At 49.4% G+C, this 230686-nt stretch carries 217 protein-coding genes and 3 tRNA genes (2 of these 220 running past the window's edge); 135 read left to right on the top strand and 85 right to left on the bottom strand.

The annotated features are described in order from the left end of the window. From ACTJJJ_RS16320 to ACTJJJ_RS16290, 7 genes are all read left to right on the top strand, one after another. Positions 1 to 102 carry the end of a cysteine desulfurase family protein gene (locus ACTJJJ_RS16320; RefSeq protein WP_188933400.1) on the top strand. Its footprint begins 1077 nt before the window's first position, so 102 of the gene's 1179 nt are visible here — the last part of the coding sequence; its start codon lies beyond the left edge, outside the window; the stop codon is at positions 100 to 102. Beyond that, a complete protein-coding gene (locus ACTJJJ_RS16315) occupies positions 68 to 1261 on the top strand; it encodes an XdhC family protein (RefSeq protein WP_440702343.1) in 1194 nt (397 codons plus the stop codon). The genes ACTJJJ_RS16320 and ACTJJJ_RS16315 overlap by 35 nt, the downstream gene beginning before the upstream one ends. Positions 1262 to 1267: 6 nt before the next feature. Beyond that, a complete protein-coding gene (locus ACTJJJ_RS16310; RefSeq protein WP_188933404.1) occupies positions 1268 to 1867 on the top strand; it encodes a nucleotidyltransferase family protein in 600 nt (199 codons plus the stop codon). Between the two features lie 118 nt (positions 1868 to 1985). Next, positions 1986 to 2822 carry an ABC transporter ATP-binding protein gene (locus ACTJJJ_RS16305; RefSeq protein ID WP_188933406.1) on the top strand — a complete coding sequence of 279 codons (837 nt, stop codon included), beginning with the start codon at positions 1986 to 1988 and terminating at the stop codon, positions 2820 to 2822. 105 nt (positions 2823 to 2927) lie between these two features. Then, a complete protein-coding gene (locus tag ACTJJJ_RS16300) occupies positions 2928 to 3740 on the top strand; it encodes a hypothetical protein (RefSeq protein WP_188933408.1) in 813 nt (270 codons plus the stop codon). 11 nt (positions 3741 to 3751) lie between these two features. Continuing rightward, complete coding sequence (locus ACTJJJ_RS16295) at positions 3752 to 4132, top strand: GntR family transcriptional regulator (RefSeq protein WP_188933410.1); 381 nt, start codon at positions 3752 to 3754, stop codon at positions 4130 to 4132. Positions 4133 to 4142: 10 nt separating this feature from the next. Continuing rightward, positions 4143 to 4841, top strand: coding sequence for a hypothetical protein (locus ACTJJJ_RS16290; RefSeq protein ID WP_440702342.1), 699 nt, complete (start codon positions 4143 to 4145; stop codon positions 4839 to 4841). Positions 4842 to 4879: 38 nt separating this feature from the next. Here the strand turns inward: ACTJJJ_RS16290 and ACTJJJ_RS16285 are convergent, their stop codons facing one another. From ACTJJJ_RS16285 to gndA, 5 genes are all read right to left on the bottom strand, one after another. Next, on the bottom strand, positions 4880 to 5713 hold the full coding sequence (locus ACTJJJ_RS16285) for an SPFH domain-containing protein (protein ID WP_188933414.1): 834 nt from the start codon (positions 5711 to 5713) through the stop codon (positions 4880 to 4882). A gap of 6 nt (positions 5714 to 5719) precedes the next feature. Further along, positions 5720 to 5896 carry a hypothetical protein gene (locus tag ACTJJJ_RS16280; protein WP_426293261.1) on the bottom strand — a complete coding sequence of 59 codons (177 nt, stop codon included), beginning with the start codon at positions 5894 to 5896 and terminating at the stop codon, positions 5720 to 5722. A gap of 168 nt (positions 5897 to 6064) precedes the next feature. Beyond that, the gene (gene pgl, locus ACTJJJ_RS16275; protein WP_440702341.1) at positions 6065 to 6784 is read right to left on the bottom strand and encodes a 6-phosphogluconolactonase; all 720 of its coding nucleotides are present in this window, start codon (positions 6782 to 6784) and stop codon (positions 6065 to 6067) included. Positions 6785 to 6787: 3 nt separating this feature from the next. Continuing rightward, on the bottom strand, positions 6788 to 8293 hold the full coding sequence (zwf, locus tag ACTJJJ_RS16270) for a glucose-6-phosphate dehydrogenase (protein WP_426293259.1): 1506 nt from the start codon (positions 8291 to 8293) through the stop codon (positions 6788 to 6790). A 12-nt stretch (positions 8294 to 8305) separates the two neighbouring features. Further along, positions 8306 to 9718, bottom strand: a complete 1413-nt coding sequence (gene gndA, locus ACTJJJ_RS16265) for an NADP-dependent phosphogluconate dehydrogenase (protein ID WP_188933427.1) — start codon at positions 9716 to 9718, stop codon at positions 8306 to 8308. Between the two features lie 175 nt (positions 9719 to 9893). Between gndA and ACTJJJ_RS16260 the strand changes: the two genes are divergently transcribed. Beyond that, positions 9894 to 11996, top strand: coding sequence for an alpha-galactosidase (locus tag ACTJJJ_RS16260; RefSeq protein ID WP_440702340.1), 2103 nt, complete (start codon positions 9894 to 9896; stop codon positions 11994 to 11996). A gap of 33 nt (positions 11997 to 12029) precedes the next feature. Here ACTJJJ_RS16260 and ACTJJJ_RS16255 read toward each other — a convergent pair whose 3' ends face one another. From ACTJJJ_RS16255 to ACTJJJ_RS16245, 3 genes are all read right to left on the bottom strand, one after another. After that, complete coding sequence (locus ACTJJJ_RS16255) at positions 12030 to 13142, bottom strand: PepSY-associated TM helix domain-containing protein (RefSeq protein ID WP_440702339.1); 1113 nt, start codon at positions 13140 to 13142, stop codon at positions 12030 to 12032. Between the two features lie 18 nt (positions 13143 to 13160). Further along, positions 13161 to 15320 (bottom strand): TonB-dependent siderophore receptor, encoded by a 2160-nt coding sequence (locus ACTJJJ_RS16250; protein WP_440702338.1) that lies wholly within the window; start codon positions 15318 to 15320, stop codon positions 13161 to 13163. Positions 15321 to 15454: 134 nt separating this feature from the next. Beyond that, complete coding sequence (locus ACTJJJ_RS16245) at positions 15455 to 15832, bottom strand: hypothetical protein (RefSeq protein ID WP_440702337.1); 378 nt, start codon at positions 15830 to 15832, stop codon at positions 15455 to 15457. Positions 15833 to 15898: 66 nt separating this feature from the next. Between ACTJJJ_RS16245 and ACTJJJ_RS16240 the strand changes: the two genes are divergently transcribed. Beyond that, complete coding sequence (locus ACTJJJ_RS16240; RefSeq protein ID WP_440702336.1) at positions 15899 to 16165, top strand: hypothetical protein; 267 nt, start codon at positions 15899 to 15901, stop codon at positions 16163 to 16165. Further along, on the top strand, positions 16162 to 16701 hold the full coding sequence (locus tag ACTJJJ_RS16235) for a DUF4198 domain-containing protein (protein WP_440702335.1): 540 nt from the start codon (positions 16162 to 16164) through the stop codon (positions 16699 to 16701). Before ACTJJJ_RS16240 ends, ACTJJJ_RS16235 begins: the two co-directional genes overlap by 4 nt. A gap of 1058 nt (positions 16702 to 17759) precedes the next feature. Here the strand turns inward: ACTJJJ_RS16235 and ACTJJJ_RS16230 are convergent. Next, positions 17760 to 18203, bottom strand: a complete 444-nt coding sequence (locus ACTJJJ_RS16230; protein ID WP_440702334.1) for a helix-turn-helix domain-containing protein — start codon at positions 18201 to 18203, stop codon at positions 17760 to 17762. A gap of 546 nt (positions 18204 to 18749) precedes the next feature. On the opposite strand from ACTJJJ_RS16230, the gene ACTJJJ_RS16225 reads away from it, so the two are divergent. The 22 genes from ACTJJJ_RS16225 to ACTJJJ_RS16120 all read left to right on the top strand — a co-directional run bounded on the left by ACTJJJ_RS16225 (position 18750) and on the right by ACTJJJ_RS16120 (position 35171). Continuing rightward, positions 18750 to 18926 carry a hypothetical protein gene (locus tag ACTJJJ_RS16225; protein WP_440702333.1) on the top strand — a complete coding sequence of 59 codons (177 nt, stop codon included), beginning with the start codon at positions 18750 to 18752 and terminating at the stop codon, positions 18924 to 18926. Beyond that, complete coding sequence (locus ACTJJJ_RS16220) at positions 18913 to 19062, top strand: hypothetical protein (protein WP_440702332.1); 150 nt, start codon at positions 18913 to 18915, stop codon at positions 19060 to 19062. Before ACTJJJ_RS16225 ends, ACTJJJ_RS16220 begins: the two co-directional genes overlap by 14 nt. After that, positions 19028 to 19225, top strand: coding sequence for a hypothetical protein (locus tag ACTJJJ_RS16215; RefSeq protein WP_440702331.1), 198 nt, complete (start codon positions 19028 to 19030; stop codon positions 19223 to 19225). The genes ACTJJJ_RS16220 and ACTJJJ_RS16215 overlap by 35 nt, the downstream gene beginning before the upstream one ends. Further along, positions 19222 to 19455: a hypothetical protein gene (locus ACTJJJ_RS16210; RefSeq protein ID WP_440702330.1), complete on the top strand. Its 234-nt coding sequence runs from the start codon at positions 19222 to 19224 to the stop codon at positions 19453 to 19455. The genes ACTJJJ_RS16215 and ACTJJJ_RS16210 overlap by 4 nt, the downstream gene beginning before the upstream one ends. An 11-nt stretch (positions 19456 to 19466) precedes the next feature. Beyond that, positions 19467 to 19814, top strand: a complete 348-nt coding sequence (locus ACTJJJ_RS16205) for a hypothetical protein (RefSeq protein ID WP_440702329.1) — start codon at positions 19467 to 19469, stop codon at positions 19812 to 19814. Positions 19815 to 19994: 180 nt separating this feature from the next. Continuing rightward, positions 19995 to 23087, top strand: coding sequence for a DUF6371 domain-containing protein (locus ACTJJJ_RS16200; protein WP_440702328.1), 3093 nt, complete (start codon positions 19995 to 19997; stop codon positions 23085 to 23087). A 333-nt stretch (positions 23088 to 23420) separates the two neighbouring features. Beyond that, positions 23421 to 23735 carry a hypothetical protein gene (locus tag ACTJJJ_RS16195; RefSeq protein WP_440702327.1) on the top strand — a complete coding sequence of 105 codons (315 nt, stop codon included), beginning with the start codon at positions 23421 to 23423 and terminating at the stop codon, positions 23733 to 23735. A gap of 6 nt (positions 23736 to 23741) precedes the next feature. After that, positions 23742 to 23927, top strand: a complete 186-nt coding sequence (locus ACTJJJ_RS16190) for a hypothetical protein (RefSeq protein WP_440702326.1) — start codon at positions 23742 to 23744, stop codon at positions 23925 to 23927. Between the two features lie 103 nt (positions 23928 to 24030). Next, on the top strand, positions 24031 to 24468 hold the full coding sequence (locus ACTJJJ_RS16185; protein ID WP_440702325.1) for a hypothetical protein: 438 nt from the start codon (positions 24031 to 24033) through the stop codon (positions 24466 to 24468). Between the two features lie 20 nt (positions 24469 to 24488). Then, positions 24489 to 25292: an MYG1 family protein gene (locus ACTJJJ_RS16180; protein WP_440702324.1), complete on the top strand. Its 804-nt coding sequence runs from the start codon at positions 24489 to 24491 to the stop codon at positions 25290 to 25292. Between the two features lie 233 nt (positions 25293 to 25525). Continuing rightward, positions 25526 to 26749, top strand: a complete 1224-nt coding sequence (locus ACTJJJ_RS16175) for a hypothetical protein (protein WP_440702323.1) — start codon at positions 25526 to 25528, stop codon at positions 26747 to 26749. Between the two features lie 3 nt (positions 26750 to 26752). Then, positions 26753 to 27316 (top strand): hypothetical protein, encoded by a 564-nt coding sequence (locus ACTJJJ_RS16170; protein WP_440702322.1) that lies wholly within the window; start codon positions 26753 to 26755, stop codon positions 27314 to 27316. 197 nt (positions 27317 to 27513) lie between these two features. Continuing rightward, entirely contained in the window at positions 27514 to 27810 is a 297-nt protein-coding gene (locus ACTJJJ_RS16165) for a hypothetical protein (protein WP_440702321.1), read from the top strand. After that, positions 27791 to 29083, top strand: a complete 1293-nt coding sequence (locus tag ACTJJJ_RS16160) for a hypothetical protein (RefSeq protein ID WP_440702320.1) — start codon at positions 27791 to 27793, stop codon at positions 29081 to 29083. Before ACTJJJ_RS16165 ends, ACTJJJ_RS16160 begins: the two co-directional genes overlap by 20 nt. A 1-nt stretch (position 29084) precedes the next feature. Further along, positions 29085 to 30032 (top strand): DUF6712 family protein, encoded by a 948-nt coding sequence (locus ACTJJJ_RS16155; protein WP_440702319.1) that lies wholly within the window; start codon positions 29085 to 29087, stop codon positions 30030 to 30032. Then, a complete protein-coding gene (locus ACTJJJ_RS16150) occupies positions 30029 to 32371 on the top strand; it encodes a hypothetical protein (protein WP_440702318.1) in 2343 nt (780 codons plus the stop codon). The genes ACTJJJ_RS16155 and ACTJJJ_RS16150 overlap by 4 nt, the downstream gene beginning before the upstream one ends. Further along, positions 32368 to 32673, top strand: a complete 306-nt coding sequence (locus ACTJJJ_RS16145) for a hypothetical protein (RefSeq protein ID WP_440702317.1) — start codon at positions 32368 to 32370, stop codon at positions 32671 to 32673. The genes ACTJJJ_RS16150 and ACTJJJ_RS16145 overlap by 4 nt, the downstream gene beginning before the upstream one ends. Before the next feature lie 16 nt (positions 32674 to 32689). Continuing rightward, positions 32690 to 32905 carry a hypothetical protein gene (locus ACTJJJ_RS16140; RefSeq protein WP_440702316.1) on the top strand — a complete coding sequence of 72 codons (216 nt, stop codon included), beginning with the start codon at positions 32690 to 32692 and terminating at the stop codon, positions 32903 to 32905. Positions 32906 to 32919: 14 nt separating this feature from the next. Further along, a complete protein-coding gene (locus ACTJJJ_RS16135) occupies positions 32920 to 33390 on the top strand; it encodes a bacteriophage holin (protein WP_440702315.1) in 471 nt (156 codons plus the stop codon). Beyond that, complete coding sequence (locus tag ACTJJJ_RS16130; protein WP_440702314.1) at positions 33390 to 33845, top strand: DUF5675 family protein; 456 nt, start codon at positions 33390 to 33392, stop codon at positions 33843 to 33845. Before ACTJJJ_RS16135 ends, ACTJJJ_RS16130 begins: the two co-directional genes overlap by 1 nt. Beyond that, positions 33842 to 34711 (top strand): hypothetical protein, encoded by an 870-nt coding sequence (locus ACTJJJ_RS16125; protein WP_440702313.1) that lies wholly within the window; start codon positions 33842 to 33844, stop codon positions 34709 to 34711. Before ACTJJJ_RS16130 ends, ACTJJJ_RS16125 begins: the two co-directional genes overlap by 4 nt. Continuing rightward, on the top strand, positions 34698 to 35171 hold the full coding sequence (locus tag ACTJJJ_RS16120; protein WP_440702312.1) for a hypothetical protein: 474 nt from the start codon (positions 34698 to 34700) through the stop codon (positions 35169 to 35171). Before ACTJJJ_RS16125 ends, ACTJJJ_RS16120 begins: the two co-directional genes overlap by 14 nt. A 248-nt stretch (positions 35172 to 35419) precedes the next feature. Here ACTJJJ_RS16120 and ACTJJJ_RS16115 read toward each other — a convergent pair whose 3' ends face one another. Beyond that, the gene (locus ACTJJJ_RS16115) at positions 35420 to 35686 is read right to left on the bottom strand and encodes a hypothetical protein (protein ID WP_440702311.1); all 267 of its coding nucleotides are present in this window, start codon (positions 35684 to 35686) and stop codon (positions 35420 to 35422) included. A gap of 156 nt (positions 35687 to 35842) precedes the next feature. Between ACTJJJ_RS16115 and ACTJJJ_RS16110 the strand changes: the two genes are divergently transcribed. After that, on the top strand, positions 35843 to 37873 hold the full coding sequence (locus ACTJJJ_RS16110) for a DUF5977 domain-containing protein (protein ID WP_440702310.1): 2031 nt from the start codon (positions 35843 to 35845) through the stop codon (positions 37871 to 37873). Beyond that, positions 37870 to 39279, top strand: a complete 1410-nt coding sequence (locus tag ACTJJJ_RS16105; protein WP_440702309.1) for a hypothetical protein — start codon at positions 37870 to 37872, stop codon at positions 39277 to 39279. Before ACTJJJ_RS16110 ends, ACTJJJ_RS16105 begins: the two co-directional genes overlap by 4 nt. A gap of 20 nt (positions 39280 to 39299) precedes the next feature. On the opposite strand, the gene ACTJJJ_RS16100 is transcribed toward ACTJJJ_RS16105, so the two are convergent. Both ACTJJJ_RS16100 and ACTJJJ_RS16095 read right to left on the bottom strand, forming a co-directional pair. Further along, entirely contained in the window at positions 39300 to 39860 is a 561-nt protein-coding gene (locus ACTJJJ_RS16100) for a hypothetical protein (RefSeq protein ID WP_440702308.1), read from the bottom strand. Between the two features lie 7 nt (positions 39861 to 39867). Continuing rightward, positions 39868 to 40269, bottom strand: a complete 402-nt coding sequence (locus ACTJJJ_RS16095; RefSeq protein WP_440702307.1) for a hypothetical protein — start codon at positions 40267 to 40269, stop codon at positions 39868 to 39870. A gap of 129 nt (positions 40270 to 40398) precedes the next feature. Here ACTJJJ_RS16095 and ACTJJJ_RS16090 point away from each other — a divergent pair, with 129 nt between their 5' ends. The 8 genes from ACTJJJ_RS16090 (at position 40399) to ACTJJJ_RS16055 (ending at position 49727) form a co-directional block, all read left to right on the top strand. After that, positions 40399 to 40935: a hypothetical protein gene (locus ACTJJJ_RS16090; protein ID WP_440702306.1), complete on the top strand. Its 537-nt coding sequence runs from the start codon at positions 40399 to 40401 to the stop codon at positions 40933 to 40935. 19 nt (positions 40936 to 40954) lie between these two features. Further along, the gene (locus tag ACTJJJ_RS16085; protein ID WP_440702305.1) at positions 40955 to 45430 is read left to right on the top strand and encodes a phage tail tape measure protein; all 4476 of its coding nucleotides are present in this window, start codon (positions 40955 to 40957) and stop codon (positions 45428 to 45430) included. A gap of 618 nt (positions 45431 to 46048) precedes the next feature. Continuing rightward, the gene (locus ACTJJJ_RS16080; RefSeq protein ID WP_440702304.1) at positions 46049 to 46528 is read left to right on the top strand and encodes a hypothetical protein; all 480 of its coding nucleotides are present in this window, start codon (positions 46049 to 46051) and stop codon (positions 46526 to 46528) included. A gap of 181 nt (positions 46529 to 46709) precedes the next feature. Further along, positions 46710 to 47252, top strand: coding sequence for a hypothetical protein (locus ACTJJJ_RS16075; protein ID WP_440702303.1), 543 nt, complete (start codon positions 46710 to 46712; stop codon positions 47250 to 47252). Between the two features lie 17 nt (positions 47253 to 47269). Beyond that, positions 47270 to 48277: a hypothetical protein gene (locus ACTJJJ_RS16070; RefSeq protein WP_440702302.1), complete on the top strand. Its 1008-nt coding sequence runs from the start codon at positions 47270 to 47272 to the stop codon at positions 48275 to 48277. A gap of 15 nt (positions 48278 to 48292) precedes the next feature. Next, positions 48293 to 48679, top strand: a complete 387-nt coding sequence (locus ACTJJJ_RS16065) for a hypothetical protein (RefSeq protein ID WP_440702301.1) — start codon at positions 48293 to 48295, stop codon at positions 48677 to 48679. A gap of 1 nt (position 48680) precedes the next feature. Beyond that, positions 48681 to 49058 (top strand): DUF1353 domain-containing protein, encoded by a 378-nt coding sequence (locus tag ACTJJJ_RS16060; protein ID WP_440702300.1) that lies wholly within the window; start codon positions 48681 to 48683, stop codon positions 49056 to 49058. A gap of 78 nt (positions 49059 to 49136) precedes the next feature. Further along, entirely contained in the window at positions 49137 to 49727 is a 591-nt protein-coding gene (locus ACTJJJ_RS16055; RefSeq protein WP_440702299.1) for a hypothetical protein, read from the top strand. Here the strand turns inward: ACTJJJ_RS16055 and ACTJJJ_RS16050 are convergent. Beyond that, entirely contained in the window at positions 49724 to 51124 is a 1401-nt protein-coding gene (locus ACTJJJ_RS16050) for a hypothetical protein (protein WP_440702298.1), read from the bottom strand. The genes ACTJJJ_RS16055 and ACTJJJ_RS16050 overlap by 4 nt on opposite strands. Positions 51125 to 51237: 113 nt before the next feature. On the opposite strand from ACTJJJ_RS16050, the gene ACTJJJ_RS16045 reads away from it, so the two are divergent. From ACTJJJ_RS16045 to ACTJJJ_RS15985, 13 genes are all read left to right on the top strand, one after another. Next, complete coding sequence (locus ACTJJJ_RS16045; RefSeq protein WP_440702297.1) at positions 51238 to 52089, top strand: S49 family peptidase; 852 nt, start codon at positions 51238 to 51240, stop codon at positions 52087 to 52089. Between the two features lie 22 nt (positions 52090 to 52111). After that, on the top strand, positions 52112 to 52525 hold the full coding sequence (locus tag ACTJJJ_RS16040) for a hypothetical protein (protein WP_440702296.1): 414 nt from the start codon (positions 52112 to 52114) through the stop codon (positions 52523 to 52525). A 101-nt stretch (positions 52526 to 52626) separates the two neighbouring features. Continuing rightward, positions 52627 to 53589 carry a hypothetical protein gene (locus ACTJJJ_RS16035; protein ID WP_440702295.1) on the top strand — a complete coding sequence of 321 codons (963 nt, stop codon included), beginning with the start codon at positions 52627 to 52629 and terminating at the stop codon, positions 53587 to 53589. Between the two features lie 98 nt (positions 53590 to 53687). Next, positions 53688 to 54392: a hypothetical protein gene (locus ACTJJJ_RS16030; protein WP_440702294.1), complete on the top strand. Its 705-nt coding sequence runs from the start codon at positions 53688 to 53690 to the stop codon at positions 54390 to 54392. 71 nt (positions 54393 to 54463) lie between these two features. Beyond that, on the top strand, positions 54464 to 54640 hold the full coding sequence (locus ACTJJJ_RS16025) for a hypothetical protein (protein WP_440702293.1): 177 nt from the start codon (positions 54464 to 54466) through the stop codon (positions 54638 to 54640). Positions 54641 to 54707: 67 nt separating this feature from the next. Further along, positions 54708 to 55070 carry a hypothetical protein gene (locus ACTJJJ_RS16020; RefSeq protein WP_440702292.1) on the top strand — a complete coding sequence of 121 codons (363 nt, stop codon included), beginning with the start codon at positions 54708 to 54710 and terminating at the stop codon, positions 55068 to 55070. 92 nt (positions 55071 to 55162) lie between these two features. After that, a complete protein-coding gene (locus ACTJJJ_RS16015) occupies positions 55163 to 55525 on the top strand; it encodes a hypothetical protein (RefSeq protein ID WP_440702291.1) in 363 nt (120 codons plus the stop codon). Further along, complete coding sequence (locus ACTJJJ_RS16010; protein WP_440702290.1) at positions 55512 to 56090, top strand: hypothetical protein; 579 nt, start codon at positions 55512 to 55514, stop codon at positions 56088 to 56090. The genes ACTJJJ_RS16015 and ACTJJJ_RS16010 overlap by 14 nt, the downstream gene beginning before the upstream one ends. Then, a complete protein-coding gene (locus ACTJJJ_RS16005; RefSeq protein WP_440702289.1) occupies positions 56074 to 57564 on the top strand; it encodes a hypothetical protein in 1491 nt (496 codons plus the stop codon). The genes ACTJJJ_RS16010 and ACTJJJ_RS16005 overlap by 17 nt, the downstream gene beginning before the upstream one ends. Positions 57565 to 57847: 283 nt before the next feature. Continuing rightward, entirely contained in the window at positions 57848 to 58690 is an 843-nt protein-coding gene (locus ACTJJJ_RS16000; protein WP_440702288.1) for a hypothetical protein, read from the top strand. Between the two features lie 88 nt (positions 58691 to 58778). Continuing rightward, positions 58779 to 59564, top strand: coding sequence for a DNA adenine methylase (locus ACTJJJ_RS15995; RefSeq protein WP_440702287.1), 786 nt, complete (start codon positions 58779 to 58781; stop codon positions 59562 to 59564). Between the two features lie 98 nt (positions 59565 to 59662). Then, positions 59663 to 60103: a hypothetical protein gene (locus ACTJJJ_RS15990; protein WP_440702286.1), complete on the top strand. Its 441-nt coding sequence runs from the start codon at positions 59663 to 59665 to the stop codon at positions 60101 to 60103. Beyond that, positions 60103 to 60495 carry a hypothetical protein gene (locus tag ACTJJJ_RS15985; RefSeq protein WP_440702285.1) on the top strand — a complete coding sequence of 131 codons (393 nt, stop codon included), beginning with the start codon at positions 60103 to 60105 and terminating at the stop codon, positions 60493 to 60495. The genes ACTJJJ_RS15990 and ACTJJJ_RS15985 overlap by 1 nt, the downstream gene beginning before the upstream one ends. 54 nt (positions 60496 to 60549) lie before the next feature. On the opposite strand, the gene ACTJJJ_RS15980 is transcribed toward ACTJJJ_RS15985, so the two are convergent. The 10 genes from ACTJJJ_RS15980 to ACTJJJ_RS15935 all read right to left on the bottom strand — a co-directional run bounded on the left by ACTJJJ_RS15980 (position 60550) and on the right by ACTJJJ_RS15935 (position 66796). Next, on the bottom strand, positions 60550 to 61758 hold the full coding sequence (locus ACTJJJ_RS15980; RefSeq protein WP_440702284.1) for a phage integrase SAM-like domain-containing protein: 1209 nt from the start codon (positions 61756 to 61758) through the stop codon (positions 60550 to 60552). A 327-nt stretch (positions 61759 to 62085) separates the two neighbouring features. Then, positions 62086 to 62159, bottom strand: a tRNA-Ala gene (locus ACTJJJ_RS15975). A gap of 134 nt (positions 62160 to 62293) precedes the next feature. Further along, entirely contained in the window at positions 62294 to 62470 is a 177-nt protein-coding gene (locus tag ACTJJJ_RS15970) for a hypothetical protein (protein ID WP_176885155.1), read from the bottom strand. Positions 62471 to 62543: 73 nt separating this feature from the next. After that, a complete protein-coding gene (locus ACTJJJ_RS15965; RefSeq protein ID WP_188933438.1) occupies positions 62544 to 63068 on the bottom strand; it encodes a 3'-5' exonuclease in 525 nt (174 codons plus the stop codon). A 151-nt stretch (positions 63069 to 63219) separates the two neighbouring features. Continuing rightward, positions 63220 to 64242 carry an energy transducer TonB gene (locus tag ACTJJJ_RS15960; protein WP_188933440.1) on the bottom strand — a complete coding sequence of 341 codons (1023 nt, stop codon included), beginning with the start codon at positions 64240 to 64242 and terminating at the stop codon, positions 63220 to 63222. Between the two features lie 38 nt (positions 64243 to 64280). Then, on the bottom strand, positions 64281 to 64634 hold the full coding sequence (locus ACTJJJ_RS15955) for a PadR family transcriptional regulator (RefSeq protein WP_188933442.1): 354 nt from the start codon (positions 64632 to 64634) through the stop codon (positions 64281 to 64283). A gap of 95 nt (positions 64635 to 64729) precedes the next feature. Then, a complete protein-coding gene (locus ACTJJJ_RS15950; RefSeq protein WP_188933444.1) occupies positions 64730 to 65200 on the bottom strand; it encodes an Lrp/AsnC ligand binding domain-containing protein in 471 nt (156 codons plus the stop codon). A gap of 476 nt (positions 65201 to 65676) precedes the next feature. Beyond that, positions 65677 to 65976 carry a hypothetical protein gene (locus tag ACTJJJ_RS15945; RefSeq protein WP_188933445.1) on the bottom strand — a complete coding sequence of 100 codons (300 nt, stop codon included), beginning with the start codon at positions 65974 to 65976 and terminating at the stop codon, positions 65677 to 65679. A 574-nt stretch (positions 65977 to 66550) separates the two neighbouring features. Next, a tRNA-Asp gene (locus ACTJJJ_RS15940) sits at positions 66551 to 66624 on the bottom strand. A 98-nt stretch (positions 66625 to 66722) separates the two neighbouring features. Continuing rightward, a tRNA-Asp gene (locus ACTJJJ_RS15935) sits at positions 66723 to 66796 on the bottom strand. 161 nt (positions 66797 to 66957) lie between these two features. Between ACTJJJ_RS15935 and ACTJJJ_RS15930 the strand changes: the two genes are divergently transcribed. From ACTJJJ_RS15930 to radC, 4 genes are all read left to right on the top strand, one after another. Next, positions 66958 to 68058, top strand: coding sequence for a Nif3-like dinuclear metal center hexameric protein (locus ACTJJJ_RS15930; RefSeq protein WP_188933451.1), 1101 nt, complete (start codon positions 66958 to 66960; stop codon positions 68056 to 68058). Between the two features lie 97 nt (positions 68059 to 68155). Further along, positions 68156 to 68902 (top strand): zinc ribbon domain-containing protein, encoded by a 747-nt coding sequence (locus tag ACTJJJ_RS15925; protein ID WP_188933462.1) that lies wholly within the window; start codon positions 68156 to 68158, stop codon positions 68900 to 68902. A 50-nt stretch (positions 68903 to 68952) separates the two neighbouring features. Next, the gene (locus ACTJJJ_RS15920) at positions 68953 to 70500 is read left to right on the top strand and encodes a hypothetical protein (RefSeq protein WP_440702283.1); all 1548 of its coding nucleotides are present in this window, start codon (positions 68953 to 68955) and stop codon (positions 70498 to 70500) included. A 60-nt stretch (positions 70501 to 70560) separates the two neighbouring features. Beyond that, positions 70561 to 71265: a RadC family protein gene (radC, locus tag ACTJJJ_RS15915; RefSeq protein ID WP_188933464.1), complete on the top strand. Its 705-nt coding sequence runs from the start codon at positions 70561 to 70563 to the stop codon at positions 71263 to 71265. On the opposite strand, the gene ACTJJJ_RS15910 is transcribed toward radC, so the two are convergent. The 4 genes from ACTJJJ_RS15910 to ACTJJJ_RS15895 form a co-directional block, all read right to left on the bottom strand. Continuing rightward, the gene (locus ACTJJJ_RS15910; protein ID WP_188933467.1) at positions 71266 to 72081 is read right to left on the bottom strand and encodes a DUF3298 and DUF4163 domain-containing protein; all 816 of its coding nucleotides are present in this window, start codon (positions 72079 to 72081) and stop codon (positions 71266 to 71268) included. 29 nt (positions 72082 to 72110) lie between these two features. Continuing rightward, positions 72111 to 72845, bottom strand: a complete 735-nt coding sequence (locus ACTJJJ_RS15905; protein ID WP_188933469.1) for a LytR/AlgR family response regulator transcription factor — start codon at positions 72843 to 72845, stop codon at positions 72111 to 72113. 51 nt (positions 72846 to 72896) lie between these two features. Next, the gene (locus ACTJJJ_RS15900; protein ID WP_188933471.1) at positions 72897 to 73994 is read right to left on the bottom strand and encodes a sensor histidine kinase; all 1098 of its coding nucleotides are present in this window, start codon (positions 73992 to 73994) and stop codon (positions 72897 to 72899) included. A 106-nt stretch (positions 73995 to 74100) separates the two neighbouring features. Next, positions 74101 to 74745 carry a histidine phosphatase family protein gene (locus ACTJJJ_RS15895; protein WP_188933473.1) on the bottom strand — a complete coding sequence of 215 codons (645 nt, stop codon included), beginning with the start codon at positions 74743 to 74745 and terminating at the stop codon, positions 74101 to 74103. Between the two features lie 85 nt (positions 74746 to 74830). Between ACTJJJ_RS15895 and ACTJJJ_RS15890 the strand changes: the two genes are divergently transcribed. The 11 genes from ACTJJJ_RS15890 to ACTJJJ_RS15840 all read left to right on the top strand — a co-directional run bounded on the left by ACTJJJ_RS15890 (position 74831) and on the right by ACTJJJ_RS15840 (position 89920). Continuing rightward, on the top strand, positions 74831 to 75256 hold the full coding sequence (locus ACTJJJ_RS15890; RefSeq protein ID WP_188933475.1) for a hotdog fold thioesterase: 426 nt from the start codon (positions 74831 to 74833) through the stop codon (positions 75254 to 75256). A gap of 50 nt (positions 75257 to 75306) precedes the next feature. Then, positions 75307 to 76554, top strand: coding sequence for a chorismate-binding protein (locus ACTJJJ_RS15885; RefSeq protein ID WP_188933477.1), 1248 nt, complete (start codon positions 75307 to 75309; stop codon positions 76552 to 76554). A gap of 143 nt (positions 76555 to 76697) precedes the next feature. Continuing rightward, the gene (locus tag ACTJJJ_RS15880; protein ID WP_188933479.1) at positions 76698 to 77801 is read left to right on the top strand and encodes an efflux RND transporter periplasmic adaptor subunit; all 1104 of its coding nucleotides are present in this window, start codon (positions 76698 to 76700) and stop codon (positions 77799 to 77801) included. Between the two features lie 52 nt (positions 77802 to 77853). Then, positions 77854 to 80943 carry an efflux RND transporter permease subunit gene (locus ACTJJJ_RS15875; RefSeq protein ID WP_440702282.1) on the top strand — a complete coding sequence of 1030 codons (3090 nt, stop codon included), beginning with the start codon at positions 77854 to 77856 and terminating at the stop codon, positions 80941 to 80943. Between the two features lie 36 nt (positions 80944 to 80979). Further along, on the top strand, positions 80980 to 82341 hold the full coding sequence (locus ACTJJJ_RS15870; RefSeq protein ID WP_426293246.1) for a TolC family protein: 1362 nt from the start codon (positions 80980 to 80982) through the stop codon (positions 82339 to 82341). A gap of 123 nt (positions 82342 to 82464) precedes the next feature. Further along, positions 82465 to 83625: a glycosyltransferase family 4 protein gene (locus ACTJJJ_RS15865; protein ID WP_440702281.1), complete on the top strand. Its 1161-nt coding sequence runs from the start codon at positions 82465 to 82467 to the stop codon at positions 83623 to 83625. Next, complete coding sequence (locus ACTJJJ_RS15860) at positions 83618 to 84604, top strand: NAD-dependent epimerase/dehydratase family protein (RefSeq protein WP_440702280.1); 987 nt, start codon at positions 83618 to 83620, stop codon at positions 84602 to 84604. Before ACTJJJ_RS15865 ends, ACTJJJ_RS15860 begins: the two co-directional genes overlap by 8 nt. Beyond that, positions 84591 to 85754 carry a LegC family aminotransferase gene (locus tag ACTJJJ_RS15855; RefSeq protein ID WP_440702279.1) on the top strand — a complete coding sequence of 388 codons (1164 nt, stop codon included), beginning with the start codon at positions 84591 to 84593 and terminating at the stop codon, positions 85752 to 85754. Before ACTJJJ_RS15860 ends, ACTJJJ_RS15855 begins: the two co-directional genes overlap by 14 nt. 5 nt (positions 85755 to 85759) lie before the next feature. Then, positions 85760 to 86497, top strand: coding sequence for a nucleotidyltransferase family protein (locus ACTJJJ_RS15850; RefSeq protein ID WP_188933491.1), 738 nt, complete (start codon positions 85760 to 85762; stop codon positions 86495 to 86497). Between the two features lie 129 nt (positions 86498 to 86626). After that, on the top strand, positions 86627 to 89032 hold the full coding sequence (locus tag ACTJJJ_RS15845) for a TonB-dependent receptor domain-containing protein (protein ID WP_440702278.1): 2406 nt from the start codon (positions 86627 to 86629) through the stop codon (positions 89030 to 89032). 48 nt (positions 89033 to 89080) lie between these two features. Beyond that, positions 89081 to 89920 carry a CvfB family protein gene (locus ACTJJJ_RS15840; RefSeq protein ID WP_188933495.1) on the top strand — a complete coding sequence of 280 codons (840 nt, stop codon included), beginning with the start codon at positions 89081 to 89083 and terminating at the stop codon, positions 89918 to 89920. 81 nt (positions 89921 to 90001) lie between these two features. Here ACTJJJ_RS15840 and ACTJJJ_RS15835 read toward each other — a convergent pair whose 3' ends face one another. Together ACTJJJ_RS15835 and ACTJJJ_RS15830 are read right to left on the bottom strand one after the other, a co-directional pair. Next, the gene (locus ACTJJJ_RS15835; protein WP_440702277.1) at positions 90002 to 91306 is read right to left on the bottom strand and encodes an amidohydrolase family protein; all 1305 of its coding nucleotides are present in this window, start codon (positions 91304 to 91306) and stop codon (positions 90002 to 90004) included. Positions 91307 to 91336: 30 nt separating this feature from the next. Continuing rightward, positions 91337 to 94375, bottom strand: coding sequence for an amidohydrolase family protein (locus tag ACTJJJ_RS15830; protein WP_440702276.1), 3039 nt, complete (start codon positions 94373 to 94375; stop codon positions 91337 to 91339). Positions 94376 to 94492: 117 nt separating this feature from the next. Here ACTJJJ_RS15830 and ACTJJJ_RS15825 point away from each other — a divergent pair, with 117 nt between their 5' ends. From ACTJJJ_RS15825 to ACTJJJ_RS15810, 4 genes are all read left to right on the top strand, one after another. Beyond that, a complete protein-coding gene (locus ACTJJJ_RS15825) occupies positions 94493 to 94789 on the top strand; it encodes a hypothetical protein (protein WP_440702275.1) in 297 nt (98 codons plus the stop codon). 105 nt (positions 94790 to 94894) lie between these two features. Beyond that, the gene (locus ACTJJJ_RS15820; protein ID WP_188933503.1) at positions 94895 to 95527 is read left to right on the top strand and encodes a hypothetical protein; all 633 of its coding nucleotides are present in this window, start codon (positions 94895 to 94897) and stop codon (positions 95525 to 95527) included. A gap of 6 nt (positions 95528 to 95533) precedes the next feature. Next, entirely contained in the window at positions 95534 to 96289 is a 756-nt protein-coding gene (locus ACTJJJ_RS15815; RefSeq protein WP_440702274.1) for a DUF3307 domain-containing protein, read from the top strand. Positions 96290 to 96347: 58 nt separating this feature from the next. After that, positions 96348 to 96716, top strand: coding sequence for a hypothetical protein (locus ACTJJJ_RS15810; protein ID WP_188933507.1), 369 nt, complete (start codon positions 96348 to 96350; stop codon positions 96714 to 96716). 74 nt (positions 96717 to 96790) lie between these two features. On the opposite strand, the gene ACTJJJ_RS15805 is transcribed toward ACTJJJ_RS15810, so the two are convergent. From ACTJJJ_RS15805 to ligA, 13 genes are all read right to left on the bottom strand, one after another. Further along, positions 96791 to 97372 (bottom strand): Uma2 family endonuclease, encoded by a 582-nt coding sequence (locus ACTJJJ_RS15805; RefSeq protein ID WP_440702273.1) that lies wholly within the window; start codon positions 97370 to 97372, stop codon positions 96791 to 96793. 59 nt (positions 97373 to 97431) lie between these two features. Next, complete coding sequence (locus ACTJJJ_RS15800; RefSeq protein ID WP_440702272.1) at positions 97432 to 99027, bottom strand: peptide chain release factor 3; 1596 nt, start codon at positions 99025 to 99027, stop codon at positions 97432 to 97434. Between the two features lie 198 nt (positions 99028 to 99225). Then, positions 99226 to 99837 (bottom strand): inorganic pyrophosphatase, encoded by a 612-nt coding sequence (locus tag ACTJJJ_RS15795; RefSeq protein WP_177193982.1) that lies wholly within the window; start codon positions 99835 to 99837, stop codon positions 99226 to 99228. Between the two features lie 60 nt (positions 99838 to 99897). After that, complete coding sequence (locus ACTJJJ_RS15790) at positions 99898 to 100869, bottom strand: glycosyltransferase family 2 protein (RefSeq protein ID WP_188933513.1); 972 nt, start codon at positions 100867 to 100869, stop codon at positions 99898 to 99900. 60 nt (positions 100870 to 100929) lie between these two features. After that, positions 100930 to 101652: a tRNA1(Val) (adenine(37)-N6)-methyltransferase gene (locus ACTJJJ_RS15785; protein WP_188933516.1), complete on the bottom strand. Its 723-nt coding sequence runs from the start codon at positions 101650 to 101652 to the stop codon at positions 100930 to 100932. Between the two features lie 8 nt (positions 101653 to 101660). After that, positions 101661 to 102290: a ribonuclease H1 domain-containing protein gene (locus ACTJJJ_RS15780; protein WP_426293234.1), complete on the bottom strand. Its 630-nt coding sequence runs from the start codon at positions 102288 to 102290 to the stop codon at positions 101661 to 101663. 95 nt (positions 102291 to 102385) lie between these two features. After that, a complete protein-coding gene (pepT, locus tag ACTJJJ_RS15775; RefSeq protein ID WP_440702271.1) occupies positions 102386 to 103618 on the bottom strand; it encodes a peptidase T in 1233 nt (410 codons plus the stop codon). Between the two features lie 30 nt (positions 103619 to 103648). Further along, entirely contained in the window at positions 103649 to 104113 is a 465-nt protein-coding gene (locus ACTJJJ_RS15770) for a nucleoside triphosphate pyrophosphohydrolase family protein (RefSeq protein ID WP_090157231.1), read from the bottom strand. 53 nt (positions 104114 to 104166) lie between these two features. Then, positions 104167 to 104736 (bottom strand): MarC family protein, encoded by a 570-nt coding sequence (locus ACTJJJ_RS15765; protein WP_188933522.1) that lies wholly within the window; start codon positions 104734 to 104736, stop codon positions 104167 to 104169. 95 nt (positions 104737 to 104831) lie between these two features. Next, positions 104832 to 105545 (bottom strand): NUDIX hydrolase, encoded by a 714-nt coding sequence (locus ACTJJJ_RS15760; RefSeq protein ID WP_188933524.1) that lies wholly within the window; start codon positions 105543 to 105545, stop codon positions 104832 to 104834. 74 nt (positions 105546 to 105619) lie between these two features. After that, positions 105620 to 106678, bottom strand: a complete 1059-nt coding sequence (locus tag ACTJJJ_RS15755; protein WP_440702270.1) for an aminotransferase class V-fold PLP-dependent enzyme — start codon at positions 106676 to 106678, stop codon at positions 105620 to 105622. 132 nt (positions 106679 to 106810) lie between these two features. Further along, positions 106811 to 107701: a 4-hydroxy-tetrahydrodipicolinate synthase gene (gene dapA / locus ACTJJJ_RS15750; protein ID WP_440702269.1), complete on the bottom strand. Its 891-nt coding sequence runs from the start codon at positions 107699 to 107701 to the stop codon at positions 106811 to 106813. Positions 107702 to 107766: 65 nt separating this feature from the next. Continuing rightward, positions 107767 to 109854, bottom strand: a complete 2088-nt coding sequence (gene ligA / locus ACTJJJ_RS15745; RefSeq protein WP_426293231.1) for an NAD-dependent DNA ligase LigA — start codon at positions 109852 to 109854, stop codon at positions 107767 to 107769. Positions 109855 to 110033: 179 nt separating this feature from the next. On the opposite strand from ligA, the gene ACTJJJ_RS15740 reads away from it, so the two are divergent. The 13 genes from ACTJJJ_RS15740 (at position 110034) to ACTJJJ_RS15680 (ending at position 127915) form a co-directional block, all read left to right on the top strand. Beyond that, on the top strand, positions 110034 to 110558 hold the full coding sequence (locus ACTJJJ_RS15740; protein ID WP_440702268.1) for a Uma2 family endonuclease: 525 nt from the start codon (positions 110034 to 110036) through the stop codon (positions 110556 to 110558). 97 nt (positions 110559 to 110655) lie between these two features. Next, a complete protein-coding gene (gene rpe / locus ACTJJJ_RS15735; protein ID WP_440702267.1) occupies positions 110656 to 111303 on the top strand; it encodes a ribulose-phosphate 3-epimerase in 648 nt (215 codons plus the stop codon). A gap of 20 nt (positions 111304 to 111323) precedes the next feature. Continuing rightward, entirely contained in the window at positions 111324 to 112604 is a 1281-nt protein-coding gene (locus ACTJJJ_RS15730) for an apiosidase-like domain-containing protein (protein WP_440702266.1), read from the top strand. Positions 112605 to 112673: 69 nt separating this feature from the next. Further along, positions 112674 to 114695 (top strand): OmpA family protein, encoded by a 2022-nt coding sequence (locus tag ACTJJJ_RS15725; RefSeq protein ID WP_440702265.1) that lies wholly within the window; start codon positions 112674 to 112676, stop codon positions 114693 to 114695. 59 nt (positions 114696 to 114754) lie between these two features. Next, a complete protein-coding gene (locus ACTJJJ_RS15720) occupies positions 114755 to 116611 on the top strand; it encodes a glycosyltransferase family 39 protein (RefSeq protein WP_440702264.1) in 1857 nt (618 codons plus the stop codon). Positions 116612 to 116728: 117 nt separating this feature from the next. Further along, a complete protein-coding gene (locus tag ACTJJJ_RS15715) occupies positions 116729 to 117556 on the top strand; it encodes a transketolase (protein WP_188933543.1) in 828 nt (275 codons plus the stop codon). Next, positions 117549 to 119543, top strand: coding sequence for an NAD-dependent epimerase/dehydratase family protein (locus tag ACTJJJ_RS15710; protein ID WP_440702263.1), 1995 nt, complete (start codon positions 117549 to 117551; stop codon positions 119541 to 119543). Before ACTJJJ_RS15715 ends, ACTJJJ_RS15710 begins: the two co-directional genes overlap by 8 nt. A 79-nt stretch (positions 119544 to 119622) precedes the next feature. Next, the gene (locus ACTJJJ_RS15705) at positions 119623 to 120543 is read left to right on the top strand and encodes a transketolase (RefSeq protein WP_188933547.1); all 921 of its coding nucleotides are present in this window, start codon (positions 119623 to 119625) and stop codon (positions 120541 to 120543) included. Continuing rightward, entirely contained in the window at positions 120540 to 122234 is a 1695-nt protein-coding gene (locus tag ACTJJJ_RS15700) for a hypothetical protein (RefSeq protein WP_188933549.1), read from the top strand. Before ACTJJJ_RS15705 ends, ACTJJJ_RS15700 begins: the two co-directional genes overlap by 4 nt. Before the next feature lie 2 nt (positions 122235 to 122236). Continuing rightward, a complete protein-coding gene (locus ACTJJJ_RS15695) occupies positions 122237 to 123373 on the top strand; it encodes an acyltransferase family protein (RefSeq protein WP_440702262.1) in 1137 nt (378 codons plus the stop codon). Positions 123374 to 123445: 72 nt separating this feature from the next. Beyond that, positions 123446 to 124189, top strand: a complete 744-nt coding sequence (locus tag ACTJJJ_RS15690; protein WP_188933553.1) for a glycosyltransferase family 2 protein — start codon at positions 123446 to 123448, stop codon at positions 124187 to 124189. Between the two features lie 11 nt (positions 124190 to 124200). Beyond that, on the top strand, positions 124201 to 126879 hold the full coding sequence (locus tag ACTJJJ_RS15685) for a DUF3352 domain-containing protein (RefSeq protein ID WP_440702261.1): 2679 nt from the start codon (positions 124201 to 124203) through the stop codon (positions 126877 to 126879). 4 nt (positions 126880 to 126883) lie between these two features. Beyond that, positions 126884 to 127915 carry a hypothetical protein gene (locus ACTJJJ_RS15680; RefSeq protein ID WP_440702260.1) on the top strand — a complete coding sequence of 344 codons (1032 nt, stop codon included), beginning with the start codon at positions 126884 to 126886 and terminating at the stop codon, positions 127913 to 127915. Positions 127916 to 127923: 8 nt separating this feature from the next. Here the strand turns inward: ACTJJJ_RS15680 and ACTJJJ_RS15675 are convergent, their stop codons facing one another. Next, positions 127924 to 129168 carry a cation:proton antiporter gene (locus ACTJJJ_RS15675; protein ID WP_188933559.1) on the bottom strand — a complete coding sequence of 415 codons (1245 nt, stop codon included), beginning with the start codon at positions 129166 to 129168 and terminating at the stop codon, positions 127924 to 127926. Positions 129169 to 129325: 157 nt separating this feature from the next. On the opposite strand from ACTJJJ_RS15675, the gene ACTJJJ_RS15670 reads away from it, so the two are divergent. Both ACTJJJ_RS15670 and ACTJJJ_RS15665 read left to right on the top strand, forming a co-directional pair. Then, entirely contained in the window at positions 129326 to 130474 is a 1149-nt protein-coding gene (locus tag ACTJJJ_RS15670; RefSeq protein ID WP_440702259.1) for a lipase family protein, read from the top strand. 7 nt (positions 130475 to 130481) lie between these two features. Continuing rightward, a complete protein-coding gene (locus ACTJJJ_RS15665; RefSeq protein ID WP_440702258.1) occupies positions 130482 to 132248 on the top strand; it encodes a M14 family metallopeptidase in 1767 nt (588 codons plus the stop codon). On the opposite strand, the gene ACTJJJ_RS15660 is transcribed toward ACTJJJ_RS15665, so the two are convergent. After that, positions 132249 to 133097 carry a hypothetical protein gene (locus tag ACTJJJ_RS15660; RefSeq protein WP_188933563.1) on the bottom strand — a complete coding sequence of 283 codons (849 nt, stop codon included), beginning with the start codon at positions 133095 to 133097 and terminating at the stop codon, positions 132249 to 132251. Positions 133098 to 133277: 180 nt separating this feature from the next. Here ACTJJJ_RS15660 and ACTJJJ_RS15655 point away from each other — a divergent pair, with 180 nt between their 5' ends. After that, complete coding sequence (locus ACTJJJ_RS15655) at positions 133278 to 134420, top strand: DEAD/DEAH box helicase (protein ID WP_188933565.1); 1143 nt, start codon at positions 133278 to 133280, stop codon at positions 134418 to 134420. An 8-nt stretch (positions 134421 to 134428) separates the two neighbouring features. Beyond that, positions 134429 to 134734 carry a rhodanese-like domain-containing protein gene (locus ACTJJJ_RS15650; protein WP_440702257.1) on the top strand — a complete coding sequence of 102 codons (306 nt, stop codon included), beginning with the start codon at positions 134429 to 134431 and terminating at the stop codon, positions 134732 to 134734. A 58-nt stretch (positions 134735 to 134792) separates the two neighbouring features. Here ACTJJJ_RS15650 and dapF read toward each other — a convergent pair whose 3' ends face one another. Together dapF and rplS are read right to left on the bottom strand one after the other, a co-directional pair. Continuing rightward, on the bottom strand, positions 134793 to 135572 hold the full coding sequence (gene dapF / locus ACTJJJ_RS15645) for a diaminopimelate epimerase (protein ID WP_188933572.1): 780 nt from the start codon (positions 135570 to 135572) through the stop codon (positions 134793 to 134795). Positions 135573 to 135808: 236 nt separating this feature from the next. After that, the gene (gene rplS, locus ACTJJJ_RS15640) at positions 135809 to 136171 is read right to left on the bottom strand and encodes a 50S ribosomal protein L19 (RefSeq protein WP_188933574.1); all 363 of its coding nucleotides are present in this window, start codon (positions 136169 to 136171) and stop codon (positions 135809 to 135811) included. 141 nt (positions 136172 to 136312) lie between these two features. Between rplS and ACTJJJ_RS15635 the strand changes: the two genes are divergently transcribed. Genes ACTJJJ_RS15635 through ACTJJJ_RS15625 form a run of 3 tightly spaced genes read left to right on the top strand, consistent with a single transcriptional unit; the run spans position 136313 to position 138424 of the window. Beyond that, positions 136313 to 137794: an NAD(P)H-hydrate dehydratase gene (locus ACTJJJ_RS15635; RefSeq protein WP_440702256.1), complete on the top strand. Its 1482-nt coding sequence runs from the start codon at positions 136313 to 136315 to the stop codon at positions 137792 to 137794. Between the two features lie 46 nt (positions 137795 to 137840). Next, entirely contained in the window at positions 137841 to 138068 is a 228-nt protein-coding gene (locus tag ACTJJJ_RS15630; RefSeq protein ID WP_188933578.1) for a DUF433 domain-containing protein, read from the top strand. Next, entirely contained in the window at positions 138068 to 138424 is a 357-nt protein-coding gene (locus ACTJJJ_RS15625) for a DUF5615 family PIN-like protein (RefSeq protein ID WP_426293217.1), read from the top strand. Before ACTJJJ_RS15630 ends, ACTJJJ_RS15625 begins: the two co-directional genes overlap by 1 nt. Here ACTJJJ_RS15625 and feoB read toward each other — a convergent pair. After that, positions 138421 to 140556: a ferrous iron transport protein B gene (gene feoB, locus ACTJJJ_RS15620; RefSeq protein ID WP_188933582.1), complete on the bottom strand. Its 2136-nt coding sequence runs from the start codon at positions 140554 to 140556 to the stop codon at positions 138421 to 138423. The genes ACTJJJ_RS15625 and feoB overlap by 4 nt on opposite strands. A gap of 28 nt (positions 140557 to 140584) precedes the next feature. After that, positions 140585 to 140812 (bottom strand): FeoA family protein, encoded by a 228-nt coding sequence (locus ACTJJJ_RS15615; protein ID WP_188933584.1) that lies wholly within the window; start codon positions 140810 to 140812, stop codon positions 140585 to 140587. 260 nt (positions 140813 to 141072) lie between these two features. Between ACTJJJ_RS15615 and ACTJJJ_RS15610 the strand changes: the two genes are divergently transcribed. The 6 genes from ACTJJJ_RS15610 (at position 141073) to ACTJJJ_RS15585 (ending at position 147345) form a co-directional block, all read left to right on the top strand. Then, a complete protein-coding gene (locus ACTJJJ_RS15610) occupies positions 141073 to 141735 on the top strand; it encodes a heme exporter protein CcmB (RefSeq protein ID WP_188933586.1) in 663 nt (220 codons plus the stop codon). Between the two features lie 45 nt (positions 141736 to 141780). Then, a complete protein-coding gene (ccsA, locus tag ACTJJJ_RS15605) occupies positions 141781 to 142464 on the top strand; it encodes a cytochrome c biogenesis protein CcsA (RefSeq protein ID WP_188933588.1) in 684 nt (227 codons plus the stop codon). Between the two features lie 77 nt (positions 142465 to 142541). Then, positions 142542 to 142766 carry a CcmD family protein gene (locus tag ACTJJJ_RS15600; RefSeq protein ID WP_188933590.1) on the top strand — a complete coding sequence of 75 codons (225 nt, stop codon included), beginning with the start codon at positions 142542 to 142544 and terminating at the stop codon, positions 142764 to 142766. Positions 142767 to 142771: 5 nt separating this feature from the next. Beyond that, positions 142772 to 143206, top strand: a complete 435-nt coding sequence (locus ACTJJJ_RS15595; protein ID WP_440702255.1) for a cytochrome c maturation protein CcmE domain-containing protein — start codon at positions 142772 to 142774, stop codon at positions 143204 to 143206. Beyond that, positions 143203 to 145803 (top strand): cytochrome c biogenesis protein CcsA, encoded by a 2601-nt coding sequence (gene ccsA / locus ACTJJJ_RS15590; protein WP_188933594.1) that lies wholly within the window; start codon positions 143203 to 143205, stop codon positions 145801 to 145803. Before ACTJJJ_RS15595 ends, ccsA (ACTJJJ_RS15590) begins: the two co-directional genes overlap by 4 nt. A gap of 162 nt (positions 145804 to 145965) precedes the next feature. Then, positions 145966 to 147345: a flavin monoamine oxidase family protein gene (locus ACTJJJ_RS15585; protein WP_440702254.1), complete on the top strand. Its 1380-nt coding sequence runs from the start codon at positions 145966 to 145968 to the stop codon at positions 147343 to 147345. Here the strand turns inward: ACTJJJ_RS15585 and ACTJJJ_RS15580 are convergent. Further along, entirely contained in the window at positions 147342 to 149894 is a 2553-nt protein-coding gene (locus tag ACTJJJ_RS15580; RefSeq protein WP_440702253.1) for a TonB-dependent receptor, read from the bottom strand. The two genes, ACTJJJ_RS15585 and ACTJJJ_RS15580, sit on opposite strands and share 4 nt — an antisense overlap. Before the next feature lie 232 nt (positions 149895 to 150126). On the opposite strand from ACTJJJ_RS15580, the gene ACTJJJ_RS15575 reads away from it, so the two are divergent. Both ACTJJJ_RS15575 and ACTJJJ_RS15570 read left to right on the top strand, forming a co-directional pair. After that, positions 150127 to 150426: a DUF3817 domain-containing protein gene (locus ACTJJJ_RS15575; RefSeq protein ID WP_440702252.1), complete on the top strand. Its 300-nt coding sequence runs from the start codon at positions 150127 to 150129 to the stop codon at positions 150424 to 150426. A 45-nt stretch (positions 150427 to 150471) separates the two neighbouring features. Beyond that, positions 150472 to 152649 (top strand): DUF5916 domain-containing protein, encoded by a 2178-nt coding sequence (locus tag ACTJJJ_RS15570; RefSeq protein WP_440702251.1) that lies wholly within the window; start codon positions 150472 to 150474, stop codon positions 152647 to 152649. Here ACTJJJ_RS15570 and ACTJJJ_RS15565 read toward each other — a convergent pair. Together ACTJJJ_RS15565 and ACTJJJ_RS15560 are read right to left on the bottom strand one after the other, a co-directional pair. Then, positions 152646 to 154055, bottom strand: a complete 1410-nt coding sequence (locus ACTJJJ_RS15565; RefSeq protein ID WP_440702250.1) for a leucine-rich repeat domain-containing protein — start codon at positions 154053 to 154055, stop codon at positions 152646 to 152648. The genes ACTJJJ_RS15570 and ACTJJJ_RS15565 overlap by 4 nt on opposite strands. A 94-nt stretch (positions 154056 to 154149) precedes the next feature. Continuing rightward, complete coding sequence (locus tag ACTJJJ_RS15560) at positions 154150 to 155124, bottom strand: polyprenyl synthetase family protein (RefSeq protein ID WP_426293210.1); 975 nt, start codon at positions 155122 to 155124, stop codon at positions 154150 to 154152. A 243-nt stretch (positions 155125 to 155367) separates the two neighbouring features. Between ACTJJJ_RS15560 and ACTJJJ_RS15555 the strand changes: the two genes are divergently transcribed. Then, positions 155368 to 156369 (top strand): patatin-like phospholipase family protein, encoded by a 1002-nt coding sequence (locus ACTJJJ_RS15555; RefSeq protein WP_188933606.1) that lies wholly within the window; start codon positions 155368 to 155370, stop codon positions 156367 to 156369. Then, complete coding sequence (locus ACTJJJ_RS15550) at positions 156369 to 157259, top strand: glycerophosphodiester phosphodiesterase family protein (protein WP_440702249.1); 891 nt, start codon at positions 156369 to 156371, stop codon at positions 157257 to 157259. The genes ACTJJJ_RS15555 and ACTJJJ_RS15550 overlap by 1 nt, the downstream gene beginning before the upstream one ends. Before the next feature lie 134 nt (positions 157260 to 157393). On the opposite strand, the gene ACTJJJ_RS15545 is transcribed toward ACTJJJ_RS15550, so the two are convergent. Then, positions 157394 to 160759 carry a TonB-dependent receptor gene (locus ACTJJJ_RS15545; protein WP_188933611.1) on the bottom strand — a complete coding sequence of 1122 codons (3366 nt, stop codon included), beginning with the start codon at positions 160757 to 160759 and terminating at the stop codon, positions 157394 to 157396. Between the two features lie 430 nt (positions 160760 to 161189). Here ACTJJJ_RS15545 and ACTJJJ_RS15540 point away from each other — a divergent pair, with 430 nt between their 5' ends. Beyond that, the gene (locus tag ACTJJJ_RS15540; protein WP_426293207.1) at positions 161190 to 161966 is read left to right on the top strand and encodes an alpha/beta fold hydrolase; all 777 of its coding nucleotides are present in this window, start codon (positions 161190 to 161192) and stop codon (positions 161964 to 161966) included. Here the strand turns inward: ACTJJJ_RS15540 and ACTJJJ_RS15535 are convergent. Further along, entirely contained in the window at positions 161959 to 162390 is a 432-nt protein-coding gene (locus ACTJJJ_RS15535; RefSeq protein WP_188933615.1) for a hypothetical protein, read from the bottom strand. The two genes, ACTJJJ_RS15540 and ACTJJJ_RS15535, sit on opposite strands and share 8 nt — an antisense overlap. A gap of 80 nt (positions 162391 to 162470) precedes the next feature. Here ACTJJJ_RS15535 and ACTJJJ_RS15530 point away from each other — a divergent pair, with 80 nt between their 5' ends. From ACTJJJ_RS15530 to ACTJJJ_RS15510, 5 genes are all read left to right on the top strand, one after another. Next, on the top strand, positions 162471 to 163175 hold the full coding sequence (locus ACTJJJ_RS15530; RefSeq protein ID WP_440702248.1) for an SAM-dependent methyltransferase: 705 nt from the start codon (positions 162471 to 162473) through the stop codon (positions 163173 to 163175). Positions 163176 to 163232: 57 nt separating this feature from the next. After that, a complete protein-coding gene (locus ACTJJJ_RS15525; protein WP_188933619.1) occupies positions 163233 to 163925 on the top strand; it encodes a hypothetical protein in 693 nt (230 codons plus the stop codon). Positions 163926 to 163975: 50 nt separating this feature from the next. Next, the gene (locus ACTJJJ_RS15520) at positions 163976 to 164614 is read left to right on the top strand and encodes an MBL fold metallo-hydrolase (RefSeq protein WP_440702247.1); all 639 of its coding nucleotides are present in this window, start codon (positions 163976 to 163978) and stop codon (positions 164612 to 164614) included. Between the two features lie 6 nt (positions 164615 to 164620). Beyond that, positions 164621 to 165325, top strand: coding sequence for a CDP-diacylglycerol--serine O-phosphatidyltransferase (gene pssA, locus ACTJJJ_RS15515; protein WP_426293204.1), 705 nt, complete (start codon positions 164621 to 164623; stop codon positions 165323 to 165325). 136 nt (positions 165326 to 165461) lie between these two features. After that, the gene (locus ACTJJJ_RS15510) at positions 165462 to 166463 is read left to right on the top strand and encodes a 3-oxoacyl-ACP synthase III family protein (RefSeq protein ID WP_188933625.1); all 1002 of its coding nucleotides are present in this window, start codon (positions 165462 to 165464) and stop codon (positions 166461 to 166463) included. Positions 166464 to 166471: 8 nt separating this feature from the next. Here ACTJJJ_RS15510 and ACTJJJ_RS15505 read toward each other — a convergent pair whose 3' ends face one another. Then, a complete protein-coding gene (locus tag ACTJJJ_RS15505) occupies positions 166472 to 166831 on the bottom strand; it encodes a CoA-binding protein (RefSeq protein ID WP_188933627.1) in 360 nt (119 codons plus the stop codon). 189 nt (positions 166832 to 167020) lie between these two features. Here ACTJJJ_RS15505 and ACTJJJ_RS15500 point away from each other — a divergent pair, with 189 nt between their 5' ends. Beyond that, on the top strand, positions 167021 to 167593 hold the full coding sequence (locus ACTJJJ_RS15500) for an NUMOD4 domain-containing protein (RefSeq protein WP_188933629.1): 573 nt from the start codon (positions 167021 to 167023) through the stop codon (positions 167591 to 167593). Between the two features lie 9 nt (positions 167594 to 167602). Here the strand turns inward: ACTJJJ_RS15500 and ACTJJJ_RS15495 are convergent, their stop codons facing one another. Next, positions 167603 to 167902, bottom strand: coding sequence for a HesB/IscA family protein (locus ACTJJJ_RS15495; RefSeq protein WP_188933631.1), 300 nt, complete (start codon positions 167900 to 167902; stop codon positions 167603 to 167605). A gap of 143 nt (positions 167903 to 168045) precedes the next feature. On the opposite strand from ACTJJJ_RS15495, the gene ACTJJJ_RS15490 reads away from it, so the two are divergent. Then, the gene (locus ACTJJJ_RS15490; protein WP_426293202.1) at positions 168046 to 168564 is read left to right on the top strand and encodes a hypothetical protein; all 519 of its coding nucleotides are present in this window, start codon (positions 168046 to 168048) and stop codon (positions 168562 to 168564) included. Positions 168565 to 168642: 78 nt separating this feature from the next. After that, complete coding sequence (locus tag ACTJJJ_RS15485; protein ID WP_440702246.1) at positions 168643 to 171051, top strand: endonuclease MutS2; 2409 nt, start codon at positions 168643 to 168645, stop codon at positions 171049 to 171051. A gap of 72 nt (positions 171052 to 171123) precedes the next feature. Here the strand turns inward: ACTJJJ_RS15485 and ACTJJJ_RS15480 are convergent, their stop codons facing one another. Next, on the bottom strand, positions 171124 to 172362 hold the full coding sequence (locus ACTJJJ_RS15480) for an MFS transporter (RefSeq protein ID WP_188933636.1): 1239 nt from the start codon (positions 172360 to 172362) through the stop codon (positions 171124 to 171126). A gap of 244 nt (positions 172363 to 172606) precedes the next feature. Between ACTJJJ_RS15480 and ACTJJJ_RS15475 the strand changes: the two genes are divergently transcribed. From ACTJJJ_RS15475 to ACTJJJ_RS15460, 4 genes are all read left to right on the top strand, one after another. After that, entirely contained in the window at positions 172607 to 173734 is a 1128-nt protein-coding gene (locus ACTJJJ_RS15475; RefSeq protein WP_188935197.1) for a Gfo/Idh/MocA family protein, read from the top strand. An 84-nt stretch (positions 173735 to 173818) separates the two neighbouring features. Further along, positions 173819 to 174964 carry a Gfo/Idh/MocA family protein gene (locus ACTJJJ_RS15470; RefSeq protein WP_188933638.1) on the top strand — a complete coding sequence of 382 codons (1146 nt, stop codon included), beginning with the start codon at positions 173819 to 173821 and terminating at the stop codon, positions 174962 to 174964. Positions 174965 to 174975: 11 nt separating this feature from the next. Next, positions 174976 to 176028, top strand: coding sequence for a sugar phosphate isomerase/epimerase family protein (locus tag ACTJJJ_RS15465; protein WP_188933640.1), 1053 nt, complete (start codon positions 174976 to 174978; stop codon positions 176026 to 176028). An 84-nt stretch (positions 176029 to 176112) separates the two neighbouring features. Next, positions 176113 to 179520 carry a ThuA domain-containing protein gene (locus tag ACTJJJ_RS15460; RefSeq protein WP_440702245.1) on the top strand — a complete coding sequence of 1136 codons (3408 nt, stop codon included), beginning with the start codon at positions 176113 to 176115 and terminating at the stop codon, positions 179518 to 179520. Positions 179521 to 179597: 77 nt separating this feature from the next. On the opposite strand, the gene ACTJJJ_RS15455 is transcribed toward ACTJJJ_RS15460, so the two are convergent. The 6 genes from ACTJJJ_RS15455 to ACTJJJ_RS15430 all read right to left on the bottom strand — a co-directional run bounded on the left by ACTJJJ_RS15455 (position 179598) and on the right by ACTJJJ_RS15430 (position 186108). Further along, on the bottom strand, positions 179598 to 181067 hold the full coding sequence (locus ACTJJJ_RS15455) for a tail fiber domain-containing protein (RefSeq protein ID WP_440702244.1): 1470 nt from the start codon (positions 181065 to 181067) through the stop codon (positions 179598 to 179600). A gap of 74 nt (positions 181068 to 181141) precedes the next feature. Next, complete coding sequence (locus ACTJJJ_RS15450; protein ID WP_440702243.1) at positions 181142 to 183055, bottom strand: tail fiber domain-containing protein; 1914 nt, start codon at positions 183053 to 183055, stop codon at positions 181142 to 181144. 255 nt (positions 183056 to 183310) lie between these two features. Beyond that, the gene (locus tag ACTJJJ_RS15445; RefSeq protein WP_426293197.1) at positions 183311 to 184111 is read right to left on the bottom strand and encodes a TIGR02757 family protein; all 801 of its coding nucleotides are present in this window, start codon (positions 184109 to 184111) and stop codon (positions 183311 to 183313) included. Next, on the bottom strand, positions 184098 to 184310 hold the full coding sequence (locus ACTJJJ_RS15440) for a hypothetical protein (RefSeq protein ID WP_188933649.1): 213 nt from the start codon (positions 184308 to 184310) through the stop codon (positions 184098 to 184100). Before ACTJJJ_RS15440 ends, ACTJJJ_RS15445 begins: the two co-directional genes overlap by 14 nt. Before the next feature lie 16 nt (positions 184311 to 184326). Then, the gene (locus tag ACTJJJ_RS15435; protein WP_188933651.1) at positions 184327 to 185316 is read right to left on the bottom strand and encodes a LysM peptidoglycan-binding domain-containing protein; all 990 of its coding nucleotides are present in this window, start codon (positions 185314 to 185316) and stop codon (positions 184327 to 184329) included. Between the two features lie 3 nt (positions 185317 to 185319). Then, a complete protein-coding gene (locus ACTJJJ_RS15430) occupies positions 185320 to 186108 on the bottom strand; it encodes a DUF4905 domain-containing protein (protein WP_426293196.1) in 789 nt (262 codons plus the stop codon). Positions 186109 to 186152: 44 nt separating this feature from the next. On the opposite strand from ACTJJJ_RS15430, the gene kdsB reads away from it, so the two are divergent. Together kdsB and ACTJJJ_RS15420 are read left to right on the top strand one after the other, a co-directional pair. Continuing rightward, positions 186153 to 186896, top strand: coding sequence for a 3-deoxy-manno-octulosonate cytidylyltransferase (gene kdsB, locus ACTJJJ_RS15425; RefSeq protein ID WP_188933655.1), 744 nt, complete (start codon positions 186153 to 186155; stop codon positions 186894 to 186896). Between the two features lie 164 nt (positions 186897 to 187060). Continuing rightward, the gene (locus ACTJJJ_RS15420) at positions 187061 to 188626 is read left to right on the top strand and encodes a bifunctional response regulator/alkaline phosphatase family protein (RefSeq protein ID WP_188933657.1); all 1566 of its coding nucleotides are present in this window, start codon (positions 187061 to 187063) and stop codon (positions 188624 to 188626) included. 70 nt (positions 188627 to 188696) lie between these two features. Here the strand turns inward: ACTJJJ_RS15420 and ACTJJJ_RS15415 are convergent, their stop codons facing one another. Together ACTJJJ_RS15415 and fsa are read right to left on the bottom strand one after the other, a co-directional pair. Continuing rightward, positions 188697 to 189380 carry a cell division ATP-binding protein FtsE gene (locus tag ACTJJJ_RS15415; protein ID WP_188933659.1) on the bottom strand — a complete coding sequence of 228 codons (684 nt, stop codon included), beginning with the start codon at positions 189378 to 189380 and terminating at the stop codon, positions 188697 to 188699. A gap of 137 nt (positions 189381 to 189517) precedes the next feature. Continuing rightward, positions 189518 to 190174: a fructose-6-phosphate aldolase gene (gene fsa / locus ACTJJJ_RS15410; protein WP_188933661.1), complete on the bottom strand. Its 657-nt coding sequence runs from the start codon at positions 190172 to 190174 to the stop codon at positions 189518 to 189520. Positions 190175 to 190458: 284 nt separating this feature from the next. On the opposite strand from fsa, the gene ACTJJJ_RS15405 reads away from it, so the two are divergent. Next, positions 190459 to 191163, top strand: coding sequence for a tetratricopeptide repeat protein (locus ACTJJJ_RS15405; RefSeq protein WP_440702242.1), 705 nt, complete (start codon positions 190459 to 190461; stop codon positions 191161 to 191163). Between the two features lie 34 nt (positions 191164 to 191197). Continuing rightward, positions 191198 to 191527: a transmembrane 220 family protein gene (locus ACTJJJ_RS15400; protein ID WP_426293192.1), complete on the top strand. Its 330-nt coding sequence runs from the start codon at positions 191198 to 191200 to the stop codon at positions 191525 to 191527. Here ACTJJJ_RS15400 and ACTJJJ_RS15395 read toward each other — a convergent pair whose 3' ends face one another. After that, the gene (locus ACTJJJ_RS15395) at positions 191528 to 192295 is read right to left on the bottom strand and encodes a biotin--[acetyl-CoA-carboxylase] ligase (protein WP_440702241.1); all 768 of its coding nucleotides are present in this window, start codon (positions 192293 to 192295) and stop codon (positions 191528 to 191530) included. It lies immediately after the preceding gene. Between the two features lie 45 nt (positions 192296 to 192340). Here ACTJJJ_RS15395 and rsfS point away from each other — a divergent pair, with 45 nt between their 5' ends. From rsfS to ACTJJJ_RS15380, 3 genes are all read left to right on the top strand, one after another. Next, positions 192341 to 192724 (top strand): ribosome silencing factor, encoded by a 384-nt coding sequence (rsfS, locus tag ACTJJJ_RS15390; protein ID WP_188933669.1) that lies wholly within the window; start codon positions 192341 to 192343, stop codon positions 192722 to 192724. Between the two features lie 72 nt (positions 192725 to 192796). Next, positions 192797 to 194854, top strand: coding sequence for an ATP-dependent zinc metalloprotease FtsH (ftsH, locus tag ACTJJJ_RS15385; RefSeq protein WP_188933671.1), 2058 nt, complete (start codon positions 192797 to 192799; stop codon positions 194852 to 194854). Positions 194855 to 194961: 107 nt separating this feature from the next. Continuing rightward, positions 194962 to 195909, top strand: coding sequence for an aldose 1-epimerase (locus ACTJJJ_RS15380; protein WP_188933673.1), 948 nt, complete (start codon positions 194962 to 194964; stop codon positions 195907 to 195909). Here ACTJJJ_RS15380 and ACTJJJ_RS15375 read toward each other — a convergent pair. From ACTJJJ_RS15375 to ACTJJJ_RS15350, 6 genes are all read right to left on the bottom strand, one after another. After that, positions 195850 to 197031: a nucleotidyltransferase domain-containing protein gene (locus tag ACTJJJ_RS15375; RefSeq protein WP_440702240.1), complete on the bottom strand. Its 1182-nt coding sequence runs from the start codon at positions 197029 to 197031 to the stop codon at positions 195850 to 195852. The genes ACTJJJ_RS15380 and ACTJJJ_RS15375 overlap by 60 nt on opposite strands. 1 nt (position 197032) lies before the next feature. Beyond that, positions 197033 to 197947: a serine kinase gene (locus ACTJJJ_RS15370; protein WP_440702239.1), complete on the bottom strand. Its 915-nt coding sequence runs from the start codon at positions 197945 to 197947 to the stop codon at positions 197033 to 197035. A gap of 20 nt (positions 197948 to 197967) precedes the next feature. After that, complete coding sequence (locus ACTJJJ_RS15365) at positions 197968 to 198408, bottom strand: lasso peptide biosynthesis B2 protein (protein ID WP_188933679.1); 441 nt, start codon at positions 198406 to 198408, stop codon at positions 197968 to 197970. Between the two features lie 3 nt (positions 198409 to 198411). Next, the gene (locus ACTJJJ_RS15360; RefSeq protein WP_188933681.1) at positions 198412 to 198678 is read right to left on the bottom strand and encodes a PqqD family protein; all 267 of its coding nucleotides are present in this window, start codon (positions 198676 to 198678) and stop codon (positions 198412 to 198414) included. A gap of 62 nt (positions 198679 to 198740) precedes the next feature. Beyond that, a complete protein-coding gene (gene amaB, locus ACTJJJ_RS15355) occupies positions 198741 to 200279 on the bottom strand; it encodes an L-piperidine-6-carboxylate dehydrogenase (protein ID WP_440702238.1) in 1539 nt (512 codons plus the stop codon). A gap of 6 nt (positions 200280 to 200285) precedes the next feature. Further along, the gene (locus ACTJJJ_RS15350; RefSeq protein WP_440702237.1) at positions 200286 to 201347 is read right to left on the bottom strand and encodes a saccharopine dehydrogenase C-terminal domain-containing protein; all 1062 of its coding nucleotides are present in this window, start codon (positions 201345 to 201347) and stop codon (positions 200286 to 200288) included. 112 nt (positions 201348 to 201459) lie between these two features. Here ACTJJJ_RS15350 and ACTJJJ_RS15345 point away from each other — a divergent pair, with 112 nt between their 5' ends. Beyond that, complete coding sequence (locus ACTJJJ_RS15345; protein ID WP_440702236.1) at positions 201460 to 202674, top strand: NAD(P)/FAD-dependent oxidoreductase; 1215 nt, start codon at positions 201460 to 201462, stop codon at positions 202672 to 202674. On the opposite strand, the gene uvrC is transcribed toward ACTJJJ_RS15345, so the two are convergent. Genes uvrC through ACTJJJ_RS15325 form a run of 4 tightly spaced genes read right to left on the bottom strand, consistent with a single transcriptional unit; the run spans position 202671 to position 210214 of the window. Further along, positions 202671 to 204482, bottom strand: a complete 1812-nt coding sequence (gene uvrC, locus ACTJJJ_RS15340; RefSeq protein WP_440702235.1) for an excinuclease ABC subunit UvrC — start codon at positions 204480 to 204482, stop codon at positions 202671 to 202673. The genes ACTJJJ_RS15345 and uvrC overlap by 4 nt on opposite strands. 10 nt (positions 204483 to 204492) lie before the next feature. Beyond that, positions 204493 to 205641 (bottom strand): glycerate kinase, encoded by a 1149-nt coding sequence (locus tag ACTJJJ_RS15335; RefSeq protein WP_188933691.1) that lies wholly within the window; start codon positions 205639 to 205641, stop codon positions 204493 to 204495. Between the two features lie 19 nt (positions 205642 to 205660). Beyond that, positions 205661 to 207958, bottom strand: coding sequence for a transglycosylase domain-containing protein (locus tag ACTJJJ_RS15330; RefSeq protein WP_188933693.1), 2298 nt, complete (start codon positions 207956 to 207958; stop codon positions 205661 to 205663). Positions 207959 to 208009: 51 nt separating this feature from the next. Continuing rightward, entirely contained in the window at positions 208010 to 210214 is a 2205-nt protein-coding gene (locus ACTJJJ_RS15325; protein ID WP_440702234.1) for a tetratricopeptide repeat protein, read from the bottom strand. 211 nt (positions 210215 to 210425) lie between these two features. On the opposite strand from ACTJJJ_RS15325, the gene ACTJJJ_RS15320 reads away from it, so the two are divergent. The 5 genes from ACTJJJ_RS15320 (at position 210426) to atpH (ending at position 213662) form a co-directional block, all read left to right on the top strand. After that, a complete protein-coding gene (locus ACTJJJ_RS15320) occupies positions 210426 to 210650 on the top strand; it encodes an AtpZ/AtpI family protein (RefSeq protein ID WP_188933697.1) in 225 nt (74 codons plus the stop codon). A 406-nt stretch (positions 210651 to 211056) separates the two neighbouring features. Further along, positions 211057 to 212151 (top strand): F0F1 ATP synthase subunit A, encoded by a 1095-nt coding sequence (atpB, locus tag ACTJJJ_RS15315; RefSeq protein ID WP_440702233.1) that lies wholly within the window; start codon positions 211057 to 211059, stop codon positions 212149 to 212151. A gap of 45 nt (positions 212152 to 212196) precedes the next feature. Continuing rightward, a complete protein-coding gene (atpE, locus tag ACTJJJ_RS15310; RefSeq protein WP_019942415.1) occupies positions 212197 to 212460 on the top strand; it encodes an ATP synthase F0 subunit C in 264 nt (87 codons plus the stop codon). 147 nt (positions 212461 to 212607) lie between these two features. Further along, a complete protein-coding gene (gene atpF / locus ACTJJJ_RS15305; RefSeq protein ID WP_426293181.1) occupies positions 212608 to 213102 on the top strand; it encodes a F0F1 ATP synthase subunit B in 495 nt (164 codons plus the stop codon). Between the two features lie 23 nt (positions 213103 to 213125). Then, on the top strand, positions 213126 to 213662 hold the full coding sequence (gene atpH / locus ACTJJJ_RS15300) for an ATP synthase F1 subunit delta (RefSeq protein ID WP_188933701.1): 537 nt from the start codon (positions 213126 to 213128) through the stop codon (positions 213660 to 213662). Between the two features lie 59 nt (positions 213663 to 213721). Here the strand turns inward: atpH and ACTJJJ_RS15295 are convergent, their stop codons facing one another. The 10 genes from ACTJJJ_RS15295 to ACTJJJ_RS15250 form a co-directional block, all read right to left on the bottom strand. Continuing rightward, complete coding sequence (locus ACTJJJ_RS15295) at positions 213722 to 214609, bottom strand: sugar phosphate isomerase/epimerase family protein (protein WP_440702232.1); 888 nt, start codon at positions 214607 to 214609, stop codon at positions 213722 to 213724. A 30-nt stretch (positions 214610 to 214639) separates the two neighbouring features. Further along, a complete protein-coding gene (locus ACTJJJ_RS15290; RefSeq protein ID WP_440702231.1) occupies positions 214640 to 216331 on the bottom strand; it encodes an alpha/beta hydrolase-fold protein in 1692 nt (563 codons plus the stop codon). Positions 216332 to 216428: 97 nt separating this feature from the next. After that, positions 216429 to 218969 carry an ATP-dependent Clp protease ATP-binding subunit gene (locus ACTJJJ_RS15285; protein ID WP_188933707.1) on the bottom strand — a complete coding sequence of 847 codons (2541 nt, stop codon included), beginning with the start codon at positions 218967 to 218969 and terminating at the stop codon, positions 216429 to 216431. A 66-nt stretch (positions 218970 to 219035) separates the two neighbouring features. After that, a complete protein-coding gene (locus ACTJJJ_RS15280; RefSeq protein WP_426293178.1) occupies positions 219036 to 219695 on the bottom strand; it encodes a WbqC family protein in 660 nt (219 codons plus the stop codon). A 105-nt stretch (positions 219696 to 219800) separates the two neighbouring features. Then, entirely contained in the window at positions 219801 to 220427 is a 627-nt protein-coding gene (locus ACTJJJ_RS15275; RefSeq protein ID WP_188933711.1) for an L-threonylcarbamoyladenylate synthase, read from the bottom strand. A 31-nt stretch (positions 220428 to 220458) separates the two neighbouring features. Next, positions 220459 to 221451 carry a glycosyltransferase family 2 protein gene (locus tag ACTJJJ_RS15270; protein ID WP_188933713.1) on the bottom strand — a complete coding sequence of 331 codons (993 nt, stop codon included), beginning with the start codon at positions 221449 to 221451 and terminating at the stop codon, positions 220459 to 220461. 119 nt (positions 221452 to 221570) lie between these two features. Then, entirely contained in the window at positions 221571 to 222503 is a 933-nt protein-coding gene (locus ACTJJJ_RS15265) for a YihY/virulence factor BrkB family protein (protein ID WP_188933715.1), read from the bottom strand. 13 nt (positions 222504 to 222516) lie between these two features. Further along, the gene (locus ACTJJJ_RS15260) at positions 222517 to 222936 is read right to left on the bottom strand and encodes an acyl-CoA thioesterase (RefSeq protein ID WP_188933717.1); all 420 of its coding nucleotides are present in this window, start codon (positions 222934 to 222936) and stop codon (positions 222517 to 222519) included. 2 nt (positions 222937 to 222938) lie between these two features. Next, entirely contained in the window at positions 222939 to 223976 is a 1038-nt protein-coding gene (gene mltG / locus ACTJJJ_RS15255) for an endolytic transglycosylase MltG (RefSeq protein ID WP_440702230.1), read from the bottom strand. A 40-nt stretch (positions 223977 to 224016) separates the two neighbouring features. Next, a complete protein-coding gene (locus ACTJJJ_RS15250; RefSeq protein ID WP_188933721.1) occupies positions 224017 to 225096 on the bottom strand; it encodes an Ldh family oxidoreductase in 1080 nt (359 codons plus the stop codon). Between the two features lie 94 nt (positions 225097 to 225190). On the opposite strand from ACTJJJ_RS15250, the gene ACTJJJ_RS15245 reads away from it, so the two are divergent. The 5 genes from ACTJJJ_RS15245 to ACTJJJ_RS15225 all read left to right on the top strand — a co-directional run. Beyond that, a complete protein-coding gene (locus ACTJJJ_RS15245) occupies positions 225191 to 225814 on the top strand; it encodes a DUF502 domain-containing protein (RefSeq protein ID WP_188933723.1) in 624 nt (207 codons plus the stop codon). Between the two features lie 87 nt (positions 225815 to 225901). Beyond that, on the top strand, positions 225902 to 226516 hold the full coding sequence (locus ACTJJJ_RS15240) for a hypothetical protein (protein ID WP_188933725.1): 615 nt from the start codon (positions 225902 to 225904) through the stop codon (positions 226514 to 226516). A gap of 59 nt (positions 226517 to 226575) precedes the next feature. Continuing rightward, positions 226576 to 227811 carry a 3-phosphoshikimate 1-carboxyvinyltransferase gene (locus tag ACTJJJ_RS15235; protein WP_440702229.1) on the top strand — a complete coding sequence of 412 codons (1236 nt, stop codon included), beginning with the start codon at positions 226576 to 226578 and terminating at the stop codon, positions 227809 to 227811. 25 nt (positions 227812 to 227836) lie between these two features. Then, entirely contained in the window at positions 227837 to 229432 is a 1596-nt protein-coding gene (locus ACTJJJ_RS15230; protein ID WP_188933729.1) for an FMN-binding glutamate synthase family protein, read from the top strand. Between the two features lie 84 nt (positions 229433 to 229516). Further along, positions 229517 to 230686, top strand: the 5' portion of a protein-coding gene (locus ACTJJJ_RS15225; protein WP_440702228.1) for a S8 family peptidase. 495 nt of this gene lie beyond the right edge of the window; only the first 1170 of its 1665 coding nucleotides appear in the window; it begins with the start codon at positions 229517 to 229519; its stop codon lies off the right edge, out of view.

Genomic DNA, 230686 nt, shown 5'->3' with positions numbered 1-230686 from the left:
TTCTCTACGGAAGAGCATGTAAATCACGCAGTTTCGGTTATTTCAAAGATCGTAAAACAACATCGTCATGAAAGAGATCACGGACATCATCCGGTCGTATGAGCAGGCATTGACCTCGGGCAAGCGCGTGGCGCTCGCGACGGTCGTGCATGTGGAAGGCTCCTCATACAGGCGCCCGGGCGCACGCATGCTCGTGACCGACGACGGCCAGCTCACCGGTGCTATCAGTGGCGGATGTTTGGAAGGTGATGCGTTGCGGAAGGCATTACTGGCTATCTCCCAACAAAAAAACAAGCTGGTAACCTACGATACGACCGACGAAAACGATACCACTCTGGGCGTTCAGTTGGGTTGCAATGGCATTGTACACATTCTTTTTGAACCTATTAAAGCTGATGACGCCGAAAATCCAGTGGAATTGCTGAAAAATATTTCGGCCAAAAGGCAGAATGCGGCTGTGGTGACACTGTTCTCACTGCATTCCCGCGCTGGGACACAACCCGGCACCTGTTTTTTGCATTTGCAAACCGATGATCAGGTGACGTGTAATTGCACCGACCCGGAAATGTACGATCTCCTACTGAACGAAACGCAGGCTGCCTACGAGCGTGGCGATTCATTTTTCAAGGCATTCGACCAGTCGCTAACCGGCTTTGTGGAGTATTTCAATACCCCGCCGTCGCTCGTCATTGCCGGCGCAGGTAACGATACGATTCCCCTCACCGAAATGGCAAGCGTACTCGGCTGGAATGTTACTGTGGTGGACGGCCGCACCGGCCACGCTACACGCCAACGATTTCCAAAAGCCGGAAAAGTGCTGGTAACGCGTGCTGAGGATGTTTTAAAGCATGTCACCGTCGATGAGCGGACGTTTGTACTACTCATGACGCATAATTATAATTACGACCTCGCATTGCTGAAACAGCTGCTCAATGTAGATGCTTGTCAATATGTAGGTGCACTAGGCCCGAAGAAAAAGCTCGAACGGATGTATGCGGAGCTCGAAAGCGATGGAATGGTGATTACGGATGAGCAGAAGGCGAAAGTATTCGGGCCTGTCGGGCTTGATATTGGCGCCGAGACCTCGGAGGAAATCGCATTGTCGGTACTGGCGGAAATTAAAGCCGTATTGGGTAAACGCGCCGGGTTTTCCCTTCGCGAAAAACTGGAACCGATTCACAACCGCTCCGATCAGCGGGTGGATTATACCCGTGACGAAAAGGAAGATTTTCTCTGCGCGGTTCAGACAATCGTCTCTTGACTGATTATGGCTCGCGCTGAATATGGCATTGTAATCCTTGCAGCAGGCAACTCATCGCGACTCGGTGAGCCCAAGCAGTTACTTCAATTTCAGGGCAAGAGTTTGATCCGGCACATTACGGGAGCTGCGCTGGCGACTGTGGGCAGCAATGTCATTGTAGTCACAGGTTCTAATTCTGAATTAATTGAAGCAGAACTTAAAGGCCTGCCATGCAAGCTGGCATTCAATGCCGACTGGCAGGAAGGCATGTCGGCCTCCATTAAAACCGGCATTCATGCGCTGCAATCGCGGTATCCGCAACTTACAGGGGCAATTCTGGCCGTAAGTGACCAGCCATTTGTTTCCTCAGAAATTTTCAATGCCTTAATTCACACTTTCGAAGCAAATGCCAAAGGCATGGTCGCTTCAAAATACAGTGATTCGCTGGGCACTCCTGCTCTTTTTGCTGCTTCCTATTTCCCTGCCCTGTTACAACTCACAGGGGCCGAGGGAGCGAAAAAGTTATTTAAACGCTCTCCTGACGACGTTTCGATATGCCCATTTCCACAAGGAAGCATCGATATTGATACGCAGGAAGATTACAAGCGCCTCATCTCAGGCGAGTAAGCCTCACTTTTGGTTTCTATTTCCTCAAAAATATTTTTTCAGCTACCTGTTGACAATGTCAAATCATCAGTTACATTTGCAGTGTACTATTTAACTAATACACTAAAACAATTGAGCCATGATTCACCTTAACCAGGTTTCTTTTGGGTATAGTAAACGCAACAAGCTTTTTGAAAATCTTAGTTTGAAACTGGAACCCGGCCATATCTACGGATTACTTGGCAAAAACGGGGCCGGCAAATCCAGCTTGCTTCGCAATATGGTAGGGTTATTGTTTCCCCGGGAAGGCCAGATTGAAGTGGCAGGCTACGAGCCCCGAAAACGCCAGCCTGCCTTTTTACAGGATGTCTTCTTTATTCCGGAAGAGATTTACCTTCCATCGGTGACTGTGGAAAAATACCTGGAAATGCTGGCGCCCTTTTATCCAAAATTTGACGAAAAGCAATTCAGAGGCTATATAGCTGAACTAGACATCCCACATGGTAACAAGCTGACCGGAATGTCTTATGGCCAGAAGAAAAAGGTATTAATCGCCTTCGCATTAGCCACCAATACCCGCGTGCTCATTATGGATGAGCCTACCAATGGGCTCGATATTCCTTCCAAGAGTCAGTTCCGGAAACTGGTTTCCTCCGCATTGGACAAAGACAGGCTAATTCTGATTTCCACACACCAGGTACGTGACCTTGACAATCTCATCGACGCCATTATTATTTTGGAAGACAGCAAAATCATGATCCGGCACAGTTTGGAAGCTGTTTCTGAACGTCTTTACTTCGGAATTTTGCCCAGCATTGAATACGACGATCGTGTGCTGTATTCAGAACCCTCATTACGTGGTTACAAGGCAGTTTTCGAGAATTCATTACAGGAGGAAAGCCGGGTTGATCTCGAACATTTGTTTAATGCGGTTATCGAAAACCCTGCGCGGATAAGCCAGATATTTGCTCACTAAGACCATGAGACTGATCATTGTGCTCCTGCTCATTGTGCTGGGCCTGATGCTCCGGCATATATTACCGTCACTTCTTCCTGTCCACTCGTCTCCATTTCTTTCACTATGAACCAGACATTCAATATACATCGCTTCACCCTCATGCTAAGGCTCGATTGGGCTGAAAAGGGCAAAAATTACTTGCTGATGGCATGCGTGTTGGTCTTCTGCCTTCTAATCCTGATGATGCCCGTCGCAATGTCCGATGAATACAGCAATTTCCGGGAGGTCCTGCATTACTTTGCGCTGATCATGATCCTGCTCCTTGGCGGAAGCCTCTATACCAGCACCGCATTCTCACAATATTCTGCCTCCGATACAGGCATTGCTGCATTAATGCTTCCCGCGTCCGGGATCGAGAAATTCCTCAGTTCGTTGTTGATCAACCTCCTTTTTGTCGTTTCATTCCTGGTCTTTTTCTGGCAGTTCCATTATTTCATCATCGACCTTGCCAACAAGAGCCTTCCTCCCAATGGCGACAAGTACAGGTACATTCCGGAAGATTTCATGCTGTACTCCACCTATTCCTACCTTGGCATCCAGAGTGCCGTTTTCCTCGGATCGATCTATTTCAAAAAGTCATCCTACATTAAAACGGCTGCCGTGTTCATCGGATTTGCGTGCATCACGACATTGATGAACCTCATGCTTGCCACAAGTCTTGCCTCAAATCCTTCCAAGATCGCGGTCTTTCCATTGACTGGGTGGAAGTTATGGTACTATCCCAAAGACGACATGTCGCCCCCCGAGTATGTCGCCGGGTTTTACCACTTGACGTTTCCTCCCGAGATGTTTACGGCATTACAAGTCTTTTCCGTGTTCATTGCATTGATGCTTTGGGCGTGCGCCTACTTTCAGATGAAGGAAAGGGAAATTTAACAAAGCTATTTATGGAATTTAAAGATAAACAAGCCATCTACCTGCAAATCGCCGACTACATCTGCGAGCAGATTCTACTGGGTAAATGGCCGCCCGGTGAGCGCATACCGTCGGTAAGGGACCTCGCCGCTATGATGGAGGTTAACCCCAACACGGTCATGAGAACCTATGACTTCCTGCAAAACAAAGAAATCATATTCAACAAGCGGGGAATTGGCTATTCGGCCGATGAGAAAGCGAACGAAAAAATATTGGCCTATCGGAAAGAGCGCTTTCTGGCAACCGAATTACCGGATTTTTTTAAAACTATGTATCTGCTCGACATCGGAATAGACGAGTTGCAAAACCGCTATCAGAAATTCATCGTAGAAATGTACCCGTTAACCAAATAATTCCGAGACCATGAAAACAAGTAATATCCTGCTTATCGTGACCGTGTCCTTATTTTTTCTGGTCACGCTTTCTTCCAATCTGGCATTGAAAAGCCAATTTGATAAAATCGACAAGAATGATGCGTTCTATGGGTTTTCACGACACCCGATCAAACCGTTTCAATACATCAAGCTGCTAGGCAAGGACGTTGGGTTAACCGAAATCCGACAAGGACCCGTTGCCGAAATCAGAATGATCACGCTACCGAAGTACCTGCGATGGGACTCCTCAGGTGACACCTTAATATTGACGTATACACCAGAAGTAAATCAGGGTTATCGGCCAAGAGGCGGTACCTATGGCTCACTTCCTTCCTTTTACGTGATAACGCCTACACTCAAAGGTATTATTTTGGACAACGTCCGGTGCAAAGTCAGAAACTTCAAATTCGGAGATCTGACGGTGCAGCAAAAAGGCGACGGCCTCTTTTTCGCGGGTAGTTCAATCGATAACCTGACGGCTAATGTGGCGGCAAACGGCTATCTCAAACTAGACCAGGACAATCAAATCGGAAGAGCTGATATTACGGTGCGAGATAGTAGTGTATTGAGCGCAGACAAGGACATGTTCAAGCTGTTTAATGCCAAAATCGACAGCTCGGCCTACATCAATATACCTGGAAGCATGCTTAAAAAGATGATGACGGGAAATAAAATAGCCCCGAGGTAATCCCGGGGCTTTGATTATTTTGTTCGCAACAATTATTGCTATTTAATCCCCAGCATCAAGCTCGTACTTCCGCCGGCATTCGTCGTCGGTAGTATGCCGTTCCATTTGGCGACCCATTCTTGCTGGATCAGTAGCGGGGTAATTGTTTTTTGTCTCAGCTGGTTGGCTTCCGCTTCCGCCCGGGCTTTGATTAATGTGGCTTTCGCCTGGCCCTCAGCGCGGGCGATAATAACTTTTGCTTCTGCTTCGGCCTGTTTCGCCTGGTTTTCAGCTTTCAGACGTGCCTGAATGGAGGCATTCTTTTCGTCGATCATTTGCCGGAGCGATGGCGGCGGGGTAATGGCGGAGGTCAGCTGGTCGTAAACGAAACCGTCTTTGCCGAGGGTTTTCGTCAAAACATTCTGAACTCTGTCTTCGAAAACCTCGCGGTTGGACATGACGCTGTCCGACGTGAATGAGTTGGCTACGATGCGGTAGGCGTCATAAATGGTGTTTTTCATAAAACCCTGCTGGATTTCCGCTAACGGTCTCCTGTATTGGCGGTAAATCTGCGGCACTTTATCGGGGTTAATGTGGTAGTTCAGTTTCGGATCGACTTTGAATTCGGCGGCGTCTTTCGTCGTAATCACAAATGACTCGTAATCAACACTCTGCGTATAAGTAGGGAATTCTACAATCTTGGTCGTCCAGGAATTGTACCAAACGCGGCCAGTTACCAAGGTAATGTTGTCGACACCCTTATCGCTACCGTAGAGGTTAATGCGGATACCTACATTACCCGCATCAATGTTTTCGAACGAAAATGGTTGTATGGCGAGCGCCATGATTAGTACGATGGTTGTCAGAACTCCGATAATAATGTTGCGCTTCATATTCAATTACAGTTTAGATTTCAATTGGTTTACGATTTGTCCGAGGGCAATATACAGAAAGTACAAAGACAACCCGATAATCGCCATGCCGGCAAAAACAAGCAAATCGGACGGGGCGTTGACGAGCCGAAGCGCGTAGGTTATCACAATGACAACCGCCGCGATTTTCAGAATGTGTATCATGTGGGTGAGGTTTGTTTTGTGTAAAATTAATGCGCAGACGGGTGAACGACCGTTAGATTTTATCTAATGGTGCTGCGCGTGGTTGAACGCTTCAAAAACCCCATAAACAGCACGAAGCACGCCGACGGATCGACGTGCTTCGCAGCATTTGGAATAACTATATAACTCTTAAAGCAGCGCAGCCGCAGCCTCGTCCACAAACCAATGCAACTGCCCTTTTACGGGCTGAATAATCTGTGAAGGATAAAGTTCTATATTCTTTTCTCCTTCCAAAACCTGTTTCAGAACCTCCGCCTTACCTGCGCCTGCCGCGAGGAAAACCACGCAGGCGGCATCATTCACGACCGGGGCCGTGAGGGTAATGCGGTACATGTCCTGGGCTTGCAGGAAGAATGAGGTTGCAAGCGCATTTTGCTCGTGGATTACTTCCGTTCCGGGGAAAAGCGACAATGTATGACCATCATCCCCCATTCCGAGCAACACGAAATCGAAAGTGGTTTCAGAACCTTCGAAATAAGTTTTCACTATCTTCTCATATTCGGCTGCCGATTCCTCAGGCGTAATGTCCGTGCGCATGATGTGGATGTTTTCGGCCCTTACAGGCACTTTATCCAGCAGTTCGTCGTAGCACATTTTGGCATTATTCCTTGAATCTTCAAACGGAACCGCACGCTCGTCGCCCCAAAAGAAATGTAACTTTTCCCATGGAATCGACTCTTTGTAAGGCGACTCGCCCAGCAATGCGTACAATGCCTTCGGTGTGCTTCCGCCCGAAAGTACGAACGTGAAACGGTCCTGCTTTGCAAGCACTTGCTGAATGTAATGGTTAATCCATTCAGCAAGGCTGGCACTCAATGCTTTGGTATCCTTCTCGATATGCAACTCCATAGCTTACGGGATTGGAGGCAGGTTGAGCCAGGTATGTCCGTCGCGGGCGAGCAGCGCATCGGCCGCATCGGGTCCCCATGAATCAGGCGCATAGTTCGGGAAGTCCTGTGGCGGGCGGTTTTCCCAGGCTTCGAGGATCGGCATGATCACTCTCCACGCTGCATCTACCTGGTCGTTACGCATGAATAGCGTCGCGTCGCCTTCCATGACGTCCAAAAGCAATGTTTCGTACGCCTCTGGTGCGTGCTCTCCTGCTGCGTCGTAATCGAAAGTCATATCCACCGGATCGAGCATCATCGTTTGTCCCGGGCGTTTGGCCTGGAAACGGATACTGATGTCCATATTCGGCTGGATGCTGATCGTGAGACGGTTGGAACGCCAGGTTTCAGCAGACTCAGGCGGGAATGCATAATGTGGCGCCTGTTTGAAATGCAATGTAATATGGGTCGCTTTCTGGTTCAGAAATTTACCGGTCCTCACGTAGATCGGCACACCCTGCCAGCGCCAGTTATCGATATAAAACTTCACAGCCGCGAAAGTATCGATATTCGACTGCGGGTTCACACCTTCTTCCTGGCGGTAGCCTACCACTTTCTCGCCCTTTTTCCAGCCACCCGAATATTGTCCGCGAACGGCGAAATCGTGTACCTGCTCTTTGGTAATGCGGCGGATCGCGTTCAGAACGTCTACCTTCTTATTACGGATCTCATTAGCATCGAACGACACCGGCGGCTCCATCGCAATCATACACAGGATTTGCAGGATGTGGTTCTGCACCATGTCGCGCAATGCGCCTGCGTGCTCGAAATAGCCTCCGCGGCCTTCGAGACCGACTGCTTCGGCAGCCGTGATCTGGATGTGGTCGATGTAGTTGCGGTTCCAGAGCGGTTCGAACAATGCATTGGCAAAACGCAGTGCAAGGATATTCTGAACCGTTTCTTTGCCCAGATAGTGGTCGATTCGGAAAATCTGCTCCTCAGCGAACATACTGGAAAGCAGCAAGTTCAGCTCGTGAGCACTTTCGAGGTCGTGCCCGAAAGGCTTTTCAACTACAATACGGGTCGTGCCTTTCTCTCCGCAGATCTTCAACGCACCCAGTTTCTGAGCGATAGAAGGAACGAGCTGAGGAGCGACGGCGAGATAGAATATCACGTTGGGATGAACACCCCATTCTTCTTCTTTTTCTTTTACCAGGTCGGTGATCTTGTGGTACGCTGCCGCGTCGTCCCCGTCCATTTGCAGGTAGGAAACATGCTGCGTAAAATCCGTCCAGTGGCCATTTTGCTTACCCTTGCGGCGCGAGAATTTTGTAACGCCGTCTAGCAAATGCTCATGATATTTTTCATTGGAATAAGCACTCCGCCCGATACCCGCGATCGCGAACTGATCGGGCATCCAATTATCCAAAAATAAGTTATAAAGGGCGGGTGTGAGTTTCCGGTAGTTCAGGTCACCGCTTCCTCCGAAAATAAAGAGTACCGAGGCAGGGGGACGTTTATTGGTTTGCATAAAATTTCTGATTTATTGTTGACCCCATTCTGTATGGAAAGTACCTGGGATGTCGGTACGTTGGTAGGTGTGCGCGCCGAAATAATCGCGTTGCGCCTGGATCAGGTTCGTCGGCATGTACGCTGTTTTGTACGCGTCGAAATAGGCCAGTGACGACATCAACGCAGCGGCCGGGATACCCGACTGGGCGGCAAAAGCGACCAGTGACCGCGTATTACCTTCCACAGACTTAACCAATGCAGCTACCTCTTGGTTCAACAGAATATTGGACAATTCCGGGGTTTGCTTGTAGGCGCTCGTGAACACACTGAGGAGCGACGAACGGATAATGCAACCACCTCTCCAAACGCTCACTACGTCCGTCAGCGGGATCTCCATTTGCAGGTCTTTCGAAGCCTGGAACAGCATTGCGAGGCCTTGCGCATAGGCCAGAATAGTGGCAAAGTACAATGCGTCGTGTACCTGCTGGATCAATACCTGGGTTTCTTCCGAAATCGCATTGCTTGCTCCATAAAGCTCAGCCGCAACCACTCTTTCATCCTTATAACCTGAAAGCGTACGCATAGCCACTGCTGAATCGATCACGGGAACAGCCACAGGCAATTCCATAGAGTCCTGCGAAGTCCACTTACCGGTTCCTTTCGAACCCGCTTTGTCGGAAATCACGTCAACCAGGTGCGCGTCGGTCTTGTCGTCTTTTTGCAGGAAAATATCGGCGGTAATTTCCACCAGGAACGACTGCAGGTCGCCATCATTCCAACTCTTGAATACTTCATGAAGTTGCTGGTTGCTCAAACCGGCCTTTTTCAGGATCGCGTACGATTCGCTGATGAGCTGCATAATGGCATATTCGATACCGTTATGCACCATTTTCACATAATGGCCGGCACCTTCTTTGCCTAGGTAGGCTACGCAAGGTTCGCCATTCACTTTGGCTGCAATGGCTTCCAGCATCGGCTGCACGTGTGCATATGCCTCCTTGTCGCCGCCGGGCATAATGCTCGGGCCTGTGCGCGCGCCTTTTTCACCACCGGAAACACCAATTCCCATGAAATGAATATCCTTTTCACGGAGGTATTTCACGCGGCGGAGCGTATCTGTATAATGAGAGTTTCCTCCATCGATGATAACGTCGCCTTTTTCAAGAAGAGGTAATAGGGATGCGATAACATCGTCGACCGGCTGGCCGGCAGGCACCAGCATCATCACCTTACGGGGACGTTGCAGCAGCTGGATCATCTGGGCTAGTTCTGAAACGCCCTTAACAGTGGTACCCGGGGTGGCACTGGATTCCAAAGCAGAATTTTTGGTTTCGTCCTTATCGAAACCGATAACAGAGAAACCATGATCGGCCATGTTCAGTAACAGGTTTCGGCCCATTACGCCCAGTCCAATCATCCCAAAATCGAATAAGTTCTGTGACATAGATTAAACGTCTTGAATTAAGAAGCTGCAATATCAGGGTTTTTCAAAGACCAGCTTACATCTTGATTGATAATCTGTTTAAAATTTAAATTGTTCTTAATATTTTATTAAATTCACCCTAACTATGGTTATTCCATAGTTAGTCAAATAGTTAATAATAACTATACACATTACTATGTACTACAAATTTATCCGGGTCGCCTTTCTGGCTATCCTTGCTTCATGCAATGCGTTTTCGCAAGATTCGCTTGTCATTAAAAACCGCTTCCTGGAAAGGAAATTCACTATAAGTGATAATTCTTTCCACACATCGCGGTTTCAACATCTTCTGACGAACAAAGATTACAGCCGCCCTGGCTCGGAAGAATTTTATTTTACAATTAACGGTAAGGCAGTAAGTGGCAACGGTGCGGATGGGTTATTTAAATACATCAAACACACATCGGCCAGGACGGGTGACGGAGTTCAAAAAGTGGTCGTACAACTCGCGGGACGATCGGGTAACAGCGCTGAAAATGTAGTAGTAGATTTGAGCTATGAGGTGTACGACGAGTTGCCGGTTATCAGAAAGCAAATCAGCATTACCAACAATGGCTCAAAGGCGATTGCTATCGCCGATCTGGAAGTAGAAAGACTGAATCTAGTGCCCGTTTCTTCACAGCAAAGTGAATTATACACCAATTACGGCTCCCGCTTCGCCTGGCGGCCCTATCACGGCGACCACCATGATGCAGCCATTTTTGTGTACAATAATTATGCAAAAGAAGGCTTCATCCTGGGTAATGAAGCGCCCAGCATTCTCAAAAAGACAGAAATCTACGCCGATCACCACCGCATTTCGATCGGTATGACCAAGCTGACTGACCATTATCCATTTAAAAAGTGGATTGAACCGGGAGAAAAGTTTAACAGCCCCAAAACATTCATTTGTCTCGTCCAATCACAGAAATGGGAAGATGCCTTCGAAGGCTATTTCGCCGACTTCATTCGCACGCGCCTGGGTGTGAAGCTTTTCGAGCGAAAAGAAATCCCGTTCACATTCTACAATACCTGGCGGCCTTTTTATACCAATATTAATGATACGCTCGTAACACAGCTCGCCGACGGCCTCGAAGGCACCGGCACCGATTTGTTCATTATGGATGCGGGCTGGGAAAACAATTACGGTGATTGGGAAGCCCACCCTACCCGATTCCCGAATGGCTTGAAACCGATCACCGACCACATCCGGAAAAGAGGAATGAAAGCCGGTCTCTGGATGGGCCTGGCATCGGTGGACAAAAACAGTAAACTTTACAAGGAACATCCCGAATGGGCCATTTACGACAAAAACGGCGAACCCGCCTACCTGCACGAGGAAATGAAAGGCCGGGTTACCATGTCGCTTGCATCGGGGTATTATGATTATATCCTGGAAAAAATAAAGCGTCACGTCCGTGAGAACGACCTTGCTTACATTAAGCTCGATCTGGCCATCGCCAATTCCGCTTACGTGCTCGACTATTCAAAAAAAGGAGATTACAAATCGGAAGGTAAAGCCCACAAAGACCGCGAGAGCTCGTATTTCGCCATTTACGAAAAAGCATTACGGCTCTTCGACGATCTGCACAAAGCATTCCCCAACCTGCTCGTCGATTGTACCTATGAGGTTTGGGGAGAGTACTATATCAATGACTATGCATTAATCGAACACGCCGACTACGACTGGCTCACCAACTACGACGACGACGCTCCCGTTGGCCCGATCAACATCCGGCAAATGGCTTTCGACCGTGGGCGGGCCATCCCGGTCGCTACAAACCTGATCGGCAACCAGTATATGGATTCGCCTTACTCCAAATACACATTTCTGTCGCTGGCCTCTGTCAAACCGATTCTCGTTGGCGACTCACGAAAACTGCCGCAAACGCTAAAACCCTGGTATTTAAAATGGAATACCTGGTTTAAAATGATGGATCAAAAATATCAGTTCACGCGCTTCTCGTATGTATCCGACATCTTCCAGCGGCCGACGATGAGCAACTGGGACGGGGTCTATAAATTCAATAAAGAGAAACAGGGCGGCGTTTTGTTCTTCTTCCGAAACGGGTCTGTTGAAACCACACGGACATTTGCATTTCCGCTTGCGCAGCCAGGCGGGCGTTATCGTCTGTTTTCACCCGAGGATGGCAAAGATCTCGGCATTTTCAGTGGAACAGAATTGCTTGAAAAAGGCATTCGAGTTACCATTGAAAAGCAGTTCGACGCCAGCGTATGGGGCATTGAGAAAGTGGAGTGACTAAATAGACAACCGGGTTAAGAGCAGCAAGCGCTATTTTCTCCTCGGTTTCCGGACTCCCCGCCACCAAAGCAAAAAGCCTGTGACAGATAATAGACCCGGAGCAAGCCCGGATATCACATACAAAACCTTAACGGGAATGCCACCGAAATTCCCGACATGCAGCGGGAAGAATGTCGCTTCAATGCGCTCGGCCAAGGGCTTGTCCGAAAATCTGTTAATAGATAGTAACTCCCCGGTCTGCGGATCGATCTTCACCGAGTTGGAGCTTCCCCAGATCTTCCATTGCCCCGCCGAATAGCCGCGTACTTCAAACTTACGGGTTGGTTGCGTCGGCAGGTAAACATAGGTCGGCTGCAAATCCGGCATGCCCGAGAGCGCTTGTTTAAACATCCGATCCGGGGAGATGGTTATGAGTGTATTGGGCCGGGCGGCTACCTGCTCATTCTCCCACGTTTTGGCTTTGAACGCAAACAGGTTCATCCAGAATCCGGTAAAGAAAATCACAGCATTCAATAGCAGCGACCACACGCCCACAATACGGTGTAAATCCGAGCTGATCGTCCGCCAGTTCTTTCGGTTGATTTTTATTTTAAAACAAATCACTTTCCACAGCATCTTGCGGTAAACCACCGCGCCCGTGATCAGGGAAAGCAGCATGGTAATGCCAAAAACGGCAGTCAAAGCCGCACCGGGAATACCTAGTTGGAAGCTGAAATGAAACTGGAAAAGCCACTCGATAAAACTGGGCGTGAACTCGCTCGACGGTCCCTCACGCAGAATCGCACCGGTGTGCGGGTCAAATGAAATCAGCCCGAGATCATACGTAAACAGGCGGGCGTCGTTGAAGTAAATCCTGAAATTGTAGGCATCGGTCGGCCCCGCGTCCGGATTTACCCATGCAATGCCGTCCAGATTCGGGTAGCGGCTGGTGATGTTTTCGTAACAGCGCTTCAAGACCTGGTCAGTCGCGGTATTGGTTACCGGTGAAACATGCAGCAGATTTCGGTTAAAATACTGGTCAAGCTCCGTTCTGAAAACCAGAACGGAGCCACTTAATCCCAGCAAAATCAGAAATATCCCGGTAAACAAGCCAAGCCAGCTGTGTAGCCTGAAAAGGGTCCTGGCAAATGGTACTTTCTTCATAATGCGCTGATAATCCGGTTACCAGAGTTGATAGCTAATTCCTAATCTTACATTAAATGGATCACCTAACCCTGCCAGCGTCACGCCGGAACGGCTTCCGGTGAAGTAGTGCTTGTTGGCCAGGTTATATGCATTCAACTGGACCTGGAACCTGTTTCGCTGGTACGAAAGCGCTGCATCCAGGACGATGTAAGAAGGGAAAACAAAGTTTTGATTGCTCAGCAAACCGACCTGGTCGCTCACATACCGAGCACCCGCCGCCAAACTGAACCCTTTGAGCACATTAGCAGGAAGCGCATATTTGCCCCAAAAGTTGATCTGATGCTTCGGCGCATTGGCAAATCGGTCGCCTTTTTTGCCGTAGGTGGTCGTGCTCACCAGCACGTGCTCGTTGAATGCATACCCAGCTATCAGGCTGAGCGCGTTCAGGCAGCCGGTAATGGAAAACTCACCTCCCCGGCTGCGCGTCCCATCGATCGCCGCCTGCCGGTGGGAGTTTTCTTCCGTCGGTGCGGCCGTCAGAATGTTAGCATAATTGATTTGATACAACGACAATGTTGCCGACAAGCGGCTATCGAGCACATCAGCCTTTGAACCAACTTCATACTGGGTCGCTTTCCGGGTCGGGAATGGGCCACCAGCCAGCACATTGTTGGAAGTTTGAGGGTTAAAGGATTTTAGATAGGTACCATAAATCGAGACATTCTTCACCGGCAAATACACCAATCCGATCCGGGGAATCCAGCCGGAAGCTTGCAGCTCGTCGCCCTGCTTGTTGTCCCGGTCCGAAAGCGGCGTTTCCTTCGCATTATAGCTGTCATAACGCAGTGAAAGCAGCACCTTCAGTTTACTGCCAATGCTCAGCTGGTCCTGGATATAGCCGCCGATCAGGTTCGTTACCCGCTTATTGTCATCCGACTCGTCGGCCGAAACCGAGGCGTCGGGAACACTGCCGGTATAGTTGGGGTTCAGAATGGAAATGCGGGTGGATGGTTTGTATTGATAATCGTTTTCAGTCCATCCATAACGGTTATAATCAGTGCCGACGATGACCTGATGCCCTACCGCGCCGGTTTTCGCGCTGTAAGTGGCGAAAGCGGTTGTTTGCAGGCTGAACCTGTCGGTAAGCCAATCCTGGTACCCTCGGCTGACCGAATCGTTTCTGATCCTTCCAACCGGAATATGGTCTGTAAAATCGAGCACATTTCGCACGGCCCGCTCCACGACTGTGAGTTTGAGATTGTCGTTGATCCGGTGATCGAAGGTGAGTGTGCCCGACATGTTATGGGTTTTGCCATAATCTGTCGGGCTCTGGATGGTCAGCTTGTTGGAATAATGGTTGAAATCGAAACTGCCGTCGGGCCTGGAATAAATGAAGCTACCGTTGTCGTATTGCTGAACGGCCCTGGAATAGGCATAGTTGAGTTCGAGGTTCAACGAAGTCCGGCTGTTAAAAAGGTAGGTTAGTGACGGCGCAACGAAAAGGTTCTTTTTCTCCTGATAATTCCTGAAACTCTCCCCGCGGTCATAGCCGACGATCGCCCGGTATAAAAGCTTCTTCTCACGATCGATAGGCCCGGTAAAGTCGACCGATGCGCGGCCAAATGCCCAGCTTCCCAGAGAAAGATCCACGTTTGCCCGCTTTTCAGTCAGCGGCTTTTTAGTGACAAAATTGACGACACCACCCGGAGAACCCTCGCTAAATAAAGCGCCCGATGGACCACGAAGCAACTCAACGGACTCGATATTGTAAAGCAACGGCTGCTGGCTCCACAAGAACAGGTTCCCCCGTACTCCGTTATAAAGCAGAAAACTGGCATCATTAGGCGAGTAAGCCGTAAAACCCCGTATTTGAAAGTTACCATTGCCATTGTTGGCTTTCATGCCTGTGAATGAACCGGCAATCTCATTCAACGTGAATGCCTGCCGGTCGCGCAGCACCTCCGCCGACATTACCTGCACCGATTGAGGCGTAGCAAGCAATGGCGTATTCATTCGGGTGGATGCATTGGAGGATAAAACCTGGTAGCGGTTCTTCGCTGTACTTACTACCACTTCTTCCAGTTCCTGTTCTTTGCTGATGCTATGTCGGTTCAGCGAATCAGGACTGGATTGGGCAAAGTTTTCTTCCCAGATAGTTGCGGTTAAAAGAAATAGCAACAGATATTTGATTTTCATCGATAGATACAATTAATGTGCTCACCCCGTTTCAGGAGCGAGCGAAATAGGTTTGGATGTAAGCCCATGCGTTGATCCGGATGACGGGAGAGGTCATCAGAGCTAAATGCGGCGTTTCAAATCAAAAAATCGTGTTACGCGCAGGGAGGAGGTACAAGTATGGAAAACGGTGCCTGATAGGTGGCCAGCCGATATGAAAAAATGTGTTGAGCAGCTTGTGGTAGTTGTACCGGAACGAACTCGAAATGTGCTAATTCAGAAGCGAATAGTTGGAGCATGGGGATGCTTTCAACACGCTCGCCGGTCTGCTGGTCCTGCTTCTGCTGCTGCTCTTTGAGTTTTTTAGCCAGGTAGCATTTCCCATTGCAATGGAGCTGCGGTTTATCCCGGTTTTGACAGAGGACACGCGTGATATATTCCTTGTTAAGCTTATAGTACGCAATCGTTCCCCACTGACTAAACGTCGGCAGGATCGTTGTAATAAGCCATATGTAAAGTATAAATGTACGCATCGATCGGCGCGCAAATATAGCAAATCCTAAGATATGCGTTAATTTGTGCGCTCAAAGTCGCATTTTATGAAAACAAAAAGACTGCTTTCCCTGGCTTGCCTGTTGCTATTTTGTTCATTAGCATTCGCGCACGAATTCTGGCTCGAACCCGTAAAATTCTGGCTTAACAAAAATGAAAAAGTCCGCATTGACCTGATGGTTGGTGAAGATTACACCGGCGAGCATTCGAACGGACATAAATACAAAATCGTTAAGCTGGATCACTACCATAAAGGCCAAAACACGACGTTCGCAGCAACGTTTATGGGGATAGCCTCAGTAGTATCGATATGAGCTTTGCCTCGGAAGGAAACCACCTCATTGCATTTAACAATACCAGTAAGTTTATAGAACTCGAAGCTTTGCAATTCAATGCGTACCTACGTACCGAAGGTCTGGATCATGCGGCAAAGCTTCGAGAACAACGCAAGGATACGCTGAAAGCTGGAAGGGAATTGTACCAGCGCTGCGTAAAGACGTTGATTCAGGTGGGAAAGCCAACCGATGAAACTTACGCCGTCAACACAGGTATGCGGCTTGAAATTATCCCTGCCAGGAATCCCTACGCGCAAACGGCCAAAGGCCCGATGACCTTTAAAGTACTTTTTGATAATAAGCCATTGGGCAACGCACTGGTACTGGCCTGGCATAAGGTGGGAGGGAAAACAACCCATGAATCGTTTAGAAGCGACAACGACGGGAACGTGAGTTTCTCCATTGATCAAACTGGAAAATGGATGATCAGCACGGTGCAGATGGTTCCCAATAGCGATCCAAAGCAGGCTGACTGGCAGAGCTATTGGGGAAGCTATACGTTCGGTTTTTACTGAATGATCCGTTCAATCGAAATTTTACCAAGCTGGACCGTCCTCCTTGTAATTCAACAGTACCAACAAGCAAATCGAAAACAGTGGTAACCAGATACTCATTCAAGCTAATACTGCTTGAATCGAAGTTTTGCAAAAGGATATTGAATTGAAAGTAGGCCTAAGATGTGGAGAACTCATTTAATAGAGCAAAACTTAGTTTAAAGAGCGACTAAGCTTGATGAGTAAATTGCTCCCGAAATGGTGAAATCATCGGAAAACTCAATTTGAAAGAATTTACTTCAATTAAATAATCAAAAAAATCTGTCAAGAAAAATCAGGGCTCTTCCGCATATGGAAATTTCTGGATTTGTGCTCTTTCATTAGCCACGGTGAAAAGAAAAGGATTGAAATGTCTATAATATATTTAAAACCGATTCACCAATTAACGGTTCATTCGTCAGGACATATGTAACCGTTCGTCGAAAATACGATAGTATAAATAAATTGGAGCTTCAAAATCGCTAAACTTAAATACGATTAACCGTATAGGTTAAAAGTTGTAGTAAGAAGTTTGCTAATTATCCCCTGGGTTCTGGGGGATGATTCTCTTCATCAATAGACAAAAAAGAGTGCACCGTGCATCGGCTTCGTTCGGATGCACTACTGGACAACAATTCCTCCGAGAGGCAATTGTTAATGGATCAGCTAATCCATCACGGGTTGGATGTCTTTGATCACAGGGCGGATGTTCTGGGAAGATGGTTAAAACCCCAACTGGCATTTTTACAGGATATTAGGTTAGCTATTACCCTGAACTAACTCGGTATTAGTTGCTGAAGCGCGAAATGGTGAGCTAAAAAACATAGAATCGGTGGTGGCTGAGCCGGTCAACTGAACCAAAACGACAAAAAATGTTCGACCTAAAGAAAAAGCCACTTACATATAATTTGTAAGTGGCTGATTATCAAGTGGAGAATATCGGACTATATACTAGAAACCTCTTGCCCTTTTAACCCATTAACTTTTAACTAATTATGATCTGAAACGCGATGAGCGCTTCCTTCTGCCACCGAAAGTGCCTACGCTGCTTGAGTTAACGACTCAAAGAACGAAAACTCTTTCGATCTGTCGGCGGCAGGATTAAGCTTTCCCAAAAGATCCATTAAGCGCTCAATCTGCTTATCTTTTACCGCCAACTGGCTTTGGAGTTGATCTGCCAGAGCCTTAGACTGCTCAGTCAATGCCTTGAACTGCTCTTCCAATGCAGCAAGATGTTCAAGCAAATACGATGATCCGATAGTGTTATCTGCTTTGCTATGGTTCTTCCATTTATTAAAAATGTAGTCTTTTGTCACACCGAGGACTTTCGCCCACTCTTCTATTTCTTCGTTCTTCATTTCTGAACGTCCAAATACCACATATATACCCTGTCTGCTGCGGCCAGACAACTCCGCCAACTGTCCAAGTTTGAGATTTTTCTCGTTAGCGATCTCTTTAATCACTAATCCGATAGGTGTTTCCATTTCGCTCTATTGTTAAACAAGTGTAAATACAATTACAAGTAAGTTGTTTTGCATTTGAAACGCAAATATTGACGGTTGAAATGTAAAATTCAATCCCGCAACCCCATCAAATCGCCATTTTACCCCAAAATGCCCTATCAACCATTGCACGTGGCCGCAAAATAGCAATCAAATTGATTGATATTAATACAGCTGATTTTCAAGAGAATGCAAAAACGCTGCAAATATTGCAACCTTTTTGTTTGATAATGTAAACCATTTTGATTTACATTTGAGCCGCAATCAGTAACAGTTCAATAACCACCTCATGAATATCTCACCCACGAAAAAACGGACACCTCTTGGAAAAGTACTTTTCAACCTTCCCGCCTACGAACGCGAACGCATTAAAGTAAAGCTGCTTGAAGCTGGCCTGACAGAAGGCGGCTGGCGATCGATCTATGAAAGAACTGACGGCCACCTACTACCTGTCTTTGTGCGCGACGTCATAGTCCGTGAACTACCTGATTCAGAATGCCATTTTAGACACCCAAAACTACAATACGCATGACCTCAAAAGCCCACGGCTTCGCTACCCTGGCTGTCGTTTCCACCGGTGGCGCTCTCGCGGAATTCATCGCGTCAAACTCAACCTTTTTTACTGGCGTCCTATGTGGCGGCATTTTCTCAATCGTCACCTACTCGGTGCGCAAAAGCAATAAAGAAAAGCATGGAAAGAATTGAAGCATTGCACCAACTGATCAAGCTCGTCGCCGCTATCTTCTTTCTGTATGCCACAGGCGGCATTATTAAGGATCTCCGAAACCCGATAAACATGGATGAATATGAAAAAAAGCACCGGCTCCCGCGTCGTCCCTGACCACGAGCACACTACCTACGAGCACGACCAGATCGTCTGCCCGAAATGCCTACTAAATCAAATCGCGAAAATCAAATACTCCGGATTCAAACCGGTGAAGTTCCACCGGTGCATTAACTGCACCCACATGATCACCGCAAAAGACTGGAATTCGATACTATGACTATTCAAGAAATCGTCGGAATGTGGGCAAAAGGAGCCCTGCCAGCAGACCTCGATACCCTTCGATATATGGAAGCCGAAATATTGGCCGCAGGCATTAAAGCCCTGAATGCGATCGCCGCGTCGACGGATCTGCCGATCGCGGAAAAGCTGATCGAAGAGCACAACCTACTTTCCGACATCCATGCTTGCCTGGAAATAGCAATAAACAACCTCCTACCACTCGCATAACCTTATACAAAATGGAAATGAACTGCACATTTATCCCGCTCACCATTCGCGAGCTACAAGTCGCACACATTATGATAAAATCACACGAAATGCACACACAAGGCAAGAAATCGCACGCTCACGTTTCGCTGGCCGAGAAAATTATCGCAGCTAATTTAGGTCGCAGAATCGGCGGTATATCCCGCGTGGCAATGAACTACACCGATCCCGAAAAGCAGCTGCTCCGGCAATACAATCAAGAGTACTGCGAGCGTCTGGCAAAAGCCCTTTCTAAGGCAAACGAGAGCGATCAGGCCGAAATAATGGCACGCTACGCCACCGCCACCAACATTCAAATGCTATTCTCACCGCGACGTTAGCGCCCGCCCGGTAGGCGCTCATTTCCAAGAGTGAAAGGAGGGTTTAAATCAGCTGCTCGTGCCGGAGCTTTCCGGCATTGAGCGCCTACCGGCACTTTTCCATGCAACCACGTTTGCGGCTGCACGTTCCCCCGATCCATTAACCCGCGCGGCCATTACTGGCCAAAATTTGACATTACCATGCAATCAAACGAGTATCCTTTCCGGCTCGAAAAACACCCAAAGAAAAAAGAAGCCTGCCCGTCCTGCGGACATCCGAAAGTATTCAGGTACTACGAAGACCTAAACGGAAACCGGCTCGAAGATTTCGGGATCTGCGACCGGCAAAATAATTGTGGCTATCACGCTCCACCAAGGGGAATAAAGAGCGAGGGAGCCAAAGAAGCCCAGCCCCAGTCAGAGATCGAGCAGGTTTTCCCCGAAGGGAAGCAGCTCGACCGCATCGTTTCCGCCATAAAAAGGATGCACTCCAACCTGCACACATTCGCGCAGGACATTCTCGGAATCCCAAACAGCCATTTTAAAAAATGGGGTGTCGGCACTGAATTCAAACTAACCGTTTACGCCTTCCGGAACCGCGAATCCCGTATCGTTAATGCAAAATATATGCAGTACCGGACGGATGGAAAGCGGGAGAAAGCACACGAAAGTTTCAGCCTCAAACAGGACGAAAACCAGCCCTACAAGCGGTTTATGCTTTGTCTTTTCGGGGAGCACCTGCTAGATCCAGACAAGCGCAGGACGGTAATCGTCGTCGAGTCCGAGAAATCGGCGGTTATCGCCTCCTATTTCTACCCGCAATTTGATTGGCTCGCCTGTGGTGCAAATACCGGACTTTCTGACGCAAAGATTCCCGCCGTTTTCGGTCGTCATGTGATCTGGCTTTGTGACGCCGATAAAGCAGGCAGACCCGGCAAAAGTAACAGCAGCATCCGGAAGCTGGCCGCGTACCATGTGAGCCACCAAATTATCGACCTGTTCCCCGATCGCGAAGACGGCTACGACATCGCCGACCACATTATCGACCAGAGAGGGCAAAAGCTGGTCGACCTGGACGATGCCACGCTGGTCGGGCCGAAATTGCTTTCGGTAGCTAGGGAGCAACCCGGCACCGACGCTGATCAGAGCGCGGACACCATCGACGGAGACGAAACGGGCACCGAACAGCTGCCGGTCGAGCTGGCCACGTCGCCCGCAGATCCGGGCGCAGCTGCTGCCGACACCGGAGAAAATGTAGCAACAAATGTAACCATTAGTCACATTGAAGAAAAAGCGGAAGAAGTCGACGACGAAGAGGAAGACGAGAGTTTTTTCGAGGACGACGAATCGCCACAGGTAGGACTTCCGAAGCAAGTCTGGCACACGCCGGAGATCCGCAAAATGTTCCGCAAATATGGCTTTGTCGAGTGGGCTGGCCGCTACTGGTTTTCGACTTACGACGGCAAGACTTTCAAGTTTTCCGCAGGTAGCAATTTCACCATACGGCCGCTATTCCTGATCATTTCCAAATCCAACCCGAAACGGATCTACGAGGTAAGTAACTGCTACAAAAAGTCGAAAGTGGTCGATCTGGAACCGGGCGAATTTGTGCAGCTCGACGGCTTCCGGAAAAACGTCGAGTCGCAGGGCAATTTCATTTTTATGGGTAATCAACTACAATTTATGAAGGTAAAATCTAAACTTTTCGACGAGTCAAAGGAGGCCGAAGAAGTGAAAACCTTGGGCTACCATCCAGACGGCTTTTATGCTTATGCAAACGGCATTCAGACCCTCCCGGCCAGCGCTACTGCCGCAGCTGCCCGACCAAAGTTTACACCGCTCGACAAAGACGGCTATGGCATTGTCGAACATGGCGAAAAACGCTACTTCCTACCACCGCTTTCGAAGATCTACAAGAATGACGAAGACGAGTACCAGAACGCCAAAAAGTTTATTTTCAATCAGGGCACTGTCACTTTCGGCGAGTACGCCCGCGACTTCTGCGGCGTGCATGGCGATAATGGCCGCATCGGTCTATTATATTATGTATCCTGCATTTTCCGCGACATTATATTCGACCGCTTCCGCTGTTTTCCGCACCTGTTCCTTTTCGGACCACCACAGACCGGTAAATCGACGATGGCATGGTCAATCAGTTATTTGTTTGGCCGCGCCCGGCCACCGTTCGCTTTGAACACAGGAACGTCGGTCGGTTTTTACAAGCACTTCGCCGAATTCCGGAACGCGGTAGTATGGTTTGACGAGTATCTGAATAGCATCGATTGGGGACGCGTTCAATCCCTCAAAACAGCCTACGACGGTAACGGGCATACAAAGTCAGATATGACCCGCGACAACCGTAACAAATCGATCCCGGTGTCGTCTGGTTGCATTGTATCCGGGCAGGAGCTGCCGACCGCAGACATAGCACTATTTACCCGGTGCATCCTTTTACAATACGATCGGACGGACTTTAACCATGAAGAGCGCCAACTACTCGACCGTTTCCATCTGCGCGGAAAAAACCTCGAATTCGGCCACATCACCGCCGAAGTCTCGGTACACCGCGAGCTGATCGAAAACAAGTTTTTTGAGGTGTATAACGAACAATTTGAGCACTTAAAAAGCAGCTTTTCGAAACATGGTATCGACGACCGTCTGGTAAAAAATATGTCGGTGCTACTCTCAACTTTCGAGGTTCTTAAAGACGTGCTGCAGTTCCCATTTACACAGGCCGAGATCCGGGCGACTGCCGGGCTAATGCTCAAAAAACAGAATTCGCTTATTGCCGGAAGCAAGGAAACGAGCACCTTCTGGAATCTGGTAGAATATATGTACCGTCAGCGCATGATCAAGGAAAACGAAGATTTTGTAATCAAGTCCGTGCCGACCCTGACTGTCTACGAAAACGGAGAAAGTACCGAAAAGACGCTCGACGACGGCAAGCCCCGAAAAGTCCTATTTCTGCGTCTCGGAAAGATTCAGCCGCTTTACCTCGAATTACACCGGAAGCAGTACGGCAAAAACGGCCTCGATACAGGTTCTTTAAAGCACTACCTGATCCATTCAAAAGGCTTTCACGGCAGCATTCGAAACGTCAAGTTCGGCGGCTCCCCGACTTCGGCTTTCGCTTTCGACTACGAATTCATGACCGATTCGATGGACAGTTTCAGCCTCGAAGGATTGAACGAGGAGATGGATTCAGACAATAATTCCGTAGGCGGCATAGGCAAATCCACTGATAATCAATCAAAAAGCAAAGGAAGCAGCAGCCGCAAGGCAGACCCGTTTTAGGAACCATGATTTTCCTTGCCTACCGTGCCTACGGTGCCTACGCCCCCTCTCTCTATTTAATAAATAATTGATTATTAAATAAATAAATAATGGTAAAGGGAAAGAAAAGCGTAGGAAAGCGTAGGCAAACCGTAGGCAACCGTAGGCAAATGGGTCTGAAATGGCTACAAAAGTGCAAATGCCTACGAAAACGGGCATTTGCCTACGCTAAAAAGCATTTGCCTACGGCCTTAAAATTGATAACTCACTAAAAAGCAGGCACTAACCGAAAGCGTAGGCACCGTAGGCATGGTAGGCACGCAAAACAGGTACCCCTGGGTAAACTTGGTAAATATGATTCTCGACTGGATTAAAAGAACCCCGGTTCAACCGTCACCAGATCTTAACTATCCGATCTACCTGCGAACGGGAAGCGAGCACTACTTCGTGAAGATAAAATCGCCCACAGAATACACTTGGCTAGTTCGCATCGACTCGGAAAATTTCAATGCGTGGGCGTCTGGTTCAGCCGAAAGCCACCCCGACGAGTACTTCGACATCGAGCACCTAATAAAGCTGTGCATAGTGATCAAAGAAAAAGACTACATGACTCGGCTGGCCGCAATGATCGACTACTACGCGGGAATGAAAAATCGCTTAAAACTCTAACAGATAATGGAACAAATTAAAGCCGGGCAGGTATGGGAAGCCAGAAACAAAACTACCCACAAGATCGACGAAGTAATGCAGGAAAACGGCTCGACGCCGGTGCGCTCGCAAGATCAATACTGGCAACTTAACGGACGATATTGGAGCGACGCCTACCAGCACCAGAAAGATCTGATCCTTAGGATCTCTTAAACTAAGCCCGCCAACGTTCCTGACATTGACTTTTATCCAACATATTGATATTATTGTTATCTAATAAGCACTTCATTAAAGATACTAAAAATATCAATTACACATGAGACTGAATTATTCGACGCTGGCGCATACGTTGCACAGCCGTTTACAACTGATCCGGAATAAGCTGGATTTTGAGCCGGGCATGGAACCATCGCAAATGGTGACCAGGAACTTGAAATATTTCGAAAAGGCGGGCGAGTCGGTTCAAAAACACCATAATTTCCGCAGTAACCGGTCTGACTTTGTCGACGCTGCTGAGTTGTTTATGTCGACGGTCGAGCCGACCGATTTAAGTACCGAGCAAGCGCAGTATATGGTCGAAGCCTACCACACTGGAGACAAGAACTGGTACCCAATTTCCGAGGAAACGCTTTCGAATGGGATGTCGGGTGAAATTAAACCATTGACGCTGGAAGCCGCGAAAAAGTTGCACGCATGGCTGGCTAAAAACGGTGGTCAAGCTTATGCCCGGATCAGTAACTATAAAAAGCCTTAACTGATCAAACCATGTTTAAAATGAATTTTCATACCGTTGTTACCCACGATACAACCTTCCACGCCGACGATGTTTTTGCCGTCGCCATGCTCACCCAATTTCACGCCGGGTTTAATCTGATCCGGACGCGGGACAAAAGCATTTTACACTATGCCCGGCTCGATCCCCAGATCGTCGTACTCGACGTGGGCGGTCGATACGAACCTGAAAAGCTAAATTTCGACCATCACCAAGATACTGCGCTGCCGTCTGCCGCAAGTCTGGTTTACCGGTATTTTAAAAATCGGATCTGTCCCCAGCCTGCGCAGCCCTATTTCGAGGAATTTGTTTCGGTCATCGATCTGCTCGACACCAACCGTGGCAACATTTACGGCCAGCTCGACACGCTTCCCGCAGGCTTTCGCACGGTGGATAACTTGATAAAGGGCTTTAACCGGGACGTAACAGATCCTGCGCAGCAGGACAAACAGTTTCGCCTTGCCGTCGATTTCGCTGTCGATATTGTCAAGAATGAAAAGCATTATGCGCTGCTGCGGAACCGGCTCGAAAACGATTACCAGAAACGCGAGATCTTGCCGAATAATGTGGCAGTGCTCACCGAATACCACCCGGACTGGAAAGCGAAGAAAGAACACGTTTTTGCGGTGATGCCACATGCGAACGGCTGGCAGATACAAAGCCGCGACACAACGATCGACAAGGTGCCCGAATCAATTTCCAAATGCAACGGCTTTATTTTCCGGCATGGTTCCGGATTCATGGCAGTATTGAGAGACAGAAAGGTCGCAGTCGATTACGCAAGTTCACTACCTATGCACCGTTGATGACCCACACCAGTTTTATGGTGAAAGCCCTGCCGAATCACTCCAGGGCTTTTCTCCATCTGAATCAATTTAACGAAATTATAGATCATTGATCGAAGGAGCAGTTTAATTGGTCGACCAAATAAGTTAATTCGTCTAAAATGTATTATTCAGCATTGTAAAACGGTTCTCTCAATTGTCCTCACGATATTACCTTTGTAAAAATTCACCTACTCATCCTAAATCAGATTCAAATGAAGAAAAGTGTTATTTTCTTATTTCTGGTACTGAGCTATATCGGCTGCAAAAATCCCGGGAGTGATGTCGCAGAACCGATATCTGGCGCTAACGACACCTTCTCAATCGAGGAAGCGAAAAAGCAGTATCACAATCAATTGGTTGATGATAAACTTTCGAGAAAAGGAAAGGGAAAATCTGAAAAAACAAATAGGCGACTTATTAATTGGGAAAACGCTTACACAGAATACCTCACAGACGGTAGCCCGGTCAAAATTATTCCATTTAGACTAGAGGAGGAAATCTACACGAAGTTGAAAGATGGCACTACCGTTTCGTATTCAGATATAACGAAACTAGTTGTCACAAACACAAAGGGAAAATACAAGTATGAGGTTATGACTGAGATCCCCGACGCTGACAACCTAAAAGGGAATCCCGATTTTTCTTTCAGCGGGATTAGATGGATCGAGGATATTAATGGCAACTTTGAAAGTGGAATTTATACGAAAAATGGGAAGGTCGCTTACGAAATTGCTCCGCAAACAAGTGAGAATGGGAGAACATCAACAGAATCGCCAATATGCATAATGGCAGAAAACATCGATTGGTTTTCATGTCCTGTAATTGATGGGGTTGTAATTTTCCACTCTTGCCAATTCATGCATACAGAAACGAAATGCTATGCGTGGTCAGGCGGAGGCGGCGGCGGCGGCGGCGGTAGCACTGGTGGAGGCGGTGGAGGTACCGGAACAACTGGTGGAACTGTAAGTAGCATATGGGAGTTAGGGGCTGCAGAAAACATTATCAAAACTGCTCGTATACGGTGGTGCAATTGGCCTTTCACAAGAGTTGGAACGACAACTTGGCAAGCTGCAACTGTAAAAAAGATCAGAATAGGTCTCATCCCTGACGGGCCAATTGAGATGACATTGGACGTAGGTGTCCCCTACTGGTCTGAGCAACAGCAGCGCATCATTCACCAGAAAGAGGCGCAAGAAAAAGCCGAAGCATCCGCGTGGGAGGCAATGGTAGAAGTGGAAAAGATGTACAACAGAGGACAAGTGACCGCGGCTACGGTACCGTGGGAGATAGCAAAGAGAATGCAAAAAAAATTGAATCAAAAAATGGGATTTGTTACCGATGTTTGCAAGGTTTCTAACTCTGAAGGGACGAATGGACCCGTTACCGGTTCTTCAACGTGGCACAATCCCGGCATTATCTGTCCAGGTCAACAATAAAAAATGGCAATAGAAGAAATATTTGATACCGTATACAGGTATTACCCGAAAAATCGAACCATCGCTCAATTCAGCGAACCAGACACCTCGCCAGAATTTCAAAGAAGAAAAGATCGGTGCGAAGAGGCTAATTTGAATGAATCGGCGAACTGGGAGGCGTTCAAGAGTGCTTTAAATCAATACTTACATCTCATAAACTCTGGCGCAGCGGATTACACTCGCTTCGGGTTTACGCCGTCTTACCTGCTTGAAATTGGACTTGGTAAAATTCGCAACTCGGATGGGCTGCTAAAAAATCAGAAACTAGTCTACGTTGTAATAAGTATTATCGTGCCATTTTGGTGCTTCCGATTCTACGATGAAACTACCGAAGACAATTGGCGTTATAGCACAAAGGACTCGTTCGAGGCGGATTTTATTGACAATTTGAGCAAATTGATCGAAAAGTACTTTCCCCAACATAAACTTATGCCTGAGGAAGTCGCAAAAACTACTGTTGCGGGGATAATAACGGAAAATGTAGGCACGAGAGATGCTACGATTTTTGAAACGGTTTTTGTAGACTAGATTTTTTTAAGTCATTGTACAATAATTAATCCTCTACAGCCCAGTGCCTTGGTCACTGGGCTTTTCCATTTTGGGAGCTACCGCTAGGCAGCTTTTGTAGTTTAAATCCTGTCCTTCTCCCCTCGCCTCCGTGCCTGCAACTTCGCAGAAAAGAAAAGCACGTGGCAGTCAAACAAGTAATTAAACGTAAGGTAGCAATGGCATGGCTCCGCGCCGACGATTCGCGCGGCCAGCCCTCCATTCATTCGGTAAAATACCGCAAGCTCGACCACACGATCGGCTATAAAGCCTGTGTATCGAAAAGTTTCCGTCACCTACCGGGCGCGTCCAAATTCAAAGGCGACCTGAAAGAGGCGCATGAGTTCCTTTTCGTGAACCATGACGAGGCCAGCGAATCAAAGAAGCATTTCAGAATAAAGATCGATCTACTCATCGAGGTAGACGGTCACATCATAGACCACACTAACGGAGAATATGCTACAACTCGGATCTAATCTGTACCTGATGAATCAGGGCACATCCAGCGCGTCCCTGCTACAAATGACGGGTGGGGGCGCGGGTATCGACACGAGCTTTGGCGGCTCGTACTGGCCGCAGCTCGATTTACTCGACCACGTCCGCTGGGGCTTCGGCGACAACCAGCCGAACCTCATGCGTAAACTGATCACCCGCAATACAATGGTTCGCCCGCTGCTCGAATCGCTTCGCGATATGATCTACGGCAGCGGCGTCGGCTTTTTCAAACGCTCGGTCGATGCCAAAGGCCAGCCGCAACTGATCCCCTACACCGACGCGCTGCTCGACGAATGGAGCGAGGCGACCGAATTGCAGGACTATTTCATTTCCGCGATAAACCAGCGGGTCGACACCGCGAATGTCTTCACCCGGTGGGAATATGATCCGCGCGACAACTGGTTCAAATTGTCGGTTTCGGATAGCTTTTCGACCCGGATCGGGGCGATGGCAGGGAAATCCGGAGAATACCACGTAAACCCCTATTTCGGCCACTTTCCGAGCTTCATTTCGAGCGATACCGACCGGATTAAGGCATTTAACCGGCTCGATTGGGAATACAACAAAGCGCGGACGGTGACGATCAGCCACGCGAAGGAGAATATCGCCGGGCAACCGCACTACGCCTTCGCTTCGTGGTGGTGCGCACAGGACGCGATCGAGCTGGCAAACCTGATTATGGCATTCCACAAAAACGGGATTCTCAACGGCTACAATATCAAATATCTGATCAGGATGCCGCAGGACTATTTCGATAGCCAGGGCGGTCGAAGCGTCGAAGCAAAAGACACAAAGAAGCGGTGGGGCGATTTCTCCGACAACCTTTCCAAATGGCTCGCCGGTACCGACAATGTCAATAAGTCAATGCTCATTAAGTACCTGCGCGGGACGGACGGAAAAATGCTCGATAACGTCGATGTGGTACCGCTCAAAAACGAAATGTCCGACGATGCCTACGACAAAGTCTGGCAGACCGCGCACCAAAGCATTGCGAACTCGGTCGGTATCCTGCCGACGCTCGCCGGGGTGAATCCGGGCAAGGGTAACGATTCCGGTTCCCAGATCCGGGTAATGGCCGATTTCCAGAGTGAATACCGAACGCCGATCCACCGCTACCTGACGCTGAAACCGATCAACCAGCACCTGAAATTCATGGGGTATAAGAACGTAGTCGCGGCCGTAAAAGGTGTGCAGCTGACCACGCTCGACGTCGACCCGAACGGCAAACAAGCAAGTTTAAACACTGGCCAATAAAATGGAAATCACACTAACCACACTAAAAAAACACATCGGCGGCGTCCAAACCAGCCTAAAAATGGACACCGTCCTGCCCTTCGTGAAAGTCGCCACGCGCGACTTTCGCAAGGCGATCGGCGCGGAATTGTTCGCAGCCCTGCCGGGGCTATCTGCCGACCTTTTGGAGAGCGCCGAAGGGTGTGTCGTTTGGGCGGCTTACGACAAGGCCGTCCCGCATTTAAAGATCCGCGTCGGCGATTTAGGCATGGCGAAAAACTCGCCTGCCAATACTGTCGCTATTACAAAATGGGAGTACGTCGACACCCGCGAGGCGAACGTCGCCATGATCGATTTGTTTCAGGAATTTTTCTGGGAAACCCTCGAAGAAGAAATGCCGCAGGCATGGACAAGTTCGCAAGCGTACCGCGAACGGAACCGGCTGTTTCTCCGGAGCGCGACCGAGCTGGGACACTATGCTCCGCTGGTGGGCAGAAACAGCCGGTTCTTTGCGGATCTGATCAAGTTTGTGAACCGGGCAGAAAATGAATACATCGCCCCGCTGATCACCCGCCCCGTATTCCGTGCCCTGAAAACCCGCTGGCAGGATGCCGAAGTCGAGCTAACCGAGATCGAGCGCGAACTGGTTGAAAAAATCCGTTTCGCGGCCGCATTCCTGACCCTTCACGAGGCATACCCCTACCTGCCGCTTTTGGTCGATAACGAAGGCGTCCGGCAGATCCGGAAGAAGGACGGAATTCGTGAAGAAGACATCGGCGAAAAATCCTACCGACAGGCGCAACGTCGGCAGCTCTGGCAAGACGCGCAGCTCTACCTGTCGCAGCTCACCGAATTCATGGAAGAAGTCGCAAGCCCGACCATTTTCCCCGAATACTACGAAAGTAAAATCGCCTTGTCTTCGTGCGATGAAACCGAAGACTACACACACAAACCGCATGTTGTTATATGAAAAGGTTGTTTTTGCTGACCCTGCTCGCATTGTGGCAGCTGAGCGCGAGTGCCCAAAATTTGACCATTACCCTACCCGATACATTGGTCGGCAAAGAATGGGTTAAAAACTATGTCCGTAGCGTGCTGAAAGATCAGGGTGGCGTGAAAGATCCCGACCCGGTCGAGCCGACGACACCCGCAAAGGAGCCATGCAAAACCGGGCCAACCTTGAACGGGGTTTATAACGTCACCGATCGCAGCCTGATCGGCCAATTTCACGGCGAGAAGGTTTTCGAAATCAGCTGGACAATTAAGGATCTGGCCGGTAATACCCTGCGCTCCGGTTCCGTTTCGCCGAACAACGCCCAGCCGCTGATCCGATTCGACCAGCCATTGCTCGCAGGCAATTATACCCTGATCTACGAGGGCAAAAATTGCATCTCCCAGCCCAGCCCGTTTGGCTTTACCGTACCGAAGCAATCCGGGGACGTGGTGATCCCTCCAACCAAACCCGACCCGAAACCGCCCGTCGACGGTGGCGGCACTGCTCCCGGCACCACCGCGCCTGGGCAACTCGTGACGATCGCGAAGGGTATGGACGAGCACATGAAACTAACCGCCCGTGATTCTGCGGGGGTTAGGCTCGTGAGTGACTTGTCAGCCGACGACCGGGGCGACCGGTACAATTACCGATACCTGATCGGATCGGACATCGTCACACAAGACAAGCCGCTGAAAAACTACGTTCTGGCCGGAAACAACCCGATCGGCTTTCTAAAAATGAAGCTGCGCAAGGATCTGAATACGATAAACCAATGGGGAACCGGGCAAGAGGGGAATAACGGCTACTATCAACTGGACGGCGGGGAAAGTTTCAGTCATAACACCAGCTACCCGTTCCACACTTTCTTTGCTAAAACCGCACAAGATCCGGGATCGCCCGCTGCTGCTGGCTTTTTAAACCACGTGCCGCAGGGCTACGACCCCAGCGGGCAACAGGTTCAATGGGCAGACATCGCCGAAGACCTGCAGCTGCCCACCGGGCACTTTTGGATTAATGGCTGGAAACCGTGGGGCGTCGATAAAGTATTTGCGAAGGGTGTAACGCACCTGCCGCACCTGTCGCTGCCGTGGAACGAAGCGGACGGAAATAAGCAGGTCGTCGAGCTGAAAAACGCCGGGAAGACTTACAACGACGTCCCTCGCTTAGAGGCATTTTTAGGGCTGCACCCAACCGGAGCCGAAGGGCTCTGGCCAGATGGTACCTCGAAGTCATGGTGGCCGAATGGCGCATTAGACCGGGAAACCTCAATACAAAAAGCGGATCAGGCCGACGTTTCCGACGCGATCTGGATCGGGGAAACCTCGGAAAACGTCTCATGGCAGCGCGACGACGCGGATATGTGGCGCCACTTTTACGCCCGCTTGCGCCAGCGGTACGACGAGCGTTTTAAAAGCCGGGGTATCCCTTACGAAATTTGCCATAATTACTTCTGGCTGGGTGGCGAATCGCTAGTCCATAATAAGGGCGCTGACTATTACAAAGGCATTTTCAGGCGAACGCCAGAGCAGCTACCGCAGACCGTTTACTCGCCGGGCGGCACGCTTTTCAGCACGACGATGATCGTCGAAGCGGTCTACCTGAATGCGCCGGATCTGACCCTTCGCCAGCCTTTGGAGCTGATCTTCCGGCTCGCCTATTTCAAGCATTTGGGCTACAATGCCGGAGTATTCCTTTTCGGGCAGTATGAGACGCGCCCAAACAATAAACACGAAATCCGCTACGATGACGGCACCTATTTCAGAAACGATAAAGCGCCGATCGATCCGGGCACCCACATTGCAAACGGGTTTCTTTCGCAGGTTTACGGGAACCTGTTTTGTGAATGGGGCGGCTCCACAAAAGTCGACTCCAAAAATCTGGATTACCGTTTCCTGAACGGCGACTGGTACCCGACCGGCTCGACCACCCCGCAGGGCGGCTTTTCGCACCTTTGGAAACATGACGGCGAGATCTACTTCGGCTACACTGGAAGCACCGATCTAAGCTACTTCGGCCAGCGCCTATATGCATTAACGTTCGGGAAGACAGCAGGCGGGCATCGTCAATACCTGCGCTTCCGCGTCGATGGCGGCAGCTGGATCACGCCCGACCAAACGGCGATAAACGAGGTAATCGACGCCTACTACGAAAAACGGGGCTTTGTCCTTTCTGAAACGAAAAACGGGGCTACCGCGTGGTTTTACATGAACCGGTACGCGGACAATAAGCCGCACACTTTGGAGGTTGAGCTGCCAAACGGCCAAATCGTCAAAAATACCGTGGCGGGCGGTGGTATTCACGCTAAAATTCAATGAAACTGACCCGCAAACCATTTTTCAAAGTCGCGCTGGCCGTTTTGGTCGGCGTGGCGATCGCCTGGGCATTTTGGCCGGGCACCTATCCAACCCCGACCGCCCAACCCGTCGACAGCGCCGCTTTTTACCGCCATAAGGAGCAGGAACACCGGGAAGCGGGCGACAAAATCCGCGCCGATAATGAAAAACTCTGGAAGGCTTACCGCGATACTGCTGCTATGCGTGCTCCCGGCTGGCATAGCCTGCGCACAAGATACCGAGACAGCATTCAGTCGCAAATACGAAGAAAGTTTGCTCGATAGCCTGATCCGTTACGAGATGCTGAAACCCATCGCCTACAACTTGCAAAAAGAAAATGTGCAGATCCAACAAGAGAAATACGCGGTACAGATGCAGCTGCAAATTATGTCCTTTCGATGCGAGCAGCAAAGTGAAAGTTTTGCCCAACAAATCAAGGCCGAAAGGAGGAGAAACCGCAGGCGGCTTATCGTCGCGGCCGGGCTCGGACTCTTAACCGGAATGGCAGTTTTTTAACCCTGTTTACACTAATGAAACACACACTAAACGCGTTACTCGCGACAATCTCCGACAAAAGCCTTTTGTCGTTTTCCGCAGCCCTCGCCGGTCTAAAAGCCGTGTTCGACACCTATTTTTTCGACGACTGGTTCTTCCTGATCTTTCTGCTCGTGATCATCGGCGTCGATACGGTTTCCGGCACCTACAAGGCGTGGAAAAAAAAGACCCTCGAATCGCGTGCCTATGCCCGCCTGTTTGAGAAGCTCCTTACCTACGGCTCACTGCTCGTAATGGCTCACGTTCTGATGAATTTCCCGATTAAGGGAAAACCCAGCGGGCTTTTTGATTGGCTCGACAATGTGCTTTACTGCTTGATGATGGTAAGGGAAGCAATCAGCATTTTGGAGAATTTCGCCGAGATCAATCCGAAAGGGATTTCTACCAAGATTCTCGCCCGCCTGAAAAACTTTGACGAGTCCGGAAAATTCAAAGATCTGGTTTAATGGAGATCCTTCTGACACGCCAACAACAGGGGAAGGAAAGTACCCTGGGCATTTTATCGGTCGACGGGATCTTTAATTGCTTCGTGCTCGAAGACACCGATCGCGGTTTAGGGGCAAAAATGCCGCTCTCGACGATCAGAGGGCTAAAAGTTATGGGCAAAACCGCCATTCCCACAGGTCGCTACCGTGTCGAGATCACCTACTCGCCACGATTCAAAAAGAAGCTACCGATCCTGATCGGCGTTCCGGGCTTTTCCGGTATCCGGATTCATGCCGGGAACTGGGCGAAGGATACGGACGGCTGTCTGTTGCCGGGCAGAAGTTGGAAAAAGCAAGTCGGCAACTACATGGTCACAGAAAGCCGAAATGCTGCGCTCGACCTTCAAACCGACATCGGAGCCGCCATTTTGCTCGGTGAAGAAGTCTGGATAACCGTACAAGCTGATTACCAATGACCGAAATCTTTTTAAACGACAAGTGCTATAAGCTGCCCGAGAATTGGACGGAAGTAAACCCGGCACAGCTGCCGGAGCTGCTGACCCTGCTTTATGTGTACCCCGAAAGTGGTGGCACGTATCTGGAAGTACTCCGGACAATTCTCGGATATGCGCCCGGCCAGTGGAAAAAGCTAATGTGCCACTACTTCGCCGGGCACCGCACCGTAGAGCAGCACGAAGAAAACGCGCAGGCATTGCAGGGCGTGCTCGGTCAATTAAGCTGGATGTGGCAGGGCGAGCTGACCGTCTGCCCGCTTCCCGAAGGCTTCGACGTCGATGGCACCCGGTGGGTACTTTTCGAGGAAGGCTTCCGTAGCATGAGTTTCGGCGAGCTGACCAATGCGCACATAAACGCGCAGGCTTTCATTAAGCAGCTCGTCGAAGGTGACGAGCGCCTGAATATGCTCGTGGCTACCGTTTGCAGGCCGCGCCGGTCGGGTAGCTACATGAACGACCCGGACTGGAACGGCGACCACCGCGAGCAGTATAACGAGCACATTGCGCGGCACCGGGCGGATCTGATCAAAGACGGATACATCAAAGAAAAGATCCTCGTGCTCATGTACTTTTTGGGCACACTGAAGGAGTTTTTCAGCTTTTACGATCTGTTCGATTCGGACGCAACAGGGCCAGCCCCGACCGAAGACTATCCCGGTCAATCAATGGTTAAAAACCAGCACCTACTTTCTGAAAAGCACATTTTCGGCGGCATGAACGCAACCAAATCCGCAAATATTCACGACGTGTTCCAATTTCTGGAAGAGCACAAAAAGGACATCAAAGAGCAAAACGAACGTAGCAAAGCAGCCAATGACACCCACTGACGATATTTTCTGGCCGTATTTCACGCCAATTTTAGAAGAGCAAAAAGCGGAATCTGGGATCGTCTACGCGAAGATGTCCGACGCGAATGGAATGGATCGGATAATCGGCGATAGCCGGAGCGAAGAAGTATATCCGGGCATTTTTGTCATGCGACCCAAATACCGGGGAAATATTCTCGACAACGCTTTACTAAACGCGCTTTTTGAGCTGACCCTTTTCGTGTTCTTTAAGGGTGACACCGACGAGCACGCTTCCGAAGATCTGGCGTACCGGAACGCCGAAACCGTCGCCTGCAAAATCGTTAAGCGCTTGCAACACGACCGATACGCAGGGAAAAACTATCTGGATTTCGATTCGGTCACGTTGGAGCCTGTCCAATATCAAACCGGGGTCGACGCTACCTGTGGCTACGAGCTAAAAGCCCGGCTCGGAATCCCGGCAAATCATATTTTTTGCTGAAATTAGGTATTGTTGATATATTGGCTCTGCTCAAATCGCCTTGTAATGAAAACTGCGCGTGTTATTCTACGGTTCGTAATTTGGTTCTTTCTGGCAGCTGTGTTTGTTTTTGAAATTTTCTTTTTTCTGCTCTTCAACCGGGTTTACGAGTTTTAAAAATCTGTTCTTCCTTTTACTCGGTGTTGCGACCACTTTCGTAAAAAATTACGCATATGTTCGACGCATTCGGACGCCCATTAGTCGGATGTTCAAAGCAAGTTTCGTTCTTTCAGATAGCTCTCTCCCAAAGGAGTGACCTTGTAGCCCCACCATTTGACATTTTTGTGACCGTACATATCGTCCTCATACTCGAAATCCTCAATGTATCCATTCGAAAGAAAATCTTTTACATATTCTCCACACTGCGTTAAGGGATCTGGGAAAAACTCGTCATAGTGAAACAATTCTGCCCAAGAGTGTAAATTCCTAAAGCTCAAACGACGTCTATAAAGCTGCAAAAGCACTCTGTCTTTCATATTACCCGACTTAATACCCTAAAATTTTACCAGCCGCAGTCAATTTTCCGGCGACCTTAAATTGTACTACAGGTAGGTAAGTAAGCCAATTTGTATCGAAAAACCAGTCCTTTTTCATTTTCAGTGCGTCGACCACTTTCGTAAAAAATTACGAATATGATCGACGCATCTGCAACAGACCTCTCGTTCCTTCCGCTGAAATTCAGCCGGAACAAACTTTCGCATACCATCGAAGCAGCCGACCCCGCACTCACTAGCCGGGTCGGTCTAAAATACTTTCTTACCCTATTTGTTCCTGAATATCCGTTCAGTAACCTTTTTGAAGCCCTACACACGTCCGAAGGGCGCGAAGTGCCCGTAAGTACCGAAGGCGGGGTGCAAGTCTTTTCAGGGGCAGAATTCCGCTATAATTCCGGTCGAAACGGAAAGCTCGACGGGCTGCTCTCCTACACCAAGCCGCGCTGGAAGCAAAACGCGCTTAGTTTATCGCTGTCACAGACCACCGCGTTTTACTTGCATGAAGAAATCGAGGGGGGCAACCCACCGGTGGCGGTGGCCGCAGATCTTGTCAAAGCGTACGCGATCAAAGCCGGGCTATCAAACGAGGATTTCCACGCCTACGGCGACACCTTTTTTAAAACGTGGCAAGCGGGCAAAAAGCAGTTTTTGACGTGGCAACCCGATCAGAAAACAGTCTCACCGACGCAAGAGGAATATTTAAGTTTTCTGCTGAATTTCTCACCGGCTCCAACCGAGCTGCGCCTGCGCGTGCATTTCCTGTACGTGGACGGATCGGCGTCGACGGCATACACTGCCATGACGCTGGCAAACCCGCTACTATATTCGGTCGTTACCTGCCCGGTCGGCGCGGCAGTGCTCAACGTTCCAAACAACGCCACCGGCTACGAGGTCTGGTTAAGTGATCAGGATGGGCGCAGGTTCACCGAAACCCGCACCTATCACATTGACCGGAGCCTGCAAATTGCCGACCGCTCGATTTTATTTGTGAACAGTTTGGGCGGCTGGGATACCTTCCGGCTCACCGGGGAAGGATCTCGCAGTCTGCGCGTGATCCAGACGACCGCCGAGATCGAGCGGAAGGCGGGCTCCGACCCGGATTTCTCGGAGTTGAAAATTATCAGCATTGAGGGCGAGCACGAGCTGCAAGCCAGCACCGGCTATTTCCGCAAGGATAAGGCCGCATACTTGAAGCACCTGGACGAGCTGCTGCTTTCGGATGAAATGTATTTGATCACCGACAAAGGCCACCGCCCGGTTCAGCTCACGACTACGACGAATGTCGACCAGCAAGACAACACCGATCTGATCGCCAGATCTTTCACATTTCGGATCTTGGATACAGTGGAAAACCATTCTGATCTACCTGCGTCGCAGCCGACGCCGGCACGCGTTACCAAGTGGCGCGGGCTGAATTTGGGGCAGGTTCTGGACGGTTACGGGAAGCGTACCGGAAAGCTTGCTTTTTCACGTCTCGAGAAAGTTTACGCCGACGATAACACCCTGGTAAAACCTTACAGTGTTAAGGCCAACGTACAAGGAGATCCGGACTACATCGCACCGATCACCGACACGACCATCGCGGTCGGCTCTACGCCATTCCCCAGCGCGGAGATCAACCGGGCGGGCACATTCTCCCGGTCAAATTGCGGCGCGAATTATCTGGGAGGCACTGCTATGATCAATATCCCGGCAGGCTATTACGGCGGTGAACGTGACGGTGACGCCGACGAACTAGCAGAAGCCCGTTACAGTAGTCTGAACACGCAGGATTTCGCTAACACAAACGGCTCATGCGTCGTCAATAACGTGCCGGTTCACTTCGCGATCCATCACAAAATACCGATGGATCTGGGGTTAAAAGTGATCGGAAGCGCTGATTTCGGGCCAGTCGTCGATATCCGTGTCGCAGGGGTGGAAGTCGTTTCTAACACGGTCGGAGCAAACCCTCCTGTAGTAAACCTTTCCACTGCGACTACACCGCCTGGTACGTACGACATTATCTTACAGGTCGAGTATGTCGGGGCGGCACCGATCCGAAAGTGCAAGATCGTTTTGCCGTCCAAAAACCGTGAAGTGAAAGTCGAGCAAGCTGGATATTTTGCATTTGATGGCGTGGTAATCAATAGCTCCGACGAACCTCTAACCTTTGAAGTTGTAAACCTATGATCCGCATCAACGGGCACGAAGTCCTGACCGATTCAAAAGTGGGGGTAAAATATGCGCTCGTAAACCCTCACCTGCTTTATGAAACGATCCCCAGCTCGACGGCAGAAATCCCGACATTTCCCGCCGTTCGCCAAAACCGGGGTGTTTTCGGCTACTATGAAGAGCCGCAGGCAGGGAATTACCTGCCGGAGCTGCTTTATCAGCATTTCCACAACGGGGATCTGATCAGGGAAGGTTATTTCCTTTTGACCGAAGCCTCACTCGATACCGGCTACAAAGGTGCATATTCCGACCGACTGGGGTTATTCTTTGGGGATTATCAGACCAAGAACCTGCGCGAGATCGATTTCGGCACTGTGACCCCCGTTTTGCCACTTGCACCTGTAAATTCAGTGGCCGGGGAAACCGCCTACTGCTACCCGACGATTCTCAACGATTTCTACTATGGTGCAAATGGGGCGGCAGCATCCTACACCGGACGCGTGAACGACTACGCAAGCGGCAGCTACAAGGTAAGCCCGAAAACCCCGATGTTTTTCGCATGTTGGGTGCTTAAACGCATTGCTGCGATTTCGGGCGTTACCATTACCGGCAGCTTTTTCTCGCACCCGGTATGGAGCAAGCTTATCTTGTTCAACACCGCCGAAGCCGAAACGGCGACTTTTAGCGTTGCAAACCACCTTCCTGCCCTCTCGGTGGTGGAATTCATTTTGGAGCTGCGCAAGGTTGCAAACCTGAAATTTGAGTTTAATTCCGTGGCAAAAAGCCTGACCATCGACTTCTGGGATGAATGCCTACGGACGCCTACAAATGCCGACTGGACAGACCGCGCGACGATCGGCGAAATCAAGACGCCGGAGCCTAATACTAGGCTGGGGTTTGCCATGCAAATGGACGGGAACGATGGTCTGACAAAAGACAAACCGGCATTTCTTGCTGACTTCATTTCGCCCGAGGTCGAAGGCAACGGCCCGGCCGCCCGGCGCAACGGCATTGCGACCGTCGCAATGAAGTTTTCGACGCTGCTCACCAATCAGGCGACCGGCCTGCCAATGTGTCGACAGGAGGGGCTTACAAGTAAGTACGGGCAGGACGCCAAGCCATTCATGCCCCGCCTACTATTCTGGACGGGAATGACGGCGGGTATGCCGGTAGCGTCGGCAACGCTCGACGGGGTAACGCTGACGCCCGCAGGGCTGGCCGCGACGGTATGGAAGGAAACGATCGCGCTCCGGACGCGCATGTTCTACCTCGCTAAGAAATTCATTCTTAACGAGGCAGATCTGGCAAAACTTGATTTTTCGAAGAAATACCACTGCGAAGGAGTGGATTATATTGTCGCACAGGTTAATGCGTCTGTGCCGGTGAAGGGAGTGGCCGAATGCTTACTAATCGGGGGAGTTTAAGCAATACATGTATAGTTATGCTAGTTTGAAATACTAATAACCTTTGTTCCAAGAGCAGCTATCGACGCTCGCAAGTTGTTCGAAATCTTAGTAGCAACTTGCGGAATATATGGAACTACGTTTGCAAACGTCACTTCCGACGTTTGAGGGAATTGGTGGTAATAAGTCAGGTAACTCTTAACCGCATTCTTTTTTTCAGCGCTTAGCGTGCTCATTGGATCATTCTCCAAATAGTCGTGAAAATTTGTGAGATGAGTGAACGCATTCCCAAACTCGTAAACTTCGGCAGCCCATGTCCACACTTCGCTTACGATATTCAGCATGGTTCTGTCCGTAATGCGCTTTGAATTAGCCCTTTTCCATTCTACACCATTAACCGAGTCGCTAATTAACCGTAGAACTTCATTGTCATCGGTTAATCCGTTCAAGTAGTTTACCCTTATAAGTGAGTCTAGTTCTTGTCTAAGTGTCGCCACAGAATTGCCATACAAGCCTTTTTCGTGCATTAAGATAATTGCTTCGGTATTGCTTTTGGATCGAGCTACTAGCATTCGTTGAAACTTGTCGAAAGTTGTTGCCATTTAAATGTCAGTTATTAAAACCTTTAATAAATTCCGTATCAAAGTATCCTAACTCATTCTGGTACGCCCCCTCAAGGACTCTAACCTTGACCCAGCCAAATCCCATATCTATAAGCTTAACTTTTGTTCCTTTATCAAGTCTAAATGCGGTTCCATTATTCACCTTTTTCACAATCATTTGCTTAAAACCCTCTTCATCACCCGCCGTAATGAACTCGCCCAACTCATCCAGATCCTTCTCAGTAACGCAGGCTGTCACATCCATCATAACCGGATAGTCTCCACCAATCTCCAGTTCGGGTTCCTGTGGTGGAGAGGCGGTTCTTTCACTACCGCCGCAGGATATAAATGTTAATATCAAACAGACAAGGCAACTAAATACTAAACTTCTAACAATTCGAAAATTCATTTTTTAACTGATGGATTAGGTTCTGAAATCTTAAAGTCAGCAATTCCACAGAAATACCTCTGCTTCGTGTCCTTTCTATTTGATAACGGGCAAAAGAAATTAGCGTCGACTATACAACGCTAATTACGAATGACCGATTCCCTCATTGAAAACCCCATTTTTGCCGAAATCCTGCGCCGGTACGCCCAACGTGCCGAGCAGGTTATTTCCCGCGAAGTGAATGCACAAGGGCTGGTGCTCACCGGGGAAATGCTGAATTCCATCAAGGCCGCAGCCGTCGAAAAAGGCACCGGCTGGATTCAGGCAAATGTCCACTACGAAGCCCTGCTCCGGATCAAGGATCTGAAAACGCTCAACTATTCCCGAATGCCGCCACTGTCGGCGATGGTGAAGTTTGTCGAGCAGGTCGGCGTCCAAAATTTCAAGTACGTACCCGGCTACCCACGAGGGGTTGAAAAGCTAGACCACCAGCGCCGGGTCGAGCGTATCGCGTGGGGCGTTCGCAACGTCTTCCGGCAGGAACCCAACATTAAACGAGGCTACCGGGGTGTATACAACGACCCGCTAAAAAACCAAATCCTGCCCTACTTTTTCGCGGATCTCCGGCAACATGCCGGAACTACGGCCATGAGCGAATTACGACTGGCATTTACCGACACACACTAACCGCCACAAGGCACACACTATGGATTTTACAGACACCGGCACCCTCCGTCTGCGGATGGAGACCAACGACTATGACAAGCAAATGGCCACGCTTAATAATCAGGCCACTGTCTACAAAAACAACCTCCGGGACATCGAAAAGCAGCTCGGCAAAAACAGCGCCGAGTACAAAAAAACGAAAGCGGATCTTGACGCCGTACGCAAATCGCAGGAGGATCTGACCAAATCCGTCAAACAAATGGACACGTCAAAAATGACCTTCCAGCAGCTGCAAAACTACGTCAAGCAGCTAAACAAGGAGCTGAAAAGCATGGTGCCCGAAAGCGCCCAGGCGAACGCCCAATTAAAGAAAATCGGGGAAGCCGAAGCTCAATTAAAGAAAGTCACCGATCAGGCGCGGAAGCTGCGCGAAGAAGCCGCAGGACTTGCAAAGCCGGGGCTTTGGTCGAGTATAAAAGACTACATGGCCAGCGCCTTTTCGATCGCCGGGGTACAGATGCTGCTCGAAGCATTTGTCCGCTTCACAAGGTCGGCAATAACAGGCGCGGCAGAGATCAGCGACGCATTCGGTGACGTGCGTAAAACTACCGGCATGACCACTCAGGAGGTGGTCGAGCTGAATAAAGCGGTGCAAAAAATCGACACCAGAACCGCTCAAAAAGACCTGATGGATATTGCCAAAACGGGCGGGCAGATCGGGATCGCGAAGGAAGAAATGCTCGGTTTTGTGGAGTCCGTCGATAAAGCGGTCGTAGCGCTCGGTGACGAGTTCACAGGCGGCGCGGAAGAAGTTGCCGCGTCGATGGGTACGATGTCGAAGCTTTTCAAAGAAACAAAAGATCTTGAAGCCGGGGAAGCCATAAACGACATAGGTAGCGCCATTAATGAACTGGGAGCCGCAGGATCCGCGACAGGGCCGGTAGTCGCTGATTTTACCACCCGCATCGGGCAGTTGGGCAAGCTCGCGCCCGCTATTGATCAGACAATGGGATTAGGCGCGGCGCTGCAAGAGCTGGGCTTAACGGCAGAAATCGCTGCCGGTGGTCTGACAAATATTCTTTTGGGATCAACAAAGGCTACGGCAGAATATGCCAAGCAGATCGGAATCACCGAAAAGGAATTTAAAAAGCTGGTAAACTCCGACCCTAACGAGGTCATTCTGCGGCTTGCACAAAGTTTCAAAGGGCTTCCGACCGACGTGGTGGTGAAGCAAATGGACGCACTGGGGATCAAATCGCAGGAGGCGACCAAAGTAATGATGCTGCTGTCGGATAAGACCGATATGGTGAAGGAAAAGCAGGCGCTCGCAAACAAGGCGATGAAGGAAGGCACCAGCTTAACCAACGAGTTCAATATCAAAAACAACACCTTCGGGGCGCAGCTCGACAAGACCGGTAAAATGGTTACGTGGCTTGCCGAGCAGTTGGGAAATTTCTTGATTCCCGCAGTCCTTCTGGTTACTACCGGCTTTATCGGATTGGTTAAAGCACTTGCAGCAGTTCCGGAATTCATCGTCGAGAATAAGGAGACTTTCGCCGCGCTGGGCGTTGCGATCGTCTCGCTCAATGCCGCCAATATTGCCGCAGCTGCTTCGGCTCTCGCACACGCTGCCGTCGAAAAAGGTCGCGCGATCGCTACCCAATCTGTAACCGCTGCACAATGGCTTTTGAACGCAGCCATGACCGCAAACCCTATCGGGCTGGTCGTCGCTGCTATTTCCGCACTCGTAGGCGGCTTTATGGTCTGGTATAACCATTCCGAGAAGGTACGCGCCGGGGTATCAGGCTTAATGGCTGGTTTAAAAGAAGCTGCCGGGGTCGTCGCGCAATTCGTGAAGGCATTTTTGACGCTCGATATTGCGGGCATGGCCGACGTAATGATGAACGGCGGCAAAAGGGTCGGCGACGCATTCACGAAGGGCTATAACGACAAATTAAAGGAGGAATCCGGCAAGGTCGTCGCCCAGCACAAAACCACCGTCGACAAAAAGGTCGATCTCACCCAAAAGGGCGCAAAGGCCGCAGCTGATGCCGAGATCGCAGCCGCCACCGGCGCCGCTGACACGATCACCGCAAAGGATCAGGCCGCGCTCGACAAACGCAAAAAAGCGAAGGAGAAGCAGCTGCAAGACTTCCGGGATGCAGAAGACAAGTACGACGAAATGGTGCGCAAAGATCGCGAAAAAGCCCTCGAATTACTTTCCCAAATGGAGGCCGAAAATGAGCGCAGCAACGCGACCACCTCGCTGGAAATCGAGGAAAGCAAAATCCGCGAAAAAGCCCGTAAACGCATTAAGGACATCGAGGATTCGAAAGCCGACGAAGCCCTGAAATTGAAAGTCGTCGAGTCGATCAACCGCAACGCCGAAGAATCGCTCGACAAGGTGCGCCGGGATTACCGCGACAAACGGATCAAGGAAGAGCAGGAAGCCGCCCAAAAGCGTCTCGAAGCGGAAAATTTCGTGCGCGAGCAGGAGAAAGGCGCAGAAATGACCCTGCTCGAATGGCGCGAAATGCAGGCTAAGGGAAGCGCTCAAAAACTCGTAGCCGTCCACAAAGACCGCGTCGACGTCGAGCTGCGCCTTACGCAGCAAAAGCTCGAAGCCGAAATGATAGCCGAAAGCCAGAAAGCCGTTCGGACGATCACCGATACCGAACAGCTGGCCACCGCATTGAATGCGATCGAAGAGCGGTACAACATTGCCAGCGTCATGGCAAACAAGAAAGCCGCTGACGAAAAGCTCGCGATCGATCGGGATCTGCACGAGCAGAAAGCGGCGACACTAAAAAACTATTCGGATATGTTCAGCTCGCTTTTGCAGGGTGACGTTTCCGGATTTATGAACGCGGCCAGCACGATGGTCAAAGGCCACCAGACTGCGTGGCAGCAAAAGCTCGCAGCAGACCAAGCGAGCTACGAGCAGGCCGGACAAATGGCGCAGACCGCCGTCAATTTTTTGAACGATCTCGCCCAACGCAAAGCCGAAAAAGCGATTGCCGAAGCAAACCGCGAGCGGGACGAAAAGGTCGCCATTCTCAACGCCGAGCTGGCCACCACCGAGGCGATGATCAAACAGTCGTCGGAAAACATCAAACAGGTCAAAGAGGCCGAACAAAACCGCCTTGCTGAGCTTCAAAGGATCTTAACGTCGGAGACTACCACCGAGGAACAAAAGCGTGACGCCCTGCACAAATTCTACTCACAGCAGCTGCAAGACATGAAAGCAGCCGAAGAGCAGAAAATTATGGACTTGCAGAAAATGGCGAACGAGGCCAAAACCGCCGACGAGCGTGCCGCGATGGAAGAGAAAATCCGGATGGCCACAAAGGAGAGCGAGGAAAAGATCCGGCTCGCGGAAGAAGAAGCCGAAGCCAAAGCGACCATGATCGACGAGCTGGCCGAGTTTACCGCCGATGTCAATGCCACCGTTTTGAAGGATGCGGAAAGGGCCAGCAACAAACAGGTCAAAATGGCCGAAGACGAAGCCGAAAAGAAAGCCGAGATTAAGGAGCAGCTGGAAGACCTGATCGCGACCGAGAACCAAAAAGCACGCACGAAGGAGCAAGCCGAAAAGAAGAAAGCATGGCAGGCGCAGAAGAAAGCGGACATCGCGGCTGCATTGATCACCGGGGCGCTGGCCGTGTTGAAAGCCCTCGCCAACTTTTTCCCGCTTAATATCGTACTGGCGGCGGTCGCAGCCGTAGCAACGGGTGTACAGATCGCCAAGATCAAAAGCCAGCCGGAGCCTTCTTTCGCGTATGGTGGAACGCTCGGTTTCGTGGCGCAAGGAGGCAAACACGGCAACATCTACGGAACGGGCGGGATCGCCCTCGTGGATCGCAAGACACAGCGCGAAGTCGGCGAAATGGAGGGGGATGAAGCGATTATTTCAGCCAAGCAAACGGCGGCAAACTGGCCGGTAATACAGCAGATGTTCAAAAATGCCCGCACTGCCGGGAAAACTGACTCGCCGGTGCTACCAATGGCCTCCGGTGCGACGCCGATGGCGTTCCGGGATGGCGGCAAATTCGAGTCGCCGTATTGGGAAAAGGGAATGTACCTTTTTGGCTCCAAAAAGAAGAAAGAGGCCGAAGCAGCCGCCAAGCAAGCCGAGCAGGAAGCAGCAGCCGCACAGGCCGAAGCTGATGCCGCAATGGCCGACGCTATGGGCGGGGTCGATGCCGACACCAGCGCATACAACGGAATCGACGCCACAGATCCGGCAACGATGGGCGACACGGCAGGAGCTTCGGCAGCGCACGCGGAAGCAAAAAAGCAGGGCGAGGCGCAGCTAAAAGCGATTCAGGATATTCTCGCCGAGACGATCACCAACGGGGAAACCCTCACCCGTATGGTTTCCGCGATTGGGGAAGTTAAACAGGCCGTGAACGGGGTCGAAGGGGCGGTGCGCAACGTCGAAGGCGCGGTGCATTCAACCAATACCCAGGGCAAATTTGACCAATTGATCGGGGCGATTTCCAACTTGGCTGCATGAGTCTTTAATCAGTTAGGGAAATGTTTATATCTACTTTTCCCTAACTAATATCGACGTCCCTCCCCCACAATTTGTAACATGTAAAATGTCGGGCGCGGGCATTGTTATTCTCATTTCCGGGCATGCTCCACAGAGAACGAAAGGGCAAAATGAAGGTTCGACCGGAGCGGTTGGACGGGGAATGAATTCTCTATCGTTAAAGAAATACCTTGAAGCAGGGCAGCATGGCATTCTTCCAAACCCGTCGACGATGACTCCATCCGGGCGTATCACGGTTATCAGGGATCTACCTTTTATGGATGTATCTGGAACAGTCGTTTTTCCATCTGTATCCTTGTAGGCGGTGATTCGCCACTCACCGACGATAGGCTGAATTTTTCCCAATGGGATTGGGCTATCCTTTTTGCACTGCACAAAAGCAGCCAAAATGAAAACGAAGAGCAACACCTTATTCATAGCTATCTGATTTTCTTAGACATAAGATGCGAATTTGAATTCGATCGTTGTAACCAAATTTAATTTATTAGTCGAATCTTACGGGTCGTTTCACTTGTAAGATTGAGTAAAAGTTAATATTTTTAGACCACTTAAATAAAATTTTTAGAATAGACTAAAAACATGAAAAAGACCATTCTGATCGACCTCCCTATCCACGTTAAAAAGTTCTTTATGATCGAGTATGACGGCTACAAGGCCAAAAACGGAGCCGATCAGATCGATGTAAAAAAATTCAGCGAGCTAGGGAACATCGTAACGGCAGTTAGCCGCCCGATCCCGTGGACGCAGAAAGTTGAAAAGCCGCAGGGGGAAGGGGTAGTCGCCATTACCTACTATTCGCACACGTTGAGCCATGAGGTTTCAAACGACCGGCTCGCAATGATCGCAAAAGGCATGGATCACATTTTCCGTAGGAGCCTGATCGCTTACGTTTCCGCACTTCATGATCTTTTAGGAGGCGATTACAGTCCGCACGTGAATTCGTTTTTGGAGATCTACGGTATTCAGCGAGACGTCGACGTCGAGTTCGAAACTTTACGCAAAATTTATCGTGACCGGATCGACCGTTTAAACCGGTTAAGAAAAAAAAGTTACGCGTAAAAAGTCCGGCTACACGGCGTTTTGTCCGGCAAATGCGAATAATGTCCGATCCCCGCGTAAAAAGTCCGGGCAGCAAATCCGCAAAAAGCCTCAATGCTGAACGTATTGAGGCTTTTTTATTTTGAAATACCTAGATTTTGCGTCCTTTCCATCCGTCATTTAAAGCCCTAATTTTCGCCCCATGTTTGGAAATTTGGAAAGTATAGGCGTCAAATGTGGGCCAGTCGCGACCGGCTCACTCACTCACTTATATCTGATCGGCTGCGACAGCGTAGCGTTTGACGTATATCCCGATCAGCTGCTCACCGCCGCAAACCCTTTGTGGCTCTCTGGGGCGAAGGTTGTCACCGAGATTAAACTGCGGGCGAAGACTGCCACGTTTTCGGAAGGCCTGCAAAATAGCCCTGCAGGCGCTTCGTACAACCCGCAGGTTTCGGTGCCTATCCCGAGTATTGCTTCCGAAATCGTAGAATGGGTTTACCGTAACCATAACCGCAGGTTTATCGCCATCTTTCGCGACACGGCGGGCTTTTGCTATATGGCTGGTACCAAAAGTAACGGACTGCGCCTTTCGTGGGCGAGATCGGTTTCCCAGACCAGCTCCCAGCAGCTTTCGGTTTCGGGCGTCAATTGGCACCCAGCCTTATGGATGGGAAGCGTCGACCCGGAAGTGCTTTTCCCTACCAAAGAGTTCGATTACAGTTTCGACATAAGTTTCTCTTAAACACACAATCACACACTATGCCTTGGAATCCCCCTACCGCCGAAATCGAGGGTATTATCGACGGAAACCTCAAAAGCTCCCCACCCGCCCCGCCTCAAAGCAATTCTGCCGCCTCGGTTCGCTCCCTACTGAAAAACATGTGGGGCGCGATGGCAGGCGGCGTGTCTGCTGCCGTAAATAGCATCGACGCCGTAAATGCAAACCTGGTTAGCCGGAGCCTGAATTTAACGGCGACAGTCTATGTAGACGGCTTAGATGGCAACGATGCACGTACCGGAGAAACAAACAATAACCACGTCACAACCGGATGTGTAAAGACACTGACCCGCGTCGCCGAATTGTTTAGCGGCAAAACCCAGCAGCTCACCGTTATCATGAAAAACACCGTTACGGTCAGTAACGATGTGACAATCAAAGCACCTATCCTAATCCTGTCAGTACAAGGCGGTACTCTTGTTTTCCCAAAGTTGACGGTAACAGACGGAAATAGCGTGAACGTAGGCGAAGGTACCCGCAGGATTGTCTGCATTTCCAATCAGGTATTTGTTTCGATGGTCTACGGTGCTATAACTGTCGAAGGACATGCCGGAAGCACCGGAGCGGGCGATCAGTCGACATACCGTGGCAGACAAGGAGCTATTTGCCTTGCAAAGGACACTCCTGGAACCGCAGAATTATTTCCCTCTTACGGAAGCCTGAACTTGTATGTTTGGCGGTCAAATTTCACTTTGGGTACAAATACCCTTTTTGCAGCTTCCGGGGCAAACGGAAAAAACAATCTTGGGTCACGACAAGATGTTTACAGCCGCGTCGTGGTGAGCACACCCAATACGATCACCATCGACGCCACCGCGCAGGAAACAAACATGATCGGTGACCGGGTTTTCATGCGACAATACCACCCAACCAGTTCTACGGACGCGAACGTCACCGAAGGCGAAACCGTGATTAGCCCCACCAACAACAAGCTATGGACGAAACGGGGCGGTACGATCCGCGATGCAATGGGCACAACCTTTGTTTAATAATCCACTTTCAATATGTCAGATCTCCAAAGAATTGCGATTTCATCCTCGCCCGGCTACCCGGACGTAATCCGTAAAATCGCCGTTGCCGGCCGCAACGAAGACTACAAGAGCCAAACTGTCATCCTGATCTGTTTCGTTGAGCATTACGACGCGCAGGGCTACCGGCTGAATGCCTTTCAGTCGATCGAACGTGACCCGTTCCTGCTTGTCGCCGACAACAGCAGCAAAGTAAATCCCGAAACCGGTGCATTGGTGTTTCCGGGCGAAGACGGCACTTATCCGGAAGGCTCGATCGGTCAGTATGACTGGTTAAAGCTTGCCGTCGAAAACGGCGCGAACCCGTTTGCGATCGCCGCTGGTGCAGTCATGGAAGCCGATTCGTTAAAGCGCTTTAATTAGCATGACGCACTACCCCGACATACGCCTGCGCAAAAGTCCCGATCGGTTTAACTGGTGGGAGGTCGTCGAAGACTGCACGGTCGAATCCAAACTACCCGAAATGGTAATCCCAGCCGGGTACCGCACCGACTTCGCCACCATCCCGCGCCTACTCTGGCCACTGATGCCGCCACATGGCAGGATGGCAAACGCGGCAATCGCCCACGACTACGCATACGACAACCGGCTCGGAGAAGCCGAATTCGGCGAAAAGCAGGCGCGGCTTCATGCCGACATCGAGTTTGCCATGCGGTGCCTCGAAGATGGCGTGCCCGACTGGCAAATGTCGATCGCGTACATTTTTGTACGCCTTTTCGGGCGAAAATGGTGGCGTAATTAAATGATTGTTGAATACAACTTACAGCCCGGTCGCATAGCTTCCGGGCTGTATATTAAACTACTTTAACAACCTCACACTATGTGCAATACGCTTATTGGACTACAACACAAATGCCAGGGCGCAAACGTAGGCAGCGCTCGCAGGCTCTACATGATCTACGCCCGCGATCTGGAACGCGAATTCCTGACTTATGAGCTGGCCATTCAGTACGGTAGCTTTTCGGGCGGGATCCCATTAAAGCCCGGTAAGGGCATTGTCGAAATCGAAGCATGGTTCGACTCTACCAAATTTGATAGCGAAATGAAGATCGGCGCGGGCTTTACCCATGCGCTCGAATTCAAACATTTAGGCTACGAAGACGACGTGGTGCGCCTAATGGCGATCCTGAAAGATTACCCCGTAAATGTGATCGTCGAAGGCAACGACGGGCTAAAATACTGGCTCGGACAAAAGCACGTGCCGCTGCTTTTCGACGTAAAGGCAGTGCTCCCCGAAAAAGGTACCGGTCGCAAGGAGGTCACTTTTGCAGCCAAACAGGACGGGCTAAGTATCCCCCCGATCCCGCTCGGAGAGATCTTTTTTGAATGGCTTCCGGATTGGTCGTTTCAGGAATATCTCGACGTTGTAAACCGCGAATTCGACATAAGTTTCGAAATGAGTTTTGCTTAGTTTTTAGGATATTCCGTGTAGTGTTGCTCTATCCGGCTAGTAGTTTTGAGTAAACCGTGGACAGAGTGTAACTCAAACGCATGCCTTTGAAGATTATCATCCCAGCTGCTACAATCAAAACAAAGAAGATCTTCTGACTGTTTAGAGGTATCAAGCCCTGACTCCATGCCAATCGCAATTACGAACTTTGCGGCTGGCTGGAGTAATCTAGCCACATAGCAGTACGATTCAAGCACTTCTCTACGAAAATCTCGATATTGTCTAAGCGTTTCCTTCCTCGGATTTCTGTGGGGAAACGATGCAAAGATGTAGATTATTCCAGTTGCAAGCCGAATGTCAGACATCCGAATTCGCCTGCCGTTCGGACCTAATGGCAAAGACAAAATTTCTATATACTGATCAGAAAGAACTCTACGAGAAAACCGAGATTCCTTTGCCAGAAATCGAATTGCAAATTCTGCGTCCACAAAACCACCACTACTAACAAAGTCTTGAGTTCCATTTCTAGCGTGCTTGCTGAATTCCTCAATCAAATGATCCCAGAAGCGGCTAATTTTATCAGCTTCGAGTTTTTTCAAAAAAAGCTCACTTTCGTGAAGATCTTCCCAAAAACCCTCTTCAACTAGCATACCGTCGATATCGGTTTCAGATGGATAAATGAAATCATGTTCTCCCTCCGAATTTAATGTTTTAAGGTATTGTGCTAGTAGTTGTTCTTCGCCGGTCACCATTATCGAAAAATCCGAAGTAAGAAACCTCTCACGCTTCACTAGATATTCTACAAAGTCGGTAACTGTATCGAGCGTAGTCAACAATAGCTCAAAAGTAGCATCGTCAAGGATGTGGATAAATGATTTTCCGTCTGAAATATCACCAATTTGAAATGGTTCTTTGTGATCGTCTTGTGACTTAATAGCCGTATTTAGAATTAAACTTCCATTCCCTCCAAACATTTTTTTGCATGGCTCACCAGTACCGTGAGCCACAAGGATTAGATGGAACTTTGTATCTTTTGTGACATTAACGGGAATTGGAAATTTTTTTGTCTTTTTTGCATCAAGATATATTTCTTGTGGAAAACCTTTTATTGCAGCTTCTGCCCCACGGAGCTGTTTTTTGGAATCAAAAATCGCATTTCGTACCCATCTAGACCAGTTCACATCCGCTTTCTCATGATTGCCATATGCACAGCTTTTGTCGGAAAAAATGATAATATCATCGCCTACAACTACTAGCAGGTCACACAATTCGTGTGCAGGAACTTTTCTCCCAAATACATTAGGATAGCTATAAAGTGAAAGGAAAGTTCGCTCACAAATTTTAGCCAGATATTTCTCAGAGTCATTTAATCCATTAATCATTGTGTCGATACCATAAAATTTCGATAGAATAGACAATTTAGTGATTTTGGACTGAATGATTAACGCAAATTACTTATCGGTTCATGTCCTTTCAACTGCCCTTCTCTTGCTAGAACTTCGTCCAAAAGACAAACACAAACTAGCAGACATTGAACGCAGAAACCTTATCAGGGCTTTGGTACATCGACGAGCTGTACGCGGGCAGGATGCGAAATATAATCCTGCCACGCATACACGCCGGTTTCGATCCCATCCCTCCAACAATGAGAATCGCGGCGGGCATTCCGATCTACGATCAAGAGGAAAACTTCGACCCGGTCGCATGGACGCTAAACAAGGCGCTTAAAGCAGGTTCTGACGGTGTGGCGGTTCTTTCGTTAAATGGTGCCATGAGCCGGTTCGGCGTTTGCGGTACAGGCGGTAACGAGTTTATGGCGCAAGTGATCGAACGAGCAAATATCGAGCCGGAAATTAAGGCGCTTGTAGTTTCTGCCCACACGCCGGGCGGCACCGTCGACAGTACAGAGCTGGTCGCGAATGCGATCCGCAACTCTCGCAAAAAGGTCGTCGGCTATGTGAATGGGCTATGTGCCAGCGCCGGGGTTTTTGCATTGAGCCAAGCCGACGAAATGGTCATGGAGAATTCAGTTTCCGCAGAAATCGGCAGTATCGGCGTGCTAATGGTTTATGTGAACCAAAAGAAAGCGATGGAAAACGAGGGCTACGAGGTCGAGATTTTCCGCGCTGACGGCTCGGAAGACAAAGCACGCCTGAACGCCTACGAGCCACTGACCGAAGACCTTCGCGCCGAAATTCAGCAGGATCTCAACGACGCCCGCAAAGCATTTGTCGGCTACGTTCGAAGGGGCAGGGCTGGAAGGCTGAAATCCGACGAAGTATTCAGCGCCAAAATGTACAAAGGCAAACAGGCGCTATCGCTCGGACTCGTCGACCGACTCGGAACGCTCGCCGACGCGATCAAGGCGGCAAAAAAATCGTAATTCATTCTTAATCACTGTACACATGAGCAAAACTATCGCCGGGGCAATCGCCTCATTTTTCGGGCGCTCCGGAATTGCAATTTCGGAAAAACTCTCGACAGAAGAGTTTAATCAATTTGCCGAAGACGCGGCAGAACTCGACGCCAAACTCAACGACCCCGCCACGAGCCAACTGGCCGCAGATCTCAAAGCAGCAAACGACAAAGTCGCCGAGCTGAAAGGGCAGCTTACCGAAGCCGCGACGGCGCAAACCAAACTTAACGAGCAGATCGCCACCTTAACTGGCGAGCGCGACAAGTACAAAGCGCAGCATGAAAGAGCTGCCGAAGCCGGAACCGGCACGCCCAAAGAAGACGCAAACAGTCGGGGCAAATCGGAAATGGCTTCGTACAACGCTCACGCGCTGGAAGTCTACAATAAGGCTAACGGCAAGTAGCAAACGTTAGGCCGCGCCGGGCGCACTGACCCGGCAGGCCTGCGCGGCGCGGCTTAACCTTTTTTCGTATTTCTTTTTTCCACTATACCTACACTTTGGCTATGCCTGCAATTGATTTTAACAATTTCCATGAAGAGCTAATGCGCACCACCCAGGGCGGCGGCGCAATCATTCAAGAATCGATTATGTACGGCGCGGAAACGCTGGGTCGCGATTTCACCGTCGTACAAAGCCGCGACAAAACTCCGTTGCTCTCGCTTTCGGTAAAAGACGGCTGGAAACCTGCTTCGGACAACTTTACAGGCCAGAACGTGCTGAGCGCAAAAAGCCGTATCGTTTCATTCCGCGAAGGCGACATCGACATCGAGTTTACCTTGAGCGACATCAAGAAAGCATACCAGACTTATCTGGGCTGGTTGAAAACGCCGGGGCTTTCGCTTAATGAGGTGAACCAGACGCCGTTCGAGCTGTTTTTCCTTCGTTACATCGTCGGCAAACACTTCGAATTCCTTCGCCTGAAAACTGCATGGCGTGGCGTTTACAACGCAGCAGGATCTGGCGCGGCATCACTGACGGACGGTTTCCTGACCAAGTTTATTGCGGAATCGCAGGTCGGCGGCGACATCGCGTCAAGCCACATTTTCGACGGCACCGCGCTAACAGACGCAAACGCCTACGCGCAGTTTAACGGAGTGGCCGAGTTGTTGGCATCCACTGACGAAAACCTGCTCCACCAAGAGCTGGGCGTCTACTGCTCTCGCGTTGCGTATGATAAGTACCGTCGCAACCGTCAGACGAAGTTCCCGACCCACGTCGGCCCGGCTGACCGCCCCGACACGCTCGACGACTATTCAAACATGAAATTTGTCGTCGATCCGGGTCTGAACGGCTCCGATGCGATCACGATCACCCCGCCACAAAACCTTTTGTTTGTGTGCAACGAAGACCCGACCGTCTTCACGATCAACGTGGTTAAAGCGATCAAGAGCTACCAGATCACGATCCGCGCCTCGCTCGACTTCGACTTCGCAACCGGAGACTGGATTTTCCGAAACGACCTGTAAACCCACCCCCTCCAATTGGCTACCGGTCACGAGTCCGAACTGCGCGTCCCGGTAGCCTGCTACAATCTCGTATCCAATTCAAAACACACTTTTTCTTTATGAAAAGCCTCTTAAAATTCGGTTTTTTTGCTTCCGTGGTCGCTTTGGCTGCGCTAATCACACACTCGACCGGCAACGCGATCGCCGGTTTCGCAGCTGCTGCCGCCGTTACGGCACTGGTGGAACGATTCACAAACTTTACGATCCTTCCGGAAGGCTCTGCCGCATTTTGCACCCCGCTGGTCGGATTAAAGCGAAAATGTCAATCCCCCACGATGGGTGGTGCAAAGCGCTTGTACCTGATCCTGACGGAAGACCTGCAAACAGAGTTTTTGACGTATGACATCGCAAAAACTGCCGGTGAATTCGCGGGGCCGATTCCCTACGTAACGGGCAAAAAGTTTATCGAAATCGAAGCATGGTACGACACTACCAAATTCGATACTGAAATGAAGCTGGGCGCAGGTTTTACGCAATCCGTCGAGTTTAAAGTTATCGGCTACGATAAGGACATCGTCAAAATGCAAACACTGCTATACGAAGCGCCGGTGAACGTAGTCGTTCAAGGTAACGACGACAAACTCTACTGGATCGGCCAGAAGTATATCCCGATGATGTTCGAGACAAAGGCTGTGCTCCCCGAAAAAGGTACAGCCCGCAAGGAGGTCACTTTTACCGCGAAACAGGACGGTATGCAGGTACCTATTTTCCCGCTCGCTTCAACGATCACGCTCGACGTGACCGCGCTTCCGGCCAGTGCCTAATTAACCGATTTTCCACCTACTCCCCTGGTCGGGTACCCCTGACCGGTTCAGGGGAGTACATTTTCAAAACCATGCTTTCTTTCAAATCCGAAGACAAAACGCTATTAATCTGGATTAATGGCAACACAAAAACGCCCGAATCCCTCACACAGGAAGAGCTGGCACAACTCAAAGAAAACGGCGACGAACGCGTCATTGATCAGCCGGAAACACCCGTAAAAGGCAAGCAGGCCGCAGCCCAGGCCTAAAAGCAACCACTCCCCGACGCCACTTTCCAAAATCCCGATTTTTTTATCAGAAAATTTAAATTCCGTCATGGACATTAAACAACTTAAAGCCGCCGTGCAGCTCGCAAAACTCCGGGTAGGATCTGACCCTTCCGACGCCAACAAAGCAAAGCTCGAACACGCTCAAAACGAGTACGACAACGCGCTCAACCCCGAAAAAAAAACGGCTACCGTGGAAACGGAGGACGAGCCAAATCCGGACAAGCAGCCGCAGCCGTTGAAACCGGCAGCAACCAAAGCAGCGCAGGCCAAACCGAAGACCGAACCGCTCGAAAACCATCCGCTGAAAACGACCCGAACGGTGGTGCCAATATCGCCGGAAGACCCAACGGAGCCACAAACGCCGGAGCCACAAACGGAAGAGCAGCCGGAGCCGACAGAAGCCAAATAGGCGCGGTTTCGGTTCCCGAAAACAGTTACGTAGAGCTACTTCTGGTGCAGGCCGATAATCTGCACCGGGAAGTAGCTCTACTTTCTAATACCTTGCACCAATATGCCGACGCTGATCTCGAAGGAGTCAAACCGGTAATCGAAAGGATCGTCGAGAAGCGCGAGCAGTGGCGGCAGGTAATGAAACGGATCGAGTACTACAAAAAGACCGGTCGGAAGCTCGAAGACGAAGCAGCAAAGACCGAGCGCCCCGCGATCGACCCCAATGGCACAACCTCGGATCTGCGCGTCGAGCTGGCGCTGCTTAACTCCAATATCAGCAAGACAAAAAAGAAGCTGGAAATCAACCCGGAGCACAAAAAGGCGCAGCATTGGAGCGAAGAACTTGCCAAAATGCAGGCTCTAAAAATGGAATTACGCAATCAAATTACCCAGCTGACCTATGCGACAAAATAACAAGTACCTCGAAAAGGTATACGATGAAATGGACATCTACCAGCAGCACATGCTCGGTGAACGCCAGCTGACAGTCCAACAAAAGGAAACCTTCGAAAAGATCGACATTATTCGGGGCTGGCTGCGCGAAGGCTTTTCCGACATTCAGGCGATCACACTGGCCAAATCCGACCCGCGCGTAAACGTGCAAGATCGCCGGGCGCGGGAGCTGATCGCGATGGCTTACCAAGTATTCGCAGACCTGCGGCAGCTCCGGAGCCGGGACGGCATCAAATTCATGTACGCCGAGCTACTGCGCAACACCGCCGCCGACGTAAAAAAGGACTACGAAGCCCTGCGCGATCGCGGAACCGACGACAAAGCAGCTGCCGCGCTGCTCCGCGAGTGGAAAGCCATGATAAAGGAGGCGGCGACCATCGACGGGGCTTACGACACCAGCAAGCTGCCGGATGACGCCAAAAAGAAACCAACCAAAATCGTCATTAAGCGAAAAACGGTTATTGCCGATTCCGGAAAAAATTCTGACGAATTAACCGAAGAAGCACACTATGAAACAGTCGAGTAACCAGCTGATCCAAACTGTCGAAGTAAACGAAAAGCAGGGCGATTTCATCGAAGGCGTAATGTTTGATCTGGACGAGGACGGCACTAAAACGGCCGCGATGATCGGCGGGATCGGCTCCGGGAAAAGCTTCGCGATGGCGATAATGATGCTGATCAGCAAGGAGGAACTGCCCAAAGCAAAAGGGCAGTTCGCCTGTCTGACCGTTACCCAATTTCAGCGGAGCATTTTTCCCGGTGTGAAATCGGTCTGGCGCGAGCATTTTGATCTGGTCGAATACAATCCCAAAACACAAAGCGGCGACTACGTGCTCTGGCGAAAACCACCCGAGGATTGGGAAAAGCCGTGGCAGGAGCCGGACAATTGGGACAACTGTATCGCCTTCCCGAACGGCTGGGTAATGGAGGTCTGCGGTTATAAAATGAACGCCGATATTCACCGAGGCCGAAACGACGATTTTGCTTTCATGGACGAAGCCCTGCTCTTTAAAAGGGAATGGCTGAAAATTCTCGAAGGCCGTATCCGCGCCAACAAAGGGAAATACGACTCGAATTTGCACTGGCTGATTTCCGTATTTTCTTCCCCGCCCTATGGCTCCGGGGGCGAATGGATGTTTGATATTGAAAAGCTAATGCAGGAAGAGCCAAACCGGTATTTTTTTGCGCAGGTTACTACAAAGGATAATCAGGTTTTCTTGCCCGGCAATTACGTCGACAACCTTAAAAAGAAGCTCACCAAGCTGGAATTCAATGTCGAAGTAAACGGAATGCGTCTGACCAAGATCCCGAAAGGCTTTTACGCGGCACTCTCCGATCGGCACGAGGAGATCGATTTTGAAACCTTTTATTCTCCCTATCAGGAGCTGGTAACGGTGGTAGATTTTAACGCCCACTTTACCAGCTGCACTGTTTGGCAGGATCGCGGCCAGCCGCAGCATTGTGTGCGTAACGTGTTCGTGAAGGAACCCGAGCCGGATATGTCGATGTCGCAGTCCCTCGCCGTCGAGCTGGTCGAGCGGCTATCCGGGCACCACAAGAAGACCATGTACCTAACCGGGGATAGGAACGGGTTAAATGCCAGCGCCGGTGCGAAAAAGAAATCAGACGGCACCTGGATTACTTTGTTTGACGAGTTCGCCGAGATATTAATCAGGGCGGGCTGGGATGTGGTACTGTGCCCACTTACCTACAACCCTTTGAAGGATGAGATCCATAAGCTCATGGAGGGGATACTAAGCGAGACAAGGGAAGACGGTATGCACATGCGCTTCCATCCCGTCGAAGCCAAGAGCACGATCATATCGATGCAGCGGGCACCGCTGACTGCGGACTACAAGAAGGACAAGAAGAGCGAGCAGAAGGACGACGACCAAGAGAGAGCGACGCATCTATCGGACACTGTCGACTACTACGCGGCGTGGCGGTGTCTGGCCGGGATCAGGCCGGTCGACGGCGACTTCGACATCGAGTTCAAGTAGCCCGGACGGCGACCCGCCACCGCGAGCGGGGGCGCACAGGGGGGTGCGGGGGATCTGCTGGGGGGTGGCATTAGGCCCCCCTACCCCTCACAGCTATTCGAATTTTTCAAAAATGGAAATTTCCAAAAAGTTAAAGGGCGGGCTCAGTAAAGGGATTTTTAAGTAAAAAACTATCGTTATTTTTGTTATTTATCTGATTCTAAATGATTTACAAGTACCGGAATTGCAATTTGAGTGCAACTTTTCGAAATTCGCGCGTAACTTCTTAACAATCAACTAAAAAATGACTTTACTGGTAGCTAAAAAGTCAAATGGTAATATTACCCTAAGCTCAGACACAAGAATAACTTTCGGAGACGACCAACATTTCGACTATGGAATAAAGTTATTCTCAACTGAGATGAATTTTAAAAATGGGTTCGTTGGTTACATTGATCGCCCCTACATACACCCGAAATTACCGAATGATGCGAAATACCATATAGGTCTGGGAATGACAGGCAGCTACATGGCGGCATCCACTGTGAAAGAATCTATCAGCTCTTTATTGCAAAGACTGTTCATTATGGGGCCGCAAACTGACCTTTCGTTCAAAGGTGTTGCCGGTATGATACTACGGGTATACGAGGCGGTAACTTGTGAACTTGCACGTACCTCGTTTGAAAGAGCACATTGCGAAATGGTTATAGTTGGGCACTGTCATATCGAGAACCGACCATTAGCCCTACATTTCTCAATTAAAGACCGCCCGGGAGATACCAAAAAGTTCAGCTTTGATGAAATTCTAATGCAAGACGGGATTTTATGTTTTGGAAGCGGGAAAAATGTCGCTAATAATATACTTGCTACTGACCCTGATATTTCCCCGATGCGATTAATAAAAAAGGTAATCAAGGAAAAACTACACAACGAAGTAGGTGGTGGCATTCAGCATGGCTCTATGTACGGATCAAACTTTCTGCTTACAGCCGTCCAAGATCCCGATGTAAAACCAGTTTTTAATGACGATGGAGAAATTACCTATGATTCCAAAACGTATTTACGATCGACCCCTCACATTATCGATCCACTGGAAAAACCCTGGCTAGCCACTGGCAGTCCAGTTGTCGGATTAGATCATCAGTAGTCGGCATCCTTGGACAAATCACGCTTAAATTTTTGTCCTTTACAACCACTTCCGTGCAACCGAATTTGCCACCTAATTGCAAATCGGTATGAAGCTAAAAACCCCAATTACCTACTACGGCGGCAAGCAAAAGATGGCTGTTCACATCCTGCCGCTGATCCCCGAACACTTTACATACGTCGAGCCGTTTTTCGGTGGCGGTGCCATATTCTTCGCTAAACGGCCTAGTCCTGCGGAAGTTGTCAACGATATCAATCACCAGCTAGTGAACTTCTACAAAGTCCTGAAATACGACTTTGACGAGATCGAGCGCCGGGTCGACGAGACATTCCATTCGAGACAGCAGCACCGCGAATCTGGTGCCACCTATTTTTCGCAGGCCGATCAGATAACCGACCCGGTGAGCTGCGCCTGGGCAGTATGGATGCAGGCAAATATGAGTTTTGCTTCAAAGATCGGGGCGGGCTTTGGATACGATCGGCGGGGCAAAACCCCTAATCGGCTGGCTGGAATTAAAAGCCGGTTTACGCACGCCTATCAACAGCGTCTGAAACGGGTTACGATCGAAAACTACGACGCCCTAAAAGTGATACGCGCCTACGATTCTCCGGACACATTTTTCTATCTCGACCCGCCATACGTCAGTTCCGATCAAGGCCACTACGAAGGATATTCGATGGATGATTTCCGGCAGCTGCTCGACGCCTGTGCTATCATGCAAGGCAAGTTCTTACTAAGCAGCTACCCGGAGCAGCTGCTGCTCGAATACCGGGAAAGATTGAGGTGGGAGTCGCAAGATTTCGAAAAGTGGCTGACCGTCGACACGCAGAAAGTAAGCAGAAAAAAAGTCGAGTGCCTGACATGGAATTACTAAAAACTACGAAGATTTTCCAGTTTCGTTTGTCGTATCATTGCCCTATATTTAGGTCGAACATTGAATCACATCAGTGCAATACCTAAACTTAATTAGTTTTGACAGCAGACAGTTGGCAAAAAATTGACTTATTTCTCAATATCTGGGGAAATATTTTTACTATATGCTCCGCAGGATTAGCTATGTACCTGTATTGGATCAACCGGGAGAAGATTTCCGAGGCTGTCTCAATATTGCTAAACTATTCCACTTATGCCAGTCTTGTTGACCTTCGACTGATATTAGAAAAACTCGTTGCGCTTCGTTATAGTACAGCGGAAGACAAAGCAGAAATTATTGCAATTTTGAGCGAAATTGACGGACATATAAGTGGTCATAAAGCCCTTAGGTCGAATCAGAGCTTGTTGGAGTTTCAGAAAAAAATTAAAATAGCACAGAGGAAGCCGGAGCAGTTCAGCGAGGCGCGAAAGCGGAGCCTAGCTAATGAATTGAGAGGTATTATTAAAGACGTGCAAGTCGACTTAAACGTGAAGAATTGATGGATCAAATAATTCAGGTAATCAATGCGATGATTGAGAACCAAAGCAAAATCAGTAATGTGGAGCCCTACCACAAATCTTACTTCTTTGTGTATAATGGGAAATATATTTTCTCCATAGTGCCAAAAATGTCGCCGCCAGATGAAGCATTTTGGCTTAACGTTTTTCCTTCGCCAAAATATACCGTTCAGGATATAATGCGGAATTTCGATAAGGAGGATGATGCAGAAAACATCCCACAAGTAACTTACGACTCGGATGATTTTAAGAGTCCCGAGGCAACAGAAACGTTCAGGGAACTTATGCAAGTAGTTAAAAGCAAGCTTTATAACCTAGACGCTGTATTCTCCGATATACTGACGAATGGACGTAGCGCAGATGACGAAGTTTAGTTTGAGACAAGTATTATGAGTGAAAAGAGGGACGTCCATATCCCTCTTTTTTACTTAGGAGGCAAGTGCCGCACTTATCTTGAAAGCAGCAATAACGGCCCGTTCGTCGCTCCGGACGTACCGATCGAGTTCTGAGGCCGAGATCCTCCCCATCATTGTGAGAATCGACTCCCGAGAGAGCCCCAGCTCGTTCAGGCAGTAATCGCAAAATGAGGTGCGTCCATGCTTAACCGACAATTCCGGGTAAATCCTTTGTGCTGGCACTAACTTCATATTTACTTCGGCAGCGCACAATTTAAGCCAGTCATTCATCTTTGCATTAGAAAATGTCGGCACCTTACCCCAGCCACCATATTTGGACACGATCGATTTCACTTCCGGAAACTGATCGATCGGGACTTTCGCCTCGATATCGGTTTTCTGCCGGGGTTTCACGATCCACTGCTTACCGTCAATGCCGGTAATTATGTAGTCAGATGGATTTCTAATGATCTGGATAAGATCCTGATAATGGAACCCGGTACGCGCGTAAAGCACAAACAAGTCGGCTACTTTCTGCGCGGTCGGGTGCGCAAAATGGTGGCTTTTCCACTTTCCCAGCTGGATCGAGTCCAAGTACTCCGGACGCTCGATTCGCTCTTTCCCAATCGTGTAATCGTCGAGCGGATTTTCCGAAATCCATTTTTTCTTTTTGGCAAATTTGGTAACGGCCCCGAATGAACGGGCCGACCGCGTGAAGTAGCTGTCTTTGTAGCCGGAGCCTTTGCACCATGCCCGGTAGCCTTCCATTACGTCGGGCGTGAACTCTTCGACCAATATTTCGCGCAGATTGTTGTCGCCAAGAAACCGGAGCACCAGCTGCCGGTGGTTCCGGAGTGTCTTTTTTGAGCTTTCCGAGACATCCTTCCGCTTTTCGTATCCTTTCATGTACTCATCGAAAGCGAACACGTAAGTAACCGCAGACGGCAGCATGTACGCCCGCTTTATCCGGTCTGCGGTTACTTTCTCGTTCCGGCGCACAAAATCATTGAAAATGCCCCACAATCGCATTTCCAAGCCTTTTAGCTGTTCATTCTTTAAGTTGTTCAACGGATCGCGGCCAGTGATCTTTTGCCCGTGGACATTCCAATCTTTTACACTGATAGTAATCCCGGTAGAGCCGATTTCCGCGCGCCTACCGTTGACGGTAACGCGCAGATAAAGAGTGCAAAGACCGGACTTTTCTTGTTTCGAAGTTGCATGTTTCCAGAATAAAATTTCCATGCGATTAGAGGGAATTGGTGTACTCATGTGGGTAATAAAAATTCATTAAAAAACCCACGAAGCTATGTAACCGCAAAACAGGTAGCCGTCTATCCGAATAGAAATATTTGGCATCACATATAAAAAGTACCTATTTTTTTTATCCACTTCCGTAGTCGAATAATTTCATTTCTTAATCGAAAATGTTCGTGCCACCGCGAGGTTTTTCGTGCCACCGAATTTGCCACCGGAAGAGCTTAGGAGAGCTAAAATCTTGGAGAAGAAAAAGATAGGACACAAAAAAAACCTCCCAAAATGGGAGGTTTCAGATCAGAAGTAGTTAATAAGTGGAGAATATCGGATTCGAACCGACGACCTCTTGCATGCCATGCAAGCGCTCTAGCCAACTGAGCTAATCCCCCGATTTCAATGTTTCGCCGACATTCCCGATGGAATATCTGGCCCCCGATTGAGGAGTGCAAAGATGAAACAGAGAACTTTCAGATGCAAGCACCTGCATGATTTTATATTTCAATTTATATCTTTTCAAAAACCGCTATCGCGAACCGCCCCCAAATGCCTTAGCCAACAGCCAGATTACGATGGCGATAATGCCTACCACGAGAATTACGCCAGTCCAGACGCCGGTTTTGAAGATATCGCCGATGAGTTCGCAGCTAGTGAGCGTAAAAGACAACAGGAGGATAATCAGAAGATTGATGTAAGCTTTCATGGGAAGGAATATTTAGTTAATGATGCTAACCAACATTCAAAAACCATTCCATGAAAGGTTCGGGCCGATTTCGCTATTGATAAAGATTAATCGGAATGAGATTTTGGCGATCGTTCGAGAGTAACATCTCAAAAAGGCGTACAGTTGCTTCCGCGTCACCATGAGCCCGGTGGCGGTTTTCGATCATAATTTCCAGACTCTCGCAAAGATTACCCAAACTGTACGATTTCAGGCCTGGGAAAATCTTCCGGCTCAGCTGCACGGTACAAAGCAAGTCGCGTTGAAAGTACTCATCTATTGCCCCGAATTCTTTTTTGATAAAGCCATAATCGAATTTGGCGTTGTGGGCCACGAACCACGCGTCGCGTGTCATTGCCCGCACAGCGTCCTGCACTTCGTAAAATGTGGGCGCGTCCTTAACCATCTCATTATCAATTCCCGTAAGCCGGGTTATAAATGGCGGAATGTATATCTCCGGGTTGATCAGCGAGTGAAAAAAATCGACAATCTGCACACCATCGTGCCTGAATACAGCAATCTCCGTAATGCGTGCAGCTCCTCCCCCGCCCGTGGTCTCAATATCAACTATCGCATACATTAATTACTCACACTGAAATGGTTACTCACAAATACTATTATCATCCGGCTTACCTGGTAGAAGATTTCAACACCACAAAAAAACAAAAAAATCCCCGCCGAAGCGAGGATTTTCTTCAATAACAGGGAGGCATCTACGCAATGAGCGATGATCAGTCCAGTTGAAATGCAATCGGCAGTGTAAATCTTACCCTTACCGGAACGCCGGCTTGCTTGCCCGGCATCCAGTCTTTCATCATCTTCACCACTCTAACCGCTTCTTCATCGCAACCAAATCCGATACCCTTCAATGCGGTCGCATTCTCTATTTTTCCATCAGAACCTACTGTAAATTGTACAAATACCTTCCCTTGCACGCCCGCTTGCGATGCAGGTCTGGGGTATTTAAGGTTTTTACGCAGGAAAGCCGACATCGCTTCATTTCCTCCCGCATATTGTGGCGACTGTTCTACATGCGTAAAAGTCTCATCTCTCCTCGTTTCGACGCCAGCGACTTCTGCCTTTGGCGCCGGTGCGTTTTCAACCGGAGGGGCAATCACGTCGATATTTTCAGCTCCGTCCACTGTTGCTGTCGACGGCTGCGCATTCTGAAGATCCTCCACCACTGGCGGCAGTTCTTCAATTTCAACCTCGTTATCTGGAAGCACTTCGGGAGTCAGTGCCTTCACCGTTTTCTGCACTGGAGCTGGTTCCTCCTTTGCAGGCGGCACCGGCGGTTCTTCCATTTTAATGTTCACGGGGTTCACCTCCACCAACCAGGCAACATCGTCCGGTTTGGGATCGGGCGTGAGCCTCGCGTACAATTTCGGGAACATCACCAGCAGCAGAAAAAACGCTACACCCATCACGACCGCCCGCTGGACGGTCTGGCCGTAACCTTTTCTCAGATCATACGCGCCGTAAGACTTGTTACGGTTCTCGAAGACGATGTCGTTCAAAGATTTTTCCATGGCTAATAGATTTTGATGATCAACACTCAGATTCAGGAGGGTTTGCGCATCAGCTGTTTTTACCATATCCTGGTAAATCTGCTCGAATGCCTGGCCATCCCAAAGACTTTCCTCCGCTTCACAAGCCAGGTGGTCGAGGATCTCCGGGAGCAATTCCGGATCCAGCTTGTTGGCCTGCAAATACTTGCTTATTTGGTCAATGCGATTTTCCTGAAGGCGTTTCATAGATCGATCTGTTTAAAGATTAGCCATGTACCTGTTATTTATTCTGTTGCCAGTTTTTTGGGGGCTAGCAGTAATCTTACTGCATCTATAAAACGCTCTAAGTCATCGGTTTTAGTGCGCGCGGTTTCATTTCCGCGATGTGTCAGCGAATAATATTTCCGGAGACGCCCGTCCACCTCCACCGACTCGGTCAGCAGCAGCCCGTCCTGTTCCAATTTATGGAGTACAGGATAAAGCGCACCGAATGTCAGGGCAATAGCGCCACCTGTTCTATCCTTAACCTCTTGGGTGATTTCATAACCGTACATGCGGTCGTGCTCTGCCAGCAAATTCAGCACGATGGTTTTTAATGTACCCCGTACATACTCGTTACTCGTTGTGTTATTCTCCATGAGTGAAATTTTTATACAGCAAATATATATAAGTTTTTTATATATACAATACAAATCTACAAATTTCTTTTAATGAGGTCAAGAGAAATCTTCAACTAGCTTTCAGCCAATGGAATAGAGCGGTTGATTCTTTCTTCCAGCGATATGAACGTTTCTGTGCGTTGGATACCGTTTACTTTCTGGATCTTGTCGTGGAGGATTTCGCGAAGGTGCCCTGTGTCTCTGCAAACGATTTTCAGGAAGATACTATAAATTCCCGTAGTATAGTGGATATTCACAACTTCGGGTATCCCCTCCAATTCGGTGGCAACCTGCTCATACAACGAACTTTTATCGAGGTAAATTCCAAGAAAAGCGCTGATATCCCAGCCCAGTTTCGTCGGGTCGATCACGAGCTGGGAGCCCTTTACGATCCCCATGTGTTCCAGCTTTTTCATGCGCACATGCACGGTCCCGCCGGAGACAAACACACGCTTGCCTATTTCCGTGTACGGTAACGCTGCGTTCTCGATCAGCAGGGAAAGGATGCGCAGATCGGTACTGTCAATATCTGAATATTTTTGCATTTTGTGTTAAAAGTTTGAATTCTTCGCAACAATCAATCTCAAATTATGAAAGAATCGTAAATTTTAACAATTTTAAATGAAAATATTTTATAATTCAGAACAGAAGTTTTAGTTTTGCAGAACCAAAATCAGAAAAGTAGTTGGAAACAACGCTTTATTCGATTTGAGATCACATTGTAGGGTGATGAAATTGGCAGCCATGCCCTCCTGTCTCGGGGGTGGTGAATAAGGGATAAACGCGGCATAATGCCGACGCAAGTCGACTGGGGTGGACCACCAACAGTATTTGTACCGTAGCTAACCGCACCGTGGGTGGTTCGAATCCCCCTCCTACAGCAAAAAAAACTTGACAAGCGATTTTTTTCGTATTAGTTTTATTTGGTTTTTAGTTTGTTGATGAAGTGTAATTTGACACGCGGGTTCATTTTGAAACCTGCGTGTTTTTTTATGGCCGTTTCAAGCCCAATAGCAGCATTTCAGTGCCATTTACCACCCACCAGAATTGTCCCGACAATGATCCCAACCAATGCCAGCACAAGCATGATCACGGGAAGTAGCGCAACGAATGTGGCTGGCCTATCCGAGTGGAAGTAATATTTAATAAGAAGACTCGCGATAAGCAATACCGAGAGCACGAGGATCGGATAGAAAACCTGGCGGTAATATTCAGGATAGACATACCGCTGATCAGCGCGGAGCAACAGCCACGCTTTACGAATGAAATACACCAGCCCCGCCGATTCCAGGGTTACTGCTAGCCAAAATATTGTTTTCATGTCTTCCAGGTTAAACCAACCTGAAGTTAACAATCTGGCAGCACAGTCAGAACTCCGATTATCAATCGGTACGAAAAAGCTTTTCAGGCCGCCCCTTGCATGACACCCTACGCGGGCCGAACATGTAAGCTAACCAACTGAACTACCAAGCAAAAGCCCTAAAACGCAAAAAGCCCAGATTTCTCTGAGCTTTTGTGCGGTCTGGCTGGGCCGGCACACCGGCGGGACTCGAACCGCGCAGGCCAAACATGTATGCTAACCAACTGAACTACCAAACAAAAGCCCTAAAATGCAAAAGCCCAGATTTCTCTGAGCTTCTGTGCGGTCTGGCTGGGCCGGCACACCGGCGGGACTCGAACCCTGTGGGCCGAACATGTATGCTAACCAACTGAACTACCAAGCAAAAGCCCCAAAATGCAAAAAGCCCAGATTTCTCTGAGCTTTTGTGCGGTCTGGCTGGGCCGGCACACCGGCGGGACTCGAACCCTGTGGGCCGAACATGTAAGCTAACCAACTGAACTACCAAGCAAAAGCCCTAAAATGCAAAAAGCCCAGATTTCTCTGAGCTTTTGTGCGGTCTGGACGGGACTCGAACCCGCGACCCCATGCGTGACAGGCATGTATTCTAACCAACTGAACTACCAAACCATTAAATAAAGAACTTCAAAAAATCGGCGGTCTGGCTGGGCCGGCATTCCGGCGGGACTTGAACCAGCGCAACTAACCAACAATACTCAAAAAATCGGCGGTCTGGACGGGACTCGAACCCGCGACCCCATGCGTGACAGGCATGTATTCTAACCAACTGAACTACCAAACCGATTCGTTCCACAATCGTCCTTGTAAAACGTGGTGCAAAACTACTATTAATATTTACGATTGCAACACCTTACACAGCAATTTAGTTATTTTATTTGTAAAACAATAACCCTTCAATGAAGAATATTCTGAAAATGAAATAGTTGAACCACCAGAAAATTTATGACCTTCATCAAAGAAATTTTAGTCGAGCTTGAAAAGCTCGCACCGCTGCCCTACCAGGAAGATTATGACAACGCGGGATTACTGGTAGGCTCGCCGGATACTGAAGTGGCTGGCATCCTTTTCACGCTCGACATTACCGAGGAGGTCGTCGACGAGGCCATCCGTAAGCATTGTAACCTTATAGTGGCGCACCATCCTATTATTTTTAAGGGCCTAAAAAAACTCAACGGCAAGAATTATATCGAGCGGACGGTGATGAAGGCGATCAAAAACGATATTGCGCTTTACGCGACGCATACCAACCTCGACCACGTCGTCGGTGGCGTGAACTCGCAGATCGCCAGGCGTCTCGGCCTTCAGAATGTCAGAATACTGGCCCCCAAAAAGCAAATACTGACCAAACTGGCATTTTTCTGCCCTGTCGAAAATACGCAGAACGTCCTGGAAGCACTTTTCGAGGCCGGCGCCGGCGAAATCGGCGAATACCGTAATTGCAGCTTCCGGAGCGAGGGACTAGGTACATTCCTTCCCGGCGAAAATGCAAACCCGGTTACCGGCACACGTGGAAAACTAGAAACGGCGGAAGAACACCGTGTGGAAGTAATACTGCCCTCGCATTTGCAAGCACAGGTGCTGAGCGCACTCAAGCGCGCGCACCCGTACGAGGAAGTAGCTTATTACATGTCTGCGCTGGAAAATGAAAACCAGGACGTCGGCGCCGGGGCGATCGGGGAACTTCCCGAGGCGATGGATACAGCCGGCTTTCTGACCCATTTGAAGGATAAAATGGACGCATCGGTGATCAGATACACAGAACCGACCGACCGCAAGATCCGGCGCGTGGCGGTCTGCGGTGGAGCTGGCAGTTTTTTGCTACGCAATGCCATTTCCGCAGGTGCCGACGCGTACGTGACGGCGGACTACAAGTATCATGAATTTTTCGATGCCGAAGGACGCATTATCATCTGTGACATAGGGCATTACGAAAGTGAAGTATTTACGAAAAATTTATTGCATGAATATATATCAGGAAAATTTAGTAATTTCGCACTCTGTTTGTCAGAAATCAGTACTAATCCGGTGCGGTATTTTTCCTGAAAACCGGTTTTGACAACGAATTCTGCTGATAATCTGTTAATATTAGGGCTGACTACCTCACCATTCAAGCATTGAAACAAGTCCATAAGAGACATACATGGAAAACACAATCGCACAAAAACTAGATGCTCTCCTGAAACTTCAGGAAATCGATTCAAGCCTTGACGAAATACTAAAAACCCGCGGGGACCTTCCCGAAGAAGTAAGGGACCTGGAAGACGAGATTGTAGGATTCGAAACGCGGTTAGGGAAGTTTAAATCAGAAATTGCCAATCTGAATACAGAAATTGACAATTTCAAAAATGCACAAAAAGAAGGGGAAAAACTGATCAAGAAATACAAAGATCAGCAGATGAACGTTCGCAACAACCGCGAATACGATGCCATCACTAAAGAAATAGAATTACAGGAGCTCGACATGCAACTGGCCGACAAGAAAATTAACGAAGCCAGAGCCCGCATCCGCCTCATCGAAGAAGACGCAAACCGTGCGGAATCTATCCTGAATGAAAGAAACGAAGACCTGAAAGCGAAGAAAAACGAACTTTCGGTAATCACCAGCGAAAGCGAATCCGAAGAGAAGGCACTTAGCGCGGAAAGAGAGAAGCACGCAAAGAAAATCGAAGAACGTTTATTAAAATCTTACCAAAAAATCCGCGACAACTCGCTGAACGGTCTGGCCGTTGTGCACGTACAGCGCGGAGCTTGCGGTGGATGTTTCAGCATCGTTCCTCCTCAACGCCAGGCTGATATCCGCGAACGCAAGAAGCTGATCGTTTGTGAGCATTGCGGACGTATCCTCGCCGACGTAGAGAGCGTTCAACCGGTTCACCAGCGCCGCTAGGATCTTAAATATTAAATTGAAAGGTTGTCTTATCCGGACAACCTTTTTTTATGCGCATTACCATGAGCATGAGATTACCCAAAGGCAAATCCAAGGTGTACAGGCTGTTATTTTGTCTGCTTCTATTCGCATACTTCCCGCCTTCATTAGCTGTCGAGGAGCAAAGCGACGTTGTTTTTTCTCCAAAACTGCAAAAGGCCTATTTTGAAATACAAAAATTAAGACTCCCCGCAGCACGCGAACTGATCGACGAGGAAAGGGTGGTTAATGCCGAAAACCCGTTCATAGCTTACCTCGACAGTTACGCAGACCTCCATTATCTGCTCATTGCCGAAGACCGTTCCCGCTATAAAGTTTTCACCCAACAACAGGAAAAACGACTCGACCAGGTCGGGAGACTTTCGGAGAAGTCGCCCTACAAACGACTATTCCAGGCCGACATCCGCCTGCATTCTGCATTTGCCAAGCTCAAATTCGGCAATGAGGTTAGCGGCTCCTGGGAGATTATCAAGGCCTACCGGCTTTTGGAAGATAACCGAAAGAAATTTCCGGCATTTACCCCTACCCTCAAATCACTGGGCCTCCTCCACGTGCTGATTGGCTCAATTCCTGAAAATTATACCTGGATCGCCAAGATTCTGGGGTTGAAAGGGAATATCAAGCAAGGCATCCGCGAACTTCGGGAGGTGGTGAAAGAAGAACCTTTTTTCAAGCAGGAGGCCGAACTGATCGACCTCCTATTGCATGCCTACACCCTCCAACTAAGCCCCGAACAGCAAGCACGCATCCGGCAATGGCCCAAAGAGCAGCCTGATAACCTGCTACTGCATTTCTTCGCCACAACGGTTTTGATGAAAGAGAACCGAAGCGAGGAGGCCTCGTATTTCCTGGCAGAGGCACCGGTCGGCAAGGAATATATGCCCTTTCCATTCCTAAACTACCTGCGTGGGGAAATCGCACTTCAGCGTGGCGATTATGAGGAAGCACTCGCTTTGTATGCGCGGTTTTTGAAACAATATACCGGGTTCAACTACATTAAGGACAGCTACTTCAAAATGTTCCTGTGCCGCTGGCTCACCGGCCGCGACCAGGAGGCTGCGGGATATATTCAAAAGGTAACCCAAACCGGCAGTACCATCGTGGAAGCCGATCAGTTTGCGGAAAGAATTGCGAAGGAATTTGGCGAGGGCAAAATCAGCCCGATGCAAAAAGTGCTGTACAAGGCCCGGTATGCAACTGATGGCGGCTATTTTCAGAAGGCCGGGGAGTTGATGAAGACCGTTTCGGAAAAAAGTTTTGGCACAACTTACGAAAAAGCCGAGTTCAATTATCGTATGGCCCGAATTCTCCAAAAATCTGGTCATATCAACGAATCAATGCCATTTTACGACCGCTCGATCGCGCTTGGGCAGGCCGATGCCGGTGCGGGAGGTTTTGCGGCATCTTCGGCATTGCAAATGGGCTATATTTACCAGAAAAAGGCTGACAATCAGCGCGCTGTATTGTATTTCAAAAAAGCTATGAGTTTCAAAAAGCATGAATACAAGAACAGCATAGACAACAAAGCCCGTGCCGCCCTCACGGAACTGGGACAATAGCGTTTGTTACCAAAACGCACTTTCTGCGTATCAAGGATGCAAGCCTTAATGCGCCGGAATATGCCCAGAAAAAAAAGCGACAATCCGAAGGTGATCATCAACTGGCACGACGATGACAAACCCCGTGAAAAATTTATGAACAAAGGCCGGGCCGCATGCTCGGACTCCGAGCTGATGGCCATTTTAATCCGCTCGGGAACCACGGAAATGACCGCCGTCGACCTGGCGAGGGAGCTGATGGCGTCAGTTGGCAACAATATCAACGAACTCGCCAAGCTGAACGTCAGGGATCTGACCAAAATCAAGGGTATGGGCGAAGCGAAGGCGCTCACTATTCTGGCAGCATTGGAGCTCGGCCGGCGGCGCAGCGACATTGTTTCTAAAAAGAAAAATAAAATTATCGGCTCCAAGCCGGTCTACGAAGCCATGCGTCCCTATCTGATGGACAAAACGCATGAGGAGTTCTGGATTCTGCTGCTCAACCGGGGAAATTACGTGATGCGAGCCATACAGGTGAGCGTAGGAGGCATTTCCGGTACGGCTACGGATATCAAAATGGTATTCAAAATCGCACTGGACCATATGGCCAGCTCCGTTATTCTCGTCCATAACCATCCGTCCGGGCAACTGATACCCAGCCTGGCCGACAAGGTCCTCACCGAACAAATTACAAAGGCAGGCCGATTGCTCGACCTGCCCGTTCAAGATCATATAATCTTTACCAATGACGGCTATTACAGCTTTAAGGATTCCGGCGAGATGTAATCAGAACACCGCTTCTTTCCGGATAATGCCTTTCAGTTCTTCGTAAGGGATTGTAAATTCGATCGGACCACGGGCATAGGCCGCGATTTCATACGGATTGTAGTAGAAAAGGACGCCCTCGGTTGTGAAAACGTAATTTGCGGGAATGAAAAATTTGTGGTTTGCTAAAAAATAACCGGCGTCTTCCAGATCGACTCCGGGTGTCAGTTTTTCAAGTTCGCGAAACTTTGTTTCAACCAGTTTTAGCAAAGCCACGGAGTCGGCCACAAAACTTTTCATTTCGACCTCTTCGCCGGTTTTACCGTCGAATGCGTGGTACGACGTGAAGGTGTTCGGATGCGCACCGCCTGTAAATGCATAGTGGTCCAATTGATAAAAAAGCACTTTCGGCGTCGTCATCACGGTATCTCCGTGCAATTCTATCTCCCAGCAGCCGCGCGAGTCGGGAAAATCCTTTTTAAAATCGTTATAGTTCTTTTCGAAATCCTTAAATGCAGCGCTCGTACTTTTGTTTGCTTCGAGGCGCGCAGCAGCGCTGGCCGGGTCACCATAGGAATTCAGTCGCTGAATCGTCTTCTCATTCAAGATCTCCCGAATTTTCGCCGCTACTGCATTCGAATCGGTAGGTTGCCAAAGGTTGACAATCAGGGAAATGCCTTTGCTTGTAATAGTGTCACAACCGCCAAACTTCTCCTTTTTAACCTCACCCGTCTGATAGCTAATTCCAACGACCGCATTTTCCTTTTTTGGCGACTGGTTACATGCCCAGAACAACAAAGCGCCGAGCGCCAGGGCTGGCATTTGCTTCAAACCCATAGACATTGTTTTTATAGTTCGGGAAGACATTAAAGGCTCATTAGTTCCTTAAACCGGATCGCCTGACGACGGGATATCTCTATTTTATCCCCGCCCTGCAAGGTTACCAGAAGGCCTCCGCTAAACCACGGCTCGATTTTCTCGATCCAGTGCAGGTTGATAATGTGCTTGCGATTGGCGCGGAAATAGGTATTCGGGTCCAGGCGCTCTTCCAGATTGTTCAAAGATTTCAATACCAAAGGCTTCTGGTCGTCGAAATGCAGGCGGACGTAATTGCCCATCGATTCGAACAGCCGGATTTTGCCCAGTTTTACAAACCAGCATTTCTCCCCGTCTTTCACAAATACCTGGTCATTTTCGCCAAGTACTTTCTCCGCACGCTCGCTGGCATGCGCAGGAGATTCCGGCTGCGCCTGGTTTTCTTCGATGCGGTGAATGGTTTCTTTCAGGCGCTCAGTATCGATCGGCTTTAAGAGGTAATCCAATGCGTTGAATTCGAATGCTTTGATCGCATATTCATCGAATGCAGTCGTAAAAATCACCTCCGGGCTTTTCCCTTCGATTGACGAAAGCAGCTCGAAACCATTTTTACCGGGCATCTGAATATCCAGGAAAAGCAATTCGGGCTGTTGTTCCTCGATCAGTTTCAGCGCCTCTTCCGCATTCGCGGCCTCTCCTACTATTTCAATTTTGGTATATGGTTCTAGCAATCTCTTCAACTCGTTGCGTGCTAATCGCTCATCATCTACAATTAAGGTCCTCATGGCGGATGGATCAGTTAGGAATAATAAATAGAAAGTATATTGATTTGGTCATTAGTTTGCTTTTTCAGATCCCTCTCCCACCATCATCACACCTTCGGAAAGCATCGGGATTTTTATTTCCGAACAAACCACATTCTCTTTTTCCTGAAAAATCCGGAATGTTGCTGCCTTACCGTATAAAATCGATAGCCGTTCGGCCGTATTTTTCAAACCAACCCCACCGGATTCACTATTACCGAGGTTACCTGCATTCACTTCCGTGTCGCCCAGGTTACCTGAGTTATGGATAGTGATAACGAGCAACTCATTTGCAATTTCCGATTTTAGCCCGATAAATCCACCTCCCATCTGCTTTGCTACGCCGTGTTTGATACCATTTTCGACGAGCGTCTGCAACATCATCGGCGGTACCTGCCAGTAAATGGCCTGGGGATTCGTGGTAATGCTGTAAGAAAGGCGGTCTTCATAACGCACTTTTTCCAATTCGAGGTAATCTTCCACGGTACGAAGCTCCTCCTGCAAATCGACCGTTTTGCGGCGATCGGCCAACAATGAATTTCTTAATATATTGGATAGCTGCGTAATGCTCAGCTGCGCGCGTTTGGGATCTTCATACACGAGTGCGCGAATGCTGTTCAACGCATTGAATGTAAAATGCGGGTTGAGCTGCGAACGAAGCACTTTGGCCTCCGCCTCGCGCATCGACATTTTCAGCATGATCTTCTCGTAGCTGGCCAGGCGCGTCTGTTCCACATAATGATAAACCGTGTAGGACAAAATCCAAGCCAGCAGGTTTTTGCACCAGTTGGCATAATAACCCCAGAAAACAAGCGGCTGATTGAGCAGATTATGTTCCAGCACTTCGCGGTCCATCGGCTGATTGATCATCGCCATGATCAGTCCGAGCCACAATACCGAACCTATCACACGTAATGCAAGCCTGGGCAACGGCAATGACGACCAGTTCCACCGCCGGATAACGAGGCGATAGACGTGCGTAAGACAAATGCCTAACAATATATTGGCAAGTGCGGTATAGAATTCCCTCAGTTCGAAGCCGTACTCGAGTGCATACGGGATATATTCGAACATGATTAACAATGTCCAGCCAAGAATTTGCAGAGTCCAATAGATGCGTTTTTTGGACATGAACATAGGAACGCTGATAAGGTACTGAAAAGCCACAAATGTATTAATGCCCCCTCAGGAGAGGTACATTAATACACCAATGGAAACGAATCTACACAAACGGCTGCTATATCGTTTGCGGAATTTCGATGGAAAGAAGGTGCGTGATGTCGTTGGACACTTCCAGCTCGAACTGCTGGGTATCGTAAGAATAATTGATCTTGTAGAGGCAAAGATTGCTGTGTTCGTAGTCGTCCATCCGTACCAGCGGCTGGTTGAAAAGCGTCGTCAGCAAGACGCGCATGGCACGACCGTGCATGGCAATGAGGATGTTCCGCTCATGCGGGCGGGAAAGGATCGCGTCGATCACCGGAATCTGACGTTCCCTCACATCCAACGGGCTTTCGCCGCCTTCGGCTGCAAGCTCAACATTACCGGCTTTCCAGGCATTGACCAGCCCGCGGTAATAGTTATTGTCGCCCGTATTGGGTTCGCGGCCTTCACGGTCTCCCCACGATATTTCGTTCAGCCCGGAGTAGCTTTCATGCGGTATGCCGAGCCTGATGAACCCGCGGACGGTTTGATGTGTTCGCTTTAAATCAGAAGTATAAATTTTGTCAAACGGAACATGTTGATAAGCACTAAAAAAAGCTGCGGCCTGAGCTTCTCCCCATTCATTCAGCAAGGAATCAACACCACTTCCCTGAACAACTCCCCTGCGGTTAAAATCAGTTTCACCGTGGCGAATGAGGTAAATCGATTTTCTTTTCAAAATAATAGGATAATTTAAATATAAAATTTACAAAAACCTTGTTTTTACTCCGCAAAGCCAATACAAATTTATACATTTTTTAGATATGTTTAATAAAACCGTTACCGTCGATTCACTACAATCTTTTGGAAAGAACAGCATTGCCCATCACATCGGAATAGAGTTTACGGAAATCGGAAAAGATTATGTGTCAGCGCGGATGCCGGTCGATCAGCGAACGCACCAACCCTTCGGGATTTTACACGGCGGAGCGTCGGTGGTACTGGCCGAAACGCTGGGCAGTATCGCTTCATTTTTGTGTATTCCTGAAAACGAAAACAAACACGCAGTGGGGCTCGAAATCAACGCTAATCACCTCCGGCCTGTCAGGGAAGGTTATGTTTACGGAACTGTGCGGCCGATCCACATTGGCAAGACGACACACATTTGGGACATCAGGATTACCAATGAAGAAAATAAACTCGTTTGTATAAGTAGACTAACGGTCGCTATTGTGAATGCAGACCGCTAACATTATTTTGCAGAAAATTGACCTAACGGGATATTGCCCATTCGTTATAAATGCTATCAGTACAGACCGACACCGGGACCTCGATATTTGAAGGATTACAGATTCAGGAGCTTTGGCACGCATCCAAAATGACGGGTTTCCCCTCTGCATTATGGCGCCTGCCTCACACCAACGAAATAAAACTGCTTATCTCCATCCAGGACGGCATCCGTAAATGCCTCCCCGAACTCGAAAAAATGAGCCCGGGCTTTGTGATGAGCACATTCTATTGGGAAGACGACCAGGAAGTGCTCTTTCTGGAAGGTGATATTATCCTTACATTCTCCGAGGACAACCGGCTCACACAAATTGACAACCGGCTTGGCGAAGAGCATCCCGAAGTCAAAAGACTGGTACAATTGGCTTCCTCGGCAGGCGCAGAAAACCCCGTTAATCCGGCACCTGCAATCCAGCTCCTTCCGTTGAGCGACCGGCCCGATGCCAAATCCCGCTTCGAACGGACAGTAGAACTCGCCGTGGCAGCTATCCGCCAGAATCAGTTTAAGAAAGTGGTGCTCTCGCGGGCGAAAGACCTCCGGTATACCGACGCATTCCAGCCGGCCCAGGCATTTCAAAGGCTTGTAAAGGCCTATCCTCATGCATTTATTTCCCTGGTGAACCTGCCGGAAGAAAATGAAATTTGGCTTGGCGCAAGTCCCGAGCTATTGGTAGAGCAGCTATCTGCCGGCACATTCAAAACAATGTCCCTCGCTGGCACGCAAGCGGCACGCGACGCATCGGGGACACTTATCCCCAAATACGACATCCGCTGGGGCGAGAAAGAAATTGAAGAACAGGCACTTGTAAGCCGGTATATTATTGAATGCTTCAAAAAAATACGCCTGCGCGAATACCTGGAAACAGGACCTAAAACCGTTCTTGCAGGTAACTTGTACCATCTCAGGACCATTTTCGAAGTTGATACGGTAGCGCTCAACTTCCCCGAACTGGCTTCGGTCATGCTCAAACTTCTGCACCCTACATCGGCCATTTGCGGAGTCCCGAAAGCGCCCAGTCTTCAATTTATTAATGATGTGGAAGGCTATAACCGCTCCTATTACAGCGGCTTTCTGGGCCCGGCACAAGTGGGCGGGGATACCAATCTGTTTGTAAACCTCCGTACTGTGCGTTTTAAAGACGGTGTGGCCACGTTTTTCGCCGGTGCCGGAATTACGGAAGACTCTGTACCTGAGCAGGAATGGCTCGAAACCGAGCTGAAATGCGATACCCTGCTGAAAGTGATCGGGAGTACCTTATAAAAAAATTAGCTGGCATTAAACTTTTATAGCCGTAAAAAGTCTAATCCGTTCGAGATTAATATCTAATTTTGAACAAACCTCTGACCAGGACGTATTTAGTCCTGCGAACTCCTAAACCATTTAAGCCAGGTTAACCAAACCCTATGAATGTTATCGCCAGATCTGCCCGTGCAGAAGGACTGCCAAATTTAACCAAACCTCTGTCTTCACTTATCATTGCCGGTTCGCTCTTTATTACGCTTTCGTGCGGAGAAAAAAAGGATACTTTTCAGCAAAAAGGCGGTGGAGGCCCCACTGTCGTAGACGTGATCGTTGCGAAATCCGAGAAGGTCAGTGACAAGGTAGAAGTGAACGGCACTATCGTGGCCAACGAATTCGCAGAATTGCGACCGGAAGTAAGCGGCTTGCTCACATTCCTCGAAGTTCCGGAAGGCAAAACCGTACAAAAAGGAACCGTCATCGCGCGGATCAACAATGCCGACCTCCTGGCCCAGCTCAACCGGTCGAAAATCCAGCTGGACCTCGCCGAAACGACCGAGAAGAGGCTCAAACAGCTGATCGCCGTAAACGGTATCAACCAGGCCGACTACGACCTGGCGTTCAATAATGTCAATACCCTCAAAGCCGACATGGCTTATACCCAGGCGCTGATCGACAAAACGATCATTAAAGCGCCGTTCACGGGCGTGATAGGCTTGCGCAAAGTGAGCGCGGGCTCATACGTAACGCCCCAGAGCGTCATCGCGACCATGCAACAGCTCTCCAATCTGCGCATAGATTTCACTGTTCCCGAAAGCTACCAGCAATATGTAAACAAAGGTGGTACAGTGGAAGTACTGCTCGACCAGGCCTCCGGCAAATACGAAACTGCCCGCATTCTGGCCATTGAGCCGCAAGTGAACCAGACCACCCGGAACCTTACCGTCCGTGCGGTGCTAAGCTCGGGGAATACCAGCCCCGGTTCATTTGCAAAAGTGTATATCACTGCCAGCAACAATAAAAATAGCATACTTATTCCTTCCAACAGCATTATCCCGGAAGCACGCAGCAAGAAAGTCGTGATCGTGAAGGGCGGCAAGGCTGTGTTTACACAAGTAGAGACCGGCGACCGCAGGGAGGATGTAGTGGAAGTGACCAAAGGCCTGAATGTCGGCGATACGGTGGTTGTTTCGGGCGTACTTTTTGCCCGTCCCGATGCTCCTGTGAAAGTGAGAAGTGTTAGAAACCTGAATGTAGCGACTAAGTAACAAATGCCTCCGCGGTACTTGTTGCAATGACCATTCCTTTGAAACCCATGCTATGAATATTTCAGAACTATCCCTGAAACGGCCCGTTCTGGCGGTCGTGATGAACCTGCTCATCATCCTTTTTGGTGTGGTAGGCTACAACTTCCTTTCACTGAGGGACTACCCGGCCATTGACCCGCCGATCGTGAACGTGCGAACGAGCTACACGGGCGCCAATGCCGATATTATCGAGAGCCAGATCACCGAACCGCTTGAAAAAAGTATTAACGGTATCCCGGGTATTAAGAGTATCAGCTCTTCCAGCCAGATCGGTTCCAGCAACATTACGGTGGAATTTAACCTGAAATCCGACCTCGAAGGCGCTGCCAACGACGTGCGCGACAAGGTGAGCCAGGCCGTTCGTAACCTTCCGCAGGATATCGATGCCCCTCCGGTAGTAAGCAAGGCCGACGCCAATTCCGACTTCATTCTCCTCCTGGCAGTGCAAAGCCCCTCGAAAGGTTTGCTTGAACTGAGTGAGTATGCTGAAAACGTACTCCAACAAAGCTTGCAGACGATCGACGGCGTGAGTGCGATCAATATTTTCGGGCAAAAGCGATACGCGATGCGCATCTGGCTGAATCCCGATCAGATGAGCTCCTACAATATCTCATTCAACGACATTACTAGTACACTGGCTGCCGAAAACGTAGAACTACCGGCTGGTAAGATCTATGGCGACAATACAGAATTAACGATCCGGACAATGGGCCGGTTGAAAAGCGAAAAAGAATTCAACGACCTCGTGATCCGTAACGACAGTTCGGGGATCGTAAGGCTTGGCAACGTCGCCAAGGTGGAATTGGGCCCTGAAAACGAAGAACAAAGCTGGAAGTACAACGGCATGTATGCGGTAGGTCTGGCGGTAATACCTCAGCCGGGTGCCAACTACGTGCAGATTTCCGACGAGTTCAACAAACGTCTGGCAGAAATCCAGAAATCCAACAAATCGGACATTACATTCAGCGTGCTGATCGATAATACGCGGCTTGTGCGGCAGTCGATCAAGGAAGTGGAAGAAACGCTGCTCATCGCATTCTCACTGGTGGTGATCGTGATCCTGTTCTTCTTCCGGAACCTGCTCGTGGCCATCCGACCGTTGATCGACATTCCGATATCGCTCGTGGCTACATTCTTCGTGATGTACTTATGCGGGTTTTCAATCAATATCCTGACGCTGCTGGGGATCGTACTCGCGACGGGATTGGTGGTCGATGACGGTATTGTAGTAACTGAAAACATCTTCCGAAAGCTCGAAAGCGGTTTACCGATCCGACAGGCGGCGTTGGAAGGTAGCCGGGAAATTTTCTTTGCGGTTATTTCAACTTCACTAACACTCGCGGTGGTATTCCTCCCCGTGATATTCCTTGAAGGTTTTGTTGGAAGCCTTTTCCGAGAATTCGGGATCGTGGTCGCCTCGGCGGTGTTGATATCCGCATTCGTTTCACTTACGATTACCCCCGTATTGAACGTAGTCTTAAACCGCAAAGACGCAGGCCATGGCTGGTTTTATAACAAAACGGAGCCCTTTTTTACCGGAATGGAAGACGGCTACAACCGGATGCTCCGCGGATTTATGAAAGTGCGCTGGGTGTCTTGGGTACTGGTTGTGGCGTGTGGTGTGCTGATCTGGTTCACCTACTCGCACTTGCAAAGCGAACTAGCCCCAATGGAAGATAGGAACAGCATCCGTTTCAACCTTTCCGCACCCGAGGGGACCAGTTTTGGCCAAATGCAGCAGGTTTCGGACCAGCTTAGCGATTTTCTGAATGATTCTATTCCTGAAAAGGCATTTACCTTCTCGGCTACCCCGGGTTTTGGCGGCGGCGGTGTGAACAGCGGTACCGGCCGTATCGGACTGGTTCCGTCGGATCAGCGCAAAAGGAGCCAGAACGAGATTGCCCAGGATATTAATAAAAAACTGTCGAGATTTAACGATGCACGGATATTCGCGACACAGGAGCAGACGATTTCCGTAGGTATCGGTTCGAGAGGATCACTTCCGGTTCAATTTGTATTACAAAACCTTGATTTCGATAAACTGAGTGAGGTTCTTCCGAAGTTCCTCGACGAAGCACGCCAGGACCCGACTTTCCAGAATGTCGACGTCAACCTGAAATTCAATAAACCCGAAGTGCGGCTTACGATCGACCGTCTCAAAGCGCGCGACCTGGGCTTGTCCACCACCGATGTCGCTGCGACCATCCAGGCTGCATTCAGTGGCCGCCGCCTGGCCTATTTTATCATGAATGGCCAGCAATATCAGGTAATCGGTCAGGTTGAGCGCGCGGAGCGTAACAAACCTGCGGATATTGACAAATTGTATGTGCGCAACAATCGCGGTGAGAGCATTCCGCTCACGGCCGTGGTGCATATGGAAGAGGAAAGCGGCCCGCCGACTATTTACCACTATAATCGCTACAAAAGTGCCACGATCTCCGCATCGCTCGTAGAAGGTAAAACCATCGGTGACGGCGTGGAAGCCATGCGCAGAATCGGCGCGAAACTGCTCGACGAGTCCTTCCAGACATCGCTCACCGGCCCTTCCCGCGATTTTGAAGAAAGTTCTTCCAATACCAGCTTCGCATTTGGGTTGGCACTTTTGCTCGTGTACCTGGTACTTGCGGGCCAGTTCGAGAGCTTCACCGATCCGTTCATCATCATGATCACCGTGCCATTGGCATTGGCTGGTGCCTTGCTAAGCCTTTATTTGTTTGGTTTAACCATCAATATCTTCTCCCAAATCGGGATGATCATGCTCATCGGGCTTGTGACGAAGAATGGTATCCTCATTGTGGAATTTGCCAACCAGAAACGGGAGCAGGGAATGGGCAGAATGGCCGCGGCAGTTGAATCGGCTACGCAGCGTCTGCGCCCCATTCTCATGACAAGCCTCGCAACGGCATTCGGCGCATTGCCGATCGCATTGAGCCTGGGGGCGGCGGCGACCAGCCGGGTACCGCTGGGCGTTGTGATCGTGGGCGGTCTGATGTTCTCGCTGATCCTGACATTGTTTGTGATCCCGGCGATTTACACATTCATTTCACCCAAAAAACACAAGGTTACGGAAGAGCAGAAAATGGCAGAGGAGCTTGTGGCTTAAAGGATATTTTTAATAAAATCAACTATTGTTTGTTACATGGGCTCGCTCACCTTTCTTAAGAAATACAAATACACATTCCTAATTGTTCTGCTGTGTTCCGGGACCTGCTGGGCCGGCCAACCGGGAGCCGGCCTTCCGGGGGCCGCAGAGCCCGCCGATACACTCGCGCTGACGCTTGAACAAGCCGTGGCTACCGCGCTCAAAAACAGCTACGAAATCGAGATTGCCAAAAACAATGTAGATGCGAACACCATCCTGAACAACTATGGCGTAGCAGGTGGCCTGCCAACCGTCAACCTGAACGCTACCAATACGGAACAGATCACCCAGGTAAATCAGAAACTAAACACCGGTGTAGAAATCAACCGTAATGCTGCTGCCGGTAACAATACCCAGGCGAACCTTTCGGTAGGGATGCTCCTTTATAATGGCAAACGGGTGGTGGCAACCAAAAAGCGCCTCGCTGAACTGCAGTACCAGAGTTCCGAGGTTCTCAACTCGCAAATCCAGAACACGATCGCCCTCGTGATGACAAGCTATTATGATGTCGTGCGCCAGTTGAGCTATATTAATACGATCCGCACATCCATTATCGCATCCGAGAAACGCCTCGAAATCCTGCGCGTGCGCAAGGAAGCAGGTATGGCCAATAACGCGGATATTTTTCAGGCGGAAATCGATTTGAACACGCTCAACCAGACCCTACTGAACCAGCAAATGGTGGCACAGGTGTCCAAAACAGAACTGCTTCGCACCCTCACGCTCGATCCGAAATCGGCATTGACCATCAAGGATACCATTACGGTGGACAACAATATGCAACTAGCCTCCGTAATGGACCGGCTGGCTTCCAATGCGGATATCAAAGCGGCGGATCGCCAGATCAGAATCAACGAACTGATTGTAAAGGAAACGGCTGCGCTCCGTTACCCTACGGTTCGTTTCAATGCGGCTTATAATTTCAGCCGCAACCAAACCGCTGCTGGCCTCACATTGCTCAACCGCGTGGCGGGTCCGCAGGCGGGCCTCTCGCTAGCTGTCCCGATTTACAACGGCTCGGCATTTAAACGCCAGAAACAGGCCGCTGAAATCGATACAAAAACGGCTGAATTGCAGAAAAGCACGCTACTTCGCGATTACAGCGCCAGCGCGGTTAAAATGTACCAGACCTACCAAAGCTCCATTGAACAACTCGAAAACCAAAAGAAGAACTACGCGCTAAGCAAGCAGCTTCTCGACCTGACCTTGCAGCGTTTTGAACTGATCCAGGCGACGATCATCGACGTACGCGAAGCTCAGCGCAGCTTCGAAGAAGCAGGTTACCGGCTGATCAACCTCAACTATGCTGCCAAAGCTGCTGAGATTGAATTGAAAAGACTTAGCAATACGCTTCAATAAAGCCACTTTCACGTCGCCGGAATAAATTTTTTTCCGGCGACGTGCATTGATTTCCTCACCAGTCCTGTCCAAAGTGTAAAGGCCCGAAAGAGCCTGGCTTTGGCTGACTGAAATCAGAAATCAATGAAGGTACTGGCTATCCATAATATCCTCTGGTCGCACTACAAGGCCAAAATTTTCACCGAACTTCACCAGCGTTTACGCAAAGAAGGAAACGACTTCTTTGTGCTGCAACTGGCATTCAGCGAACTGAGCCGGCTTGGCCTCAAAACCGATCTGAGCATTCATACCTACCCCTACGAAGTCCTGTTTCCCGACAAGGCCATCGAACATATCGGGCATGTCGAAAAAACGCAGAAGTTACTCGCCGCACTCCGGCATCACCGACCCGACATTGTTTACCTCAATGGCTATTACGACCCTTCATACTGGTTTGTATTGGCCTATTGTAAAATCAAAAAAATAAGAGTGGTGCTGGATTTCGAGAGTAGCGAAATCAGCAGACGGCGGGTCTGGTGGAAAGAGGAAATGAAAAAAGCATTTCTGAGCCAATGCAACGCGCTGGTATGCCTGGGGCAGAAAGCAGCCGAATATGCGCTGAAACTGGACGTGAAGCGTGAGCGTATTCTGAGTACCAAGAATGTGGGTGTCGACAACGATGCATTGCTCGAAATCTATACGCGCGAGCTCCTGTTGCGCGAGCACCGGAAAGCGGAAACGGGCCTGCCACGCTACAACTTTTTATATGCGGGCCGGTTCGTGGAACGGAAAAACCTCGACATGTTCATCAGGGCATTTCATGAGGCGAAAAGCTTCTCGGCACGCGGAACCGAATGGGGGCTCATCCTGAGCGGCGAAGGGAACCAAAAACCCCGGCTACAAGAGTTGATCGATTCGCTGGGCTGCGAATCCGTGCATTGGATGGAGCCCTGCGAATGGTATGAAGTACCGATCCGCTACACACTCGCCGACATAGCGGTGCTGCCAAGTACTTTCGAGCCCTTCGGCTTTCTGACCAACGAGGCGATGGTTTACTCGATGCCCGTCCTGGTGTCGGAGCGGTGTGGCAGTGCCGCCGACCTTGTGATCGACGGGCTGAACGGCTTCCGGTTCGATCCTTCGAATCAGCCGGATTTTACCAGTAAGCTGCTATGGTTCATGGATCATCCCGAAAAATTCAGGCAAATGGGCAGCAACGGGAAAGTGCTCATCGACCAATGGTCGCCGGACATCATCACAGAAGAGCTCATTCAATCATTTCACAAAGTAGCAGCACATGGTTAGCAAACAAAACAAAACGGTCCTGGTGACGGGCGGAGCAGGTTATATCGGCTCCGAGCTGGTCCGCATCCTCTTGCAGGACGAGTTTCGCGTGGTCGTATTCGATAACCTTTCTTTCGGCGGCGAATCGCTGCTGAGCTTTTGGGGTAACCCGGCGTTCAGTTTCCTCAAAGGCGACCTTCGGAATGACGAGGATATCAAAGCGGCGTTAAAAGGCGTAGACTACGTATGCCACCTGGCCGCTATCGTCGGTGAACCGCCCTGCAAGAAATATCCTGAATTAGCCCTGCAAGTGAACTGGCACGCGTCCGTACGCCTGTATGAGCTTTGCGAAGACGCCGGAATCGAGCGGTTCGTGTTCGCTTCCACTTGCAGCAATTATGGCAAAATGGCCGTGGCCGATTCGCTGCTGGACGAAACAGCGGAGCTGAACCCGATTTCGTTATATTCCGAGACCAAGGTGAATTTTGAAAAATATCTGCTTAGCCGGGAAAACAACACTATTACACGCACTATTCTCCGCTTTTCCACAGTTTACGGAATATCGCCCAGGCCTCGTTTTGACCTTACCGTGAATGAATTCACCCGCGATGCCGCATTGGGAAAACCCTTACTAATTTACGGCGAAAACTTCTGGCGCCCCTATTGCCATGTGAGTGACCTGGCCCGCTCGGTAAGAATCGCGCTCACTGCCGATAAAGACAAGGTCGACGGGGAAGCATTCAATGTGGGCGATACCTCACAGAATTATACCAAGAAGATGCTGGCCGCTGAGATCAGGAAAGCAATTCCCTCATTGGAAGTGAATTACCATCCGGTAGTTACCGATCCACGCGATTATAAGGTGAATTGTGATAAAATCAAAAACGTGCTCGGCTTTACCATTTCTAAAACCGTCCCGAACGGTATCCGTGAAATTGCTTCCCTGTTCCACGAACAGGTGATCAGTGAACCGATGAATGCAAGATATGGAAACGTATAAACCCTCCTCTATCCCACTCTGCGAGCCAAATCTCAATGGGCGCGAAAAGCAATACATGGCCGAGGCCATCGATTCCAACTGGCTTTCCGGCGGAAGTTTCCTGCGCCGGTTCGAACAGCAGCTGGCCGATTACTCGGACGCGGCACATGTAATAGGCGTGAGCAACGGCACCAGCGCGTTGCACGTAGCGCTCACGCTCGCAGGTGTGGAAAAAGGGGATCTCGTACTGGTCCCCGATCTGACGTTTGTGGCGACGGCAAATGCGGTCAAGTACCTCGGCGCCAGTCCCGTAATGGTCGACATCGATGCCAGTACCTGGCTGATGAACCTGGATTTGTTACTGGATTTCCTCGAAAACCAGACCTACCAGAACAGCGGCGGGTGCTTCCACCGTGACAGCCACCGGCGGATCAAAGCAGTGGTACCGGTTCATTTACTGGGAAATATCTGCGAAATGGAAAGGCTTAATGCAATCGCCGGGCGGTTTGCACTGGCTGTGGTCGAAGATGCCGCATGCTCGCTGGGGTCGTTCCGGAATGGGCGGCATTCGGGGACGTCCGGTTTACTGGGAACAGTGAGTTTTAACAGCAATAAAATTATCACTACTGCCGGAGGCGGCGCTATCCTGACCAACGACGACGCCCTGGCAAAACGTGCGCGGCACCTCATTACCCAAGCCAAAAGCCACCCCACCGAATACATCCACGACGAATTGGGCTATAACTTCCGGCTCGTAAACCCACTCGCGGCGATGGGATGTGCGCAAATGGAACAGCTGCCCGGTTTTGTGCAAAAGAAAAAAGAAATAGCTGCTCATTATCGGCAGGAATTCGACGATTACGAGGTAATGTTCCAGCAACTGACTCCCGGAACAGACTCCAATCACTGGCATTCTGCCATGCTTGTCAATGAAAACCGCAGTCTGATCGCTGCTTTGGCGGCAGAAAATATCGAAACCAGGCCGCTATGGACGCCCATTCATGAGTTGCCGGTATTCCAACAGGATTTGTATATCAGCCGCGAAAACATAGCCGCGGATGTGTCCCGGCGGGGGATCATGCTGCCTTGCTCGACGTCGATCTCCGACGAACAGCTGCAAAGGGTTTGTCAAACCATCGGAAGATTTCTGAGTGTGAGTATTAAAATCTAAATAATATGTATTGGAACACGGAAGTGGGCCACTGGCCCGTGAATGTAATCATCATGGCCGGAGGCAAAGGCACCCGCTTGAAACCACTGACCGACAATACCCATAAATCGCTCATTCCTGTCGGCGGCAAGCCCATTATCCGCCATCTGATCGACCATTTGGCCGGATTCGGTTTTAGGGAAATCCACATTTCGGTCGGTCACCTGGCCGAGCAGATGATCGGCTACCTGGGCGATGGAAGCGACCTCGGAGTTTCGATCCGGTACATTCAGGAACGTATTCCAATGGGTAGTATCGGCGCCATGTCGCTCAAACATCGCTGGCCCCATGAACATTTCCTGGTGATCAATGGCGATGTATACTCTAATTTCGATATCGGGCATTTGTGCACAGAATATTTCTCTCAAAAAGCCGACATGGCCATTCTGGCTGTGCCAAACACGGTTAAAGTTCCATACGGAGTGCTTGAAATGACTTCCAGCGGCCATATCAGCAGTTTTACCGAAAAACCCGGATATGAATTTATGGTCAATGCCGGAGTGTATATTTTCAACAAGCGCACCCTGAATATGCTGCCAAAAGGTATCGCCTATGAAGGCTGGCAACTGGTCCAGTCGGTGCTACATGCGGGATGGCGTGTCGTCGGTGTGCCTCAGACAACGGGGTATTGGATCGATATTGGAAGTATGGAAACGCTCCGAAAGGCCCAGGAAATGAGCCAGATAGGTATCACGCAGGCATAGCGGAGCTGGCACGTGTTTTTCATGAAAGATTAAAAAGTCATTAAACCTTTACCCGGCTTTTCAATCTAACAGGCTCACCTTCAACCTAACATATCCCAGGCCCTGCCCGGTGTTATGGTAAATGCCGTCATGAAGAAAATACTACTGATCGTTTCACTCCTGAATTTCCTGTGCACGCAACTCTATGCGCAGGACGAACCCCTGGCAACCTATCCTATTACCGGCAAGCTCGAAGATTCCGAGAAAAAGCCGGTCCCTTTTGCGAATGTGGCCCTTCTTGCCGCGAAAGACTCCGCGTTGATCGGTGGCGGTACTGCGGATGAAAACGGGCTTTTCAATATCCCTGCCGAACCAGGCAGCTATCTCGTCAAAATCACTTTCCTGGCCATGGATGAGAAAATCATCCCTAACGTCCGTGTCGCAGCCCAGCCCGTAGCGCTAGGTACGATTACCCTCACATCGAACGCCCACGTGCTCGATGAACTGGTTGTTCAAGGCGAAAAGAGCCAAATGGACCTGCAATTGGACAAGCGGGTATTTAACGTGGGAAAAGACCTGGCCAACATCGGCGGCAACGCGTCGGATATTCTCAATAATATGCCTTCCGTGACGGTGGATGTGGAAGGAAATGTGGCACTTCGCGGCAGCGGAAATGTACGGATACTTATCGATGGCAAGCAATCCGGCATGGTGGGTCTGAACCCCGCCGAAGCGTTGCGCCAAATCCCCGCCGACCTGATCGAGAGCGTGGAGATCATTACGAACCCGTCGTCACGCTACGATGCCGAGGGTGAGGTTGGGATCTTAAATATTGTGATGAAAAAAAATATCCGCTACGGACTGAATGGAACATTCACCGGCACGGCGGGCTATCCTTCCAATTTCGGCGCTTCTTTTAATGTCAACTACCGCAGAAAAAAGGTAAACCTGATCGCCAATTACGGCTGGATGTACCGCGATGGCCCTGGCCGAGGGCATTCGAGACAGGAATACAACAGCGCCGACACCAGTTTTGTGTACGAACAAACCAACCGGCGCAACCGCGCGGGATATTCCAACAACGTCCGCGTAGGGCTGGATTATTTTTTGAATAGCTACAATACCCTCACAGCTACCCTCTCTTACCGCAGATCACAAAACGACAACAAATCGCAGCTCGAATACCGGGATTTCGACATGAATAATGTTCTCACGCGCACGGTAACACGTGCGGAGGACGAAACGGAGCCGAGAACGAACATCGAAGCGGCATTGAATTACCGGAAAACGTTCGAAAGAAAAGGGCAGAGCCTGTCGTTCGACGCGAAATACATTCTCAGCGATGAAACGGAAGCATCCAAATACCACGAGGTGGCGAACAACAATTCGGTCGATATTCGTCAGCGATCGTATAACACAGAGGATGAAAAGAATTTTCTGGCCCAGCTGGATTACATACACCCGCTCGGCAAGGACGGAAAGCTCGAAGCCGGGCTGAAAACATCCGTCAGGCTGCTGGACAATGACTTTTCGGTTCATCAGCAATTGGAACCCGATTACTGGGTCATTCTGCCCGATTATGATAATCGGCTGGCCTACGATGAAAAGATCCACGCAGCATACCTGATGGCGAGCAACCAGTTCGGGAAAGTGTTTGTACAGGCAGGCCTACGCGGCGAATACACCGATATTCTGACCGAACTTAAAAAAACAGCTCAAACCAATCACCGGCAATACTTCAACCTCTTCCCCAGCATTCACTTATCCTACAAGCTGCAAGACGCCCAGACTTTGCAGCTCAGTTACAGCTACCGGCTGAGCCGGCCCAATTTCCGGGATTTGCTCCCTTTCTCCAATTTCAGCGATTCACGCGTTTTCCGCGCGGGCAATCCGCTGCTGAATCCGGAATTTACACACTCCTTTGAAGCGGGACATTTGCTGAATATGAATCAGGCAACCTTGCTTTCGAGCATTTACTACCGCCACCGGCTGGGCGTAGTGGAAAATATTACTTCGGTGGACTCTACCGGTTTTACCACTATTACGCCTATTAACCTCTCGACAGGCGATTCGTACGGTTTTGAATTCAATCTTACTTACGATCCGGCACCGTGGTGGAAACTGACTGCCAATGCTAACATTTTCCGGGCGATGAACGAAGGGTATTATAATGATAAACTATACCAAAGCGATACCTACTCCTGGACCAGTCGGTTCTCGTCGCGCGTTACGCTGTTCGGTTCGGTCGATTTCCAGACGTCGTTCAACTACCGCGCCCCGCGGCGTACCACCCAGGGTAGGGACTTGTCGATTTATTTTATCGATCTCGGTTTGTCCAAGGATATTCTTAAAGGTCGCGGCACGCTTACTGCCAGCGTCCGCGACCTGCTCAATTCCCAGAAACGCCGAAGCATTACAGAGAATGCGGGCTATTATTCGTATTCGGTATTCCAATGGCGGCCACGGCAGTTTCTGGTCACTTTTTCCTACCGCTTGAACCGCTCGAAAGAAAAACAGAATATGGATAAGCAGGGCGATATGAACGACGAAGAGTAAATCGGCTCGAAAGCACTACCTTTGTACCCGAACCTCGTTATTTGAATAATGCTATTTATCGGAAAATACAATTACCTGACCATCGAGCGGGTTACCAGCGTAGGGATGTTCCTGAGCGATGTGGAAGGTGAAGAAGTGCTGCTTCCCAACCAATATATTACGGACGAAATGCAGGTCGGCGACCAGATCAAGGTATTTGTGTACCTCGATTCCGAAGACCGGCCCGTTGCAACCACTCAGACGCCCAAGATCGTCCGGAACGAGTTTGCCTACTTGGAAGTGAAAGACGTCTCCGAGCACGGTGCATTCCTCGATTGGGGCCTTATTAAAGATCTTTTCGTACCATTCCGCGAGCAGCCCAAGCCCATGGAAATCGGTGAAGGGTATGTCGTTTTTCTCTACCTCGACCAGAAAACGCAGCGGTTGCTGGCCTCCGCGAAAATCGACAAGTTCCTGGAAAGCGAACGACTTACCGTTGCGGAAGGCGACGAAGTGGATCTGCTTATCTGGCAAAAAACCGACCTGGGTTACAATGTGGTCGTAAACCAATACCACAAAGGCCTCATATACGCCAACGAAGTATTTCAGCCGCTGAAAATCGGCGATTCGCTGAAAGGCTACGTCAAAAAGATCCGCGAAGAAAACAAGCTGGATATCAGCCTGCAAAAAACGGGTTACGAAGTAGTGGAGCCGGTAGCGAAGCAAATTCTGGAAGAAATAGAGAAAGGCAAAGGATTTCTGGCCCTATCTGATAATTCATCCCCCGAAGACATCTACCAAAAGCTCAAAATCAGCAAAAAGGTATTTAAAAAAGCGATTGGCGGCTTGTACAAGCAAGGTATGATCAGGATTACCAGTGACGGGATTTATCTGATTGGGGAGAGCTGATTTTTAACCAAAATCATAAAAAGTAAAGGCATCCGCCGATAATAGACGGATGCCTTTTACAATTCCTGGCCTACTGACTAATTACTTTTTCCCATACTTCTCTTTATACTTTTCATAGAGTCGCTTCTGCTTGTCGTCCAGATTGACCTTGCCACCGCGGATGTAGGCCATTTGAACCATATTGCCGCGCATATCGAGAATATCGCCGTCTGAAACGAGCAATGAGGCTTGCTTGCCCTTTTCCAGCGTCCCCACCTGCTGGCCGGCTCCGATAATATCGGCTGCATTGCGCGTCACGAACTGCAATGCTTCTTCCGGCGTCACACCGCTGAAACCGGAGGCGGTACCAGCCAGAAACCCTAAGTTGCGCGTACGCCACCATTCGTCGGCATAAGTAATAGCCACTTTAACACCTGCTTTATGAAGCAATCCGGGCAGTTCGTACGGCAGGTAAACGTTCTCGTCTACACCCTCGGGGAGCCTGTGTGTGGTATTGATAATGACCGGAACCTGATTTTCTTTCAAAAATGAGGTCACTTTGTAGGACTCGTTCCCGCCTGCGATAACGATCTTTTTCACACCTGCTTCCTGAGCAAAACGTACGGATTCGATAATGTCTTTGGCATAATCGGCGCGGATGTAAAGATTGGCAGTTCCGGCAAAAAGTGGCCTCATCGCTTCCAGGCGCAGATTCACAGGGCTCGGATTAGCTATTTCTGCATAAGCCTTAGCCTCGGCGAACGTCTTCTTGAATACGTCTATCGCTTCCTGGCGCTTCTCATTTCGTTTGATAGAATAGGTAAAAGTCTCGTTATCGAAATTCCCTGCCAGAAAAGACGGCCAGCTTAGCCATATGCCATCATCCTTTTTCAAAACGGCATCCTCCCAGTTCCAGCCGTCGCTATAAAAAACAGATGACGAACCTGAGATCGCGCCTCCCTGCGGAACAGCCTGCGACAACAGGATACCATTGCCCCGCAAAGTTGGTATCACCTCCGAGTCGGTATTATAGGCTACGAGTGCGCGCACATGCGGGTTGATCTCCCCTACTTCATAGTAGTCGAGCGTCGCCCTTACCGATGCGATTTCCTGCAAGCCGACGGTCGTATTGAGCGAGATCAGGCCTGGGAAGATATGTTTCCCTTTTACGTCCACGGTTTCGGCACCGGCCGGGCTGGTTAGCGACGCGGCCGGCCCTACTTGTGTGATAATGCCTTTATCGAATGCAATGGCGCCGTTCTGGATCACCTGCCCGTTTCCGATGTGGATCGTAGCGCCTGTGAGTACTACCGGCTTGGTTTGCGGCTTTGCAGGTGCCGGGTTTTGCGCATGCGCTCCGGCTGTCAGCCCCAGCAGCAAGCCGGCAATTAATGTATATTTTTTCATAAAAATCAATTTGAATGTCTTGAAACAGTATTACTTGCCAGCATGTATATCGGCGTGTTCCGCGTGGATGCCTACCACATCTTCACAATGCCACATATGGGGCTTCGTCGCCTCTGGCTTCTGCGTGGGCTTGCCTTCGGCCTTTTCACCAAGCATTTTCTGGATCAGCCTTTCGCGTTCCACGGCGATGGATTTCTGTTTCTCCTCATCTTTCTTGCGGTCAAAATAAATAGCGCCTTCAACCATCGTGAAGTCGGGTCTTGCATATACCGAAAGCGGGCTCGCATTCCAGAGCACGAGGTCTGCATCTTTACCCGGCTTCACACTCCCCATCCGATTGTCGAGATGGAGTAGTTTTGCGGGGTTCAGGGTTACCATTTTCCAGGCTTCTTCTTCCGGCACACCACCGTATTCGACGGTCTTAGCAGCCTCCTGATTCAGGCGACGGGCCATTTCGGCGTCATCGGAATTGATCGCCACGGTCACGCCTTCATGGTACATCAGGGCTGCGTTGTATGGAATAGCTTCTTTCACCTCCATTTTATAAGCCCACCAGTCGGCAAACGTCGAACCGCCGATCCCGCGCTTCTGCATGCCGTCGGCCAGTTTATAACCTTCCAGGATGTGGGTAAATGTGTTGATTTTGAATTTCAATGAATCCGCTACGTGCATCAGCATATTGATCTCCGATTGCACGTACGAATGGCAGGTGATCGAACGCTCGCTACCGAGGATTTCCGCCAGTGCATCGAGCTCGATATCCCTCCGTGGTGGTGTGATATTCTGCTTTTTGGCATTCGCATTGTAGCTTTTCCAGCTTGCTGCATATTCTTTCGCACGCAGGAAGTGGTCAAAATAGATCTGCTCCACACCCATCCGCGTCTGCGGGAAGCGTACACGCTGCACATCACCCCAGTTCGACTGTTTCACGTTCTCGCCCAATGCGAATTTGATTGTCTTCACTTCCGGGACCAGCATTTCCGACTGGCTCGCCCCCCATTTCAGCTTGATCATCGCGCTCTGTCCGCCGATCGAGTTTGCAGAGCCGTGCAGCAAATGCGAGGCTGTTACGCCGCCCGCCAGCTGGCGGTAGATATTGATGTCATCCGGATTGATCACGTCGCTCATGCGCACCTCCGCGGAGCTCGACTGACCGCCTTCGTTAATACTGAAAAGCGCGATATGTGAATGCTCGTCGATAATACCGCTGGTAAGATGCTTGCCGGTCCCGTCGATCGCTCGTGCTCCGGACGGCGCTGCGAGGTTCTTCCCAACTTTGGCAATTTTACCGTCCTGGACAATCACGTCGGCATTTTGCAGAATACCCTCCTTTTCATTCGTCCAGATCGTCGCATTTTTGATCAGGAGCGTTTCTTTGGCGGGCAACGTTTCATTTCCATAGCCTACAAACGGATAAACGATCGGCCCCGTTTCCCTGCTTTTCGGCTTAGCCGTGTCTGCGGCGGCTACTGCAGCGCTCTTTTCAGTAAGCGTAGCGCTCCATGGAATCACAGTGCCGTTGGGCAACACACCTTCTCCACTGAACCCATTTCTGCTTAGCCAGCCTGTTAGACGGGTTGTACCGCCTACTTTTTTGTCTTGCTGGTAGGTCAATGTAAGCAATGCGTTTGCCAGGATCGCTTTTGGCGTAATATTGATCGAGTCCTGGACTGTGATCTTATATTCAGGCTTTTCCGGCGATCCGGTAATCTGCAACTTCCCGGCCGGCTGGTTATTCAGCGACAGCGAGTAAATGCCTCTGATATCCGGTACATCAAATGCCGTAAGCACGAATTTCTTTCCCTGGATCCAGTTTTCATAAATCACATTGTCTTTCGAAAACAGATCGCCCGAGGTAATGATAAAGTTAGCGAGCATTCCTGCTTTCAAGCTTCCGATCTTGTTTTCAGCCTTGATCAGCGAAGCAGGAAGTGTCGTCAGTGCAGCCAATGCTTTTTCTTTGGGTAAGCCGTATTCGATGGCTGTCCGGAGGTTTTTCCAGAAATCGGCTTTGTTGCGCAATCCCATGGTCGTCAATGCAAACGGAATTTCAGCTTTCGCTACCTCCGACGCGTTGCTCGGTGCCAGTTCCCAGTGTTTCAGCTGGCTCATGGTTACCACTTCCGCATCCCAGGGGTCTGTTACATCATAAGCATCCGGATATACGAGCGGCAGCAGCAACGTTGCCTTGCTCTTCTTGATCTCTCCAATACGCTGGTACTCATCTCCTCCTCCGCGGATAATGTATTGCACTCCAAACTCGTCCCCAATCTTATCGGCCCGCAGAATACCGTATTTATCACCGGCTTCAAAGAACGAAGGCAGCGCTTTGATCTGGTTGAATGCTTCGAGGGACAAATTGGTCTCTTTTTTGTTTCCGCCTTTCGCGTACCAGTCGGCGTCGTAATAGTTTTGTCTTAGAAGCGCCACCACGCCCATTCCCGACGATGGGTAGGTCTGTGATGAACTTCCTTTCCCGAACGAAAAATGTGCCGACGCTTTGCTATTAAGCATTGCCTTGTTCGCTGGTTCGTCGGTAAGGGTCACGAGCGCGCCGTTTCCACGCACGATGCCGTCGTGCGAATGCACCAGCACGGTACCGAAACCAATTTTCCGCAGATCACCTGCCTTTTTAGAATCCGGTGTAAAAAGAATGCTGGCATCCGTTTCGGGCTGCATCGCCTGATTCCATCCGAATGCACCTTTTTTGTTCGATTCCAGCTGGGGGGTTTGCCGCCCCCCGCCGCCCTGCGCCCTTCTGACATCCGGCATCCCATAATCCGAATCCAGCTCGATGAGCGATGCATAAATGAATTTGCCTTTCAGGTCCACGGTAACTGTACCGGCAGGGACTTTCACCTGTTTCCCCGTTTCCCGGATCACTCCGTCTTCAATCAGCATTGTCGCATTTTCGATCGTAGTTTTCGGATCGACGACGATCGTGGCGTTTGTAAAGGCATATCGGCCCGCTCTTTCATCATAAGCACCGTTCCTTGGAAACGTCTCCTGCGCGTGGCAATACACGGCAAGCGTCATACAGCCTAATATCGTTGATAATTGTTTAAACATATATTGTTGTCTTAATTACAATTGTGCCTTACAATATACAAGTTAAATCGTTAAATCAGGGCCCTGAGGCTTATATTGCAACAGGTTTTACCGTTGTCCATCATCTTTCCGCACATCATGACATACGAACAATTTCAGGAATCGATTTCACAACCCGCACCGCCGAAAGGCCTTCCGATCCTCCTTGAAGCACTTTGGCACGACGCCAACAACGATTGGGAAGCAGCCCATAATATCGCCCAAAGCAAAGAAGGTACGCAAGCTTACGACCGCTTACACGCCTATCTCCACCGCGTCGAAGGCGATACTTTCAATGCCGGATACTGGTACAGACGTGCTGGATCAGAGGTATTTAAGGGAAGTCTTAAAGAAGAATGGGCACATCTGGCAAATCTATTTTTGGAAAAAGCATAAGGCTTTTACCTTATATTAGTCCAATATAAGGTTTTTTACTTATATACTTAAAATATAAGGCTTTTACCTTATATTTGGCAATTATAAGCAAAAAACCTTATACTCATGAGAGCGTTCCGAGCAGTTATAACCGCTGATATGGTAAATTATACGCAGTTCTCGCGGGAAGAATCAACTGTATGGCTGGAAGAGATGCTTGCTGTTCTACACAAAAACCAGGCGTTCAAATGGGCTTTAAAGCCGGAAATCTACCGCGGCGACAGCTTCCAGGCAGTTTTAAAGAATCCCGAGGAGGTCATGCGGATGGCTATTCTCGCCCGTGTATGCATACGTAAGCACGCGCCCACCGCCGATATGCGCATCGCGGTCGGCATTGGGCTGACAGAACAGCTTACGGACCGCCCGGGCACCTCCGATGGCGAGGCATTCAGATTATCGGGACATTTGGCCGATAAAATCCGCCAGCAGAAAGCGAGGATCGGCGTTGCATTACCCAAGCCGTCGGAACCTTTAACAGCAACACTCGATTTACTCGAAACATTGATCGAAAGCTGGACGATAGCTCAAAGCCAGGTAGTAGAAGCCTTGCTAATGGGCAAAAATGTCACGCAGATCGCCGAGATGTTATCCATTAGTCAATCGGCTGCAAGCCAGCGGGTCGCGTCATCGAAGTGGTGGGCAATTGAAAGTTTTATTGCTACCTTTCCAAAGCAGTTATCACTATACACCAAACGATAAATCACTATGACGGAATTCCTGCTCCTCCTCCTGGCACACGTTCTTGTAGATTTTTACTGGCAGCCCACCCACTGGGTAGCCGACAAAAAGGAGAAAAAATACAAATCCAGATACCTGTATCTCCACACTTTGCTGGTCATCATCGTATCATATATTGCCCTGCACCAGTGGGAAAACCCATTACCTGCCATTGCATTAGGCATTGCACACGGCGCGATAGATCTTATTAAAATATCATTCGACAAAAAAGGATCGCTCACCTGGTTCATCGCCGACCAGGCAGCACACCTGGCAACCATTGCGTTTACCGCACTCATGCTCACAAGCAGCATATTATCCGGTTTCGACACACTCATAACCTGGTTTAACACCCCAAAAACACTGGCAACGCTATCCGGGGCATTACTATCCCTCTCGCCCGTCTCATTTCTGGTGGGCATTCTCACAAAACCATGGCGGGAAGAGCTAAGCAGACTCGCACCCAATGCCGATGACAACCTCGCAAGCGCTGGCCGTTGGATAGGTATGTCTGAGCGGCTGCTCATTTTTGTTTTTGTATTGGTAAATCAATACTCGGCCATCGGCTTTCTGATCGCCGCTAAATCGTTATTGAGGTACAACGACAAATCAACCGAGCCGGGCATCCCACCGGCCTACATCAGTAAGAAATCGGAATATGTCCTGGTGGGCACACTGATGAGTTACACCTGCGCCATAGCTGTCGCATTGATGGTCCAGATACTCAGCCAAAAAATTAAATAGTCCGTTAAACTTAATGCTCGTTTTTCCATCTAACACGAGTATCTAAACTTTTGTGACCATGAGGAAATCATTGTTGGCTATTTTATTCGCCTTTGTAAGCTTCACAACTTTCGCGCAACGCGGCGGCAATGCAACGCCGGAGCAACGCGCCGAGAACCAGACTAAAACCCTGACCGAGAACCTCAAACTTTCGGACGACCAGCAGAAAAAAGTATACGATCTCAGCTTGGTCCGCGCTAAGAAAATGCAAGAATTAAGGGATGCCCAAAATATGGACCGCGAGCAAATGCGGGCTTCAATGGAAACATTTAATACCGAACTTGGCAAAATCCTGACCGTAGAACAGCAGGAAAAATACAAAACCATGCTGGAAGACCGCCGGAATAACCGCGGCGGCGGAGGAGGTGGCGGCGGGCCGAAAAACTAACGTCGATTTAAAGCAAAACAGGCTGCCATATATGAAATGTGGCAGCCTGTTTCAGTATTTGGCATTTTGTAATTCTAAATCACTCCTTCCTTCTTCAAAAGATCGTTCAGACAGAACTGGTATTGATCAAAAAGAGGAACAGTCTCATCCCACTCACAAACAAACCATTCGCGCGAACGGTCCATTACCATGATTTTACGGTTATCGGTAAGCACCCAGATCACACTTTCCGTTCCGAACTCGATCATCTTTTCGCTCTTGCGGGAAATATAATCCTTTGGATCAGGGAACTGATCTGCCTCGATTTTAATATCCACCTCAATCGCTACTTTCGGCGGCACATCTGCGTATTTTTTTGAGAAAATATCCTTAATCATCGCCCTATCGAAAACCGCGACATCGTTAGTCAAGTTATTCCCAAGTGACACGTGCAGCCCACCTTCATTACTGGTCACCAAATATGGCTTATCTCTCAGAATTTCCGCAAAATACGAACTAAGAATCCTAGCGATCAACGCCTGAATAAAACTGCAACCCATAATCTCTTCCGGAGACAAATTATTGGCCAAAACTTCCTTGTAGCCCTTGCGGTACAAGGGGCGTCCGTCGAGTTCTTCGAAGATCAAGCTGGCAGGAATCGTCTCAGTGAGTATCATGGTCTTTCACTTTGCTTCTAGACAAATATAGCGAATTTCAACCCAACTCAAAATCAGCCTTAAAGCGCCATTTCTGTCTTAAATTCCGACGTGAAATGGAAGTGAATAGCCGGGTTGTTCTCGCGGTTCATACGGATCATCCATTCGGATTCGGCGAGAAAAACCGGGTTACGGTCCTTATCGTATGCGATTTGGTTGCCTTTCAGGCGGATAAATTGGTCCATGGCCGGCTTATCGTCGGCGGTGAGCCAGCAGGCGCGCGAGATATTCATCGGCACCCAGCGGCATTTCGCGCCGTATTCGTGTTCGAGCCGGTATTGGATTACGTCGAATTGAAGTTCTCCAACGGTACCTACTACTTTTCTATTGCCAAGATCGAGTGTAAAAAGCTGGGCTACCCCCTCGTCAGTAAGCTGCTGGATACCTTTTTCCAATTGCTTGGATTTCATTGGATCCATATTAATAAGCTCTTTGAATATCTCGGGCGAGAAACTTGGAATACCCGAGAATTGCAAATTCTCACCCTCGGTCAATGTATCTCCGATTTTGAAATTACCGGTGTCATAAAGACCTACCACATCGCCCGGAAAACCCTCATCCATCACGCTCTTATCCGAAGCCATGAATGTGAATGGGCTGGAAAAGCGAACTTCCTTACCGAGCCGCACGTGTTTATAGAATTTATTTCTTTCAAACTTACCCGAGCAAATGCGCAGAAACGCAATGCGGTCGCGGTGGCGCGGGTCGAGGTTGGCGTGGATTTTAAATACAAAACCTGTGAATTTCGGTTCCGTAGGGTCTACTTCGCGCACGTCCGTAGGGCGCGGCTGCGGGATAGGTGAAATATCGCAGAATGTATCCAGCAACTCTTTGATACCGAAGTTGTTAATAGCACTCCCAAAGAATACAGGCGCAAGTTGCCCTTTTTGATAAGCCTCCTCCGAGAATGCATCATAAACGCCTTCAACAAGCTCCACGTCCTCCGTCAGCTGTTCTGCATCTTTTCCACCCAGCAAGTCGGTCAGTTTCTCGTCTTCGAGGCTCACTTTCGCTACATCGCTTTCAATTTTGGTTTTGTTGATTTTAAAGAAATATAGCATTTGCTCATACAAGCTGTAAACCCCTTTAAAATTGGCTCCCATATTGATCGGCCAGGTAAGCGGTCGAACCCGGATGTTCAACTTGCTTTCCAGCTCATCAAGCAGTTCGAAGGGATTCTGGCCTTCGCGGTCGAGCTTGTTGATGAACACGATCACCGGTGTGTTTCGCATGCGGCAAACTTCCATTAGCCGCTCGGTCTGCTCTTCGACGCCCTTCACGCAATCAACCACCAGGATTACGCTGTCCACGGCAGTTAATGTGCGGTAAGTATCTTCGGCAAAGTCCTTGTGGCCCGGTGTATCGAGGATGTTGATCAACAGATCCTTGTATTCGAAGGTCATTACCGACGTTGCGACCGAGATACCACGCTGCTTCTCGATTTCCATAAAGTCGGAAGTCGCGGTCTTTTTAATTTTATTGGACTTTACCGCGCCCGCCGTCTGGATCGCACCGCCGAAAAGGAGCAACTTCTCGGTCAATGTAGTTTTCCCGGCATCAGGGTGGCTGATAATCGCAAACGTGCGGCGTTTCTTTATTTCTTGTAAATTACTCATATATATCGCTGCCCGGAACGGACAGTCATTTTTCAGGGGCATTACCTAATGCACTTTATTTCAAAGCATTGGCAACACATTGCCTATTGTGACTGAATAGCAAAATTTGCACAAAGATAAGAATAAAGAAAAGCCGCCCCTAATGAGGGCGGCTCTAAATTATACAGCTTTTTACGCTGATCGGATATTCTCTGAATCTCAGTAATAAGAATGCTTGTAATCCTCCACCGAAGTAAGAATCACTTCGTGTGCCTCTTCTCTACCATACACATTGGTAATTTCGATATGCGCTTTCTCTCCCGGCAAGTTCTTATAAGTGAGGAAATAGTGCTTCAAACGCTCTACGATACCGTCCGGCAGCTCGCTCAGATCACTGTATTGCCCGTAAACTTCGTCGCCTTTCAGAACCGCGATGATCTTGTCATCAGCCTCGCCGCCGTCGATCAAACGGATGCCGCCGATGGGCTTCGCCTCGCACATGATGTTACCATGCGAAATGATTTTTTCACACAATACGATGATATCCAGCGGGTCACCATCTCCTTCGGTCACATCACGACCTGACCGTTCCCGTGCCAGCGCTGCGATTTTATCCGCGCAATAGGTCTTGGGAATGAAGCCGTACAATGCAGGAACGATGTTCGAATATTTCTGCGGGCGGTCGATTTTGAGGTAACCGGTCGCCTTGTCAATTTCGTATTTTACGGTATCGGTAGGAACAATCTCAATAAAAGCAGTAACTAATTCGGGTGCCTTGTCACCCATTGGGATTCCGTGCCACGGATGTGCTTTGTGTACGTTAGCGATCATTAGTTGTGTAATAGGTAATAACTTAAAACTTAAATTTCGTTGAATACTAATCTTAATTTCTTACAATCCTGCCTTTTCGGCAATGGTGTAATCCCCTGTCTTCGAAACAGATTGCTTCACAAACAATTCACCCAAAAATCCTGCGAGAAATAATTGAGACCCTACCATAATGGCCACCAGCGCCAAAAAGAACATCGGGTTCTCTGTAACATTCCGGTAAGGCAATAAATTGTAAATGTTATATATCTTTTTTCCGATAAGCCACACAGCTATAAGGCTTCCAAGAAAAAACATAAGGGTTCCGAGACTGCCAAACAAATGCATGGGTCTTCGTCCAAACTTATTCACAAAGGCGATCGAAAGCAAATCCAGGAAGCCAAAAATGAACCGTTCGAGACCGAATTTTGTGTAACCGTATTTCCGCGCCCGGTGCTGCACTACTTTCTCCCCTATTCTGGCAAAACCATTCCATTTCGCGATCACCGGAATGTACCGGTGCATCTCTCCGTAAATAGTGATATTCTTCACGACCTCCCCACGGTACGCTTTCAATCCGCAATTAAAATCATGCAAATAAACACCTGAAATACTGCGGGTAGCGGCATTGAACAGCTTTGTAGGTATTGTTTTGGTGATCGGGTCGTAACGCTTTTTCTTCCAGCCCGAAATTAGGTCGTAGCGGTCGTTAACGATCATGTTGTACAGTTCGGGGATTTCGTCGGGACTGTCCTGCAAATCGGCGTCCATCGTGATCACGACATGGCCTTTTGCCGCTTGAAAACCCGTTTGCAAAGCCGCTGTCTTGCCATAGTTCCGCACAAAACGCATTCCCCGCACATTTGGATTTTCCTGCGAAAGCCGCTGGATCACTTCCCACGAGCGGTCCCGGCTGCCGTCATCCATGAAGAGCACTTCGTAAGAAAAATGATTCTCGTCCATAACCCTTGCAATCCACTCGCAGAGCTCTGGAAGCGACTCTTCTTCATTGTATAGCGGGATAACAACGGAAATCTGGATAGCTTGGTCGGTCATGTACGGTTTCAGTGACAATGCTTTGCCGGTAATTTGCCGCAAAGTTCGTGTTTTTCCTGATCAAAATTTCAAATAAAAAGCTTTTAGCAACTCCCTGAAACGTGGGTCATGGGTGATACCGTCCGTTCCATAAATATACAGATCGGGTTCAATGTGCACATTATGAGCGAATTCGGCATGCTGAAACAGCATTAACAAGCGAAATGCTTTTTTATCTTCCTGATGAAACAATGTCAGCTTGCGGGTAAGTTTCCAGCCTGCATTTTCCGCTTTCTCCACAAAGCGCTCGCCTTCATCCACGGGGAAAAGAATGTTGAATTTACCCTCCGGTTTCAAAAGCCGTTCGATGGCAACCAGCAGCTCCTCAAAATCAAGCGATTTGGCATGATGGGCGATATTCTTTTTATCGATCGGCGAAAGCAGGTCCGACTGGAAGAAGGGCGGATTGGTAATGATCACATCGTACAAATGATCGGAAACAAACTCCTGTACCGCCGAATGGAACAAGGTAATGCGGTCGTGAAACGGGCTTTGCTCCACATTTTCACCGGCCTGGTAAAATGCTTCCGCATCAATTTCCACTGCATCGATCATCGCGTAGGAGTTGCGCTGCGCGACCATCAGCGAAAGCAGCCCCGTTCCGGCGCCGATATCGAGAATACGGTCGGCGTCCTCCACCTCCGCCCACGCGCCCAGGACACAGGCGTCGGTACATACTTTCATGGCGCACTGGTCCTGCCGGACAGTAAACTGTTTGAACCGGAAATGGGCGTTACGGGGCATATTATGAGTTATTTTCTTCCAAAATCAGCCGGATTCTCTCCCCAATATTCCGTCTCCCATTTCAGTATCTTGTTGGGGTAAGTATTCGTTGCGAGCCAGCGTTCGGCGCGTTGCAACATTTCAAAAAGCGGCTTGTTCCGCGGGGTCAAAGCCAGCTTGGTATTCGCGTGTTTCTTCTTAATCCAGGCCATTGCCGTTTTGGAATCGGTATAAATGGGCAAGTCGCTTTCCTTCTTTTGCAAATAAGCCAATGCGTGCACGATTGCCAAAAACTCGCCGATATTATTGGTCCCGTCTTTAAAAGGCCCTTGCAGGAAAATACGATCGCCGGTGGCATAATACACGCCCTGATACTCCATATCGCCGGTAGCGGTATTCCACGCCGCGTCCACCGCAATGCTATTTTTGATCGGCCGTCCTACGTTAGCAGGCGGCTCCTGTACAGCCGGTTTGGAATCCTTTTTGGCCACGAATTCCCAGTAATTCCGCTGAATGGCCGCTTCGGCTTCCTGCAATGAGTCAAAAGACTTGTAGCGCGCATCCTCGAAGCCCTTAATCTGTGCCTCGCACTCCTTCCAATCGGTAAAAACGCCCGTCTTCCGGCCTTGCCACACTACGTAGAACTTTGTCTTTTTCAATTTTGAATGATTGAATATATCAATGATTGAATGACCGAATGATTGAATGACTGAATAGGTTTTATTCGGTCATTCAGTCATTCAATCATTCAAAATTATTTTTCCTCCCAAACGGTCGCCAATTCCACGATGACCTCCACCGCCTTTTCCATATCCTGCACCGATACCCATTCCAGTTTGGAGTGGAATGCGTGTTCGCCAGCGAAGATATTCGGGCATGGAAGTCCCATGTACGACAGCCGCGAACCATCGGTGCCGCCGCGAATACTGCGTTGGATCGGATTTAAGCCCACACGTTCCATGGCGGTTAATGCATTTTTTATGACTTCCGGGTGCTGGTCCAGCACCTCCTTCATGTTCCGGTACTGGTCCTGAACCTTGAACTCGCCGCTGGAATTGGGATATGCTTTCAATACTTCCTCCATAATACCTTTCAGAAATGCCTCTTTCTCGTGCAGGCCAGCAACGGTAAAATCGCGGATAATGAAGCTCAAAACCGCTTTCTCCTGGATACCTTCCATTTGCACCGGGTGGATAAAACCTTCCTTATCCTGCGTGGTTTCGGGCGAAAGCGTATCTTTCGGAAGCCGCGCCAGTATTTCGGCAGCGATTTTCAATGCATTTTCCAGCTTGCCAATCGCATAACCCGGGTGTGTGCTCACGCCGTGAATGGTAATTTTTACCCCGTCGGCAGAAAACGTTTCATCTTCCAATGTGCCGATTGCCTCGCCATCGACGGTATAGCCGAAATCAGCACCCAGCTTTTGCAAATCTACATTTTCGGTTCCTCTCCCTACTTCTTCGTCCGGCGTGAACAGGATTTTAATATCACCGTGCTTAATCTGCGGATTGGCAAGTAAATACTCGGCGGCGGCCATAATTTCGGCAACACCTGCCTTATTATCAGCACCCAACAATGTACTACCGCTGGCAGTAACAATGTCGTTTCCGATTTGCTGATCTAGATCGTGCAGTTCTCCTATTCTCAAAACCTGCGAATGATCGTCCGGCAGGATAATGTCCGAGCCGTCCCAGTTTCGGTGAACGATCGGCTTCACGTTTTCGCCCGTAACATCCGGCGAAGTGTCGACGTGCGAACAGAAGCAAATCACGGGAATGTCCTTTCTGTCGGAATTCGACGGAATCGTCGCGTACACATAACCGTGGTCATCCACATGTGCGTCCGCTACGCCCAGCGCACGAAGCTCTTCGGCGAGCAAGTTACTCAGGTTACGCTGTTTGGCGGTGCTGGGGAACGTCTCCGAATTAGGGTCTGACTGGGTATCAATTTGTACGTAACGCAGAAATCGTTCAAGAACTGAGCTCATAGTGGGTCGATTGAGGTTTTCTGAATACTACTAACCTATGATCGACGACAGGTCGGCAGGCGAATAATTGATATTCTTCAAAGTCTTATCGTCGGCGGTGCGGTACACCAGGTATTTGCCATTGTCTTCCTTAAAATAGCATTCGGTACCCTTCGCCTGGTAATGCGCGACGGTCGCTTCGGCTTCTTCTACTGAATTGCATGCCTTCGACATATTCGAACGCTGCACTTCGTCGAACAACGTCCGGAATTTCTCGCCCAGCCCGAATTCCAGCACCGCGCCCGACAATACATATTGCAGGTCGCAAAGCGCGTCTGCCACTTCCACTATATCCTTTTCGAGGATCGCAACTTCCAGCTCCTTCAACTCCTCGGCCAGCAATGCCACGCGCAGGCGGCTTCTTTCTTCGGAGGGGATCGTCGGGGTTTCCAGGATCGGGTGTTTGAAAGTTCTATGAAAATCCGCGACTTGATTAAGGCTATCCAGTTGTTGCATTGTTATATGGTTTTAAAATTTGTCTTACTTGAATGTAGCGTCGGGGCGCCACTTTACATCGAAAGGTTGGTTTTGAAAAGCTTGATAGCAATCGCCAGCAGGATAATACCAAAAACCTTCCGAAGAATATCCGTTCCCCCCTGCCCCAGCTTCCTTTCCAACCAGTTCGATGATTTTAATACCAGGTAAATAAAAAAGAGGTTCAGCACGATGCCGACCAGGATATTCTGGATCTGATAGGTCGACCGGAGCGACAGCAATGTAGTCATGGTAGCAGCGCCGGCGATCATCGGGAATGCGATCGGCACAATGGACGCCACGCTCACGTCCATATTGCCGTGTTTGAATATTTCACGGCCCAGGATCATTTCAAGCCCCAGCAGGAACAGGATAATGGCCCCGGCAATGGCGAATGAAGCGATATCGACCCCGAAAAGGCTCAGTAGCCTTTCTCCCAAAAACAAAAAGATCACCATGATCAATCCGGCCACGATCGTCGTTTTTTCGGACTCTATCTTGCCGAGCTTCCGCCGAAAATCGACGATAACCGGCAATGAACCAAGCACATCGATCACCGAAAAGAGGATCAGCGTGACGGAGACGATTTCCTTGAAATTGAACATGGGCTTACACTTTGGGGCGTTTTGATCCCGCAAAGTTGCTCAAAACCGACTGTTTACACAACCTCAAAAACCAATGATCGTGAAATTAGCGGCGGCTAGGAAGCGCTTCCCGGCAGGAAGTTCAGGAATGTGTTAAACTGCTTTTTATACTTCTCCTCGTCGATTTTGTAAAAGAATGCCCCTTTTTTAGAATAGCCTTTCTGCTTTTCGTCCAGCTTTATCAATAAATTGGTTGACAGCAACTTACGGCTAAAATTACGCTTATCGAGCTCCGTCCCGAAAATTGCCTCATACAATTTCTGCAACTGCGGAATCGTGAATTTTTCGGGTAATAATTCAAAGCCGATGGGGTGCTGGGATGCCTTATAACGCAGGTGCTGGATCGCCATATCAACCATCATGGCATGGTCGAAAAGTAGTTTGGGTAACTCCTGCATTGAAAACCACTGTGCCTCATAGTTTTTGGATATCTTATGGTCATAATCCTCGACATTGATCAATGCAAAATAGGCGACAGACACGGTGCGCTCCACCGGGTCGCGGAGAGGGCTACCGAAAGTATGAAGTTGTTCCAGGTAAATGTCTGTCAGGCTGGTCAATTCAAAAAGAATGCGGGACGATGCTCCTTCAAGGCTTTCGTCGGGCTGCACCCAACCGCCCATCAGCGACCACGTATGATGCTCGTCTTCGATGCCCCTTTTAACCAGCAACAGTTTCAGCTCTTCGCCATCAAAACCAAAAATAATCGAATCCAGCGCGACCAGACATTTCGTCTGGGCCTGGTATTGCTTTAAAATATCTAATCGCACAACTAGTAAGTCGCAGGTGAGTGGATTTGTTTTTTAGTTATAAATACAAGGAAGGCCATTTACTACTCATTCCGTCAATTGGGGGCCATTTTCACTAAAAAAGCCTTCAATGTGGCAATTTCCTCATCGCTGATCGCCGGGAAGTTAGCGATCCGGAAACTGGTATCTTTCTCCTTGCCATAGCCGTTGCCCAACGTAATACCCTCTTTATAGGCTGCATTTTTCAGGAATTCAATACGTTCCTTTTCCGCGCGGACAGCGATGACGGTATCCGAACGCATTGCCGTATTTTCAACCACAAGCTCATACCCATTTTCCAAAAGGAACGCATACCAGTCGTGTGCACGACGGCGGGTTTGCTTGTCCACCTCGTCGATTGGCGGCACTTGCTGCATAACCTTCCCGAGCAGGTAAATACCGAGGATATTGGGAGTAAAAGGGGTTTGAAACTTCAAAAAGTTATCGCGGATGAACAACAGGCTATTATAATGCTTCCGCTCGCCTACCTGGATCGCGCGCTCGACGGCTTTCGGCGAAACGATCATCACGGCCAGCCCGGCAGGCAGTCCGAAACATTTCTGCACTGAAGCGTACCAGATATCGGCATTCTCCCATGGCAAGACCACGCCCGCCATCGACGACGTGGCGTCTACCGCAATAAGGTTATCGACCTTTTTCCGAATATCCAGCAGGAAATCTTCCGGAACTTTGGTACCGTTCGACGTCTCATTATGCGTCACGCAAATCAGCTCATTACGGGAGAACACGGCAGAACGGTCCATGAGTAAAGTTTCGTTCAACCCGAATGCAGCGTCGCTGGCGCGGTGCGAAATGCGATGGGTATATTCCATCCATTTCTCGCCGAATGCACCATTATAAATATGCAAGCTCGAATCAATCAGCAGCGATTGAGCGATAATCTCCCAGCATTCCGTAGCCGACGACACGAAATAGACCTCATAACCGGCCGGAACGTCCAGCTTGGCTTTTAGATCAGCGATCGTCTGTTCCAGCAGCTGCATAAAACCTCTGCTTCTATGGTTGGAGCTGACCAGCCCGCTCGCAAAAGCCTCGGAAATATATTGTTCGACCTGTGGATAAACCTTGCTGGGCCCTGGGTAAAACGTAATCATAGCATTTCGTTTTTGGTTTAAAACAAAACATCACAGGCCGGAATAAAATCCCCAAACCTGTGATGCCTGAAAATATAATTATAGAGCCGTGAATACCAAATAACTACACCTGACTATTCCTGACTTTTATTGTCACATAAACCCTTCGCGAACCATCGCCTTTGCCAGCTTCTCGCCCAGTTCTTTCGATGCTTTCAGCAATGGCAAACGTACATCCGAGCTGCAAATACCTTTAATTTCCAGGCATTTTTTGATCCCTACCGGGTTCGATTCGATGTAAAGCAATGTATCGAATTCCAGGAATGCGAGTTGCAGTCTGGCAGCTTCTTTGAAACGGCCTTCGAGCGCAGCCCAGGTGAGATCGTGGAATTCTTTCGGGAATGCATTGGCAATCACGGAAATAACGCCGTGCCAGCCAACGCTCACCATAGTGGTTACCAGGTTGTCGTCGCCCGACAGCAGCAAAAAGTCTTCGGGCACGCGCGAGGCGAGTTCCATACTCTGCTCGATGCTGCCGCCCGCGTCTTTGATCCCGATGATGTTCGGGTGCGAGGCCAGCTTCACGATGGTATCCGCCTTCATATTAATTACCGTACGTCCGGGAACATTGTACAACAGCACAGGCACCGGCGAAGCGTCGGCGATGGCTGTAAAATGTGCGATAATGCCCTCCTGGGTTGGTTTGTTGTAATAAGGACAAACCGACAGGATCGCATCCACGCCCGTGAAATCGGTTTCCTTAATGGTATCCAATACCGACTGGGTATCATTGCTTCCGATGCCGTACACAATCGGGAGCTTCTTATAGTTGTTTTGGATTGTAAATGCCAGGATATCACGCTTTTCCTTGGAAGTAACTGTCGGCGACTCGCCAGTTGTTCCTTGTACTACCAGGTAGTCCGTACCACCTTCCGTCACCAGGTCGATCAGTCTCTTCAGACCCGGATAATCAATCTCATTCTGTTCATCAAAAGGTGTGATCAGCGCGGCCCCTACCCCTTTGAAACGTTGGTCCAATGGCATTATTTACTTATATAATTGTTAGATTTTAAAACACAAAGTTAGCCTTCCGGGGCTATTTTCTTTACTTAATTTCCAATCATTGCTAAAAATTCTTCCTCGGAGAGGATGGTTACGCCCAGTTTCCGCGCTTTTTCGAGCTTGGAAGGCCCCATATTCGCTCCTGCGAGCAAATAGTTGAGCTTTCCGGATACCCCGCTAAGCACTTTTCCGCCATTCGCTTCGATCTTCTCTTTCAGCTCGTCCCGCTCGAAATTTTCGAAAACACCCGAAATCACAAACGTCTTGCCATCCAGCAGGTCGCTTTCAATTTCCACCGGTTTTTCGTCGCCTTCCATTTGCAACCCGGCTTGCTCCAATCGCTCAACGAGCAGCTGATTTTCCGGCACACTGAAAAACGATTCGATGCTCAACGCAATGCGGCCGCCGATTTCAGGTACTGCAACGAGCTGATCATAGGAAGCGGCCCGCAATGCCCGCATGGATTTAAAATAGGCGGCCAGCTTTTCGGCCACAGTCTGGCCTACGAAGCGAATGCCCAATGCAAAAAGCACATTTTTAAATGGAACCGTTCGCGACAAATCGATGCCTTTGAGGATATTGTCGACCGTTTTCTCACGGAAACTGATCTTTTTGACCTTTCCGGTTTCTTCGTTGACCAGGTTCTTTTCCAGGCCCAGCAGCTTGTCGTAATTGAGATCGTACAGGTCCGCGGGCGTGCGCACAAGATCCAGATCAAATAGGAGCTCTATTTTGCCTTCACCCAAACTTTCGATATTCATCGCCTTTCGGTGAATGAAATGTTCGATGCGCCCTTTCAATTGCGGCGGGCAATGGCTGTCGTTCGGGCAGAAAAATGCCACTTCGCCTTCGTTGCGCTGCAATTCCGAATTACATTCTGGGCAATGCGTCGGGAAAACGATCTCCTCGGTTTCGTACTTTTCGCGTTGCGAAACGTCTACGCCCGTAATCTTCGGGATAATCTCCCCGCTTTTTTCCACAAAAACCGTATCCCCAATGCGGATACCAAGCCTTTCCAGCTCGTTGGCATTATGCAAAGTCGCCCGCTTCACCCGCGTACCCGACAAATGCACACCTTTCACCTGGTTGTAAGGCAATGCGCGCTCGGAGAGGTCGCACAGGTTTGCGACAGGCGTCACAGCACCCGTCCGGCCTACCTGGTAGGTTACCATCCGCAGCACGGCAGGTTTGTTTTCGGCCTTATATTTATAGGAAATCGCCCAGCGTGGACTTTTAGCCGTAAAACCAAGTTCTTTTTGCTGAGCAAATGAGTTTACCTTAATCACAATGCCATCCGTAGCGAGCGGCAAATGCATCCGCTTCTCCTCCCATTCATGAATGTACTCGATGACCTCGTCGATATTAGAGACTTTCTTCCAGCCCGGCGAGACATTGAAACCCCATGATTTGATGCCTAGCAGGCTTTCCTCGTGACTTTTGAAATAATCATCATCCGACAAAAAGTAATAGAGGTAACAATCGAGCCCACGACGCGCCGTTTCGGCAGAATCCTGCAATTTAAACGAGCCGGAAGCCGCATTGCGGGGATTGGCATACTGGTTTTCTCCTAATGTATCCATTTCCTCATTCAGTTTTTGAAATGAAGAAGTCGGCATGAAACCCTCCCCGCGAATTTCGAACAATGGCGGCAGGTTGTCGGCCTTCACGCGTAGTGGCAGCGAGCGGATCGTTTTGACATTATTGGTGATCTCGTCCCCGCGCGTACCGTCGCCGCGCGTCACGCCGCGCACGAGGACGCCGTTTTCGTAGGTGAAACTGAGGGAAATCCCATCGAATTTCAGCTCACATATATATTCGTAAGCCTCGCCATCCAATCCCCGGCGTACGCGGTCGTCGAAACTGCGGAGCTCCTCCTCGTTATAAGTATTGTCAAGCGACAGCATTGGGTAACGGTGGTACACCGCATTGAACGCCTTGGTTACCGTCCCGCCAACCCGCTGCGTGGGCGAATCGTCCTGTTTGAATTCCGGATACTGATTTTCCAGGGCTTGCAGCTCTTTGAGCAACTGGTCAAATTCATAATCGGATATTTCAGACACGCTCTCCTGGTAATAGCGGTCATTATAGTAATGCAGCTTTTCGGAAAGCTCCTGGATTCTCTGTTCGGGATTCATAATGGTCACGGCGGCTTGATGATTCGGCCCAAATTTAAGATTTATTCCAAATTCTGAGCATTCGATAACCGATGTGTTACCAATTGCGGGTTCATGCGTATCAATGGGACATTCACCTATCCATCACATGCTCAGTAGGTCACACATTTTTTGTATTTTCGTTCAAAACGGCAAAGCTTATGAAACCCCTGGAACCGACCATTTACTACAATCCGGATCTGACGCAGATTATCAACGGGGAGGAAATCATGTCGCCTAGCCCTAGATTGCTCCATCAAAGAGCCTCCATGAGATTGGAATGGCTCTTACTGAATCATCTGGCAAAATTTGATTTGGGTGAACTATTCCATGCTCCATTCGATGTTATTTTCGAGCAAGACTTCAATCATCTGCAACCAGATATCCTCTTTGTATCCAAACAAAACCAGGAGATTTTACAGGATTGGGTACGCGGCGTGCCCGACCTCGTTATTGAAATCGTCTCTCCCGGTTCGAAGAAGATGGATACCGTTATCAAAAAGGATATTTATGAACGATACGGCGTTCTTGAATGCTGGATTGTGTTTCCCGAGCAGGTTTGCATTGAGGTTTATACCCTTGTCGATCGCCAATATGAGCTGTACGGCATGTTTTTGAGGCAGGACAGTGTGCATTCGAAGGTTCTGGAAGGGTTATCATTCCCTGTCAATGCTATTATCAAATGATTAACAGGCGGTTAGCAATGCAAAACCTTTGAATTACCCGCCTTCCCCATAAATTCACTAATTTCGGCCTCATTAATCATTACTAGCTTCTGATTTCATGGCTGAAATTGCCCCTTCTATACTGGCCGCGGATTTTGCAAACCTGCAACGCGACGTCGAAATGATCAACAGCAGTTCCGCAGGTTATATTCACGTCGACATTATGGACGGCATGTTCGTCCCCAATATTTCCTTCGGACTTCCCGTTTGCGAGGCCATTCATAAACATGCCCAAAAGCCGCTGGACGTACATTTGATGATTGAGCAGCCCGACCGCTACCTCGAAGCATTCCGTAATGCAGGTGCGTCGGTGCTTACGGTGCATTACGAAGCTTGTCCGCATTTGCACAGCACGATCCAACACATCAGAGAACTCGGCGCGGAACCGGGTGTGGCACTCAATCCGCATACACCGGTGGAAGTTTTGAGTGAGATTATGGGCGATGTTTCGCTGATCCTGATCATGTCTGTGAACCCCGGTTTTGGCGGCCAAAAGTTCATTGAAAACAGCTACCGGAAAATCGCAGCGCTGGACGCCTACCGGAAAAAATTCGGCTACAACTTCAAGATAGAGGTAGACGGCGGCGTTAACCTCAACAACGCGCCCCGGCTTGTGCGCGAAGGCGTGGACATCCTCGTGGCAGGCAGCTTCGTTTTCACCTCGCCCGACCCCATACAAACGATCACCGAGCTGGGAAATAGCTAGCATTCATTTAGCTGACACCCATGAAAATTTCAAAATCACTGGCTCTCATTTTGCTGGCCTGCATACTTCTGACAGCGTTTGCATTTCAAAAAGAAGATCAGGCCTCTGCAAAATTTCCGTTGAAAATCAGTCCAAATGGCAGGCATATTACCGACAACAACGGTACGTCGTTCCTGATGGTGGCCGATGTAGCCTGGCAAATGCTTCGGAAACTGAGCTATACCGAAGCGGTTCAGTATATGGACATCCGCAAATCGCAGTCGTTCAACACCTTCCTGGTGCATTTACTTCCCGCACTGCCCAATCAGCGGAATTTCAATAAGGTAGCGCCGTTTCTTGACAATAATGATCTTTCAAAGCCTAATAAGCCCTATTTCGATTACCTTGAAAAGATCGTTATAGCGGCCAGGGAACGTAATCTGGTGGTTGGCATTGTGGTGTCGCGGCAGAGCTGGAACACGGTTTTTGATACCCAAAAAGAAGAAGCTTGGAAAAGTTACGGGACTTATGTAGGAAGGCATTTTTCGAAATACTCCAACATTATCTGGATCATCAGCGAAGAAGAGTACCAGAGTGCCTCTCAATTTAAAGCCATTTCCGAAGGTATCCGGGCGGAATCCGACGGACAGATCGTGGCCTCGCTCAATACCTGCTCACCCACGAGCGTGAACGACAATTCACCCAATCACTCGGAGCTTAAATTCATTATTCCCGACTCCACGGTAACCCCTGCCGAATATGCCGCATTGGCTAACTGGCAGAAAAACTCGGCGGAAGCGGCATTAAGGCCGTTCCTGATCGCCAATTCGGAGTTCCCAAAGGAAATCACCGACCAGTCGACGCTCATCCGCAACCAGGCCTATCAATCCGTTCTAAGCTCGGCGGCCGGTTTCTGTCACATGAGCACGATCAAGAACTTTAATCCAACCTGGAAAGTCAACATTACCAAAGACGGTGCCGAATACATTCACCAGATGGTAAAAATCCTCAAAGGCATTCCGTGGGAATATATGCAGCCGGATACGCCCGACCTCCTCACAGACTCACTCGACAGGGCCGAGATAGGCATTGTTTCGCTTTCGAATAAAAAGATGGCCATGCTTTACATTCCTACCTCGCGACCAGTGCGCCTGAACCTCAAACATTTGGAAGGAAGCCTGTTCGGTGCGGTTTGGTACAGCCCGCGCACCGGCAAAAGGTGGAACGGAAAGGATCTGAAAATTGAAGAAGAAGCGATCGTTCAGCCACCCGACTCTCAGCCTGAATGGGACTGGATACTCCTCATCGGCGCCAAGCAGTAGATTGACATTTTTTTGTATTATTAATATATTACCAGATATTGAAAACCCCGGCCGGTATCTGACGACCCCATGCGCTTGACATTTACAAACACCCTTTTTGGCATATTACTGGCAGCAATGCCGCTATCCGCGTACTGCCAGGAGGTGTTATGGGCAAACAAGGTGCTGGGCTATTCTTCCGAATACCGCCCGTCGCAAATAGGCCACGCCTACCGCTCCAAACAGATCCTCGGCGTTCCCAGCAAGCTGCCGGATTTTGGCGACAGCCCCTGCGCCTGGTCGCCAGCCGACGCCGACGGGCGTAACGAGGAATGGATCAAAGTTGGTTTTGACAAAGCCATTCCATTAAAACAGATTGCGATTGCTGAGAACTTCAACCCCGGCGCTGTTGTGCGGGTATATGCATACGATCCCGCCGGCAAAGAATACCTGGTTTCTGAAACACCAGCTGCCCAGCAGACTGTAAGAGGCCGGATGCTCCATATTTTCCCCAAACAGAACATCCAGGCTAATGCGGTGAAAGTAGTCCTGCAACCGGGCAAAGTTTCGGGTTTCAACCAGATCGACGCGATCGGTATTTCCCCTGATGCGACACCAGTAGAGGCAAAAATCAATTTTGTCGCGTCTCAGCTCAAAGCGCAAAAGGAGAATATGGGTAAGGCGATCAACTCCAAAGGTCAGGAAGTGGCGCCCATTATCGCGCCGGATGGAAAAACGCTCTATTTTACGAGGAATAATTTCGAAGGCAATATCGGCTCACCAGCCCGTCAGGACGTCTGGTATTCGACGCTCAACGATCAGGGGCAATGGGCGGATGCGACCAATATAGGCCCACCTATCAACAATGCGGGAGATAATGCGATTACCAGTATTTCGGCCGACGGAAAAACGATTTACCTGATCAATGAGTACCGGCCCGACGGCAGTTTGTATTTCGGATTTTCACGTTCCTTTAAAACCAAATCAGGCTGGGGATTCCCGCGTACATCGCGGATCACCAACCTGATAAAGACGGCGAAAACCCTGGAAATCACAGTATCTCCATTCGAAAACGTGCTCATCATGTCTGTGGAAGGACTTGATTCGGAGGGTGGTAAAGACCTTTATATATCATTTTTACAAAAAGACAATACATGGTCCGAACCGCGAAACCTGGGCGGCGTGATCAACACCGCCGACACCGAAGGAACGCCTTTTCTCGCATTGGACAACAAAACCTTGTATTTCTCTTCGCAAGGCCACGCAGGTTACGGAGAAGGCGACCTCTTCCTCACCCGCCGCCTCGATGACACCTGGCTGAACTGGTCTACACCCGAAAACCTTGGCCCGGCGGTGAACTCACCACTTTGGGATGCATTTATCAACATCCCGGCAACCGGAGATTATGCCTATTTCAGCGCAAGTGACAAGGTTTTAGGACAGGAAGATATTTTCCGCATCCGCATGACGCCCGAGATCAAGCCGGATCCGGTGGCGGTCGTAAGCGGAAGCATTCTGGAAGCAGAGACGAACAAGCCGGTAAAATCGGACATTGTCGCCGACATTAAAAGCACCAATAGCTCCTTCGCAACCGCTAGTTTCGACCCGGAAACAGGCGAATACCGGCTGATACTTCCATTGAAGGAGATATACCGCATTACGGCTTCCGGTGAGGGCCATTTCCCGGTTGCGGAAGATATGGACCTGAGCGCAGAAACCAGTTTCCGCACCATCCGGAAGAACATCTACCTGCAACCAATCAAGGCAGGACAGCAGATCAGGCTTAGCAATACGATGTTTTCCCAAAGCAGCGCGGAAGTGATCCCGTCGTCATTTGCCGAGCTCGACAAGATCGCGGAGACGATGAAGACCTATCCAACGATGGAAATATTGCTGGAAGGCCATACCGACAACCAGGGTGAAGTACAAAAGAATGTCAAACTCTCGGCGGACCGTGTGGAACAGGTAAAAAAATACCTGTTATCCAAAGGCATCGACGGCAAGCGCATTCAAACCAAGGCCTGGGGCCCGGCGCGCCCCATCGCCAGCAACCTCACGGAACAGACACGCCAGAAAAACCGCAGAGTAGAGTTTACAATTCTTAAAATCTAAAAAATATCCTATAACGGGAAATTTCCTTATTTTCGCGGCGTCCATCAGCGAACGCACTAATGTCTCTCAACCAAACCAAGGAAACCCTGCGGTCAAGGCTTATACTCTCCCTCATTCTGCTTGCTGGTCTTGCTTTAAGGCTCTACCATCTCGATCGTTACAGTATTTTCTTTGATGAAGTGAGCACATTGCTCGTCAGCCAGGGCATTGTATTGGAAGGAGCCAATCAGAAAGAGGCATTTGCGACGCGCGAACTGGTCGATTCCCGTTTCTGGACGACGCCGGAAACTCCTCCAAAAGGCGTACTCCGTTCATTTACCGCTAACGAAGTTTTTCATCCCAAAACATTCACGCCTGCCGAATTCTGGGCCCCGAAATCGATTCCGGATTATTACGAGGCGATGACGCGCAGCGACATTGGAAACAGTCCCTTCTATTACTCGCTCCTCCATCCGTGGATCGATATTTTTGGCTTTTCCGATTTCTCGATACGCTTCTTTTCGGTCATTTTCAGCGTGTTGATCATTGCATTGACGTATGCCTTCGCAAGGAGGTTCTTTGGCATTAATACCGCATTGATAGCAGCCGGCATTACAGCCATTGAACCCTTTTTTATCGCTTACAGCCACCAGGCACGCAACTATTCGCTCACCTTTTTCCTGACGTTGGCCGCGACTTATTTCTTTTTACAAATCATTGAAAATAAAGCCAGTAAACGAAATACACTCTGGTTATACATCGGTTATGTATGCTCCGCCGGGCTTGGGCTTCTCAGCCACTTTCTGGTAATTTCGGTGCTGCTGGCGCATGCGGTTTATGCATTGTTCTTCCTGAGAACCTTCAAAGGCTGGGTTCGAATGGCCATCGCGGCGGTATTCACGCTTTCGGGGGTTACCTGGTGGCTGATGTTCGGAGGCGGTGTTTACACATTGTCATCGTTGCAACATCAGGCCGATTTGTATCGGCGAATGGCCGAAACGGGCGAACAGACGTTCGGCAACATCCCTCCGGCAACGCCTATTAACGTCTTCAACAAATCGCTGCCTGTTTTTACCGACCTCGTCATTTTCACCAATGGCCTTACCGATGCACTGGGAGGTAAAAAGAATGTGGCGATTGCGCTGGTGGCGGCATTGATACTGATATGCTGGTACCGTTTTAAGGACAAAATCAATACGCCAGCCTGGCTGACACCACGTTTCCCGTATTTGCTGATCATTTTGGTTTCTTTCTTTTTTACTAATCACAAACTCCAGTTCAGCATTTTAAGCGTCAGCCTGTTTGCTTTGTCCTTCATTCCTGACCTACATAAAAATGCAAGCCGTGAGCAGCGGAGCCGGCTCTGGCTGCTGTATATGATGGCGCTCGTACCGACATTGTTCCTGATCCTGATGTCATTCAAAAATGGGCATACTTACGGCATTACGCAGCGCTATTCAGGGTTTTCATTTCCTTATGTGATCATTCTGCTGAGCCTTTTGCTGCAATTCTACACCACTTTGCAGGCGGAGTTCAGGGTACTTATTTTCGTGTTCCTGGCAGCTCAGCTTTATTTTGTAGGATTGAGGTTAAAAGAATTCTATGAAGACCGCTCGCCGAAATACGGATACTTCGCCGTACCGCGCGTGCCGAACCCTTACATAGAGGCAGCGAAGAAGATCGAAGCGACTTATCAGCCCGGCGACACGGTTTACTACCCATCCCCTCGCTACGAGATCACTTCGGAAATGGACAGGACATTCCTCCCCTACTCGATCCACGATGCGCAGATTACCAACCTCTATTTCCCGAAAGACGCGCAGTATGTCCAGGCTATGGATACCACTCAGAACGAGCGGATCTGGATCAGAAAAAAAGGCCGGACGGAGCCTGTCGAAATCATGAAATTGACCGGCAAACGTTACGGTTTTGAGTAAGCGGCAAGGTTGTTTTGACAGAGCCGTCCAATAAGATTTCGTATATTGCGGACTTAAAACCGGAGATCTGGCCGTTATTTTGCAGGCAATACCTTACATCGACATACAACATCAGGCATGACAGCAGCAGAGATATTAAAAGACCCGAAACAGTTGAGCGGCGAGCTTCGCCTGAAAATACTGGGGCTTTACCACCAGGCCAACGCGGGCCACATTGGTTGCTCGCTCAGCTGCATTGACCTGATGATCGCGGTCCTTTTTCTCCAAAAATCGGTCGACGATACTTTCATTCTTTCCAAAGGCCACGCTGCGGCCGCGCTTTACGCCTGCCTCAACACCCTTGGCGAAATTACCGACGAAGAGCTCGATACATTCTACCTCGACGGCACCACTTTACCTGCGCACCCCGCACCGCGCCAGTACAAAGGCATTCCTTTTGCTACCGGTTCGCTGGGCCACGGATTACCCATTGCAACGGGCATTGCCCATGCAGCCAAGGTCGGCGAAGAAGCAACGTATTCCTTTACGCTGCTGTCTGATGGAGAAACCAACGAGGGTACCACCTGGGAGGCCGCCCACTATGCTATTCAGAACCAGCTCGACAACCTGATCATGCTCATCGACAAGAATGGCTTGCAGGGTTTCGGATTCACCGACAAAGTTCTGGGAGAAACCGCTTCCGTGGAAAAATGGAAAGCAATCGGTTTTGAAACCGTCGAAGTGGATGGTCACGACATTGCAGCCATCAGCGCGGCAATCAGCGAATTGAAGGAACATAAGAACGGGCTGCCCAAAGCGATCATTGCCAACACTGTCAAAGGAAAAGGGGTTTCCTATATGGAGAACAAATTGGAATGGCATTACCTGCCCATGAATAAAGACCAGTATGAGCAAGCTACACTGGAAGTAAAGGAACGTTATCTTAATGAATTGACGAATGCTTGATCATTTACCGGTTTACCGCGATAAAATAGAGAAATTAAAAGGGCCAGTTTTTGTTTTCGGTGCCAGCGGCTTCATCGGCGCCAATCTCTTCAATGATATATTCAAAATCCGGAAGGATTGCTATGCAGTAACGCACGACGCCACCAAAGCGTGGCGCTTGAAACTGCTGAATGTCCCGTTTGAAAACATCATTCACTGCGACATTCTTTCCGACAATTCGATTAAGGAAGTATTTGAAAAATACAAACCGCAAACGATTTTCAACCTTGCGGCTTACGGTGCGTATAGTAAACAAAATAATGTGAACCTGACCTACGAGACGAATGTACTCGGAACAGTCAACATCCTTCAAAATTGCACGAAGGATATGGTTTACATCCATGCCGGAAGCAGTTCCGAGTATGGTTTCAACTGTACTTCTCCCAAAGAAACCGACCGTGTGGAACCGAATAGCCATTATGCGGTTTCCAAGGTTTCGGCAGCATATTTGCTCGAATATTATGCCAAAGTTGCAGGACTGAAAACGCTCAACCTGCGCCTTTACTCGATTTACGGATATTGGGAAGAACCCGACCGGCTGATCCCGAGACTGATCGAGAATGCCCGCAGAAAAGGGCTTCCTTCCCTGGTATCACCCGATATCAGCCGCGATTTTGTATTTGTGGAAGATTGCGTCGAAGCATTTCTCGATGCTGCATTGAAAATCGACGACGAAAAATCGGGACGCTCCTATAATATCGCTACCGGCCGCAAAACGACGATGGGCGACCTCGTGGAAGTAACCCGCAAGGCATTTTCAATTGCGAAAGAGCCGGAATGGGGCAGCATGTCGAACCGTAAATGGGACCTTGCCGAATGGTTTGGCGACCCTACCGCATTTGAAACCGATTTCGGCTGGAAAGCCCGGACTTCCCTGGAAGACGGCCTGACACGGTACAGCAAATGGCAGGATGCTATTCAATATGAAGAACGCTTGATCCCGGCTTTTGAAAATCCAAAACTCAACCCGGTCATCACGGCGATCATAGCCTGTTACAAGGACGCGCAGGCGATCCCGTTCATGTACGAGAGGCTTGTCAAGACGTTCAATGAACTAAAAGTCCGCTACGAGATTATCTTCGTCAACGACAGCTCCCCTGACAACCAGGAGGAAGTGATCAATGCAATTTGCGACAAAGACCCGAATGTGGTCGGAATCAGCCACTCGCGTAACTTCGGTTCACAATCGGCATTCCTGAGCGGAATGGAAATCGCAACCGGCGATTGCGTGGTGCTGATGGACGGCGACTTGCAGGACCCACCCGAAATTATCCCGGCATTCTACGAAAAATGGATGGATGGCTACGACGTCGTGTACGGCGTACGCGTACAGCGCGAAATGAAGCCGCATATCCATTTCTTTTATAAATCGTTCTATAAGATATTCCAGGGACTCAGTTACATTCCAATACCACGCGATGCCGGCGATTTCTCGATGATAGACCGCAAGGTGGTAAAAGAACTGGTGGATTTGCCCGAAACAGAACAGTTCCTGCGCGGCTTGCGTGCGTGGGTAGGTTTCAAACAGACCGGAGTTCCTTACGTACGTCCGGAAAGGATGTTCGGCGTTTCGACCAACAACTGGACGAAAAACATCTGGTGGGCTAAAAAGGCTATCTTCTCATTCAGTTTTGCTCCATTGGAACTGATGAGTTATGCGGGATTCGGCCTCACCGCCCTATCTATTTTGGGAATTGTTTGGCAGATACTGGCCAAATTCTTTTTCTTCCCGGATACGCCGAGAGGCCTCAGCACCGTAATTATCCTGATAGTCTTCTTCGGTGGGCTTACGATTCTGGGTATTTCGTTTCTTGGAGAATACATTACCAAGATATTCGAAGAGACTAAAAAACGTCCTAAGTATATCCGCACCAGAATTCGGCGCGGTTCGAAGGCATATAAAACTGCCGACGAGATCCGGGCTTTGGTGAAACAATTGAGAAAGTAGCTAAATTGCGTGATATCAACCGATTAGGCAACTAATCCATTTAAGTTAAGCAATCAATCGGCCTGGCGCCCACTTAACGATGAGAAAAGAATTTTCAACAGCCATAGAAGACCTCGCGGTGGAAGACGACTCCGTCATTTTCATCACGGGCGATCTAGGATATAATGCATTGGAGAACTTGCAGGCCAAAATGGGCAAGCGGTTTATCAATGCCGGTGTTGCGGAGCAGAATATGGTGGGCGTAGCTGCTGGCTTTGCGCACAAAGGTTATAAAGTATTCTGTTACAGCATTGCGCCGTTTATCGTGTACCGCTGCCTCGAACAGTTCCGTAACGACGTATGCTTCAACAACTTACCGGTATTCCTGGTTGGTAATGGCGGCGGATACGGGTACGGTATTATGGGCAGCAGCCACCATACCATCGAGGACCTGGCATGTTTGAGCGGCCAGCAGAATGCCCAGGTGTGGGTGCCCGCGTTCGCCGACGAGGTGATACCTGTTGTGCAGCAGATCGCTGCCGACGCGCGGCCCGCCTACCTACGCCTTGGCGCCGGAAAAACTACCCCTGCAAACAGCTATCTGACAGGTTCATTTAAAGTAATACACCAGCCAGCCCACGCCGAAATGACCGTTTTTGCATTGGGCCCGGTTGCCAACAATGTGCTATCGGCGCTGGGGCTTACTCCCGAGCTGGCCGAAAAGGTGAACGTGGTCACTGCCCTGCATTTCCCGCTGGAACTGACCGACGAACTGATTGCGCTGGTCAGAAAAGCACCGGCAATACTTGTGGCCGAAGAACATATCAGCACCGGTGGTTTGGCTCAGCAGCTTTCAGTTCAGTTACTGGAAAAAGGTATTTTCCCATCGGTATTTAAAAGTCTGAAAGCGGAAGGCTACCCCAATAGCCGCTACGGCAGCCAAAGCTACCACCAGAAGCTTTCCGGACTGGACGCGGATTCGATATTGTCGAGCATCAGCCAACTAATGATCACGGCATGACGAAAAAGGCTTTAACCATTATCCTGAGCCTGATCCTGCTGTTACCCGTCGCCATTTATTTCACGGTTTGGGATTACTATGCCATCAATATCCCTAAGTGGGACGACCATGCGCTGAAAAATTTCATCGCCGAATACGCGCAGGCCGGTGACTGGAAGGGAAAAATCAAGGCGCTTTTCAAGCAGCATAACGAACACCGCATCGCGCTGACCCGACTTTTTGCGTGGATTGATTATGCCGTTTTCGGACATCTGAACTTCCGGCATCTGATGACCGCAGGCAATATCATGCTCCTGGCGGCGATTCCGCTGTGGTATGATCTGCTCAAAAAGAATAAAAAGCCGCTTTTCGCATTGGTACCCATTCCATTCCTGTGGATGACGCTCGCATTCTGGGAAAATATGTACTGGGGAATGGCGGCCGTTCAGAATCTCGGCGTTGTTACGCTCGTACTCTGGACGTTATACCTGGTTATCAATCCCAAAGTGTTACCTTTCTCGATTGCTATGCTGCTGAGCGTGGTAACCGTACTGACAAGCGGTAACGGGTTGATGGTGTTACCCTTAGGTGCTATCCTGCTTTTCCTGGCACAGAACCGGAAGCGGTTTGCACTGTGGATCATCATCAGCATTGCCGAGATCGTCTGCTATTTTTATTGGTATACCAAACCTGAATCCAATCCGGAATCGAAAGCCGGTATTCTCCAACTTGCGAAGGGCTACATGGCGTTCCTGGGCTCATTTGCAGAGTCCATTCCGGTGCTGGATCATTTCAAGGTTTGCCTTTTTATTGGTATCGTGCTGTTTTTGGTAGCGATTTCCATTGCTTCTACTACCCTTTTCCGTATTGCACGCAACAAGTATTCCGTAAAGTTCGAGCGGACGACCGATCTGTTCTGCCTCGGCGCAATCCTTTTTATCCTCGGAACGGCGTTAATCGTGGTTTATACCCGCGCAGGTTTTGGTCTGGAAGGATTGATCACGAGCCGCTATAAAATCTATTCGGTACTGTTGCTGATCATCGCCTATATCTATGTGGTGGTTCCGATCCGCGGCAGCTTTCTTTCGCCTTACATTACGGCCATCATCGCGCTTGCAGTTACCTTTAATGTGTTCAGCTACCATTATCATCTGGTGGACGCCTATAATCTGAGAAAGCAGCTGGTAACCTGGCAGTTCAATTGGACATTTACGGATAAGTCATTGAAATACCCCACAGACACATCGTTTACGGCCAATATCGTGGAAAAAACACCGGTGATCTACGACAAGTGGCTGCCGCTTATCGCCATCGCCGACCGTCAGAATTATGCCGGTAGCTCGCGTGGAATGGTCGATTTGTATGATAAGACCACATTCACGACGGATACTGCATCCATTAAAATCAGTAACACCACATTCACCAGCCAGCGGTTGCAGGACAGCGGTGTGTATGTGCTCCTGAGTTCAGAAGAATGCTATTACATTTTCCCGGCCTTGCGCACACGTAACACGAGCCGAAAGCAACTGTTCCTGAAACAATACTACTTCGCCCCTGGCTTTTATGCCGACATTCCGTTCTCCGAAATGGACAAGGGTACATACAAAGTGGCGCTGATCCATCAGCAGGGCAACGAGACCGGCATTCTGTTCAAAGACCAGCGCGTGACGGTGAAACAAACCCGTAAAAAAGAAGTGAAAGTTAACTGGTAACCATGCGCACCAATTCGGAAGGACACATTATTCAACTTGACGGCGTGCGCTTTATTGCAGTAGGGCTTGTTCTGCTCGATCACCTGATCGTAGAGATCAACATTATCCCGTTCGGGGCGCTCGGCGTGACCATTTTCTTCGTGCTCAGCGGTTTCCTCATCTCCCGTATTTTGCTCAAAAGCAAGGAAAAAACTTACGGGACGCCCGGAGGCTTCAAAAAATACCTGCGCAAGTTCCTGATTCGCAGAACGATCCGGATATTTCCGGTTTATTACCTGATCATCGCAATACTGTTCATTCTCAATGTGCCGCCAGTCCGTGATAAGCTGGCGTGGCTCGCATTGTACGGGACCAACATTTATATTGCCCTGCACAAAACATGGATGGGCTCGGTGGACCATTTGTGGTCGCTGGCGGTGGAAGAGCAGGTATATCTCTTTTTCCCCTTCCTGATATTCTTTATTCCAAAGAACAGATTGGTGCCTGTGCTGGGCTTAATGGGTATTTTCAGCATTCTGCTGCGCGCTTACATTTTCTATTCCGGCAGGATTCCCGGCACCAACTTCGTCACAATGGCCGAATGGACGGTCGCATACGTATCCACGCCCGCTTGCTTCGATTCGTTCGCATTGGGTGGGCTTATGGCCTGGATGCAGCTTTACAAGAATGACCTGTTTGTCAAATTCTTCAACAAATCGTGGCCGGTTCTGCTCGGATTACTGGGCTGGGTGCTGGTACAATGGTGGGCCAAATCGCTCGCTCAACCTTTCAACTTCCCGTACGTAGTGCTCGACAGAACCTTGTCGTCCATTTTCGGGTTTATGCTCATAGGGCGCGCTGTGATGGGTTTCAGGGGCTGGATGGCCGCGTTTCTCGAAAATCCGGTGTGTATTTATCTTGGCAAAATCAGCTATGGCCTGTACCTGTACCACAATTTTGTATATAACCACTTTCACAGCGGTCCCATGCACCCAACGGTCAGGCTTTTCCGGAAAATCTATCAATATATCCCCAGCCTCGAAGGCAATATCGCATTCGAAGCAACGGTTGTAGTAGCGCTCACTGTCTTAGTCGCATCGGTTTCCTGGTACTTTTTCGAGAAACCGATTAATGCCTTGAAAGACAAGTACGCTTACTAAATAATGAAACCCCATAGCCCGGTTACAGGCTTTATTTATTAATTTCGCGCAACATACCAAATACGCTTTTGCATGTCATATCTTCTGAGTATAGTAATGCCCGCATACAATGAGCAGGATTGTATCGAAAAAGTAGTTTATAATTGGACCACCTTCCTCAAAACCAAATTCCCCAACGATAACACTACCCTGATCGTCATCAACGACGGATCAAAAGACAATACGAAGGTATTACTGGATGAACTCGACAAAAAGATCGACAACCTCACGGTGGTTCACCAGAAAAACGGCGGGCATGGTAATGCGGTTGTAAACGGCTACCGCAAGGCGCTGGAAGTTGGCTCCGAATATGTATTCCAGACCGACAGCGATGACCAGTTCGTTTCCGACGATTTCGACAAGCTCTGGGCCAAACGTTCCCAGTCGCAATTCATACTCGGTTACCGCCAGGTGCGGCACGATGCGGGCGTACGCCTCTTTATTACGAAATTCCTCCGCGGTACGATCTCTTCTGTTTATGGTACATTTATCATGGACAGCAATATTCCGTTCCGTCTGATCAAAGGAACATTCCTTCAAAAACTGATGGACCAGCTGCCCAACCCGGAACCGTTCGCACCGAACATTTTCCTGGCTGTGATGGCTAAAAAATCGGGACAGGAACTGTTCGATATCCCTATCACCCACAAAGACCGTGAAACCGGCACCGTTTCGATCGTGAAATGGAACCTGTGGAAAGTTTGTATACGAAGCTTTAAAGAACTCTTGCGGTTTCGCCTCGAACTGAATGATAAAGTGAAAGCGATCCGCGCTTAAAAAACAGGCTTGTGTCGAAAAAAAAACTGATTGCTATCCTGCTGGTCGTGCTTATTGCGTCAGCAGGATATTTCCTGTTCAAATGGTCGAGGGGTTCGTCGGCAGCCTGGCAATTCATCCCGTCCAATGCCGTGGTGGTAATCACCAGCGAGCATTTGCAAGATTCGGTCTACACGGCCACCGAGGCCTCGCTTGACCTCAAACGACTTCCTCTCCTGGACATCGCCAGCGATAATCTGACATTGCTCAACCTGCTGACGAAAGATCCTAAAAAACTCAAAACATTCCTGAAAGGCAAAGCCCTTTCGTACTCCTATCACCCGCGTACGAGCACGGAATGGGGGGTGATCATGTACATTCCCGTAACGGAAGAGGAAACCAAATGGCTCGCCAGCCCGCAGCACGCCAACATCCGGCTTCTGCACCATAACTTCCAGGACCACCGCATTACCGACGCCATCGACGCCAATTCGCGGCCGCTGTTCTCCTATCTGGTCAAAGACCACTTCCTGATCGTGAGCTATTACGGTGATCTGATTGAAGACGCCGTGCGTGCGTCGTCACTCAATATCGCCTCGTTCAGGCTGCGCTCACGCTTTTCGAATATCAATGATTCTGACTACGGAACGAGCATTTACCTGCGCACGGACGCCTGGAAATCCGTCATGTCGATGGAGAATGTGGCTACCCTGGCCGAGTTTGGCAAGAGTTTCCCCTCCTACCAGGATTTTCACATCGAAAAAGCCGAAAGTAAGGGTAATCTGGTCGTTAAATCGGACGGGGCGGATGCGCCGGATTATTACCTGGCCGAAATCCTGAAAGATAACCCCGGCACGCCATTCATCGGGCATAAGCACGTTTCCCAGCAAACTTCCTTTTTGTACCGCGCAGCTGCATTCGACAAGGCGGCTTTCAAGGCAGCTTTTGCGAAATGGCATAGTAAATACAAGTCTCCGGCCTGGGACAAACTCAACTACTATATCGCGGGCGAAAGCAGTGTGCTGGTCGATAATATTGGTTCGGAATTTGTGCTATGCCAATTGGAAGAAAACAACAGCATTACCGACGGTAAAATACTGCTCACGGAATTTTCCAATTACGATAAAGTGAGGCCGGTGCTGCAAAAACTCGCGCGCCTGGCCAACCAGGAAAGCAACGCTTCCGCCGACCAGTACCAGGGCTATGACATTTACTCGGTACCCGTTCCTGAACTGCCGGCAGGATTGTATGGCCCGATGTTTACCGGCTTTCCGCGCAGCTACATCACTTATATCGCGCCCTACCTTGTGATCAGCAACAATTCGCAGGTTTTACAAAACTATATTGTCGATTACGAAAACCAGATCACCTGGAAACAGTCGCCTGAATACGACAGCGTGCTCACGAACGTGAACAACGAGGCGCAGCTTTCGATGATCGTGAACCTGCGGAAGGCGCAATCGGGCGAGGAAACGCAGGTAAGCAAGAAGTACAGCGACCTGACTGCCAAAATTGAGTCGATTACCCTGCAATGTCGTTTTGAAGGTAACGAGGCATTTCCGGAACTGACATTCCATCCCAAAAAACGGCAAACAGCCAGTAAGGTACTGAACCGTACGTTCCTGAATATCGACATAGAATGGCCGGATATCTACGATGCGGAACTAGCGGCATTGCAAAACCCGATCGACGGAAGTTCGGAAATATTATTGACCGACAAGGAACATAATCTACTCAGAACGAATAACCTGCGCGAAGGAAAAACGCAAGCGATTGCAAAGCTGAACGGGCCCATCAGCACAGCCGCTTACAAAGTCGACTTCCTGAACATCGGCCGCCAGCAACGTATTTTCGCCACCGGCCGCACGGTGTACGCATTGGATGAAGACGACTCCACCAATGTATCCGCATTCCAGGCGCATTTGCCTACCTCCGACCCTATTTCGGCATTGTACCTTATCGACGGCGGAGAGGACGGCAGTAACCGGTTTATCGTCAAGAGTTCGGCGGAAGAGCTGTTTGTTTGGGAAAGTGTGACCCGCTCACTCAAAAGGTTGAACCATTCGGTTGATTTCGAGAAGATTGTCGGACCGGTTGTAGCCTTGAACCAGATCGGCAACAGGGGCTTCATCGTGACGCAGCAGAACGGAAAGATCTATTTATTGAAAGAAAACGGGACGGTAAAACCCGGCTTCCCGGTCGATATCCTGACGCGCGCCGAAAGTCCGTTTACCTGGGCGCAAAATCCGCAGACCGGTCAGCCGGAGCTCGCGGGCGTGAGCGTGTCGGGTGAGCTGATCCGCATTACGCTGGACGGTAAAATCACTTCCCGCCGGCAGCTCCTGCGTCCCGAACCGGGTTCACGCTTCCGGATCCTTTTTGACCGCAATTCGCTGGATTGGATATTGGTCCGCTCCGTTAATTCAAAAACCGCCATTATTACCAAAGACGGTCGTGAACTGTTCGAAATCAAGGATATTTTACCCAATTCAACAATCCAATATCATTTCTTCGGCGTCGACAACCGGTTTATTACGATCAAATCGGGCAACTATACCACGGTTTTTGACATGAATGGAAAGCGCCTCGGCGACAAAGCTATCCCGTCGGAAATGCCGGTGCAGCTCACCTATCAGCCCGGTTATTATAAATTATTGATATTCAGCCGGTCGGAAAAGAAAATACAGGTCTGGTCGATCAAGTTGAGATAATGCTATGAAAATTTTAAGATATATCGCTCTGGCCGCTGGCTGCCTGATCTGGGCCGTGGGACTCATTCCGACCATTTTACCCTGGCTTTGGAAAGAGCAGGTCGTGGAAGACGGTTATCAGTATGGCGATCTTTACAAACTCTCGAACCTGTCCGGGTTTCGCGATCCGCGCCATCAGTGCACCGGGTATATCCCCCCTGTTCGGCCGCAGTCTGCGAAAAAAGTGCATTTGTACATCATCGGCGATAGTTTTACGGAAAAAGGAAGGGTTGAAAAGAAGGACTTTCCCGTAGATGAATACACCTGGGTGAAATGGTCCGACTTCCTGCATATTAAACTCGATACAACCGAACACAACATTCTTCTGATCGAAAGCGTAGAACGGCATTTCCGCCAGAAATTCGCATCGTCGGTCCTAACCGTACTCGTTCCCGACACCGCGACATTTGTTCGGGATGGGGCTCCCGCTAAGTTCATGTACCGCCTCGACGAAGCGTTCAAAGGCTCGCATACTGCCGACAGACTCGACGGTTTTCTCTTCCAGAACGACTTCGTGTTGCGCTTGAAAGAATGGAAATCCGATTTTAATCACCGCTTTTTTAACCGCACCGGTTCGGGCGTCACACTGGTAAACGACGATCGTGACATCGTGTATTACATGGATACCGACACGCCTAATATCACCTCGGCATTCACGCCGGTTCGCGCTGCGGAAGTTGATTCGATGGTAACTAATCTCAACGCAAGCCGCGACTTCGCCGATTCGCTGGGCTTTAACAATGTGATATTGTCTATTATCCCAAATAAGGTTTCGGTGCTCAGCCCCGATTATGGTCCGTACAACAATGTGATCGAGAAGATATACAATCATCCCAAACTAGCGGTACCTTATATCGATATCCTTCCCGATTTCCGGCGCATGGGCCGCTCGGCATATCTGAAAGGCGATTCCCACTGGACTTGCGAGGGGCAGACGCTCTGGTTGAATAAAATCAATGCGCTGATCAACCGGCTCGTGGCCGAACCTGCTTCCTAGTCAACCGCTTATTCCTCGTCGGGAAGGCGGGCGGTCAGCTTACTCACCGTGAGCCCCTGGACGATGATCGAGAACAGCACCACAAAATAGGTGATCGCAAGCAACACGTCTTTGTTAAGATCCTGATCAATGGATAATGCCAGCGCGATGGACACGCCTCCCCGCAATCCACCCCATACCAATATCGTAATCGATTTCTTCCCGAAACGCGTCCTGAATGGAATCAGTTTGACCGGAATGTAGATCGAAATAAAACGTGCCGAAAGCACTACCACTATGGCCGCCAGTCCTGCCCAGCCATATTGCTTCATATCCGGAATGAGCAGCAATTCGAAACCGATGATCAGGAACAGGATCGCATTCAGGATTTCATCGATCAGCTCCCAGAACTTATCAATATAGTCACGTTCCGTATCCGAAACCGCACCGGGGTTTTTACCATAGTTACCTACTACCAGGCCCGCCGCCACCATCGCGAGAGGGCCCGACATATGCAATGCCTGTGCAGCCAGATGCCCGCCCATCACGATCGCGAGCGTAATGAGCACATGGACATTGTAGCCGTCTACCCGGTACATCATTTTGGAACCCAGAAAACCGAGCGCCAGGCCGAGCAAAATCCCGCCAATCGCCTCTTTGACAAACAATCCGGCGATCCCTGTAAACGATGTATTCACTTCTTCTCCGCGCGCCAGCGCAAGCATGAGAATGAACACCACCACCGCCATACCATCGTTGAAAAGCGATTCACCGGCGATCTTCGTTTCGAGGGATTTGGGAACGCCTGCCTGTTTGAGGATACCGAGCACAGCAATAGGGTCGGTAGGCGAAATCAATGCGCCGAACACAAGGCATTGGATCAGCGGAATGGTAATGCCGAGCAAAGGCAGAATATAATACATTAGAAAACCGATCACGAAGGTCGATATCACGACGCTGACGGTCGAAAAAATGATCACCGGCATGCGCTGCTCGCGGAGATCTTCCAAATGCAAATGGATGGCACCCGCGAAAAGCAGGAAATTAAGCATCGCCCCCATGAGTATTTCCGTAAGGTCGACGCTCGCAATGAGCGTGGAAATGCGGATGAACGTGCGCGGAAATATGCTGTCGGTTGCGATAAGTCCCAGTGAAACCATCAATGCGATCACCATGACGCCGATGGACGGAGGTAATTTCAGAAACCGGGAATTGAGGTAGGAAAATATCGCAGAGAGGACAATTAAGGCAGAAAAAGAGTAATACAGCTCCATGAAAATATTTTTTAGACTAGTCAAAAATAGAAAATTAAGGGCTCGCATTCAAGGCGGAAGGAGCCACGCGGGCAAACTCTAATAGTATTCTAATCGATTGTTTTCCTACATTAGTAATCCAAAGGTTGCTTTGTCATTCAACGCTTCGCTATCAACTATGCAAAAGACTCTGGCAAATTTCAAGCCGTGGCCGTCCAGGCATTTTTACCCGGTTTTGATGCTGCTAATCGGTATCTTCCCCGCTCGGCCCGTATTTTCACAAACCGGAAAACTGAAACCCGGCTTCGACAAGGCCGAGTACCAGGAGCTCGTGTATATGCACGCCCTGCTGTACGACACCGCCATGACCAACCGGCAAAAGTTCAAGGTACCGCGGCCGAACCGGGCCGACTCCATTTATTCCTCTCCCGTGATGGGGCTTGACAATCGCTGGGGGCTTTGGAAAAATAAATCCTCGGTAGGCGTGATCAATCTCCGCGGTACGACGATGAACGCCGTAGGCTGGCTTGAAAATTTCTATGCCGCGATGGTACCCGCACACGGGGAACTCAAAATCAGCGGGGATTATACATTCAAATATCATCTGGCCGATAATCCAAAGGCAGCCGTGCACGTTGGTTGGCTCGTCGGTACGGCCTATCTCGCCAGGGATATCGTCCCGAAAATCGATTCATTGTACAAAACCGGCGTTAAGGATTTCCTGATCATGGGCCACAGCCAGGGCGGGGCGCTCAGCTTTCTCATGACGGCCCATTTGTATTCGTTGCAAAAACAGGGTGCATTACCCAAAGACATCCGTTTCAAAACCTACGCCAGTGCCGCCCCCAAAGTGGGAAATACCTATTTTGCTTATGAATATGAACACCTGATCGACGGCGGCTGGGGTTATAATGTGATCAACTCTGCCGACTGGGTGCCGGAAGTGCCATTTTCGGTACAAACCCTCGCCGATTTCAACAATACCAATCCTTTCAAGAATATCGACGGCATCATCAAAAAGCAAAAGCTCATTGCCCGCATTGGCATGAGGCACGCTTACAAGGGTTTGCGAAAGCCGAGCGAAAAGGCGCAGCGCAATTATGAGAAGTACCTGGGCAAGTATGCGGGAAAGATCGTCTCCAAAAACCTGCCCGAATACCAATCACCGGAATTCTATAAGAGCAGCAATTACGTACGCACTGGGCCGACGATCGTGCTGCTGGCCGATGCCGCATATTATACGCAATTTGAAGATTCGGACCAGAACGTCTTTATCCACCATGGTCTGCATCCCTACCTCCACCTGATCGAACAATACAAATACTGACCCCTTCATGTGCTCCAAACTGACATTAACCCTGCGGGCCATCCTGCGGGGCATCCTGCGGGGCATCCTGCTGGGCATTGCATTTCCCGCCGCTGCCCAGTACCAGACCCTATTTGAAAAAAGCGGCGGCAAACAAACGCCTACCTACGAGGAAGGCATTGCATTTTACCGGCAGCTCGCGCGGAATTTCCCGCAGGTGCAAATGCAGGAAAAAGGCCCTACCGACAGCGGCCGGCCATTGCATCTGATATTGTATTCAAGAAATAAGGTTTTTGATATTAAAAAACTGAAAGCACAGGGAAAAGCTGTTTTGTTCATCAACAATGCCATTCACCCGGGTGAGCCCGATGGCGTGGATGCGTCGATGATGCTGTTGCGGGATATGCTCATTCATCCTGCCAAATTTCCGGAACTGGACAGCGTCGTGGTCGCCATTATCCCATTCTACAACATCGGGGGTGCATTGAACCGCAACAATACCACACGCACCAATCAGGTCGGGCCGGAGGAATATGGTTTTCGGGGAAATGCGCGGAATTACGATCTGAACAGAGATTTCATCAAATCTGACACCCGGAATGCACGGAGTTTCGCAGCCATTTTCCATGAGCTCGATCCCGATCTCTTCGCGGATACGCACGTAAGCAACGGAGCCGATTATCAATATGTGATGACGCTCGATTATGCCCAGAAAGACAAGCTCGGCGGCCCGCTCGGCGACTTTAACGACAAGGTTTTCCTGCCTTACATGTATAAGCATTTGAAAGAAACAGGCTACGAAGCGACGCCCTACGTGAATGCTTACGGACAGACGCCCGACAAGGGTTTTGTCCAGTTTCCCGACTGGCCGCGGTATTCAACGGGCTATGCGGCTTTGTTTCATACAATAGGTGTAATGACCGAAACGCACATGCTGAAACCCTATGATCAGCGCGTGAAATCGACTTATGCCTATTTGCACGGCAACATCAGGTTCCTGGCCGCATATCGCAAAGCTTTGCTGAAACTGCGGAATGAGACGAAAGAGGCGGTTAAAAAGCAAGAGAAATTTGCCATTACCTGGCAAGTCGATAAGTCAAAACAATCTACTATCGCATTCAAAGGCTACGAACCGGAGTACATACCAAGCGAAGTGAGCGGGTTGCCCAGGCTGCATTACGACCGCTCAAAACCGTTTACGAAGGACATTCCGTTTTACGACACCTACGTTCCGCTGGATGAGGTGACCCGGCCGGAAGCTTACATTATCCCGCAGGGCTGGCATAATATAGTAGAGCTGCTGCGATTGAATGGTGTTGAAATGAATGTGCTTGACAAAGATTCGGAGATTAATGTGGAAACCTACCATATCCAAGAACTGGAAACTCCGAAACAGCCATTTGAAGGGCATTACTGGCACACTTCCGTCAAGCTAAGGACCGAAAAACAGAAGCTGATTTTCAAAAAAGGCGACTGGGTTGTTCCTGCCGATCAATCCGCCAACCGCTATATTATCGAAACCCTCGAACCGAAAGCGGTGGATTCTTTTTTCAAATGGAATTTCTTTGACACCATTTTACAGGCGAAGGAGCATTACTCGGGCTACGTTTTTGAAGATCTGGCCTCGGAATTGCTTAAAAAATCACCCGAATTGAAAGCGAAACTCGAAGAAAAACGTAAAGCCGATCCTGAGTTTGCCAAGAACGGCAATGCACAGCTGGATTTTATTTATCAAAATTCGGATTACGCGGAAAAGGAATATATGCGCTATCCCATTTTCCGCGTCGTCAAATGATCAGAAACGGAAGCCCAGATTGAAATTGAATTCACCGGTGATTTCCATCCCCCTGTTCCTGTAAGTTTCCGATCTGAATTTTTCACGGTCAATATACCGCGGGCCTAATCCTGCATTCAGGCCGATCTGGAAGTGTTTCGTGATCTGGAAATTCACGTAATTATTGACGATCATTCCCATCCGGAAGCGTTCCCTTTCCTCGTCGCGGCTGGTGTGTACCTGCGTTGTAGGGTTGTAGTCCGTATAGTTGTACCAACGTTTACCAACACCGGCGTAAAGCGTGGGTCCCACTGCGTAGGTAACGCGCTTCTGGCCGAAGGGATAGATTTTTAAGCTTGGTGAGAAATAATACATCTGGTCGTTATCGTTTGATTCCGATCCGACCGGGAAGTAATAGCTGTCGGGAATGGTAAGTGTAAATGGCAGAAGCAAGCCAAAATAACCGCTTTTATCCAAAATTCTTTCATAACTGATCCCGAAGCCCGGCCCGCTATCGAGTGCTTTAAAAGGCGAGAAATCAATTTTGTTCCTGCGCATCTCTTCGTCCTGGACCACCGGTGAGTTGCGTTCGTGTCCGCGCTCGCTGCTGCGTTCGCTACTGCGTTCGCGACGTTTATCGAACCAGATCGTCTGGCCGTTCCCGAACTCGATCCGCAGCAATTCATTCTTCCTGATCACGAAATTGGCTGCATTGGCTTCCTGGCTGATCTTGTACAATACCTTGTCGATACCTACTTCCACTACCTTTCCTTCGATTGTAGAGCCATTTTTCCGGACCATTACATCCTGCCCATGAACGGCCACGAAGATGAACGACAATAAGAATGTGAGAGTAATAATTCTGCCCATAGCGTTGCTGCGTTGATGAATGATGACCAAATTTACACGATAAGTGAGTACTTTTGCCAAGTATACTCACTGAACGTTTAAAAACATACTTCTGTTATACACCTGGCCGGATCGGCCGATTCATATTATGCAGGCTGCGTTTAAAATGGATAATCGACACGCAGCCCTTAAAAAGACCAAATGACATTTCAGGATTTAGAACTCATTGAGCCGATCAAAAAGGCTCTTCAAGAAGAAGGATACACCACCCCCACCCCCATCCAGGCCAAAGCTATTCCGGTTATTCTAGAAAATAAAGACTTGCTGGGCTGTGCGCAGACAGGTACCGGTAAAACCGCCGCTTTCGCGATTCCGATGCTGCAATTGCTGCACGAAAACCCGGTTGGGAAGTTTGAAAAAAGCCGTATCCGTGCCTTGATTTTGACCCCTACCCGCGAGCTGGCGATCCAGATCGGTGAGAGTTTCGCTGCCTATGGGCGCCATACGCGTGTGAGGCACAGCGTTATTTTCGGTGGTGTGGGCCAAAAACCGCAGACCGACGCATTACTGAAAGGCGTCGATGTAGTAATCGCCACGCCGGGCCGCTTGCTCGACCTGATCAACCAGGGATTCGTTAAACTGAATCAGCTCGAATTTTTCGTGCTCGACGAGGCCGACCGCATGCTCGACATGGGTTTTGTACACGATGTAAAAAAAGTGATCAAGCTGCTACCGGCCAAGCGCCAGTCGTTGTTCTTCTCGGCTACGATGCCTCCGGCGATCGTAACGCTGGCGAGTACCATTTTGAGAAACCCCTCGAAAGTGGAAGTTACCCCGGTTTCTTCAACGGCCGATACCATTCGCCAATCGGTGTTTTTCGTAGATAAATCAGACAAAAATTCGCTGCTGCTGCATATTCTGAAAGATGAATCTATTGCAACGGCATTGGTTTTCACCCGTACCAAACACGGGGCGGATAAGGTAGTGAAAGTATTGCGTAAAGCAGGTGTTACTTCCGAGGCGATCCACGGCAACAAGTCGCAGACCGCCCGCCAGAATGCATTGAAGAATTTCAAAAGCCAGACTACCCGTGTTTTGGTAGCGACCGACATCGCAGCACGCGGTATCGATGTGGATGACCTTACACACGTGATCAACTACGAAATCCCGAATATTCCCGAAACGTACGTTCACCGCATCGGTCGTACGGGTCGTGCGGGTGCGAAGGGCATTGCGTTCTCGTTCTGCGACCGGGAAGAAAAGACGTATCTCAAAGATATTCATAAGCTGATCGCCAAGAACATCCCGGTAGTAAACGACCATCCTTACGCGCTGGGCAGGTAATTGGTAGTATGTCAAAAAAAACCTACTCGGATATTGACCTTCCGCAAGCGCTTGCATTAAGCCAAAGACCGGACACCGTGCTGGTGGATGTGCGTGAAAGCTGGGAGTTTGAGGAGTTCAATGAAGGGGGAATCAATATCCCACTTGCCGAGATCAGGGAAAAACGGCCGCTGGTGGCTCCTTATCAGGCCATCGTGGTGATTTGCACTAATGGCGTCCGAAGCAAGGTTGCCGCTATGGATTACTGCCGCGTGCCTGAATGGGCCGACAAGCAGATTTACCATGTGAGAGGCGGCATTATCGAATCCGAATAAAATAAAACAGCCTCGCAAATCACCAGGAATTGCGAGGCTGATTCATTATTCTGATGTCCTAGACATTTAGTGTACCTTCAAAAACGCGCACTGCGGGCCCTATCAGGTAAATATCATTAAATTGCCCTTCTCCGGCCGTCTGGTACTCAACGGACAGCGTACCGCCGATGGTCTCCACCTGCACCGGGCCTTCCCAACCTTCGCGGATATGCGCGGACAGCGCGCAGGCTGTTACGCCCGTTCCGCAGGAGAAAGTTTCGTCCTCCACACCGCGCTCGTAGGTACGCACGCTGAGGTGATTGTCTTCGATCACTTCCACAAAGTTCACATTGGTACCGCCTTTGGGACCGTATACTGAGCCGTATCTGATCTCGCTGCCAACAGCCACGACGTCGGCTTCGTGGATATCGTCCACATAAGTCACATAATGCGGCGAACCGGTATTCATGAAATCATACGCCTCATATTGCTCCACGCCTTTCACATTCGACATTTTGAGGCGGATCGTATCACCCGAAACCGTTGCCTCATGCTCGCCGTCGACCGCTATGAATTTAGTGCTGTCCTTAAACAACCCAAGGTCATTCGCAAAACGCACCACGCAGCGGCCACCATTCCCGCACATACTGCCTTCGCCACCATCGGCATTGAAATACACCATGCGAAAGTCGTAGCCCTCTGCATTTTGCAGAAGAATAAGGCCATCGGACCCCACCCCGAACCGGCGGTGGCAGATCGACGCGATCAACTCTTTTGAAACCGGGAATTGCAAGTTGCGGTCGTCGACCATTACGAAGTCGTTTCCGGTGCCTTGGTATTTATAAAACGCGATACTCATATTTGTGGTCGTTTTCCGTCGGTTTAAACGGACGGATAAGGAAAAAACAAATCTTTCAGTCAAAAAAGCATCAAATCTCTCTCTTTTTCTCTCTCTCAATTCCCGTCAGTTTAAACTGACGGGAAGGGTTTTGTTTTTTGAAAAAAAATCAGATTGATTTTTTTTCAAAAAACAAAACCCTGCAAGAAAAATTCGCTTGCAGGGTTTTAAAATTTCGTGCCGAAGCTCTTTGCAGATTACTTCGTTGTTTTGAGCTCTTTAATACGAGCGGCTTTACCCTGACGGCCACGCAAGAAGAACAAACGCGCACGACGTACCTTACCACGACGAATAAGCTCGATTTTCGCGATGCTTGGTGAAAGGATTGGGAAAACACGTTCAACACCGATACCGTTTGAAATTTTACGTACTGTAAAAGTTTCGCCAGCTCCGTTTACGTTACGACGCTGCATAACGGTACCCTGGAACTGCTGGATACGCTCTTTGTTACCTTCACGGATTTTCACGTGAACGTTGATCGTGTCGCCTGATTTGAAATCAGGATACTCGGATTTACGATTTTCAATCGTAGCTTCTACGAGTTTAATAAGTTCGCTCATGACGAGTGATTTTATGGATTTAAAATGATAGCTTGCTCCCAGCGGACGGGGTGACGCCCCTTCATTCAAAACAGCTTTTGAGAAAACGAGTGCAAATCTAGCACTATTTTTTTGCAACTGAAAGCTTTTCCCGTGACTATCATGAAGATTTTCAATGTAGAACAAATCCGGGCCATGGATGCCTACACCATCGCACGCGAACCTATCAATTCCATCGACCTCATGGAACGCGCCTCACAGGCATTTGTACGCTGGTTTTGTAATCAATATGTAAATACCCGTCCCATCGCCGTCTTCTGCGGCAAAGGAAACAACGGCGGCGACGGCCTGGCCATCGCCCGCATTCTGAGCGGATGCGGCTATGATGTACAGGTTTTCGTCGTCGAATATAACTTGAATGCAACCGACGACTTTCGTCAGAACTTGTCGCGGTTGGCCGATCACCTGACGCCACGCCTCATCCAATCTGAAAACGATCTTCCCCGACTGGAAAAGAAGGTCGTCTGCATTGATGCACTGCTCGGTTCTGGTCTGTCGCGGCCGGTGGAGGGATTGCTGGGCATTGTAATAAAGTATTTAAACGACCTCCCCAACCGGTTACTCGCCGTCGACATTGCCAGTGGCCTTTACACCGACCGCCCCAACGGCCCTTCTGATATCATCATAAAACCCAGATACACCATTACATTTCAGCTCCCGAAACTCTCATTCATGCTCCCGCAAAATGCGGAGTATGTCGGCGAATGGCATGTTGTGGACATCGGGCTGAGTTCGGAATACATCAAAAATACCGATACACATTACTATTTCACCGACAAACCAGAAGCCGAAAAGCGCATTAAACCAAGGCAAAAATTTTCGCACAAAGGCACATTTGGGCACGCTGTGCTCATTGCCGGAAGTTATGGCAAAATGGGTGCTGCCGTCCTCTCAGGCAAGGCGTGCCTGCGTTCGGGTGTGGGCCTGCTCACGATGCATGTACCCGCGTGCGGGTATGAGATTGCCCAGATATCAGTCCCGGAAGCGATGACGACGGTGGATGAATCCGAAAAATACATCAGCGAAGCACCTGACCTGGGCTCCGCCACGGCTATCGGCATCGGGCCGGGCATAGGCCAGGCCCCTGCAACAGCGAAAGTGTTGGAGAAAATCCTGGGACAGGCAAAAGTGCCGGTCATTATTGATGCGGATGCCCTAAACATACTTTCCACCCACCCGCATTTGCTTTATAAGCTGCCGGCCAATACGATTCTTACACCGCATCCCAAAGAATTTCAACGGCTTGCCGGAGACAGCAGCAACGAATACGAGCGGCTGGAAAAAGCACGGGTGTTTTCTTCGAAATATAAAGTGATTATTTGCCTGAAAGGTGCGAATACTGCTGTTGTTTTACCTAATGGCGAAGTCCATTTCAATTCCACAGGTAACCCCGGAATGGCCACCGGCGGCACAGGAGATGTACTTACCGGCATTATCACCAGTTTGCTGGCACAAAAATACGCCCCGGCAGACGCCGCGATTCTGGGCGTTTACCAACACGGCCTGGCCGGTGACCGTGCCGCAGAAGTCCGCGGGCAAACCGCGCTGATCGCATCGGATGTAGTGGAGTGCCTGGGTTGGTAACGATCTTAATTTGAAGTAAATTTGATTAAATCATTTATCAAGGCTTATGGACTTTCTAGAAAGAATCACGATCGACCCGGGCATTTGTCATGGCAAGCCCTGCATCAGAGGTATGCGTTGGCCTGTGGAAGTGATTATCGACATGCTAGGCTCAGGAATGTCAATCAATGAGATTCTCGAAGATCATCCCGAGCTCGAAAGAGACGATATTCTGGCTAGTTTAAATTACGCCAAGATGTTGGTATCGGGAAGGACTATCAATGAAGCTGCATAATGAACTTCCTATGCGATGTTCATATACCTATTAAACTAGCGAAGTTTCTTCAAAGCAAGGGGCATTCGGCAAAACACGTAAATCAGCTATCCGCCAAATGGCATACCGAGGATTCTGAGATTTGTTCGATCGCTGATAGAAACCAATGGATTGTCATTACAAAGGATGAAGACTTCCGCGCGTCCTTTTTACTCCGGCGTACTCCCCGCAAACTAATCCGTATCAGCCTTGGGAACATTTCAAACGAGGCATTGATCGAACTCTTTTCGGAGCACCTTGCATTAATTGAGGGCATTGATCAAAACCAGTTCTTCTATCTTGAATTGGGTAAAATCAATACACTCTACACATTCTAACTCAATACCTGATAAACCACAAACGCCGAAACATAGGCCAGCACGGTCAGATAGGCGAGCTGGATCATGGGCCATTTCCAGCCGTGGGTTTCGCGGTAAACCACGGCGATGGTGCTCATACACATCATGGCGAATACGTAGAATATCAATAATGAATAACAAACAGCTGGCGTAAACATCTGCCCGCCGGTTTCGGGGTTCTTTTCCTGAATAAGCCTTTGTTTTACGGTTAGAACATCTTCCGTATCGCCACTGATGCTGTAAATCGTAGCCATCGTGCCTACAAACACTTCGCGGGCTGCGAAAGATGCAAGTAACGCAATGCCGATCTTCCAGTCGTAACCGATAGGCTTGATCACCGGTTCGATGAAACGGCCAAACTGGCCTGCATATGAACTTTCCAGCCTTGCCGATGCAACGGCGGCATCAATTTGTGCTTGCGGCGCTGCGTTCATGGAAGCAACAACCTGCTGTTCGGCCACATTCATGTTATCTCCCGGGCCATAGGAAGCCAGCACCCAAAGGATAATCGAGATCGCCATAATGACCTTACCCGCTTCAAGTACGAAGGATTTCACACTTTCGTACATCGTATACCCGACGTGCCCCCAGCGCGGCAGTTTGTAAGAAGGCATTTCGAGCATAAAATAGCTCGGTTCTTTTCTTGGAATAAACAATGACAACAACCAGGCAGAGCCTAATGCCCCGAGCAACCCGAGCAGGTAAAGGCCGAAAAGTACCAATCCCTGCACATTAAATATGCCCAACACCTTCGTTTCGGGTACCACTACGGCAATGAGGATTGCGTAAATCGGCAAACGTGCGGAGCAACTCATTAACGGGGTTACCAGAATAGTCAGCAAGCGCTCATACCGGCTGCTGATGCTGCGGGTCGTCATGATAGCCGGCACCGCACAAGCGACGCCCGAAATAAGGGGCACCACGCTGCGGCCATTCAGCCCGAAACGGCGCATGAGCTTATCCATAATCACCATCACCCGCGCCATATAGCCCGATTCTTCCAGAATGGCAACCAATGCAAAGAGGATCGCGATTTGCGGAATAAAAATGATAATGCCACCGATACCGGCCATGATACCGTCGGTGAGCAGGTCGTTCAGCACGCCTTCGGGCAATGCTCCTTTCACCCATTCGATCGCCGCGGCAGTACCGGCGTCGATCATGTCCATCGGATATGATGCCCAGGCGAATATGGCCTGGAAGACGATCAGCAGCACGATGGCAAATGTAACATAGCCCCAGACACGGTGCAGCAGGATGCTGTCCAGTTTACGGGTCCAATACGGCGGCTCGATGGCACCTTCCGATTTAACGGCTTTGGAGACGATCGGCTTTATTTTCTCATACCGCGCAACGGTCTCGTTGGCGAGGAAGTTATTTTCGTCGAAACCGTATTTCTCGATCAGCGCGTCAAGCTTAGCCCTTACCGGCTGTTCGAGAAAAGAAAAATTATCATGCTGACAAACATATTGCAATGCAACATAGTCATTATCAAGCTGGTGAATTTCCCTCACCTCGTTGATCAGCCCTATTTCATTTTCCTTGGGTTCATAGAAATACTGCAACACCGGTTTTTCGGTGCGCTCGGTAATCTGTTTTACTGCCTCTTTCAGGCTCTTTATTCCCTCTCCCGTCCGCGCATTAATGCGTACCACCGGCACATGAAGCTGCATAGCCAGTTGCACAGCATTCACGGTCAGGTTCATGCTTTCGGCCACATCGAGCATGTTCAAAGCCAGTACCGAGGGAATGCCCAGGTCGTTGATCTCGGTAAAAAGCAACAGGTTTCGCTGCAAATTGGAAGCGTCGGCCACAATCACCACCACGTCCGGAAAATCGGGATGTTTGGGGTTGGCGAGAATGTCCATTACCACAACCTCGTCGCGCGATTTGGGATAAATACTATATGTACCCGGCAAATCCACCAACGTCACATGCGAATCGTCGTGACCATTGGCACTGGCAATGCGAAATGTTCCTGATTTTTTTTCGACCGTCACACCCGGAAAGTTGCCTGTTTTCTGGCGCATTCCGGTGAGTGCATTAAATAGCGTAGACTTGCCGGCATTCGGGTTACCTACCAGCGCAACTTTTATATTTCCCTGTTTCAATGGAGAGGCTGTATGCGGAACGCAATCTTTACTCTAATTCAATCACTGCGGCTTCGTTCAAACGCAACGACAGGCTGTAATGGCCGCCAACGTTGATGCAGATCGGGTCACCGAAGGGCGCAATCGCATCCAGCCGTACTTCGCATCCTGGCAAACAACCCATTTCGAGCAGTTTCAGCGACATTGTGCGGTCCGTAAATGATTTGATTATGCCCTTTTCACCCTTTTTGAGGTGGGAAACGGTACGAGCCGACATACGTTCCTTATTTAGATTCATTTTATTTAAAGTACAAATAAAGCACTCTCAGACGGTAAATCAAACTTTACTTTGCCTAATGTGCCTACCGGTCGTCAAATCGTTCAAAATCCTGACCGTTTTATTATTTCCCTCCGGCTTTGTGTCGTACTTTTGCAGCGCGAAACGAAGTACCAAAAGCCGGGAAAAGTGTCGCTGGTTACATTACAACAGCAAACCGGAAGCCAAAGGCCAAAAGCCGATGGCCCACACCAATCACCTTGAACGAAATTAAGACCCTGATCTGGAAAGAAGTAACGCTCGAATGGCGCCAGAAATACGCCCTCAGCGGAATGCTGCTTTACGTGGTCAGTACGGTATTTGTTTGTTACCTAAGTTTTAATCTTCGTCGCAACCAGCTGACACCCATTGTCTGGAATACGTTGTTCTGGATTATTTTGCTCTTTACGGCGGTGAATGCCATTGCAAAAAGCTTTTCACAGGAACGCCACGGTCGGCTGCTGTATTACTACAACCTGTGCAGCCCTCAGGCTATTATCATCTCCAAAATCATCTATAATTCGCTGGTAATGGCGGTATTATCGGGACTTGGATTTATATTCTACGCATTTGTAATGGGTAACCCGATTCAGGACAATGGCCTGTTCTCGATCTGCATCCTGCTGGCTTCCATTGGTTTTGCCTCCGTTCTCACACTCATTGCGGGGATTGCGTCCAAGGCCGATAACAGCGCTACGCTGATGGCCGTGCTCAGTTTCCCGATCATCCTGCCCATGCTGCTCATGACGATCCGTCTCGCGAAGAACGCGCTCGACGGGCTCGACTGGTCGGTCAGCACGGATGAAATCACCACACTATTATCGATCGATCTGATAGTAATTACGCTCAGCTACCTGCTTTTCCCCTATTTATGGAGAAGCTGAAAAACAGCAGGTTACAGGGCACAACTTTTAAAGCATAAGTTCAAAATGAGAAAGATCTGGTGGAAAATCCTCTGCATCGTGATCATCTTCTACGTGATCATCATGGGATTTATCGGTCCCGTACCACGCCTTCCAATTATTAACGAAAGTATCAGAAACACCTACTTTCACGTGGCGCTGTGGTTTGCAATGACCATCCTGCTTTTTACATCTATGATATACTCGATCCGCTATCTCAGCAAAGGAAGGATCGGAGATGATGATATTGCCAGCGAAATTGCCAAATCGGGCATCTTTTTCGGGGTATTGGGCTGTCTGACAGGCTCTGTTTGGGCTAATTTTACCTGGGGAGATCCCTGGCCGAACGATCCCAAGCTCAATGGCGCTGCTGTGGGTATCCTCATTTACATGGCCTATTTGCTGCTCAGAAGCTCTTTTGAAGATGAGCAACGCCGGGCACGGATATCTTCGGTTTACAACATTTTCGCTTTCGCGGTCTTTATTCCGATCATTTATATCCTGCCGCGCCTGACGGATTCACTGCACCCCGGTAGCGGTGGGAACAGTACATTTGGTTCTTACGACATCGACAACGACATCCGTAAGGTATTATACCCAGCAGTAATTGGCTATATCCTTCTTGGCCTGTGGGTTGCAGAGCTGAGAATACGCATTAAACGGATCAGACGATTCCATGAGGAAGAGTTGATCAAAACAGGCAGATTGTGACATTCCGGCCTGATTTGGGCCGTTTACAAACGTTTCAAAGTAAAATTTCGTTAAGGTTTAGTCCATTCATATATACAATGAAAAGAATTTCCCTCATCCTCCTGACATTGCTGGCCATCTCCGGCAACCTGTTCGCGCAGGCGGGCGACACATCCGTTGCAATGGCCGACAAGCTTCGTGAAGACGGTAAAATATGGGTCGTAGTGGCCGTCGTGGCCGTTATTTTCGCAGGCATTGCGATTAATATGCTCCGTATCGATTCCAAGTTGAAAAAGATTGAAAAAGAACTCAATATCAAGTAAGCCCTATGAAAAAGATACAGATATTCGGATTGGTGATCATCGCGGTTGCAATTGGTATTATCGTTTCAACTGCCGGTGATGCAAGTACTTACGTCGATTTCACCAAAGCCAAAGAAATGGCGCAGGATGGCGACAATGAGAGCATTCACGTGGTAGGCAAGCTTAAAAAAGACGCTGCCGGCCAGATTCTGGAAATGGAATACCGACCTGAAATCGACCCCAACCTGTTTGTTTTCACATTGATAGACAATAATAACGTGGAGCAAAAGGTGGTCTATAAAAACACCAAACCGCAGGATTTCGACAAATCCGAGCAGGTCGTAGTGGTGGGCAAAATGCGTGACGGCTCATTCTCTGCCGAAAAGATTCTCATGAAATGCCCGTCGAAATACGAGAACGGTAAAATGGAAACCACGGAACATACCGCGAAAGAATCATGATTCACAGTACGATCGGAAGTGCAGGGCACCTGCTGGTTATAGTCGCATTTGTAACGGCCATCCTGGCTACATTCGCTTATTTCAAAGCGGGTATCGCAGGAGGGACCGTCGAAGAGACGCAGAGTTGGAAAAAGTTTGCGCGCGGCGTTTTCTGGGTACATTTGGCGGCAGTGTTGGGTGTGGTGTTCTCGCTCTACTGGATCATCGGTAACCATTATTTCGAATACCATTACGCCTGGAAAAACTCGTCGCTTTCCCTGCCCACAGGCTACACCATTTCCAGCTTCTGGCAGGACCAGGAAGGCAGCTTCCTGCTCTGGATCTTCTGGAACGTGGTGCTTGGCGCGACCCTGATCTTCACTAACCGTTCGTGGGAAGCCCCGGTAATGACCGTTTTCGCATTGGTACAGGCGTTCCTTACCTCCATGATCCTCGGCGTGGTAATCCCCGGCCTCGATCTGAAAATCGGGTCTACGCCATTCCTTTTGCTAAAAGAGGTAATGCCCGACCTACCGGTCTACAAAATGGACCCGAATTTCATCCCGAAAGACGGTAACGGCCTCAACCCGCTATTGCAGAACTACTGGATGGTGATTCACCCTCCTACCCTCTTCCTCGGCTTCGCGAGCACGCTTATTCCGTTCTCATTCGCGATTGCTGGTCTTTGGACCAAGCGCATCCACGAATGGATCCGTCCTGCATTGCCGTGGTCGCTGTTCTCAGCATTGGTTTTGGGTGTAGGTATTTTAATGGGTGCTTACTGGGCTTATGAAACGCTCAACTTCGGTAGCTACTGGAACTGGGATCCCGTGGAAAACTCGTCTATCGTGCCCTGGATCGTCCTGGTAGCGGCGGTACACGTGATGATCATCGCGAGAAGGAATGCGACGGCATTGAAAACATCGTTCATCCTTACGATTGCGACGTTCATTCTGGTCCTTTACTCGACCTTTATGACCCGCAGCGGTGTGCTGGGTAATGCTTCCGTACACTCCTTTACCGACCTTGGACTTTCGGGTCAGTTGCTGATCTACCTTTTTACATTTATTATCGTGGCGGTCGGTTTGCTGGTTTACCGCTGGAAATCGCTGCCGAGCGATGAGGAGGAAGTATCGACTTACTCGCAAGAATTCTGGCTCTTCATCGGTGCCACATTGCTTTGCCTTTCTGGCTTCCAGATCATCGCTACCACTTCCATTCCGGTTTATAACAAAATCGCCGAGGCATTCGGTACCGTGCTGAATATGGCGCTCCCGGCCGACCAGGTAGCGCATTACAACAAGTTCCAACTTTGGTTCTTCGCATTGATTATCGTTCTTACTGGTGTAGGCCAGTATTTCTGGTGGAAAAAAACCGGCAAAGGCAAATTGCAGGCATTGTACAACCCGCTATTGGTTGCATTGCTGATCAGCGCTGCCGTGATCACATTCAAGCAGGTCCGCGACATCCAGTACATTGCGCTGCTCACGACTTCGATTTTTGCGGTGGTGGCCAACGGCAATATCCTGCTGAACATTATCCGGGGTAATTATAACCTGTCGGGCGGCGCGATCACGCATATTGGTGTAGCGCTGATGCTTATCGGTATTCTGTTCTCGTCGGCCTATACCAAGGTTGTTTCGATCAATAACTCCGGTTTGATGATCTCCCGTAGCGAGGAGTTTACGGCCAACGACAATAAGGAGAACAAAGAAAACATTACCCTTTGGCTCAACAAGCCTGAGAAAATGGGCGATTACATGCTCACCTGGCGCGACGTGCGCGTAGAGCCGCGTCACATTCCGGGTTACATTCCTAAGAGCTGGGTCGATATCGTAGAAGGCGATTTCCACGCCGTTGCATTGCGCGACATCGAGTTGAATGGCCAGAAATACAACAAAAAGGGCGATACCCTGGAAATTTTCCCGGAAAACTTCTATTACGAAATCGAGTACCGCGAACCGTCGGGCAAAATATTCACGCTTTTCCCTCGCGTGCAGATCAACCCGCGCATGGGTGGCATCGTTTCCTCGCCGGACATTCAGCGCAAGGTCGATAAGGATTTGTACACCTACGTTTCGATGGTGACCAACCCTACCGCCGAGCCCGTATGGAGCCAGACGGAAAGCTTTACCGTTAACCTGCGCGATACTTTTTTTGTAAACGACTACGTGGCTATTCTCGACAACGTGGTACGTACCGAAGACGTGGAAGGCATTAAACTCAACGAAGGAGATGCGGCGGTGAAAGCGATCATCCGAGTGCTCGACAAAGACAAGGAATTTGTAGTGACCCCGTCTTTTGTGATTCGCGACCGTATGGTAGCGCGCAAGCCGGAAACGAGCAATGAGCTTGGTATGCGCATTCAATTCAACGAAATCAACCCGCAAACAGGGCAGTTTACATTTGGTGTGAACACGACGCAGCGCGACTTCATCGTCATGAAAGCGACCGAAAAACCATTGATCAATATCCTCTGGCTCGGAACTTTCGTGCTCGTGATCGGTTTTGTGATGGCTACCATCCGCCGTTTCAGGGATTTTGTCAAAATGCGCAACAAAGAAAGCGCCGCGACGGAGCCTAAGGCCAAAGTGACACCGAAAGTCCAAACTGCGTAAGCGATTCATTTGAAATACATTATAAAGCGTTCCGGCCTTAAAATGCCGGAACGCTTTTCTTTTAAATACCAGAAACTAAGTTAACCGGCCTCTCCCGAAAGGTTTTGTTTGAGTTGCGTATAGAGGTGAGTATTTTGCGGAACTCAATCGACCTCATTACACATGGACAAGCCGCAACAAACCTCCCGGCGCGAATTTCTGCGCCAATCAGCCCTGTTCGCAGGCGCTTCACTTATTTCAACCCACGCATTCGGAAGCATTCATATTGGCAAACAAACCCGCGTGATCGTGATCGGTGGCGGGTTTGCCGGGCTGGCCGCTGCATATGCCCTCAAGCAAAAGAATGTGGACGTAACGGTGCTCGAATCCCGCAACCGCATTGGCGGAAGAGTGTTTTCCCATACTATTGATCCAAAAGAAAACCTGGTCGTGGAACTAGGCGCCGAGTGGGTAGGCAACTCTCATGAGCGCGTACATGCGCTATGCGGCGAATTTGGTATCCCTTTGCTCAATAACCAGTTCGACACCCATTTGATTTATCAGAACCAGTACACCAAAGCCAACGCCTGGGACTACTCCGAAAACTGGAAACCCAAATTTCAGGCATTGCTCGACGGTTATAAGCAGCTCAACGAAACCCAGAAAGAGCAGCTCGACGGCATCAGCTGGTGGCGCTACCTGGTCAACAACGGCTGCGAGGGCAAGGACCTGATCATCCGCGAACTCCTCGACAGCACCGATTTCGGAGAGAGTATCCGGCATGTGTCCGCGATGGTGGCCTTGTCGGAGTATGCGGAGAGCAGTGAAAAGAATGAAATGGACCTTAAAATGCAGGGCGGCAATACGCAGCTCGCCAGGAAGTTCGCCGAAAAGATCGGGATCGAGCATATCCTCACCGGCCACACCGTCCGGCGCATTGAGCAGAAGGACAACGTGACTGTCACCTGCGATAACGGCAAAACTTTCGAAGCCGACCGGCTCATTTGCGCCATCCCGACATTCGCTATCCAGAAAATACAATGGGAGCCGGGGTTGCCCGACGTGCAGGCACAGGCCATTAACCAACTTCTGTACGCCCGGATCAACAAGAACGCGATTTTATTTAAAGACAGGTTCTGGAAAGACGAGAGCTTCGACCTCATTACCGACCAGACGCCACAGTATTTCTACCACGCCACCAAAAACCAGAAATCGAAAAAAGGCGCGCTTATTTCCTACACAATCGGCGACAAAGCGGAACTGATCGCAAACCAGGACGATGCCTGGCGAAAAGATATGCTCCACCAGACGCTCAACCCGCATTTCAAGGGCGTCAGGAAACGGATCGACTCGCAGGCCAACTACTATTGGGGAACCGATAAGTTGTCGCAGGGGGCCTACGCGATTTACGGTCTCAACCAATGGCACACCTTACGGCCTATTCTGCAAAAACCATTTCTGAAAACATCTTTCGCCGGTGAGCACCTTGCCGACTGGCAGGGTTTCATGGAAGGCGCGGTGGCCACCGGCGAAGCTGCTGCTGTGGAAGCACTGGCGATTTAAAACCGTAATCCAAGCCGCGTAAAGAAGAACGTCCCGTTGCTACCCATTTGTACCGGGTCCCAGGCACCACCCGATTCAGTCAATGCGGGCTGGAACTTGTCGGGATACACATTCAGAATGTTGCTGCCCCCGATGGATAGCGATACGTTTTTGGTGAATTTGTAATTCAATGTAAGGTCTGTCTGGACTTTGGGACTGTATGTGTCGATCATATAGTCCCAATTGGCCAGCTTGATTTCGCCGAAGCGGATAAACCGCAGCATCGCGCTGAACTTGCTGACCGAGTAGTCAAAAGTAAGGTTGATCTTCGACGGTGGTGCCGATGCGAGTACGAACCGCCGCTCGCGCTCATCAAAGTAAATATCCTCCTTCCCGGCCAGCTTCGGCACCGTATTCACCGGGCCGAGTTCCATCCAGTTAAAATTCGCAGCCACTGTCGTACTCAATCTGCCAACACCCAGCCGCATTGAATGCGCTACGATCACATCGAGCCCTTTGGTAGTAGTGTATTCCAATGCGTTGGTAAAGAATTGCGCCTTGCCTACCCGCAAATCTTTCAGCAATGCGCCGATATCTTCATCGTCGTCGCTGAACTGCCCGGTAAGCACCACGCGGTCTTTCACTTTTACATAATAACCATCCACCGTAACCGACAACCCCGAAGCCGGCGTGAACGTAATACCCAGGCTCGCATTCTGCGAAGTTTCCTGTTTCAGCTCCGGAATCCCCAGTGCTTTCGTAACCGCGCTATTGTTGTTGGCAAGCAGCACTTCCACGGGCTGTCCGTTCACGAAGTTGGTGAATGTCGAATTGAAATATTTCTGAGCCAGCGAAGGGGCGCGGAAACCGGTGCTTACCGAGCCGCGCAATGCCAACGCATCCGTGACTTTATAGCGCAGTCCAAGCTTGCCATTCAAAGTACTTCCAAAATCGCTGTATCGCTCAAAACGACCCGCCACATCAATCAGGAATTGTTTGGTAACATCCGCTTCGAGGTCGACATACACACCCACATTCGAGCGGGTATGGTTGGTCACGTCGGCTGGGCTGTAACCGGGAAAACCTTGCGAGCCTCCGGCAAATTGGGGATCGTAGTTACGGTAGGAAGCCTCTTCACCCGCGAAAATCTTGTAGCGCTCCGTACGGAACTCGCCTCCGAATGCGACGTTAAGCCCCTGCATTATATTTTTATAAAAACGGCTGATATTCAAATTCGTAACATTCTGCCCCAGCTGAAAACCACCGGCATCGAACGATGTCTGCGAACGCTCGCCCAGCGACCGGTTCAGCGAGTTTTTAACACCAAAATGGAATTTGTTAAAACCATAGGTGTTGCTTAAATCAATATCCCATGACTTCCACACCCCACGAAAACCGGCAGCGACCGAACGGTCTTTGATTTTACTTGTAATGATCGGGTCGAATCCGTTGGGATAAACGGATGGAATATTGCGATCGTCGTCCGCGAAGCGAGTCCACGCGTAGGCATCGCCGCTGCGCTCGTTGAGGCCTCCGAAGCTGTAAAATTGAAAATTACTGCCGAGCGGTATTTTAGCATTGTAATAAATGGCCGCATTACGGATTTCCGGGTCGCCGTATTGGCGGCGCGCGAGATCCGCCTCGCTGGCAACTGTGTTCGCGCGATTGGTATGATCGCGCGAATTGTAATCGGCTGTTAGATTAACGAAGCCTTTTTTCGCGATTTTCAAGCCATAATTCGCATTGATATTGTAGTTCAATCCATCAAATTTTTTATCGTCGAAACGATATTTGGCTTTAAACATCCCCGCATTCGCATTCACCGTCAGTTGGTCTGTACTTTCCTTTAAAACGATATTGATCACGCCTGCGATGGCATCCGAACCATATTGTGCTGCGGCGCCGTCGCGCAAGATTTCGATGCGCTCGATAGCCGCCGCCGGGATCGCGTTCAGGTCGGTACCGGTGTTACCCCGGCCGCGTGATCCGAAAAGGTTAACCAATGCGGATTGGTGGCGACGTTTCCCATTGATCAGCACGAGCGTCTGATCGGGTCCGAGCCCGCGCAATGAGGCAGGGTCCACATGGTCCGCACCATCGGAACCGGTCTGCCTGTTTGAATTGAACGATGGTGCGGCGAATTGCAAGAGCTGATTCACATCGAGCTGGCCCTGCTTGGTGGTCACTTCGCGGATATCGATTACGTCCACCGGCGCGGGCGTGTCCGTCGATGAGCGGTTAAGGTTTCGCGAGCCTACCACGGTCACCTGGTTCAGCACGGTGGCGTCCGAAAGTGCAAAGTCCTGACTGGCAATGCCGTTCAATTCCCTTTCCACTTTATTGTAACCCACATAAGTCACTACCAAAGTCGCATTACTGTATCCGACAGCCAGGCTGTATGTGCCGCTTCCGTCGGTCACCGTGCCATTGCCGGTTCCTTTTTCGACAACGGATGCTCCTATCAGCGGCTCGCCTTTCTCATCCGTCACTTTCCCGGATATTTGAAGGCCTTGCGCATGACAATAACATGAGAGGAACACGAAGAGCCATGTTTTGTATATCATTTTCATAAGACAAATATTAGGTGCTATTCGAACCAAATATGCAATATTCGTCTTTAAAATAAATAATAACCAAATAAAATTTCTTGAATGTTAATTTTTACAGAATTTATTTAAACCATCGGTTACATGAGGATAAAATGTAACATTTCCGTGTAAAAGCTTTTTCCAACTTCCTGCATTTCAAGCCGGTTGATATGTATCTTTGCCGCTTAAATATGTTTTTTGTATTCTGTTTCCTATGGTATCTGAACTCATCAAATCGGCATTGGGCCGCTTGCGAATTATCGCATTTCTTGAAGGCATTTCCTTTTTAGCGCTTCTCGGCATCGCAATGCCCCTTAAATATTTTGCCGGGCTCCCCCAGGCTGTGCGGATCGTAGGCATGGCGCATGGCGTGTTGTTCGTCCTTTTCGTGCTCCTGCTCATCCAGGTTGCAATAGAGAAAAGCTGGCCGCTCAAAAAATCGGCTTTGTCATTCGCTTCTTCGCTGATACCATTCGGGACATTCTATGCAGATGCCCGCTGGTTCAGAAACTGAGTATTCCCCGAACCTTTTATATTCCTAAACATCCCTTAAGATCAAGTGCTACGTACCTTTATCCTAACCCCTTTCATTTTCTGTTTCATCATTTTCCAAAGTATTGCCCAGAAACCGAACGAAAATTACCAGTACCACATCCATTCAGCCGCTTCGCCGGTTAAAATCGATGGTGCAGCCGACGACCCCGCATGGTCGGCCGCGGAAACGGCGAAAGACTTTTTCATGATCACGCCTATGGACACGAGCTTTTCCAGGGCGCTCACGGATGTGAAAATGTGCTACGACAAGCACAACCTCTACATCCTGGTTGTCAACTACAAACCGATCCAAGGCTCACTGATCGTGGAATCGCTGAAACGTGATTTTGCATTCGGGAAGAATGACAACTTCCTCCTTTTCATGGACACGTTCGATGACAAGACCAACGGTTTTTCGTTCGGTGCCAATGCAGCGGGTGCTCCCTGGGACGGCCAGCAGGGCGATGGCGGTACGGTTGACCTCAGCTGGGACAACAAGTGGGTAAGTTCCGTTAAAAACGAGGATGACAAATGGGTTTGGGAAGCGGCCATTCCCTTTAAAAGTATCCGCTATAAACCAGGTATTACACGCTGGGGCATCAATTTCAGTCGCCAGGATCTGACTATTTCCGAGAAATCGTCGTGGGCACCCGTACCGCGGCAGTTCCCGTCTGCGTCGCTCGCGTACACGGGCGTGCTCGTGTGGGATGTACCGCCCCCCAATCCGGGGCCGAACATTTCGGTGATACCTTATGCGGCCATGCGCATGACGAAGGACCACCAGAACGACATTCCTACCAAATACAAACCGACCATCGGCGGCGACGTCAAAATAGGCCTTACACCATCGCTGAACCTAGATTTGACCGTCAATCCCGACTTCTCACAGGTGGATGTGGACGTGCAGCAGACTAACCTCGACCGTTTTGAGCTATTTTTTCCCGAGCGCCGGCAGTTCTTTCTTGAAAACGCCGACCTTTTCGCCAATTTCGGGTACGCTACCATCCGGCCGTTTTTCTCGCGGCGCATCGGCCTGGGCGTGCCGATCCAATTTGGGGCACGTATGAGCGGAAAGATCAATAAAAACTGGCGTATCGGCGTGCTGGATGTACAAACTGGCGCTAATGATACACTCACGCCCCATAACAACTACGCCGTGTTCGCATTGCAGCGGCAGGTGCTGGCGCGTTCCAACGTGCGGTTCATTTTTGTCAATAAAGATGCAACCAATTATACGCTCGAAAGGCATTCGGCCACTAACCGCTACAACCGGAACGTCGGTGCGGAGTTCAACCTTGCGAGCGCCAAAAACCTGTGGACGGGAAAGGTAATGTTCCTAAAATCTTTCACGCCCGGTAAATCCTCCGACGATTTCACGCACGCCGCCGACCTGAAATTCACCAAGGCGAATCTAATATGGCAATGGCAGCATGAGTACGTGGGCAAAAATTACAACGCGGAAGTCGGCTATGTCCCCAATGCCGTACGCATGGGTTACTATAAAATCAGCCCGAACGTTGCCTATCTGTTTTTTATCAAACACCCGAAAATCATCAGCCACGGGCCGAAACTCGTAAGCAATGTTTACTGGGACAAAAAATTCGATCTGAGCGACCGGGAGTTCATCTTGTCCTACAACGTCAACTTTATCAACCGCGCGACGGTAGCCGTGTGGGGTTCCAGCAACTATGTGCGGTTGCTGCGCCCTTTCGATCCTACCAACCTCGGCGGCGCTACATTGGCGACCGGTACCGAGCATAACTGGAAAGCCGTCGGTTTCGACATCGTATCCGGCCCTCAAAACCGCCTTACTTACCTCGCATCGGGTATCCTCGGCGGCTATTATCAAAACGGCAAGCGTAACAATCTGCGGGCCGAGCTTGGTTATCGCGTTCAGCCGTACGTCGCCATTACGATGGCCGGCAACTACAACGATATCCGGCTGCCCGAGCCCTGGAAGCGTACCCAACTGTGGCTCGTAGGTCCGCGCGTAGACGTAACGTTCACTAACAGCCTGTTTTTCACGACATTCATGCAGTACAACAACCAGGCCGACAATATCAACCTGAATGCCCGTCTGCAATGGCGCTACAAACCGGCTTCCGACCTTTTTATCGTATACACCGACAATTATCTGCCCGAAAACTTCAAGGTGAAAAATCGGGCGATCGTGCTGAAATTCACTTATTGGTGGAATCTTTAATAAAACACTTCAATATTCTTCTTTTTGAGCTGGCTCAACTGCTCGCTGTATTTACGCTCGGCATCCTGTCCTAAAAACGGGTTGCCGCGCAAATGCAGCTTGTCGAGCTTGCTGATCTGCAAGAGCTGCATCGGAAATTCGGGAAAGTTGTTGCCCGACAAATCCAGTTCTTGCAGGTTTGTAAAAGCGACCAGCTGCGATGGGAAGGTGGTCAGCCAGTTGTAGCCGAGATCCACAATGCGCAGCTCCTTCATACGCGTAATGCGCTCAGGTAGTTTGCTAAGGTGATTATGATGCGCGTAAAGTGTGTGCACGCGTTTCAGCTTATCGATGCGCTTCGGCAATGCGGTGAGCTGATTATGGGAAACTGCAAAATGCGTCAGGCGTTTCAGCTTCGTGATCGATTTCGGAAGGGTTTCCAATTTATTATAATACAAATCCAGCACTTCCAGCCTGCGCATTTTTCGAATGCCTTTGGGCAACACTGCTACATTTGCCTTGTAGAAATTAAGGTCTTTAACGGGTTTCAATTTGCTGAAACTGGCATTAGTTAGACCGGTCAGCTGGTTATTCCCGAGCCAGAGCGTTTCGAGCTTTTTACAGTTGCGGGCTGCACGCGGAATATCGGTAATGAGGTTCTTCTGTATATTGAGCAGTTGCAATGATTTGTTTTTGCTGATGGCAATGCTGTTATCACGCAATATGTTTTTGCTTAAATCGAGGTGCCGCAATTTGGGCAGGCGCTCCATGTCCAGATCGACGTTTTCGATATCGTTGTCGCCCAAAAACAGCTCTTCCAGGTTCGGGAAGCGGTATATTACTTCCGGGACGGACGTCAACAGGTTCTGTCCGAGCGCGAGCGTCTTCACCTTCAACGTATCTTTCGTCGCCACAGCCTCTACCAGGCCATGTACTACACTATCCTTTTTGATATGCGGCTCCCTGGGCGGCCGGGTGAAGAAGCCCACGAAAACGATGATAGCAGTTTTGGCACCGACCGTCCTGCGTGCGACAAAATCGGTGAGGTATGGCGCAATCCGGGACGAAATAATGGTTGCCAGCGAGTCGGCCACGGTCGATTCCTCCCGCTGCTTTCCGTTTACAGGTCGGAAACCGCTCGTGACGGCCAACACCAGGTAGTCGATTTTGCCCTTCTCATTCAGGTAAAGGGTGTTCCAGACCGTATAATCCCTAAATTTGTCGGTTTCGAGAATTTGTCCGTAAATACGCTCAAATGCCGTCTGTACCGTGTGCGGCTTTTCGTTCACTTCGCCTTCAACATTCAGGTAATCATGTCTTAGTTTCTGCGAAAGATCTTTGGGAACGTCTTTGTGGATCAGTACCACAGGCTGCGCCGCCAGGCCGATGCCTGCAACGAGCAATAAAACAGTGAAGAATATTTTCATGACAGGCAGTATTAAGTGAGCACGCAAACATAACTAAAAGAATAGTTATATTATTATACTTACTTATATATTTTCTGTCGTAATTTACTCATTCCTATTTACTCCGTTCAATCGTATACTGAACGAGTTGTTCGAGCGAGCGGCGGTGGGGTGAGTCGGCGAATTCGTTGAGCAATGTTAGTGCTTCCTTTACATACCTTTCCATTACCTCCTGCGCGTAGCGTAACCCCCCCGAGTCTTTCACGAATGCGATTACTTCACTTACCTTGTTGGGCTTGTGGCTTTCGTTGCGGATAATGTTGATAATGCGGCGCTTTTCCAGCCAGGGCGCATGGTTGAGCGCGTAAATGAGCGGGAGCGTCATTTTCTTTTCCTTGATATCGATGCCGAGCGGCTTACCGATTTCGTCTTCACCATAGTCGAAAAGGTCGTCCTTGATCTGGAATGCCATGCCTACCTTCTCGCCGAATGCGTGCATTTTTTCTACCACCTCCTTCGCCGCGCCTACCGAGCTGGCGCCCGCTGCACAGCACGAAGCGATGAGCGACGCGGTCTTCTGGCGGATGATCTCGTAGTAAACCTCTTCATTAATATCCAGCCTGCGGGCCTTTTCGATTTGCAGCAGCTCGCCTTCGCTGAGCTCACGGACGGCCGTCGAAACGATTTTCAATATTTTGAATTCCTCATGATCGACCGAAAGTAGCAGCCCGCGCGACAACAGGTAGTCACCCACGAGCACGGCTATCTTGTTTTTCCACAATGCGTTCACAGAGAAAAAGCCACGGCGGTAATTGGAATCGTCCACCACGTCGTCGTGTACGAGGGTGGCCGTATGCAGCAGTTCGATCATCGCGCCACCACGGTAGGTCGATTCGGAGATATTGCCACAAACCCCTGCGGACAGAAATACGAACATTGGGCGCAGCTGCTTGCCTTTCCGCCTCACGATATAGTTCATGATCTGGTCCAAAAGCATTACTTCGCTTTTCATAAACTGGCGAAACTTCTGCTCGAAAGCTTTCATCTCATCCGCAATAGGAGCCTGAATTTCCTTTATTGAAAGGGTCATATTCATGTACGAGGGCTTAAAGGTCCCTCCTGATAATAAAAGGAAGCGAACAGGGGCATAAGTTTGTAAATATGTTCGTTTAACCCTCTGAACTCTGATCTTCAAATTTGGAATAAAATCTTCTGTTTATATCAATTTTAAACCGAAAATGTTTAGAATTGAACAAAGGCCAGGGCGTCCAAAACTGCCGACAGCCGACAGCCAGCAGCCGAAGTACAAACTAAACCACGTAAACCAGTCGATATGAAAGCACTCGTTCTCGGCGGAGGATCTATGAAGGGAGCATTTCAGGTAGGTGTGATCCAGGCAGTCCTGGAAAACGGTTTTGAACCTGAAATGGTGTACGGGATTTCGGTAGGCTCGCTCAACGCCACGTTCCTCGCCAATGAAACCGGCAAGCAAATAGCCGAAAACAAAAAGATAGACTGGCCGCTCGCAGGTCGTAAGCTGCTCGAATTCTGGATCAAGAATATCACCCAGCCCCAGGATATTTCCACGCTGCGCTCACGGGTAATGCTGGGGATGAATACACTAATGAGCCGCTTTGACGGCATTGTGGACCCGTCGCCCCTGCATCAGCTCATCCGCAAGCACCTGCACGACGATTACCTCCGCGATACGCCCATTAAGGTTAAGGCCGGTGCTGTGAACATTGGTACCGGGGAAATGAAATATGTCTCCACACAGGATCCGCATTATGTGGATTTTGTATGTGCCAGCTCATCGATTCCGATGCTGATGCCGGCAATCGAAATCAACGGTCAGCTTTACCTCGACGGCGGTTTACGCGAGGTCGCGCCTATACGCGAGGCGATCGAGGACGGGGCAACGGAAATTATCCTGATCGGCTGCCATTCTCCCCTGCTCTACCAGCCGGAAGATATTAACACGCGCAATCTGATCACGCTGATCGAGCGTGTACGGGATATTACCGTGAACCAGATTGTGAACAACAATATCCAATGGGCCGAGTCGTACGTCGACCGCTCGAACCTTCGGGGCAAGCCGATGAAACTGACGGTAGTAAGGCCATCGACACCGCTTTTCCTCGATTTACAGCATTTCAACTCGGAAGATATTTCGAGGCTGATCATAGAAGGCTACCGCGCGGGTGTGGAATCAATTTTGAATGCTGAAAAAGGCGGAGACTCGTCGATTACCGATCCGGCTATTAATGGAACGGCCATTCGCGATTCTTCCAGACATGGGCCACTTCACACTGAATCAAACAATGTAAAATCGTAATGAAAAACCAGACAAGGCAGATATTCGCGGCACTGCTGCTCGCTGCCCTCTCACACACTGCCCAGGCCCAAACCGGTGACTGCCGGTTCAAAGACGCCGAAGCGCTGAAAAGTTACCTGAAGCCAGGCAAGCGTACCACACCATTAATCATGGCGCACCAGGGCGGTACCGAAGACGGCTTCCCCGGAAACAGCATGGCTACCTTCGAACGAACTTACGCAAAAGTGCCATGCGTGCTCCTTGAAATCGACGTCCGCGCCACAGCTGACAGCCTGCTTGTCATCTCGCACGACGACGACCTTGCATTAAAGACGAATGGCAAGGGCTTATTGAGTAAAAAGAAGTGGAAAGAAGTCAGCAAACTGAGGTTAAAAGATCCCTATGGCTCCATGACGGAGCACCCCATACCCACATTCCAGGATGTTTTGAATTGGTCGGCCGGCAAGAATTTGGTCCTGATCGTCGATAAGAAGCCCGAAACCAGCATTACCCAAACTATCAAAATGCTTCAAGGAACGGGAAATCTTTATAAATCGGTATTGATCTGCTATTCGCTACAAGAAGCCCAGTTCGCACATAAGCTGGCACCACAGCTCATGCTGGCGGTAGGTTTCAACAGCCTCGAGCACATCGACACGATCGAGCAGTCGGGCTTGCCGTTTGAACAGCTTGTGGCGCTCACGCCACGAGAATTGCAGGACGGATCATTTTACCAGCGCATTCACGACCTGAACGTCGCATCTTCACTAGGCACGAACGGCAATATCGACACGCTTCAAGCCACGGAATCACGGCCATTGTACCAAAAGATCCGGGATTCCGGCGGGCCGGATATTATCTGTACCGACAATCCGATTTTGTTGCAGAGTATTTTTTATAAGAGGGACTGAATGGAGGAAAGGGAGGATGGAGGAAAGGGAGGATGGAGGAAAGGGAGGATGGAGGAAAGGTCAGGCTGACAATAAGCAAAACAAAACGAGCCCGCATTACTGCGGGCTCGTTACTATCTGAAGGCTCGCTATCCTTAATTAAAAATATAACGGATACCGATTTGTGCCTGCCATACGTCGTTGATTGTTCTTGACTTCACAAACGCATCACGTACGAGCACAGTCTCAGTGGATGTGCCGTTGCTGATAACCTGCGTACCCATACGGTAGGTGGGAACACCCTGAGCGTTTACACTCGCGAAGTTGAGCGGGTTGGATTGCGTGCTGTTCGAAGAAGCAGTTACCTGGTTTGCTACACCCCATTTATTGTTGATCATATTACCAACGTTGAAAATATCGGCACGCAGACGGATGATATTCTTCTTGTCCTTTTTGCCCACTTTTACGTAGAAATCCTGCTCCACCGTTACGTCGAAACGGGTCAGCCATGGGTAAGCACCGCCATTACGCTCTGCATATTTGCCTTTTCTTTCCGACAGGTAAGGATGGTTGTCGATGTATTTCTGGAATGCTTCGGCCTGCTGTTCCGGCGAGAATGTATAAGTTTTGCCGTTCGCAGTAGTTGTCAGCGTCTGGAAAGTAAGGTCGCTTGCTTTGTTTGGAACAAAGATCAGGTCGTTGTTCTGACCGTCGCCGTTCATATCGGTAGCGCTGATGTAGGAGATTTTGGTACCGCTTGAAGATACACCACCCAATGTAATCATAGTAGCTCCACCGAATTTACCGCCATACTCTTTGCGGTAAGAAACGTAACCTACGAAGCGGTGACGAACGTCGTTACCTGAATAGGCCAGATCAAGATAGTTCAACCCATTCACACCCGGCACGTTGCCTTCCACGGTAGAAGAAACCGAAGCAATGTCCTTAGCCATACCGTAAGTATAACCTACCATTCCACCGAAACCGCGTGTCGCAGGTTTTTCGAGTTTACCGGTCAATGAGTAAGAATAGCCTTTATTCGTGTTAGTCAATACGTAAACATTTGATACGTCGTCTTCTATTAAGCGGGCTGTCGTCGCAGCACCTCCGCTAAGACCCGACGCAGGGAACCTGTTGCGAGTATCAGGACCTGCGAATTGTGCAGTAGGCGCTTTCAGGTTTACATCAATGTAGCGAAGCGAGTTGTAGTTTTTGTTGAAAATACCTTCCACGGTGGCTACAACGCCCCAGCCAAGTTGCTGGTCGATACCAATGTTACTTTTCCAAATTTGTGGCAACTTCAAATTTTCGTCCGATGCGTTCACCTGATAGCCTTTAAGTACCCCGGTCGAATCCGGATTGTAACGCGACGGATCCAATGTGAAAGGGTAGGCAGTCGTATTGCTTCCGGAGATGGTTGCAGAGTTCACACCATTGTTACCCAACTGGTTCGAGATCAACACGTAAGGAATGCGGGAAAGAAACAAACCGGTTCCTCCGCGAACCTGCGTAGTGCGGTCGCCTTTTACATCCCAGTTGAAACCTACGCGTGGTGAAAGGTAAACGCGGGATTTGGGAACATTACCTGTATTCACTTTATAAATTCCGCCATTCGGATCGCGGAAGTCTATTTTCGCGACATCTGCATTGTAATATTGCTTCGAAGTATTCGGCATGTTGACATAATCAGCGCGAAGACCGGCAGTAAGTTTGAAGTTAGGTGTAGCCTGGAACTCGTCCTGTGCGTACAAACTGATCGTCTGTGTTTTGAACACCTGCCATGGAGCGGCACCGCCCGGAAGCAATGAATAACGGTAATTGAAACGGACCACGGTATCAGGAGCGGTCGTCAGGTCCTTGTTAGCCAGGTATGCATTGGCAGCATTCTTGAAATCCTGGATCGATTTGAATACCCAAACACCATTTGAAGTTGGGAAGAACAGGTTGTTTGACTTGAAGTGCTCATATGACGCACCGACAGTCACTGTATGCTTTCCTGCAAAATACGTCAGGTTGTCGGTAATGTTGAAAGTAGAGTAATCCAGACGGTTGTTCGGTGTAAATGGATCCGAACCGATGGTAGTGTAAGTCGATCCGTCTTTCTGGATTTCGATCGTCGGGAAGATCGGCGCTTTGTATTTGCGGTCTTCAATCTGTTTATTGAATGTACCGATCAGGTTGTTGGCAAACTTACCGCCGAAGTTCGAGTTCAATTCCGCTACGAAGGAACGCGTGTTGTCCTGGATAATGTAGCCTGTATTCTGCGGAGAAATCGCCGAAAGCGAGTTGGTGCGGTTACCGAAACCTGCCGTGTTGGAGCTGTTGCTTTGGCTGATCAACACGTCCGAATCCGAATCGTGGTGCGAGTAACGCAATGTCAGCTTGTGCTTATCGCTGATGTTGTAGTCGATGCGGGCAAGAAACTTCTTGCTTGTGTTCTCGTTGTTAAAGCCGTCCAATGCACCTACGTCGTACTTGAACTTGTCTTTCATGAAGGAAGAAAGGTCCTCCATATCAGCCAATGTAGTTCGCGATATGTTACCGCCTGATCCCTGGCCACGGTTCAGTACGAAGTCGAGCGCCGGGCTTGAACGTTTTACGAACTCACCATTTACGAAGAAGAACAGTTTGTTTTTGATGATCGGGCCTCCCAGGCGGAAACCGGTTGTTTTTTCGTTGAATTCAGCCACCTTGAAATCGCTGCCGTCAATCTTCTTTCCTGCCAGGCTCTTGTTTTTAAAGAAATGGAAAACAGAACCTGAGAATTCATTGGTACCCGAGCGCGTTACCGCGTTGATACCCGCACCCGCGAAGCCCGATTGACGCACGTCATAAGGAGCGATGTTGATCTGTACCTCTTCGATCGCGTCCAGAGAAATCGCCGTAGAACCGGTACGACCACCCGCCTGCGCTTCGTTACCCAAACCGAAACCGTTGTTGAACACGGAACCATCAATGGTGAAGTTGTTATACCGGCTGTCCTGCCCGCCGAAAGAGCGGCCGTTGCTGTATGCGTTGTATTTGGTAATGTCATTCAGCGTACGTCCAAGCGTAGGCAGGCTTGTGATAAGGCCTTTGTTGAAAGTAGTAGCTGCACCCGTGCGGTCAGAGCTGAAAATGTCGCTTCCGGCGCCGGTAACAATCACCTCCGCAAGGTCGGTCGAACCGTCTTTCAGTTCGAAATTGACGTTGGCGGCAGTACCGAGGTTAGCAAAAATGTTTTCCTGTGACTGCTCATTAAATCCCACGAAAGATACTGTCACCTTGTAAGGACCACCCACGCGCACAGCCGGGATCGTGTAAAGTCCTTGTTCGTTGGTTACCGAGCCGTATTTTGTTCCCGACGGTTCGTGTATCGCAACGACCGTGGCGCCTGGGAGCACCTCGCCTTTGCCGTCTGCCACACGTCCCGTAATGGCTGATGAAGTCACCTGGGCTTGGGCCCCAGGTCCGAATAGAGAGAATAGAAGTGCGGTAACCGTGAGGCAGACCGCCCGGAAGAGTAAACTTTTCCCGTTCATAAATTTGGTGATTTGGTTTGTAAGAATACTAGCGGATTCATTCAAGGAGGATGAATAATTGGTGCAAAATAATAGCTTTTTACGTTTACAAACAAAAGGCTAAATCCTACTAAAATGCAATACTAATCTTCGTAACTAGCTGATTTATTGAAATAATGCAGATTCGTGCAACAATACTTCAATATTTTCAATTTTATCAAATCATTAAGAAATTGCAAGAAGGGCCAGAGGCTTTGGAAGGGCAGATTTGAGGGCAGAAAAAAGATTTTTTATCTATCCGGCAGCAATTATTATACCACAAGGTAACCGCTGTTTAACAAATAATTAAATTTTAGGAAGGACCGTTTTTTTCCTTCCCGGAAATCCTTACAACCTTTGCGATGTGATTATCGGCTGTGGGCTGTCGAAATATTATCGTTCAACCAACATTATGCAACTCAATTTCAAACAAATAGGCGAAACAGGCAAGCCCCTGATCATCCTCCACGGTGTTTTCGGCTTTCTCGACAATTGGCTTACGATCGGGAAAACCCTTTCGGAGCAGGGTTACCGCGTTTACCTGGTCGACCAGCGCAACCACGGACGCTCCCCGCACGAAGCCCCGCTCAATTTCCCGACGCTCGCCGCTGATTTAAAGGATTTTCTGGACCAGCAGCAAATCGCTTCACCGATCCTGATCGGGCATTCCATGGGCGGAAAGACGGTCATGGAATATGCAGTGACCTACCCCGGCACGTTCGATGCACTCGTGGTGGTCGATATCGGGCCCAAAGCCTACCCTATTCACCACACCAAAATCCTGAAAGGGCTGAATGCAATTCCGCTGGACCAGATCGAAAACCGCAACCAGGCCGACGAAGTCCTTAGCGAATACGAGCCGTTGCTGGGCGTGCGGCAATTTTTACTGAAAAACCTGTATAGAAAAGAAGAAGGCGGCTTTGCCTGGCGTTTTAACCTGCCGTTGCTCACAACCGACATGGCCAATGTGGGCGCGCAGATCAAGTCCGACGAGCCGGTAGAAACCCCCACGCTGTTCATGCGGGGAGCTAATTCTAATTATGTATTGGATGAAGACCTGGAAGGCATTCTCGATCTTTTCCCAAACGCACAGTTGAAAACGATCGAGGGAGCAGGGCACTGGGTGCAGGCTGAGCAGCCGAAAGCATTTGTCAGCACCCTGCTTGAATTTCTGAATGAAGCTATCTGACGTATTTCGTTCTCGGTGAATTGCAAGTGCCTATTATAAGCTGGTCATCGCTTAGCGATATTTCCCAGGTCGGACAAGTAATGCAGTTCAGCAGTTCGCATTGCGGGTTGTTGGGCAATGCGATTTGTGGTTTTACATCGAGCAAGGTGCCATTGATGATCATGGTAGCAGGTGCGCAGCAGCGCGGGGTACCGTTGGCGTTCAACACAACGCCGTCATGCCGAAATATCAACGAATCGGATTTGGCAGCGGCAATCGGCTCCCAGGTACTTTTATTATCCAGTGAAGATCTTTCAACCTCAACAGAATGCCAGATGCCCGACACTGTCGAGAAAGCGTAATTGGGTGAAGGGTCGTTGACACTATCTTTTTTACAAGACAATAACCACACCAAAACAAGGGGTATGTATAATAGTCTTTTCATACTTATTAAATAATTTTATTTACTCCGTAGATTCACAATCAGGCTTTTTGGTTGGAAAGGAATGAAAAAATGCAGCGCCTATGAATGATTCCGGGATTTCCCTGTACTTAATCCCTACAATACTGGCCGAAGGGACGCAAAACGACGTACTCTCTCCCCAGATCCAAGATGCCGTACGGCACCTGGATGTTTTCTTTGTGGAAAACATCCGCACCGCCAGGCGGTTCATCAGCAGCCTGAAACTTGGCCGGGTCATCGACGACCTGACATTTATCGAACTGAATAAAGATACCGCCGAAACGGAAACTGCTGCTTCGCTGCGAAACCTTTCAAAAAGTGCGGGTGTAATATCGGAAGCCGGCTGCCCCGGCGTCGCCGATCCGGGCGCGGTAGCCGTACGCATTGCGCACGAGCTGGGGATACGCGTGGTGCCTTTGGTAGGGCCGTCGTCCATTCTGCTGGCATTGATGGCATCGGGAATGAGCGGACAGTCATTTGCATTTCACGGCTACCTGCCAATCGATAAAGTACAGCGTAAAAAAGCATTGCAAAACCTTGAAAGAAATGCGCGGCAATACCAGCAAACGCAAATATTCATGGAAACTCCTTTCCGCAACAACCAATTGCTCGAAGCCGTAATAGAAGCGTGCTCACCCGATCTGGCCTTATGCATTGCAGCCAATGTAACCGCCCCCGACGAGCTGATCAGGACAATGCCGGTGGGAAAATGGAAAGCGGCGAAGCCTGACCTGCACAAAATCCCTGCGATTTTCCTGATCGGATAGGCTTTTAGAGAAAGATATTGATCTATCTTTCGTTCTTCTTGAAAACTGCTATTCACTTTGAAAAAATATATTCTGATAGCCATTCTGGCAGCGGCGGGCCTGTGGAGCTGTAATGAAGACAGTCTCGACGCCAGTATTACCGTCGATTCCAACTTCCAGTCGGGAACAGGGGGTACGGATGGCTGGACTCCCGAATATGCCGGATTCGCAGCAACGGCCGACTCTACCCAACTCGATACTGTCGCCGCTACCGCGTTGCTTCCCCGCGGCCTCGACACCACACAATACGGCTACCGGATCCTGTCGAGGTATTCCAAAGGCAATATGTTCAGTTACCTTAAAAAGCGCGTGAGTGGTTTTACCCCGAACAAGTCTTACGAGATGGTGCTTCAGGTCGACCTGGCGACGCGATACACCGCAAGTACGATTGTCGACAAGGTCACATTCAAAGCGGGCGTATCCCCAATCGAGCCGTTGACAAAGCTGGTTTCCGGCACGTATACATTCAACCTCGACAAGGGCACGGGCAACCAATCAGGTAAGGCCGTTTTGCTGGCCGGAAGCATTGCCAGTACCAATTCCGACACCCGTTACCACACATTATTAAGGTATTCCAATGACGGACAACCCGTTACGGTGGTCGCCAATAACGAGGGCGAACTATGGTTTTTCGCCGGGACCGATTCCGATTATAAGGATACGACGATATTTTACTTCGACCGCATCATTGCCCGGTTCAAAGAACTGTAAAGTGTTTTGTAAATTCGCCCCCATTCATTAACCCACATATCCCTACCGGAATGGTCCAGGTACAAACATTTGTTTTCAACCCATTTTCTGAAAATACTTATCTTCTTCACGACGAAACAGGCGAGGCCATTATTATCGATCCGGGCTGCTACGACCGTGCGGAAGTGAACGAGCTCGCCGCATATATTGAAGAACACGGCCTGAAACCCGTGCAGATTGTGAATACACACGCCCATATCGACCACGTGCTCGGCGTAGCCGCGCTCAAACGGAAATACGGCATTCCGTTTGTCTTGCATAAGCTGGACGAGCCGCTTTTGAGGGCTGTTAAATCTTACGCTTCCAATTACGGCTTTTCTACATTTGAAGAACCCGAAATCGACAGCTTTATCCGCGAAGGCGAGACTATTGAATTCGGCAATACATCCCTGAAAATCCTATTCGTACCTGGCCACGCGCCCGGGCATGTGGCATTTGTGAATGACGCGGATAGATTCGTGATTGGCGGCGATGTGCTGTTCCGCATGAGCATCGGCCGCACCGACCTCCCCGGCGGCGACCACGGCACTTTGCTGAAAAGCATCCGGGAACAAATGTTCACCCTACCCGACGATTATACAGTTTATGCCGGCCATATGGAACCTACTACCATTGGTTTTGAGAAAAGAAACAACCCGTTTTTCAAATAGCGCCTTATGATCCGTCGCAACATCCCCAATGCCCTCACCTGCGGAAACCTGCTTTGTGGCTGCATTGGCGTGGTAGAAGCATTCCACAATAACCTGATACTATCGTGCCTGCTCATTGGCGTCGCATTGATATTTGACTTTCTGGACGGTTTTATCGCCCGTTTGCTGAAAGTCACCTCCCCCATCGGCCGCGACCTCGATTCGCTTGCCGATATGGTGACGTTCGGCTTGCTGCCCGCGATCATCCTGTATCAGCTGCTGATGCAAAGCATTCCCGACCTCTTGGGTATCTGGAAGGCCTATCCGGCGTTTATCATCGCCATTTTCTCGGCGATCCGTCTCGCGAAATTCAATAATGACCCACGCCAGTCCGATTCGTTCATAGGCGTGCCCACACCCGCGAATGCGATGCTCATCGCTTCCCTGCCGCTCATCGTTCACACAGAGAGCGCGTTTTGGAAAGATATCATCATTAATACCAACAATCTATTGATTTTAAGCGCCGTCATGTCCTACGCCCTCGTGATGGAGCTTCCGCTGATCGCCCTCAAATTCAAGCAGTTCGGCTGGAAAGGAAATGAATCGCGCTTCATTCTGATTGGCATCACAGCGCTTTTGCTCGTTACCTTAAAATTCCTTGCCGTTCCTGCAATACTAATCGTGTACGTACTTCTCTCCATTGCCGACAACCTCAGGAAAAAGCAGATTTGAATTGGTAGGCACGACTTTTTTTTGCATTTTTGCAATCTTTCCGGCAACGTATGTTGCTTATTATTATCATTTTAGCATTAAATACCGTTCCTTTCTGCCTTTTGACCCTCAGCAGCTTTGAACAGTCCCGATTAGCATGGCATTCTCCCGCATTACAGGCCTGGGTTTCTACGTTCCCGACAATGTTATTACCAACGACGATCTTACGCAATGGATGGAAACCTCCGATGAGTGGATCCGTGAGCGGACCGGCATTCAGGAACGTCGGTATTTCGAGTATGGAAAAGATACCAATTACAGCATGGCTGCCGCGGCATCGCGGCAGGCGTTGGACAGGGCAGGGCTTACGCCTAACGACATCGACGTGATCGTGTACGCTACCATTACCCCCGATTATTTCTTCCCTGGCTCGGCATTTCTGATGCAGCGTGAACTCGGGATGGACGGCAAGCCGGTGATCGACATCCGCGAGCAATGCTCAGGCTTTGTGTACGCACTTTCGATTGCCGATCAGTTCATCAAATCGGGGATGTACAAAACGGCATTGGTAGTTGGTTCGGAGATACAGTCATCGTGGATCGACAAGAGTACGGCCGGGCGTAATACCGCAGTTATTTTTGGGGATGGCGCCGGAGCTGCGGTAGTTTCCGCAACGAACGATCCCCAACATTGTATATTATCTACACACCTCCATGCCGACGGCCGGTTTGCGGAAGAACTCTATGTGAAAGATCCGGGTAGCAGCCGCGAAGGTCGCCCGGTAAGCCAGGAGGTAATCGACGGTGGCGGGCATAACGTCTATATGAATGGCAATGCGGTTTTCAAACATGCGATCGTACGGTTTGGCGAGGTGATCCAGGAGGCATTGGAAGCCAATGGCTACACCGCCGGCGACATCGACTTGCTCGTTCCGCACCAGGCAAACTTACGGATCAGCGACTACGTACGCCAGCAACTTGGGCTTGCTGAATCGCAGGTAATCAACAACTTACAACGTTTCGGAAATACGACGGCTGCTTCCATTCCTATCGCATTGACCGAGGCTTGGGAGACCGGAAAAATTCAGGAAGGCGACCTGATTTGCCTCGCGGCCTTCGGCAGCGGGTTTACTTGGGCATCGGCACTCATCAGGTGGTAGGTTCCGGACTAGAATTGTCCGGTCGACAACATTACCAGCGTGCACCCTTCTATTGGTATGATATTTTTATCTATTAAAATATCCTTAAATTCAGGATTCTCTGTACCAGGGTTGAAGATAACGCGTTTAGGATTTAGAGAAACGATATAATCGTAGTATTCAGGTTGGTGGCTCGGATTGATATACAAAGTGACGGTATCTACGTCTTTCCAGTCAGTTTTGTCTGTGTTGATTTCTTCTCCTAATGCAAAACCTTTCCTGCGTCCGATGAGTAAGATGGGATGACCATAGTGCGTGAGTTTCTGTGCGGCCAGGTAAGCGTATCTGGATGGGTTGGGAGTTGCTCCAATAATGAGTGTACGTTTCATGCCAAATCAATTTAGTAGAAAATAAAGGGCCAAATGTGTCCATAGCCGCCGCGGTCGCTACCGCCCCGGTATTAACAGCAGCCCCACACACTTTTTAAAACACCAAAAGATCGTTCCCGCGTTCTCGACGGGAATGGTAACGTAAAGACCAACTGTACGACCATAGAACCTTATAATATATTTTATCAAATGAATGAATCAAATGTAAGCCGGAGCTTCTGGAATGAAAAGTGGGCAAAAATTATATTCGACGAGATCGAGAATGCTCCTCATTACGAGGTGTCTAATTATGGCAGACTGAAAAGTTTTCAGAACAACCCGAAGGAAGGAGTCGTGATCAAGGGATCTGTCATTCAGGGTTATAGGTCTTTGAATATCCGCGTCGCAGGCGGGAAAACCATTAACCGGTACGTGCACAAACTCGTAGCCGAGCACTTCGTGGACAGGCCGGATACCGAGCACAACTTCGTGATCCACCTGGATTTCGATAAACAGAACAACTACTACGAAAACCTGAAATGGGTTACAAAAGCGGAAATGATCGATCATAACCGCGAAAACCCTGCATTCATCAACCGGGTAATCCCGCGCCGTACCAAAAATTACAAACTCACGGAAAGCAAAGTACGGATCATCAAAAAATTGTTGAAAAACGACAATAACCGCTTGAAAATGATTGCGAAGCAGTTTGGGATTACACATACCCAGCTCAACCGCATACGTTCGGGGGAGAACTGGAAACATGTAACCATTGAGGATTGATTGAAATACTTATTTGAGTTTTTCTGCGGCGGAAACCGTATAACCGCTGCCGTTCGCACCCTCTTCAAAATCAACTGACACGCCGATCACGTACATTAAATGGCGCTTGTCTATCAGCACCTTAATGCCTTCGATGAGGTATGCCTGGTCATGCTCTGTGGCTGTGTCGAACCCAAGCAGAAAAGATCCGCTGCACGCACCCCCTCTAAGCCCTACCCTAAGTCCGTAGGTATCCGGGATTTTATTGGCTTCCAGGGTTGATCTGATTTCTAGCTGCGCCTTTTCGGTCAATTGAATTGGGTTATCCATTCCTGCTCTTTATTCTTGATTGCGATAAATGGGTTAACGCAAACCGTTGCCGTTCCATTCGCGTTTTGAAATAAAATATCAGCCAAGTGCTGCTAATCCTTTAATTTTGTGCCTCATTTTGGCATAAAATTACAATTTCACACATGGAATATTACCTGATTCTGACAGTTTTGATACTGGGAGCCGTCGTGACTTTCGGCATGTACCTCACCATCACGACCGTCGCCAACAAAATTTTCGAAAAACAGCGCTGGGATATGCGCAGCAAAAATATCGAGATCACATTACCCCTTCGCTTGCAGGCTTACGAGCGCATGTCCCTCTTCCTGGAACGTATTTCTCCCAATAACCTGTTGTTGAGACTGGCACCTGCGGCAACGAGCGCGCTGGAACTGCAACAGATCGCACTCCACGAGATCCGGGAAGAATATAACCATAATGTAGCGCAACAGCTCTACATTAGCACACATGCCTGGGAACAGATCGTGAATGCGATGAACGAGACAGTGGCGGTGGTGAACCAGGCAGCAGCGGAAGTAAGTGCGGAAGCCCCGGCCTCCGACCTCGCTAAAAAGATATTCTCACACGTGATCGAGAAGGAAATACAGCCTTCGACGCATGCTTTGAAGGTTTTGAAGGAGGAGATACGAAACGTGTTTTAGGGCCTTCGACGATCAAAAATTAACATCAACAATTACAATGCTGATGGCGGAATGCCGACAGCCGATAGGTATTAAAAAATGCTCTACCCCAATACATTAGAACAAAAACTGGGATTCGACAAGCTTAGGGAACGTTTAAAAGAGCTTTGTATCAGCTCTTTGGGACAGGCTTTTGTTGAGAAAATCCGGTTCTCCGAAAACTTCGGCATGGTCGAGAAACTCGTGAGCCAGACCGCCGAAATGCTGCGCATACTCGAACTGGGCGAGAACTTCCCTTCCCAGAATTACATCGACGCCACGCCTTATTTGAAAAGGGCTTCCATTGAAGGCATGCTGCTGACCCAGCCCGAATTTTCTGATTTGAAAGTCTCGCTGCTGACGATCCGCCTTTGCCTCCGCTTTTTTGAAAGCCAGGAACCCGATGCTTTCCCGATTTTGGGAGAATATGCCAAAACGATTAGGGTCGAAAAGGCCGTTACCGATGCCATCGACCGCATTATCGACGATCGTGGACAAATCCGCGATTCGGCCTCGCCCGAGCTATCGCGCATCCGCAAGCGGTTGATTTCGGAGCAATCGGGCATTCGTAAAAAACTCGATACGATCCTGAAATCTGCCAAAAGCAATGGCTGGATCGGCGACGACGTGTCGCTGACCGTCCGGAACGGCCGTATGGTAATTCCGGTGGCCGCCGAGCACAAGCGAAAACTGCGCGGGTTTATTCATGATGAATCAGCGACCGGCCAGACCGTTTTCATCGAACCCACGGATATTTTTGAATCCAATAATGAGATCCGTGAACTCGAATATGAGGAACGCCGGGAGATCAACCGCATCCTGCTTGAACTGACTGCCTACGTCCGACCATTTGTACCCGATTTGCAGAAGGCTTACGGCTTCCTGGGACTTATGGACTTCCTTCGTGCCAAAGCCCGGCTGGCAGGCGAAATGGGCGCCATTAACCCGCCGTTTGAAAACCGGCAATTTATTGACTGGCGTGAGGCGCGGCATCCGTTACTGCATTTGTCTTTTCAGAAACAAGGCAAGAAGGTTGTTCCATTGAATATCGAATTGCAGGAAAAGCAACGCATTCTGATCGTTTCCGGACCAAATGCCGGTGGTAAATCCGTGGCATTGAAAACCGTTGGCGTGATCCAGTACATGTTCCAATGCGGCTTACTCGTACCCATGCAGGAAGGCTCTTCCATGGGCTTTTTTCAGAATATTTTCATTGACATCGGCGATGAGCAATCACTTGAAAATGACCTGAGTACTTACAGCTCGCATTTGACCAACATGCGCCATTTTCTTTCGATGGCCAACAAAAGGACCTTGTTTCTGATCGACGAGTTCGGAACAGGGACCGAACCGGGCCTCGGCGGTGCGATTGCGGAGGCTATTCTCGAAAACCTTACCCAATCAGGCGCTTTCGGGATGATTAATACGCATTATACCAATTTAAAAGTACTGGCCGACAAGACCGATGGGCTGGTTAACGGTGCGATGCGGTTTGACGGTGAACATCTGGAACCGCTGTATCAGCTGGAAATAGGTCGTCCCGGAAGCTCATTTGCATTTGAAATCGCTTCCAAAATCGGGTTACCGAAAGCAGTGGTAGCCCGTGCGAAAGAGAAGCTGGGAACGCAGCAAGTGAATTTTGAAAAACTGCTGAAAGAGCTCGATATCGAGCGCCGCGTATTTGCCGAGAAGAACATTGAGATCGGTATCAAAGAGCGCAAGCTCGCGAAGCAATTGGCCGACTACACTGCATTGAAAGAAAAGCTCGATAATAACGAGAAAAAGATCGTCAATGAGGCCAAACAAAAAGCCAAGAGCCTGATTTCAGATGCTAATCAACTGATCGAGAATACTATTCGGGAAATAAAGGAAAACAAGGCCGAGAAGGAAAAGACCAAAACGGCAAGGACCAACCTCGAAAATTTTGGGAAGAAAAACCTTGTGCTGGCCGAAGTAGCCGAACCGCAGCCCGCCGAGGAGGAATACGAGCCGGAAGGCGGCGACATTACGCCTGGCAGCTACGTGCGCATCAGCGGGCAGACCGCTATTGGCGAAGTGCTTTCGATCAAAGGGAAAGATGCCGAAATCCGCATCGGCGACCTGAAATCGACCATCAAACTGAACCGGCTTGAAAAAGTGTCGCGGAAAACCTACCGCGCCGCTACCGGTGAAAAAGGCGTTAAAACAGCTTCCAAAGGCGTCGATATGAACGAGCGGATGCTCAATTTCAGTTTCAACCTGGATATGCGCGGCAAACGCGGTGAAGAAGCGCTGGGGCTCGTTGATCAGTTTATGGACAATGCCATTATGCTCGGCTATGACGAACTCCGCATCGTGCACGGCAAGGGCGACGGCATCCTGCGTACGCTGGTACGCAACCACCTGCGCGGGTACAAGCAGGTAGCGGGCATGTACGACGAGCACGCCGACCGCGGAGGCGCGGGGGTGACGATCGTGAAGTTGAAGTAATGCTTTTAGAAATACTTCATAATGCAAAAAGGGCGCCTCATCAGCGCCCTTTTTGTTTGATATATCCGGTTATCAGTGAACTGCCGCAGAAGAAGAAGCAGGTACTGTTTTACGTCCTTTCATCCAGAAATACAGAATACCGAACGCAACGATCAGCAGCGCAGGGAACATCACCATCGTGCTCAGTGTCGCCTGCCCGGCGGCCAGCTCCATTTCGTCGCCCGTCAGACCTGCCGCCAGTTTTTCAGCTTTGGCATCGTCCAGCCATTTACCGATTACAGGCTGCCAGATAGCCGTTGAGAACATTCCGATACCACCAACGATAGACATACCTAATGCACCGCTCAAAGGCACGTTCTGCGCCACGAAACCAATCATGGTTGGCCAGAACAACGCTACACCCATTGCGAAGATCACAGCCGCTGCATAAGCCGCAGGGCCAGTCACTGTGCTGAACAGGTAAATACCAGCCGCTGCCAGGATCGACGAGCCCCAGAGGATACCCGTCTGACCTATTGCTGCCACGATCGGGTGAGCGAAGTAGCGGGCGATGGCCATCAGACCGGTTACCAATGCAAGAATCAGCATTGGGCTTGCACCGCTTTTGCTCATGATCAGACCTGTCCATTGCTGCGGACCAAATTCGCTGATAGCGGTAAATGCCATACAAACGAAGATAAAGAGGAACAGCGGAGTGAACATCGCCTTCACGTTCTCACCGATTGAGGTTACACCAGCCACGTGTGGTTTCGGGAATGCCTGTCCCCAGAAAAGGAATGCGTAAATGAATGTCGGGATGAGAATCACCCAGATTTGTGCCTGCCAGCCGAGGTTGGCGTCGGTCATAAATTTTGAAATCAGAGAACCCACTACAATACCGCCGGGGAACCACATGTGGAAGCGGTTGAGCATTTTGCTCATTTGCAGTCCTTCGTAGGAGTCGGCGATCATTGGGTTACAAGCGGCCTCTGTACAGCCGTTACCAACCCCGATGAGGAATGTAGAGATCAGAAGGCCGGTGTAGCCGCCTGAATAAATCGTCATGATAATACCAATCGCGTGGCACACAAACGCCACCTGCATGATCGTTTTCGGGCCGATCGTGTGGTACACAAGCCCGCCGATAATCATCGCGAGGGGAAACCCGAAGAACCACATCGAGTTAATAAAGCCCAGTTGCTCGGCCGAGAGATTGAACTCAGTGCCCAGCTGGGGCAGAATCCCTGCACGGATACTGAATGAGAATGCAGTGGTTATGAGCGCAAAACAACTTGCATTGAAGAGTCTTCCGCTGTTAACTGATTGGGACATGTGACGTAATGGGTTTGATTATTTGAATTAGATGATTGACTTCGGGATACCGGTTTTTATTCAAAGATTTTCACAAAAAAAACAAACTCCGGGGAATTCTACTGCTTTTCATTATTCCTAAGCAATGTTTTTTATGTCTTAAATTTATATTTGTAGGAAGTAAGAGTCTTTTACACGGCTCTTTCTTATCTGTATAATCTATTTGAAAAACCTTAAACCAACTGGAATGTCAAGAAAGATCAGAATGGGCATGGTAGGCGGGTCCCTGGATGCATTTATTGGTGGGGTCCATCGCCGTGCAGCGATCATGGATGGAGAAATTGAGCTGGTTTGTGGAGCGTTCAGCTCCGATCCTGCTAAATCGAAAGAAACCGGAAAAGCGCTATATCTGCCTGAAAACAGGGTTTATAACGATTTCGAGGAGATGATCCTGAAAGAAAAGCAACTGCCGGAAGGGGAACGCATGGATTTTGTTACCATCGTGACACCCAACCACATGCACGCCGCGCCTACGAAGCTTGCGCTTGAAAATGGCTTCCACGTCGTATGCGATAAACCCATTACCCTTAATACCGAAGAAGCGGAAGAAATCGTGGCTGTGGTCGAAAAAACAGGCCTTGTCTTCTGTCTTACACACAACTATACCGGATACCCTATGGTAAAAGAGGCCCGCCAGATGATTGCCTCAGGTGCCATTGGAGAAGTAAGAAAGGTAATTGTGGAATATCCGCAAGGTTGGCTGGCGACATTGGTGGAAGTAACGGGCAACAAACAGGCCGCATGGCGCACCGACCCCAAGCGTTCGGGAGCCGCGGGAGGCCTGGGCGACATTGGTACACATGCCGAAAACCTGGCCGAATACATCACCGGTCTCAAAATCACCCAGATTTGCGCCGACCTTACAATATTTGTAGAAGGCCGTTTGCTGGATGATGACGCTCATATTCTACTGCGCTTCAACAATGGCGCGAAGGGCATCCTGCAAAACAGCCAGATTGCCAACGGAGAGGAAAACGACCTCAATATCCGTGTTTACGGCGAAACGGGCGGTTTGCAATGGAAACAAATGGAGCCTAACACGCTGATTCACAAAACCAACCAGGGCACCCGCATCATCCGCACGGGCGTGGGTAACCTGTCCAAAGCCGCGCAGGTGCACACCCGCATTCCCGCTGGCCACCCTGAAGGCTATTTCGAAGCCTTCGCTAATCTATACCGCAACTTCGCCATCCACGTGAGGGCTTACTGGGAAGGCAAAAAAGCCGATCCCGTGTACGACTTCCCAAGCGCACAGGATGGTCTGAGGGGTATGAAGTTCATCGACGCCGTCATTGCCTCGAACAAGACGGAGACGAAATGGACCGATTTCTGATCTGAATACGCAATCCAATTACTGTACATCTCAATTTAACCCGCGAGAGCGGACTGTTTTTCACCAATCATTCCATACCCATTTATGAACAAAATCAAAGTTGGCGTTGTCGGAACAGGCTTCATTGGCCCCGCACATATTGAAGCACTGAGACGTCTTCCTAATGTAGAAGTTGCCGCACTTTGCGAAGTGACCGCAGAACTGGCCAAGGAAAAAGCTGACGCGCTTGGCATTGCCCGTTCCTACACGTTTGACGAGCTGTTGAAACAGGATGACATCCAGGCTGTCCACATTTGTACACCTAACTTTTTACATTACTCACAGTCGAAAGCAGCATTGCTGGCCGGCAAACACGTGATTTGTGAAAAACCATTGGCGAAAGACCTTGCAGAAGCCGAAGAGCTCGTGGAACTGGCTGCTAAAACCGGCCTCGTGAATGCAGTTCACTTCAACCTGCGTTACTATCCGCTGGCGCGCCAGATGAAATCAATGCGTGAAAAAGGTGAATTGGGTGAGATTTATTCGTTCATCGGTTCTTACCTGCAAGACTGGTTGTTCTACAACACTGACTATAACTGGCGCCTTGAACCGGACAAATCCGGAGACTCACGCGCTATTGCGGACATCGGTTCCCACCTGATGGACATCCTGGAATACATTACCGGTCTGAAAACAGTAGCGGTCCTGGCCGATTTCAATACCGTGCACAAGACCCGCAAGAAGCCTTTGAAAGCCGTTGAGACCTATTCAGGCAAAATGCTGCAACCTGAGGACTATGCCGATGTACCTATCACTACCGAAGATCATGCGAACGTTTTGCTCCGTTTCGACAATGGCAACAAAGGAGTAATCACCGTTTCACAAGTTTCGGCTGGTCGTAAAAACCGTATGTCGCTGGAAATCTCCGGTTCTAAAAAGACATTCAGTTGGTGCTCCGAGTCACCGAACGAAATGTGGATCGGTAACCGCGATAAAGCGAACGAAGTCCTGATGCGTGACCCATCGCTTGTGAACGAGGACGTTCGTTCGACCATCACCTTCCCAGGCGGCCACAACGAAGGCTTCCCCGATACTTCGAAACAAATGTTCAAAGAAGTTTACGCCGCCATCGCAGCCGGTAAGCAACCTGAAAACCCAACATTCCCAACTTTTGCGGATGGGTATCGAGAGTTGCTCATTTGCGAGAGGATTCTGGAGAGTAATAAGAAGGAGGCTTGGGTAACTATTTAATTTAAAAAAATATGAAAACCATTAAAGGACCCGGTATCTTCCTCGCCCAATTCCTTGGCGATGAGGCTCCGTTCAATTCACTCGATACCATTGCCGACTACATGGCAGGGTTAGGTTATAAAGGTTTACAGCTCCCTACCTGGGACCCGCGCGTGATCGATGTAAAGCAAGCTGCTGAGTCGCAGACGTACGCGGATGACCTGAAAGGTAAGTTGGCCGACAAAGGCCTTGAAATCACTGAGCTTGCTTCCCATATTATTGGTCAGCTGGTGGCTTCGCACCCGGTTTATGACGAAATGTATGACAATTTTGCCGTGCCCGAGGTTCGCAAAAACCCGAAAGCGCGTGCAGAATGGGCTACGCAGCATTTGAAATATGTAGCGCAGGCAAGCCGCAGACTAGGCCTGAAAGCCAGTGCTTCTTTCACAGGCGCATTGGCATGGCCATTCCTGTACCCATGGCCTCAGCGCCCCGCCGGACTGGTAGAAACGGCATTCAAAGAACTGGCCGCTCGCTGGAAACCTATTTTGGATGTGTATGACGAAAATGGCGTGGACGTGGCGTACGAATTGCACCCGGGCGAGGATGTGTTCGATGGTAGTACTTTCGAGATGTTTGTTGATTACCTCGGCGGCCACACCCGCGCGAATATCAACTACGACCCAAGCCATTTCGTGTTGCAGCAATTGGATTACCTCCAATTCATCGACCTCTATCACGACCGCATCAAAGCATTCCACGTAAAAGACGCGGAATTCAATCCGAGCGGTAAGCAGGGCGTTTATAGCGGCTTTGCAGGCTGGGCTGATCGCGCCGGTCGGTTCCGTTCACTGGGCGACGGCCAGGTAGATTTCGGTGCAATTTTCTCAAAATTGTCGCAATACAATTACGACAGCTGGGCTGTTCTTGAATGGGAATGCTGCATCAAATCGCCCGTGCAAGGCGCGGCGGAAGGTGCACCGTTCATCGAAAGTCACATCATTGAAGTGACGACTAAAGCATTCGACGATTTCGCCGGAACCGGTGCAGACGAAGCTTTTAACCGCAAGGTCCTGGGTCTATAATTGTCGATCGTACAAGTATATTGAAAACCTATTTTCCTTATGGAAAGTAGGTTTTTTCTACGTTAACCAATTCCAATCAATCTAATGAATGACTCCCCTTTTCGAAAACTTTTAAAACGTTTCAGGATTGCCAGCGCGACGGCCCTGGCATGTTGCAGCCTGGTCGCTACGGCCCAGACGGTGACGCCGGAAAAGCGCGTGCTGGTATTCTCGAAAACAGCCGGCTTCCGGCACTCCTCGATCCCGGCAGGTAAAACGGCCATCCTAAAACTGGGAAAAGAGACTGGTTTTGCCGTGGATACAACCGAAAATGCAGCTGTTTTCACCAACAAAAACCTGCAAAAATACAGCACGGTCATATTCCTGAACACCACCGGCAATGTATTGAATGATAAGCAGCAGGATGCATTCGAACGCTACATTCAGGCTGGCGGTGGCTACGTGGGTATCCACGCCGCGACTGACACCGAATACGAGTGGCAATGGTATAACAAACTCGCAGGCGCCCAATTCCTCAGCCACCCGGGCAATCCGAATGTACAGGAAGGTGAAGCATTTGTGGTAAATGACCAACATCCTTCAATGGATGGTTTTCCAAAAAAATGGAAGATCAAAGACGAGTTTTATGATTTCAAGAACTTCAATGAGAAGGTAAACGTGCTCGTCAAGATCGACGAGAAGACTTATAAAGACGGCAAAATGGGTGACAACCACCCGATGTCGTGGTACCACGAGTTCGACGGAGGACGCGCATTTTACACCAACTTCGGGCATGAAGACGCGACTTTTACCAATCCTGTTTTTGTAAAACACCTTACGGGCGGCCTCAATTGGGCCATGGCATCGAAGCTGGATTATTCCAAATCCCGCCCCGAAGAAAACCGCTTTACCAAAAAAGTACTTGCCTCCAAACTCGACGAGCCAACGGAACTTGTCGTGCTGGATGACCAGCGCGTGCTTTTTACGGAAAGAAAAGGCAAGGTGAAGCTCTATAATCCTAAAACCGGCAAGATAAAAATCGTTGGCGAGGTGCCCGTTTATACGAAACAGGAATACGGGCTGATGGGTCTGAACATCGATCCGAACTTCAAGACCAACAAACTGATTTATATGTACTATTCGCCGCCATCGTCGGAGGCGGATACCGCGCAGCATTTGTCGAGATTTAAATACGACGATGTGAAAGATACCGTACTGCTCAGCACCGAGGAAGTTCTTTTAACCGTACCTGTCAAACGGACCGACTGCTGCCACACCGGCGGATCCATTGCCTGGGACAGCAAAGGCAATCTTTATCTTTCGACCGGCGACGATGTAAATCCATTCCAATCCAATGGATACGGCCCTATCGACGAACGTCCGGGTCGCGAAGGCTGGGACGGCCAGCATACCTCATCGAACACCAATTCTTTGAGAGGAAAAGTTCTTCGCATTAAGCCCCGCTACGGCGACCGCCGTGCCAATATGCCTGGTGGAACCAATCTGTACGACATTCCGGAAGGAAATTTATTCCCTCCAGGAACCGAGAAGACCCGCGCTGAGATTTATGTAATGGGTACACGTAACCCTTACCGCATTTCGGTTGACCAGCACACCGGCTATTTATATTGGGGCGATGTTGGGCCTGATGCTTCTGTGGATGATCCGAAGCGTGGCCCAAGAGGTTATGACGAAGTGAATCAGGCCAGAAAGGCCGGCTATTTCGGTTATCCGCTATTTATCGGCAACAACAGGCCTTACATCGATTTCAACTTTGCCGACAGTACTTCGGGTAAACCTTTCGATCCGGCGAAACCGATCAATAATTCTCCGCATAACACCGGTATTCAGGAGCTACCTCCTGCTCAGCCTGCGTTCATTTACTATCCTTATGCCGATTCTCCGGAATTCGGAGCGATTGTGGGTAAAGGAGGCCGTAATGCGATGGCCGGACCGGTTTACTATGCCGCTGATTATCAAGATAGCAAGAGCAAATTTCCGTCATACTACAACGGCAAATTCTTCGCTTACGACTGGATTCGCGACTATATCAACATCGTGACCATGAATGAGAAAGGTGATTTGCAGAGCATTGAGCGCTTTCTGCCGGGCACGAAATTCAGTCACCCGATCGATATGCAATTTGCTAACGACGGCTCGCTGTACACCCTCGAATACGGGCCTAACTGGTTTGCGCAAAATGACGAAGCAAGTCTCTCACACGTCACTTTCAATGCCGGAAACCGCGTTCCTGTGGCTATCGCCGCCGCGACGAATACAACTGGTGCGGCACCCTTGAAAGTAACGTTCTCTTCCAAAGGCTCCATGGACCACGACGGCGACCCGATTAAATACGAATGGTCGTTTGGAAAGGGACTGCCGAAAAGTACCCTGGCTAACCCGAGCTTTACCTACGCGAAGGCTGGCGAATATAGCGCTACGCTTAAAGTGACCGACAATGCAGGCAACTCCAATACTTCGGAAGTGATCGTGCGCGTGGGTAATGCTATTCCAAAAGTGGATGTGGCCATTAAAGGCAACAAGACTTTCTATTGGAACGATAAACCTGTCAACTACGAAGTGTCAGTGTCCGACAAAGAGGACGGTAGCCTGGCTACCAAGAAAATCCCGGAAGACGAAGTTACATTGACCATCAACTACCTCGAAGGCTTCGACAAAACGCAGCTGGCGCAAGGGCATCAGGCTAACACAGGTTTTGAGACCGGGAAGCGGATGATCGAACTGAGCGATTGCAAGGCCTGCCATTCGGTCGATAAAAAGTCGATCGGACCCGCATACCGCGAAGTAGCGAAGAAGTACGCCAGCGAACGCAACTCATTGAAAACGCTCACCGACAAGGTCCTCAAAGGAGGAAGCGGCGTTTGGGGCGAGCAGGCAATGCCTGGCCACCCCCAGCACAAGCCAGAGGAAGTAGAAGAAATGGTGAAATACATTCTCGGACTTGCTAACCAAAAGGCTGTCGATAAAAAGCCATTGAAGAGCTCTTACGTAACCCAGGCTAAGAAAAAAGATGGTTCGTACATTTTCACGGCCAGCTACACCGACAAAGGTAACGGCACAATGGGACCACTCACCGGCTCTAAAACCGTAGCATTGCGTCCGTCGACCCTGATGGCAAACATGGCGGACACGACCAGAAATACCTTCAAATACAAAGGTGATAATGGTAGTGAAATGGTCATTGGGATGAAAGATGGCAGCTTTATCGCATTCGACGATATCGACCTGACCGAGATTTCCAAACTGGCTGTTTCCGTGGGTAGCAAAGCGGGCCAATCGGCCGGAGGGACCCTGGAAATCCGGCTTGACGGCGTTGCCGGCGTTAAGATTGGCGAGGGCAAAGTCGATAAATCCGAAACCATCAGCATTCCTGTGAAAGCGCCGGCGGATGGCAAGCTGCACAAGGTGTATTTTGTATTTAAAAATGCTGAAGCGGGTAATAAGCCACTGTTTTCGATGGAATCGGTACGGTTTGAGAATACTGTGCTGTAAAAGCAGCTTATGTTGAAAATAACAAAAGCGGGCTTCTTGAAGGAGCCCGCTTTTGCATTTAAATAACTGGTCAGACCCTACTTTTGAATCACCATCTTTCTCACACCGTTGCTTTTGCCGTCGGTTACCAGTTCATAAAGAAAAACCCCGTTTTGCAAAGTTTCCGCCGAAATTGTGAGTTTCCCTTCACCACGCTCCTTGACCGGGTAGGAGTTCATTCTGACTCCATTCACTGAATACACATTAATAACCGCCTCCCCGACTGCCTCCGGAATGAAATATTTGATTGACGAGCTTCCCGAAAAGCCATTCGGCACATTTTGTTCGAGCACTACGCCATTAACATTAGGTACCGTCCGCGCTGCATTTCCCGTCAAAGGTTTTACCGTATTCGAAGCAACAATCCGCTCCAACTGTTCGAGCCGCTTCGACAATGCGGCTACTTGTACATTCATTTCTTTCAATTCGGCATCCTTCTGCTCAATTACTTGCTGCTGTTCCTTCACTGAATTGATCAAAATGTATGTTACCGCATTGGCATCATAATCCAGATACTCTGTTTTATTGCCCAATGAATCCTGGTGCATGAATGTGTCGATGGTGTAAGGAGCTATTTTCTGCATTTCCTGTGCGATGATGCCGACAAACCGCTTGTCGCCCGTCTCGATTCCTGCTTTGCCGTTGTACTGAAACCATACCGGTTTGATTTGTTTGAGCAAATCGAGACCGTCGGTAAAGTCGGTGACGTTCTTTTTAAGGCGGCTGTCGGAGATTACACTCCAATTAGGAGACCCTGGCTTTGCCGCAGCCGATGTACTAAGTTGCAACTGAAAAAATGGTGCAGAAACACCTATACCTACCGTAGCATTGCTAGCGCCAAGAACAACGCTGTTGCTCGATGCAACCTTCGCGTTTGCACCAATCGCCGTGGCATTTACAAGCGTGGAGTCCCCTCCGCTCATATAACCCAAATAGGTATTGTTGTTACCGCTCGTATTGCTATACCCTGCTTTAAATCCAAAAAAACAATTGTAATTCCCTTTATTCTCATACCCAGCCTGACTGCCTAAAAAAGCGTTTCCGGTATCAACTCCGCCCGACCAGAGCCCGCTTTTGTATCCAACTATGACATTCTCGTTCCCATGTGAAAGAACATGAGCCGCACGGTCACCAATGAATGTGTTTTGATTACCGCCTTTGTTGCCTTCACCCGCAGCGAAACCTATGAATGTATTATTGTTCCCATTATTATTATATCCGGCAATACCCCCTACAAATGTATTCTCGGCCCCAGTAGTGTTCTTAAAATAGCCAGCATTATTACCAACAAACGTATTACTACTACCCGTTGTATTTGACGCCCCTGCGTAGTGTCCGACAAACGTATTGTAATTGCCGGTATTGACTTTCCCGGCATCAAGCCCAAAAAATGAATGCGCTGATCCTTGCGTGCCAGCCCCCTGCCCATAATGCGTTTGCGCATTTACCCGGGTAATTGCACAAACCCCAACCAGCAGTGCTCCTGCCATTTTGTACCATTTTTTCATACTGCTAGTGTGTTTAATAGGGACGAGTCCCCATGATAATACAATGCCTTCTTAATTTCCTGGGTTTTTAAATCTCACTCCACCAACATTTTCTTCGCGCCCATACTTTTACCGTCGGTGACCAGATCGTAAACATGCAAACCGCTCTTGTATTTGTCTGCTGAAATGACCAATTCACCGGCACCACGCTCGGATATCACGTGTGAGCTAACTTTTACGCCTCCTACCGTATAGATATCGATGACCGCCGTTTTTACGGATTGCGGAATAAAATATTTGATGGAAGTCCTGTTTGAAAAACCGTTGGGGACATTTTGTTCCAGGGCGCCATTGGAATGTTCATACACTTTGTTGAAAGTCCCTGGCACCGAACTTATCAACCTTTCCAATTTTTCCAAGCGATCTTCCAGCTCCCTGATTTTCGTTTCCTTGTCCTCAATCGCTTTTTGCTGCTCTTTTACGGAATTGATCAGGATATAAGTGACTGCATTAGCGTCATAGTCCAGGTACTCTGTTTTGTTGCCTAAAGAGTCCTGATGTATGAATGTGCCGATGGTGTAAGGCGCTATTTTCTGCATTTCCTGCGCGATGATGCCAACGAATTTCTTATCGCCCGTCTCGATTCCTGCTTTGCCGTTGTACTGAAACCACACGGGTTTGATTTCTTTGAGCAAATCGAGGCCGTCGGTAAAGTCGGAAATATCCTTCTTCAACCTTCTATCTGACATGATTATCCAGCTCGACGAACCGGCCTTTGCGGCTGTGCCCGTACTCATTTGCAGCTGATACACCGGTGCCGACACCCCGATTCCTATGTTGGCGTTATTGCCTAAAACCAGGCAATTGCTCGCTGTGACTTTCGCGGACGCCCCAAGCGCAGTTGCATTGACGATATCCTCTTTCCCTCCGGCACTGTATCCCAGATAGGTATTCTTTTCGCCCGGAGTGTTATAATATCCGGCGCCGTGTCCAAGAAATGTATTGAGACTTCCACTTTTATTGGAGTACCCAGCCTTACCACCCAAAAAAGCATTTCCAGTACCACTTTCGCTATTGAATCCTGATTGAGTACCAACAAAGGTGTTCAGGCTTCCCGTGGTGTTCCAGCGGCCCGACCCGTTGCCTATGAAATTGTTATCATTTCCATTATTATACCATCCGATTTCTTTCCCGAGCATCACATTATTATCTCCTTTGCTTTGCATTCCGGAGCCGTCACCTACAATTGTATTGTTGTTTCCTTTACTCTGCCAGCCCGCAGAGGCACCGAAGTAAGAATTGGATTGTCCTTCGGCATTGGCCCCGGCAGCTGTTCCGACAAACGTGCAGAAGCTCTTATTATCAAAATTCGCCCCTGCTTCGTGTCCTATCAGCGTATTTGCGGTTCCTGTTGTATTAACGAAGCCCGCTTTGGTACCTATAAAAGTGTTAGCGAAGCCCAATGTATTGGAATAGCCCGATTTCCGTCCAATAAAAATATTGCTGCTTGACTTATTGCTATAACCGGCCTCGGCCCCGATGAATACGTTATCGTTACCATTCGCATTCGCATTTCCCGCCTCATACCCCAGAAATACGTTACTGGAACCGGTACTTAGTCCACCGGCGCCCGCCCCCAGATAGGAATTGTAGTTTCCAGCGCCGGTACCACCGCAACTGGATCCAACAAACGTATTTCCATGGGAATCTCCGTTCCCCGCACCAGCGTTGTAACCAAGTAAAGTATTTGATGTTCCGGTATTCGTTTGACCGGCACTATAACCCACAAAAGTGTTGTAGCCGCCGGAAGTCGTATTAGCGCCGGAGAAGTGTCCTAAAAAAGTATTGAAGGAGCCGGAATTCACTTTACCCGCATTGGTGCCAAAGAAGGCGTGACCTGTTCCGGAAACGCCCGCGCCAGTCCCGTAGTGAGTTTGAGCATTGCCCGGGCGGGTCACCGCTCCCATCATCGCGATGGCCAATAAAATTGGTTTGAAAAAATGTTTCATAATACTATTGCTTAGGTGAATGAGGTGTCTTTCAGATCTAAATCCAACTCAATTTCACTTTTCAATAGCACTTGGTAGCACAAAAATGATTCAGGGGTGATAGAAGCTTAGTCAAAGGAAAGTGCAGCAAAGTAGTTCGTGTTTAGGTAATAATGCGTACAACATCTCTACTAATACGAAATACCAGCTAGCTCGGCACGCGACTATAAATACCTGTAATTAGGTAACCTGAAAAGCAACTACTAATTGAAATTCCTACTTCGCAAACCCCTCAATCCCCAACCCAAACAAAGCAAAATCATACTTTACAGGATCGCTGGGATCGAGCAGGCGCAGCGATGCGGTAAGTTCAGTGGCAGTCTGCCAGTCAGTGACGGGCCGTTTGATAAGCCCTAGCACGCGTGCGACGCGGTCGACATGGACATCACAGGGGCAGACGAGTTGTGCAGGACGGATGGTGTTCCAGATGCCGAAGTCGACACCTTGGTTGTCTTTGCGCACCATCCAGCGCAGAAACATGTTCAGGCGCTTACACGAGGATTTGCGCACGGGTGTGGCAATGTGCTTGCGCGTACGTAAAGGAAAGTTTTCAGAATTTGAAAAAAGGTCGTGGAAGCCTACCAGCCCTTTTTCGATGGTAATATCGCTGGACGTCATAGGACTGCTGAATGCAAATTCCAGCGAGTCATGGACTTTGTAGTATTCCTGAAAGAAATGCAGGAAATAGAGTGTATCGGTGGCGTTGAAAGTGCGATGTTTGAAATGCAGGAAGGGTTTCAGATCGCTTTCGTGGTGATTGCGTACGAAATCGTAAGGCGCATTGTCCATCAATGTAGCCAGTTCGAGGCATTTACTGATAATGGTTTTGCGTTGCCCCCAGGCAAGTACTGCCGCCCAAAACCCCATGATTTCGATATCCTGCTTGGTAGAAAACCGGTGCGGGATGCTGATCGGGTCGAAAGGAATGAAGTCTGGCCGGTTATACTGTGCTACTTTTTCGTCCAGCAGTTCCGCCACATATTCCGGCGGGTAGGCGGTTGTATCAACGTCTGGCATGGCTACCTCCGAACAGGTAAGCCAGCACACGTGAAATACCTGAGAAAATCATCACAATCCCGGAAAAGAGGAATGTAAAAATGGCGATAAACGGGTACAACAGGGTAAACATAACGCTCCAAATCTTGTATCCGGCCGTATGTTTAAGCGCTTCGCGTTCCTCTTCTCTTTTGGAACGAAATTGTGGTGCGTGCTTCATAATATCTTTACCGTGGTTACTCAAGATAACTGACTACGGCCCTGAATCGTTTGCTATTGGGGGAAACTTTTTCAAATGCGCGGGACGACAGTTTGATCACAATGTCGTCGTTTACGCTCGTATCGGGAATGCGGCCGATAATGCGGACGATGATTTTCTCCTGATTGTATTCATTCAAAACCTCTACCAGCGAACCGATTGGCGCCGTACGGTGCAAACCCAGAAACTTGCTCGTACTTTCGTCCGTTTCGATCACCTCCGCCAGACCTGATTCCGACTTCTTCTTGCTTTTCACCACTTTCGGAGGAGCAACTTCTTCCACGGGTTTCACAACCTTCTCGGGAACCACTGCTTTCGCTTTCACCGAATCTTTCACCACGGTAGTAGCTACCTTAGGTGCTGGCGGTGTTACAACCGGTGCAGCTGCTTTTTCGGCGCCTTTTTCACTCACGATAAGCTCCTGGCCATCTTTCAGGTTATCGTCCGTAAGATTGTTCCATTTGCGGAGGTCGGCCATCAGAACACCATATTTAACAGCAACGCGGTACAATGTCTGACCCGGTTCTACTTTGTGGATCCCATTCGCAGGAGCGGCAGTGGCGGGTGCCGACGGGGCTGATGTGCTTGTGGCTACCGAGGGTGTATCGGCAACAGGCTTGGTTTCTTTCACCTCTGCCTTCACAAGTTCCTTTTTCTCCTCTTTCTTATCGTCCTTTCTGGAGTCTTTCTTAGTAGCCTTAGGCGTGTAAGGCACGCGGATCGTCTGTCCCGACTGAATCTGGTCGCTCATGCCGGGGTTGGCTTCGCGCAGGGCGTGGATCGTGGTTCCGTACTGGCGCACGACGGCAAACATCGTCTGCCCCTGGTTAACCTTATGTATAACAAAGATCTTCCCCCCTACCTTTTCGACCCCAACGGAGTCAACAGCACTCAATCCCCTAGCCCGGGCACTCGTCAAACCTAGCATCAATCCTGCCAAAAGGGCCAGGCAAAAAATGTATTTCATTTATTATGAAAGCGTTAAACTCGAAAACTCGTTGCTATTTTTAAGATAAACCAATGTGGACGCTTTCAGCATCATCGTCGAGCGGCCTGTTCCTTCCCGCTCTTCCGATAGTTTCTCGTGTAAAACCTGTTGCTTCTGATCGGTTACTATGAGGAGGTATTGCACTGTTTTATCTTGCTCGTAAATATAATAAGAAAAGATTATATAGGGTCTTTTCTCCAAATAATCAATGGCTACCGGAATGTGACCGCCTGTTGCGTCACTAATAAATTGGGCGAGCCTTTCGAAGTACATATTCTCTTCCATGTAACGAACGGGCTCCATTAAAATTACCTTGTCGTCCCGTTCCGGTAATGCTTCATTCCATGGCAGCAGCTCCCCGGTCGCTGCATTACAATGCATATGCCTGAACGAATCGCCGCGCTTGGTAGCCACTTCCAGCAAACCTTCCCCTGCATTTTTGACGAGCAAATGGTTGGATAAAACCCACGACAGCAAACCAGCGTCCGCTTTTACGGCGAGCAGATCCGTCGGCTCGGGCACCTCGGGATAACGGTAATTGTGTAAATAAATATGCTGATCGGAAAAAGCTGTCAGCGATGTCCACCAATCGGTAGCTTCTACCTGCCGATGCCATTTTACGGCAAGGCTGTCCGTATCGATCACCGCAAACGACACTTCACGGCGCTCCGTATCCCTTAACTCTATGGCCCACAGCGTACTACCCGGCCGGGCATCTGGCATTACACGCCAGATGTTTTCGGAAAAGCGGAACGAAAAAAGATTTTGCAATTTTTTACCTTTATTTTGAATCAAATTTAACTGACAACGACCTCGTGCGCATTCTAGGAATAATACCGGCCCGCTACGCTTCTACCCGCTTCCCTGCCAAGGCTTTGGTGGACATTGGCGGCAAAAGCATGATCCAGCGGGTTTATGAACAAGCGTCCAAAGCTACTCAACTCGATCAGGTAATCGTAGCGACCGACGATGAAAGAATATTGTACCACGTCCGCGAATTCGGCGGACGCGCCGTAATGACGTCGCAGGACCACCAGAGCGGCACCGATCGCTGCTTCGAAGCACTTACCCAAACGGAAGAAACTTACGATTACGTCATCAATATTCAGGGCGACGAGCCATTTATCAGCCCCGAGCCGATCGACCATCTCGCTTCTGTGCTGAATGGTGAAACCGAACTGGCTACCTTGGTGAAGGTGATCGACAATGACGACATTCTCTTCAATGTAAATGTGCCGAAGGCCGTTTTGAACAAGCGAAATGAAGTCATGTATTTCAGCAGACAAACGATCCCTTACCTGCGCAATGCGCAAAGCCAGGACGAATTCCTGAAATCGCATGTTTTTTACAAACACATAGGTATTTACGCATACAGAACCGACGTTTTAGCCGAAATCACCAAACTTCCCGTTTCGTCGCTGGAAAAAGCCGAAGCATTGGAACAGCTGCGCTGGCTGGAAAACGGCTACGCGATCAAGGCCGTCGTCACCTCCGACGATTCACATGGGGTAGACACGCCCGACGATCTTGACAGGGTTACAAGAAAATTTTTGCCCTGATCGGCCATTGTGGAATACATTTTTTACAAGGAAGGTTAACGTATAAGGATAAGCCGTATATTTCTTAAAAAACGTTAAAACCGTTTTACGTATACGACCCGCTTCTTCCCGTGCGTTACCCTTTTATTGATTTAATAGTTTATTCCACTTGAAAAAAGAGTCCTATGCAATATAACATCCTTTGGGCCGATGACGAAATAGATCTTCTCAAACCGCACATCATGTTTCTCACTAATAAGGGTTACAACGTAACGCCCGTCAACAGCGGTGCGGATGCGCTGGACCGTATCGAGAACGACCGGTTTGACATTGTTTTCCTCGACGAAATGATGCCCGGTATGACCGGCCTCGAAACGCTCGCACAGATCAAACAACAGCAGCCCAACCTGCCTGTGGTGATGATCACGAAAAGCGAAGAGGAACACATTATGGAGGATGCCATCGGTTCCAAAATCGACGATTACCTCATCAAACCGCTGAATCCCAACCAGATATTACTTTCGGTTAAAAAAATATTGGATAACAAACGGCTGGTTACCGAAAAAACCACCCTAAGTTACCAGCAGGAATTCCGCAGCCTGGCCATGCAATACCAGGACCGCATCGGTCACGAAGAATGGGCGGACATTTATAAAAAACTCATCTACTGGGAGCTGGAACTCGAAAGCTCCGACGACCAGGGAATGGCAGAAGTTTTCAGCATGCAGAAGAGCGAAGCCAATGCCAATTTTTGCAAATTCATTGAGGATGAATATGAAGAGTGGCTGAACGACCCGCGCTCCGACAAGCCGATCCTGTCGCATCAGTTGATGAAACAAAAGGTGTTTCCCCATCTGAAAGGTTCAAGCGAGCCGTTGTTCTTCCTGCTGATCGACAACTTCCGCTACGATCAATGGAAAATGATCCAGCCTATTATGCAGGAATTTTTCAATATCGAGGAAGAGTCGTCGTACTATTCCATCTTGCCGACCACAACCGGCTACGCACGTAATGCGATCTTCTCCGGCCTGATGCCCAGCGAAATGGAACGCAAGCACCCGCAATGGTGGGTAAGCGACGAAAATACACCAGAAGGAGAAGAAGGGCTGAACAACCATGAGCAGGATTTCCTTCAAAAACAACTGGAAATGAACCATTTGAATATCAAGTTTTCATATAACAAGATATTAAATACAAACCAGGGCAAAGCATTGGTAGACACCTTCAACAACCTGCTCACCAACCAGCTCAATGTCGTTGTATACAACTTTGTGGATATGCTTTCCCACGCGCGCACGGATGTGCAGATGATCAAGGAGCTCGCACCCGACGAAGCCGCATACCGCTCTATTACCCGCTCCTGGTTCCAGCATTCGCCGCTGCTCGATTTCATCCGTAAAATCGCTGAAAAGAAAGGGCGCCTAATCCTCACCACCGACCACGGTATGATCCGTGTGCAGAAACCGGTGAAGATCATCGGCTACCGCGAAACGAATACGAACCTCCGTTACAAACACGGCAAAAACCTGGGCTTCGACGACAACCATTTGATGGTTTGCCGCAAGCCTGAGCGTATTTTTCTGCCAAAACCACACGTTTCTACATCGTATGTGTTCACGAAAGAGGATTACTTCTTCGCCTACCCGAACAACTACAACCAGTACGTGAACCTCTACCGCGACACTTTCCAGCACGGGGGCGTGTCGCTCGAAGAGATGATTATCCCGGTGATCGATTTGAAGGCAAAATAGGACAATGTATATGCAAAAAGGGGCGCCTGAGTTTGATCAGGCGCCCCTTTTTTGATGCTTGATGCAGCAATTATTCGCTCACGGTTATACCGCCATTCTCGCATTTGATCACGCGGGCGGGAAAGCGTTTCAGGAAGTCGTGGTTGTGTGTAGCCATCAGAATTGCGGTACCAGCGTTGTTAATCGTCCGGAACACCTGCATAATCTGGTCGCCTACTTCGGGGTCGAGATTACCGGTTGGTTCATCCGCGATCAGGATTTGCGGCTCGTTCAGCATAGCACGTGCGATTACCACGCGCTGTTGCTCTCCACCCGAAAGCTGGTGCGGCATTCTTTTCTGGGCAGTTCCAAGGCCTACCTGCATTAAAACTTCCGCAATGCGCTTGGAAATTTTGCCCTGATTCTCCCAGCCAGTCGCACGTAGCACAAACCCGAGGTTATCCTCCACGGATCGGTCCGACAGCAATTGAAAATCCTGGAAAACGATACCTATTCTGCGGCGAAGAAATGGAATATCGGCTCTTTTGATGTTGTGAAGCTCGTAACCGGCCACTTTGGCAGAACCGGTATGCAGCCATAAATCGGCGTATAGTGTTTTCAAAAGCGAGCTCTTACCGCTACCGGTCCGGCCGATAAGGTAAACGAATTCGCCCTTACTGATTTCAAAATGAACGTCGTTCAAGACAGGCCTTTCACCCTGATAAATATCCGCCCTTTCCAGTCTGATTATTGGCTCCGTCGAATCGGTGGTCATAAGATTTGCGAATGATAATGGTGAGCAGAATGCTCAAATTAATAGTGTGGTGGATGTTAATGTCATGCTGAGCGAAGTCGAAGCATAATTGCAACAGCGTGCATGCGCTTCGACTGCGCTCAGCGTGACAATATCAATTAAGCATTCCCTTTATTATAATCCGAAAGGAATTTTTCAAGACCGATATCAGTCAATGGGTGTTTCAGCAATGCTTCGATAGCGCTCAATGGGCCTGTCATAACATCAGCACCTACTTCTGCGCATTGAATGATGTGCATTGGGTGACGAACTGATGCTGCAAGTACCTGCGTATCGAAACCATAGTTTCTGTAAATAGTCAGGATCTGCTCGATCAGCGCGATACCGTCGGTAGAAATATCGTCAAGGCGACCTACGAATGGAGAAATGTAAGTAGCACCGGCTTTCGCGGCTACCAGAGCTTGTCCTGGGGAGAAGATCAGCGTACAGTTGGTACGGATGCCTTTGCCTGAGAAATATTTCAGCGCTTTGATACCTTCTCTGATCATCGGGATTTTTACCACGATTTTCTCGTCGATCTCAACCAGCTCTTCGCCTTCGCGCACCATTCCTTCGAAATCAACTGAGATTACTTCCGCACTTACGTCACCATCCACAATGTCGCAGATAGCTTTGTAGTGACGCATTATATTATCCTTACCCGTAATTCCTTCTTTCGCCATCAAAGATGGGTTGGTGGTAACACCGTCTAATACACCAAGCGCCTGCGCTTCCCGAATTTCGTTCAGGTTCGCAGTATCAATGAAAAATTTCATATTGAAAATTTATTGGTTAGAATATTCCACAAAAGTAGGAAACCCTGAACAAAAGCAAAAGAAAGAAGGGTGGAATACAGGGGGGAAGGAAATAAAAAAAGGCAAACCGAGAATCTCACCGCATCGACCATCTACCCTTGCTTCCGTCAGGACCTGGGGGATTCGAAAGGAGCTGGTAGTTCCGATTTGCCGATGCAAAGATAAAGACATTTTATTAACAAAAAGAAAACATTCCTTTGACGTTTCCCCTTACTTTTGCGTGAATCAACTAGAAATGAACCAGTATGCCCCGATTATTTTTTTTATTTTTTCTGATTTTCCTTTACTCTTGCTCCCAATCCTCCGACGCATTTCTCCAAAAAGGCAAAGAGCTTATGCAACAGGGCAAGACCCGCGAAGCCATTGAATTTATCAACAAAGCCATTGAAAAAAATACCACCAATGCCGATGCGTTCAACCTCCGCGGCGTGGCTTATTATGAGTTGAAAGAATACCCCAACGCCTTGCTGGACTTTGGTCAGGCCATCAAGCTGCAACCGGGCTCGTACCGGCCCTACTTCAACCGCGCATTGCTCTATACGGACGAAAATAAGCTGGATTCCGCATTTGCGGATTATAACAAATCGGCCGAGCTCGCGCCCGATACTGCCGATGTTTTCCTGAACCGAGGCCAGTTGCTCGTCCTCATGGATAAGACACCTGACGCGATCAAGGATTTCGAAAAAGCGACCCGGCTCGATGCTAACAACAAACAAGCCTGGTATAACCTTGGAAACACCTATTACAGGTCGCAGGATTTCAAACAAGCGGTATTAGCATTCCGTCAAACGGTGAAGCTGGACGGCCAATATGGAAAGGCATTTTATGGCCTGGGCCTTGCGCAGTATAACGATGGGGAAAAAGATTTGGGCTGTACCAGCCTGAAACAGGCGCTGAACCTGGGATATAGCGACGCTGCGAACGCATTGGCGCAATTTTGTCAGAAATAATGTGTTAAACCTTTAAAACCAAACCCGCTTTGTCATGAGACTTATCAAGATATTTTTCGGCATAATCTTTGTCATTTTTGCCTATTTGCAGCTGAACGACCCCGATTCCGGTATCTGGATCGCCGTTTACAGCTTCGCCGCCCTCGCTTGCTTCATGAGCATCCGGGAGCTTTGGCCTTCCTGGGTGTTTTACGTGCTTGCGGCTGGTTATCTGGTGGCTGCGATCCTGCAATGGCCGCCTGAATTCGAAGGTATTTTCTTTGGAGAAACTGCCATGAGGAGCCTCAATATTGAACTTGCACGAGAGTCGCTGGGCTTGGGTATATGCGCGACGGTAATGGCGGTGCTGGGCAAATGGGGTTGATCAATCCCTGACCCACTCGATTTCTTTCAACCCGAATTCCAATTCTTCCGGCTCGGTAGCCAGTCTGACACGCAATTTTCCAAGCGTCGTCACATTGGTCACCGAGCCGTTTGTTATATTTCCTTTATGGAGAAATCTCACTTCTTGCCGGTATCCATGTAAATGATTGAGGTACTCGGCGCGGATCGCGTCGTGCTGGGAACCGGAGCGCAACCGGACGTAATAGGCGTCCAGGAATTTCAGCAGCTTACGAAACTCTTCCGCCAGTGAAAACCTGCGGCCAGTCTCCCGCGCAAGCGAAGTCGCGTGGTCGCTCTCAAACACCGACTGGTTGATATTCACCCCAATACCGACGATTGAGGTCGCAAAACGGTTTCCTTGCAATGAGTTTTCGATCAGTACCCCTACCGCTTTACGGTTGTTCATATAAATATCGTTCGGCCATTTCACTTTCGTATCGGCCACATAGCTGCCCAGGTAGCTCCGGATGGCGAGCGCCGTCACCTGACTGATCAGGAATTGCTCAGGAATTGGCAGAAAACCTGGGGTAAGAACTACTGAAAATGTAAGATTTTCGCCTGCATTAGCGTTCCAGACTGTCCCGCGCTGGCCTCTTCCTTTTACCTGATTGTCGGTAATGACAACCGTTCCTTCCTCAAACAGTCCTGCATGTACTATTTCAGCCGCTATGTCGTTGGTGGAATGACAAGTTGGCAGATATATTACTTTTTTACCAATTATTAGCGTATCCTGTGTGGAGTTGTACAATTTTTTTGTTTTACTTTAGGGTTTTAGAAAAGGAAATAACTACGCATGAAACAACGCAAAAATAAAGAACTATCCTCAAAAGATCTCACCGAACTGGTGGTGAAGGGCATGACAGAAAAGAAGGGTTTGGACATTGCCATATTAGACCTCAGAAAAGTAAAAAATTCAATAACCGACTTTTTCGTGATTTGCTCGGGGAATTCCGACACACAAATAGATGCTTTGGCCAACTCGGTTGAAGACGAAGTTTATAAAATATCCAAAACAGAGCCCTGGCAAAAAGAAGGAAAGGCGAATGGGGAATGGATTTTGATTGATTATGTCGATGTTGTCGCACATATTTTCAACAAAGAACGCCGCAAACATTACGATCTGGAAGAACTTTGGGGAGATGCAGAGGTGACATACCTGGAAGACTCCATGGTATAAAGGCCCGCCGGGTGAACATTAGCCCCGCCGGGATTGTTGTTTATTATATTTCCTCTTAATTAAAACGAACGAATGTCTGAAAACGATAACAAAAGGGGGCCACTCAACCCTAAAAGTCCTCAGAAGGGATATCAAGGTTGGATTATAGCCGCTCTGATCGCTACTATACTCGGAATCACGTACCTCAACAGAACATCGACAATCCGCGAAACAACTCAGAAACGTTTTGAGAAAATGATGGCGGACAAGGAAGTGGAGCGTGTTACGATTGTGAACGACAAGTCAGTAGAGGTTACGCTTAAACCCGAGGCCCTTAAACTCGACAAATACAGGGTAGTTGCAAAGGAAAATAACTATTTCGGCGGAGAAACTGCCTCTCACTACCAGTTTCAGGTAACATCGGCAGAGACCTTCAAGAAGGATTTCGATAAAATGCAGGAAGGTACCCCCGACGATGATAAGGTGCCTTTTGTGGTAGATACCCGCAACGACTGGACCAGTTTCCTCGGAACCTGGGGCTTTTTCATTGTCATGATCCTGGTAATGTACTTCATCCTTGGCAGAATGTCAGGCGGTGTAGGTCCAGGTGGCCAGATCTTCAATATCGGCCGCTCACGTGCGACGCTTTTCGACGCAGAAAACAAGGTTAAAATCACATTTAACGATGTAGCCGGCCTCGACGAAGCAAAAGAAGAGATTAAAGAGATTGTAGAATACCTTCAAAGTCCTGACAAATTCAAGAAACTGGGTGCGAAAATCCCCAAAGGTGCATTACTCGTAGGCCCTCCGGGAACGGGTAAAACGTTGCTCGCGAAAGCAGTTGCGGGTGAAGCGGGCGTGCCATTCTTCTCCCTTTCAGGTTCCGATTTCGTGGAAATGTTTGTGGGTGTAGGTGCAGCCCGTGTGCGTGACCTTTTTAAACAAGCAAAAGAAAAGGCGCCTTGTATCATCTTTATCGATGAAATCGACGCAGTTGGTCGTTCACGTGGCCGTGGCGCAATGCCGGGCTCCAACGACGAACGTGAGAATACATTGAACTCCTTGCTGGTGGAAATGGACGGTTTCGCAACCGACTCCGGCATCATCATCGTAGCGGCAACCAACCGCCCCGACGTACTCGACCCTGCATTGCTCCGTCCGGGACGTTTCGACCGCCAGATTTCGGTTGACAAGCCGGACGTAATCGGTCGTGAAGCAATTTTCAAAGTGCATTTGAAACCATTGAAACTGGCTACCGACGTTAATATCCAGAAACTTTCGTCCCAGACTCCTGGCTTTGCCGGCGCTGAAATCGCGAACGTTTGTAACGAAGCAGCGTTGATCGCCGCCCGTCGTAACCGTGAGGAGGTGACAATGCAAGACTTCCAGGATGCGATGGACCGTGTAATCGGTGGTTTGGAAAAGAAAAACAAACTGATTTCACCCGAAGAGAAACAAATCGTGGCTTACCACGAGGCGGGCCATGCGGTGGCGGGCTGGTTCCTCGAACACGCCGATCCATTGGTGAAAGTGTCGATCGTACCTCGTGGTGTGGCGGCATTGGGCTACGCACAGTATCTCCCGCGTGAGCAGTATCTGTACCGTACCGAGCAGCTGTTCGATGAGATGTGTATGACATTGGGCGGCCGCGCTGCGGAAGATGTAGTATTCGGAAAGATTTCTACCGGCGCACTAAGTGACCTCGAAAGAGTCACCAAAGTGGCATACAGCATGGTAACCATGTACGGTATGAACGAGCGCATCGGTAACATTTCGTTCTACGATTCGAAACAATCCGACTACGCATTCACCAAACCTTACTCCGAATCGACTTCACAAGCGATTGACGAAGAAGTAAGAAAGTTGGTCGATCAGGCCTATCAGTTCGTCAAAGGCTTGCTGAACGAGAAACGTGATGCATTGGAAGTGTTGGCGAAAGAATTGCTGGAAAAAGAAATCCTGTTCCAGGCCGACCTCGAAAAGCTGATCGGGAAACGTCCTTACGAAAAGGAAACGAGCTACCAGGCTTATATCAACCGCCGTTCGAACGAAGAAGCTGCAATCCATGAAGAAGTGGTGAAACAGACGCTCGAAAAAGAACGCAAAGAAGAAGAAATGGCGGAAGCCGAAAAAAGCGCCAACAACGAATAGGCACTTTTTAAGTGAATAAAAATCTGATAGCCGGACAATTCAACCTGTCCGGCTATTATTTTTACAACATATATATAAACCGTTTGACCCTAAACCATCAAAAGCATATGCCCTTTGAAATCTTCAAACAACATTTCGGTGAACTTACCGAATATGTGATACATGAAACAACCACTGAAAACCGCTGTGTAGTCATTCCGGAGTTGGGCGGTATTGTCCGTCAGCTTTCCCTTCGCAAAAATCTGACCCTTTTTTCAGTTCTGAAAACGCCCCCGACCCCGTCGGCGCTGATTGCTGATACGAAAAGCGCCAGCGAGTTACTATTCCCCTTCGCGAGCCGCATTCCGGAAGGGAAATACAAATTTTTGGGCAAGAACTATCAATTGCACAAAAACGAAGACGGCGGCCTGAATGCCATTCACGGACTGGTGCGTAAAAATCATTTCCACCTCGACGAACAAGTTATTCACGAGGATAATGCGTCCATTCAGCTGTCTTATACCATTGATAATCCGGAAGGTTATCCCTTTCAGGTGCATTTCTCGGTCCGCTACACGCTGCATGCGGACGGCCGTTTCGAATTGAAATATGAAGCTAAGAACAATGGGCAATCACCTTGCCCTGCCATGTTCGGCTGGCATCCTTACTGGTTGCTAGGCAATGAGGATGTAGAGGCGTGGAAGATCAATATTCCGTCGAAACGGCTGGTCACCTTCAATGAAAACCTTATCCCTGTCGGCACCGAGCCATTCGATATGGCGATGCCGGCTTTGTTGCACCGTAAGGAATTCGATAACTGTTTCATTGTGGACGCCACCGGCGGACAGGCGGTTACGGAACTGATCTCCAAAAACCAGGATGTCACGTTGCGCATTCAGCAGGAAACCGGGGAGGGAAAATTCAACTACCTCGTCGTGTACACGCCACCGGCGCGTGATTGTGTCGCCATCGAGGCGCTTACAGCCAATGTGGATGCATTCAACACCGGCGAAGGCCTAAATATCCTCGCGCCCGGACATAGCATTGACGGCACGATCACGGTCAGCCTCACCTGACGGCTGGTTCCTGTACCAGCTGATCTTGTGCCACAAAAGCTTCCAATGGGTTAGATACCCGAGATGTGCCGCGACAATGGAAAGTTTATCCGACCATTTGTCGCGGTATTTTATATTGTAGAGAAAAATGCGCCAGGTTTTTGTTTTTAAGGAAGGTCGTTCGTTCTCCCAATGGGCTAGAATATCTTTCAAAAAACCTTCCGAAGGATAGCTTTCGGACACGCCTGCGTACCTGAGATAATCCCGTCCGCTAAGGTACCCTGCCACACCAAGCGATTCGAGGAGGAGTTTATTGAAACCCTTTGTTCGGGTAACACGATTGATATATTTCCAGTCCAGCGAGCCGGCCGACTTGTCAAGCAGCCTCACGAAGTCAGCCAAATATTTCAGCTTATCCCACTGTTCTACCCCACCATGGTGGATCACCATCATAATCAGCTGCATCTCCATTCTTGGAACAAGCACCGGTTTCCCCATCATATTGAATTCGAAGAGATTCCCGGCCAGTTCATCCCAAGTAAAATTGTAGCAATACCTCGGATAAGTACAGTTCCACTGAATTTCCAGCGATTGCAATGCGTGCTCGCTCAGGGGCGTGAGCGGAAGCTGGTAGTCGGTATCGAGATAGTCGTCGACGACAGCCTTCTCCGTCAGCAAATAGTGGCGGTAGTTGTCCGCAGCAAAACCTTCACCCAAAAGGATATCCAGGCTCTTGGAAACATCTTCCTTACCGACAAAATAATCGATATCCCCAAATTCTCGCAAAGCGGGTTTGTCGTAAAGCATCCATGCCCATAGCGCACCTTTCATTGGGAAAACATGTACCTGGCTATCAATCAAACGATTATACAGTCGAACGCATATCCCCAGGAAAGCCATGTTCGTCACCGCCTGCCCAAGCGTGAATTCGCGCAGCATTTTGAGCACATTATCGGGAAGAGCAAGTGCCTTTTCCTGCACATATTCAAATGCCAGTGGCCTGATCTGGTGCCATTTCGCGAGCGTCGAGAATTTCTCCGGGTCAAACTGGGTAATCTCGGTTTCAAATGGCTGATGCCCCGAAGGCAACGCAGCCGCATCAATGAGATATGCCAGTTCGGGGGAGATTTTGATGCGTTGCATGCTATTCCGCGATTAGTTGTTCACGGACGCTCGTCTCTACCCATTTTTCCAGGTTGTTAAAACCCTCCGGCCGCCTTTTTCTAAGTATTTCCGCCGATTTGGCACATTGTAAACTTTGGAAAAAGTGCTTTTTGAGGCTATCCTCCTTTAAAAGTTCTATGGGCAGCGGAAAGTTACGCAGCATTTCTCCCGGTATTTCGGCCATATTCAAATTTTGAACAGCCGGTTTATTTCGCGCTCTGTGCAGGAAAAACACCTTTTTCAAGGGAATGACCTTGGTAGGAAACTGCTCGCGGGGCTGATATGCAAATTTATTGACCCCTTCGCTGACCGGTTCGAGGGCCGACATATCATAACGCAAACCAGCGACCGTCTTTTCCCATATTTTAAGCTGCGGATAGGCCGGAACAACAACCGGCTTTCCTGCTTCATCGAAGGTAATAGCGGTAAGGTCGTCACTCAACAGCCTGCAACCCGCCTTAATAAACGCCGCTGCCGTGCTCGATTTTCCCGCACCGGGCATGCCCATGAAGCACCAGGCCTCGTCCCCGAGCACAACAGCACTCGCATGGAGAAGAAAATATCCTTTTTGAAACAAAATAAGACCTAAGGCTTCACTGACCGTAAAAAGGCTAATAATGTTACCATCCGCAGCCACGGGAGAAACCAACAGTTCATTGCCGCCAGATGCTTTAAAAGACGCCACACCAGCCCAATCCAAATACGATGCCTGATCATCCTGCCCAAAAAATGCCTTGATCCCCCGCCTGTAAATCATGGTCGGACGCATGGGCGGGAGCGCGATAGCGCCTGTACGGATGCAAACGTCGGCAGTGGAATGCGGGTCGCCTTCGGCCAGTTCAGGCAAGGGAATTTCTGAATGGATATGGAGCCCGAAGGCGGTGTAATGACGCATGTGTGTAAATTCAAATTAAATCATTCCCAGACCCAGAGCCTTTTGTAGGAAACGGTGTCGGGCCAGCGCCCGATGACGATGTTGCCGTTTTGCTCCACCCAGGCATGCGCCTCAAATTGCTTGGCAGGGTTGATCTCTATGCCTATTTCCAGGGTTAATGCAGGCGAATTCCGGAGCAGATATTTGGTAGCAAGGGCACGTGGCAGGCACAAAAGCTCAAATGGCAGCAAATTCGCCGCCGTATCCACCGCCCAAACGGTCCGCTCCATTCTTTCCGGCCCCGCCTCCCTAACTTGGTTCGGACGACTGACCCGGTGATACCATTTCCTGAACAATGGAAACGGAAGCAAAAGAAGTCCGGCTTTGATCCACAGCAAACACCAGGCAGCCCGCAGGAATATCCATTTCTCCGGTCCGGACAAGCTCCGCCATTTCCCTATCAGCTTACCGATTTTACCCAAAATCTATTTGATTATTTCAACCAGTCGTTCGGCAATCAAATCCTTTAATAATCCGTCGATGTCGCTCTTACAGGTATCGGAATCGATGTTATACGCGCTCGTTACCGCGTCGCATAACGATTCGATCGTCTGCGGGCCCTTTTCCAGCGTGTCCCAGATCAAAACCCCAACTTCATCCAGACCGTAATACGCCCCTTTACTATGGTTAAGTACCACAGTTTCCCCCCCCACTTTGGACGAGATTTGCTCCGATGTAAGCTGATATTTCATTCCGAAAATTTAAATTTGAAAATATAATGTGCAACCGACTTGTACAAAGTTAGAAATTTTAATTACTCAATCTCAAACTTTATTCCCTGCGCCAGGGGCAACTCGGTACCGTAATTGATCGTATTGGTTTGTCGGCGCATATAGGTTTTCCACGCATCCGATCCCGATTCCCGCCCTCCACCGGTTTCTTTTTCACCGCCAAACGCGCCGCCAATCTCCGCGCCCGACGTACCGATATTCACATTGGCAATGCCACAGTCCGAACCCGCAAAGGAGAGGAACCGCTCGGCATCCCGCAAATCGGTAGTAAAGACAGCCGACGAAAGTCCCTGCGGCACATCGTTTTGCAATGCAATCGCTTCGTGGAGATCGCTGTAACGGATCAGGTACAGGATCGGCGCGAATGTTTCGTGCTGCACAATAGCCCAATGGTTTTCTACCTCGGCAATGCAGGGCGAAACGTAGCAGCCGGATGCATATTGGTCGCCCTCCGGCGCACCGGGCTCCACTACGAATGTGCCTCCTGCCTGTTTTATTTGTTCAACGGCATGGTGGAACTGTACTACTGCCTGTTTGTCGATCAGCGGCCCGACGTGGTTATGCGGATCGAGCGGGTTACCGATTTTCAGCTGGCCGTATGCTTTTTTCAAACGGTTTTTCACCTCTTCAAATATGGATTCGTGCACAATCAAACGGCGGGTAGATGTGCATCGCTGACCGGCCGTTCCTACCGCCCCGAAAACGATTGCCGGAATGGCTACTTTCAAATCGGCCGTCGGCGTTACGATAATGGCATTGTTGCCGCCCAGTTCGAGCAGGCTTTTTCCTAATCTCCGGGCGACAGCCTCTCCTACGGAACGGCCCATCGGGACACTGCCTGTTGCTGATACCAATGCGATCCGCGGATCTTGCGCAAGGAATTCGCCCACGTCGCGCCCGCCGGATACAATGCACGACACGCCTTCTGGTACGTTGTTATTTTTCAATACATCCAGTATAATATTCTGGCAGGCAATGGCCGTCAAAGGCGTTTTCTCCGAAGGCTTCCACACGCACACATTCCCGCACACCCACGCGACCATCGCATTCCACGACCACACCGCCACGGGAAAATTGAATGCCGAAATGACGCCTACCACGCCCAGCGGGTGCCATTGCTCGTACATGCGGTGCTGCGGGCGCTCGCTGTGCATAGTGAGCCCGTAAAGCTGGCGCGAGAGCCCAGTAGCGAAATCGCAGATGTCGATCATTTCCTGGACCTCCCCCAGCCCCTCCTGCAAGCTCTTACCCATTTCATAGCTAACAAGCGTGCCAAGTTCCTGTTTGAATTCGCGCAGTTTCACGCCCATTTGTCGTACAATTTCACCGCGTTTGGGCGCTGGTATGCTTCGCCAGGTTTTGAATGCTAGTGAAGCCGCTTCCACGAGACGGTCATAATCTGCCCGGGCAGCTTGCGTTACGGAACCGATTTTCCGGCCATCCACCGGCGAAAAGGATTCCAGCAATGCGCCACCGCCTTCCCAGCTCGATTGGCCGGTCGTTACCCCGTGATTGACGTCCCCAATGCCTAGCTTTTCAAGAATTACATTGATCCCTTCCATACAAACTCAGCCTATATTCTTAAAAAACTGTCCATTCATTGTCTTGAAAAAATCATCCAATACAATGTCCTCCTGGCGGATAAACCCACTAGCAGGCAAAACGCCGTCGGCCACCATTTCGACTACCGACGCAATAGAAGCTGCCGTAGTCCAGGAAATGGCCCTCCAATGCTGTCCATCTATCTGAATAGGATGATAGGCCTGGTAAAATTCTTCCCTTTCGAGGTGGCTGCCTTTCCAGCCTTCCACAACTGCATACACATACACCACATCCTGTTGCACGGGCGGCTTAGCTTCCGTCAGGATTTCCTCTACCAATGCGCGCTTATCTTTCAGGCATAGCTCGTAAAGCACGAAACGCATGAGACTACAATGCCCCGGGTAGCGGATGGTTTTGTAATTCAATGTATCCACCTTCCCTTCGAGCGTTTCGCACATGGTGGCAAGGCCGCCCGAAGTACTGAATGCTTCGAATTCCTGGCCTTCGATATTGATCATTTCGATGCCTTCGAGTGATGGTACCATTTTGCGGACACCGTTGTGGATCACTTCTGCGTCGTTCAGGTATTCGTTCACCACTCCCGCCGGCGACCATGTGAAGGAGTAACCCATTTGCCCGTTCGGGTAGCGCGGCAACGCACCTACGCGGAGTTCGATGTCCCTGATTTTGGTAAAACGTTTGGCCAGGTCCATTCCGACAATACCGATAAAACCGGGTGCCAGGCCGCATTGGGGCGCCAACACGCTACGGCTGTCTTTGGCCATCTCGCGTATAGCCGAAGTGGTGGGAACGTCCTCGGTAAGGTCGAAATAATGGATACCGGCCTTGTACGCACGCTGTGCGATGGGCAGGTTGAGGTTATAAGGCATACACGACACTACCCCATCGAAACCCGCCATTACCTTATCCAGAAATGACCCGTCGTTGACATCACCTGTCACTACTTCGAATGGCAGTAGCACGGCCGGCTGGGCTTTATCGACCCCCGTTACCTGGAAACGCTTGCTCAGCAGCGTCGCGACGAGCGAGCCCACTTTTCCCAATCCGATCACAAGTACTTTTTGCATGTATAGTTTTAAATGGTTTTTGTTGAAATTTTTGAAGCTATTTTGAAAGATAGAAAAAGAAATTGCAGTTTTTAAAACTTGCATGTCATTTTTGTAGGACAAATCAGACATTATGACGATTACAATTGTGGGAGGCGGCGCTTCCGGTTTTATGGCAGCCATTACGGCTGCGGAAACGTTTCCGGGTGCTCAGATCACCATTCTGGAAAAGAGCAGGACGGTCCTCAACAAGGTCCGCATTTCCGGCGGGGGAAGGTGTAACGTCACGCACCGCCCACACGAACTGCGCCATTTTATCAAAAATTACCCCAGAGGTGAAAAGCTGCTCCGCAGGCTCCTTCCGCATTTCGACGCCGATGCTACCGTCGAGTGGTTTGAAAAAAGAGGCGTTAAGTTGAAAATCGAAGCCGACGGGCGCATGTTTCCCGTTTCTGATTCGTCCCATACCATTATTGAATGCCTTATTAAAGCAGCCCGAAACCTGGGGATCGAGATCAGGACGAGCGTCAATGTCGGTTCGTTTCAAAAAAATGATCATGTGTTCACTTTGGAGATCACAAATGGAGAACCGATTTCGACCGATAGGTTATTGATTGCGACCGGCGGCTATCCAAGAGCGGAAAGTTTTGACTGGTTGGAGGAGCATCGGCACGCAATCGTTTCCCCACTGCCTTCATTATTTACATTCAATACACCTGACAACTATTTGCTCCCGCTGGCTGGCGTTGCCGTAAAAGATGCATTGGTTAAAATAATGGGTACCAAGCACGAATGGCAGGGGCCGTTGCTGATCACACACTGGGGTTTCAGCGGGCCAGCCGTACTGAAACTCTCCGCCTGGGGTGCACGCGACCTGGCAGAAAACGATTACCATTTTACTTGCCGGATCAACTGGCTGCCGGAAATGAAGGAACAGGAAGTGCGTGATTTTCTGCTCGCAGAGAAAACTAATACTGCAAAACAGCAAATCGCTTCACACGCCAGGCTTGGTTTACCTGCACGGCTTTGGAAAGCATTTACCGAAAAGGCGGAGATCCCCGACACGTTGCGCTGGGGTGATGCGAGTCACAAAGTCCTGAACCGGATGACGGAACTGCTCATGAACAGTCAGTTTGAGGTTAAAGGCAAAACCACTTTCAAAGAAGAGTTTGTAACCTGCGGCGGTATTGCATTGTCTGATATTGACCCTGAAACGCTGGAAAGCCGGTCGGTTCCCGGGCTTTTCTTCTCGGGAGAGGTAATCGACGTCGACGGTATTACGGGAGGCTTCAACTTCCAGAATGCCTGGACAACCGGCTATATTGTCGGGAAAAACATTGGGCTTTAATTCTCGGCCATCGTATCAAAATAGGCACGCACTTTTTTAGCACGGTCGAAGCCGATCAGGTCTGTCAGCGTTTCGAGCGTGCTTTCGCGAATGCCACGTACCGAGCCGAAATGTTTAAGCAACTTGGTAGCGGTCACTTTCCCTACCCCTACAACACCTTCCAGCTCGCTCACCAGGCTCGCCTTGCTGCGTTTATCGCGGTGGAAAGTAATGGCAAACCGGTGCGCTTCGTCGCGGATCTGCTGGATCAGTTTCAGCGATTCCGACTTTTTATCGATATATAATGGCAGGGAATCTTCCGGAAAATAGATTTCTTCCAATCTTTTCGCAATACCGATAATGGGTACCTGCCCATAAATACCCAGGCTTTTCAGCGCGTCACAAGCTGCTCCGAGCTGTCCCTTGCCCCCATCGACCACGATCAGATCAGGCAATGGCTGTTCCTCGGCAATCAGCCGCAAGTAACGCCGGCCCACGATCTCGTTCATCGACGCGAAGTCGTTAGGTCCCACTACTGTTTTGATATTGAAATGCCTGTAATCCTTCTTCGAGGGCTTTCCATCCTTGAAGCAAACCATGGAAGCCACCGGATTGGTACCCTGAATGTTCGAGTTATCAAAGCATTCGATATGGCGCGGCAATGTCTTGATCTGTAAATCGGATTTGAGGCGAATCAGCACGCGGTCTTTTTTCGAAGAGGTGGCAGATGCTTCCACTTCGCGGCGCTCGGCTTTTTCCCTTCTGAAATACATTACATTTTTCATGGACATATCGAGCAACTTCTTCTTGTCGCCGATTTGCGGAACAGTCACTTCCAGCCGCATGTCCAGATCCGGTTTCAGGTTCGAAATAAGCTCCTTCGCCTCCGAACCGTACGTAGAGCGCATCTCCACGATCATCATCGCCAGGATTTCCATGTCGCTTTCGTCGAGCTTCTTCTTCACTTCCAGCGTTTGGGTTGCCACCATGTAGCCCGCTTTTATTTTCATAAAATTCAGGTAAGCGGCTTCCTCGTCGGAAACGATTGTGAGCACGTCGATATTCCCAATACGCGGGTTAATGACCGTAGCTTTACTTTGAAAATTCGACAAATGCTCGATCTTCGTTTTCCAGGCATGGGCTCTCTCGAACGCCATTTGCTCGGCAGCTTCCAGCATTTTTTCTTTGAAATATTGCTGGGGCGACGATAAATTCCCCTTCAATATATGATGTACCTGCTCGATCTCCGCATTGTATTCGCCCTCTCCTTGCAAGCCTTCGCACGGTCCTTTGCAATTACCAATGTGGTATTCCAGACAAACCTTAAATTTCCCGGCTTCGATATTTGGCTTCGTCAGCGGCAACTGGCACGAGCGGATCTGGTACAATGCCTTAAACATGTCCAGCAGCGTGTGCATCGAGCGCAAATTGGCGAACGGACCGTAAAAAGTACCTTTGGTACGGTCCATATTCCGCGTCGGAAATACGCGCGGGAAAGGCTCGTCGGTAATGCAGATGAACGGGTAGGTCTTATCGTCTTTGAGAAGGATATTGAATTTAGGCTGCAATTGTTTGATCAGCTGGTTTTCAAGCAGCAGCGCATCCCATTCGCTCAAAACGATGGTGTATTCGATCCTGCGGATCTGGCTCACGAGCCGTCTCGTCTTACGGTCGTGCTGGTTGTTTTTCAAAAAATAGCTCGAAACCCGATTGCGCAGGCTTTTCGCTTTTCCTACATATATCACCTCGCCCATTTCATCGAAATACCGGTACACACCAGGATCGAGAGGAATTTTGGCGAGTTCTTCTTTGTAATTGAATTCAGACATTGACTGTGATTTAGGCCTTAACTGTGCCCCTATTGAAAAAAAACAACCGCATGAGTTGAAAAGTTGCGTCGCTTACGAGTTGGAATGCCTCATTTTGGGCTGCATTCAGGTCCATCGGGCGGTTAAGCACCGACACCGCATAGGTCATGCCTGCATCTTTGGCTTGCTCGGCAGTTATCTGCAAAGTACCGCAAACGACCGCCAGCGGCACCCGATGGCTTTTGCACAGTCCGGCGAGCCCTTTCACCACTTTACCGGCCAGCGTCTGCTCATCCACCTTACCTTCACCGGTAATAACCAAATCTGCATTGGCCACCAGGGAAGCGATGTTGCATTGCTCCATTACAATGCTGATGCCATCTTTGAGCACCGCATCCAGAAACCACATGCAACCAGCCCCCAGCCCGCCCGCAGCGCCTGCACCGGCTACCAGGCTCACGTCCCGCCCGAATGCGCGCGTAGCTACGTGTGCGAGGGTTTGTAGTCCATGGTCAAGTTGCACAACCATTTCAGTATCGGCGCCCTTCTGCGGACCGTATACAAATGCAGCACCTTCTTTCCCGAACAAGGGGTTTGTCACATCACAAGCTACCACTACCGAAACCAGTGCGAGCCTCGGATCCGCATTATGTGTGTCAATTGACGCGATTTTCCCGAGCGATTCACCATTCGGGAGCAATGTATGCCCTTCCGCATCCTTAAATGCATAACCAAGCGCTTCCGCCATGCCGATGCCGCCATCGGTCGTAGCACTTCCGCCGATTCCGAGTATAATCTTCTTCACGCCCCGGTCCAATGCATCGACAAGGAGCTGCCCGGTCCCGAATGTGCTTGTGCGAAGCGGATTGCGCTCTTCGGTTTTCAGCAGGCCGAGGCCCGAAGCCGCGGCCATCTCGATAAATGCAACCTGATGGTCTTCTGAAAGGCCGTAAGTAGCTTTAATCGGTCGGTTCAGCGGGTCCAGGACCGTTACGCTCACTTCCGAGCCATTGGCTTGCCGCGTTAATATCTTCGAAGTGCCCTCGCCGCCGTCGGCCAGCGGGATCGCCGTCACTTGTGCATTTGGATATGCCTTTTTGACGCCATTTGTTACGGCGTCGCACACTTCCGCAGCTTCCATCGAACCGCGAAACTTGTCAGGGGCAACGAGAATATTCACGGGCAAAGGGCTAAGTGGGTCAGAATAAAACGCCCTCGTCGTCGGACCGCGACGGCGGGATGTAGGTATCGGTACTATCGGTTGTTACGCCACCGCATTCCCGGACGTAGTTTTCAGGTTTATTAAATGGCATTTTACGATACTGTACCAATGTTGGGTCGGCGTATACTTTCTGCATAAACAGCCCCCAGGCCGGCATCGCAATGCGCCCACCCTGCCCGTAAGCAATGGTACGAAAGTGAATGGCACGGTCTTCGCCTCCTACCCAGATACCCGACACCAGGTTTTGCGTCATCCCCATGAACCACCCATCGGAGTAGTTCGAAGTAGTACCGGTCTTGGCAGCAATCTCATTACCCTCCGTCACACCGTATTGCCGCAGGCGGCCAGCCGTTCCTCCCGGATCTTCCACCGCACCACGCATCAGATACAACATATTATAAGCCATGTTTTCGCTGATCTCCTGGTTTTGCTTCTGGAAGAACTCCTGCAATACATTACCGTAGCGGTCTTCGATACGCAGGATCGTCATCGGCTCCGTTCTATGGCCGCCATTCGCAAATGCGCAGTAGGCGCCAACCATTTCGTACACCGACACATCGCTGATACCCAGGCAGAGAGAAGGCACTTCCTGCAATTTGGAAGTAATACCGAGCTTATGTGCATATTCCACCACCGCCTTAGGCCGTACCATTTTCATCAGGTAAGCACTCACCGTGTTCACCGATTTCCCCAACGCCTGCCGTAACGACAGCGACTGGTAAGAGTATTTGTTATTGGAATTGTGCGGCGACCATCCTCCCGGCACACCGTCGGATAAGCCGAAGTAAACCGGCTGGTCGGTCACATGGTCACAGGGGGTCAGGAAGTTTTTGTCCAAAGCCGAAACGTAAACGAATGGCTTAAAAGTAGAACCCGGCTGCCGCGATCCCTGTTTTACGTGGTCGTATTTGAAATATTTAAAATTAATACCTCCCACCCACGCCTTCACGTGCCCGTTACGCGGGTCCATGGACATCATGCCCGCGCGCAGGAAGCGTTTGTAGTAGGCAATGGAATCCAGCGGGCTCATCGTCACTTCCTTCTCTCCATTCCAGGTAAAAACCTTCATTTTGTAAGGTTTCTTCATAATCTTCCAGGCTGCTTCCTCGCCCAGGTCTCTTTTCAGGGAAATAAAGTGCGGGGAGCGTTTTGCCGCGGTCCTGATAAAACCCGGTATTTCCTTTCCATTGTCGAAAGTCCAGGGGTTGCGGCCTTTCCAATGCTCGTCAAACAGCTTTTGCTGCGTTTTCATATGCTCGGTCAATGCCGTTTCCTGGTAGCGTTGCATACGCGAGTCGATGGTCGTGTAAATGCGCAGACCGCTCGTATAAAGATCGAGATCGGTATCGTGTTCTTCGTTGTAGAGCTTAACCCAGCTTTTGAGATACCCCCGCATAGACTCTCGGAAGTAGGGTGCCAGGCCGGTATTGTGGCTGTCGATCGTAAAATTCAATCCCAGCGACTTCTCTTTGTATTTGTTAAAATCTTCCTCGCGGATGTAATCATATTTATACATCTGCGCCAAAACCGTATTTCTTCGGTTCAATGCATTGGTAGGGAAACGTAATGGGTTAAACAGCGTCGGGTTTTGCAGCATACCCACGAGTAATGCGGCTTCGGTCACATTAAGGTCCCAGGGTTCTTTGTCGAAATAGGTTTTGGAAGCGACTTTGATACCATATGTATTATTACCAAAAGAAACCGTGTTCAGGTACATCTGCATGATTTCCTGCTTTGTATACTTCCTTTCCAACACCACCGCCAACACCCATTCCTTCGTTTTGGCGATCACAATGCGCACCATCGGAATCTTGCCCAACAGTCCTTCGTACTCTTCCGAGCGTGTATTGAAAAGGTTTTTAGCAACCTGCTGCGTGAGCGTACTGCCACCGCCGGAGCTCGAACTTCCCGAAACGACACCTTTAAAAACCCGCGCAAGGCTTCGCGGGTCGATTCCCGAGTGGTTTACAAAACGGGCGTCCTCGGTCGCAACGAGCGCATCGATCAGATTAGGGGAAATTTGTGCGATGTCGATGGGTGTCCTGTTCTCGAAAAAATACTTACCCAACGACTTGCCATCCTCGCTGATAAGCTCCGATGCCAGCTCGCTCTTCGGGTTTTCGAGCGTTTTCAGGTCCGGCATGTCGCCGAACAACCACAAAAAGTTAAAGCTAACGGCAACAATGTAGAATATGATCAGACCCAGTCCCAAGCCAACAAACCGCCAGAGACGGACAATGGTACGCCGATACTTTCCGGGTTGCAATTCAATCATAGATGTGGGGTGATAGGTTACAGGAAAAGGCAAATATACAATTTCAGCCTATTATCTTTTGCCCATGGACAGGGAATTGAATTCCTGCATTTCTTTCAGGCGCGGAAGGTAGATACTCGTTGGATAAAGCCGCATAAACTCCGTAATGGCCTGACCGTACGCTTCTTTACCCCTTACCTTTCCTATCAGAAAAACGCGTAATAATGCAAATTTATCCTCCATGGAGCTTCCTTTGTAGGACGGCAGGTTTTTCTCGATGTCTTCCAGCGCTTTGGTATAATCGCCATCCGCATAGAGCTTATAAGCAGCCTCGTATTCCTTCGTGGCATTACTGGATGTGCCGCCGGTATCAGTGGATTTATTGACCAGCCTCGCGTAAGTGGACGTCGGGTATTCGCTCAGCAGCTTTGATTTCCAGGATTCTTTCTGAGCGATATTCTCTTCATTGCTCAGGAAAAGCAGGTAATAGATCTCGTCCTTGTACTGCGTTTTGGGATATTCCGACAGCACTCGTTCAAATGCTGCTATTGCGCGGTGGGATTCTTTCAGGTCGAACCGATAGATCTTGCCGAGATTGTAAAGTGCGTCTTCTTTCTTCTTCTGGGATACCGCAAATGCAGTATCCGAAAGCGGGACATCTTTTTTCAGCAATGCGTGCACCTGGTCCCACTCCGGCGTACCTTTTTTCAAGCCGGTATTCTCCTGTTGCGTTTGCGCGACCCCAATGCTATCGGTGCCACTTGCTGCATTATTCCCCGCGAGTGTACGCAGTGGTCGGCTACTCCGACGCCAGTCGTCTTCCAGCGGACGGTTCCCCCACGCTCTTTTAAAGTCTATTTTGCCTTTGCTGACCAATGCCGGGTCATACAATTCCCAACGACGCTCGCCGCCGGTTACCAACGGATTTCCCCCGCCTTGCTGCAAGCTTGCATTTTGGGCAGCTATTTGTGCTTTTCTTGCTTTTTCTTCCTCTTCCAAACGCTTTTTCTCTCTGGCCTCGATGATGTCGTCGATCTTGTTGTCCAATGCCGCCGGGTTCATTTTAGCCAATCGTTGCAGGCTATCTTCGGTCGAAACAACTGTGTATTGTGTCACGAAATTGTCCAGTGCGCGTTTTCTATCGGCCACGAGACGGTATTCAGGTGCTTCCTGGGGAAGAATGGCCAATGCACTATCGTAGTAAGCTTTGGACATTTCGAAATTTTCGAGCGATTCATACTCGATCCGCGCCAGTTGCAGGTAGGTGTAGGCCTTTTGCTGCATATTGCCCTTTGAGGCGGCGGCGGCTTTTTGCAAATAGCTTACCGCCTCGGGAATCTGCTTTTTGTGCTCCGCCAGCAAGCCCATTGTAAAAAATACGTGGTCTTTCAGGTCGTCGTTTTTGCGGTCTTTCAGCATTTTGTCGAAGCCCACATTGGTAAGGTCGCGTTCCGGATTCAGCACCACCTCATTTTGCAATGAATTCATGCTTGAATAAAAGCCGAGGTCGTAGCTGGGCTTATTCTTGTTTACACTTTTATAGTGCCTGTTGGCCAGCGCATATTGCCCTAACCGATCGTACATCTGTGCCGCTGCAAAATGAATGCGGGCAGTTTCAGTAGATTTTTTCAAAAGCGGAAATGTTTCTTCCAGGATGGCCACCGCAGTGAGATACTCGCCGTTCTGCTGGTGCAGGTATGCTTTGGTTAGGTAAAAATCGCGTTGCGAAGTTTTGTTCAACGGCTGCTGGCTCAGGTATTCTGCCACACCTAATGCATTGGAATAGTCCTTGTGCTCGATGTAGGCCCGCATAAGCAGGATCAGCGCATTATTCTTGTCGTCGTCGTCGCGCCCGTTGGCATATACGTAACGCAGCGCTTCCAGCCCGTCGGCCCATTGTCCGAGGTATAACCTGGCTTTGCCCAAAAGAATATAGCTATTGTCGATCCATTTGCTGTTCTGATGCTTTTCAGCCACGATGGACGCCTTTTTGATGGCGTCCAGTAACTTCGGCTTCACTGCCTGGGCGAGGACAGAATCCATCGGAAGCAGTATCGGAAGCAGCTGATTATAATTCTCTTTGTAACCCTTCCTCATCTCAAACTCCGCATCCGCCATATTCTGCTCAGCCATGAAATACGCATTGTACCGGGCAGCGATATTGTGGAAAGTGATTGCCCCGGGCCGTGAACTGTACTGCGAACAGGCAGCCACGACGATGATCATGACAAGTAGCGGTAATGTGCGTCGGGTATAGAAGGTTAAACGGTCGATCACGAAATTGACTTTATGGGGTGTTCCTCTTTCTGTCAGGTTTGCAAACCTAAAACGGTATTTTCAATAAATACGTATCGAAGATACTGCCATTTGCAAAATTTGAAGCAATTTTACCACGATATTCTACCATTGTTTTCACCGAGTCTTCGACCGAGTTAGTCAACCGAGTTTTTCGACCGAGTTTTACAATCCAACCGGAAACAGCTGAATTATGGGAGATCCTAAAATACCTGTGGATAAAGGCCAGTCATCGCGCTTTCTGAAATACTCGGGGATGGCGATGCAAATGCTGGGCACTATATTGGTGTTCACTTACGGCGGCTATAAACTCGACGAATGGCAGCAGAACAAGGTCCCGGTATGGACGCTCGTGCTCTCGTTGACCTCCATCGGAGCGTCGCTATACCTTTTGATAAGAAGTTTTACCAAGCAATAATCCCCGCCCCCGGCACCCCGGCATGCTACGTACCCTGATCGCAACCATTTTGCTCGGAATTGTATTTTTCCTTGCTCAAAGATTTCACGCGGATTCTTTCCTGCATGCTTATATATGGTACATTCTCGTATTCTTTTTCGGACTGGCTTTTATGGTCCACCGGCTCATGGAGTTTGGAATGCGGAACAAGCGTGAGAAATTTGTCACATTTTACATTTCCAGCATCGTTGCACGCATTATTCTGAGCATCATTTTCATCGGTCTGTTTTTGTATAGAGGGCTAACTGATTCATTCCTATTCGTTATCAACTTTTTTGCACTCTATTTATTTTATACATGCTTTGAAATATATGGTTTGTATCGTAACTTGCGCCGCGATTGACAAAGCATAGTATTTCAAGCATTTATGTATACCCATCTGAGACGGTTTTTTACTATCGCCCTTATAGCGGCAACATGCGTTTTTAACCTCCCGGCCCGCGCCGACGAACCTACCCAGCACGGTGCCGGAAAGGTGGCCCAGGCGGTGAATGAGGAAGAGCATAAAATTGAACATAAGCTTGAAGAGCATGAAGCGAAGTTCAATATCGGTGAGATGATCATGCACCACATTGCCGATTCCCACGAATGGGAATTCTCGCACGGTGTTTCGCTTCCCCTTCCCGTGATCCTTTATTCGGAAGACCGCGGTATCGAGGTTTTCATGTCTTCCAACTTCCATAACGAACATCACGAATATAACGGCTACCATCTGGTGCACGGTGATTCGGAGCAAATCGTTCCGGTTGACGAAGCACGTAAAGTATACGACTTCTCGATTACCAAGAACGTAGCTTCCATGCTGCTGAGCGCCCTGATCCTCATTCTCGTTTTCACAAGCATCGCTAGCTGGTACAAAAACAGCAAGGGCAAAGCTCCGAAAGGTTTCAACTCCGCCATGGAGGTGATCATCCTTTTCATCCGCGACGAGGTTGTGAAACCAAACGTAGGGCCGAAATACGAAAAATACCTGCCTTACCTGCTTACGTTGTTCTTCTTTATTCTTATCAACAACATCATGGGTCTGCTTCCGGGATCGGCCAACCTGACCGGTAACATCGCGGTAACCATGACCTTGGCAGTGTTGACCTTCATCGTAGTTCACCTGAATGCAAATGGCAACTATTATAAGCACCTTTTGAGCCCTCCGGGCGTGCCTGTTCCGTTGTTGCTGATCATGATCCCCGTTGAAATCGTAGGTGTGTTCATGAAGCCATTCTCCTTGATGGTCCGGTTGTTCGCCAACATCACAGCAGGTCACATTATCCTTCTGAGCTTGTTCGGTCTGATCTTTATTTTCCAAAGCATCGTGATCGCCCCGGTAATCTCCCTGTTCGCTTTGTTCCTGAACTTCATTGAGATCATGGTAGCATTCATTCAGGCATTTATCTTCACACTATTGTCGTCCATGTACATCGGAAGTGCTATCGAAGAGCACGGCCACGCCGATCACGGACATTGATTCTGAATCTCTTTTTTATTAATTATATTTAAAACAAACACAATTATGTTGCTTCAAATTTTGCTTCAAGCTGCTGAACAAGGTGGTGCAGGTCTTGCAGTTTTCGGTGCTGCCATCGGCGCAGGTCTTGCTGCTATCGGTGCAGGTCTTGGTATTGGTAAAATCGGTGGTAGCGCTGTTGAAGGTATCGCCCGTCAACCAGAAGCTGCTGGTGCAATCCAGACTGCCATGCTTATCATCGCGGCACTTATCGAAGCGGTAGCGCTTTTCGCAGCGGTTATCTGTCTGCTTATCTCTTTCAAGCTTTAATAGCTCCCCGAAAGGGAAACGCTGCCCCGGTGCGCTAGGCCCGGACGCGGTGCAAAAACATTCTCGTGGGAGCATTAGGCTTCCACGAAATTTTAATAAGAAGAGAGCCGATTAAGATCATTCTTACACTCAAAAACTCATTTAACTATGTCATTGCTTACTCCAAACCCAGGCCTTATTTTCTGGATGCTGGTAGTATTTTTACTGGTAGTTTTCATTCTGGCCAAATTTGCCTGGAAACCTATCCTGAAAGGTCTGAAAGACCGTGAAAACGAAATCCAGGGTGCGCTTGACCTCGCAGAAAGAACCCGTGCTGAAATGGCACAATTGAAGTCGGACAACGAAAAACTGATCGCAGAAGCCAATGCAATCCGCGACCAGATCCTTCGTGACGCGAAAGACGCAGCTGACAGAAACATCGCGGAGTCCAAGGACAGAGCGGCTATCGAAGGACAAAAAATGATCGAAAGCGCTCGCGAAACCATCCGCAACGAACAAGCCGTGGCAGTGAGCAAAATCAGGAAAGAAGTTGCTACGCTTTCATTGGAAATCGCTGAGAAAGTATTGCACCGTGAATTGTCTGACAAGGCAGCGCAGGAAAAACTGATCGCTGATCTTGCTTCATCCGCGCGTCTTAACTAATCAGCATTTAAAATCTAATTCCGATGTCAGTAAGTATTGTAGCATCCAGATATGCAAAATCGCTGATCGAGCTGGCTAAAGAACAGAACGTTCTGGAAGCTGTTTATCAGGACATGCTGCTGTTCAAAGACACAGCAGACAAGAACCGCGGCCTGATGCTTGCATTGAAAAGCCCGGTGGTGCGTCACGAGAAGAAATCAGGCATTCTGAAAGCCCTTTTCAAAGAGCGTGTAAGCCCTGTTTCATTCGCGATATTCGATATCATTACCAAGAAGAACCGGGAAGCAATCCTCGACGAAATCGCGGTAGAATTCATTAAAGCCTATAACGTTTACATGGGAATCGAAAAAGCGACGGTGGTAACCCCTACCCCGCTGACCGACGAACTTCGTAAACAATTCACCGATATTGTTGCCAAAGCAACCGGAAAAACGGTTCAGCTTGCCGAAAAAGTAGACAATGCTTTGATCGGCGGATATGTGTTGACAGTGGGCGACCGCCAGATCGACGCTTCGCTGCGCAGCCGTTTGAACGAACTTAAATTACAGTTAGTAAACTGAAATTTTTATCTGCATAATTTGGAAGACCCGGCTGCTATGCGGCCGGGTCTTTTTTTATGCTAGACTTTCATCTTCACGACATTCTTGTAGCTCGTTTCGATAGCCTGCACCGGCGGTACTTTCGCTACGTCCTGCTCGACGAAGAAATGCGTCATGCCCGCCAATTTGCGGTTAGCGAAGATCTTTTTGAAATCGATCGAACCCGTTCCTACCTCGGCAAACGAACCATCCTTCTTGTCCATATCCTTCACGTGCCAAAGCGGGAAACGGCCGGGATACTTCTTGAACAATGCGACCGGATCGAGGCCTGCTTTTGACACCCAGTACAAATCCAGTTCCAGCTTCACAAGTTTCGGGTCGGTTTTGCCGGCGATCAGGTCGTAAGGAAGTTGCCCGTCGATCTTCTTGAACTCAAAATCATGGTTGTGATAGCCGAATTGGAGGCCCGCCTTCTTCGCCACTTCACCTGACTTATTGAACAGGTCAACATAAGCTTTATACTGATCGATCGTCTTGCGTTCAGCCTCTGTCAGGTAAGCGCAGTTCACGTATTTCTGGCCCAGTTCTGCCGCGTCGTCGACAGCCTTCTGCCAGCCGTTGCTCAATGTGCCTTTGGCCGTTTTGTTCTCCACACCGGCGCCATAATGGCCGCTCACCGGGTTCAGACCCAGGTCGCCGAGGATTTTCTTGAACTCCTTAGCCGTTTTGCCGAAGAACTTGCCGTCGGAGTAGCCGTAAAGCTCCACTTCCTTATAACCGATCGCCGACACCTTTTTAAGCGTGCCAAGAAGGTCTTTGGATATTTCATTACGAAGCGTGTACAGTTGCAAACCGATTGGCGAGGGAGCTTTAACATCCAGGTTCAGTTTCGAGAACATGGGCACTGCCAATGCAAATGCGCTGGCTTTGAGGAACGATTTCCGGGAAATCTTTTCGTTGTAATCCATGGGTTTGTATTCAGAAAAGTAAAAAATAAACTACGGGGTAATATCAACGGCGCCAGACGCTGAAAGCTTGCGTTTGGTATCCTCGTCCAGCTTCCAGTTTTCTGTGAAATGATTATCGATCAGCAGATTGACCGAAGAATCTTTGAAAAATATAATGTCTTTAAATTCGGAAAGCTTACGGTGCATGACTGGCACGAACGGAAAGCCTTCGTCCTTCATACCGGCCCACCACGGCAAACCTGAACTTACCGCTACATAATGCCCTTCCATCGGGACAACATAAAAGAGTCCGTGTGCGGTATCGCCTTTCTTTAAATGCACAGGAAGCTGATCAGCATATTTGCCGACCAATGCATTGCTTTCTTTCGTACCAAACAGTATGAGGTTAGAACTTTCAATATCGCTTGGCCGCACTTCCTTGTCCGCCAACACGCGTGGGAAGAACATTACCCGACCGAGAAACTCGCCACGGTATTGCGACCAGTTTGCTGCTTGTGTAGCTATATCGATCCGCTTTTTAAGTTCCTCAGGTGAAGGATTGTCCGCAGTTCCATACACATATACATGGCGCGATGAAAATGCAGCAAAGATCGGCCCTTCGGCACACTTTTCCTTACCGGTATAAATGGACATGATTGTCGCCCCCTCCACAGCCCATTTGCCACCGGTCGACTCGCGGAACAATGTTAACACGCTATCAGCCTTCGCATTCACATTCGACCCGTCAATTTTAAGGCTCAATGCAGCCCCGGCTTTGAATTTGGGATGGCTTTTGAGGTTAAGGGTAAACTTTTCAAGATTTTTTGTAGTGATCTCCAATGCATTCTCTTTCGTAAACTTCGCATCAATTTCAGCGAGCTTGCCGTAAGCAAACCTGTTGAACCTCACCCAGAATGCCTTATCATATTTATACTGCCTGGTTACGAAGCGCACGCGGTCCGGGTACGGGTTCCGCTTGTAGTCATCGAACCATTGGAAAATATATTCACTGTCATATGCATTTACCCAACTATCGTGCTTCACATCGACGAACTCCTTATAACTCACTTCCGCACCCAAATCCTGCAAATGGCTCACCCATTTCTGCGTACCCGCCACCGGGACAACCGGATCGGCATCGCCATGGAAGAAATGAACCGGGAAGTTGGTTGCATTGGTTGCAAGGTCGAACGTACCCGCGGGCGGTGCGGGGCACACGGGTGCAATAGCCGCCCATATATCCGGGCGTGTGAGGCCCAGCCAGAGCGTTCCGCCTCCGCCCATCGATAACCCGGTCAGAAAGGTCCTGTCCTCATCGATTTTAAAGCGCTTTTTAACATCGGCCAGCACGTCGTAAACATCCTGCTCGGGAATGCCCTGGTAACCGGCCGTTCCGCGTGCGTAAGGCGACGCAACAATGTATTCCACATTATCCCATTTCGGAAAATAACGTGAAGCCTCCACGTCGGTTTCGCCTTCTGCATTGCTTTTCCCAAATACCCTTCGGAGATCGAGCCGGTGGTTGGAGCCGGCTCCATGGAGCATGATCACAAGCGGATACTTCTTGCTTTCGTCGAAATTCTCGGGAAGATAGAGGCCGTAAGGTTGCTCGGTATCGTCGGCGTCTGAGTAAAACGTGAGGACCTGAGGACCTGAGGGTAGTTTCTGCGCAAACAGGATGCTATTACTTGCTGCAAGAGTGAGCGTTAAACCCAATAGTGTGCTTTTCCAGGTTGGTCTCATTAGCTATACGAATTTTCGATGGCTAAATATAAACAAAAAAAGGCAGGTCGGATGACCTGCCTTTCAAGCTACTTAGTGCTTTCGGAGCGATGCAAATCTAGTTCGCGAGCTCTTCTTCTTTTTTGCGAACACTGATAACGAGTTGTTCACTCTTTTCTTCATGATCAGCAACCAATACATCGCCTTCGCGCAGGTCGCCTTTCAATATTTCTTCTGCTACGGGATCTTCCAGGTATTTCTGGATCGCCCGGTTCAAAGGACGCGCTCCATATTGCGGGTCGTAACCTTTTTCGGACAAGAAATCCTTCGCAGCTACTGTCAATTCAATTTCATAACCCAGACCTTTCACGCGGCTGAACAACTTGCCCAGTGAAATGTCGATGATGCGATGCAGGTCTTCGCGTTGCAGCGAGTTGAACACGATCACATCGTCGAGACGGTTCAGGAACTCCGGAGAGAATGCTTTACGCAATGCACTCTGGATGGTGCCTTTCATAATATCGTCCTGGTTGTCGGCTCTTGCCTTGGTAGAGAACCCGATCCCCGTTCCGAAATCCTTCAAATCACGCGCTCCGATATTCGAAGTCATAATGATGATGGTATTTCTGAAATCGACTCTTCTGCCCAGACCGTCCGTCAGAATACCGTCGTCGAGCACTTGCAACAGGATATTGAACACATCCGGGTGCGCTTTTTCGATCTCGTCGAGCAATACGACGCTGTACGGTTTGCGGCGGATTTTCTCGGTCAGCTGGCCACCTTCTTCGTAACCCACATATCCCGGAGGAGCTCCCACCAAACGCGATACACTGAATTTCTCCATGTATTCGCTCATATCGATACGTACCAGCGAGTCGTCTTTATCGAACAGGTAAGTCGACAACACCTTCGCAAGCTCTGTTTTACCTACACCGGTTGGTCCAAGGAAAATGAATGAACCGATGGGTTTCTTAGGATCTTTCAAGCCCACACGGGTACGCTGGATCGCTTTTACCAGTTTCTCGATCGGCGGGTCCTGACCAATAACTTTCGCTTTCAGCTCGTCGGCCATGTTCAGCAATTTCTTGCCTTCGTCCATCGAGACGTTCGTCACAGGAATACCCGTCATCATCGCAACTACCTCAGCTACATTATGCTCGGTGACGGTATAACGTTTCTGTTTGGTTTCCTCTTCCCATGCGAGTTTAGCTCTTTCTAGTTGATCGATCAGTTTTTTCTCACGGTCTCTCAATTGGGCAGCCTCTTCGTATTTCTGGCTTTTTACAACCCGGTTTTTCTCCTGCTTGATGTTCTCGATCTGTTCTTCGAGTACCAGGATATCCTCCGGAACGGTAATGTTGCTGATATGCACGCGCGCACCTACTTCATCGAGTACGTCGATGGCCTTATCAGGCAGGAAGCGGTCTGTGATATATCTTTCAGAAAGTTTCACCGCTGTGCTAATCGCCTCCGGCGTATAATTCACATGGTGGTGATCTTCGTATTTGTCCTTGATATTCGTCAGGATCTGGATAGTCTCTTCGATCGAAGTCGCATCGACCATCACCATCTGGAAACGACGGGCCAATGCGCCGTCTTTCTCGATGTACTGGCGGTATTCATCCAGCGTGGTAGCTCCGATACACTGGATTTCTCCGCGTGACAATGCCGGTTTGAACATGTTTGAAGCGTCCAACGAACCTGATGCACCACCTGCGCCCACGATTGTGTGGAGCTCATCGATGAAGAGGATCACATCTGGTGATTTTTCCAGTTCGTTCATGACTGCCTTCATTCTTTCTTCAAACTGTCCGCGGTATTTGGTACCGGCTACGAGTGAAGCAAGGTCGAGCGTAACGACGCGCTTACCGAAAAGCACACGGGATACTTTTTTCTGAACAATCCGCAATGCGAGACCTTCCGCAATGGCTGTTTTACCAACACCAGGCTCACCGATCAGAATCGGGTTATTCTTTTTACGACGGCTAAGGATCTGGGCTACGCGTTCGATCTCTTTCTCACGTCCGACGATCGGATCGAGCTTACCTACTTCCGCCATTTTGGTCAAATCCCTTCCAAAGTTATCCAGGACAGGTGTACGGGATTTTTCAGCACCTTTAGATTCTTTACCGGAAGAAGAGCCACTACCGCCTCCAAACATTCCACCTCTGGCTTCATCATCCCCGTCTTCGGTCTCCGGCCCCATATGAGGTCTGGATCCGGATGATTGATATTCTAACATTTCCTTGATGACTTCGTAGTTAACATTGAACTTGTGCAATATCTGGGTACCTACATTGTCTTCATCACGCAATATCGAAAGAAGCAAATGCTCGGTGCCGATGAGCGTGCTTTTGAAAATTTTGGCTTCCAGATATGTAATCTTCAATACCTTCTCCGACTGCCTCGTCAGAGGGATATTCTGTAAATTTTTAACGTTGTTGGTGGCTGCACCTTTAGTTGCCTGCTCGATCGTCTGGCGCACATCGTCCAGCGACACGCCGAGTTTTTTCAGCAACCCAATGGCTACACCATCTCCCTCACGGATCATTCCTAATAACAAGTGTTCTGCACCAATGTAATCGTGACCCAGGCGGAGGGCTTCTTCCCGGCTCATTGAGATTACCTCTTTCACTCTATTCGAAAATTTTGCTTCCATTGTGTAGCAATAAAAAGTGTTTATGTATTCTAAACGCTACTTGATCCCCGTTTGTTCAAAATAGCTCTATTGAGACTTACAGGATCTTAACAAAACACTTTTTGCTTCCGGCCCCATATTAAACAGTAAATCAACTATACTCAGATTCCCCACAAAATCATTCCCGAAGGTCTGGTAATAAGGCGCAGGGCTGTAATATTTATGCGAATTCGGCTGTTTCCTGTTGTTTATTAGCGAAATATCATTCACTACTGCCTTTTCACTAATTATTTCACCTGACAAATTGTACTGAATGTCCTTTTTAATACCAGTCAATCTAAGACAAATTGTCAACAATTCATAGTTCAAATCGACGAGGTATGCCAGCTTCTTTTCGTAAACACGCTTAAATTCATGGGCGTAGTACTCGTAAAAAGGGGACTTCCCGTAGGCTGACTGCAGGCAACCCAGATGGCGCCTCGTCCAATCCTGGTTGTAGTCGATCAGAATATCTTTCGTGGAGCTCGCTGGCTCGTATCCTTTTACAGGGACCGTCAGCGTATCTATTTTATTGGTAGTGAGCACATCGCAGCGATTTCTGTAAGTCTGCTTCACATACCTCTCCTCAATATCGATGTAGATCCGGTCGTACTTTAAAATACAAGTAAAATACGCTAAACAAGGCAGATACTGCAATTCAATCCGCACTTCCGTGGACTGACCCTCTTTAATCAAAAATTCCGACACTATCAAATATGGTAAAGGCTTATGATATTATCAAAAAATTTATAATAATTATTTTGTACGGTCAACAATGTTCAACAGCAACTTAAATCATTACAATTTTTGATCTCAAAGGAAGATACTGACGTCGCCCAGTCCCTCCCGGATGATCTCGAAATCATCCCCGTCGGCCTTCACAATGGTCGAAGCAACATTGCCTCCATATCCCCCATCAACCACCATATCCACCTGGTGCTGAAATTTCTCGAAGATCAGCTCGGGGTCTGTTGAATACTCGATGATCTCGTCGTCGTCGCGAATGGAAGTCGTCACGATGGGGTTCCCTAACTCTTTTACGATCAAACGGGGGATAAGGTTGTCTGGCACCCTGATTCCGACCGTTTTTTTGTTGGTATTCAACAACTTCGGAACATTGCTGGTCGCTTCCAGGATAAAGGTATAAGGCCCTGGCAGCACCCTTTTCATGGTTTTAAATGCCGTGTTGCCCACTCTCGCAAAGTCGGAAATGTGGCTGAGGTCGTAGCAGATAAATGAAAAGTCATTTTTCTGCGGCTTAATGCCCTTGATACGCGCTATTTTTTCGACTGCGCGTGTATTGTAAATATCGCAGCCAAGACCGTAAACCGTATCGGTCGGATAAATCACCAAACCACCATTTCGAAGGCAGTCTACCACCTGACGGACGCGTCGCTCGTCAGGGTTTTGAGGATAAATTTTAACAAACTCAGCAGGCATACAGGAATTTTTACTTTTTGAGTTAACAAAATCAAAATGCAAATCCTTCCTGCGGCGTCATTTTTTTTAAGTTTTCGATGTAGAACCTGTAAGCGAAATTCACCGGCAAATGCAGCCTGCACATCAGAACAACCAGCTCTGTCCGCAGGCCGGGATTCTCAATATAGTTCAATAACCGACGAAACCGCACAGCCAGCTCGAACTCCTGTGCGTACAGACATTTTCGGATAAATGTACGTATGCGCGCCGCCAAAAGATCGAATTCCTTTTGATCGCGGTTGAGGTCGTAAGCTTTATTGCACACGGCATAATAGGATTGCAACATTCCACTCCCCTTTTTGTAAACACCGGTTGAAAGCGAAGTTTTCAGTACGCGCTTTTTGGTCAGGATCTCGTCGAGGTAGAAGTATTTAAAACGGACCGACGAGCGAACCCAGAAGTCAAAATCCTCGAATGCGAGGGTTTCGTCGTAGCCGCCCAGCTGCTGTAATGCGGCTGTCCGCATCATCATCGTAGGCGTGCAAATGAAGTAGCGTTCGAGGATATTTTTGTAAACGTCGCCCGACGGGACCGGGCAGGTCGCTTTGCCTTTGCTATTGGTTTCGTAGTGGTTGTGCAGCTGCTGGCCGGCCTTCCCGATATAGCGCGCATTGGTAAACACGACGGCGTAGCTCTCCGAAAGGGCTTCAAATGCTTCAACCTGCTTCTCGATGCGGTCGGCGATCATCACGTCGTCGCCAGAAAGGTCAATAACATACTTTCCTTGCGCGATCGACAGCGCCTGATTGAATGCGCGGCAAAGGCCCAGATTATGGCGGTTGCGGATTACCTGAAAGGCAGGTGCTTTCCCTTTAAAACTTTCGATAACACCCAGCGTATTGTCCTTGCTTGCATTGTCGACAACGATCAGCTGAATGTAAGGGTAAGTCTGGTAAAAAACGGAAGTCAATGCTTCCTCGATGTACTTTTCCTGATTATATGCCGTCAGGATAACTGTAACGAGTGGCTTTTCTGTGTTTGTCATGATGTGCGCTCCAAGCGGTCCCTTCATTTACGGTGGTAGATTCGGAGGGGAAAAGGGCACCGCAGCACAAAATTACCAACAACAAACCGGAGATGCCGATAATGTTATTATCCGGCAAATCACCGCTTTACAACGCGCTTCGAAGTCACGCGGCTCCGCGCCCGGCTGATGCTCGCGTTGATTTCAAAACCCAGAATAATTACAAAAGCAAGCAGATAGATCCAGATCATCAGCGCGATCATCGTACCGATGGACCCGTAAAGCTTATTGTAGGAACTGAACCGCGACAGGTAGAACGAAAACCCGTAAGTGGCCGCGAGGATAAGAATGGAGGCGATCACCGAGCCCGCATTCAGGAACGTGAACTGGCGCCCGTGCGAAGGAGCGAACCGGTAGATAATCGAGATCGTCAGCATCAGCGAGCCAAAGCTGATGAGGTAACGGGTAATATTCAACAATGCGATGAGCCAGTTGTCGCGGATAATGTGCCAGTCGCCGACAATATTCATCACGGCGTCACCGACGATCAGCAAAACGACTGAAAGAAAAAGCACTGCGATCAGTAGCAGTGTGAGCATCATCGCAATGCCACGAATCGCCAGAAAACCGCGGGTTTCGGTATCGTCATACACCATATCGAATGCCCGCATGAGTGACATCATGCCATTCGTAGAAGCGATCATCGCGAAAATAAAACCGAGCGAAAGTACCCCCGAGCGCGGGCGGCTCACAATGTCCAGGATCGTCTGGTCGGTCGCTTCGAAAGTACCACGCGGCATATTGTCACGTAACATTTCGAGGATCAGTTGATCCAGGTTTTCAATCGGGATGTAGGGAATAAGGGTAAAAAGGAAGATTATCCCCGGAAAGGCAGCCAATGTGAGGCTGTAAGCCACCGCGGAAGCCCGCTGGTCGATCTCATGTTTCTCGTTGCTGTGGACGAGGTTCAGTATAATGTCGTACAACGACACCGTTCCCCGGAACAGCATGGTTTGCTGTAACCAGATGATAATGCGCTTGATGTGGCGGTTTCTCAGCAGTTTTTCAAGCATAACCGGCCGCTTGTTATCCCTTTGGTTCAAAATAGGGTTTCAGTTTTTCGAGCAGCTTATCGGGTGCCGGGCACAATTTGCCCGTGTCCATCCGCTGAAAAACCAATGTTGTATCCCCGGTATTGAGCAAAACGCGTTCCTGATTGCGGATTTCGTAAGCAAAGCGGATGCGTACACCGGGTAATTCCTCGATTTTAACAAGAATATGCAGCTCGTCGTCGTACCGGGCCGGTTTCAAATATTTATAGTGGCATTCGTAAACCGGCATCATCACACCCGAATCTTCCATCGCTTTGTAATGAAAATCCAGGCTGCGCAATGCCTCTACCCTGCCGATTTCGTAATACCGCGCATAGTTTCCGTAATATACGTAACCCATCTGGTCGGTATCGGCATACCGCACCCTGATGCCCTTAACTTCGTGAACAAACATCCTTACTTCATGATTTTCAACCGGTTCAACTCTGCCTGATAAAGACGCGCATTGTTGAGGTGGTCGGAATAATTGGTGGCAAAAGCGTGGTAGTTGGACAGGTCCGCTTTGGCGCACATATAAATATAGTCGTGCTTTTCGTAGTTCAATACCGCGTCCAGCGAGTTAAAATCCGCCACACGGATCGGGCCGGGAGGCAAGCCTGTGTTAACATAAGTATTATAAGGCGATTTGATCAGCAACATCTGGTTCAAAATGCGCTTGATACCGAAATCACCCAATGCGAATTTAATGGTCGGGTCAGCTTGCAGCGGCATATTGGCATGCAGGCGGTTGATATACAAACCCGCCACGCGCGGACGCTCATCTACCTTTTTGGCCTGTTCTTCTTCTACAATCGAAGCCAGAATCGAAACCTGAACGGGCGTCAGTCCAATTTCCTTAGCCTTTGCGATTTTTTCGTCGGACCAATACTTCTTGTACTCGCTGTGCATGCGGTCGAGAAATTTCTCAGTACCCGTAGTCCAGTAGATTTCGTAGGTATTGGGCAGGAACATCGATACGATCGTCAATGTATCGAGACCATATTTGTTACAAACTGCCGGGTCGTTCAATGCTTTGCGGAAACTGTCTTCTCCAAACTCGAAGCGGGCACCGATGCGTTTGATGAGGTCTTCTTTCAGGCGGATATTGTTGAATGTCAGCTTCACAGCATCCTGATTGCCCGATGAAAGCTTTTTAATCACCTCGTAGTTATTACTCTCGGGTTTGATCACATACCGGCCGGGCTTCACTTTTTCCGTGTATTTCAAAAATTTGGCCAGAAACTGAAACGAAATATGATCGTTGATTACCTCATATCTGTTCAATGAATCCAGCACCGTTTTATAGGTAGCGTTTTCCGGTACGAGCAACACGAAGCTCGATTTTTTATCGACCTGTAAATTCGGCGTCCGGAAGATCTGCCAGAAGTAGAAGGAGAATGTGGTGGTGAGGATCGCGATCGTGACAAACAATCCTACTTTAAAGTTACGCGACATAATTTTTTGGGCGGTCGGCCGTCGGCTTTTTGTTTTCTTTTTACAAATTGATTTCAAATGGTATGCCGAAACGCTTTGCGAGCTCATCGAGTGACAAAACTACCGGTTCGAGTAGTTTGATGCCATTCACGCCGCGTTCAGCTTCCATTTCTCTTTCAGGATCTCCGGGGATGAGTACTTTCTCGCCATCCACCGCTCGTGCATTGCGGAATGCACCGATCCATTTATCCATATCTGCCTTAAATTCATCGGCGGGACGGAAACCATCCACACGCATCGCACCCAGGAAATGCCCCGTACCGAGCCCCACACTTTGCTGCACGCCCATAAATCCGGCGGTCGCAAATGGCGGCACCCAAGGGCCAAAGTTAGCACCGGAAAGCACTCCCGAAAAAATATCGACTATCGCTCCGAGGCCATACCCTTTGTGACTTCCATGCTCGCGATCGGAGCCGAGTGGCAACAATCCCCCCCCGCTTTTCACTGCATTGGAATCCGTCGTAGGGTTACCATCGGCATCCTGTGCCCAGCCTAGTGGCGCAGGAAGGCCTTTTCTTTGCAATATTTCAAATTTACCGTAAGCTACTGCCGTCGATGCGAAGTCTGCCACAAAGGCAGGCTCTGTCAATGCGGGTACCGCAACGGCTATGGGATTTGTACCTAATAATTTATCCAGCGAGAAGGTTGGTGTAACAAGCGGGGCCGCATTCGTCATCGTCCAACCGATCATATCCTTTTGCAATGCAAGCATCGCATGATAGCCTGCGATACCGAAGTGGTTTGAATTTCTGACCGAGACCCAACCCGAGCCTACTTTCTCCGCTTTTTCCATGGCAATCTCCATGGCTTTCGGCGCCACTACCAATCCTAGCCCGCGATCACCATCCACTACCGCGGTACTCGGGGTTTCGTAGGCGATGGTCACATTCGGTTTTGGGTTCAAACGGCCGTGGTCGTAAAGCCTTACATAACCAGCCAAACGGGCAATCCCGTGGGAATCCACTCCGCGCAAATCCGCGCTGACCAACACTTCGGAAGCCAGCCGGGCCTCTTCCTGCGAACATCCTATTGACAGAAAAACCTGTTCAGTAAAATGTTTTAAATAACTGGCCTGATACATATACGTCAAATAATGAACTTCTTGCTAATTTTGCCCTACCGCCAAACAGCGCACCTGCGTGCCGCAACTAGCCGTCTGCGCCCGGCGTGCAAATATGGAAATTAAAAACTCATTCCTCAAACGCATCATCAGCTACTTCATCCGGGGACTTGTGCTGGTGGCGCCGCTATATGCGACCCTCCTTATTATTTGGACGGGCGTCGAATACCTCGACAATATCCTCCCCATTGAAGTAAACATTTCCAATCAGCAAACACTTTACCTTCCCGGCCTTGGTGTACTGATCATCATTTTTGGCATTATCCTGCTCGGTTTCTTCTTCTCGACGATCGTCCCGCAGTCCTTTTTCAAGTTCACCGAAAGCATTATGCGCCGTCTTCCGCTGGTGAGTTTGATCTACTACTCAATCAAAGACCTCATTCTGGCTTTTGTGGGGGATAAAAAGAAGTTCAACCAGCCGGTGCTGGTGACCATGTACAAGGACACTGATATCAAAAAGATCGGCTTCATTACGCAAACCGACCTGAGCCATCTCAAAATTGCCGACCATGTGGCGGTGTACATGCCGCTCTCTTACTCCCTCTCGGGCGAACTTTTCATCGTTCCGGCCGAGCATGTAACGCCGGTCGACGCTAAGGCGACGGACGTGATGAAAATGCTTGTATCCGGTGGTGTCTCCGTGAAGGTTTCGAAGGAAGAAACGGCTGAGGACGACTAGTTTAACCCGTTTTTAATACGCAACAATGCAACATTAGTGCCCGTTTAAGAGAATGATTCCCTATATTTGAACCATTCTTTTAGTACTATGAGACTACTCCTTCCCATTGTCGTTTTGCTGTTCCTGGGGAATATCAAAGCATGGTCGCAAGACCATTATGACCCCAAAAAAACCCTTTCCAGCGAAGAACTCTTTCTGAAACAGGGCAGCAGCAGCCGGGTAATCGCCACACCAGGACAAAAATATCTGGTACTTGACGCTTCTCCTTTCATCGGCGGCTTTCACAGATACAGGTTCTTTCCGGGGGACAATATCAGGTTCCGGATGAAGAATGAAACGATCCGCTTTAACGAGACGATCGCTTCGGTGGATGATTCAGCCTTCACGATCGGCGTGGTGAACGAAGCCGTTGGGCGGATGGATTACCAGAGGATTTTGCTCGAAGATATTCGCTTGATGAAGGTTTCCAGAAGGATTCCATTCATTTCGCAGGCGGCCCCCTTGCTTCCGCTGGCCGGTTTGATCTTCATCGGCGCCGATTTCTTTAACAAGGGCGTCGACAATAAACGCTACACAACAGACACTTCCACCCTCGTCATCGGCGGCTCGCTCATGGCTGCGGGGTATATTTGTTATAAATTCACGTTCGCTTCCCTGAAAATCAATTCAAGGAATAAGCTGAAAGTGCTCGAAACTTATTAATTGTTACAATATTATTACAGGCGAACAGGTCGCGATATCTAAATCTCTGAACATCAAAAGTGAAATCCATTCTCGTTCATCCCCCCCAACAACCCATAGTTGCAGAAATACAGCTTGCCGCATCCAAAAGTGAATGTAACCGCGCGCTGATCATCAATGCGCTCACCGGATTTCAGTCCGAGCTGACCAACATTTCGGAAGCCCGCGACTCGCAAACCATGCTCCGCCTGCTCAATTCCAACGACGCTGTGGCGGACGTGATCGACGCGGGAACAACGATGCGCTTTCTGACGGCATACTTCGCGGTAACCAACCAGAAAAAAACCATGACCGGCACGCCCCGCATGTGCGAGCGCCCGATCGGGATCCTGGTGGACGCGCTGCGCAAGCTCGGGGCGGATATTACCTACGAAAAAGTAGAGGGCTACCCGCCGCTCCAACTGAATGGCTTTAATTATTCGGGAAACAATGAACTGACCATGCGCGGTGACGTGAGCAGCCAGTACATTTCAGCATTGCTGATGATCGCGCCCCAGCTTCCGAGTGGTTTGAAGATCAGACTCGAAGGGGAAGTAGGCTCGCGTCCTTACATTGAAATGACTTTGAACCAGATGGCGCATTTCGGAATCGAATACATCGCCGACTGGCAGCATAATGTTTTGACGATTCCTGCATTCAAATACCAGCCTAAACCTTACGCCATCGAATCCGACTGGTCGGGTGCGAGCTATTGGTACAGCATTGTGGCATTGGCCAACGACGCGGAAGTGGAATTGTTGGGATTGAAGAAAAACTCATTGCAAGGTGATAGTGCCATTGTCGACATTATGCGTCACCTCGGCGTGGAAAGCGTATTCACCGATCGTGGTGTGCGTTTGACCAAAATCCCCGCGAAAGCATCATTAGGCTGGGATTTCACCAACTGCCCCGACCTGGCTCAAACCGTGGCCGTTATTTGTGCTATCAAGAAGATCCGTCTTTCGCTGACCGGCGTTGAAAGTCTTAAAATCAAAGAAACTGACCGCATTTTCGCATTGCAGCAAGAGCTTAAAAAGCTGGGCGCAGAACTGAATGAGGTAGAAAAAGACCATTTGTACGAAGTAACGACCCTTACCGACGTTCCTACCGATCCCGTGCCGTCCATCCACACTTACGACGACCACCGTATGGCGATGGCGTTCGCGCCCGTAGGTATGGTGAGCCCGATTCTGATCGAAGAGCCCGGCGTGGTCGTAAAATCTTACCCCGGATACTGGAACGACCTGGCGAAGGTTACCACCTGGGAAGAAGTTTAGAATATTCACCATTTCGGAATTGTTTATGGAAACTGTCTGGTCGTTCCTGGCATCGGTGCCTGTTTGGCTTTACATCATTCTGGCCATCGCTATCATTATTGCCCTGCGGGATGTTTTGCAGCGAAAACACACCATTCAGCATAACTTTCCATTGGTAGGTCATTTCCGGTACATGATCGAAACGATCGGGCCGGAATTGCGCCAGTACATTGTAGCCAACAACCGGGAGGAGTTGCCGTTCAACCGCCGGCAGCGCTCCTGGATCTACGCTTCTTCCAAAAAAGAGAACAACTATCAGGGCTTCGGCACCGACCAGAATATCCAGGAAGCGGGCTATGTATTTATCAAGCCCGCAATGCTGCCTTACCGGGTGGATTCCACGCACAGCCATCACGTCAAAAACGGGAACGATCCGCATCATTACACCATTCCGAGCGCTAAAGTTATCGGCGCATATCACGGTCGCAAGCGTCCGTACCGGCCCCGCTCAGTCGTGAATGTGAGCGCGATGAGCTACGGATCATTGTCCGCCCGCGCGATCGAGTCTTTGAATAAGGGGTCTTTCAAATTCGGCAACTACCATAATACCGGCGAAGGCGGCCTCTCGCCGTACCACAAATATGGCGCCGACGTGGTTTTCAATATGGGGACCTCCTATTTCGGCGTGCGCGACGACGAAGGGAATTTTGTGATGGAAAAGCTCGTAAAGCTGATGCAGAACAACCCGACGGTCCGAATGATCGAACTGAAACTTTCGCAGGGTGCAAAACCGGGCAAGGGCGGCGTGCTGCCAGCGAGCAAGATTACCGCGGAAATCGCCGAAATTCGTGGCGTACCCATCGGAAAGGACGTCGTTTCTCCTCCCTACCACAGCGCATTTTCGGATGTTCGCGGTATGGTCGATTTTATTGAGCAAATGGCTGCCGCTACCGGACTTCCGGTGGGTATTAAATCGGCTGTCGGGAAAACGGAAATGTGGGAAGAGCTGGCCGACCTGATGGTCGAGACCGGCAAAGGACCTGACTTCATTACCATCGATGGCGGCGAGGGCGGTACCGGCGCTGCACCTCCGTCATTTGCAGACCACGTTTCGTTGCCGCTGGTATTCGCATTCAGTACGGTTTACAAAATATTCCAGAAGCATAATCTGAACGACAAGATCACATTCATCGCTTCCGGCAAACTGGGATTGCCCGCGCAAGCTGTCATGGCATTTGCGATGGGGGCGGACGTGATCAACGTTGCGCGCGAGGCAATGCTTTCAATCGGCTGCATTCAGGCACAATCGTGCCACACCAACCGTTGCCCTACCGGCATTGCTACCAATAACAAATGGCTGGAATCGGGCATCGACCCTGCATTGAAAAGCGAGCGGTTCAACAATTATATGAAGACGCTGGCGAAGGAGATCATCGAAATTACCCATGCTGCGGGCTATGAGCATCCCTGCCAATTCGGAATGGCGGATATTGATATTTCAATGGGGGATAACAACAGGACCATTACGTTAGCCGACAATTATGGTTATCTCAAAACCGTGGTGCCTTTCTCCGACATTAAGGCATTGCTCGAATGCGACCACCTGGGCGGCCGCGATATACCGGGCGAAAAAGTAGCCTAGCCGCAGGATATTCCTCCACACTTTTGCTACAAAAGAAGTATATGGAAAAAGAAGCAATGAACGTTGCTTTCAAAAAACTCGTCCATGAAAAAAAATTTACTGCTTGCTGCATGCTCGTTCGTCCTTGCCCAGGTAACTGCTTTCGCACAGAGTAATCCGAGGTATCTGGTTCTGTTTAAAGACAAAACGAACAGTACATATCGTGTAGACAAACCCACTGAATTTCTCTCTCAAAGGGCCGTCGACCGTCGTAAAAAGCAAAATATCTCTGTTACGACAAACGATTTCCCGGTCAATGCAGGGTACCTGTTTGCGATCCGCCAAATCGGCGCGAAAGTTATCTACCCTACCCGCTGGTTCAATGGGGCGTTGGTGGAAGCTTCCGACGCACAACTTACGCAGATCAAGGCCCTGCCGTTTTACAAAGGCATCGAACTGAACCTGCCGGTTGCCAATATTACTTCGAAATCTCCCGGCATTGCCCGCACGGCAGCCACCAACCGAAAACTAGGCACGACCGAAGACATCGACTACGGAAAAATGAATGCTCAGCTTGCATTAATGGAAGTAGCCGATTTGCACAAAAAAGGTTTCCAGGGTGAAAACATGCTTATTGCCATTCTGGACAATGGTTTCGCCAGGGGCGATGAAGTGGCCTATTTCAAACAATTGCGTGACGAAAAGCGCCTCATCGATACGCACGATTTTGTTGCCCGGGACGGTAATATTTACAACGACGGCTTCCACGGCCTGAATGTCATGTCGACGATCGCCGCTTACCAACCCGGCACTCTGGTCGGTACTGCATTCAAAGCTTCATTTGCATTATATGTCACTGAAAACAACTTCGGCGAATCGCCCTACGAAGAAATCACCTGGCTCATGGCCGCCGAACGCGCCGACAGCCTCGGCGCAGATGTTATCAACTCCTCGCTAGGCTACACGACTTTCGATGACGAATTCGACTCGCCCGCGTACAACCACACGTACAAGGACATGGACGGCAAGACTACCATCGTAAGCCGCGCCGCGCGTTACGCTACGCGCAAGGGCATATTGGTTGTAAATTCTGCAGGTAACGATGGAAGTAATAGCTGGAAATACATAGGCGCTCCGGCAGATGTGGATTCGGTGTTGACCGTCGGCGCTACCAATTACGACCGTAGCTACGCCTCATTGAGTTCCATAGGGCCCAACTCCGCGGGTGTCCGCAAACCGGACGTCTCCGCCGTGGGCGCAGGAACCGTCGTCGGT

Source organism: Dyadobacter sp. 22481 (genome assembly GCF_052044875.1).
Classification (GTDB): Bacteria; Bacteroidota; Bacteroidia; order Cytophagales; family Spirosomataceae; genus Dyadobacter; species Dyadobacter endophyticus.
Note: the sequence above shows the minus strand (reverse complement) of the source record. Positions and strands in the feature narration are given on the sequence as shown.

Excerpts from the sequence above, each read along its gene's own strand:
- ACTJJJ_RS16105 (WP_440702309.1), top strand. The coding sequence starts at position 37,870 with ATGATCCGCATCAACGGGCACGAAGTCCTGACCGATTCAAAAGTGGGG.
- ACTJJJ_RS15350 (WP_440702237.1), bottom strand. The coding sequence starts at position 201,347 with ATGCAAAAAGTACTTGTGATCGGATTGGGAAAAGTGGGCTCGCTCGTC.
- ACTJJJ_RS15985 (WP_440702285.1), top strand. The coding sequence starts at position 60,103 with ATGGATCAAATAATTCAGGTAATCAATGCGATGATTGAGAACCAAAGC.
- ACTJJJ_RS16070 (WP_440702302.1), top strand. The coding sequence starts at position 47,270 with ATGCCTTGGAATCCCCCTACCGCCGAAATCGAGGGTATTATCGACGGA.
- ACTJJJ_RS16250 (WP_440702338.1), bottom strand. The coding sequence starts at position 15,320 with ATGAAAATCAAATATCTGTTGCTATTTCTTTTAACCGCAACTATCTGG.
- ACTJJJ_RS15850 (WP_188933491.1), top strand. The coding sequence starts at position 85,760 with ATGTATTGGAACACGGAAGTGGGCCACTGGCCCGTGAATGTAATCATC.
- ACTJJJ_RS16085 (WP_440702305.1), top strand. The coding sequence starts at position 40,955 with ATGGATTTTACAGACACCGGCACCCTCCGTCTGCGGATGGAGACCAAC.
- ACTJJJ_RS15865 (WP_440702281.1), top strand. The coding sequence starts at position 82,465 with ATGAAGGTACTGGCTATCCATAATATCCTCTGGTCGCACTACAAGGCC.
- ACTJJJ_RS15785 (WP_188933516.1), bottom strand. The coding sequence starts at position 101,652 with ATGCCCCGTAACGCCCATTTCCGGTTCAAACAGTTTACTGTCCGGCAG.
- ACTJJJ_RS16120 (WP_440702312.1), top strand. The coding sequence starts at position 34,698 with ATGACACCCACTGACGATATTTTCTGGCCGTATTTCACGCCAATTTTA.
- ACTJJJ_RS16155 (WP_440702319.1), top strand. The coding sequence starts at position 29,085 with ATGGAAATCACACTAACCACACTAAAAAAACACATCGGCGGCGTCCAA.
- ACTJJJ_RS16055 (WP_440702299.1), top strand. The coding sequence starts at position 49,137 with ATGTGCAATACGCTTATTGGACTACAACACAAATGCCAGGGCGCAAAC.
- ACTJJJ_RS15900 (WP_188933471.1), bottom strand. The coding sequence starts at position 73,994 with ATGTCCAAAAAACGCATCTATTGGACTCTGCAAATTCTTGGCTGGACA.
- ACTJJJ_RS16090 (WP_440702306.1), top strand. The coding sequence starts at position 40,399 with ATGACCGATTCCCTCATTGAAAACCCCATTTTTGCCGAAATCCTGCGC.
- ACTJJJ_RS15545 (WP_188933611.1), bottom strand. The coding sequence starts at position 160,759 with ATGAACGGGAAAAGTTTACTCTTCCGGGCGGTCTGCCTCACGGTTACC.
- ACTJJJ_RS16040 (WP_440702296.1), top strand. The coding sequence starts at position 52,112 with ATGAGCAAAACTATCGCCGGGGCAATCGCCTCATTTTTCGGGCGCTCC.
- ACTJJJ_RS16235 (WP_440702335.1), top strand. The coding sequence starts at position 16,162 with ATGAGCTTTGCCTCGGAAGGAAACCACCTCATTGCATTTAACAATACC.
- ACTJJJ_RS16240 (WP_440702336.1), top strand. The coding sequence starts at position 15,899 with ATGAAAACAAAAAGACTGCTTTCCCTGGCTTGCCTGTTGCTATTTTGT.
- ACTJJJ_RS15650 (WP_440702257.1), top strand. The coding sequence starts at position 134,429 with ATGTCAAAAAAAACCTACTCGGATATTGACCTTCCGCAAGCGCTTGCA.
- ACTJJJ_RS16255 (WP_440702339.1), bottom strand. The coding sequence starts at position 13,142 with ATGAAGAAAGTACCATTTGCCAGGACCCTTTTCAGGCTACACAGCTGG.
- ACTJJJ_RS15715 (WP_188933543.1), top strand. The coding sequence starts at position 116,729 with ATGACAGCAGCAGAGATATTAAAAGACCCGAAACAGTTGAGCGGCGAG.
- ACTJJJ_RS16165 (WP_440702321.1), top strand. The coding sequence starts at position 27,514 with ATGGCATGGCTCCGCGCCGACGATTCGCGCGGCCAGCCCTCCATTCAT.
- ACTJJJ_RS15680 (WP_440702260.1), top strand. The coding sequence starts at position 126,884 with ATGAAAATTTTAAGATATATCGCTCTGGCCGCTGGCTGCCTGATCTGG.
- pssA (WP_426293204.1), top strand. The coding sequence starts at position 164,621 with ATGATCCGTCGCAACATCCCCAATGCCCTCACCTGCGGAAACCTGCTT.
- ACTJJJ_RS15415 (WP_188933659.1), bottom strand. The coding sequence starts at position 189,380 with ATGACCACCGATTCGACGGAGCCAATAATCAGACTGGAAAGGGCGGAT.
- ACTJJJ_RS15495 (WP_188933631.1), bottom strand. The coding sequence starts at position 167,902 with ATGGATAACCCAATTCAATTGACCGAAAAGGCGCAGCTAGAAATCAGA.
- ACTJJJ_RS15965 (WP_188933438.1), bottom strand. The coding sequence starts at position 63,068 with ATGTATGCGATAGTTGATATTGAGACCACGGGCGGGGGAGGAGCTGCA.
- ACTJJJ_RS15840 (WP_188933495.1), top strand. The coding sequence starts at position 89,081 with ATGCTATTTATCGGAAAATACAATTACCTGACCATCGAGCGGGTTACC.
- ACTJJJ_RS16190 (WP_440702326.1), top strand. The coding sequence starts at position 23,742 with ATGGAACAAATTAAAGCCGGGCAGGTATGGGAAGCCAGAAACAAAACT.
- ACTJJJ_RS15585 (WP_440702254.1), top strand. The coding sequence starts at position 145,966 with ATGGACAAGCCGCAACAAACCTCCCGGCGCGAATTTCTGCGCCAATCA.
- dapF (WP_188933572.1), bottom strand. The coding sequence starts at position 135,572 with ATGAGTATCGCGTTTTATAAATACCAAGGCACCGGAAACGACTTCGTA.
- ACTJJJ_RS16025 (WP_440702293.1), top strand. The coding sequence starts at position 54,464 with ATGCTTTCTTTCAAATCCGAAGACAAAACGCTATTAATCTGGATTAAT.
- ACTJJJ_RS15920 (WP_440702283.1), top strand. The coding sequence starts at position 68,953 with ATGCGCATTACCATGAGCATGAGATTACCCAAAGGCAAATCCAAGGTG.
- ACTJJJ_RS15260 (WP_188933717.1), bottom strand. The coding sequence starts at position 222,936 with ATGTTTGTTCACGAAGTTAAGGGCATCAGGGTGCGGTATGCCGATACC.
- ACTJJJ_RS15885 (WP_188933477.1), top strand. The coding sequence starts at position 75,307 with ATGCTATCAGTACAGACCGACACCGGGACCTCGATATTTGAAGGATTA.
- atpF (WP_426293181.1), top strand. The coding sequence starts at position 212,608 with ATGTCATTGCTTACTCCAAACCCAGGCCTTATTTTCTGGATGCTGGTA.
- ACTJJJ_RS15230 (WP_188933729.1), top strand. The coding sequence starts at position 227,837 with ATGGAAACTGTCTGGTCGTTCCTGGCATCGGTGCCTGTTTGGCTTTAC.
- ACTJJJ_RS15240 (WP_188933725.1), top strand. The coding sequence starts at position 225,902 with ATGAGACTACTCCTTCCCATTGTCGTTTTGCTGTTCCTGGGGAATATC.
- ACTJJJ_RS15805 (WP_440702273.1), bottom strand. The coding sequence starts at position 97,372 with ATGATACTCACTGAGACGATTCCTGCCAGCTTGATCTTCGAAGAACTC.
- ACTJJJ_RS15765 (WP_188933522.1), bottom strand. The coding sequence starts at position 104,736 with ATGTTCAATTTCAAGGAAATCGTCTCCGTCACGCTGATCCTCTTTTCG.
- ACTJJJ_RS16280 (WP_426293261.1), bottom strand. The coding sequence starts at position 5,896 with ATGATACACATTCTGAAAATCGCGGCGGTTGTCATTGTGATAACCTAC.
- ACTJJJ_RS15880 (WP_188933479.1), top strand. The coding sequence starts at position 76,698 with ATGAATGTTATCGCCAGATCTGCCCGTGCAGAAGGACTGCCAAATTTA.
- atpB (WP_440702233.1), top strand. The coding sequence starts at position 211,057 with ATGTATACCCATCTGAGACGGTTTTTTACTATCGCCCTTATAGCGGCA.
- ACTJJJ_RS16140 (WP_440702316.1), top strand. The coding sequence starts at position 32,690 with ATGCTGAAACCCATCGCCTACAACTTGCAAAAAGAAAATGTGCAGATC.
- ccsA (WP_188933588.1), top strand. The coding sequence starts at position 141,781 with ATGAGAAAGATCTGGTGGAAAATCCTCTGCATCGTGATCATCTTCTAC.
- ACTJJJ_RS15950 (WP_188933444.1), bottom strand. The coding sequence starts at position 65,200 with ATGCAAAAATATTCAGATATTGACAGTACCGATCTGCGCATCCTTTCC.
- ACTJJJ_RS15250 (WP_188933721.1), bottom strand. The coding sequence starts at position 225,096 with ATGTATCAGGCCAGTTATTTAAAACATTTTACTGAACAGGTTTTTCTG.
- amaB (WP_440702238.1), bottom strand. The coding sequence starts at position 200,279 with ATGGAAGGGATCAATGTAATTCTTGAAAAGCTAGGCATTGGGGACGTC.
- ACTJJJ_RS15600 (WP_188933590.1), top strand. The coding sequence starts at position 142,542 with ATGAAAAGAATTTCCCTCATCCTCCTGACATTGCTGGCCATCTCCGGC.
- ACTJJJ_RS15405 (WP_440702242.1), top strand. The coding sequence starts at position 190,459 with ATGCCCCGATTATTTTTTTTATTTTTTCTGATTTTCCTTTACTCTTGC.
- ACTJJJ_RS16305 (WP_188933406.1), top strand. The coding sequence starts at position 1,986 with ATGATTCACCTTAACCAGGTTTCTTTTGGGTATAGTAAACGCAACAAG.
- ACTJJJ_RS15995 (WP_440702287.1), top strand. The coding sequence starts at position 58,779 with ATGAAGCTAAAAACCCCAATTACCTACTACGGCGGCAAGCAAAAGATG.
- ACTJJJ_RS15770 (WP_090157231.1), bottom strand. The coding sequence starts at position 104,113 with ATGCAACAACTGGATAGCCTTAATCAAGTCGCGGATTTTCATAGAACT.
- mltG (WP_440702230.1), bottom strand. The coding sequence starts at position 223,976 with ATGTCGCGTAACTTTAAAGTAGGATTGTTTGTCACGATCGCGATCCTC.
- ACTJJJ_RS15445 (WP_426293197.1), bottom strand. The coding sequence starts at position 184,111 with ATGCCAGACGTTGATACAACCGCCTACCCGCCGGAATATGTGGCGGAA.
- ACTJJJ_RS15970 (WP_176885155.1), bottom strand. The coding sequence starts at position 62,470 with ATGAAAGCTTACATCAATCTTCTGATTATCCTCCTGTTGTCTTTTACG.
- ACTJJJ_RS16180 (WP_440702324.1), top strand. The coding sequence starts at position 24,489 with ATGAATTTTCATACCGTTGTTACCCACGATACAACCTTCCACGCCGAC.
- ACTJJJ_RS16065 (WP_440702301.1), top strand. The coding sequence starts at position 48,293 with ATGTCAGATCTCCAAAGAATTGCGATTTCATCCTCGCCCGGCTACCCG.
- ACTJJJ_RS15420 (WP_188933657.1), top strand. The coding sequence starts at position 187,061 with ATGCAATATAACATCCTTTGGGCCGATGACGAAATAGATCTTCTCAAA.
- ACTJJJ_RS15485 (WP_440702246.1), top strand. The coding sequence starts at position 168,643 with ATGCTCTACCCCAATACATTAGAACAAAAACTGGGATTCGACAAGCTT.
- ACTJJJ_RS16260 (WP_440702340.1), top strand. The coding sequence starts at position 9,894 with ATGTACTACAAATTTATCCGGGTCGCCTTTCTGGCTATCCTTGCTTCA.
- ACTJJJ_RS15875 (WP_440702282.1), top strand. The coding sequence starts at position 77,854 with ATGAATATTTCAGAACTATCCCTGAAACGGCCCGTTCTGGCGGTCGTG.
- ACTJJJ_RS15475 (WP_188935197.1), top strand. The coding sequence starts at position 172,607 with ATGGGCATGGTAGGCGGGTCCCTGGATGCATTTATTGGTGGGGTCCAT.
- ACTJJJ_RS15690 (WP_188933553.1), top strand. The coding sequence starts at position 123,446 with ATGTCATATCTTCTGAGTATAGTAATGCCCGCATACAATGAGCAGGAT.
- ACTJJJ_RS15245 (WP_188933723.1), top strand. The coding sequence starts at position 225,191 with ATGGAAATTAAAAACTCATTCCTCAAACGCATCATCAGCTACTTCATC.
- ACTJJJ_RS15400 (WP_426293192.1), top strand. The coding sequence starts at position 191,198 with ATGAGACTTATCAAGATATTTTTCGGCATAATCTTTGTCATTTTTGCC.
- rpe (WP_440702267.1), top strand. The coding sequence starts at position 110,656 with ATGGCTGAAATTGCCCCTTCTATACTGGCCGCGGATTTTGCAAACCTG.
- ACTJJJ_RS15870 (WP_426293246.1), top strand. The coding sequence starts at position 80,980 with ATGGGCTCGCTCACCTTTCTTAAGAAATACAAATACACATTCCTAATT.
- ACTJJJ_RS16135 (WP_440702315.1), top strand. The coding sequence starts at position 32,920 with ATGAAACACACACTAAACGCGTTACTCGCGACAATCTCCGACAAAAGC.
- ACTJJJ_RS15435 (WP_188933651.1), bottom strand. The coding sequence starts at position 185,316 with ATGAAATACATTTTTTGCCTGGCCCTTTTGGCAGGATTGATGCTAGGT.
- ACTJJJ_RS15535 (WP_188933615.1), bottom strand. The coding sequence starts at position 162,390 with ATGAAAAGACTATTATACATACCCCTTGTTTTGGTGTGGTTATTGTCT.
- ACTJJJ_RS16030 (WP_440702294.1), top strand. The coding sequence starts at position 53,688 with ATGAAAAGCCTCTTAAAATTCGGTTTTTTTGCTTCCGTGGTCGCTTTG.
- atpE (WP_019942415.1), top strand. The coding sequence starts at position 212,197 with ATGTTGCTTCAAATTTTGCTTCAAGCTGCTGAACAAGGTGGTGCAGGT.
- ACTJJJ_RS15930 (WP_188933451.1), top strand. The coding sequence starts at position 66,958 with ATGACCTTCATCAAAGAAATTTTAGTCGAGCTTGAAAAGCTCGCACCG.
- ACTJJJ_RS15790 (WP_188933513.1), bottom strand. The coding sequence starts at position 100,869 with ATGACCGACCAAGCTATCCAGATTTCCGTTGTTATCCCGCTATACAAT.
- ACTJJJ_RS15575 (WP_440702252.1), top strand. The coding sequence starts at position 150,127 with ATGGTATCTGAACTCATCAAATCGGCATTGGGCCGCTTGCGAATTATC.
- ACTJJJ_RS15905 (WP_188933469.1), bottom strand. The coding sequence starts at position 72,845 with ATGAGGACCTTAATTGTAGATGATGAGCGATTAGCACGCAACGAGTTG.
- ACTJJJ_RS16200 (WP_440702328.1), top strand. The coding sequence starts at position 19,995 with ATGCAATCAAACGAGTATCCTTTCCGGCTCGAAAAACACCCAAAGAAA.
- ACTJJJ_RS15470 (WP_188933638.1), top strand. The coding sequence starts at position 173,819 with ATGAACAAAATCAAAGTTGGCGTTGTCGGAACAGGCTTCATTGGCCCC.
- ACTJJJ_RS16130 (WP_440702314.1), top strand. The coding sequence starts at position 33,390 with ATGGAGATCCTTCTGACACGCCAACAACAGGGGAAGGAAAGTACCCTG.
- ccsA (WP_188933594.1), top strand. The coding sequence starts at position 143,203 with ATGATTCACAGTACGATCGGAAGTGCAGGGCACCTGCTGGTTATAGTC.
- ACTJJJ_RS15630 (WP_188933578.1), top strand. The coding sequence starts at position 137,841 with ATGGACTTTCTAGAAAGAATCACGATCGACCCGGGCATTTGTCATGGC.
- ACTJJJ_RS15825 (WP_440702275.1), top strand. The coding sequence starts at position 94,493 with ATGACATACGAACAATTTCAGGAATCGATTTCACAACCCGCACCGCCG.
- zwf (WP_426293259.1), bottom strand. The coding sequence starts at position 8,293 with ATGCAAACCAATAAACGTCCCCCTGCCTCGGTACTCTTTATTTTCGGA.
- ACTJJJ_RS15510 (WP_188933625.1), top strand. The coding sequence starts at position 165,462 with ATGGCATTCTCCCGCATTACAGGCCTGGGTTTCTACGTTCCCGACAAT.
- ACTJJJ_RS15890 (WP_188933475.1), top strand. The coding sequence starts at position 74,831 with ATGTTTAATAAAACCGTTACCGTCGATTCACTACAATCTTTTGGAAAG.
- ACTJJJ_RS16245 (WP_440702337.1), bottom strand. The coding sequence starts at position 15,832 with ATGCGTACATTTATACTTTACATATGGCTTATTACAACGATCCTGCCG.
- ACTJJJ_RS16160 (WP_440702320.1), top strand. The coding sequence starts at position 27,791 with ATGCTACAACTCGGATCTAATCTGTACCTGATGAATCAGGGCACATCC.
- ACTJJJ_RS16205 (WP_440702329.1), top strand. The coding sequence starts at position 19,467 with ATGGAAATGAACTGCACATTTATCCCGCTCACCATTCGCGAGCTACAA.
- ACTJJJ_RS15835 (WP_440702277.1), bottom strand. The coding sequence starts at position 91,306 with ATGAAAAAATATACATTAATTGCCGGCTTGCTGCTGGGGCTGACAGCC.
- ACTJJJ_RS15550 (WP_440702249.1), top strand. The coding sequence starts at position 156,369 with ATGAAAAACCAGACAAGGCAGATATTCGCGGCACTGCTGCTCGCTGCC.
- ACTJJJ_RS15555 (WP_188933606.1), top strand. The coding sequence starts at position 155,368 with ATGAAAGCACTCGTTCTCGGCGGAGGATCTATGAAGGGAGCATTTCAG.
- ACTJJJ_RS15380 (WP_188933673.1), top strand. The coding sequence starts at position 194,962 with ATGCCCTTTGAAATCTTCAAACAACATTTCGGTGAACTTACCGAATAT.
- ACTJJJ_RS15440 (WP_188933649.1), bottom strand. The coding sequence starts at position 184,310 with ATGAAGCACGCACCACAATTTCGTTCCAAAAGAGAAGAGGAACGCGAA.
- uvrC (WP_440702235.1), bottom strand. The coding sequence starts at position 204,482 with ATGTCTGAATTCAATTACAAAGAAGAACTCGCCAAAATTCCTCTCGAT.
- ACTJJJ_RS15330 (WP_188933693.1), bottom strand. The coding sequence starts at position 207,958 with ATGATTGAATTGCAACCCGGAAAGTATCGGCGTACCATTGTCCGTCTC.
- ACTJJJ_RS15795 (WP_177193982.1), bottom strand. The coding sequence starts at position 99,837 with ATGATCGCTAACGTACACAAAGCACATCCGTGGCACGGAATCCCAATG.
- ACTJJJ_RS16145 (WP_440702317.1), top strand. The coding sequence starts at position 32,368 with ATGAAACTGACCCGCAAACCATTTTTCAAAGTCGCGCTGGCCGTTTTG.
- ACTJJJ_RS15455 (WP_440702244.1), bottom strand. The coding sequence starts at position 181,067 with ATGAAAAAATGGTACAAAATGGCAGGAGCACTGCTGGTTGGGGTTTGT.
- rsfS (WP_188933669.1), top strand. The coding sequence starts at position 192,341 with ATGAAACAACGCAAAAATAAAGAACTATCCTCAAAAGATCTCACCGAA.
- ACTJJJ_RS16290 (WP_440702342.1), top strand. The coding sequence starts at position 4,143 with ATGAAAACAAGTAATATCCTGCTTATCGTGACCGTGTCCTTATTTTTT.
- ACTJJJ_RS16000 (WP_440702288.1), top strand. The coding sequence starts at position 57,848 with ATGACTTTACTGGTAGCTAAAAAGTCAAATGGTAATATTACCCTAAGC.
- ACTJJJ_RS15530 (WP_440702248.1), top strand. The coding sequence starts at position 162,471 with ATGAATGATTCCGGGATTTCCCTGTACTTAATCCCTACAATACTGGCC.
- ACTJJJ_RS15960 (WP_188933440.1), bottom strand. The coding sequence starts at position 64,242 with ATGAAACGCCTTCAGGAAAATCGCATTGACCAAATAAGCAAGTATTTG.
- ftsH (WP_188933671.1), top strand. The coding sequence starts at position 192,797 with ATGTCTGAAAACGATAACAAAAGGGGGCCACTCAACCCTAAAAGTCCT.
- ACTJJJ_RS16010 (WP_440702290.1), top strand. The coding sequence starts at position 55,512 with ATGCGACAAAATAACAAGTACCTCGAAAAGGTATACGATGAAATGGAC.
- radC (WP_188933464.1), top strand. The coding sequence starts at position 70,561 with ATGCCCAGAAAAAAAAGCGACAATCCGAAGGTGATCATCAACTGGCAC.
- ACTJJJ_RS15480 (WP_188933636.1), bottom strand. The coding sequence starts at position 172,362 with ATGTCCCAATCAGTTAACAGCGGAAGACTCTTCAATGCAAGTTGTTTT.
- ACTJJJ_RS15655 (WP_188933565.1), top strand. The coding sequence starts at position 133,278 with ATGACATTTCAGGATTTAGAACTCATTGAGCCGATCAAAAAGGCTCTT.
- ligA (WP_426293231.1), bottom strand. The coding sequence starts at position 109,854 with ATGAATCCCGAACAGAGAATCCAGGAGCTTTCCGAAAAGCTGCATTAC.
- ACTJJJ_RS16125 (WP_440702313.1), top strand. The coding sequence starts at position 33,842 with ATGACCGAAATCTTTTTAAACGACAAGTGCTATAAGCTGCCCGAGAAT.
- ACTJJJ_RS15815 (WP_440702274.1), top strand. The coding sequence starts at position 95,534 with ATGACGGAATTCCTGCTCCTCCTCCTGGCACACGTTCTTGTAGATTTT.
- ACTJJJ_RS15500 (WP_188933629.1), top strand. The coding sequence starts at position 167,021 with ATGAATGAATCAAATGTAAGCCGGAGCTTCTGGAATGAAAAGTGGGCA.
- ACTJJJ_RS15810 (WP_188933507.1), top strand. The coding sequence starts at position 96,348 with ATGAGGAAATCATTGTTGGCTATTTTATTCGCCTTTGTAAGCTTCACA.
- ACTJJJ_RS16115 (WP_440702311.1), bottom strand. The coding sequence starts at position 35,686 with ATGAAAGACAGAGTGCTTTTGCAGCTTTATAGACGTCGTTTGAGCTTT.
- ACTJJJ_RS16080 (WP_440702304.1), top strand. The coding sequence starts at position 46,049 with ATGAAAAAGACCATTCTGATCGACCTCCCTATCCACGTTAAAAAGTTC.
- ACTJJJ_RS16215 (WP_440702331.1), top strand. The coding sequence starts at position 19,028 with ATGAAAAAAAGCACCGGCTCCCGCGTCGTCCCTGACCACGAGCACACT.
- ACTJJJ_RS16300 (WP_188933408.1), top strand. The coding sequence starts at position 2,928 with ATGAACCAGACATTCAATATACATCGCTTCACCCTCATGCTAAGGCTC.
- ACTJJJ_RS15595 (WP_440702255.1), top strand. The coding sequence starts at position 142,772 with ATGAAAAAGATACAGATATTCGGATTGGTGATCATCGCGGTTGCAATT.
- ACTJJJ_RS15360 (WP_188933681.1), bottom strand. The coding sequence starts at position 198,678 with ATGAAATATCAGCTTACATCGGAGCAAATCTCGTCCAAAGTGGGGGGG.
- ACTJJJ_RS16285 (WP_188933414.1), bottom strand. The coding sequence starts at position 5,713 with ATGAAGCGCAACATTATTATCGGAGTTCTGACAACCATCGTACTAATC.
- ACTJJJ_RS15565 (WP_440702250.1), bottom strand. The coding sequence starts at position 154,055 with ATGAAAATATTCTTCACTGTTTTATTGCTCGTTGCAGGCATCGGCCTG.
- ACTJJJ_RS15345 (WP_440702236.1), top strand. The coding sequence starts at position 201,460 with ATGACGATTACAATTGTGGGAGGCGGCGCTTCCGGTTTTATGGCAGCC.
- ACTJJJ_RS15270 (WP_188933713.1), bottom strand. The coding sequence starts at position 221,451 with ATGACAAACACAGAAAAGCCACTCGTTACAGTTATCCTGACGGCATAT.
- ACTJJJ_RS15265 (WP_188933715.1), bottom strand. The coding sequence starts at position 222,503 with ATGCTTGAAAAACTGCTGAGAAACCGCCACATCAAGCGCATTATCATC.
- ACTJJJ_RS16020 (WP_440702292.1), top strand. The coding sequence starts at position 54,708 with ATGGACATTAAACAACTTAAAGCCGCCGTGCAGCTCGCAAAACTCCGG.
- ACTJJJ_RS16075 (WP_440702303.1), top strand. The coding sequence starts at position 46,710 with ATGTTTGGAAATTTGGAAAGTATAGGCGTCAAATGTGGGCCAGTCGCG.
- ACTJJJ_RS16185 (WP_440702325.1), top strand. The coding sequence starts at position 24,031 with ATGAGACTGAATTATTCGACGCTGGCGCATACGTTGCACAGCCGTTTA.
- ACTJJJ_RS15730 (WP_440702266.1), top strand. The coding sequence starts at position 111,324 with ATGAAAATTTCAAAATCACTGGCTCTCATTTTGCTGGCCTGCATACTT.
- ACTJJJ_RS16170 (WP_440702322.1), top strand. The coding sequence starts at position 26,753 with ATGGCAATAGAAGAAATATTTGATACCGTATACAGGTATTACCCGAAA.
- ACTJJJ_RS16220 (WP_440702332.1), top strand. The coding sequence starts at position 18,913 with ATGGAAAGAATTGAAGCATTGCACCAACTGATCAAGCTCGTCGCCGCT.
- ACTJJJ_RS15860 (WP_440702280.1), top strand. The coding sequence starts at position 83,618 with ATGGTTAGCAAACAAAACAAAACGGTCCTGGTGACGGGCGGAGCAGGT.
- ACTJJJ_RS15290 (WP_440702231.1), bottom strand. The coding sequence starts at position 216,331 with ATGAGACCAACCTGGAAAAGCACACTATTGGGTTTAACGCTCACTCTT.
- ACTJJJ_RS15945 (WP_188933445.1), bottom strand. The coding sequence starts at position 65,976 with ATGAAAACAATATTTTGGCTAGCAGTAACCCTGGAATCGGCGGGGCTG.
- ACTJJJ_RS15740 (WP_440702268.1), top strand. The coding sequence starts at position 110,034 with ATGAAACCCCTGGAACCGACCATTTACTACAATCCGGATCTGACGCAG.
- ACTJJJ_RS15625 (WP_426293217.1), top strand. The coding sequence starts at position 138,068 with ATGAACTTCCTATGCGATGTTCATATACCTATTAAACTAGCGAAGTTT.
- ACTJJJ_RS15665 (WP_440702258.1), top strand. The coding sequence starts at position 130,482 with ATGTGCTCCAAACTGACATTAACCCTGCGGGCCATCCTGCGGGGCATC.
- ACTJJJ_RS16295 (WP_188933410.1), top strand. The coding sequence starts at position 3,752 with ATGGAATTTAAAGATAAACAAGCCATCTACCTGCAAATCGCCGACTAC.
- ACTJJJ_RS15370 (WP_440702239.1), bottom strand. The coding sequence starts at position 197,947 with ATGCGTCATTACACCGCCTTCGGGCTCCATATCCATTCAGAAATTCCC.
- ACTJJJ_RS15615 (WP_188933584.1), bottom strand. The coding sequence starts at position 140,812 with ATGTCGGCTCGTACCGTTTCCCACCTCAAAAAGGGTGAAAAGGGCATA.
- gndA (WP_188933427.1), bottom strand. The coding sequence starts at position 9,718 with ATGTCACAGAACTTATTCGATTTTGGGATGATTGGACTGGGCGTAATG.
- ACTJJJ_RS15955 (WP_188933442.1), bottom strand. The coding sequence starts at position 64,634 with ATGGAGAATAACACAACGAGTAACGAGTATGTACGGGGTACATTAAAA.
- ACTJJJ_RS15635 (WP_440702256.1), top strand. The coding sequence starts at position 136,313 with ATGAAGATTTTCAATGTAGAACAAATCCGGGCCATGGATGCCTACACC.
- pgl (WP_440702341.1), bottom strand. The coding sequence starts at position 6,784 with ATGGAGTTGCATATCGAGAAGGATACCAAAGCATTGAGTGCCAGCCTT.
- ACTJJJ_RS15710 (WP_440702263.1), top strand. The coding sequence starts at position 117,549 with ATGCTTGATCATTTACCGGTTTACCGCGATAAAATAGAGAAATTAAAA.
- ACTJJJ_RS16210 (WP_440702330.1), top strand. The coding sequence starts at position 19,222 with ATGACTATTCAAGAAATCGTCGGAATGTGGGCAAAAGGAGCCCTGCCA.
- ACTJJJ_RS16005 (WP_440702289.1), top strand. The coding sequence starts at position 56,074 with ATGAAACAGTCGAGTAACCAGCTGATCCAAACTGTCGAAGTAAACGAA.
- ACTJJJ_RS16100 (WP_440702308.1), bottom strand. The coding sequence starts at position 39,860 with ATGGCAACAACTTTCGACAAGTTTCAACGAATGCTAGTAGCTCGATCC.
- ACTJJJ_RS15695 (WP_440702262.1), top strand. The coding sequence starts at position 122,237 with ATGCGCACCAATTCGGAAGGACACATTATTCAACTTGACGGCGTGCGC.
- ACTJJJ_RS15540 (WP_426293207.1), top strand. The coding sequence starts at position 161,190 with ATGCAACTCAATTTCAAACAAATAGGCGAAACAGGCAAGCCCCTGATC.
- ACTJJJ_RS15675 (WP_188933559.1), bottom strand. The coding sequence starts at position 129,168 with ATGGAGCTGTATTACTCTTTTTCTGCCTTAATTGTCCTCTCTGCGATA.
- ACTJJJ_RS15295 (WP_440702232.1), bottom strand. The coding sequence starts at position 214,609 with ATGGATTACAACGAAAAGATTTCCCGGAAATCGTTCCTCAAAGCCAGC.
- ACTJJJ_RS16310 (WP_188933404.1), top strand. The coding sequence starts at position 1,268 with ATGGCTCGCGCTGAATATGGCATTGTAATCCTTGCAGCAGGCAACTCA.
- ACTJJJ_RS15450 (WP_440702243.1), bottom strand. The coding sequence starts at position 183,055 with ATGAAACATTTTTTCAAACCAATTTTATTGGCCATCGCGATGATGGGA.
- fsa (WP_188933661.1), bottom strand. The coding sequence starts at position 190,174 with ATGAAATTTTTCATTGATACTGCGAACCTGAACGAAATTCGGGAAGCG.
- ACTJJJ_RS15925 (WP_188933462.1), top strand. The coding sequence starts at position 68,156 with ATGGAAAACACAATCGCACAAAAACTAGATGCTCTCCTGAAACTTCAG.
- ACTJJJ_RS15375 (WP_440702240.1), bottom strand. The coding sequence starts at position 197,031 with ATGCAACGCATCAAAATCTCCCCCGAACTGGCATATCTCATTGATGCG.
- ACTJJJ_RS16060 (WP_440702300.1), top strand. The coding sequence starts at position 48,681 with ATGACGCACTACCCCGACATACGCCTGCGCAAAAGTCCCGATCGGTTT.
- ACTJJJ_RS16315 (WP_440702343.1), top strand. The coding sequence starts at position 68 with ATGAAAGAGATCACGGACATCATCCGGTCGTATGAGCAGGCATTGACC.
- ACTJJJ_RS16225 (WP_440702333.1), top strand. The coding sequence starts at position 18,750 with ATGACCTCAAAAGCCCACGGCTTCGCTACCCTGGCTGTCGTTTCCACC.
- ACTJJJ_RS15460 (WP_440702245.1), top strand. The coding sequence starts at position 176,113 with ATGAATGACTCCCCTTTTCGAAAACTTTTAAAACGTTTCAGGATTGCC.
- ACTJJJ_RS16195 (WP_440702327.1), top strand. The coding sequence starts at position 23,421 with ATGATTCTCGACTGGATTAAAAGAACCCCGGTTCAACCGTCACCAGAT.
- ACTJJJ_RS15560 (WP_426293210.1), bottom strand. The coding sequence starts at position 155,124 with ATGACCCTTTCAATAAAGGAAATTCAGGCTCCTATTGCGGATGAGATG.
- ACTJJJ_RS15505 (WP_188933627.1), bottom strand. The coding sequence starts at position 166,831 with ATGAAACGTACACTCATTATTGGAGCAACTCCCAACCCATCCAGATAC.
- pepT (WP_440702271.1), bottom strand. The coding sequence starts at position 103,618 with ATGAGCTCAGTTCTTGAACGATTTCTGCGTTACGTACAAATTGATACC.
- ACTJJJ_RS16110 (WP_440702310.1), top strand. The coding sequence starts at position 35,843 with ATGATCGACGCATCTGCAACAGACCTCTCGTTCCTTCCGCTGAAATTC.
- ACTJJJ_RS15520 (WP_440702247.1), top strand. The coding sequence starts at position 163,976 with ATGGTCCAGGTACAAACATTTGTTTTCAACCCATTTTCTGAAAATACT.
- ACTJJJ_RS15855 (WP_440702279.1), top strand. The coding sequence starts at position 84,591 with ATGGAAACGTATAAACCCTCCTCTATCCCACTCTGCGAGCCAAATCTC.
- ACTJJJ_RS15705 (WP_188933547.1), top strand. The coding sequence starts at position 119,623 with ATGAGAAAAGAATTTTCAACAGCCATAGAAGACCTCGCGGTGGAAGAC.
- ACTJJJ_RS15490 (WP_426293202.1), top strand. The coding sequence starts at position 168,046 with ATGGAATATTACCTGATTCTGACAGTTTTGATACTGGGAGCCGTCGTG.
- ACTJJJ_RS16175 (WP_440702323.1), top strand. The coding sequence starts at position 25,526 with ATGAAGAAAAGTGTTATTTTCTTATTTCTGGTACTGAGCTATATCGGC.
- ACTJJJ_RS16035 (WP_440702295.1), top strand. The coding sequence starts at position 52,627 with ATGCCTGCAATTGATTTTAACAATTTCCATGAAGAGCTAATGCGCACC.
- ACTJJJ_RS15755 (WP_440702270.1), bottom strand. The coding sequence starts at position 106,678 with ATGATTACGTTTTACCCAGGGCCCAGCAAGGTTTATCCACAGGTCGAA.
- ACTJJJ_RS15465 (WP_188933640.1), top strand. The coding sequence starts at position 174,976 with ATGAAAACCATTAAAGGACCCGGTATCTTCCTCGCCCAATTCCTTGGC.
- ACTJJJ_RS15830 (WP_440702276.1), bottom strand. The coding sequence starts at position 94,375 with ATGTTTAAACAATTATCAACGATATTAGGCTGTATGACGCTTGCCGTG.
- ACTJJJ_RS15700 (WP_188933549.1), top strand. The coding sequence starts at position 120,540 with ATGACGAAAAAGGCTTTAACCATTATCCTGAGCCTGATCCTGCTGTTA.
- ACTJJJ_RS15725 (WP_440702265.1), top strand. The coding sequence starts at position 112,674 with ATGCGCTTGACATTTACAAACACCCTTTTTGGCATATTACTGGCAGCA.
- ACTJJJ_RS15980 (WP_440702284.1), bottom strand. The coding sequence starts at position 61,758 with ATGGAAATTTTATTCTGGAAACATGCAACTTCGAAACAAGAAAAGTCC.
- ACTJJJ_RS15670 (WP_440702259.1), top strand. The coding sequence starts at position 129,326 with ATGCAAAAGACTCTGGCAAATTTCAAGCCGTGGCCGTCCAGGCATTTT.
- ACTJJJ_RS15910 (WP_188933467.1), bottom strand. The coding sequence starts at position 72,081 with ATGGGTTTGAAGCAAATGCCAGCCCTGGCGCTCGGCGCTTTGTTGTTC.
- ACTJJJ_RS15285 (WP_188933707.1), bottom strand. The coding sequence starts at position 218,969 with ATGGAAGCAAAATTTTCGAATAGAGTGAAAGAGGTAATCTCAATGAGC.
- ACTJJJ_RS15320 (WP_188933697.1), top strand. The coding sequence starts at position 210,426 with ATGGGAGATCCTAAAATACCTGTGGATAAAGGCCAGTCATCGCGCTTT.
- ACTJJJ_RS15820 (WP_188933503.1), top strand. The coding sequence starts at position 94,895 with ATGAGAGCGTTCCGAGCAGTTATAACCGCTGATATGGTAAATTATACG.
- ACTJJJ_RS15660 (WP_188933563.1), bottom strand. The coding sequence starts at position 133,097 with ATGGGCAGAATTATTACTCTCACATTCTTATTGTCGTTCATCTTCGTG.
- atpH (WP_188933701.1), top strand. The coding sequence starts at position 213,126 with ATGTCAGTAAGTATTGTAGCATCCAGATATGCAAAATCGCTGATCGAG.
- ACTJJJ_RS16150 (WP_440702318.1), top strand. The coding sequence starts at position 30,029 with ATGAAAAGGTTGTTTTTGCTGACCCTGCTCGCATTGTGGCAGCTGAGC.
- ACTJJJ_RS15275 (WP_188933711.1), bottom strand. The coding sequence starts at position 220,427 with ATGCCTGCTGAGTTTGTTAAAATTTATCCTCAAAACCCTGACGAGCGA.
- dapA (WP_440702269.1), bottom strand. The coding sequence starts at position 107,701 with ATGCCATTGGACCAACGTTTCAAAGGGGTAGGGGCCGCGCTGATCACA.
- ACTJJJ_RS15580 (WP_440702253.1), bottom strand. The coding sequence starts at position 149,894 with ATGAAAATGATATACAAAACATGGCTCTTCGTGTTCCTCTCATGTTAT.
- ACTJJJ_RS16095 (WP_440702307.1), bottom strand. The coding sequence starts at position 40,269 with ATGAATTTTCGAATTGTTAGAAGTTTAGTATTTAGTTGCCTTGTCTGT.
- ACTJJJ_RS15845 (WP_440702278.1), top strand. The coding sequence starts at position 86,627 with ATGAAGAAAATACTACTGATCGTTTCACTCCTGAATTTCCTGTGCACG.
- ACTJJJ_RS15720 (WP_440702264.1), top strand. The coding sequence starts at position 114,755 with ATGTCTCTCAACCAAACCAAGGAAACCCTGCGGTCAAGGCTTATACTC.
- ACTJJJ_RS16230 (WP_440702334.1), bottom strand. The coding sequence starts at position 18,203 with ATGGAAACACCTATCGGATTAGTGATTAAAGAGATCGCTAACGAGAAA.
- rplS (WP_188933574.1), bottom strand. The coding sequence starts at position 136,171 with ATGAGCGAACTTATTAAACTCGTAGAAGCTACGATTGAAAATCGTAAA.
- ACTJJJ_RS15800 (WP_440702272.1), bottom strand. The coding sequence starts at position 99,027 with ATGAGTAATTTACAAGAAATAAAGAAACGCCGCACGTTTGCGATTATC.